General features: G+C 72.0%; 166 protein-coding genes, 3 tRNA genes and 2 pseudogenes (1 of these 171 running past the window's edge). 92 read left to right on the top strand and 79 right to left on the bottom strand.

Translation table 11 applies throughout. The annotated features are described in order from the left end of the window. The first annotated feature begins 2,634 nt into the window (after positions 1 to 2,634). Positions 2,635 to 3,273, top strand: a complete 639-nt coding sequence (locus ACWCRA_RS14220) for a hypothetical protein (protein ID WP_451067698.1) — start codon at positions 2,635 to 2,637, stop codon at positions 3,271 to 3,273. Positions 3,274 to 3,943: 670 nt separating this feature from the next. Here ACWCRA_RS14220 and ACWCRA_RS14215 read toward each other — a convergent pair. From ACWCRA_RS14215 to ACWCRA_RS14205, 3 genes are all read right to left on the bottom strand, one after another. Further along, a complete protein-coding gene (locus ACWCRA_RS14215) occupies positions 3,944 to 4,240 on the bottom strand; it encodes a hypothetical protein (protein WP_451067697.1) in 297 nt (98 codons plus the stop codon). Positions 4,241 to 4,365: 125 nt separating this feature from the next. Further along, positions 4,366 to 4,833, bottom strand: coding sequence for a hypothetical protein (locus ACWCRA_RS14210; RefSeq protein ID WP_451067696.1), 468 nt, complete (start codon positions 4,831 to 4,833; stop codon positions 4,366 to 4,368). Between the two features lie 609 nt (positions 4,834 to 5,442). Then, positions 5,443 to 5,709: a hypothetical protein gene (locus tag ACWCRA_RS14205; RefSeq protein ID WP_451067695.1), complete on the bottom strand. Its 267-nt coding sequence runs from the start codon at positions 5,707 to 5,709 to the stop codon at positions 5,443 to 5,445. 209 nt (positions 5,710 to 5,918) lie between these two features. Here ACWCRA_RS14205 and ACWCRA_RS14200 point away from each other — a divergent pair, with 209 nt between their 5' ends. Both ACWCRA_RS14200 and ACWCRA_RS14195 read left to right on the top strand, forming a co-directional pair. Further along, positions 5,919 to 6,497 (top strand): LPD29 domain-containing protein, encoded by a 579-nt coding sequence (locus ACWCRA_RS14200; protein ID WP_451067694.1) that lies wholly within the window; start codon positions 5,919 to 5,921, stop codon positions 6,495 to 6,497. A 159-nt stretch (positions 6,498 to 6,656) separates the two neighbouring features. Continuing rightward, positions 6,657 to 7,337 carry a hypothetical protein gene (locus ACWCRA_RS14195; RefSeq protein WP_451067693.1) on the top strand — a complete coding sequence of 227 codons (681 nt, stop codon included), beginning with the start codon at positions 6,657 to 6,659 and terminating at the stop codon, positions 7,335 to 7,337. Positions 7,338 to 7,373: 36 nt separating this feature from the next. Here the strand turns inward: ACWCRA_RS14195 and ACWCRA_RS14190 are convergent, their stop codons facing one another. The 3 genes from ACWCRA_RS14190 to ACWCRA_RS14180 form a co-directional block, all read right to left on the bottom strand. After that, complete coding sequence (locus ACWCRA_RS14190; protein ID WP_451067692.1) at positions 7,374 to 8,270, bottom strand: hypothetical protein; 897 nt, start codon at positions 8,268 to 8,270, stop codon at positions 7,374 to 7,376. A gap of 515 nt (positions 8,271 to 8,785) precedes the next feature. After that, positions 8,786 to 9,412, bottom strand: coding sequence for an RNase H family protein (locus tag ACWCRA_RS14185; protein WP_451067691.1), 627 nt, complete (start codon positions 9,410 to 9,412; stop codon positions 8,786 to 8,788). Positions 9,413 to 9,499: 87 nt separating this feature from the next. After that, entirely contained in the window at positions 9,500 to 9,919 is a 420-nt protein-coding gene (locus ACWCRA_RS14180) for a hypothetical protein (protein ID WP_451067690.1), read from the bottom strand. A 954-nt stretch (positions 9,920 to 10,873) separates the two neighbouring features. On the opposite strand from ACWCRA_RS14180, the gene ACWCRA_RS14175 reads away from it, so the two are divergent. Together ACWCRA_RS14175 and ACWCRA_RS14170 are read left to right on the top strand one after the other, a co-directional pair. Continuing rightward, positions 10,874 to 11,152 carry a hypothetical protein gene (locus ACWCRA_RS14175; protein WP_451067689.1) on the top strand — a complete coding sequence of 93 codons (279 nt, stop codon included), beginning with the start codon at positions 10,874 to 10,876 and terminating at the stop codon, positions 11,150 to 11,152. Positions 11,153 to 11,164: 12 nt separating this feature from the next. Further along, complete coding sequence (locus ACWCRA_RS14170) at positions 11,165 to 12,268, top strand: helix-turn-helix domain-containing protein (protein WP_451067688.1); 1,104 nt, start codon at positions 11,165 to 11,167, stop codon at positions 12,266 to 12,268. Between the two features lie 4 nt (positions 12,269 to 12,272). Here ACWCRA_RS14170 and ACWCRA_RS14165 read toward each other — a convergent pair whose 3' ends face one another. Next, complete coding sequence (locus tag ACWCRA_RS14165) at positions 12,273 to 12,911, bottom strand: hypothetical protein (RefSeq protein WP_451067687.1); 639 nt, start codon at positions 12,909 to 12,911, stop codon at positions 12,273 to 12,275. A 677-nt stretch (positions 12,912 to 13,588) separates the two neighbouring features. Here ACWCRA_RS14165 and ACWCRA_RS14160 point away from each other — a divergent pair. From ACWCRA_RS14160 to ACWCRA_RS14150, 3 genes are all read left to right on the top strand, one after another. Beyond that, complete coding sequence (locus ACWCRA_RS14160) at positions 13,589 to 13,975, top strand: hypothetical protein (protein ID WP_451067686.1); 387 nt, start codon at positions 13,589 to 13,591, stop codon at positions 13,973 to 13,975. 150 nt (positions 13,976 to 14,125) lie between these two features. After that, positions 14,126 to 14,836: a hypothetical protein gene (locus ACWCRA_RS14155; RefSeq protein WP_451067685.1), complete on the top strand. Its 711-nt coding sequence runs from the start codon at positions 14,126 to 14,128 to the stop codon at positions 14,834 to 14,836. 140 nt (positions 14,837 to 14,976) lie between these two features. Then, a complete protein-coding gene (locus ACWCRA_RS14150) occupies positions 14,977 to 15,174 on the top strand; it encodes a hypothetical protein (protein ID WP_451067684.1) in 198 nt (65 codons plus the stop codon). Between the two features lie 80 nt (positions 15,175 to 15,254). Here ACWCRA_RS14150 and ACWCRA_RS14145 read toward each other — a convergent pair whose 3' ends face one another. The 9 genes and pseudogenes from ACWCRA_RS14145 to ACWCRA_RS14105 all read right to left on the bottom strand — a co-directional run bounded on the left by ACWCRA_RS14145 (position 15,255) and on the right by ACWCRA_RS14105 (position 20,875). Beyond that, entirely contained in the window at positions 15,255 to 15,908 is a 654-nt protein-coding gene (locus ACWCRA_RS14145) for a M15 family metallopeptidase (RefSeq protein ID WP_451067683.1), read from the bottom strand. 145 nt (positions 15,909 to 16,053) lie between these two features. Next, positions 16,054 to 16,611, bottom strand: coding sequence for a hypothetical protein (locus tag ACWCRA_RS14140; protein ID WP_451067682.1), 558 nt, complete (start codon positions 16,609 to 16,611; stop codon positions 16,054 to 16,056). Between the two features lie 104 nt (positions 16,612 to 16,715). Then, on the bottom strand, positions 16,716 to 17,141 hold the full coding sequence (locus tag ACWCRA_RS14135; protein ID WP_451067681.1) for a hypothetical protein: 426 nt from the start codon (positions 17,139 to 17,141) through the stop codon (positions 16,716 to 16,718). Positions 17,142 to 17,156: 15 nt separating this feature from the next. Next, positions 17,157 to 17,818, bottom strand: a pseudogene (locus ACWCRA_RS14130) (XF1762 family protein). A gap of 26 nt (positions 17,819 to 17,844) precedes the next feature. After that, positions 17,845 to 18,066, bottom strand: coding sequence for a hypothetical protein (locus tag ACWCRA_RS14125; RefSeq protein ID WP_451067680.1), 222 nt, complete (start codon positions 18,064 to 18,066; stop codon positions 17,845 to 17,847). A gap of 100 nt (positions 18,067 to 18,166) precedes the next feature. After that, entirely contained in the window at positions 18,167 to 18,757 is a 591-nt protein-coding gene (locus ACWCRA_RS14120; RefSeq protein WP_451067679.1) for a hypothetical protein, read from the bottom strand. Positions 18,758 to 19,220: 463 nt separating this feature from the next. Then, positions 19,221 to 19,376, bottom strand: coding sequence for a hypothetical protein (locus tag ACWCRA_RS14115; RefSeq protein WP_451067678.1), 156 nt, complete (start codon positions 19,374 to 19,376; stop codon positions 19,221 to 19,223). Between the two features lie 127 nt (positions 19,377 to 19,503). Next, positions 19,504 to 20,010: a hypothetical protein gene (locus ACWCRA_RS14110; protein ID WP_451067677.1), complete on the bottom strand. Its 507-nt coding sequence runs from the start codon at positions 20,008 to 20,010 to the stop codon at positions 19,504 to 19,506. Between the two features lie 334 nt (positions 20,011 to 20,344). Further along, on the bottom strand, positions 20,345 to 20,875 hold the full coding sequence (locus ACWCRA_RS14105) for a hypothetical protein (RefSeq protein WP_451067676.1): 531 nt from the start codon (positions 20,873 to 20,875) through the stop codon (positions 20,345 to 20,347). A gap of 468 nt (positions 20,876 to 21,343) precedes the next feature. On the opposite strand from ACWCRA_RS14105, the gene ACWCRA_RS14100 reads away from it, so the two are divergent. Beyond that, complete coding sequence (locus ACWCRA_RS14100; protein ID WP_451067675.1) at positions 21,344 to 21,925, top strand: hypothetical protein; 582 nt, start codon at positions 21,344 to 21,346, stop codon at positions 21,923 to 21,925. Between the two features lie 137 nt (positions 21,926 to 22,062). Here ACWCRA_RS14100 and ACWCRA_RS14095 read toward each other — a convergent pair whose 3' ends face one another. The 3 genes from ACWCRA_RS14095 to ACWCRA_RS14085 form a co-directional block, all read right to left on the bottom strand. Further along, positions 22,063 to 22,557: a hypothetical protein gene (locus ACWCRA_RS14095; protein WP_451067674.1), complete on the bottom strand. Its 495-nt coding sequence runs from the start codon at positions 22,555 to 22,557 to the stop codon at positions 22,063 to 22,065. 547 nt (positions 22,558 to 23,104) lie between these two features. Next, a tRNA-Glu gene (locus ACWCRA_RS14090) sits at positions 23,105 to 23,175 on the bottom strand. A gap of 91 nt (positions 23,176 to 23,266) precedes the next feature. Further along, positions 23,267 to 23,339 (bottom strand) — tRNA-Glu (locus tag ACWCRA_RS14085). Between the two features lie 214 nt (positions 23,340 to 23,553). Here ACWCRA_RS14085 and ACWCRA_RS14080 point away from each other — a divergent pair. Together ACWCRA_RS14080 and ACWCRA_RS14075 are read left to right on the top strand one after the other, a co-directional pair. Continuing rightward, positions 23,554 to 23,727, top strand: a complete 174-nt coding sequence (locus ACWCRA_RS14080; RefSeq protein ID WP_451067673.1) for a hypothetical protein — start codon at positions 23,554 to 23,556, stop codon at positions 23,725 to 23,727. 406 nt (positions 23,728 to 24,133) lie between these two features. After that, the gene (locus ACWCRA_RS14075; protein ID WP_451067672.1) at positions 24,134 to 25,552 is read left to right on the top strand and encodes a hypothetical protein; all 1,419 of its coding nucleotides are present in this window, start codon (positions 24,134 to 24,136) and stop codon (positions 25,550 to 25,552) included. A 325-nt stretch (positions 25,553 to 25,877) separates the two neighbouring features. Here ACWCRA_RS14075 and ACWCRA_RS14070 read toward each other — a convergent pair whose 3' ends face one another. Together ACWCRA_RS14070 and ACWCRA_RS14065 are read right to left on the bottom strand one after the other, a co-directional pair. Continuing rightward, positions 25,878 to 26,174: a hypothetical protein gene (locus ACWCRA_RS14070; RefSeq protein WP_451067671.1), complete on the bottom strand. Its 297-nt coding sequence runs from the start codon at positions 26,172 to 26,174 to the stop codon at positions 25,878 to 25,880. Positions 26,175 to 26,999: 825 nt separating this feature from the next. Further along, positions 27,000 to 27,076, bottom strand: a tRNA-Ala gene (locus tag ACWCRA_RS14065). Positions 27,077 to 29,514: 2,438 nt separating this feature from the next. Between ACWCRA_RS14065 and ACWCRA_RS14060 the strand changes: the two genes are divergently transcribed. Next, complete coding sequence (locus ACWCRA_RS14060; protein ID WP_451067670.1) at positions 29,515 to 30,189, top strand: hypothetical protein; 675 nt, start codon at positions 29,515 to 29,517, stop codon at positions 30,187 to 30,189. Positions 30,190 to 30,439: 250 nt separating this feature from the next. Here the strand turns inward: ACWCRA_RS14060 and ACWCRA_RS14055 are convergent, their stop codons facing one another. After that, the gene (locus tag ACWCRA_RS14055; protein ID WP_451067669.1) at positions 30,440 to 30,568 is read right to left on the bottom strand and encodes a hypothetical protein; all 129 of its coding nucleotides are present in this window, start codon (positions 30,566 to 30,568) and stop codon (positions 30,440 to 30,442) included. A gap of 7 nt (positions 30,569 to 30,575) precedes the next feature. Between ACWCRA_RS14055 and ACWCRA_RS14050 the strand changes: the two genes are divergently transcribed. The 9 genes from ACWCRA_RS14050 (at position 30,576) to ACWCRA_RS14010 (ending at position 35,923) form a co-directional block, all read left to right on the top strand. Beyond that, entirely contained in the window at positions 30,576 to 31,145 is a 570-nt protein-coding gene (locus ACWCRA_RS14050; protein WP_451067668.1) for a PP2C family protein-serine/threonine phosphatase, read from the top strand. A gap of 322 nt (positions 31,146 to 31,467) precedes the next feature. Continuing rightward, entirely contained in the window at positions 31,468 to 31,728 is a 261-nt protein-coding gene (locus ACWCRA_RS14045) for a hypothetical protein (RefSeq protein ID WP_451067667.1), read from the top strand. Positions 31,729 to 31,955: 227 nt separating this feature from the next. Continuing rightward, the gene (locus ACWCRA_RS14040) at positions 31,956 to 32,567 is read left to right on the top strand and encodes a hypothetical protein (RefSeq protein ID WP_451067666.1); all 612 of its coding nucleotides are present in this window, start codon (positions 31,956 to 31,958) and stop codon (positions 32,565 to 32,567) included. A gap of 86 nt (positions 32,568 to 32,653) precedes the next feature. Beyond that, positions 32,654 to 33,346 carry a hypothetical protein gene (locus ACWCRA_RS14035; protein WP_451067665.1) on the top strand — a complete coding sequence of 231 codons (693 nt, stop codon included), beginning with the start codon at positions 32,654 to 32,656 and terminating at the stop codon, positions 33,344 to 33,346. Between the two features lie 69 nt (positions 33,347 to 33,415). Next, positions 33,416 to 33,685, top strand: a complete 270-nt coding sequence (locus ACWCRA_RS14030) for a hypothetical protein (RefSeq protein ID WP_451067664.1) — start codon at positions 33,416 to 33,418, stop codon at positions 33,683 to 33,685. 132 nt (positions 33,686 to 33,817) lie between these two features. Beyond that, the gene (locus tag ACWCRA_RS14025; RefSeq protein ID WP_451067663.1) at positions 33,818 to 34,267 is read left to right on the top strand and encodes a hypothetical protein; all 450 of its coding nucleotides are present in this window, start codon (positions 33,818 to 33,820) and stop codon (positions 34,265 to 34,267) included. A gap of 43 nt (positions 34,268 to 34,310) precedes the next feature. After that, positions 34,311 to 34,760 carry a hypothetical protein gene (locus ACWCRA_RS14020; protein WP_451067662.1) on the top strand — a complete coding sequence of 150 codons (450 nt, stop codon included), beginning with the start codon at positions 34,311 to 34,313 and terminating at the stop codon, positions 34,758 to 34,760. Positions 34,761 to 34,806: 46 nt separating this feature from the next. Beyond that, complete coding sequence (locus ACWCRA_RS14015; RefSeq protein ID WP_451067661.1) at positions 34,807 to 35,145, top strand: hypothetical protein; 339 nt, start codon at positions 34,807 to 34,809, stop codon at positions 35,143 to 35,145. Positions 35,146 to 35,437: 292 nt separating this feature from the next. Beyond that, positions 35,438 to 35,923, top strand: coding sequence for a hypothetical protein (locus tag ACWCRA_RS14010; protein ID WP_451067660.1), 486 nt, complete (start codon positions 35,438 to 35,440; stop codon positions 35,921 to 35,923). A 134-nt stretch (positions 35,924 to 36,057) separates the two neighbouring features. Here the strand turns inward: ACWCRA_RS14010 and ACWCRA_RS14005 are convergent, their stop codons facing one another. Next, complete coding sequence (locus tag ACWCRA_RS14005) at positions 36,058 to 36,957, bottom strand: hypothetical protein (RefSeq protein ID WP_451067659.1); 900 nt, start codon at positions 36,955 to 36,957, stop codon at positions 36,058 to 36,060. Positions 36,958 to 37,175: 218 nt separating this feature from the next. On the opposite strand from ACWCRA_RS14005, the gene ACWCRA_RS14000 reads away from it, so the two are divergent. The 5 genes from ACWCRA_RS14000 to ligA all read left to right on the top strand — a co-directional run bounded on the left by ACWCRA_RS14000 (position 37,176) and on the right by ligA (position 41,869). After that, positions 37,176 to 37,475 (top strand): hypothetical protein, encoded by a 300-nt coding sequence (locus ACWCRA_RS14000; protein ID WP_451067658.1) that lies wholly within the window; start codon positions 37,176 to 37,178, stop codon positions 37,473 to 37,475. A gap of 39 nt (positions 37,476 to 37,514) precedes the next feature. After that, on the top strand, positions 37,515 to 37,889 hold the full coding sequence (locus ACWCRA_RS13995; RefSeq protein ID WP_451067657.1) for a hypothetical protein: 375 nt from the start codon (positions 37,515 to 37,517) through the stop codon (positions 37,887 to 37,889). Positions 37,890 to 37,990: 101 nt separating this feature from the next. Beyond that, positions 37,991 to 38,503: a hypothetical protein gene (locus ACWCRA_RS13990; RefSeq protein WP_451067656.1), complete on the top strand. Its 513-nt coding sequence runs from the start codon at positions 37,991 to 37,993 to the stop codon at positions 38,501 to 38,503. Between the two features lie 85 nt (positions 38,504 to 38,588). Continuing rightward, complete coding sequence (locus ACWCRA_RS13985) at positions 38,589 to 38,990, top strand: hypothetical protein (RefSeq protein ID WP_451067655.1); 402 nt, start codon at positions 38,589 to 38,591, stop codon at positions 38,988 to 38,990. Positions 38,991 to 39,838: 848 nt separating this feature from the next. Further along, complete coding sequence (gene ligA / locus ACWCRA_RS13980) at positions 39,839 to 41,869, top strand: NAD-dependent DNA ligase LigA (RefSeq protein WP_451067654.1); 2,031 nt, start codon at positions 39,839 to 39,841, stop codon at positions 41,867 to 41,869. A 74-nt stretch (positions 41,870 to 41,943) separates the two neighbouring features. On the opposite strand, the gene ACWCRA_RS13975 is transcribed toward ligA, so the two are convergent. From ACWCRA_RS13975 to ACWCRA_RS13955, 5 genes are all read right to left on the bottom strand, one after another. Then, complete coding sequence (locus tag ACWCRA_RS13975; RefSeq protein WP_451067653.1) at positions 41,944 to 42,447, bottom strand: hypothetical protein; 504 nt, start codon at positions 42,445 to 42,447, stop codon at positions 41,944 to 41,946. A gap of 497 nt (positions 42,448 to 42,944) precedes the next feature. After that, positions 42,945 to 43,922: an endonuclease domain-containing protein gene (locus ACWCRA_RS13970; RefSeq protein ID WP_451067652.1), complete on the bottom strand. Its 978-nt coding sequence runs from the start codon at positions 43,920 to 43,922 to the stop codon at positions 42,945 to 42,947. Positions 43,923 to 44,302: 380 nt separating this feature from the next. After that, positions 44,303 to 45,070: a PIN domain-containing protein gene (locus ACWCRA_RS13965; RefSeq protein ID WP_451067651.1), complete on the bottom strand. Its 768-nt coding sequence runs from the start codon at positions 45,068 to 45,070 to the stop codon at positions 44,303 to 44,305. A 236-nt stretch (positions 45,071 to 45,306) separates the two neighbouring features. Beyond that, positions 45,307 to 46,341 carry a hypothetical protein gene (locus ACWCRA_RS13960; RefSeq protein WP_451067650.1) on the bottom strand — a complete coding sequence of 345 codons (1,035 nt, stop codon included), beginning with the start codon at positions 46,339 to 46,341 and terminating at the stop codon, positions 45,307 to 45,309. Positions 46,342 to 46,386: 45 nt separating this feature from the next. Further along, on the bottom strand, positions 46,387 to 46,728 hold the full coding sequence (locus ACWCRA_RS13955; RefSeq protein ID WP_451067649.1) for a hypothetical protein: 342 nt from the start codon (positions 46,726 to 46,728) through the stop codon (positions 46,387 to 46,389). A 415-nt stretch (positions 46,729 to 47,143) separates the two neighbouring features. On the opposite strand from ACWCRA_RS13955, the gene ACWCRA_RS13950 reads away from it, so the two are divergent. From ACWCRA_RS13950 to ACWCRA_RS13880, 15 genes are all read left to right on the top strand, one after another. Continuing rightward, positions 47,144 to 47,908 carry a hypothetical protein gene (locus ACWCRA_RS13950; RefSeq protein WP_451067648.1) on the top strand — a complete coding sequence of 255 codons (765 nt, stop codon included), beginning with the start codon at positions 47,144 to 47,146 and terminating at the stop codon, positions 47,906 to 47,908. Next, positions 47,905 to 48,183: a hypothetical protein gene (locus ACWCRA_RS13945; RefSeq protein ID WP_451067647.1), complete on the top strand. Its 279-nt coding sequence runs from the start codon at positions 47,905 to 47,907 to the stop codon at positions 48,181 to 48,183. Before ACWCRA_RS13950 ends, ACWCRA_RS13945 begins: the two co-directional genes overlap by 4 nt. 144 nt (positions 48,184 to 48,327) lie before the next feature. Continuing rightward, positions 48,328 to 49,392 carry a hypothetical protein gene (locus ACWCRA_RS13940; RefSeq protein WP_451067646.1) on the top strand — a complete coding sequence of 355 codons (1,065 nt, stop codon included), beginning with the start codon at positions 48,328 to 48,330 and terminating at the stop codon, positions 49,390 to 49,392. Beyond that, on the top strand, positions 49,389 to 49,613 hold the full coding sequence (locus ACWCRA_RS13935; protein WP_451067645.1) for a hypothetical protein: 225 nt from the start codon (positions 49,389 to 49,391) through the stop codon (positions 49,611 to 49,613). The genes ACWCRA_RS13940 and ACWCRA_RS13935 overlap by 4 nt, the downstream gene beginning before the upstream one ends. 283 nt (positions 49,614 to 49,896) lie before the next feature. Further along, on the top strand, positions 49,897 to 50,589 hold the full coding sequence (locus ACWCRA_RS13930; RefSeq protein WP_451067644.1) for a DUF4097 family beta strand repeat-containing protein: 693 nt from the start codon (positions 49,897 to 49,899) through the stop codon (positions 50,587 to 50,589). 158 nt (positions 50,590 to 50,747) lie between these two features. After that, on the top strand, positions 50,748 to 51,059 hold the full coding sequence (locus ACWCRA_RS13925) for a hypothetical protein (RefSeq protein ID WP_451067643.1): 312 nt from the start codon (positions 50,748 to 50,750) through the stop codon (positions 51,057 to 51,059). Between the two features lie 170 nt (positions 51,060 to 51,229). Continuing rightward, complete coding sequence (locus ACWCRA_RS13920) at positions 51,230 to 51,553, top strand: hypothetical protein (protein ID WP_451067642.1); 324 nt, start codon at positions 51,230 to 51,232, stop codon at positions 51,551 to 51,553. Positions 51,554 to 51,595: 42 nt separating this feature from the next. Then, positions 51,596 to 52,774, top strand: coding sequence for a hypothetical protein (locus ACWCRA_RS13915; RefSeq protein WP_451067641.1), 1,179 nt, complete (start codon positions 51,596 to 51,598; stop codon positions 52,772 to 52,774). Positions 52,775 to 53,386: 612 nt separating this feature from the next. Next, positions 53,387 to 53,581: a hypothetical protein gene (locus ACWCRA_RS13910; RefSeq protein ID WP_451067640.1), complete on the top strand. Its 195-nt coding sequence runs from the start codon at positions 53,387 to 53,389 to the stop codon at positions 53,579 to 53,581. Positions 53,582 to 53,656: 75 nt separating this feature from the next. After that, positions 53,657 to 54,130 carry a hypothetical protein gene (locus tag ACWCRA_RS13905; RefSeq protein WP_451067639.1) on the top strand — a complete coding sequence of 158 codons (474 nt, stop codon included), beginning with the start codon at positions 53,657 to 53,659 and terminating at the stop codon, positions 54,128 to 54,130. A 1,158-nt stretch (positions 54,131 to 55,288) separates the two neighbouring features. Beyond that, complete coding sequence (locus tag ACWCRA_RS13900; RefSeq protein WP_451067638.1) at positions 55,289 to 56,218, top strand: ParA family protein; 930 nt, start codon at positions 55,289 to 55,291, stop codon at positions 56,216 to 56,218. A gap of 154 nt (positions 56,219 to 56,372) precedes the next feature. Continuing rightward, positions 56,373 to 57,368 carry a hypothetical protein gene (locus tag ACWCRA_RS13895; RefSeq protein WP_451067637.1) on the top strand — a complete coding sequence of 332 codons (996 nt, stop codon included), beginning with the start codon at positions 56,373 to 56,375 and terminating at the stop codon, positions 57,366 to 57,368. Between the two features lie 1,377 nt (positions 57,369 to 58,745). Next, positions 58,746 to 61,214, top strand: coding sequence for a hypothetical protein (locus tag ACWCRA_RS13890; RefSeq protein WP_451067636.1), 2,469 nt, complete (start codon positions 58,746 to 58,748; stop codon positions 61,212 to 61,214). A gap of 313 nt (positions 61,215 to 61,527) precedes the next feature. Next, on the top strand, positions 61,528 to 62,790 hold the full coding sequence (locus tag ACWCRA_RS13885) for a DUF2637 domain-containing protein (RefSeq protein ID WP_451067635.1): 1,263 nt from the start codon (positions 61,528 to 61,530) through the stop codon (positions 62,788 to 62,790). Positions 62,791 to 63,107: 317 nt separating this feature from the next. After that, positions 63,108 to 63,749, top strand: coding sequence for an HNH endonuclease (locus tag ACWCRA_RS13880; protein ID WP_451067634.1), 642 nt, complete (start codon positions 63,108 to 63,110; stop codon positions 63,747 to 63,749). A gap of 154 nt (positions 63,750 to 63,903) precedes the next feature. Here ACWCRA_RS13880 and ACWCRA_RS13875 read toward each other — a convergent pair whose 3' ends face one another. Then, positions 63,904 to 64,815: a DUF4238 domain-containing protein gene (locus ACWCRA_RS13875; RefSeq protein WP_451067633.1), complete on the bottom strand. Its 912-nt coding sequence runs from the start codon at positions 64,813 to 64,815 to the stop codon at positions 63,904 to 63,906. 161 nt (positions 64,816 to 64,976) lie between these two features. Here ACWCRA_RS13875 and ACWCRA_RS13870 point away from each other — a divergent pair, with 161 nt between their 5' ends. The 15 genes from ACWCRA_RS13870 (at position 64,977) to ACWCRA_RS13800 (ending at position 82,185) form a co-directional block, all read left to right on the top strand. Continuing rightward, on the top strand, positions 64,977 to 66,938 hold the full coding sequence (locus ACWCRA_RS13870; protein WP_451067632.1) for a pRL2-11: 1,962 nt from the start codon (positions 64,977 to 64,979) through the stop codon (positions 66,936 to 66,938). 236 nt (positions 66,939 to 67,174) lie between these two features. Next, complete coding sequence (locus tag ACWCRA_RS13865; RefSeq protein WP_451067631.1) at positions 67,175 to 68,206, top strand: conjugal transfer protein; 1,032 nt, start codon at positions 67,175 to 67,177, stop codon at positions 68,204 to 68,206. Between the two features lie 112 nt (positions 68,207 to 68,318). Beyond that, positions 68,319 to 68,546 carry a hypothetical protein gene (locus ACWCRA_RS13860; protein WP_451067630.1) on the top strand — a complete coding sequence of 76 codons (228 nt, stop codon included), beginning with the start codon at positions 68,319 to 68,321 and terminating at the stop codon, positions 68,544 to 68,546. A 6-nt stretch (positions 68,547 to 68,552) separates the two neighbouring features. After that, positions 68,553 to 69,107, top strand: a complete 555-nt coding sequence (locus ACWCRA_RS13855) for a hypothetical protein (protein ID WP_451067629.1) — start codon at positions 68,553 to 68,555, stop codon at positions 69,105 to 69,107. 3 nt (positions 69,108 to 69,110) lie between these two features. Then, positions 69,111 to 69,932, top strand: coding sequence for a cell division protein FtsK (locus ACWCRA_RS13850; protein WP_451067628.1), 822 nt, complete (start codon positions 69,111 to 69,113; stop codon positions 69,930 to 69,932). Then, positions 69,929 to 72,517, top strand: coding sequence for an ATP-binding protein (locus ACWCRA_RS13845; RefSeq protein WP_451067627.1), 2,589 nt, complete (start codon positions 69,929 to 69,931; stop codon positions 72,515 to 72,517). Before ACWCRA_RS13850 ends, ACWCRA_RS13845 begins: the two co-directional genes overlap by 4 nt. A gap of 35 nt (positions 72,518 to 72,552) precedes the next feature. Continuing rightward, positions 72,553 to 73,104 (top strand): hypothetical protein, encoded by a 552-nt coding sequence (locus ACWCRA_RS13840; RefSeq protein ID WP_451067626.1) that lies wholly within the window; start codon positions 72,553 to 72,555, stop codon positions 73,102 to 73,104. Positions 73,105 to 73,107: 3 nt separating this feature from the next. Next, positions 73,108 to 75,225, top strand: coding sequence for a hypothetical protein (locus tag ACWCRA_RS13835; protein WP_451067625.1), 2,118 nt, complete (start codon positions 73,108 to 73,110; stop codon positions 75,223 to 75,225). A gap of 125 nt (positions 75,226 to 75,350) precedes the next feature. Beyond that, positions 75,351 to 76,226, top strand: coding sequence for a hypothetical protein (locus tag ACWCRA_RS13830; RefSeq protein ID WP_451067624.1), 876 nt, complete (start codon positions 75,351 to 75,353; stop codon positions 76,224 to 76,226). Further along, a complete protein-coding gene (locus tag ACWCRA_RS13825) occupies positions 76,223 to 77,407 on the top strand; it encodes a peptidase M23 (protein ID WP_451067623.1) in 1,185 nt (394 codons plus the stop codon). The genes ACWCRA_RS13830 and ACWCRA_RS13825 overlap by 4 nt, the downstream gene beginning before the upstream one ends. Before the next feature lie 425 nt (positions 77,408 to 77,832). Next, entirely contained in the window at positions 77,833 to 78,693 is an 861-nt protein-coding gene (locus tag ACWCRA_RS13820; protein WP_451067622.1) for a hypothetical protein, read from the top strand. Between the two features lie 262 nt (positions 78,694 to 78,955). After that, on the top strand, positions 78,956 to 79,201 hold the full coding sequence (locus ACWCRA_RS13815; protein ID WP_451067702.1) for an SH3 domain-containing protein: 246 nt from the start codon (positions 78,956 to 78,958) through the stop codon (positions 79,199 to 79,201). Between the two features lie 113 nt (positions 79,202 to 79,314). After that, positions 79,315 to 80,550 (top strand): ATP-grasp domain-containing protein, encoded by a 1,236-nt coding sequence (locus ACWCRA_RS13810; protein ID WP_451067621.1) that lies wholly within the window; start codon positions 79,315 to 79,317, stop codon positions 80,548 to 80,550. 31 nt (positions 80,551 to 80,581) lie between these two features. Further along, on the top strand, positions 80,582 to 81,406 hold the full coding sequence (gene trpA, locus ACWCRA_RS13805; RefSeq protein ID WP_451067620.1) for a tryptophan synthase subunit alpha: 825 nt from the start codon (positions 80,582 to 80,584) through the stop codon (positions 81,404 to 81,406). 80 nt (positions 81,407 to 81,486) lie between these two features. Beyond that, positions 81,487 to 82,185, top strand: coding sequence for an HNH endonuclease family protein (locus ACWCRA_RS13800; RefSeq protein ID WP_451067619.1), 699 nt, complete (start codon positions 81,487 to 81,489; stop codon positions 82,183 to 82,185). Between the two features lie 259 nt (positions 82,186 to 82,444). Here the strand turns inward: ACWCRA_RS13800 and ACWCRA_RS13795 are convergent, their stop codons facing one another. Next, positions 82,445 to 83,245, bottom strand: a complete 801-nt coding sequence (locus ACWCRA_RS13795; protein WP_451067618.1) for a restriction endonuclease — start codon at positions 83,243 to 83,245, stop codon at positions 82,445 to 82,447. Positions 83,246 to 83,462: 217 nt separating this feature from the next. Between ACWCRA_RS13795 and ACWCRA_RS13790 the strand changes: the two genes are divergently transcribed. Continuing rightward, the gene (locus ACWCRA_RS13790; RefSeq protein ID WP_451067617.1) at positions 83,463 to 83,828 is read left to right on the top strand and encodes a hypothetical protein; all 366 of its coding nucleotides are present in this window, start codon (positions 83,463 to 83,465) and stop codon (positions 83,826 to 83,828) included. A gap of 477 nt (positions 83,829 to 84,305) precedes the next feature. Here ACWCRA_RS13790 and ACWCRA_RS13785 read toward each other — a convergent pair whose 3' ends face one another. The 11 genes from ACWCRA_RS13785 to ACWCRA_RS13735 all read right to left on the bottom strand — a co-directional run bounded on the left by ACWCRA_RS13785 (position 84,306) and on the right by ACWCRA_RS13735 (position 93,213). Beyond that, entirely contained in the window at positions 84,306 to 84,737 is a 432-nt protein-coding gene (locus ACWCRA_RS13785; protein WP_451067616.1) for a hypothetical protein, read from the bottom strand. Between the two features lie 662 nt (positions 84,738 to 85,399). Continuing rightward, the gene (locus ACWCRA_RS13780; protein WP_451067615.1) at positions 85,400 to 85,906 is read right to left on the bottom strand and encodes a DUF6884 domain-containing protein; all 507 of its coding nucleotides are present in this window, start codon (positions 85,904 to 85,906) and stop codon (positions 85,400 to 85,402) included. Continuing rightward, complete coding sequence (locus ACWCRA_RS13775) at positions 85,875 to 86,990, bottom strand: hypothetical protein (RefSeq protein WP_451067614.1); 1,116 nt, start codon at positions 86,988 to 86,990, stop codon at positions 85,875 to 85,877. Before ACWCRA_RS13775 ends, ACWCRA_RS13780 begins: the two co-directional genes overlap by 32 nt. 138 nt (positions 86,991 to 87,128) lie before the next feature. Beyond that, the gene (locus tag ACWCRA_RS13770) at positions 87,129 to 88,406 is read right to left on the bottom strand and encodes a hypothetical protein (RefSeq protein ID WP_451067613.1); all 1,278 of its coding nucleotides are present in this window, start codon (positions 88,404 to 88,406) and stop codon (positions 87,129 to 87,131) included. 69 nt (positions 88,407 to 88,475) lie between these two features. Then, positions 88,476 to 88,961 carry a hypothetical protein gene (locus tag ACWCRA_RS13765; RefSeq protein WP_451067612.1) on the bottom strand — a complete coding sequence of 162 codons (486 nt, stop codon included), beginning with the start codon at positions 88,959 to 88,961 and terminating at the stop codon, positions 88,476 to 88,478. Positions 88,962 to 88,973: 12 nt separating this feature from the next. Next, complete coding sequence (locus ACWCRA_RS13760) at positions 88,974 to 89,318, bottom strand: hypothetical protein (protein WP_451067611.1); 345 nt, start codon at positions 89,316 to 89,318, stop codon at positions 88,974 to 88,976. Beyond that, entirely contained in the window at positions 89,315 to 90,010 is a 696-nt protein-coding gene (locus tag ACWCRA_RS13755) for a hypothetical protein (RefSeq protein WP_451067610.1), read from the bottom strand. The genes ACWCRA_RS13760 and ACWCRA_RS13755 overlap by 4 nt, the downstream gene beginning before the upstream one ends. A 171-nt stretch (positions 90,011 to 90,181) precedes the next feature. Continuing rightward, positions 90,182 to 91,132 (bottom strand): AAA family ATPase, encoded by a 951-nt coding sequence (locus ACWCRA_RS13750; RefSeq protein WP_451067609.1) that lies wholly within the window; start codon positions 91,130 to 91,132, stop codon positions 90,182 to 90,184. A 131-nt stretch (positions 91,133 to 91,263) separates the two neighbouring features. Further along, positions 91,264 to 91,827 (bottom strand): hypothetical protein, encoded by a 564-nt coding sequence (locus tag ACWCRA_RS13745; protein ID WP_451067608.1) that lies wholly within the window; start codon positions 91,825 to 91,827, stop codon positions 91,264 to 91,266. 173 nt (positions 91,828 to 92,000) lie between these two features. Continuing rightward, positions 92,001 to 92,240 carry a hypothetical protein gene (locus ACWCRA_RS13740; protein WP_451067607.1) on the bottom strand — a complete coding sequence of 80 codons (240 nt, stop codon included), beginning with the start codon at positions 92,238 to 92,240 and terminating at the stop codon, positions 92,001 to 92,003. 748 nt (positions 92,241 to 92,988) lie between these two features. Then, a complete protein-coding gene (locus tag ACWCRA_RS13735; RefSeq protein WP_451067606.1) occupies positions 92,989 to 93,213 on the bottom strand; it encodes a hypothetical protein in 225 nt (74 codons plus the stop codon). A 227-nt stretch (positions 93,214 to 93,440) separates the two neighbouring features. Between ACWCRA_RS13735 and ACWCRA_RS13730 the strand changes: the two genes are divergently transcribed. The 4 genes from ACWCRA_RS13730 (at position 93,441) to ACWCRA_RS13715 (ending at position 99,350) form a co-directional block, all read left to right on the top strand. Beyond that, positions 93,441 to 93,863 (top strand): hypothetical protein, encoded by a 423-nt coding sequence (locus ACWCRA_RS13730; RefSeq protein WP_451067605.1) that lies wholly within the window; start codon positions 93,441 to 93,443, stop codon positions 93,861 to 93,863. Positions 93,864 to 94,013: 150 nt separating this feature from the next. Next, on the top strand, positions 94,014 to 94,988 hold the full coding sequence (locus tag ACWCRA_RS13725) for a DUF6624 domain-containing protein (RefSeq protein ID WP_451067604.1): 975 nt from the start codon (positions 94,014 to 94,016) through the stop codon (positions 94,986 to 94,988). A 42-nt stretch (positions 94,989 to 95,030) separates the two neighbouring features. Then, a complete protein-coding gene (locus ACWCRA_RS13720) occupies positions 95,031 to 95,711 on the top strand; it encodes an endonuclease domain-containing protein (RefSeq protein WP_451067603.1) in 681 nt (226 codons plus the stop codon). Between the two features lie 9 nt (positions 95,712 to 95,720). Then, a complete protein-coding gene (locus tag ACWCRA_RS13715; RefSeq protein ID WP_451067602.1) occupies positions 95,721 to 99,350 on the top strand; it encodes a hypothetical protein in 3,630 nt (1,209 codons plus the stop codon). 371 nt (positions 99,351 to 99,721) lie between these two features. Here the strand turns inward: ACWCRA_RS13715 and ACWCRA_RS13710 are convergent, their stop codons facing one another. Further along, positions 99,722 to 101,101 carry a helix-turn-helix domain-containing protein gene (locus tag ACWCRA_RS13710; protein WP_451067601.1) on the bottom strand — a complete coding sequence of 460 codons (1,380 nt, stop codon included), beginning with the start codon at positions 101,099 to 101,101 and terminating at the stop codon, positions 99,722 to 99,724. A gap of 281 nt (positions 101,102 to 101,382) precedes the next feature. Between ACWCRA_RS13710 and ACWCRA_RS13705 the strand changes: the two genes are divergently transcribed. Genes ACWCRA_RS13705 through ACWCRA_RS13690 form a run of 4 tightly spaced genes read left to right on the top strand, consistent with a single transcriptional unit; the run spans position 101,383 to position 105,336 of the window. After that, positions 101,383 to 102,855 carry a DNA polymerase subunit beta gene (locus ACWCRA_RS13705; protein WP_451067600.1) on the top strand — a complete coding sequence of 491 codons (1,473 nt, stop codon included), beginning with the start codon at positions 101,383 to 101,385 and terminating at the stop codon, positions 102,853 to 102,855. Next, positions 102,852 to 104,132 carry a hypothetical protein gene (locus ACWCRA_RS13700; protein WP_451067599.1) on the top strand — a complete coding sequence of 427 codons (1,281 nt, stop codon included), beginning with the start codon at positions 102,852 to 102,854 and terminating at the stop codon, positions 104,130 to 104,132. Before ACWCRA_RS13705 ends, ACWCRA_RS13700 begins: the two co-directional genes overlap by 4 nt. Beyond that, positions 104,129 to 104,956, top strand: coding sequence for a class I SAM-dependent methyltransferase (locus ACWCRA_RS13695; RefSeq protein WP_451067598.1), 828 nt, complete (start codon positions 104,129 to 104,131; stop codon positions 104,954 to 104,956). The genes ACWCRA_RS13700 and ACWCRA_RS13695 overlap by 4 nt, the downstream gene beginning before the upstream one ends. Further along, a complete protein-coding gene (locus ACWCRA_RS13690) occupies positions 104,953 to 105,336 on the top strand; it encodes a MazG-like family protein (RefSeq protein ID WP_451067597.1) in 384 nt (127 codons plus the stop codon). Before ACWCRA_RS13695 ends, ACWCRA_RS13690 begins: the two co-directional genes overlap by 4 nt. Before the next feature lie 47 nt (positions 105,337 to 105,383). Here ACWCRA_RS13690 and ACWCRA_RS13685 read toward each other — a convergent pair whose 3' ends face one another. Continuing rightward, positions 105,384 to 106,682 (bottom strand): UDP-glucose dehydrogenase family protein, encoded by a 1,299-nt coding sequence (locus tag ACWCRA_RS13685; protein WP_451067596.1) that lies wholly within the window; start codon positions 106,680 to 106,682, stop codon positions 105,384 to 105,386. Between the two features lie 253 nt (positions 106,683 to 106,935). Here ACWCRA_RS13685 and ACWCRA_RS13680 point away from each other — a divergent pair, with 253 nt between their 5' ends. Beyond that, entirely contained in the window at positions 106,936 to 107,361 is a 426-nt protein-coding gene (locus ACWCRA_RS13680; RefSeq protein ID WP_451067595.1) for a GFA family protein, read from the top strand. A gap of 82 nt (positions 107,362 to 107,443) precedes the next feature. Here the strand turns inward: ACWCRA_RS13680 and ACWCRA_RS13675 are convergent, their stop codons facing one another. The 4 genes from ACWCRA_RS13675 to ACWCRA_RS13660 all read right to left on the bottom strand — a co-directional run bounded on the left by ACWCRA_RS13675 (position 107,444) and on the right by ACWCRA_RS13660 (position 111,043). Then, the gene (locus ACWCRA_RS13675) at positions 107,444 to 108,193 is read right to left on the bottom strand and encodes a PIG-L deacetylase family protein (protein WP_451067594.1); all 750 of its coding nucleotides are present in this window, start codon (positions 108,191 to 108,193) and stop codon (positions 107,444 to 107,446) included. Positions 108,194 to 108,258: 65 nt separating this feature from the next. Then, a complete protein-coding gene (locus tag ACWCRA_RS13670; RefSeq protein WP_451067593.1) occupies positions 108,259 to 109,167 on the bottom strand; it encodes a hypothetical protein in 909 nt (302 codons plus the stop codon). Then, entirely contained in the window at positions 109,164 to 110,750 is a 1,587-nt protein-coding gene (locus ACWCRA_RS13665; RefSeq protein ID WP_451067592.1) for an NUDIX domain-containing protein, read from the bottom strand. The genes ACWCRA_RS13670 and ACWCRA_RS13665 overlap by 4 nt, the downstream gene beginning before the upstream one ends. Positions 110,751 to 110,755: 5 nt before the next feature. Then, the gene (locus tag ACWCRA_RS13660; RefSeq protein ID WP_451067591.1) at positions 110,756 to 111,043 is read right to left on the bottom strand and encodes an NUDIX domain-containing protein; all 288 of its coding nucleotides are present in this window, start codon (positions 111,041 to 111,043) and stop codon (positions 110,756 to 110,758) included. A 91-nt stretch (positions 111,044 to 111,134) separates the two neighbouring features. Between ACWCRA_RS13660 and ACWCRA_RS13655 the strand changes: the two genes are divergently transcribed. The 4 genes from ACWCRA_RS13655 (at position 111,135) to ACWCRA_RS13640 (ending at position 117,209) form a co-directional block, all read left to right on the top strand. Further along, positions 111,135 to 112,784, top strand: coding sequence for an integrase (locus tag ACWCRA_RS13655; RefSeq protein ID WP_451067590.1), 1,650 nt, complete (start codon positions 111,135 to 111,137; stop codon positions 112,782 to 112,784). Positions 112,785 to 112,873: 89 nt separating this feature from the next. Next, complete coding sequence (locus tag ACWCRA_RS13650) at positions 112,874 to 114,649, top strand: hypothetical protein (protein WP_451067589.1); 1,776 nt, start codon at positions 112,874 to 112,876, stop codon at positions 114,647 to 114,649. Between the two features lie 80 nt (positions 114,650 to 114,729). Beyond that, the gene (locus tag ACWCRA_RS13645; RefSeq protein WP_451067588.1) at positions 114,730 to 116,781 is read left to right on the top strand and encodes an integrase; all 2,052 of its coding nucleotides are present in this window, start codon (positions 114,730 to 114,732) and stop codon (positions 116,779 to 116,781) included. Further along, entirely contained in the window at positions 116,778 to 117,209 is a 432-nt protein-coding gene (locus ACWCRA_RS13640; protein ID WP_451067587.1) for a hypothetical protein, read from the top strand. Before ACWCRA_RS13645 ends, ACWCRA_RS13640 begins: the two co-directional genes overlap by 4 nt. Positions 117,210 to 117,629: 420 nt before the next feature. Here ACWCRA_RS13640 and ACWCRA_RS13635 read toward each other — a convergent pair whose 3' ends face one another. The 3 genes from ACWCRA_RS13635 to ACWCRA_RS13625 all read right to left on the bottom strand — a co-directional run bounded on the left by ACWCRA_RS13635 (position 117,630) and on the right by ACWCRA_RS13625 (position 120,913). Continuing rightward, positions 117,630 to 118,901 (bottom strand): acyltransferase family protein, encoded by a 1,272-nt coding sequence (locus ACWCRA_RS13635; protein ID WP_451067586.1) that lies wholly within the window; start codon positions 118,899 to 118,901, stop codon positions 117,630 to 117,632. A gap of 108 nt (positions 118,902 to 119,009) precedes the next feature. After that, positions 119,010 to 119,831: an SGNH/GDSL hydrolase family protein gene (locus tag ACWCRA_RS13630; protein WP_451067585.1), complete on the bottom strand. Its 822-nt coding sequence runs from the start codon at positions 119,829 to 119,831 to the stop codon at positions 119,010 to 119,012. A gap of 251 nt (positions 119,832 to 120,082) precedes the next feature. Next, positions 120,083 to 120,913, bottom strand: a complete 831-nt coding sequence (locus tag ACWCRA_RS13625) for a polysaccharide deacetylase family protein (RefSeq protein WP_451067584.1) — start codon at positions 120,911 to 120,913, stop codon at positions 120,083 to 120,085. Between the two features lie 148 nt (positions 120,914 to 121,061). Here ACWCRA_RS13625 and ACWCRA_RS13620 point away from each other — a divergent pair, with 148 nt between their 5' ends. The 4 genes from ACWCRA_RS13620 to ACWCRA_RS13605 all read left to right on the top strand — a co-directional run bounded on the left by ACWCRA_RS13620 (position 121,062) and on the right by ACWCRA_RS13605 (position 124,275). Further along, positions 121,062 to 121,763 carry a response regulator gene (locus tag ACWCRA_RS13620; RefSeq protein ID WP_451067583.1) on the top strand — a complete coding sequence of 234 codons (702 nt, stop codon included), beginning with the start codon at positions 121,062 to 121,064 and terminating at the stop codon, positions 121,761 to 121,763. After that, a complete protein-coding gene (locus ACWCRA_RS13615) occupies positions 121,760 to 123,226 on the top strand; it encodes an ATP-binding protein (protein ID WP_451067582.1) in 1,467 nt (488 codons plus the stop codon). Before ACWCRA_RS13620 ends, ACWCRA_RS13615 begins: the two co-directional genes overlap by 4 nt. Next, a complete protein-coding gene (locus ACWCRA_RS13610) occupies positions 123,223 to 123,777 on the top strand; it encodes a GerMN domain-containing protein (RefSeq protein ID WP_451067581.1) in 555 nt (184 codons plus the stop codon). The genes ACWCRA_RS13615 and ACWCRA_RS13610 overlap by 4 nt, the downstream gene beginning before the upstream one ends. 243 nt (positions 123,778 to 124,020) lie before the next feature. Further along, the gene (locus ACWCRA_RS13605; protein WP_451067580.1) at positions 124,021 to 124,275 is read left to right on the top strand and encodes a hypothetical protein; all 255 of its coding nucleotides are present in this window, start codon (positions 124,021 to 124,023) and stop codon (positions 124,273 to 124,275) included. A 155-nt stretch (positions 124,276 to 124,430) separates the two neighbouring features. Here ACWCRA_RS13605 and ACWCRA_RS13600 read toward each other — a convergent pair whose 3' ends face one another. Continuing rightward, positions 124,431 to 124,838 (bottom strand): winged helix-turn-helix transcriptional regulator, encoded by a 408-nt coding sequence (locus tag ACWCRA_RS13600; protein ID WP_451067579.1) that lies wholly within the window; start codon positions 124,836 to 124,838, stop codon positions 124,431 to 124,433. 76 nt (positions 124,839 to 124,914) lie between these two features. Between ACWCRA_RS13600 and ACWCRA_RS13595 the strand changes: the two genes are divergently transcribed. Continuing rightward, entirely contained in the window at positions 124,915 to 125,325 is a 411-nt protein-coding gene (locus tag ACWCRA_RS13595) for a RidA family protein (protein ID WP_451067578.1), read from the top strand. An 809-nt stretch (positions 125,326 to 126,134) separates the two neighbouring features. On the opposite strand, the gene gcvPB is transcribed toward ACWCRA_RS13595, so the two are convergent. From gcvPB to ACWCRA_RS13565, 6 genes are all read right to left on the bottom strand, one after another. Next, complete coding sequence (gene gcvPB, locus ACWCRA_RS13590) at positions 126,135 to 127,697, bottom strand: aminomethyl-transferring glycine dehydrogenase subunit GcvPB (protein ID WP_451067577.1); 1,563 nt, start codon at positions 127,695 to 127,697, stop codon at positions 126,135 to 126,137. Further along, positions 127,694 to 129,097 carry an aminomethyl-transferring glycine dehydrogenase subunit GcvPA gene (gcvPA, locus tag ACWCRA_RS13585; RefSeq protein ID WP_451067576.1) on the bottom strand — a complete coding sequence of 468 codons (1,404 nt, stop codon included), beginning with the start codon at positions 129,095 to 129,097 and terminating at the stop codon, positions 127,694 to 127,696. Before gcvPA ends, gcvPB begins: the two co-directional genes overlap by 4 nt. A 65-nt stretch (positions 129,098 to 129,162) precedes the next feature. Continuing rightward, entirely contained in the window at positions 129,163 to 130,383 is a 1,221-nt protein-coding gene (locus ACWCRA_RS13580) for an ATP-NAD kinase family protein (protein WP_451067575.1), read from the bottom strand. Between the two features lie 340 nt (positions 130,384 to 130,723). After that, positions 130,724 to 131,668 carry a LysR family transcriptional regulator gene (locus ACWCRA_RS13575; RefSeq protein WP_451067574.1) on the bottom strand — a complete coding sequence of 315 codons (945 nt, stop codon included), beginning with the start codon at positions 131,666 to 131,668 and terminating at the stop codon, positions 130,724 to 130,726. A 792-nt stretch (positions 131,669 to 132,460) separates the two neighbouring features. Then, positions 132,461 to 133,444: an MsnO8 family LLM class oxidoreductase gene (locus ACWCRA_RS13570; RefSeq protein WP_451067573.1), complete on the bottom strand. Its 984-nt coding sequence runs from the start codon at positions 133,442 to 133,444 to the stop codon at positions 132,461 to 132,463. A 553-nt stretch (positions 133,445 to 133,997) separates the two neighbouring features. After that, positions 133,998 to 135,011 (bottom strand): zinc-binding dehydrogenase, encoded by a 1,014-nt coding sequence (locus tag ACWCRA_RS13565; RefSeq protein ID WP_451067572.1) that lies wholly within the window; start codon positions 135,009 to 135,011, stop codon positions 133,998 to 134,000. A gap of 61 nt (positions 135,012 to 135,072) precedes the next feature. On the opposite strand from ACWCRA_RS13565, the gene ACWCRA_RS13560 reads away from it, so the two are divergent. Next, on the top strand, positions 135,073 to 135,381 hold the full coding sequence (locus ACWCRA_RS13560) for an ArsR/SmtB family transcription factor (RefSeq protein ID WP_451067571.1): 309 nt from the start codon (positions 135,073 to 135,075) through the stop codon (positions 135,379 to 135,381). A gap of 44 nt (positions 135,382 to 135,425) precedes the next feature. Here ACWCRA_RS13560 and ACWCRA_RS13555 read toward each other — a convergent pair whose 3' ends face one another. Both ACWCRA_RS13555 and ACWCRA_RS13550 read right to left on the bottom strand, forming a co-directional pair. Then, positions 135,426 to 135,650: a hypothetical protein gene (locus ACWCRA_RS13555; protein ID WP_451067570.1), complete on the bottom strand. Its 225-nt coding sequence runs from the start codon at positions 135,648 to 135,650 to the stop codon at positions 135,426 to 135,428. A 306-nt stretch (positions 135,651 to 135,956) separates the two neighbouring features. Next, entirely contained in the window at positions 135,957 to 136,436 is a 480-nt protein-coding gene (locus ACWCRA_RS13550) for a CGNR zinc finger domain-containing protein (RefSeq protein ID WP_451067569.1), read from the bottom strand. Between the two features lie 101 nt (positions 136,437 to 136,537). Between ACWCRA_RS13550 and ACWCRA_RS13545 the strand changes: the two genes are divergently transcribed. Further along, entirely contained in the window at positions 136,538 to 137,404 is an 867-nt protein-coding gene (locus ACWCRA_RS13545) for an alpha/beta fold hydrolase (RefSeq protein WP_451067568.1), read from the top strand. Between the two features lie 230 nt (positions 137,405 to 137,634). Here ACWCRA_RS13545 and ACWCRA_RS13540 read toward each other — a convergent pair whose 3' ends face one another. Further along, positions 137,635 to 138,225 carry a hypothetical protein gene (locus ACWCRA_RS13540; protein ID WP_451067567.1) on the bottom strand — a complete coding sequence of 197 codons (591 nt, stop codon included), beginning with the start codon at positions 138,223 to 138,225 and terminating at the stop codon, positions 137,635 to 137,637. Then, a complete protein-coding gene (locus ACWCRA_RS13535; protein WP_451067566.1) occupies positions 138,171 to 138,821 on the bottom strand; it encodes a helix-turn-helix transcriptional regulator in 651 nt (216 codons plus the stop codon). Before ACWCRA_RS13535 ends, ACWCRA_RS13540 begins: the two co-directional genes overlap by 55 nt. Before the next feature lie 193 nt (positions 138,822 to 139,014). Between ACWCRA_RS13535 and ACWCRA_RS13530 the strand changes: the two genes are divergently transcribed. The 3 genes from ACWCRA_RS13530 (at position 139,015) to ACWCRA_RS13520 (ending at position 142,938) form a co-directional block, all read left to right on the top strand. Continuing rightward, positions 139,015 to 140,046 carry an aldo/keto reductase gene (locus ACWCRA_RS13530; protein ID WP_451067565.1) on the top strand — a complete coding sequence of 344 codons (1,032 nt, stop codon included), beginning with the start codon at positions 139,015 to 139,017 and terminating at the stop codon, positions 140,044 to 140,046. 4 nt (positions 140,047 to 140,050) lie between these two features. Then, positions 140,051 to 141,145 (top strand): winged helix DNA-binding domain-containing protein, encoded by a 1,095-nt coding sequence (locus ACWCRA_RS13525; protein WP_451067564.1) that lies wholly within the window; start codon positions 140,051 to 140,053, stop codon positions 141,143 to 141,145. A gap of 287 nt (positions 141,146 to 141,432) precedes the next feature. After that, complete coding sequence (locus ACWCRA_RS13520) at positions 141,433 to 142,938, top strand: alpha/beta hydrolase (RefSeq protein WP_451067563.1); 1,506 nt, start codon at positions 141,433 to 141,435, stop codon at positions 142,936 to 142,938. Positions 142,939 to 143,462: 524 nt separating this feature from the next. Here ACWCRA_RS13520 and ACWCRA_RS13515 read toward each other — a convergent pair. After that, positions 143,463 to 143,858: a winged helix-turn-helix transcriptional regulator gene (locus tag ACWCRA_RS13515; RefSeq protein ID WP_451067562.1), complete on the bottom strand. Its 396-nt coding sequence runs from the start codon at positions 143,856 to 143,858 to the stop codon at positions 143,463 to 143,465. Between the two features lie 142 nt (positions 143,859 to 144,000). Between ACWCRA_RS13515 and ACWCRA_RS13510 the strand changes: the two genes are divergently transcribed. The 8 genes and pseudogenes from ACWCRA_RS13510 (at position 144,001) to ACWCRA_RS13475 (ending at position 150,864) form a co-directional block, all read left to right on the top strand. Continuing rightward, on the top strand, positions 144,001 to 144,954 hold the full coding sequence (locus ACWCRA_RS13510; protein ID WP_451067701.1) for an NADP-dependent oxidoreductase: 954 nt from the start codon (positions 144,001 to 144,003) through the stop codon (positions 144,952 to 144,954). Positions 144,955 to 145,111: 157 nt separating this feature from the next. Continuing rightward, positions 145,112 to 145,432, top strand: a complete 321-nt coding sequence (locus tag ACWCRA_RS13505) for an NIPSNAP family protein (protein ID WP_451067561.1) — start codon at positions 145,112 to 145,114, stop codon at positions 145,430 to 145,432. 393 nt (positions 145,433 to 145,825) lie between these two features. Then, a pseudogene (locus ACWCRA_RS13500) lies at positions 145,826 to 145,972 on the top strand (two-component sensor histidine kinase); the annotation flags it as partial. A gap of 667 nt (positions 145,973 to 146,639) precedes the next feature. Beyond that, the gene (locus ACWCRA_RS13495) at positions 146,640 to 148,010 is read left to right on the top strand and encodes an aromatic ring-hydroxylating oxygenase subunit alpha (RefSeq protein ID WP_451067560.1); all 1,371 of its coding nucleotides are present in this window, start codon (positions 146,640 to 146,642) and stop codon (positions 148,008 to 148,010) included. Between the two features lie 2 nt (positions 148,011 to 148,012). Then, complete coding sequence (locus ACWCRA_RS13490; protein WP_451067559.1) at positions 148,013 to 148,555, top strand: aromatic-ring-hydroxylating dioxygenase subunit beta; 543 nt, start codon at positions 148,013 to 148,015, stop codon at positions 148,553 to 148,555. Continuing rightward, positions 148,552 to 148,770: a ferredoxin gene (locus ACWCRA_RS13485; protein ID WP_451067558.1), complete on the top strand. Its 219-nt coding sequence runs from the start codon at positions 148,552 to 148,554 to the stop codon at positions 148,768 to 148,770. The genes ACWCRA_RS13490 and ACWCRA_RS13485 overlap by 4 nt, the downstream gene beginning before the upstream one ends. Continuing rightward, positions 148,767 to 149,978, top strand: a complete 1,212-nt coding sequence (locus ACWCRA_RS13480) for an NAD(P)/FAD-dependent oxidoreductase (protein WP_451067557.1) — start codon at positions 148,767 to 148,769, stop codon at positions 149,976 to 149,978. The genes ACWCRA_RS13485 and ACWCRA_RS13480 overlap by 4 nt, the downstream gene beginning before the upstream one ends. Positions 149,979 to 150,033: 55 nt before the next feature. Then, positions 150,034 to 150,864, top strand: coding sequence for an SDR family oxidoreductase (locus ACWCRA_RS13475; protein ID WP_451067556.1), 831 nt, complete (start codon positions 150,034 to 150,036; stop codon positions 150,862 to 150,864). Positions 150,865 to 150,879: 15 nt separating this feature from the next. On the opposite strand, the gene ACWCRA_RS13470 is transcribed toward ACWCRA_RS13475, so the two are convergent. Beyond that, complete coding sequence (locus tag ACWCRA_RS13470; RefSeq protein ID WP_451067555.1) at positions 150,880 to 151,812, bottom strand: LysR family transcriptional regulator; 933 nt, start codon at positions 151,810 to 151,812, stop codon at positions 150,880 to 150,882. 83 nt (positions 151,813 to 151,895) lie between these two features. Here ACWCRA_RS13470 and ACWCRA_RS13465 point away from each other — a divergent pair, with 83 nt between their 5' ends. Both ACWCRA_RS13465 and ACWCRA_RS13460 read left to right on the top strand, forming a co-directional pair. Continuing rightward, a complete protein-coding gene (locus ACWCRA_RS13465; RefSeq protein WP_451067554.1) occupies positions 151,896 to 153,059 on the top strand; it encodes an alpha/beta hydrolase family protein in 1,164 nt (387 codons plus the stop codon). Continuing rightward, entirely contained in the window at positions 153,053 to 153,994 is a 942-nt protein-coding gene (locus tag ACWCRA_RS13460) for a VOC family protein (RefSeq protein ID WP_451067700.1), read from the top strand. The genes ACWCRA_RS13465 and ACWCRA_RS13460 overlap by 7 nt, the downstream gene beginning before the upstream one ends. Before the next feature lie 785 nt (positions 153,995 to 154,779). Here ACWCRA_RS13460 and ACWCRA_RS13455 read toward each other — a convergent pair. Next, positions 154,780 to 155,784, bottom strand: a complete 1,005-nt coding sequence (locus ACWCRA_RS13455) for a helix-turn-helix transcriptional regulator (RefSeq protein ID WP_451067553.1) — start codon at positions 155,782 to 155,784, stop codon at positions 154,780 to 154,782. Positions 155,785 to 155,942: 158 nt separating this feature from the next. Here ACWCRA_RS13455 and ACWCRA_RS13450 point away from each other — a divergent pair, with 158 nt between their 5' ends. Together ACWCRA_RS13450 and ACWCRA_RS13445 are read left to right on the top strand one after the other, a co-directional pair. Beyond that, the gene (locus tag ACWCRA_RS13450; RefSeq protein WP_385921874.1) at positions 155,943 to 156,356 is read left to right on the top strand and encodes a DUF1761 domain-containing protein; all 414 of its coding nucleotides are present in this window, start codon (positions 155,943 to 155,945) and stop codon (positions 156,354 to 156,356) included. Between the two features lie 119 nt (positions 156,357 to 156,475). Beyond that, positions 156,476 to 156,943, top strand: a complete 468-nt coding sequence (locus ACWCRA_RS13445) for a VOC family protein (protein ID WP_385921877.1) — start codon at positions 156,476 to 156,478, stop codon at positions 156,941 to 156,943. A gap of 270 nt (positions 156,944 to 157,213) precedes the next feature. On the opposite strand, the gene ACWCRA_RS13440 is transcribed toward ACWCRA_RS13445, so the two are convergent. The 15 genes from ACWCRA_RS13440 to ACWCRA_RS13370 form a co-directional block, all read right to left on the bottom strand. Beyond that, complete coding sequence (locus ACWCRA_RS13440) at positions 157,214 to 157,342, bottom strand: hypothetical protein (protein ID WP_451067552.1); 129 nt, start codon at positions 157,340 to 157,342, stop codon at positions 157,214 to 157,216. Next, positions 157,339 to 158,775 carry an MFS transporter gene (locus tag ACWCRA_RS13435; RefSeq protein ID WP_451067551.1) on the bottom strand — a complete coding sequence of 479 codons (1,437 nt, stop codon included), beginning with the start codon at positions 158,773 to 158,775 and terminating at the stop codon, positions 157,339 to 157,341. The genes ACWCRA_RS13440 and ACWCRA_RS13435 overlap by 4 nt, the downstream gene beginning before the upstream one ends. Positions 158,776 to 159,045: 270 nt before the next feature. Continuing rightward, entirely contained in the window at positions 159,046 to 161,319 is a 2,274-nt protein-coding gene (locus tag ACWCRA_RS13430) for an NB-ARC domain-containing protein (RefSeq protein ID WP_451067550.1), read from the bottom strand. Further along, positions 161,316 to 162,143 (bottom strand): hypothetical protein, encoded by an 828-nt coding sequence (locus tag ACWCRA_RS13425; RefSeq protein WP_451067549.1) that lies wholly within the window; start codon positions 162,141 to 162,143, stop codon positions 161,316 to 161,318. Before ACWCRA_RS13425 ends, ACWCRA_RS13430 begins: the two co-directional genes overlap by 4 nt. A 62-nt stretch (positions 162,144 to 162,205) precedes the next feature. Further along, positions 162,206 to 163,342 (bottom strand): GntR family transcriptional regulator, encoded by a 1,137-nt coding sequence (locus tag ACWCRA_RS13420; protein WP_451067548.1) that lies wholly within the window; start codon positions 163,340 to 163,342, stop codon positions 162,206 to 162,208. A 38-nt stretch (positions 163,343 to 163,380) separates the two neighbouring features. Next, on the bottom strand, positions 163,381 to 166,167 hold the full coding sequence (locus ACWCRA_RS13415) for an AMP-binding enzyme (protein ID WP_451067547.1): 2,787 nt from the start codon (positions 166,165 to 166,167) through the stop codon (positions 163,381 to 163,383). A gap of 61 nt (positions 166,168 to 166,228) precedes the next feature. After that, entirely contained in the window at positions 166,229 to 167,158 is a 930-nt protein-coding gene (locus ACWCRA_RS13410) for an endonuclease/exonuclease/phosphatase family protein (protein ID WP_451067546.1), read from the bottom strand. 3 nt (positions 167,159 to 167,161) lie between these two features. Continuing rightward, complete coding sequence (locus tag ACWCRA_RS13405) at positions 167,162 to 168,217, bottom strand: hypothetical protein (protein ID WP_451067545.1); 1,056 nt, start codon at positions 168,215 to 168,217, stop codon at positions 167,162 to 167,164. An 88-nt stretch (positions 168,218 to 168,305) separates the two neighbouring features. Next, positions 168,306 to 168,593, bottom strand: coding sequence for a hypothetical protein (locus ACWCRA_RS13400; RefSeq protein ID WP_451067544.1), 288 nt, complete (start codon positions 168,591 to 168,593; stop codon positions 168,306 to 168,308). Positions 168,594 to 168,722: 129 nt separating this feature from the next. Then, positions 168,723 to 170,516, bottom strand: coding sequence for a glycoside hydrolase family 15 protein (locus ACWCRA_RS13395; RefSeq protein WP_451067543.1), 1,794 nt, complete (start codon positions 170,514 to 170,516; stop codon positions 168,723 to 168,725). Between the two features lie 82 nt (positions 170,517 to 170,598). Then, positions 170,599 to 171,306, bottom strand: coding sequence for a hypothetical protein (locus tag ACWCRA_RS13390; protein WP_451067542.1), 708 nt, complete (start codon positions 171,304 to 171,306; stop codon positions 170,599 to 170,601). Beyond that, positions 171,303 to 172,091, bottom strand: coding sequence for a hypothetical protein (locus ACWCRA_RS13385; protein ID WP_451067541.1), 789 nt, complete (start codon positions 172,089 to 172,091; stop codon positions 171,303 to 171,305). Before ACWCRA_RS13385 ends, ACWCRA_RS13390 begins: the two co-directional genes overlap by 4 nt. 35 nt (positions 172,092 to 172,126) lie before the next feature. Next, entirely contained in the window at positions 172,127 to 172,669 is a 543-nt protein-coding gene (locus ACWCRA_RS13380; protein WP_451067540.1) for a hypothetical protein, read from the bottom strand. Beyond that, a complete protein-coding gene (locus ACWCRA_RS13375) occupies positions 172,669 to 173,478 on the bottom strand; it encodes a hypothetical protein (RefSeq protein ID WP_451067539.1) in 810 nt (269 codons plus the stop codon). The genes ACWCRA_RS13380 and ACWCRA_RS13375 overlap by 1 nt, the downstream gene beginning before the upstream one ends. Before the next feature lie 44 nt (positions 173,479 to 173,522). Next, positions 173,523 to 173,962: the 3' portion of a hypothetical protein gene (locus ACWCRA_RS13370; RefSeq protein ID WP_451067538.1), read on the bottom strand. Its footprint extends 43 nt past the window's final position; only the last 440 of its 483 coding nucleotides appear in the window; its start codon lies off the right edge, out of view; it ends in the stop codon at positions 173,523 to 173,525.

Raw genomic sequence — 173,962 nt, 5'->3', positions numbered from 1 at the left:
ACGCGTCCGTCGCAGTGGACGGTGATGTGGTGGGCTCCGGGGCTCAGCCGGGACGGCGGGCGCTAAAGCGCTTAAATTTTGGCCTTTCGGCCAAACAAATACCGCCCGGGAATTCCCCGTTGGGGAATTCTTTGGTGGTTTATGTCGGCCCCTTTCGGGGCCTTGTTTGGCGGCTTTTAATTCCCCCGTTGGGGGAATTCTTGGTTTGTGGTGGGTTTGAATTCCTTCGGAATTTTGTTTTGTGGTTTGTGTTTTGGGGTTTTGTTGGCCCTGTCGGGCCTTTGGTTTGGTGTTGGGTTTTCAGTTCCTCGCCTTCGGCGAGGTGTTGGGGTGGGGGTGCCGCCCGTTCCGGGCGGTTGTGGGGGTGTGGGCCCTGTCGGGCCGGGGTGGGGTGTGGGGGTGTCAGTTCTGGTGGGTGGGAGCGGTGCTGGGGGGCTGAGGCTGGTTTGGGTGTGGGTTGGGCCCTGTCGGGCCTGGGGTGGGGGTGGGCCGGCAGGTGGTGGTGTCGAGAATTGCAATATTCCGAGTCTCGGCGTGGGGGGGGGTACGGCTGGCCATTGGTCAGGGTTGGTGTGGTGGGGGTTGGTGTGGTGGGGGGGCTCGGTGGTGAGGGGTTGGGGTTGGGGAGAGCTGTCCTCTCGTGGTGAGGGTGTATCTGTCTTCGGGTTTCTCTGTCGGTGTTGAATTGGGGTGGCTGGGTGGGGGTTGGGGTGGGGATTATCGGGGTGGTATTCCTGGGGTGGGTGCTTCTGTTCGTCTTCTCTTTTCCGCCTCGGGGTGGAAAGGTGGGTTTCTGGAGGGGAGTGAATGGGTGCGCCTTTCGGTGCTTTCCGGGGTGGGTGTGAAAGAGGTCCGCTCGGTTTTGGGTAGTGGTTTTCGTTGGTGGGCGGGGCTCGTCTCTGAAGGGGGCTCGAATTTTGATTATCGCGGTTCGATGGATGTGTGGACTGGACTCTCCTGAAATAGGTGAATTCCGGTGTTGTTCGTGGGTGTGGAATGCGGATGGGGCGCGGTGTCTGCGATTGGCTGCTGCTTGAAAGTGGTGGTGCGCCCGTTGGGCGCGGTTGTTCAGGGCCGGGGTGAGGCGGAGTCGGGGGTGGCGGGTTGGGGTGCGCGGCACCCTGGTGTTCGGGACGGGGTGTGTACGCGGGTTCCGGGTGTGAGGGTGGGTGCGGGGGGGCTCGTCGAACACGTCGGGGCGCGGGGGCTGGTGGTGTTCGTGGCGCGGCCGGGTACGGGGGTGGGCGGGCCGTTCTCCTGCTGCGGCACAGGCACGGGTGCGGGTGCGGGTGGCGGCCGTTTGCCGCCGGTCAGGGGCGGGGCGGGGGTTGACGGTGGCGGGGTCTGCCACGGGGTACGCCGAGACGCCGGGTGCCCTCTGTCCTGCCGGTGCCCCAGTCGCCGTGGCCGGCCGTACGGGGCGGTGCGGGGGTGGTGTGGGTGTCCTGGCACTCCCCCGGCCCTGCGGTGGTGCAACCCCGGTGCGGGGCCGCCGTTGGCGGCGAGGTGGGGAAGGGCTTCTTGTCCTTCTCCTGGGAAGCCGATCGGGTGCCCGGACGCGGACCAGCCGGGCGCCCCCGTCCGAACGGGGGTGCGGATCGTCCTCGAAGGACCGGATGAGGCCCCCTGGGGCGGCGGCGTCAAGGCCGCGGACGGGGAGCCGGTCGACCTGGCCGCAGTCGGCGCACCGGTGAGGTCGGCGCAGCAGGGGGTCGCGGGAAGAGGGTCCTCGTCGGCGGGCTCACCGCGGCGCTGCGCGGGCCCGGCTGAGCGGCCGTCAACCGCACAGCGCGCCGGGTCCGGGATGCGGGCGAGCCTGGGCAACCGGATGCCGGCAGGGACTGCCGACCCGTACATCCGCCCGGTGCCCGCCGGGGAAGAGGAGGTCACCGGGGCGCGGCGGGTATGGCGGTTGCCCGGGAGGAGTCGCTGTCGGGCCAAAGGAGCGCAGCACAGCCGTCATTGAGCACGACACGAGGGGGCGCGGCCCGAGGTCGAGGCCCCGGGGCCGGGGCGGACTCCGTGGACGGCGGCCAGGGCCAGCCCGCCTCCCGCGCCGGCCAGCCGGGAGGCGGCAAGGGAGCGGTGCGGGAGTCGGCTGTCCGTGGCGGGCCGGAGAGAAGCCTCCGGGGTGCCAGTACCGCTCCTGGATGCTCAGCGCCTCCGGACCGGGATCCGTCCGCAGCCGACTGTCCGTGGCAACTGCAGCTCGCACGGACGCGAGCAGTCCCAGGGGCATCACGGGGGCGACAACCGGGCCCACCGGACACGGCGGTGCGCCCGGCGGGGGACACCGCAGCCGGAGGAGGTCCCTGGAATTTCCGGCTCGACTCCGGGCAGCGCTTTCTGAAAAAGGGAACAGGAACCGGCCTTCCGGATAACGGGAAAAAATTCTTTGGGCAGGTAGATAATTTCCCTCTCAGGCATCAGATGAATTCTTGCTTCTTTGGTTCTTTGAGTGCGACCTCAGAGACAAGGGGGCCCGCCGGGTGCGGAGTGCGCTCTCCCGGCGGCACGAGCGCCCCCCGGGGCCGAGGATGGCTGGATCTCGCCGGTCGATCGGGTGGGGTGTCAACTCGGTTCGGCGTAGCGTGTGTTGAGCATTGCAATATACGAAGACCCGGCGGAGGGACCATGGCCCGGAGTCCGGTGCACCCGGTGTGGATCGCCGTCGGCAAGGACGTGCCGGAACAGGTCCGGGCGGCCGCCGACGAGCACAAGACCCTGCGCGTGAAGCTCTCGGCCCAGCCGCGGTGGAACACCCGCCAGCTGCCCCGGGGCCAGGCGGCCGAAGTGCGGGCGGCGTGGCGGGCGGAGGTCCGGCGGCTGCGCGCCGAGGGGCTGCTCCTGGACACCCACGACGCGCTGATCGAGTACGGAGTCCGCGAGGAGATGCGCGTACGGGGCTGGGACCGGGACTGGGATCCCGCGCCGGAGGAGGCGTGGGACCAGGGCCGCTGGCCCGGCTCCCGCGACCACGGCTGCCCCGGCCGGCTCCCCGCACGGCTCGACGCCGTGCTCGTCGGGCAGGTCGTCGCCGCCTGCTGGCACACCTCCTCCCCCGCCATCCGGGCCATCCGCGCATGGCGGGACGACCATCCCGGCATCACTCCGCCCCGCCACCACCAAGACGAGGAAGGGGGCGGGACCGGGAAGGACACCGGGCCCCTCGCCGCGTACGAACACCTCGCCCGGCAGATCACCACCACCGGCACCATCTGGCGCGCCGGCGTCACCCACGGCCTCCAACAAGCCGCCGTCATCAAGAACTGAGCCGCAGGCAGCGGTACCGCGGGCTGCCGGGCGGTGCGAGGCGGGGCTTGCCGGCGCGGAGACGGCGGGGGCGAGGCCTCGTTCACCGGCTGCGTGCCAGCGCCACAGGGCCTCCGCGGCGTGGAGGGTGCTGCTCCAGGCGGTCTGACGGCCGGCGCGGCAGACACGCCGGGCAGGCAGCGGCACGTCACACGGAACCGGCCGGCGCGGCCGGGTGCCGTACGGGTGAGGCGTACGGCGACGTCCGCCTGGTCGCGGGTGACCACCACGAGGCCCGCCACCGTATCTGTCCGGACCCAGAGCCGGCCGTCGAACCGGACGCGGGTCTGGGCGACCCACCGGCCGAGCTGGTAGACCGCCCCGACCTCGGCGGCTGTCCCCTGCTCGGGGTAGTTCTGCATCATGAGGTCACCGCGGCGGACATGCGCAGGGTCGGCGGGGCGCAGCAGCGCGTCGGCGGGGACCTCGTCGCGGACGCGGTCGGCCGGCTGGGCGGGTTCGGCCTTCCACACGCCGGGGGCCTGCGCGGGCGCCATCACCTCTCAGTACCCCCGCCGGCCTGCGACGGCCGTGATGTCGCCGGGCCGGAAACCGCCTCGGGGGACCTCGTCGCGGGCCGCGAGGGTGCTTGCCCGGGCGGGGTGGGGCGCGGCGGGCTCGGCCGGGTTCACTACAGGACGCTGATCAGGTAGTCGCCCGCCGGGATGGCGCCGGTGCACGCGAGGTGGTGCATCAGGTCGTCCAGGTCCGGCTCGTAGGGGCCACCGTCGCGCCACGCGCGGACGGTGTCGTCGGCGGAGCCACAGTGGTCGGCGTCGACACGGACCGTGCAGAGGGTGTCGGAGCAGGCTCCGAGGGCCGCGACGACGCTGTAGGGCCGTCCGCAGTGCCGCCCGATGAACTGCTCCAGGTCGGTGTGGTCGACGCAGAGATACGTCATCGCGGTGGTCTTGAGGGTTTGGGTCATGGGGAGTTGGAGTTCCTTCCGGCCCGCCCGTTCGCCGTGGGACCGGGCGGGCTGTCTGCGGAGCGCCGCCCGGCAGGCCGGGCGGCGTGAAGCATGGCAGTGCGGGTCGGGGTACGGCTGGGTGCTCAGCCCTTCTCGTCGTCCTCGTCGTCCCGCGTCCAGTGGGCGAGCGCCGCTTCGACGGCTTCGTCCGGGCCGGGTGCGTAGAAGGTGTCGCAGTAGCGGCTCCAGTTGTCCTCCTCGGGCAGGAGGGCCCACTGGGCGTCCGTGACAACGACGTTCCGCAGGCAGGCCGCGACCATCCACTCGTCGCCGCCCTCCGTCTTGAAGGCGACCACCGTGTAGGGCGTGCGGTTCTTCAGCTCCTGGAGGATCGCGGGGGTGGTGACGTAGTGGGAGCCGTAGCCGCTGCGGACGAGGGCCCCGGAGCGGATCATGGAGAGTACGAGCTTGCGGTACTCGCCGGTGCGGCCGAGGCGCTCGACCTCGTACCGTCCGGTGTACTCGGGACGGTGCCCGGCGGCGTGGTACATGGCGACGACGACGTCCCGGATCATCATGGGCGTACCACTGTGGTTCAGGGCGTCGATCACGGCCTGCTGCTCCAGCGGCGGGTGGCCCGGGATGGCGGGCTCGTTGAGATGCAGGGGATGTCCTTCTCAGATGGGGCCGTGCGGAGTTGGCCGATGCGGGGACGGGGCGAGGGGCGGAACCCACACCCTTGCGACTCTTAAAACTATACAACACCGAAAAGGGGGATGGGAGTCTTAAGAGACATCACCCGCCACCGCGGCGACCGGCGGCAGCACGTCCGCGCTACCCCGGACCGGGAGCCGCGCACCTCCCGTACCGCTCGGCGCGGGCACCCCGGAACGCGAGCTCGACCGCCGCGGCACGGGAGGCGCGGGCGAAACGCCGCCCAGGGCACCGGCGGGATCGGGCGAAGGGGTGCGCCGCCGGGACGGGGAGGCCGAGCTGGCGAGACTCGCAGGGGGCCGCCCGTACGCCCCCGGGCGCGTACGCCCTCGCCCCGCCCAGAGCAGCCTGACCGCGAACTCCTGGACGACGTCGCAGTGCCGGGGCGGCCTGCCCGCGCGGCGGCCCGCACCGAGCCGCACCCAGTCCGGGGTGGCGAGCAGTGCCCACCGGCCCGGTCCGGGGCCGCGCTCGGCGAGCCGGGGGCGTTCGCCCCCGGCCGGTTCTCAGCCCGCCAGCCACAGGCCCGTGACCCTGAGGTGTTCGCGGCCCTGGGGCGTGCGGTTCAGGGCGGCTGCGGCGCGGTTGCGGCCCGCGTTGTCCCTCAGTTCGCGGGCCATCTCGTCGCCCTGCTCGCGGGTGAGGCCACGGGTGTACCCGGCCCCGTCCTCACAGCCGCGGGCCACGCGGTCCAGGGCGTCCGCCTGGTTCTCCAGGTAGGCCGCGTACGCCTCGACGGCCTTGTCCACATCTCCCGCATAGCCCGTGCTCATCGGATCTCCCTGATTCCCTTGTTGACTCTTAAGACTCTATCAGCGCCCCGGCGGTCAATGCAAGCCTTAAGGGCCGAACCGTGACGCGCGCGCAACCTCTTTCCGTGGACTTTATGACTCTTAAGGCTTGCATTGACCGAACGACTCTTGTAATGTCTTAAGAGACATTAGGGCGGGAGTTGCCCGCCGAGAGAACCGCTGGAGGAACCGTGACCGCCAAGACCGCCGACATCGCCGACGCCGCGTACCTCGCCCTGCGCCTGCCCACCGGCACCCGGGTCACCTACCACGGCACGGACCGGGCCTCCCACGGCCAGTGGACCGTACAGCCCTGCGCGTGCCGCCGGTGCACGACCGCGGCGTACCTCGGACTCCCCGCCCGCCGCTACGAGCTCTACACCGCCGACGGCCGCCCCGGCCCCCTCGTCCACGTCCGGCACACCTCCGTCACGCCCGTGGCCGGTGAGGCCGAGCGGAGCGAGGCAGTCTGCACCCTGCCGCCGAAGCACGCGGCGGCGCACCTGCGCGGAGAGCTGCGCCGCGCCTTCCCCGGCGTCAGGTTCTCCGTGCTCACCGGGCGCGGCAAGCACTGGGGGACCCTTTCGGTGACCTGGAGCGGCGGCCCGGGCCGCACGGCAGTGGCCGCCGTAGCAGCGCCGCTCCTCGCACAGTTCGGGCCCGGCGGCCGTCACCTTCCCCGCCGCATCAGCGTCAGCGTCGCCGGACGCGCCCACCACGGGATGCCGCTGATCTCGGCGGTCACGCTCCACCGCGCGCACGCCTCCTGAGTCCGCCGCCCCGGGGCGCGCCCGCGCGGACGGAGAAGCCGGGGCCGGGCGGGTGAAGGTCTCCCGCCCGCCGTTCCCGCGCCCGCCCGCGAGCCGTTGAGCAGCCGGACAGCACGGGCCCCTCCCGGGCCCGCCCCCTACCGTCCGGGCGAGGCAGAGATGGGACGCACCGAGCAGAACGGACCGGGCCGGCCGCGGGAGACGCACGAGTGGTTCGGCACCGCCTTCCACTCCGTGACCGGTATGCACCATCTCGACATCCGGCGGTCGGGCAACGGAGTCCTGGTCACCGCCGCGCCCGCCGAGATCGACGGCGCACCGGGGCTGTGGCAGCTGCGGCTGCGCAGCGACGACGAGGGGCAGGGCCTGTCCGCGCTCGGCTCCGCGCTGGCCGACGGCCGGGCCCATGTGCTCGGCGAAGGCGACGGTCCCGCCCTGCTGTTCCTTCCCCATCACCCCGACACCGGCATCGGAACCCTCGCCCGCGTCCGCCCCGGGCCCGGCCCGGACGACGTCCGGACCGAGCGCCAGGCGCAGCGGCCGATGGCGCTGTGGGCGGAGGCCGGCACGAATCTCCTGGCCCTCCTTCCCTTCCTCGACCAGGACGCCCCCTGCGGCGTCTGGCCGCCGGACGGCTTCACCCCGTGCCCGGGGTGCGCCCGGCCCGTCTACGACAGCTCCGACATCGCCACGGTCCTCGGTCCGCCGTTCCCGGTCACCGGGCTGTGCCGGCTGTGCGCCGACGGCACCACGCTCCGCTCGGTACGGGCGGCCGGCGCGCTCGTACCGGAGCAGCAGCGCGCCGTGCTGGAGGCCGTGTCGGCCGTGTTCCCCTCCTGAACCGCGCACCGGGCGGGGGTGCAGGGCTGCCGGGGTCTAGGGTTCGCCGCCGAGGGTGTGCAGGCGCTCCAGGAGGGCGCGGCGCTGCGTCTGCTCGCGTTCGAGGAGCGCGGCCAGGACGTCCATGTCACGGTGCGCCTCGATCGCGTCGCGGAGCACGCCCGCGAGGACGTCGGGCGGCAGTGCCTCGGCCTGGGTGGTGGCGGTTCCGGGGAAGGAGCGGCGGTCGGCCGGCTTCGGGGGCGCGGTGGGCAGGCGGTGGTCGGCGATCTGCTGTTCGGTGACGGCCAGGCGCTCGAAGACGATCGCGGTGTGCGGGGCGTCGGCGGCGGCGAAGGCGGTGACGTCCTCGGCGAGGGCGCGGTACAGGTGGAGGCCGCTGGGGTCCCAGTCGGAGACCACGAAGACGCGGACCGGGCGGCCGTCGGCGGCGGCGCGCAGGGCGGCGCCGCGTTTGCCGGGCAGGCTGCTGAAACCGGAGCCGGAGTAGACCGGGACGCCGTACGGGCCGGCGACGGTGACGAGCTGGGGGACCATTCCGGCCGTCTCGCACCACGCCTCCAGCCGGATCTCCTGGCCGGTCTGCCGGTCGAGGCGGAAGTCCTCGGCGGCGGCGAGGAGCGCGGCGCGGAAGCCGGCGGGGCCGGTGTAGGCGGCCGGTTCCGCGCTGATCGCGGTGTCGTCGCGCAGCGCCTCCCAGGGGAGGCGCCCGGAGCGGCGGGCCATCCCGAGGACGTCCACGAGCCGCTTGTAGGCGCGTTCCTCCTTCACCAGCACTCCGTCGGAGACCAGGGCGTACCAGACCTGCCGGATCGTGAGCGGGAGGTGGTCGCCGTAGCGGTGAAGGACACCGTCGACGGCGGCGAGCAGCTCCCGTGTCGGCGCCCGCGGGCGCCATCCGGGCTGGTAGCCCCGGGGCCGTCTGTCCGGCATCGCGGCCTCCTCGGCGGCCCGGGGGCGGGAGGGACGCCGAGGCGTCCTTCTCCAGGATCGCCCCCGTGCGGGCGGTGCACAACGCTGCGCCCCGGAAGGAGCGCAGTGGGGCGGCTCCCGTACGGGGGCGCAGCGAGAAGGGGGCGCGCGTCGGCGGGGTGCGCCGTGATCACCGGCGGCCGGCGCCGTCCTTTCGGCTGGACGGGGCCGCGGCGGAGGCTCTACCCGGCGGCCCTGCCGCTGCGGGCCCCGGCGCGGGCTTCCCCCGGTCCGTCGGGAGAAGAGGCTGGCTGGCCCGGAGGGATGCGCCGTGTGGTGCTCGCGGCTCCTCGGCCGCTTGGGGCTCCGGCCGCCCGGGCCGCTTCGGTCAGTTCCCACATCTCGTCACGGAAGACGACGACCCGCTTCAGCGGGTCGGTCGGGTGTTCCACGGCTGTTCCTCTCGGCGCGGACGGGACGTGCCCACAGGGTAGTCAGCCGGCCGGTCCGGCGGACGGGGGGCGGGACGCCCGGGGTCACCGGCGGAAGTCGGCCAGGGTGCGGTCGGCCCACAGGGTGACCAGGCGGGGCAGTTCGGTGCGGGGGACGGTTCCCCTGAGCGTGCGCAGGCCGAGCTTGGCGAGCGAGTCCGCGACCTCGTTGAGGGGGTGGCCCGCGTGGGCCTTCTCGTGGGCGAAGGTGATCAGGGGTGCGTGGAGCTGCACGCGGTGGCAGAGCTTGACCAGCGTCGGGGCGTTCCCCTGGAGGCGCGTGGCGGTGCTGTATCCGGCGGGCATGTTCTCGCCGCCGCGCTGCCAGGCGCGCAGGAACCTCAGCGCGTCCGTGCTGTCCACGCGCACCTCGACACTCTCGCCGGGGTGGGCGTGCAGGACGGCGCGCAGTCCGGTGTCCACGGCGCGCAGCTCGGCGACGGCGGTGCGGGAGCTGCTGTCGGCGAAGTGGCGCGGGTAGCGGTGGGCGTGGAGTCCGGCGTGGCCGCTGGTGGCCAGGTAGCCGGAGCTGACGATTCCGTGCGAGACGGAGGCGTCGGTCGCGACCACGAGCGGTCCGGGGGCGCGGGGGACCGCCACCTTGATCTGGACTCCCCGGCCCTCGGCGGGGGCGGGGGACGGCGGGAGGAGGTGCGCGGAACGGCGGCTCATGGTCGGGCTCCTGGTCGGGCGGCGCAGTGTGCGGGTGCGCCGCCGGGAGTTGAGGGTGCGCGGGACCGTCACGGCCCGGGCGGTGGGTCAGGACGCGGCGGGGGCGGGGAGGTAGGGGCCACGGAAGCGGGCCGGGATCGCGGCGGCCGGGGCGCCCTCGGCGGGCAGGCCCTCACGGGGGCCGTTGCCCGCCGTCAGCCACACGCTCAGGGCGATCTCGTCGGTCGCGGCGTCGCGGGCCTCGCGGGAGCCGTAGGCGGTCACGAAGACGTCGCCCTCGATGTAGTGGGCCAGGCCCCAGAGGACGTCGAGGACGTTGTAGTGCGCGATCACCTGGTACGGCCAGACGCCCAGGTCCCATCCGTCGGCGCCCCAGACGCCGACGGCCTTCCAGCCGGGGGGCAGGTCGTGCATCCAGGTGTAGCCGTCGCCGGTGTGGTCGTCCTGAGGAACGGACGGCAGGGCGTCGGCGGGGAACTCCTCGCCGGGGTAAAGGGGGTGGGACATCGGGGGTCGCTCCTCAAACCTTGATGACTCTTAAAACTATACATCGAGATCGCGGGGGAATGCAAGCCTTAAGAGACATTCGAAGGGGCGGTTCGCCCTGCCCCGGACGGGCCGGAACACAGGGCCCCGGCATGAGCAGCCACTGCGGCCTCCCTCCCGTCAGGGGCCGCGAGCAGCACCAAGCCCGGGACGTGGCGGGGCCGGGGAAGGGAGAAGGCACCCGGGCCAGGGGCTCAGGCCCGCGGACGGCTCGACGAGGCAGTGGGTCCGGGCGGGCCGTGGACACGGCCGGTCTCACAGCCGGGCGGAGAAGGAGGCCGGAGCGGAGGCCGGTCCTCGGCGAACCCGCCCGGCCGGCCCTGCGCCGGGGTGCAGCGGTACCGGTCGGCGAAAAGGGCCTGGGCCGCGGAACGCGCCGTGCCAACACCGAGCGCGGGGTGGGCGAACCGAGCGGGTGCGGCACCGGTTCGGCGCCGCACCCGGCGGTGCAGGGCACGCATCAACATGACCTGCCGGGATTCCCTGTGACAGCGGTGGTTTGCGACCAGTAGCGGCTCAGGGACTGCCGCCGGCGCCAGGGCCGGCAGCAGGTGATGCGCATCCTGGGCGGGGTCCACCCACGAGTCAAGGCAGGCTGGAACACCGGCGATCCCCGGCCCCGGGACACGGTGGCCCGATGTCCTGGATTCGCTGGCAGCAGCGGCGCACCAGGGTCGGCCGCCTTACCCAAAGTTCCGGGTAAAGCTCTGGAACGCCGCTGATCCCCCGCTTGCCCAAACCCCGCATACAGCGCTCGGAGGCAGGGCGGGTGGAGCCGCCGCCGTGACATGCTGCTGCGCACCGGACCCACAACGCAGCATCAACTGCCGTGGATTCTCCGGTATTTGCGACCAGTAGCGGAAGACAGGCCCGCCGCCCCGGCGGCGGCGGGCCGTTCACTCAGGAGGTTGTCCCATGGCCGGCAGCAGCATGCCCTCTCCCGGCGGTCCGGGCCCGGAGCGCCCCGCCCGCACCGCACCGACCGCCGACGGCGGCGCCCGGGCGACCGTCCTCATCGCCTTCCCGCTCATGGGCGGCATCCTGGCGTGGTCGGGCATGGCGGTGACCGACGTGCTCACCCTGCTCGGCGGCTGCGGAGTCATCGGCGCCGCGACGTTCGCGCTCGCCGGCGGCGGCCGGCGTCTGGCCGGCACGCTCGCCGCGGCCGCGGTCCGCGCCGCCGCGGACAAGTAGAGGAGGCCGGTCATGACCCGGCCGACGGCACGGCCGACTCACGCGCGCGTCCTGCTCGCCGACTGCCTGGCCGGCATCCGCCGCAGCGCCGGTCTCACCTTCGCCGAACTCGCCGCCGCGACCGGGCGTTCCGTCCCGACGCTCAAGCGCGCCGCCGGGCGGACGGCGCCCGTGCCGAAGGAGGACACCGTCACCGCGTACGTCCGCGGATGCGGCCAGGACTCCGCGGCCGAGCAGGAAGCCCTGCGGCTGTGGCGCCGGGCCCGCGCCGCGGAACGCGGAATCCTGCGCGGCCTGCGGGCGCCCGCGCCGGCGCTCGTACGGAACCGGGCCGACCTCGCCGCCGCCCTGGCCGCCGCGTACGAAGACGCCGGTGCCCCGCCGCTGCGCGTGCTCCAGGAGCGGGGCGGGCGCGCGGGCGGGGTGCCCGTGCTGCCGCTGACCACCGCCTGGCGGGTCACACAGCGCCGGTGCCCGCCCGGCAACGCCGAACAGTTCGAGGCGTTCCTCCGCGGCTGCGGCGTCACCGAGGCGTCGATGCCCGACTGGCGCGAGGCGTGGAAACGCGCCACCGCATCTCCCGCCGCCGGCGACGCCGTGGTGCGACTGGCCGACCTGCGCGGCGGTCACCACGGCGTCTTCGGCCTGCACGATCTCGGCAAGGTGAACCCGGCGTTCCAGCGGATGCTCGCCCACTCCGACGTCTCGCTCGTGGAGAGCGTCCTCGAAGCCGGCCTGGTCCAGGTCGCCGCCGCTCGCGCCCAGCGCAACGGCACGACCGCGGACGGACCGGACATCATCTGGCGCGTGCCAGGCGGGAAGACGGTGCTCGTCGAGGTCAAGAGACAGAGCGGCGGCGAGAATCCCAGTGCCGGTCTCTCGCCCGTGCCGGCCCCCCGCGGTCCAGCGGGCGGCCCGGGGCAGGGCGTGCGGCGCGAGCCGCGGCCCGCGGCCCAGCGGACGAAGACGGAGATCCTCGCCGCTGCGGCACGGGACCGCGAGAGGTCCCGCCCGTGCCCCGTCCCGCCCGCCGCCCGCACACCGCCGGTGCCGGTGCCGGGCGCTGACCCCCGGCCCGCCGGGCATCAGCGGGCGCGGACACCGGTCAGCGGCTGAACCATCAGCCGGTGGTACCGGGGCCGGTGCCGGAGGTGTCCTCGAAGTCGTCGATCAGCCGCCGCAGGTCGCCGGTGCGCCCTTCGGGGTGGGCCCTGAAGGCTTCGCGCAGGAAGGTCTCACGCCGTACCTGGGCGGGCCAGTCCGGTTCGGGCCAGGCGGCGATCGACGTGCGCAGCAGCGCGGCGAGCTGGCGTACGGCGCTCCGGCCGCGGGCGTAGAGGGTGTATTCGCCGTGCAGTGAGCCGCCGGACGGGCCGCCGATCTCCACACCGGGGTAGGCGCGGCTCATGCGCTCGGCCATCGGCGTCCGGGACCGTGCGATCACGTCGCCGAGGCCGGACGGCGTGCCCTCGACGGCTTCCAGCGCGAGGCACCACAGCCGGGCGAAGTCGCTCGACTCGCTGGCCCCGGGGGCGGAGCGCAGCGCGGCACACGGGATGGGCGGGTGGGATCCGGTCAGCGTGACGACGGCCGCGCGCATGCCCCGTACCCGCAGGTGAGCCGCCTCGATCAGGGCCGTCAGGTCCGGTTCGACGTCCGCCGGGTCGGCTTCGACGGCCTCGCCGGAGCAACCGGCCCGGCGCAGCGCGGGGGCCGCGAGGTCGGCGACGAGCCGGGCGCGGGGAGTCAGAAGGGTCACGCGTGCCTCCAGGTTCGGCCGGGGAAGGGCGTTCGCCCCGGCGTTTGTCCGCGCCGGGGGCGGTGCGCGCGGGCCGCCGGGCGGATGGAGGAGAAGAAGGAGGCGTCCCGCCCGCGCTTCTCGCGGGCGCGCTCGCGTCCGTGGTCGTAGGAGCGGGGATGGTGTCCGGGGCAGCAGCCGAGGCGGCGCTGGCCCTGGCGGGTCGTCATTTTCCGGTGCACGGGTTCTCCTTCGGCAACCAGGCGGCGCGGGCGGGGGTACGGCGTCACGGCCGAGGGCAGCGGCATTTGCGGGGAGAACCGCCCCGGGCGCCCGGGGCGGGAAGCCCGGCGCGCCGTACGCCACGGCTCCGGAAGGGAACCGCCTCTCCTGCGGTCCCGGGCGCCGGTCATGTGTCCGGACCTGGCGCGGGACCGCCCGGGAGGGACGAAATCAGCCGAACCGGCCCGCACACCCCTTATGACACTTAAGACTATACCGACGCCACCTCCGGAACGCGAACCTCAAGAGGCGCCAAACGGGGAGTTCGGCGAGCGGGACACAGGAGGGGCCCCGCGATATTTGACCCTTAAGACTTGCATTGACGGAACCCTTGAATGTGATGTCTTAAGAGACGAAAGGGGAGGGGTTTCCCGCTCCCGGCCACCACCGCGCCCGCCGTTCAAGGAGTTGTGCCGATGACCCGCAGCAGCACCGACCTCGCCCTGCGCTCCCCGTTCCCCGCCGTCCCCGGCGGCGCCGGCCTCGGTGTCCGCGTCACCTACCCCGCAGGAGCCCCCGACGGCTGGTCGGCGGCGCTGCTGCGCCTGCCCAACGACTACACCGTCGCCGTCGTCCACTCCCCCGGCCGCCGCTGGGCCGTGGCCGAACGCCACTACGTCGTTCCCGGCACCCGCGTCGCCGACCCCCGGCCGCTGCTGATCGACCCTCTCACCCGTGTCCCCATGCCCGGGGGCATCGTCTTCGACTGGAGCGACGGCCGCGGAATCTCCTCCGTCCTGCGCGCCCTGGCCCGGCTCGACCGTGCCCCCGACCACTTCATCGGCGTCACCCGCCCCGCCTGAACCCGCCCGCCGGACAGGCGCGCTCCCGGCACGGCGCCGGCAGAACACGGCCGGGTTTCGTCGGCGCCTCATCTCACTTGACGCACTTTCATGCTTTATGTCACTCATGCCCGCCGTCCTCGGCGGTGACCGAGAGAAGAGGAGTCCCCTATGGCCCATCGACGCTCCGAGTACGACGCGGGCCAGGCCGCCAAGCGCTTGGGGGTGCCCGCAACGATGTTCAGGTGGGCCCGGCACACCGGTCTCGTCCCCGCCCCGGACATGTCCTTGCGGCGGTGGTCCCGGGCCGCGGTGGAGGCGCTGGACGCCGACGCCATCCGGGCCGCGATGCCCGTCTCGCCCATCAGCGGAAGCGCGGCGGCGGACCGGGTCGCCGCCGCGCTCGGCACCCCGAACCCGACCGCGCACGGCGAGAAGTCGACCGTGACGGCGTTCGTGGTGCGCCGGTTCGTCGACCGCGGCCTGCTCGCCGACCTGAGCGCGAACCCGGACGGCGGATCACTGCACCACCCCGGCCAGGTCGCTGAAGTCTGCCGTCGCGCGGACCTGGCGGACCTGGTCGCCGCGGACACCCCGCTCGGCCCCGAACAGGCCGCAGCCCGTCTCCGGGTTCGCCGCGTGGACTTCGACCACATGGTGCGGCTCGGCTGGGTCCGCTCCCCGCAGTCGGTCGAGGTCCGCTTCGGCACCAGCCGGGCCGGCGCCGTCGACGTCGCCCTCTACACCACCGCCTCCGTCGACGCGATCGTCGCCGCCCACCCCGACATCGACTGGGCGCAGCTGCGCGCGGTGGAGAAGGGCCGGCGCTCCCCGCTCGCGGCCCTGCGGGAGGCAGCCGCCGCGGAGCCGGCGCCCGCCTGACCCGCGTTCGCACCCGGCCGTCCCACGCACCGAGCGGTGCGCGGGCACCGCGCATACCGACCCGACCGGCGAGTGGGCCGGGACAGACGACCGTCTGTCCCGGCCCACTCGCTTTTCCGTCCCCGTGTGAAGGAGCACCTGTGTTACACCGCATCGCCCGCCGCCGGCGGGCCCTCGCCGCGCGCGCCCGCGCCGGCGCCCGGAGGGCCGGGCGTGCCCTCGGCCCCGAATTCGCCCGCGGAGCAGCCCACATGGCGGGCCAGATAGTGATCGGCGTGGCCGTGCTCGCCGTTCTGGCGTGGCTCGGCGTGCCCGTGCCCGCCTTCCTCACCCCGTGAACGGCTCCCCGCCGCCGGCCGAACCCGGCCCTGCGGGGCCGGGTTCGGCCGGCGGCCCGCTCGCGCCGGGGCGGCTGCCTCTACCGCCGGTCCACCGGTCCGTAGCGGGCCGCCGGCGCCCCGGTGGCCAGGGCCCAGTAACGGTCCCCGAACGACCAGTGCCACCACTCGGTCGCGTAGTTCACCAGGCCGGCCGCCTCCAGCGCGGTCCCCAGGATGTCGCGGTGGGAGCGGGCCCGGGCGCTGATGTTGCCGGCCCGGGTGTAGCAGGCGCCGTCGCTCTCCTCAGGGCTCGCGTTCATCCGGGTTCCCAGGTCGAGCTCGCGGCCGTCGGCGCCGGCCAGGGTCAGGTCCACGGCGGCGCCGGCGCTGTGCGGGGCGATCTCGGGCGGGGAGACGTAGCGGCTGGCGGCGGAGCGGAGCTCGGCGGCGGACCAGCCGGGCTGTTCGGCACGGAGTTCGGCGGTGTACTCGTCGAAGTAGCGGCGCTGGAGCGCGGGCGGCCGGTATCCCTCGACGAACAGCAGCCGCAGGCCCCCGGGCAGCGTCTCCTGCGCGGTGAGCAACCGGTCGAGGACTCCCTCGCGCAGATGGGCGAAGTCGCCCGCCCGGTCGTGCTTGCGCTCATCGACCAGCAGCCGGCCCGCCGTGCGTACGTCCACGAGCCGTTCGCCGCACTCCCGCACCGCGACGGCGGCGACTTGGGGGTCGGACATCAAAGTGATATCGCTCATGAGCCGATCATCCCGCCGAAGGCCGGCGCCGCCCAGACCGTCTCCGGCCGCCCGGACGGGCACGGGAGGGCCCGGCCCGGAAGGAAGCGGGGAGACGGTCGGGCGCCGTGCGGCAGCGGCCCGCCGGCGCCGGACGGGGCGGTGTTCACGGGGTCCGGTCCCGGCGCGCGGCCGGCCGCGAGCGCGGCGGCGCGGTGTCCAGGGCCCGCTCCAGCCAGACGGCGACCGACCGCGCTCTCTCATCGCCTTCGTGGGGGACGGCGGGGCTGGTGCCGCACCGGCCGAACTGGTCGTGCCAGGTCCGGTCCGTGCCCAGGAAGACGGCGCCCAGACGCAGTGGCAGACCGCGGGCGGTGAACTGGTCGGCGGTGATGTCGAGGAGGAGACCGTCGCGTTCCAGCCAGGCGTGGGTGAGGTCGCCTTCCCGCCGGTGCAGGACGCCGCCGGCCAGCCACCAGCCGCCCAGCCCCCGGCGGTCGAGGTGCGCGGCCAGGGCGAGGGAGGTGAGCCGGCAGGCGCCGAGCGGGAACGTCTTCAGGGCCGGGGGAAGGGGCCCGCGTTCGAGCGCGGCACGGGCCCGGACCGCCTCGGCGTGCACGGCGGCGTACTGCGGCGGGGCGGCGGCCGAAGGGGACGGCCACCGGTGCGCACGGGCGGTGGCGAACGGAGACGGGGACGGGAGGTGCGATGGAGAGTTCGTCATGGGGGCGGACCGTAGAGGGGCGGCGGGGTTTGCGTCGCCTCCTCGTCCGCCGATGCGGTACGGGCACCGGGCCCGGCCGGCGGGAAGGACCAGTCCCCGCGGGTTCAGGGGCGGGTGGTGAGCAGCACGGCGCCGGCCGTACGCATCCATTCCCGGTGGGCGGCGTGGTCGGGGTGAGCGGGAGCCAGGGGCCAGACGGGCCGCCAGCGGGGGCGGGCTCCGGCGGGGGCGTGGACCTGGTCGAGGCGGTCGTGGGCTGCGCCGTCCCCGGCCCGCCAGTGTTCGAAGACAGTCAGGGGGCCGGGGAACCGGGCGGTGAGCGCGGCGGTGATCTCCTCGGCCGCGTTGGTCACGGACACGCCGGCGCCAAGCTCGGTCACGACCGCGAGACGGCCGCCGCCCCCGGTGCGCCACACCCTCAGCCGCGCCGATCCCCCGCCGCCGGCGCAGGAGGAGGGGTAGCGCCAGGCCGGTTCGTCGGTCACGGGCCGGCGGGGTTCGGGGATGTGCGCCAGTGCGGTCCAGTTCATGGCGGGTTCCTCCGGTCAGGTGATCGGGTCGGGGCGGGACGCGGCGGGGCTGGCCGGCCCGGTTCCGCAGCGACGCCGCCAAGCGCGCTGGCGGCAGCGCGGGGAGCAGTAGCGGGCGGGCCGGCCGGTCGTCCTCACCGGGATCGGGCGGGCGCAGGGGGCGGCGGAGCAGCGGGGCGCGCCGGTTTCGCCGGGGGTTTCGTCGGGGGTTTCGTCACGCTGCGGGAGAGGCGGCGCGGTACTGGTGGTGATCTCCCACAGGGTGCGCGCGGTGTGCTCGGTGCCGAGGCCGCGGCGGGGGCGGCTGGGGGTGTCCCATCCCGCGCGCGGCGGGCGGACGGCCACCCGGCGCCATCCGGCGGCCCGGAGGCTGACGCCGCTCTCCGTGTGCTGGGTGTAGGTCAGGGCCCGCCGGTAGCCCATGGCACGGGCCGTCCGCCAACCGCCCCGTACAGCGCCGAGCAGGCGTTGGGCGTGCCGTCGGCGGCGAGCCGGGTCACTTCGAGGGTGAGTCCGTCGTCGTAGGCGCGGGCGACGGGGCGGCCGGCGATGGCCACCCCGACGAGCCGGCCGTCCGCGGCGCGGGCGCCCACGGAGAACTTGTGGCCCTGGGGCGGGCCGTGGTGGCGGTGGACGCGGTCGACGTAGTCGCGGGCGGCTCGGAGAGTCAGCGGCACGATCGTCACGGTCCCCCCCGGGCGCTTCACGCGGCGCCGGGGTCCTCGGTCACGGCCGGGTGGCCGTCGACCAGGACCGGGCGCCAGTCGTCGCCGAGGTCGACCCTCCCGGCGCACTGGTGGCACAGGTCGCCGACGTCCGCCAGCTCGGCGGCGAGGGCGGCGATCACCCGCGGGTCGGTGTCGTCGGTCTCGACGAACACCACGGTCTGCGCGGACGTCGTCAGCGGTACTCGGTACCGGGGCACTGGGGCACTCCTCGTCGTACGGGTCCCGGACACCGGGCCCGGGAGGAAAGGGAACAGGAAGGAAAAAGGGGGGAGCAGCGGCAGGGAGGGGATCCGGGGGTCAGGGCTTCTTCCAGCCGGAGAGGGTCCAGCGCAGTCCCGCGTCCAGGCGCCGTCCGCACACGGGGTGGTGGCAGAACTCGGTGCTGCCGTCGGACAGGGTCTGGTGGCCCTTGCAGCTCATCAGCCAGCGGCCGACGGCGTCGCGGACGTGCGCCTCCTGCGGGGAGAACACCGACTCCCGCACGAGGGCCGCCTTCAGCGTCGCCGCGGTGCCGGTCCCCGGGCAGGCGCGTGCTCCGTATCCGGGCCCGTGGCGGGCGATCAGCTGGTCGGGCGCCACCTCCACGACGTCGTCGCAGACGCGGCAGGCGGTCCAGTAGCGCCGGTCGGCGGTGCGGGAATCGCCGTGCCGGGTCCACGCGACCTCGCCGGGCGCCGGGCGCGTCGAGGGTTCGTAGCGGTCGTACTCCCCGACCGTGTCCGGCACGTCGCGCCAGTGGTGGACCAGGTCGCCGCCGGTGAGGCTGAGACGGAAGGCCTTCAGCTCGTAGGGGGTGGCGTCGAACCAGTACGTGACGCCGTCGATGGTCCGCTCCCACGCCACGACGTTTCCCGTCGCGCCGCGGGTCCTGCGTACGGACATGCTCATGTTTCCTCCTGAACAGGTGTCTTGGGCCGCGCACCGCGGCGGGCGGGGCCGGTGCCCGGAACGAGGTCCGAAACGGCCGGGGGGCGGAAGGGCATCGGCGGGACGGCGCCGGCCGCGGGTGAAGAGAAGGGAGCGTCCGCGGGGCAGGAACCGCACGGTGCGGCCACCGGTCCGGGACGGAGCGGCGTCTCACCGCTTCCTCAGGGCGCGCCAGGTGCGCCGCGGCCGGGGTGAGAAAGCGAACGGCGAGCAGCGCCGCTTGGCGGGCGCGCCCGCCGCGCGCCACGGGCCACGGGCCGGGGAAGCGGACTTTGGTCCTCCGCCCGGCCCGCTCCCACGGCCGCGCACGGCCGAGGAGGCAGCCGGCCATCGCGGCCGTGGTCATCGCGAGGAGCAGGGAGCACTCCCGGGAGCGGGGACCGGAGCGGCACGGGGCGGAAGGAGGGGCGCCGTCGGCGCCGGGTCAGTCACTGACGAAGATCACGGCCACGACACCGAGCCAGGCCAGCACGGCGACGATCGCGCCCACGGCCACCGCGGTCGCGGGGTCGGCGGACAGACCGTAGGTGACACTGCCGGACAGGCCGCCCAGGAACAGACCGGCCAGGAACACACGCACGACAACCTCCGGTGAGGAGAGCGGGGACAACGGCGGGCCCGGGACCGAGCCCGCCGGGTGAAAGGGCACCGGCGCCCGTGGCGGGGTACCGGAGCGGCCCGGCAAAAAGGGGGGAGGCCGCCGGTTCTCACCGGGGGCCGGTGAGAACGACCACGTCCTGGGCGGCGACTCCGTGGTGCGCGGCCACGGCCTTCTCGGGAGTTCCGGCGGCGTCGAACAGCCCTTCGCGGACGAGGTCGTCGACGGTGGGCACCAGGTAGGTGACCCGCAGGCCGAGGGGAACCGAGCCGGGCCCGCCCTCCAGGGCGAGCAGGGGGAACGGGCCGGGGCGGGGCGCGAGGACGCAGCCGCTGACGGTCCAGAACTCCTCCCGGCCGCCGTCGGCGCGCTGGACGCTGAATCCGTCGCCGTCGGCGAGGGAGCGCAGACCGCGCTCCCCGTACGCGGCGGCGGTCGCCCGGTCCTGCGGGGCGAGCAGGTCCACCGCGGTGGTGAACATCTCCACCGCGCGCCACATCTCACGCTCGGCGTCGGTGCCGGCGGAGGTGTGGGAGAAGACCCGCAGCATGGGGTGCTCCGGCAGATAGCCGGTGTGGTGGGCGGGGCCGGTGTTGTGCCAGACGGTCACGCGCACGGAACAGAACCTTCCGGAGAGGGGAATCGGGGACGGCGCGGACGGCAGCGCCGGGCAGAAAGGCCCGCTGGAGCGGGAACCGCCCCGGGCCCCTCTCCGGGGGGGGAGGGAAGGGGCCCGGACGCGGCCCGGGGGTTCTCCGCCCAGAGGGTGGCGGACAGAGAGCCCGGTATGCCGCCGAGGAGGGGTACTCAGCCGGACCGGCCCTGTACCCCCAAACCCTTGGTGACTCTTAACACTATACCTACCGAAGTCGGGGAGGGCAAGTCATAAGAGTCACGGTCGGAGCCCCTCGCCCTGCATCCCAGCCGACTCGCCCCCGGGGAGAGAGCGGCTACCGGCGGCGCACGTGCGGACGGTCGGGGTCCGGGTACAGCGCTCCGCGGCCGGCCACCTCGGGGAACTGGTCGGCGGGGCTGATCGCGCACGGCTCCCCGAAGTCCTCCGCCCATCCGATCGCGGCCCGGCGGCTCCACTCCCGGCGCAGGACGAGCTCCTCCTCGGGCCGCCACACGAGCCAGTCGCCGCGGCCCCCGCGGCGCCGGTACCAGGCGAGCGCGAGGACCACGCCGACGGCGGCCTCCACGGCGGCCAGCGACAGCGGGAGCACGCGGAAGAGCCCCGTGTGCGGCTGCGCGAGGAGGACCGCGATGGCGGCGCCGGCCAGCCAGGCCGGCCAGTGGGCGTACGGACGGCGCGGGAAGACGTGCCAGCAGGCGAAGACGGCGCCCAGGAACAGGGCGACCGCGAGGTACAGCGCCGGCGTGACGGTCCCGGCGCCGACGGCCAGGACGGAGCAGACCACGCCGCCGGCGGCCAGGGCGCCCGCGGCCACGCGGTCGCGCTGGAGATCGGGCTCTGTCACTTCGGCGTCGTCCTCTCGGTTCGTGCGCTCCGCCGCGCCCGGCGCCCGGGAGCAGCGGGCGGCGCTGCGCCGGGGATGCCCGCCGGCGGACCGCCGGCCGTTCAATGTACCGACGGACGCGGCAGGGCGGGACCGGCGCGGGCCCGCCCGGATGCGGACACGGCGGCCGGGGAAGGAGGGCCGCCCCGGCCGGAGGCAGGGGCGGCAGGGACCAGGGGCACGGCGGACGCGGCCGGAGCCCGCCGGACGCGGGTTCCGGCCGGAACGGCTCTCCGCGGAAGGACCGGCGGGCCGATATCCTGAACGGCCGCACCTCGATCGTGCGGTCCGCGGCCGGGCCCACCCCCGGCCGGAAGGTGAACCGTGCTGCCGCGCGGAGACGAGCCTTCAACCCCGGTGCCGATCCTTCCGTGCGCCCTTGGCCGATGTCGTGGTGGGGCGGCGCCACCAAGGGTTCAGGAGATCGTCATGGCACGTCCGAGCAGCAAGAAGACCAACAGCCGCAACGAGCAGAAGCTGGCCCGCGCCCTGCGCGACGCCGACGGCTGCGGCTACCAGGAAGCCCTGCGCCGCGTACGGGAAGCCGCCAGGCGCGGCCCGCTCCCCTCCGACCCCGCCCAGGCTCTGGCCCAGCTCACCACCGCCCCCTCCCCCGGCGAAGCTCAGCCGCGCCCCGGCGACCAGCTGACCCTGCCCGGCGTCCGGGGCCGGGTCCGGGGCAAGACCGGCCCCTCCGCCGAGGTCGCCCTGGAACTGGCCCGCCGCGCCTCCCCCGGAGTGCTGGCCGACGGGAACGTCCGGGGCGGCGAGGAGAAGTCCCGCCACGTCCTCAAGACCGCGCCGCCGCACATGACCGTTCCCGCCACCGGCCCGGTTGTACTGGTGGACCACGATCCCCAGCCCTCCCTGGGGACATGGCCCGCCCCCGGCTCCGCGTACCAGCCGGTGTTCCTCGACCTCCTCGGCCCGGCCACGCCTCTCCCGAACCTGAGCGACGCCGAACAGGACGAGATCCTGCGCCAGCTCGGCTTCGAGCCCGGAGCCCGCTGACCGCACCCCGGTCCCGCCGGTCCCGCCCGGGGGCTCGTCGCCTGTGCGGGGCCGCGGCACGGGGCGCCGCGCAGCAGGTGCGCGCCGTGCCGGGCGAACTCGCGCCGGGCCGGCACCGGGACCCGGCCCGGGCCGGGTCAGGCCCAGGACACCGCGCGGTCGCGGGCGGCGCACCACTGGGCCAGCCCGTGCAGGTCCTCCAGGCGGTCCTGGAGGTATCCGGCCGGGCGGCCCAGGTCGACGACGCGGCCCAGCGCGGCGGGCGGCACTCCGGCATCCGCGGGCGCGGCGGCCAGCGCCACCAGGCAGCGGCCCAGGAAGTCCCTCGCCGCCGCCGTACCCGTGAGATCCCCGCCGCCGAGGCCGAGCGCGTCCAGCACGAAACGCGCGTTCGCGTTCGACAGGCACACGTCGGGAACCTCACCGTCCGCGTCGAGCGGCCGGACGAACGGCCGGCACCGCCCCGGGAACTCGCACCCCGCCAGCACCGCCTCGCCCGGACGCTCCGGGAACACCGCACGGGCCGCCTCATGGGTCGCGTGCACCTCGGCGACCGCCGCCGCCCCCTCGCACATGCAGCTCACCACGAAACCCCGCGCGGGCAGCCACCCGGCCGTGAACACCACCGACACCAGCACACTCCTCAACTCAATACAGACGGAACCAGTACGGCCACCGCGACAGCCGCGTCACGGGAAGGCGAAGGGGAAGACAGGGAAGAGCCGGGCCACCGGGAAAAGGGCGCGCCGCACGGTCAGACGGCCGGGCCGCCCTCGGCGAAGGCCCCGGCGAGTTAGCCGAGGACGCCGTCACCGGCCGGGCCGGGGTGGGACACGGCGGCCTCCAGCGTGAGGACGGGAGCCGGCCCGGGCACGGGGGCTCGGCGCGGAAGGGCGCAGCGGGCGACATCCGCCGCCAGGACCTTTGAACGCTGAACCGCTCGGCGACGCCAGAGAAAGGGAGGCCGAACGGGCCCGGCCCACCGCGCTTGCAGCGGATGCCGCGCGGAATGGACGCGGCCGGTCCCCGACCCGGGCGGAGCGGGGATACGGGCGGTGCGCGGTCACCCGCGCGGGCCCGTATCCCCGCTCCGCCCGGTGCCCGGCTCGGCGGCAGGCGGAGGATGCCTGCCGCGACCCCCCACGGGGCGGAGCGCCCCGTGGCCAGGCCGGGATGACGCACCCCTGCGGGGACTCGAACCCCGTTCCCCGGGTCGAAAATCCGGAGTCCTACCCATGGACGACAGGGGCCTGGCGATGCGCCGCACAGCGTGCGGCCCTCCCCCGTCCGCACGGGAGAGGGGACCGGTACGCGACACGGGGGGTGTGCCGCGTACCGGAGTACCCCTGGCGGGATTCGAACCCGCGATCGCCCGGTTGAGAACCGGGCGAGATGACCGCTACTTCACAGGGACTCACACTTTTTGACTCTTAAAACTATACCTTGCGAGGGTGCGGCACGCAAGCCGCGAGTCGACCGCCACCCCACCCCCACACACCCCCGCCGAGCGGCACCGCAGCGGCCGAGACCGGACCGACGTCAATCAATTGACTCTTATGGCTTGCGTACGAGATGTGCTGAATGTATAGTTTTAAGAGTCAACAAGGACGCGACAGGGGAGACCGGAAATGACTGCGAACACCACCACCTGCACGTGCGGCGGCTCCGGCACCGGCGGCTTCTTCGCCGCCGACGACGCCGACATCCGCTGCGAGGGCTGCGGCGAGCGCGTGCAGATCAACTGCGAAACCTCCTGCGGCCGGTGCTGCCACCACTGCCACCTCGTCTCGCCCTGCGACTGACCACCGGTACGGCGGCCCGCACCACGCGGGCCGCCGTACCGGACACCGGCGCGCGGGAGACTCCCGCCGCGCCCCGCCGACCGGACCCCCGCCACCCCCGGAGCCCCCGTGCAGACCCCGGCCCCCCGTCCCGGACCGTGCCCCCGCTGCTCCTCCCACGACCTCGTCCCGTACCGGACCCACCCCCCGCACAAACCGCCCTGCGCCCCCAACTGCCGCCCGGCCGGACTCCTCTGCCTCAACTGCCGCACATGGCGGCCCGCCTGACCACCCGCGGACCCGGGAACCCCCGGAGCCCGTGGCGCTCACCCCGCCCGCGCACGGCCCGGCAGCCGTGACCCGGCGGCCCGGCCCACCGTTGAACAGCGCGGCCCGTCCGGCCCGACAGCCTGCGGAAAGGAGTACGGTGCCCGCGTCGTTCACCACCATGACCCCCGGCGATCCGGCGAACGAGGCGTACGCCCGGCTCGTGCACGGCACCGCCCTTGCCGACGCGGTCCGGCTCACACGCGAGGAGGAGCAGCGCCGCCAGGAGGAGTTCTCCCGGATCTGGGAGCGGCTGCTGCACAACGCCGGGGTCACGGCGTGGCTGGCCCCGGGACAGGACCTGGGGTGGCGGGGCGGGACTCCGCGCCGGTCCCTCCGCGCGAGCGGCGGGCGCACCACGGACCCGGTCCGGCTCATCCCGTGGGTGCTGCGGGAGAAGCTGTCCGGCGACGTGGTCTACGAGGATGCGGCCCGGCGCGCGGAACAGGTCGTCCGCGGGAACGGTCTGGAGCCGGGCGACGCCGCCAGCATCCGCTTCCGGAGCACGAACCCGGCCGCCGCCGACGGACAGCCGCTGCCGCCGGGCCGCGAGCGGGAGGTGGAGCGGTTCCTGGAACTCCAGGCGATGCTCGCGGCCTACACCGCCACGCCGTACTTCGTGCCGGCCTCCGGCGCGTTCGACGCCGCCACCGGCCTGCCGCCCGAGCCCGGGGCACCGCTGCGGCTGACGGCCGAGGCCGTGCTGGTCTTCCACGACGGCGTCCCGCTGCCGGCCGTCATCGCCGACGACGAGGCCCTCCACGCCCACGCCGCCGACCGCTTCGGCGCCGAGCACGGCACGCTCTTCGACGGCGGCCCCCTCGTGATGGGCGGCGTGGTCCTGGCCCGCCCGGACGACGGCACCGACACCGCGCTGCTGTTCAACCCGGCCCTGGGCTGGCTGATCATCGCCAACTGCATCAACGGGCAGTACGCGTGGGCGATGCACCCGGTCCACCGGCTCGACACCAACCCCGGGCCGGCCGCCCGCGTGCTGCGCACCTACGCCGCCCTGAACGCGCTGGAGGACTGGGACACGCCCCCGCCGGTCCCGGGCCGTGCCCGGCCGAGCGGCAGGAGCAAGAAGAAGGACCGGCTGCCGGCGGCGCAGCGGCGCCGGCAGCAGCTGGAGCAGGCCGCCCGGACCCCGCAGGCCCGCGCCGGCGCTCTCCTCGGCGTCCGGGTGCTGTCCTTCACCGCGCCGCCCCACCAGGCCGCCGCCCCTCCCCCGCGCGACGGCAGCGCGGGCAGGGCGCCCGCGCAGTACCGCGACTGGCGGCGCGCACATTGGACACGGAACACCAGGGTGCACCTCCTCGACGAAAACAACCGTCCCTCCGGACCCGTCTACGGCCCGGACGCCGTCGAGGGCGTGACGTTCACCCGGCGCCGGACCCGGGTGAAAGGGACCTGGATCAACGAACACCTCCCCGACCGCCCCGGCCGGGAGACGGTGTACGCGGTGGACCCGCAGCTGACCCGGACCACCACGGAACTCCCCGACCACGGCCGCCCCTGACCGCCCCGGGCCCGGCCGGCGCCGACACCCGGCTGCCCGACACGCGGCGGCCCGCCGGCCTCGACCAGAACGACCAGGAAACCGTGCCGGGGCCCGTGGAGAAAGGCCGCCCGGCACGGCATGGTCTCCGGCGTCATGAACAGCCGCCCCGCGGAATGGGCGGGAACGGGAACAGCGCCCGGGCCAGAGGCACGGGCGCTTACGGCAGCGGGAGGCGGCGACAGGCTCAGCGGCCGGGCGGACCCCGGCCGGGGGCGGCGGCGGGTGACCGGCTCCGCGGGCGAGCAGGGTCGCGGGCTCTCCCGCCGGGACTCGAATCCGGTCGTCACGAGGACGCGCAGCCCACGAACAGCCAGGTGCCGTCATCCACCGGGATCGCACCGGCGGGCCCCCGCTTGGCGCGGATGCGCTCGTCATCGGTGTTCAGCAGGTGCACGGCGTACTCCTCAGCGGCGGCCGGGGACATCGGACCGTCCGCGACCAGCACGAAGCTGTCCTTCTCGGCGATCGTCCCGGTGTACCCGCCGTGACCGTGCTCCCAGGCCGCGTCCTGCCGGGCAGTCAGGAATGCCCTCCCGGCGTCCCCGCCCGAGCCGGTGGTGATGAAGTCGCAAGCACCCATGCCGTATGACTCCTCTGCGGCAGCGCCGTGGTACGGCCGCCCAGAAGGACGGCGGGACGAATACCCGCAGAACCGCACGGGAGACGGGAGTGCGCGTCACCGGGTGACGCACGGCGGGACGGAAGGCGAATCGGTGGGCGATCGCCGGTCCGGGCGGGTCGCGCGCCCCGCCGGGCGAGGACCGCCCGGCCGGAGACGGGAAGCGAGTCGGCGCGGCGTGGGGAACCGCGCGGGGTCGCATGTCCCGCCTCCGGCCGGGACGGGGCACCGCTCCCGGGGCGGAAGCGGTGAGCGCTCCTGCGGGGACTCGAACCCCGGTACCCGGGCCGGCGACCCGGTGTCCTGCCCACGGACGGCAAGAGCCAGTGGCGAAGTGCCGCGCACCACGACGGGATCCGGGCCCGCAGCCGCCCGCCGGAACGGGAAGGAACGAGCCGGGACCGCCCCACGGGGCGCGGCTTCCCGCCACCGGACCGGGGACGGATCAGGCAGGGCCCGCGAAGGGCTTGCCCGTCACCTTCCCCGGCCGGGGCGGGGCCGCCGCCGGCTCCTTCCCCGGGAGCCTTCGGCGGCGCGTGCCAGCGGACCGGATCCGCCGGGGAAGCATCACCTCCCCGCTGACACGTCGTGAACTCTGCGGGTACTGCTCCCGCTCCTCCCCCTCATCACGGGGGGCGTGCTGCTGACACCACGAGTCCCAGAGGGCGCGCTTTCCCTCCTTCAACCCGCACCGGGGATCAGCCGGGCAGGTCCGTTCCACCGTGCCGGTGCGCGTCCCCTCGACAGGGACACCGCCCCCGTCCGAAAAGGGGCGCACCGGCACACCGCGATCCGAGGGGACTCGAACCCCTGACCCTCCCCCGGCATGGGGGCCGCTCTGCCGAACTGAGCTACGGACCTGCCGGACAGTGCGGACCGGCCGCCCCGCACCACCCGGCGCCGGAGGGGACGATCACCCCTTCCGACTCTTAAAACTATACCTCGCGGGGGCGGGGAACGCAAACCATAAGAGCCATACTCAAACCGCTCCCCCGCCACGCCCCCACCGCCCGCCGCACCCCTCCGCCGAACCCGGCCGGGCAACCGCCACCGCCCCGGCCGCCGGCCCCGCACGCAGAACGCGACGCCGCCCGGCCACCCCGAACCAGCCACCACCCCCCACGGCACCCGGCACCCGGCAGAACGAACCGGACGGGGGCGGGCACGCAACCACGAGCAGCAGCACCGCCCGGGCACCGGGCACCCGGGCACCACCCGCAGCCGGCACCGCGCAGCACCGGCGGCGAGCAGCACCCCGCACCCGGAGCAGCACCCCGGCGCAGCACCAGCACCCCCGCGAACAGCACCGGCGAACAGCACCGGCACCCCGGAAACCTCCGGCGAGCACCCGCACACCGGCCCGGGACACCAGCACATCCGGGCACCCCGCCCCGGCCACCCCTGCCGCCGGGCAGCACCCCCCGGCACCACACCCCCGCCCGCGGCCCGCGCCCGCCGGCCCCGAACCCGCGACCGCCGACCTCCCGGGCCGGCGAGCACGAGACCGAGGAGACTCCGCGACCGGCCGGCCGAACGGGCCGCCGGCACCACCGCGCCGAGCAGCCCCGCCGGACAGAACGCCGGCCGCCACCCCCTCGCCCCAGGAGCGACACAGGAACACGGGCCGGCCCCGACCCTCCGGCCGCCTCCGCCTCCGGGCCCGCGGCCGCCCCGGCCCCGGAGGACGATCCGGGGACCTCCCCGCGAACCCCGACTCCCAGCCGCGCAGAACGGGAAACCGGCGGGCGCCCGAGCATCCCCTCGGCACCACCGGGGGCCAACCCCGCGACGCCTCCGCGACGCGCCCGGAACGTCCTCCCGGCCCGGCCCGTACGCCACCCCGGACACCACGACGACCACCCGACCAGGACCACCCCGAACCCCACCCCGGCCCGACCCCACCCCACCGGAACCCCCAGACCACCCACCCGGCCCCCACCCCGCCTCCCAGACTCCCAGCACCCCCCGGAAACGCCACCACCAGGCAAAACACCGGGCCAACCTCCCAGACCACCTGAGAAAAACAGACAAAACACCCCACCTGGGAGCCACCACCCCCCACCCGCCTCCCACCCCGCCTCCCAGCCCCCGCCCCCGGCCGGACACCCACGCGAACCACCCCCGCCCCGGCCCCGCCCCCGGCGGCCGGAACCGGCCGCACGACAACAGACCGGACCGGACCGGGCCGGACCGGCGACGACCAGACCACCCGGCACACGGACAGCGGGACGCACGACGGCCGGCGGGCACGAGCACAGACCGGAACAACGGACCGACCACCCCGACAGCCCAGCCACCCTCACGGACCCGGCGGACGACGGGGCGGCGGACCGGACACCGGAAGGCGACAGGCGGACGGCGGGCCGGACGGCAGGAGACCGACGACGGCCCGCGGCGGACGACGGTCACACCCGGCGGACGACGGCAGCGGCGGGCGGCATCCCCCGCACAGGCCCACCCCACGGCAACAGACCGGACCCCGGAGCCGGCCACCCCCACCGAAACACCAACCGCCACCCCACCGGACAGAACCGACCCCGACCCCACCGCCCGGCGGGACCGGACCGGCCCCCCACACGACAGCCGGCGTCCGGCCCGCCGCCCCGGACCGGCAGCACCCAGCCGCACCAGCCGCACCAGCACCACGAGCAGCACCCCGGCACCCCGGCACCCCGGCACCCGAAGCAGCACCACCGGCGAACAGCACCAGCACCACCCACAACACCGGCAACCCGAGCAGCACCCCGGAACAGCACCCGGAACAGCACCACCGGCGAACAGCACCCCGGCGCAGCACCAGCACCACCCCGGCCCGGCACCCCGCAGCACCACCCCCGGAGCACCACGGACAGCGGCAGCAGGAGCAGCGGGCGCACAGCACCCCCCCACCGACACCACCGGACACCGGCACCCCCGCACGAACCCCACACCCAACAACCCACAGCCCGGCGGCCGGCGCGGACCCGAACGGACCCCGCACACAAAAATGATTCTTAAGACTTGCATCGCCGGACCGCGCACATGTATAGTCTTAAGAGTCAGCACGACGGAGGCGGAAACGAGAGGCCCACCATGAACTCACACCTCGGCACCTACAAGGGAAACCGGACCCGGGCCATAGCCGTGCAGGGCTTGCGCCGTTCCGGAGCAAGCGGCCCCCACCAGCGCGGCGCCAAAGGGAAGCGCGACCGCAGGGGAGCGCGACGGGCGGCCATTCGGTACTCGATGACGGCCGGATAGAGGGCGCGGGAAGGCCGACGCCCCGCTTGAGTTCAGTCCATCACTCACCAGGAGAGAGCACATGACCCGCAGCCTGACTCGAAACATCATCCGCGCCGCACGCCGCACTCCGGACAGCAGCCAGAAGTTCACACACCTGGTCGAGGTGCAGATCATCTTCCCCTTGGCGACCTTCGCCGATGCACCGACGCCCTGGTCCCCCGGCCCGGACTTCACCGAACTCGCCGGTGGCTCATGGCTGCGCGACAACCGGGACGGCACGCAGACCGCCGTCGTGACCGGAGTCGGCCCCAAGCAGCTCCCGGCCGCCGACGGCGGCGTCTGGACGGACACGGAGGTATGGACGGTCACGGCATCCGACCCGAACATCTTTGCCCACCTGCACGACAAGCCTCACCGGATCACCCGGGCACTGGGCAGGCCCGGCGCGCAGATCACGCGGGAGCCCCAGACGGGCCACCCGGCCGACGCGGCGGAGGACTACTGGCTCGATGTCTACATGACCCACAACTTCCTGCCCTCGAAGCGTCCTGACGGCCGCTACGCGCTCACCCTGGCTTGCGCACCCAACGCTTCCTGGGAGTACGGACCGTGGCCGCTCGCAGACGCCTGCAAGCGCTTCATGTCCTGGCCGGGAGTGCGCGCGGTCGTCCGGAACGTGACCGACACCAACCCGGGCACCAACACGCACCCCCAGTCGTCCGTCCTGCGGATGCACCGGTTCTCCCGCATCTGACCTCCCCCCTTTGTGACTCTTAAGACTTGCGTCACCCTCGCCCGTCGAGTAGAGTTTTAAGAGACACATGGGCCGCCTCCCCGCTCCGGCGGGCGGAGAACACCGCCCCGCCCTCGACTCACCCGCGCCGAAATCGACCCACTCGGCGCGCACTCCGCGCCGCCGGCGCGACCGACCAGCCTCGTGCGGCGGTCCATCGGCACAACTCCCACCACACTCCGGAGGCACCCCTGTCCACGCACGCGACCGCTCAGCGCATCGGCACCCGCTCCCACCAGTGCGACGCCACCTCGACCTCCGTCGACCGGGGCACGCGCGCCTGGGTCCTGCTCGACGGCATCGGCTCGACCACCGCTGTTCGCGCCTGGACCCAGGACAAGGCGCGGATGCTGGCCCGCCTCGGCGCTCAGACCGGCAATCCGGCCGCCGCCATCGCATCGGTCCGCGCCGCAGTGGACCACCAGGACCGGGTTCAGCGCGTCGACCCCGACAGCGAGAACGAGCCGAGCGCCGTCGCCGTCGTGGCCGTGCGGGCGAGGGGCGGGCTGCTCCGCGTCGCCTGGTGCGGTGACGCCCGCGCGTACTGGCAGGCTCCGGGGGAGCCGATGGTCCGGCTCACCATCGACCACAACTGGGCCGAAGACGCCCGCGCCCAGGGCTCCCGCGCCGTTCCGTTGTGGTACCGCAACATCGTCACCTCTCACCTGGGCCGCAGCCCCGACGGCGACACCTTTGGCGAGCTGGGAGTGGCCGAGCCGGTGTCCGGCGCAGGCCGACTTCTTCTGTGCTCTGACGGCGTCTACTCCCCCTTTGAGGACAACGGCAGCGTGGACATGGACCCGTTGCTGGCAGCGGGAACGCCCCGTACGGCCGCCAGCAGGCTGGTCGCGACCGCCATCGCCTTCCCGGCCGATCGCCGCGACAACGCCAGCGCGCTCGTCGCCGACCTGCCCTGACCAGTCGCCCGACCGCCGTCGCGGCACCGCGCCGCTGTTGCTCGGGCACGTCTCGACAGCCCCGGCCGCCGCAGATGCCGGGGCGGCTGGAACGGTCGACCGACGGCGGTCGCAGTGCAGGGCACTGGAACTGCGGCCGCGCGAACTCCACGACTTGGCGCAGCGACGTGTTCGACACGGCCGGGATGCCATGCGGGCGTGAGGCCCACGCTCCACCTTTTGACTCTTAGGACTTGCATCCCCCCGACGCCTTTTGTATAGTCTTAAGAGTCAACAGGGCGGGGCGCAGAGCACCGGCCAGCACCATCTGCAAGGAGTGATCATGACCGCCGTCATCGCCGAAGCCGCCCCGATCCACCCGATGGCAGTCACCGAGTTCGACTTCATCTCCTGCGACCAGTGCACCAGGCGGTCCGCCTTCTTCGACGATGGCGACGCGGGCACTCACGCCGCCCACGACGCCGGGTGGCACGTCATGAATCTGGACGAGTGCGGCTGCTCGAACATGTGCCGCGACTGCGCCGAAGAATGGTGCGGAGCCGTGGACGACAGCCCCCGCCTGTTCGGGATGCGCGTCATCTGACTACGACGGGAGGGCGGGACGACCGCCCTCCCTCTTCCGTCCGCCGCAGACCCGGCGCGCCACGGGGCGGCCTCCGGACACCGGGAAGAGCGGAGCCCTCACCCTGATTTGACACTCCGGCCGGGGCTTCGCCCATCGGCCGACAGAGCCCCACTCGCCGCCCCGGGCCCGATGAACGGCAGCGCCCGCACCTCCCTACGGGGTATCGCCGCACAGGAGACCGCCGCATGTCGACCACCGACCACGCCGATGCCGTCCGCGACATCCTCGCCGACTACGGACAGATGGACAGCTCTCACGAATCCCGGCTGGGCGAGTACCCCGACCATGTCCGGGATCTGGACACGGAGGAGTGCGCCATTCGTGGCCGTCCGGTCCCGGACGAGTATCTGGACTTCTGCGAGGAGGACGACGCGTGCGCCCACGAGGCCCGTGACTTCCTCGCGCGGGCCATGAGCCGGCTGGCGGACTGGTTCGGGGAGCCGACCGACCGGGAAGCGACCCAGGACGGTTACAACGACAGCAACAGCGCCGGACGCGACCTGCTGCCGAAATGCCTGCTCGACGAGGCGCTCGACGCGCTGCGGGACGTGTTCGCCAAACGGGGCCTGAGGGCCGCCTCGGTGTCCTTCCTCATCACCGAGACCGACAGCGGGCTCAGCTGGAACCCGGACGGGCCGCTGCTCGCCTCCGCCGACGGGGCCGAGCTTCCCGGCACCGTGAACCTCAGCGGCACGCCTGTCGCCGACGCGCTCGACGGCATCACCGCCTTCACGGAGCCGAGATTCGGAGACACGCTCCGTTTTCAGATGGAGCCCCGAGTTTCACATGACTCTTAAGGCTTGCATTCGCGTTCCGCTCAAGATAGAGTCTTAAGAGTCAACGAGGGGCGCGGTGGCGCCGGACAGATGGGATGTGCCGAACAGTGAACGACTTCCGTGAGACCCGGATCCGCGTCGCCGGCGTCGAGCAGGTCATCCGCACGGAGCGTGTGGGCTCGTTGAAGCAGCTCGAATCGAAGCACTCGCGGGCCGTGAAGGACGCCCTCATCTCCCTGCGGACCAAGGAGAATGCCCGCACGTTCCACCAGGAGCTGGCGGAGACGAAGGCCCGTACGGCGACGCGCTTCCCCTCGTACACCGACCACACCTCGGCACGGAAGGCTCATCCCCGCCCGGCCCGGGGCGGGGTGCCGGACTACCTCGTCCAGCTGTCGCCCGGCCACTACGCCACCAGCGAGGCCGCGGACTCGCTGGGAGCGGCCGAGCACCTCGACGAGATCCTCCCCGGCCTCGCCATCGCCCGCTACGGCAAGGGAGGGTCGAAGTGGCTGCTTCAGCACCTGCCCTCCGTGGCCGTAGGGCGGACCAACACCCATCTCGGGCCGGTGTTCAAGTCGCGCAAGCGGGCCCGCGAGGTCGCCCTCACGGAGCTGGCCCACCTCGACTGGACGCGCACCGCGGAGGAACTGCTCGCCGACACGAGGACTGCGTCCACCATGCAGATCGTCAAGTGGCGGGAGTTCATCGCGGCGTCGAAGCGGAACGCGTGGGCCAAGGAGCATCTCCGGGAGGCGGAAGCGAAGCTCGCCCGGCTGGGCGTGGACCTCGCCGCGTAGCCGACCCGAACCCAGGGGACCGCGCCCGGCGCGGCCCCTTCACGGCGCGCACCGCCGAGGAAGGAAATGATGAACCGTCCCACGACCGTCGCGGAGGCGGTGCGGTACCTCACCCGTCACACCGACGGCGCCCCCTGGCCCCACTTCGGGGACACCCGGGAGCGCAGCGCGTATCTGGCGGGCAGGGTCGGGCGCCTGACGACGGAGGACCTGGAGTACGGGCTTCTGCTGGCCGGGGTACTCGGCGAGCGGTGGCACCGCTCCCTGACGCGCGGCCAGCGTCAGGACGTGTACGACGTGGCGGCCGCGATGCGCCGCGCCCTGTGCGCCCGCCGGTGAGCCCGGCTCTTCGAGGGGCCGAGTAAATCCCGTTTTGATTCTTATAACTTGCACGAGACGCACTCTCAATGTAGAGTCTTAAGCGTCATTAAGGGGTGATTCCGCCCCTCCCCCCGAGTCCGAAGAGGCATCATGACGCAGCGCACGGCGGCGCAGACCGTCTCCCTGTACCGGGTCCGCGTGACGGCACCGGTCTCCCGCCTCCCCACCGGGCCGACCACCAGCGTCCTGGTCGGCCATCCGGCCCCGGGCAGCTTCGCCCCCGCCGCCGTACGCGTCATCCCGGCTGCGGACATCCGCCCCGGCGACATCCTGCTCGGCACCTGCCAGCCGTACTACGACCGGCGCGCCTTCCAGCCCTTCACGGACCGGGCCGAGTTCGTCTCGTACTTCAGTGGAACCCCCATTCCTCAGCGGCAGGGGGCCCGCGTCTTCGACGCGAACCACTGCGACCGGTGCTGGTCCAACGCTCAGCACCGGCTCATCGCCCCCGGGAGCGGATTCACCGTCCTGGACGGGTGCACCCCCTACCCGCCCGGCGCCCTCCTCCTGGCCGTTCCCCGGGCGCTCGCCGCCCGGTGACCGCGCCCCGGGCATTCGCCGCCGTACATCCCCAGGAGAAGACGTGCCCATTCACCTCCCTGTGCCCGGAGCCCCCGTCCGGGGGCCGGACGGCCAGGGCTGGAACCGCATCGCCCTCGGCTCACTCGCCGGCGACGAGTGCGCCCTCCGCCCGCGCCGACCCACCAAGCTGATCGAGTCCTTCGACACCCGGCTGGCCGCCTACGGCGGCTTCGGGCCCTGCGTCCGTGACGGCCGGTGCACGGGGTGCCCCGTGCTGGCCCGGATCACCCACCCCGCGCTCCGGCCCGTCCTGTCGACCGGCGCCGCCCGCGTGCTCTTCCGCCCGGCCCCCGCCCGCGCGGGCATCTGGCTCGCCGACGGCGAGCAGGCGGGTGCCCCCTCCCACGCCGGCTGGACCCTCGAACAGCTGGCCGCGCTCGAAGCCTGGGAGTTCGAGCGACTCCACCGCGACGAGCACGGCGAGGGCTTCTGGCTCCACCGCATCTCCTGACCTCGCCCTCTTCCCACCACCGCGCGCCGCGCGACCGGAGACCCTGTTGCAGCTCAACACCACGTCGGTGACCTACCACCAGATCGGCCATGAGGACCTGGAGGCGTTCGCCGAAGCGCACTACGGCCGCCGATACAGCGCCGTCAGCGGCCTGTGGGCGGTCAGTGAGGCCCACTACTCCGCCACCGCCTCGCCCACGCACCGCGGCACGGGCCCGGACGGCCGCCCGGCCGAACGCCCCGGCCTCGGCCCCGAGGACCGTGCAGCACTGACGGCCTGGCTGTCGGGGCACGGGCACTACCCGCCCCCTGCCGTCCTCCTCAGCGACCTCGCTCTGCGCGGCGTCATCCCGGCCGGCGAGTACCTCATCCACGTCTCCCGCTGACAGGGCCGGGCCCGCAGACGCAGCTCCTGCGGCCCCGGCCCTGTCAGCGGTCCGGAATCCACCACCCTGGTGCTGTTGCGGGAGCACGGCGGACAGCGGACCCGGCTGCGGAGCTGGACTCACCGCGGCGTCCTCACCAATCCACGACGAAGGCCGAACGCTGCCTCCTTTCCGAAGACGCGACAGGGCGGCAGAGCCTTTGAATCCAGGGCCAGCGTCGTGATCATGTTCCCCCGGGGCCCGGACTCACCCCGCCGGGCTGTGCGCGCCGGACGGCGGGGATGATGCCCTGGTGGCGACCACCCTTGAGCTCTTCGCGGACTACTTCCAGATCCACGTCCTCGACGAAAAATCCGAAGGCGACTTCAGCGATGTGTGGACCCGGCAGACCGTCTTGGACGGCCTCGGCGTCATCGACGACGCCCTCGCCGTCGGCACGGCGGTCAACGACACCGTGACGGTGACCGTCCGCATCCTCCCCCGCCGGCCGGACGACGACAGCCACGACTTCGACCACGTCGTCGAGGCGAGCCTCCACACGCCCTCAGGACGGCTCATAGTGATGGGCTGCACCGACTACCTCGACGACGCGGCCCGGTTCGACGTACCCGCCGGCTGGACACGGGCCCGGGCCTCGCGCCGGAACCTCGCCGCCGCCGTCCGCCGGTCCGAGTCGGACGAGGAGCCCGAAGCGACCGAGGAGGTCCGGCTCCAAGTCTGGCCAGCCCCGTTCTCCGCGCCGCACATCGTCAAGCGATGGCCCCCCTCACAGAGCTAACCCCCGGACAGCGCGCCCTTCGCGCTCACCGGGCCGCCGCGCGCCCGCGTACGTCCACGGCATCCGGCCCCGGCCCGGCAACAGCCGCTCCCGCGCTCCCGCCCGGCCAGCGAGGGCCGCGCGCTCGCCCGTCCCTACTCGGGTTCCGTCGTGCGGTCGAGCCGCACGGCCTCGGCCCGGAGCGGACCCGCGAGCCGAGCCGCGGCCCGCGGGTTGCGTTCCTTCGCCCGGCGCAGGCGGTCCTGCTGCCGGCGGATGGTGCCAGTCTCGGTCTGGCTTCGCCGCTCGCTCAGAGCGGGGTCCCTGTCGGCCGGGCCGGGGAGCTGGAGCCAGCAGCAGGGGCACTCGATCAGGGAGGCGCCCGCGGGGTGGGGCACGGGCACCTGGCAGCGGGAGCACTCCTCGGTCCGGTCGGGCCCGGCGACGTCGTCGGGCCCGATCCGGTAGCGGGCCGAGCAGAAGACGCACTGGACCTCGGGACGGGCAGGCCAGTCGACGGTGCCGTCCGGCCGCAGGGGGTAGTTGACCGATCCCGCAGGGCCGGTCAGTGCGCACTCCGGGCACGCCGTGTACGGGGGAAGCCGGCCCGGGCCCTCCTCCTCGTAGCGGCGCACGAGCCGCCGGATCCGCCCATCCTCGCTGAAATCGAAGTCGGGCTCGATCTCCCCTTCGACGATCTCCGGCTCGATCACCGCCAGTTCTGCCGACGGAACCGGGGCCGGGGGAGTCGGCCGGGCTGGGCCCTCGGGGAGGGTGAGCCGCATGGCGTCGGGGTCGTGCCCGAGCTCGGCGGCCAGCACCCGGATCGCCGCCCGGGCCGCCCGCGCCTTCATCCGGATCGACGCAAGCTGGGCCTCGTCCGCTTCCGCGACGGCCGCCTCGTCCACTGCCGGCGCGACCTGGCGCAGCGCGGCCAGGGCCTCCGACCGCAAAGCGTCCGCCGAGGGTTTGGCCTTGGCCCGGCCGGCCCGCGTCCGGCAGGCACCCCCGCAGAACAACTTCGGGCGTCCCCCGCCGGGCGCGTTCACGATCACCCGTCGGCACCCCGGCCCGGCACAGACCCCGTCCACCGGCATCGCACTCCCGCATGAATCGTCACCAGACCCTGCCGTCACGTTATACCGACGGGTGAACCATAGTGCGCAACCTCAGCATTTTTGACCCTTAAGACTTGCATCCACCATCAGGTGAATGTATAGTTTAAAGAGTCAAAGGCGGGGTGATGGAACCTCTCCGGAAGGGACCTTCCCCGATGCATCCCGCTCTCTCGGCCAGTGAGCTTGAGGCACTGGCCTCCGAACTGGGCATCGACGCCCGGCACCTTGAGGACGCGGTCGTGGAGGCCGCCCACGAGGCCGCCTCCAGCTCCTTCAACAACGGCACCCATACGGAACTGGAGTTCTGGGACGCGCACGACCGCGTCCACGACGACGCCGACGCCCGGGCCCGGCGCATAAACGGGGACGGCGTCACCGCGCAGCTCGCGTTCCTCGCCGACGGCTGCACCAGCCACAAGGCGCTGCGCTCCCTTCTGCGCGACCTGATCCCCTGACCTCCCTTCCCGCACAAGCCCCCGACGATCGGAGCACGTATGACCGCACTCTCCCTCGCCCAGGAAATCCTCCCGTCCGGTCTCCCCCAGCACGTCTACGAGGACCACAACCGCAGGCGGAAGGCGACGGCCATCGCCTACAACCTGATGTCCGCCCACTACGGCCGGATGCTCCCCTCGGACGTCGACCGGATCACCGCGCTGGACATGGACCACGCGGCCGACCGCGCCGAGGTCAACCGGCCCGAGAGCGAGGCCACTCGGAACCTGGTGCGCAGCCTGCTCCACGTCTACGCCGGTCACCCCGCCCACACCGGCAGCGGCCCCTCCGGGGACCTGCGCGACCGCAGGCCCGGCCCGGACCCGATCACCGAGATCCTGTCGCTGCTGCTGGCCGCGCTCAGGCGGATGTGACACCGGCCGGGCCACACGCCCGGCCCGGTACCCGCGCCGATCCCCCGCCACTGAGGGTCCGGAGCGCTGCGCCGCTCCGGACCCTCGTACAGAAGGGCACCATGAACAGCTTCGTTCCCCCGCGCGCCGCGCCCATCCGCGCGCACAAGCGGCCTTTCGCTCACCTGAAGCGGACCGTCACCCGGCCGCTGCGCCGGCAGGCGGGCCGCCTCCTGGTGAACCCGTCGCTGATGGCGCCCACGCTGGCCGCCATGACGCCCGCCGACCTCGTCGAACTCTCGGTCCTGGCGGACAGGCAGCTGGCGGCGAAGTACCGGGAGGAGATCCTGGCCGTGCTCCGCGCCGAGACCGCCCAGGCCGTCCTGGACGGGGAGACCGACAGCCGCTCGCCCGTGGTCCGCGTCCGCATCCCGGCCAGCACCTGGGAGGAGAACCCGCCCCAGTGGTCGGCCACCGAGCTGACCCTCCACCACGCCGACGGCACCGTCACCCGGTGGTTCGACGCCTCCCACACCACCCTGGAAACCCTGCTGCCGGACCTGACCTGCGTGGAGCAGCCCGCCACCTGCGACTCGCTCACGATCGACCTGTCCACCGGCCACTTCAGCCGCTGATGCCCGGCCCGGTGCCCGGGGCGGCAGATCCCAAGCCGACTGCCGCCCCGGGCACCCGCCGGGGCCGACCAACCAGGAGATTCCCGTGGAACACACCACCAGCGGCGAAGACACCGCCCGCACCGCCCTCATGGTCCTCGCCGAGAACGCCGACCCCGGCCACCCGGCCACCGCCGCCGCACTCCATCTGCTGCGCCTCGCCGGCCACAGCGACGTGCCCGGGCGCGGAAGGGACGCCAGCAACGCGCTGACCGAGATCCGGACGGTCCTTTCGCGCGCCCGCACCGCCCGCGAGCTGATCGACGTGCGGCTGGAGTACGCCCGCGACGAGAACGGCGAGCTGCTGCGCGACACCGAGGACGGCACCGGATTCGTCCGCTTCGAGGATCCCGACACGGAGGACATGCGCACAGTGCTCGACGCGGTCGTCCTCCTGCTCTCCCGCTGGGACCGCACCGGCCGCGCTCTTCGCTCAACCGGGCTGTAGAGCCCCGCCAGGCCCGCACGCCGCAACGCCGCGCACCAGCTGACACGATCCCGGGTTCGCCTCTAGCGGCTCGCCCCAGCCCCTCCCCCCGTTCACCGCCACCCCTGGAGCATCACCTGCGCCGTCATTCGATCACCGTCAACGCCGAGCACGCCGACCGGACCGTCTGCCCTGCGAGCCACCGCCACCCCTCCAGCGGGGCCGCCCTCACCGACGACTGCCCCGGCCGTACCCGCTATTTCGCGACGTGCGGCGGCTGCGCCTGGCGCAGCCAGTCCTCCTCGACGAAGTCGTACGCCGCCGAGCAGGGGAAGCGTCATCGCGAACTGATCTCCCGGCAGACGCCTCGGTCCTCGTAGCGGACGCCGCGCGCAAGGCGGCGCCCGTACGCGGGCGCTCCGTCACGGCGCCAGCGCGGGCCGGGCCGAAGGGACAGCCGATGCGAAGCCCCCGCCGCCGGCCGCGCCGACCCTCTCCGTCCAGCCACTCAACGCCCCTTAAGGCTTGCATTCCACACACTCCGAATGTAGACTCTTAAGAGTCGATGACGCCCTCCCCCACGGCGAACGCTGTACGTCTCCGCCTCCCGGCGCATCGGGCGTGGAGCCGTGCCGGGAGGCAGCCGCCCAACTCCCCGGTGCCGCGAAGCTGGCGCTTCGCGTTCTACCTGGCGGCCGACCGCCCGGACGCCCTCCGGGTTTGGCCGCCCCACCCGGCCGCACTCCTCCCCGTGCGGCCACGCCGCGGCGGTGCCGCCCCTCCCCCTTCCCGGGGACGGCACCGCCGCCGGCGCACCCGGCCCGCGACAGCCGCGGCCCGTTGTCAGTCCTCTACGACAGGATCACCGCATGACCATCACCGCTGACGCCTCCCTGACCCACGACGCCTATCTCACGGCCGTCTCGGAGGCGAAGGACGCAGCCGCCGCCTACTACGCCGACGGGACTTCCCCGCTGGACGACGCCTCGTACGACCTCCTGCTGCGCCGGATCACCGACTACGAGCAGGCCAACCCCCAGCGGACGGCCCCCGACTCGCCCACCGGCAAGGTCGGCGGCGGCGCTGCCCCGGCGGGCGATGTCGCGCACTCGGCGCCCATGCTCTCGCTGGACAACGTCTTCAGCGCCGGCGAGCTGGCGGCGTGGGAGGACTCCCTGGCCAGGCGCCTGGGCCGGACCGTGGAGAACGGGTACACGGTCGAACCGAAGCTCGACGGCGTCGCGGTGTGCGCCAGGTACCGCGACGGCCGCCTGGTCCAGTTGGTAACGCGCGGCGACGGCCGCACCGGCGAGGACGTCTCCCACATCATCGGCACCGTCGACGGACTGCCCGTCCGCCTGGCGGAGTCCGCCTCCTTCGAGGCCCGCGGCGAGATCCTGTTCACGAAGGCCCAGTTCACCGAGGCCAACCGCGTCCGGGAGGAGCACCGGGCGAAGCCGTTCGCCAACCCGCGCAACGGTGTTGCGGGGACCGTCAGGGCGAAGGACCGTCCGTACCGGCTCTCGATGACCTTCTACGCGTACGGCGCGGTGGATCTTGACGGATCGTTTCTTCAGGGTGAACTGACCCACGCCGCGGTGATGGCCCGGGTCGCCGGGGCGGGTGTGCAGACGACCGCGGCCACCGACGCCGGACTCACCGCCTGCGCCACGCTCGCCGAGGTCCAGCAGCGTGTCGGGGAGATCGCCGCGATGCGCGGGGGCCTGGCGGTGGAGATCGACGGCGTGGTCGTCAAGGCGAACGGGGTCGCCGACCAGCTGGCCGCCGGTTCCGGCTCGCGGTTCCCGTACTTCGCCACGGCGTACAAGCTCCCCTCCGAGCGGGCCCGCACCAGGCTCCTGGGGGTGGAGTGGAACGCGGGCCGCTTCTACATCGCGCCGCGTGCCGTGCTGGAGCCCGTCTACGTCGGGGGAACCACGATCACTTCCGCGACGCTCCACAACTGGGCCGACATCCGCAGGCGTGATCTGCGGATCGGGGACACCGTGGAAGTGCTCCGGGCCGCCGAGGTGATCCCCCGCGTGGAGGCCCCCGTCGTCGAGCTGCGCACCGGGGACGAGCAGGAGATCCCCGAGCCGGCCTCCTGCCCGGGCTGCGGCGGCGGCATCGACAAGAGCGAGGAGCGGTGGCGGTGCGCCAGCGGTAGCGCCTGCGGGCTGTCGGCCGCGCTCATCTACGCCGCCGGGCGCGAGCAGCTCGACATCGACGGTCTGGGGCCGAGTGTGGTGCGCGCCCTGGTGCTGAGTGGAACGGTCAGCGACGTGGCGGACCTGTTCACGCTCACTGTCGAGTCGCTGTCGGTCGCCGCGGACAGCGAGAAGCGGGGCCGGAAGCTGTACGAGCAGATCCAGGCGGCCAAGGCCCGGCCGCTGAACAAGGTGCTGTGCGCGCTCGGGGTCAAGGGCACGGGCCGGACCGTCTCCCGCCGCATGGCGGCGTACTTCAAGACCATGCACGCGATCCGGACCGCCGACGCGGCGCGCCTGGAAGGCGTCGCGGGGATCGGAACGGAGAAGGCCCGGGAGATCGCCGCCCAGCTCGCCGCCCTCGGACCGGTCATCGACAAGCTGGCCGCCGCCGGGGTCAACCTGACCGAACCGGTCCCGGGGGCCGAGGCCGCCGGGGACAAGCCGCTGGCCGGGAAGTCCGTCGTCTGCACCGGGGCGATGACCGGGCCGCTTGCCCCCTACAGCCGCACGGCGATGAACGAGCTGGTGGAGCGGGCGGGCGGTGTCTCGTCGGGCAGCGTCTCGGCGAAGACCTCCCTCGTCGTCGCCGGTGAGAAGGCCGGGTCCAAGGAGGCGAAGGCCGAGGCCCTGGGCGTCGAGGTCATCACGCCCGAGGAGTTCGCCGTCCTCGTCGCCGACTACCTCGCCTGAGACACCCGTCCGCCGCTGGGCCCGCGCTGTGGCGCGGGCCCAGCGGCGTGTCCGGGCAGGAGACGGAGGGCTGTTCAGAGGAAGTCGATTCCGACGTCGGTGAGGCCTGCGGCGATGGTGACCGCGGAGTCCGCCGCCCGGCGCCGCTCGTCCGCGCTCATCGCCGCACACCGTTCACGGACCCGCTCGTGGAGGTCGGGATAGCGCTCGGTCTCCTCATAGACCCGGGCGAGCTCCCGGAACGCCGGCGCAGGGGTGTACTCGCCGCGCGCGCCCTGCTCGTCCACGTGCTCCGCGATCAGGTCCTCGGGGAGTTCGCCGTAGGTCTCGGACGTGATCAGGCAGGCCCAGGCCACCACGGACGCGGTCGTGCTCGCGTCCTCGGCGATGTGGTCCAGCAGGGTCTGCCGGCAGCCGGCGCAGCCGTCCAGGGCAACGTCGTAGAGCTGGGCCACCATGGAGTGGCTGACGCCGTGCTCGTACGGCTCGGAGGCCGCCGTGGGCGGGGAGAAGCTCCGGCGCCGGTCTCCCTCGCCGCTGTGGTCGTGGAAGTGGTCGGTGACGATCACCTTGGCCACTGCGATGCCTCCCCTGTCGCCCGGTGCAGCCCTATCCTGCCGCGTGGCACACCGCCAGGGAGGTAGTTTCCCGGGAATTCACCGTCCCGGGGGTGTTGACCGATCCCACCGAGCCGGCCACCACGCATGCAGTTCAGGCGGCTCCCCTTGCTACCGGATACTGGCCATCGCCAGTGCGCGGAAAGGGCGGTTGATCGCCATCGCAGCTCCCACGGACGCCACTGGCCAGAGGCTTTTCGTCAAACCCGAGGGGGAGTTGTGCACCGTCGAAGCCCGTCAGTACTCGACGTGCCGGGGTGGGCCGACCTCCCCCTGTCCCGAGACCGTGCTCGTTATCTCTGACGAGTGCGGCGCCCGTACCGTCGAGGTGAGCGGTCGGGAGTCCGGGCCCGTCCTTCCGGTCGCGGACGCGGGCCAGTGACACCTCCAGGAGACCGGCTCCCGTGCGGTGCCGGTGCCCGCAGCCGGTCGGACGGCGCAGTGGATGTGCGGCCGGGTCAGCCCAGTCCGCCCTGGAGTGCGGCCAGGGCCTCACGGACTCGTTCGCCGGTCCGGACCTGACCATGGTCCTCGGCCCTCGTCCAGGATCCCGGGTCCATCCGGTGCCGAGGAAGGTGCAGCAGGGCGTTCAGGGCGATGAGGCCGATCGTGTGTGCGGTGATCTCCAGGGAGGCGGACCGGCCCCGGTCTACCCAGCGGACCTCGGTCGCGATCTCGCCGAGCAGGTCACCGAGAGCCGCTTCGAGTCGCCGGCCGTAGGCTCCGGGCACCAGGACGGTCACCGGCCCGGGCCGGTCCGTATCTGCGAACACGGGCCCCTCAGGGGGCGTGGCGTGCCAGAACACGGGGGTGTTCTCCGCCTGGAACTGGCGTTCGGGGGAGCGGCCTCCCTGCCCCGGCAGGAGCGGCTGGGTCAGCATGCGGACCCGGTCCAGGAGGTGGAAGTCGTCCCGGCTGAGCGTCACCCGCCACCGGGCTCCGCACTCCGCCTGCCCGCACACGGCCGTCGCGTCGATACCGCCCGCGGAGAGCTGGCGGAAGACCTCTTCCCACCGCTCCCGCCACTGCTCTCTCCCGCCGTCCCACTCCCCCGGCCATCCGCTCCCCGACGGGCCGGTGTGGACGTGGCCCAGCACCAGCCCCACGGTCATGGCAGCACGCTGGATCCGGGCGCGCAGCGGCGGGTGCCCGGCTGTCCGGCAGCCGGGGCACCGCATCAGGTGCCGGACGCCGTGGTGGGTGTGGGGCCACAGGTACTCGCTGCCGTTGCAGCTGCGGCAGAGCGGTCCGCGGACGGTGCCGTGGTCGTGGCAGTGGTCCCAGAACTCTGCGGCGTCCGGGCAGAGGTCGCACTGGTACTCGGTGGCGGGCGGCCGGCGGGATGAGCGGTAGCGGGTGCCGCTGTACTGGTCGGCGTGCTGGCGGCGCGGCAGCCCCGCGGAGGCCGTCGGTTCGTTCTTCGGTGTGGTGGTCACGTCGGCCAGGATGCCGGGCAGCAGTGACAGTCACGCCCGCCCGCGGTAACCGTGACCAGCCCAGCGGGGGTTCTTTCCGTCGCCAAGTGCACGCGTCCGACTGCACGGCGTGGAACAGATCTCCTGCGATGGAACAGCCGAACAGGGAGGCGGACTCAGCTCGCGGTTGCGGTTCGAATCCCCGGGGCGATCAACAAACACTGTTCCCGCCGAACGGCTGATCCCACATCGGAACCGAGTTGTGTCGATCGTTGTGCGCGCGGCAAGAGCCATCGCCTCGCCGACGCTGGGCCGTATCGGGCCCGGTAGTGGTCCGGGAGCCGGGGACGGTGTGGACCAGGGGCCGTCTTCGGTGTTCACCGCACTCCGGTCCCGGTGCCCTATTTGCGCAGGGAGTAGCTCCACCCGCGGTTGACGTAGCCCTTGCTCTCCCGCAGCGGCTTTCTGTCCTTCTGCTCTGCCCGGGGCTGCTCCAGGAGGTAGGTGTCCCCGTTCTGGCCCGTGTCGGTGAAGTAGTCGCCGGCCACTCGGGCGAGTTCCTTGTCCTGGGTGAGGAGAGCGCCTTCGGTGAGGGCCACGGCGAGGATGAGCATGTCGTTCAGTGTGTTGCGGAACTGGTGCTTGGTGTTCCCTCCGCTCCGGGTCAGGCGGGAGAGGAGTTCCAGGGCCGAGGTGATGTGGGTGTCGTGGAGCGGGCGGAGGTCCAGCGGGTGTTGGAGAAGGAAGTCGAATCGCCGCAGGAGGACGTCCCGGTCGTGCTTGGGCAGATGGCGGGTCGCGAGGCGGAAGGTGTCCCGTTCGCGCTGGGCCAGGACACTGCTGACGCCCAGGTGGCTCCGCTCCAGGACGGGGTCGAAGTCTCCCGCGAAGTCCATCATGATGCGGTCCGCGCTCTGCTTGAACAGGGGCCGGTTCGTCGGCCTGTCCCAATGCCCGTTGAGACCGCGGAGAAGGCTGTGCTTGCCGAGTGCCGGCAGGAAGAATCGGGGGCGCCCGGAGTGCTGGTCCTGCATCAGGAAGAGCTCTTGGGCGACGGTGGACGGTATGACGGCGTTGTCGGGGAGCGGCCTGTGCGGGTCCTTCATCGCGTAGGAGACGATCTGTGTGTCGACGACGATGTTCCCGGTGCCCGCGGCGGCCGTCTGCATGTCGATCCCTTTCCCGATCCCGGGAGTCGCTCCCGTCCTTGGCGCCCGTCGGTCCGGCACGGGACGCCGACGGCGGAGCCGGGTCGAGGGTACCCGTGGAAGGCGGGGCCGCACGTCGCGTTTTCGTGTGTGCGGCCATGGCCGGGCCGAGTATGGTCGGCCTGCGGACGGTGGGCTGCTGCCCGGATGCTGAACGGTGATGACCGCCGGGGAGCCGGTGGGTGTCCGTGTCCCGGTCAGTGGTCGCCGTGGGAGGGCAGGGCGGCGGCCGCAGCGGTCCGCGTCTCGTCCAGCGCGGTGCGGAAGGCGGCCCCGACCTCCCCGGCCTTCCCGGTCATACCGGCGGTCTCCGCGATGTCAAGGTCCTCGGCCGCCGTCCGGGCCAGCAGGTCGGTGACCTCGGCGTGCCCGTCGGCGAGGTCCCGCGCCTCGCACCACTCCTGGTAGAGGGCGTCGGACTGCCGGGCGTGGACGGCGTACGCCTCCAGGGCGGCGACCCGCCGGTCGATTCCGCGGCGTACCCGCTCCAGATCCCCGGCACGCGAGGAGACGATCTCGGTGAGGGAGTGGGTACGGGGCTCGTCGGGGTGCTGCCCGGACAGGCGGCTGTAGGCGGCGAGGTCGCAGGCGATGGACCAGAGCTGGGCGGGGAGCAGGACGTCGTTGCGCTGCCGGTCGAGGAGATCGTGGGCGTGGATCCGGGTGGCGCGTACGGCGTCCACGGCGGTCTGTGCCCGTGCCAGCAGGCGGCGCGCGGTGTCGTCGAGATCGGCCGCCAGGACGAAGTGCCCCTGGGCCGACCGGTACTGCTCGTGGGCGGAGAGGATGCCGAAGACGCGCACGGTCCCGTGGAGCGCGGCCAGGGCTGCGCCGAGTGCGGCCACGGTTTCGAGACCTTCGCAGAGTTCGACGAAGTGGTGCCGCATCACGTCGTTCAGGGAGCGCGTGCCCGGTTCCGGGGCCGGGTGCTCGGCCATCGCGCCGAAGATCCAGCTGAGGCCGGCGCACGCGCCGGTGGGGAGCAGCAGCCGGGTGGTGAGTACGGGCATCCACCGGAACGGCCGGGTCTTCGTCTCGCCGGGCTCCGCATGGTGCAGGAGTCCCTTCCGGGCCATCGCCCGGATGTACTCCTGGGTGGCCTTGCCGGACTGCGGGTCGACGACGACCTCCGGCGGGGGCGGCATGTGCTCCGGGGTGCGCGGATCGCCGGTGAGGTCCGGGCCGGTGCCAGGCTCGCTGTCGGTGTGGGTCTGGGTGGTGTCGTCGGTCACCGGTGTCTCCCGTGCTGGGGGCGGGTGTGTGGGGGAGCGGTTCGGTCAGGCGTATTCGCGTCCGGCGGCGACATCCGCGCTGTACGTGCGGTCGGCGCAGCTGGCGCAGTCGCCGTCCCACGAGTCGCCGTCGAGTTCGTCGCGGCAGTCCTCGTTGGAGCAGCGGTCGTCGAGGGGGATGCCGTCGATCTGGTCCAGTTCCCCTGCCTCGTCGAGTGCGAGGGTGCTGAGGCGGACTCCCTGGTAGGTGGTGCCGTCTGCGAGTTCGATGTCCGCGTTGAGGGCGTCGGCGAGAACTGCGGCGGCGGCCGTTTCGCTGGTGTGGCGGACGTGGACGATCGCGGTCGCGGGGACGCGGAAGGCGAAGACGCGCTGGGTGCTGGTCACGGGCATCGGCTCTCTGTCGGGAGCGGTCGGGGGCGCGGTGGCCGAGGTGTGGAACCCACCCCCCTCTTGACTCTTAAAACTATACCTGATGACGCGAGTGGGCACCACCCCTCAAGCGACCCTTAAGACTTGCACCCATTCCGGATATTCGTATACTCTTAAGAGGCATCGAAAGGGCGGCTCGGCACCTCGGCGCAGGACGCGCCCGGGGCTGCCCGGGCGGCGTTCCCGGTAACGCCCTGCGACGCGGGCGCGCAGCCCCGGGGCGGGAACTGCCGCGCGGGACGCCCCCGCCCCTCTCCCCGGACCGACTGGGCACCGCGCCCGCACCCCGGGCGCCCGGCGTCACTTCCCCTCTTCCGCGGCGCCGCCGGTCCCGAGCGGACCGCGCCGCGAGATATGGAGCATCCCCGACATGACCAGCCGCACCACCTTCCTGGACTGCGAGTTCGACCCGCGCGACCCCACGCCGGCCGGACTGCTGTCCCTGGGCGTCACCGACGACGCCGGCCGCGACTACTACGCCGTCCACGCCGGGGCGAACCTCTCCGGCCTCCTGGACCACGCCTTCATCTGCGACCACGTCCTGCCGTACCTCCCCGTCACCGTGACCCGCGACGCCGGCGGAGCCCCCACGGCGATCACCTGGGACACCGGCCACCCGCACTACCGGTACGTGCGCTCCGCGCAGGAGATCGCCCACGACCTGGAGGGCTACTTCGACGGCCCGGAAACCCCGAAGGCCGTGGCTTACTTCGGGGCGCAGGACCTGTGCCGGCTGCATGCGATGTGGGACAGCGACTGGACGCGGATGCCCGAACGCGTGCCGAGGTACTTCACCGATCTCAAGGTCATGGCCGACGATCTCGGCGTGGCCAAGGAGGAGCTTCCCGCGCACGAGGGCGACGCCCACCACGCGCTCGCCGACGCCCGGTGGAACCGCCTCGTCCACCGCTTCCTGCTCTCCCTCCAGTCGACCGGCCGCGTCGAGGACCTCGCGCGCAGGCTCAACGAGATCCGGACCCGCGCCGGGACGGTCCCTCTGCGGTGGGAGGTGCTCACCCGCCGCCAGCAGGACGCACACCGGCACGGAGCCCGCCTGCTGCTCGACGCCTACACCATCCGCCCCCGCCCTGCCCCGGCATCCGCCGGGCACGGCGGAACCGGGATGACGCAGTGACCGGCACCGGAGCACGCGCCTCCCTGCCGGCGGCGAACGGCCTGGGCCAGAGGTGGACGGTCACCTTCCACGAGACGGACGCCGGCCCCGGCACGGAGCCCGGCCCCGCCGGTCCGGGCGCCCGCACCTGGCGCATCGACGCGGACCCGGGCCTGAGCGCACAGGCCGTCTACCACTCCGCCCTGCTCGCGCAGCGGAACGATCCGGACGCGCCCGCCGTCCGCCCGCTCGACTTCGACATCACCACGGCCCCGGCCCGTGGGCACGGGGGCTGACGGCCGCACCTGCCGGGCCCGCGCCCCGCACCGGGTCATGGGCGGTACGGCCAGGCCCGCTCCGCTTCCGGCTCGCCCGCGCCACTTCCTGCACCGGCCCGGACCGCTCCCCCGCCGGGCCAGGCGGGCCCGCCCTCTTCTCCCATGAACGAAAGGCTCTTCGACCGCATGACCGCCCCCCTTGACGACGGCGCCCTGCACGAAGTCGCGGACGTGGCACTCGCCGTGCTCACCGACCGCTGTCCCCGGGCAGCGCGGTCTCTGCCCCGTGATCCGGCCACCGTGCTGATCCCCGTGGTGGAGGCCGTACTCGGCCAGGCCGCGGGGCAGCGCTGGATCGACCGCCGGCTCGCCGAGACCGCGCTGCGGTCCGCCGATTTCCGCAACGGCACGGCCATGGAGATCGCACCGGCCCATGAGATGGCCGCCCACTGGGTCGCCGCCGCCAGGGCCATGCTCGGCGATGCTCCCAACTACGCCGAGACGCCGGTGAAGATGGACATCGGTACCGCCGGTTCCCCCGAGCGGTTCGTCTTCACCCTCCAGCGCGCGGGCCGCTCCACCCCTCACGAGGCACGCGCCGAGGCGGAGCGGCAGCGGGACGATGTGCTGCGGATCGTCGCCGACGCCGCCGCACGCCCGGACACCACCGTGAACGCCGCGGATCTCGCCGCCCGCCTCGCACGCGCGGGCCACAGCACCGCCGGTCTCGAACACGCCCGGACGGATTCCGGTCCCTTCCTCTCCCCGGCAGCCGACGACCGCACCCGGCACGCACGCGGGCCCCTTCACCCGCAGGACTCCGGTGCGACGCCGTCCACGCCGATCGGCGCCCCGGCCGAGGCGCCCGCCATGGGCGTTCCGGACTCCGGACCGGGCCCGCAGTCCCCCGCCGCCGTCCCTGCGGGCATCCCGGGCGGCACGGAAGCCGCTCAGGCCGAGCGCTGCGACAGGTGCGGCGAGCCCGGCTTCCTCGCACGGGACAACGACCACCCCGGCCGGCCCGCCCTGTGCGTCGGCTGCCACGAGAAGGCCGGGACTTCTCAGGCGGAGGCCGGGCACACCTGCGACGACGGGTGCGCCCTGGCCACCGGCCACGACGGCCTGTGTCACCCGGTCCGCTGCCCGCCGCAGCCCACCACGCCGAAGAACAGCCCCTCCCCCGAACCGGCCTCCCCGGCCGCACTTCTGACAGGAAAGACCTCATGAGCGGACTCAGCCCCACCGGAGCGCGCATCCTCGCGGAGAACGACAACGGCACGGTCACCGGGCACCCCGCCGCCCTGGCACGCCTCGAAGCCGGCGGCCTGGTCACCCGCGCCGTCAACGGCGTGCGCACCATGACCGACAAGGGACACGCGGCCCACACGGCATGGCTGACCGAGCACGGCCGCACGGCACCGGGCAACACCGCGGCCGGGCACGCCTGACCCCCGCCCCGGCACGCGCCGGGCGGCGGACCCGCGCCCCGCCCGGCGGTCCCGTCCGTCCGCACGGCCGGAGCGGATTCCGCCCCGCCGGGAAGCCCTCCCCCTCGCCAGCGCCCGGCCAGCGGAACGACCGGGACGCCGGGAAGCACCGAAGCCGGGCCCCACAACCCGAACCACACCCCTAAAGCCTCTTAAGACTTGCGCCATCACGCCGCACATCGTATAGTCTTAAGCGTCATCAGGGAGGGGGTTCCCCTCCCCACGCCTCGCAACGCGGAGTCCCATGCAGGATCGCATCATCCAGTCCTCCTCCCCCGGAGCGGTCGTCCTCGGACTCGGTCTCCCCGCAGGCAGCGTGCACGCGAGGATCGACCACCACATCACCACCGCCCGGATCACCCTGCGCACGGCCGGGCCCGGCGGAGCCGCCGCCATCAACGCGGCCCGCATCCGCCAGGACGGACCGGTGCTCAGCGTGGAGATCCCCTCCCGGGAAGGCCCGCAGGACAGCATCCACACGACGCACACCGCCATGAACTTCACCACGGGCTCCGGCTCCCCCGACGGCGGACACGCGTTCCGCCTCTCCGCAGGCGCTCTGCCCGGCGAGTCCCGCATCCGGGCGGAGGTCGACCTCCCCCCTGGCTCCAGCCTCGGCATGGTCTCCGTCTCCTCCGACGCGTTCGTGAACGGACGCCTGGAGCGCGTGGAGTTCCGGTCGGTCTCCGGCTCGCTCTCCGTCGGCGACGCCCGCCACCTGGAAGCCGTCACCACCTCCGGGAGCATCACCGTCACCCGCTACGGCGGCGGGCACTTCAGCGCGAGGACCGTCTCCGGATCCGTGGACGTCCGCGTCAGCCCGCCCGCAACGGGCACCCTGCACGCCTCCTCGGTCTCCGGCGACATCCGCGTGGACAACAGCCGCCGCCTCCACACCATCGCCAGCAGCGTCACCGGCAGGGTCACCCTGCGCTGACCGCCACCCCGCAGGCGGACACGCCGCCGCGCAACACCCGGGCCGGACACCGCCTGCTCCGCACACCCAACCCGCCCCGCACGAAGGAGAACACCATCACTTCCACGACCGCCCCGACCGCCGCTCCCACCCTGACCACCGCCGTCGAGTTCATCACCATGCACGCCGACGAAGACGCCCTCGGCCGCATCCAGTCCGCACTCAACCAGCGGACCCGGACCCTGCGCGAGGTCCGCGCCGCCGCCGTCACCAAGGGCGCGCGGGTCCGCATCGACAACATCAAGCCCAAGTACCTCACCGACCTGACCGGCACGGTCACCGCGATCAAGCAGAACCGCACCCGTGCGATCGCCACCGTCGAACTGGACCCGGACTCCACCGACCTGCTGCGCGAGCGCACCTACGTTCCCGCAGGCGTCGAGCGCCACCTGCTCCCCGGCATCCCGGCCACCTGCTGCCACCCCGTGTAGGCCGCCCGCCCGTACGCCCGCCCCAAAGCGGGCGTACGGCCCCGCCCGGCCGGGACCGCGGCGCCCGGCAACCACGCGGACCGGACCGGACCGGGCCAGGCCAGGCCAGGAACAAGCGGCCGACGCCGAGCCGGACCCGCCCCGGCCACACCACCGCCCCGAGGAGCCCGATGCCCGCCCGATTCGCCGCCCACCCCTACACCGACGGCTCCACCCGCATCACCCTGACCGTCCCCCACACCCTCACCGCCCGCGCCATCGCCACCCTCCTGTGCTCCGCACACCGCACCACCGACGCCGGGAACCTCCCCGACCTCACCTACACCTCCGCGATCAGGACCCTGCGCGCCGAACTGAAGCAGCGCGGAAACGAGGACCCGTACTTCTGGGGCGACGACTTCGACGAGGAGGACCAGGACGCGGCCGGCGCCCTGCGCGACTGGTCCCTCGCCGAAACCACCCGCCTCTTCCCCGAACTCGGCTCTCCCACCTGACCAGCCCCCGTCCCGCCGCCGCGCCCACCCAAGGAACTCCCCGTGCAGATCCCCGCCTTCCCCTCGTTCCGGATCCGCCCCGCCGCCGGCGCCGCCGGGGAACGCGACGTCACCGGCCCCGACGGCCAGACCGTCGCCCGCCTGACCCGCACCACCGGATGGACCGCTCACCGCGGACAGACCGCCGGCCCCCGCCGCGCCGACGAGACCCGGGCCGCCGCCGACGCCGTCATCCTGCACGCCCACCGCCACGGGCTCCCCGACACCGAACTCCGCCCCTACACCAGCGCCCAGGACGCGCAGCAGGACCTCGCCCGCACCACGGGCCTCTATCAGGACCTCGTCGAAGCAGCCTCCCGCGCCTACTTCTTCGCCGCCCTGCGCCAGCCGAAGGTCGCAGCCCTCCTGGACGGACTGGAAACGCTCAGGTCCGAGCGCCACTTCGACACCGCCGCCGGATGCAACCGCACCGCACGGTTCCTGCACGATCTGCACCGGCCGGCACGCGCCCTCCTCGCCACCGCGACCGGGGAGGCCCTGGAATGGATGTCCTACCCCCTCACCGAACTCCTCGTACACAGCGAACGCGCGGCAGTCCGCCTGACCGCCACCGCCGCCGAGCTCCCGCGCTTCCTCACCGGCCCCTTCACCCACCCCCACTCCGCCTACGACGCCGTCGAAGCCCTCCACCGCGCACGCCTCGAACTCCGGACCACGGCCAAGACCCTCCCCCGGGGGCCCAAGGCCCTGCGCACCGCGCTGACCCGCATCGAGGAGGCGAGCGGCGCTCTGCCTCAGCGCGGCGCCGCCCGCTCCGCACACTCCTGCCGGACCACCGCCGCGCAGCTGACCGCGATCGGATCCGCAGCCGGCACCGCCCTGGGCACTCCCGTCCTCAGCCTGCCCGCCAACCAGCCGGTCGCCGCACCCTGCCGGGACATCGCCGCCCTGGCCCACGAGACGGCTCACCGCCTGGCCGCCACCGCCGCCGTCCTCAACGACGTCCCCCGCCACGGCAGCGTCCGGAACATCACCGACGCCGCCGCCCGCACCGAAACCACCCCCGCCCGCCCGGGGGAGCCCGTCTCCGTCCGTTTCGAAAACCGCGAGATCGGACCCATCAACCCCACACCCGAGGGCCGCTGGACCGCCGACGGCATCACCGAGCCCTACCACTCCCCCGAAGGCGCCATCGCCGCCCTCGTCGCCGCCCTCACCTGACCACCGCACCGATCCGGAGCCGGCAACCCCCGCCCACTGGCGCGCGACCTCCCCGGCAGCGCCCACCCCCGCCCGCGCGGCCTGGTCCCCGACCGTCCGCAGCACCGGAAGACGAAGGACCCCCTCATCCTCAACCTCCCGCCCGAGGGCCGCCCCCTGCACACCGACCCGCGCGCCCGCGCCTACGCCGGCACCTGGGAGTACACCCTCGACACCTACACCGGCCCCCGCACCCCACAGCTCCCCCACCATCCCGCCGGCGGCCTCCCCGCGCACGGCGGATCCCCCACTTTCGCCGTCTTCCACAACGACACCGGCCCCGCCTTCCCCTACCTCTGGGTCTGCACCACCCGCGCCCTCCGCCCCGACAACGCCCCCTACGAATGCCGCGTCTGGGACCAGGCCCTCACCCGCCGGCAAGCCGCCGCGGACGCGGCCGGCCACACCAGCACCTCGCACCTCCCCCAGCCCTCGACCCCAGACACCCCCGCACCCGGGGCACAGGCATCCCCCAACCCTCACTATTGACTCTTAAGACTTGCCTTCCCCATCGAGGGTCGGTATAGTTTTAAGAGTCAACGGGGGAAATGGTCCCCCTGATTAGGGGAGATCATGGCGAGCAAGGAAGTCCGGCAGATGGTGAAGGCCCTGGAGCAGCAGGACTTCACCGTCCGCCAGACCAAGAACAACCACTACCAGGTCTTCAAGAGCGGCCAATTCGTCACCGTCCTCCCCGGCACCCCCTCCGACCACCGCTCCCTCAAAAACTCGATGGCCTACCTCAAACGAGCAGGGTTCAAGCGCTGAACACCCGGGCCGCTGGGACACTGCACCCAGCGGCCCGGCTCAACGTGCCGCCCCTCACCCAAGGAGAAACCGCACGTGCCCACCCCCTTCAGCGTCTGCATCGAACTCGACTCCCCCGCAACCCCCGACACCTACACCCAGCTCTTCGAAGCCCTCGCCGACACCGGAGCCACCGCACCCGGCGTCGGCCCCGCCGAAAACGGCAACACCTCCATCCGCCTCATCGTCGACGCCGACGACGCACCCCACGCCCTCACCCTCGCCCTCGAAACCACCCACCACGCCACCCAGACCGCCGGCATCCCCCACACCGTCACCGGAGCGACGATCCTCACCGAGACCGAGTTCGACCGCCGCGAAGCCCACCCCCACATCCCCGAACTCGCCGGCCTCGCAGAAGCCGCCGCCATCCTCGGCATCAGCCACCACGAACTCGACAAGCTCCTCCCTGCACTCGAACCCCACCGCATCCAGCAGCTCATCACCGGCCCCCTCTACCTCGCCACCGCCATCCACCAGCTCCGCAACGAGCGCAACCCCACTCACTAGAGAGACAATTTCTATCGAGCCTCAGATTGCAGCAACATGCCCTCTGACCTGCACATATACCCATAGCTATACCTATTGACGGCCTGATAGGTATGGCTATGTCTAGCCTTATTTTTATGCCATATCTGCGTCCGTATCTTGTTCGGATCTCTAGCCGCACTGAGATCCCTTCGTTGATCCACATGTCACTTCCCCTATACCTACCGATATCTACACCCTTAGCAACTCCTGCATCACTCCCCTTGGTCACACCCTTGCGCTTATCTGTATCGCTACCTCAATGGTTACTCACTCATTCACCCACCTACATGCTGACGTGACTGCCTTCTGATCAAACTTGATTCACCCTCACATCTCTTTACACCGACTGCCGAACTTCACTTCAGTCGCACTGGCGTCGCTACCGAACCAACAATCCACCTCCAACACCTCCCTCCTTCTCTTCCACCACCCAACCAACACCCCACGCTCTATACGCACATCACAACCCCCAAAGCGACCCACCAACACCTCCTCACCCACACCCCTCGCCACACCATCTGACCGACTGACCTCCTTTCCTAATCAGCTTCTTTCCTTGCCACCGACTTAGCCACTTAACGATCGCTCTTTACTCGTTCTCACTGTCCTTAACGTCAACCCACTGATTTTCCGGACTTCTCAGCTATCGACTACTGAACTTCACTTCAGTCCCACTGGCGTCGCTACCGAACCAACAATCCACCTCCAACACCTCCCTCCTTCTCTTCCACCACCCAACCAACACCCCACGCTCTATACGCACATCACAACCCCCAAAGCGACCCACCAACACCTCCTCACCCACACCCCTCGCGCTTCCTCCCAGCCCACCCTCCGCCTCGCCCACAACCCCACCCACACCCACACTGACCACCAGATCCGCCAAACCCCCACCGCGAGTCCCCGCTTGCGTGTTGAGGCGATCGCCTCAGCAGACCACTCAGGGATTTGTCAACCCAATGCCGCGTCGCAGTCCCACAAGTCACACAAAGGCTGTTAGGGTCTCTCCATCTACACCCCTGTCAGGGACATAGCTTGCCCTCGCACTGGGGGCCAAGTAGCTTCATTCCAGCTCAAACCGAGCGAGTCACCGGCAGGCTCACCCATCGTGGGCCTCTGGCAGGAAGAGAGTTGTCCGTGGAGAAGATCGCCGTCGCAAGCCAGAAGGGCGGCCCCGGCAAGACCACGACGACGGTCAACCTCGCTGCGGGACTCGCTCTCGCAGGGTTCCGTGTCCTGGTTGGCGACATCGAGCCGCAAGCCCAAGCCGGCATAGCTCTTGGCGTCCGCCTCAAGGGCGAAAGCATCGCTAAATCGCTCGCGCTTCCACTGCAACAGGCGGCTCAAGGGGTTCCCGCGACTTTGCGGAACATCATCATCGACCGCACCGAACTTCTTCAGGCCAGGAAGGCAACAGGGACCCTCCACCTGCTTGCCTCGGAACAGGCCACAATGAGCAATGCACAGCACATCTTGCATGCAGCCGGCGTGGAGAAGGCACACGTACTCCGTGAACTGCTGGACGAGCTCGACGACGATTATGACTTCGCGGTGTTTGACACCCCGCCCGCCGTCCAGTCGCTCAACGGCGTTGCCCTGGCTGCGAGCGACTATGCCCTGACGCTCTGCAATCCAAGGCTCGCAACCGTCGAGGGCGCTGTAACCATGCGCTCCACTATCCGGCACGTCAAGGATCGGACTCGCGGCAAGGCGGACCCCAAGTATCTTGGTGTCGTTCTCAACATGGCCAAGCCAATGGGGGAGTGGACAACAGAAGAGATCGACGTACGAAACCAGATGGTTGACGCCAACCTCTTGCCGTTCGTCACGGAGATTCGTGAAGACTCCCGAATCTCCAGTAGCTACTCCAAGGGACGCCCATCAGTGCTGGGCTACGCCCGAACTGCTCCCGGAAAGCGCTACGCGCAGTTCTTGACGGAGGTCCTCGACAGGATGGACGCGCCTGAGGAGGAATGGAAGATCGCCCCGAGCGCCGACGAAGCGCTAGACGCCGCCGAAGCCGCCAGCGTACCGACGCAGCAGGCCAAGGAGGCTACCGGTGTCTAAGCCTCGCCAGTCAGACAACCCTGCTGGTGACTTCGCCACAATCAGAACCCGACGTCCGCGGCGAGGCAGCGGCAACCGCGCCGCCAGTGCAGAAGAACTCGTAGCCAACGCTGAGAGCGTCGCCGCTAGCTCCTTTCTTGCACAGGGTGGCAGCATGCCGGTTCCTGACCTAGCGTCGGTGCCCTCGGTCGCCGTGGGGCCGCTGCCCGCCCAGCAGGAAACGGAACTCGCCGGCGCCGAGGTGCCATCCGACGTCAAGCCGGACCTGGCATCGGCCGCAGCCACTCCGGCCGGCGATGGCACCTCGGACGAAAAGGCGGCCCCTTCTCCGGAGCCCGACCCGAAGCCCGACCCGGAGCCGGAGCCCGACCCGAAGCCCGACCCGGAGCCCGACCCGGAGCCCGACCCGGAGCCCGAGCCCGAGCCCGACCCGGACCCGAAGCCCGACCCGAAGCCCGACCCGAAGCCCGACCCGAAGCCGGAGCCCGACCCGGAGCCCGACCCGGAGCCCGACCCGGACCCGGAGCCCGAGCCCGAGCCCGAGCCCGACCCGGACCCGAAGCCCGACCCGAAGCCGGAGCCCGACCCGAAGCCGGAGCCCGACCCGAAGCCCTCCACAACGAAGGGCACGGGGAAGAGGCCTGCCGCCTCAACTCGAAAGAAGTCCGCTGCTGAAGCCGTAGAAGCACCCAGGTACGGACGCACCCAAAAGCAGGTCTGGGATAGCTTCGTCGATTCCAGAGTTCACTCTCGACAGTGGGACATTCAAGGCGTGAACCTGATCCCTGGGCTGTGGCCGCTTTTGAAGGCCCGTGTTCAGCGTGATCGAAAGGCTACCGGACGAGCTGAGTTGACACTTGGTCACTACCTGGACGCGGTATTGCGTACCGCCCCTCTCGACCAAGACAAGCTCGTCGGGCTCGCCGACAAGTTGCAGGCCGAGCAGATGGGTCTCCCTCGCGGGAAGAAAACGACCCTGAGCCTGAGCCCGACGGCACGACAGAACTACGACGAAATCCTGGAAGCACTGGAGACTGCGGACTACGGTCGCAAAGGCAAGGACGTCATGTCAGCCCTCGTGCAGCAGCTGCTACGCGACTTGGAGAAGGAAGGCCCTCTCCCCAAGCCTGCACCGGCGCCGCTCGTGTGAGGCGTATGCTCACGCAAGGAGGGCTACCCCACACGGGGTGGCCCTTTTCGCTCTTTTCCGACACTCCGGACATAAATTTCAATATCATCACTAATCACCTGCAAACGAACGGCTGACTACGTGCCGTCAGGATGCGCCTAGCCTCTCACTCAAGACCGCTTAGCATCACCAGGGCCATTCACGGCACTCCTCGGCTCGCCATCAGCAGCCTGAACGGCAGCCATAATGCCTTCCTCCCGAAAGCAACCGAAACCTACTCTGAGCAGGGTGTATACCGATCCTGCTACCTATATGCAGCCCCTAGTCACTACCTCTATCGCTACCTTCATTCCTTCCTTCGCCACGAACAATTCACCTTCCCAGCAACCTTGTTGACTCCACATCCGCTCTCGCGCGTTCCCCACTACGCACCTATACCCCTGACAGGGGAATAACTCCCCGGGGTCAGGTATGCTGACGCCACCAGATTGATCTTCTTTCAGGAGCGTCGATGTCGTCAGGTCGCCTGAGTGCCAACGCTGTTGCAGTCGCAGCGGGCGTGGACAGTAACTGGGTCTACCGGGCCGTGCAGAACGGTGTGCTACCAGAGCAGCACTTCGAGGCCGACGTAATTGTCATCAAGGTCTACCGGCTGATCTCACAATTCGTCTGGCCCGATAGGCCGCGACAGCGTTCGATGAAGCACGAGATCGACACCTGGCAGCTCTCAGCTCTTCACGCAGCTCGCGATGCCGTAACCGACCCCAAGACGACGCCCGAGACGACTCTTTGGATCATGCAGGACTCGGTACGGGTGGCACACAGCCGACAGGAACGCGCTGCTCTGGAATCCAGTTCCTCGGACGGCCACGAGCCGTCCCTGCTCGACGCCCAAGTGGCTCTGCGTCTTCCCATTGGGCGATGGATCGACGAACTGCCCTCACTTCTCGCGCGCACTCCAAAGCGGGAGCCCCGCAGAAGGAGCACACGGTCTACCAGGGCTGATCCTTCACGTGCTGCCTGAGAAAACCGGCCAACTACTGCGCCCCCAGCGCGCAGCTGGCACGAGAGGCCCCCGGGCCAGCGTTGTTGTCGAGGAGGTAAGCGGAACTCAGACCCCTACTGACTAGCGTCGTGCGTCGGTCTCTCTACCTCCCCAGGCGGAACCGACAGGCGATTTGAGCGTCCCTCGTACCTCCCCGACAGGAGCAGATCATAGCTACCCGTCTGGGGCCTGGCTCAGTCATGTCCAAAACGGACCCGAATCGTGCGCCGGCCTCTTCCCCGAACATCCCAGATTCCTCGTTGTGTCAGCCGAACCGACCACCTGATGGCGTGTCGGCCACCGGTAGTTCTAGCGTGCCTGCTGTCCGGGAACCGCTGCTGCTCACTCCAGGGATGCAGGCGGCGCTCGACAGTGCTGTTCGTACGCTGTTGGCCGATCCGCGGTTGGTGGGGGCGTGCGATCTGGTGCGGCTGGCGGTGGTTGTTCTGCTGGCGAAGGCGCCGGTCTCGTCGGCTTCGGTGGTGGTGCGGTGCCAGGATCTCGCTGGATGGCTGGGGTGTTCCGTTTCCCATCTTTCGCACACGGTGATCCCGCTTCTTCGGGCGACCGGTGCCGTGAGGTGCTCGAAGGTGACGGATCCGGAGACCGGGTACACCACGGCTCTCCGGTTCGAGCTGCTCCCGTTGAAGGAGGCACGGGCCGCGGGTGTGGGGAATCCGCTCGCGATGCTGAACAGGCGTGATCTGGCGACCCTTCTGAAGTTGTGCGAGGCGGTGACGTGTCCGGGGTGGGCTCCGGAGGGGAAGCCGGAGACCCCTGCCGGCTTCATGGCGGGCCGGCGGGGGAGGGGTGCGGGGACGGACCGGCTGGCGGTGGTGCGGCTGGTGTTGCAGTGCCGTGCTGACGGGCGGGTGCGGATGGCGCCGGGACGGGTCGCGGAGGGGGTTGGGCGGGCGGATGCGACGGTGGCCCGTCTCATGGACTGTCCGGCCGTCGAAGCGGCTGTGGTGGTCGACCGGCTGCTGGCGGAGGGGACGGCGGTGTTCGACAGCCCGGAACGGTTCGGCCGGGACCGGCTCCGGATTCCTGCTGTTCACGCTGCCTACCAGCGGTTGAAGGCGGCCCGGTTGCCGAAGGCCGGACCTTCCCCTGTGGTGGAGGCGGTCGGGCAGGAGGCGGCGGCGGGTTCCTGTGCACGATGCGGGAGCGAGCAGCCTGAGGTCGGGCCGGAGGGGATGGTTCTCGAAGGCGAGGGCTGGGCGCAGGAGTCCTTCGAGGATCTTCTGGCCGATCAGGATGGTGCATCGGGGGATCAGACGGCTCCTTCTTCGGAGTTTCCGCAGGTCAACAGCGCTTTTGAAGAGGAAGCCGCCGAGGGGGTTGGTGCCGAGCCCCACGCTGACCACGCACCTGTTGCTGAACTTACTGGGTGTTCTGACGGTTTCGATGTGGGTTTTTCCGGCTCTGCCGTTGCGGGTGACGACCGGCTGCCGGGACGCGGGCATGCGCGTGAGGACCAGCCTCGCAATCAGCATGGGTCTGCGGCCGGGTTCGGGAGCGGAGTTGGTCCTGGTGGCCCGCTGCGCGGGGAACAGCGTGGTGATGTTCCGGCTGGTGGGGAGATGCAGGGTGGTGAGGCATCTCTCGTGTCTCTCGCTTTCTGGCAGGCCCAGGGTGATGCTCCGCGGGTGTGGACCTCGTTGCCGAAGCAGTTCGAAGAGGTGCTGGCGCCGGTGGAGATGATCTGGGGTCGGCTGGGTCGTACCGGGGCCCGTCAGCGGGTACTCGGCGCCGTTCGGTCGCAGCTGGCCCTGTTGCGGGGGACGTTCGGTGAGAGCGGTGCGGAGCGGCTTCTCCGGGAGCGGCTGCGGAGGCGGGTACGCGCTCAGGGGCAGGTGCTGGTGAAGGATCCGGTGGGCTGGCTGATCTCGAAGGCGCTGCCGCGCCGTTCGGACTGCTGGGACCGCCGGTGTGACGAGGGCCGGCGGATGGACACGGGGGGTGAGTGCGAGCCGTGCCGGATGCTTCACGCGGACCGTCGCGGGCTGCGCTACCGGGTGGCTGCTGATCTTGCCCGCGAACTGCCCGCCGCAGGGGTGGCGAAGGTTCCCCGGGAGGTGTTCGAGGCCCGGCTGCGGGAGGAGTTCGACCGGGACGCGCAGTGGCAGGCCGTCCGGCACGAGGAGGCGGCCGAGCTTCGGGCAGCCCAGAAGGCTGCGTGGGCCGAGCGGCGGACGGAGTGGGAGGCCGCAGCGGCGTTGGAGCAGGCGCGGCCGTGCGAGGTGTGCGGGCAGGAAGATTCCGGTGGGCTGTGCGGGCTGTGCCACGAGGAGCGGCTGACCGAGAAGGTCATCGCAGGGGCCGTGGAGACCGCGGTCGCCGCGTGGGCGGAGCCCGGCGCGATCTCCGGCCGGCCGGAGATCGCGCTCCGGGTCGACGCCGAGATCCACGCCGAGGTCGAGCAGGCCCGCGCCCAGGGCGCGGCGGAGGGTGCGATGCCCGGAACCCTGGTGGTGCTGGGCCGGCTGACGGCGGAGCTCGCAGCGGGGGAGTACCGGCGCTCCGCACTGTCACGCCTCGCCCGCGGACCGGAAGCAGAGGCGGAGTCGACGGCGGTGTTCGAGGCACAGATGCGCCGCTGGCACTTGCACGACAGCGTGGAGGAGGCCAGAGAGGCCGCTGCCGAACAAGCATCGGCGGCCCGGTGGCGCACCGCCGAGCATCTCCTCAACCAGCGCGTCGCGGCGCTCAGGTCGCAGATGCCTCAGCCCGATCCGGCACCGGATCGGGAGCCCGATCCGTACGCGGTCGGCGCGTCGATGGTGCGCTCCCAGATCCGGCGCCCGGGGACGTCGGCGTAGGAGTGCGCAGCGGGGCCCCGGCGCGCCGGCCCGCTCCCGGGCGCAGCCGGTCGGGCGGCAGGGCGTCGGGTTGGCGAGGCGGTCGAGGTCCCGGTGAGGACTGGGGTCGGCCGGGCGGCGGTGTCGGTGGAGCCGGGTGGCCGGACTCCGCTGGGGAGGGTGTGCGGTGAAGCGGGTCCGCCGCTGGCTTCACCGAGCAGAGCCGGTTGCGGGGAGTGCGTGCACAGCAGTGGGCTTGACCTGCGGTGTTGGCGAAATCTATCCACAGGCGGATCGGGTGACACTCAGGACTCCACGATGGAAGGAGTCCGGCGTGCCGGCCCCCAGCAGCAGTCGCGTTCAACTCACACGTACCCACCGCATCCTGATCGCGGTGGTCGTCCTCGGTGTCGTCGTCATCGCGGCGATCGGCTTCGCCGGCTCCTATGCCGCGGTGAGGGATCTCGCCGAACGCAAGGGCTTCGGGGACTTCGCTCCCTGGTTCCCGATCGGGATCGACGCGGGTATCTGCGTACTGCTCGCGCTTGACCTTCTGCTGACCTGGCTGCGGATACCCTTCCCGCTGCTGCGGCAGACGGCCTGGCTGCTGACGATCGCCACCATCGTCTTCAACGGCGCCGCTTCCTGGCCCGACCCGCTGGGCATGGGCATGCACGCCGCCACCCCGCTGCTGTTCATCGCCAGCATCGAAGCCGCCCGCCACGCGGTGGGCCGGATCGCGGACATCACCGCTGACAAGCACATGGAAGGCATCCGCCTGGCCCGCTGGCTGTTGGCGCCGGTGCCGACGTTCCGGCTGTGGCGGCGGATGAGGCTGTGGGAACTACGGGAGTACGACCAGGCCGTCGCGCTGGAACGGGACCGGCTGGTCTACCAGGACCGGCTCAAGGCCCGGTACGGCAGGGCCTGGCGGCGTAAGGCGACGGTCGAGGAACTCCTTCCCCTCCGGCTCGCGGCGTACGGCATCCCGGTCCCCCTGTCCGGCGCCGCGGAGGAACCGGACCAGCTCGTGGCCCAGGGGAGCACGACACCCGCCGCCGACCTTGCTGCGGAGCCGGGCCCGGCCACCGTTCCGGTCGCCGACACCGCTCCGCCCGCCGTCGTGCACGCTCCCGATGCCGAAGAGCCGCCGCCCGTGGCCGAACCGCAGCGGCCCGGCGCCGAGCGCGAAACCGCTGACATGAAGCCGCCCGTCGCTCCGAACCCCCCAACGGCACGGACACGGACGACGGAACGCGCCGCCGTACCGCCTGGGCCGACTGGGAGCACGCCGCCGTCCCCTCAACCACGACGACCGGTCCTCACTCCGGCACCGGTCGCCGCGGACACCGTCCAGCCTGGGATTCCTGCGGTCGACGAGCACACCCGCGCTCTCGGTCCGATGCGCAACGCCGACGCCGTCCGTTACGCGACCACCGTCCTCGGCAGCTTCGACACTCCCCGGCTCGTCCAGTGGCTCAAGCTGCACGGCAAGCCCGTCAACCGCGGTCAGGTCTACCGCGTTGCCGAGGCCGCCGAACGCAAGGCCGCCGCCCAGGCCGGACAGCCCACCCCCGCAGGCAGTCTTCCCGGGTGACCGCCCGGCGGCACTGGCGGCCGGAATCTCCGCAGGCGCAGTCCGGTATGGAAGTGGCAGTCTCCGTACCGGACATCGAGCTCCTCTTCGGCGGAGCGTCCCACTGTGCCTTCCACGGCGACAGCCGACCGTGCCGCGAGGTGCTGGTGGAGTGGGACCGGGGCCGCCTCGCCGTGACGTCGACATCGCGCACATCCGCTGGCCCGCCAAGCCGGATCCGGTGCGGGAGTCGCCGTGCGCAGGGCACCCCGCCCGGGCCGATGCCCACAACGATGTCGGTTGGACGGGTTGTCAGTCCGGCACCGTACGGTGGTGATATGGCGAGAGACGGCGACCGGCCGAGTAACCCTGATGTTCTGCTCCGGGCCGTCCGGAAGATCTTCGGCGAGGCGTGCCTGGAGTGCGGTACGACCCGGCCGCGTCCGGAGATGGCGCACATCCGCAACTGGCCGACGATCCGGCAGGCTGCGGAGAACAAGCTCGAAGGGCTGCCCGCCCGTCTCGCGCACATCGCCGAGCAGCATCGCCACAGCCGGTTCCACCACCTCGGCAACGTCGTACCCCTCTGCCCGAACCATCACACGCTGTTCGACGGCGACTACCCCGAATTCGATGAGCAGAGGGTCCGCGGACTGCGTGACGAGGCCCTGCGCCGTCCGGACGTCCTCGCCCGCGTGATCGACTTCATCCGCGACGAGCTGCGGGGACGCCCCAACCGCTGTGTCCACAAGGACGCGGACGGCCGCCGCGAGCACGCGCGAGCCACCGACCTCATGGCCCTCGCCGCACCCCTGTCCTTGGTGATGAACGGCTACCGCCTGGGTCTGGACCTCGGCGATCCCCAGCTTGTCGTCGACTGCGCCTCCGGTGCCCTGCACTACCACGTGGCCCTCGACCAGCAGAGTGTGGACGACTGCACCGGCCGCAGCGGGCAGTGCATGAAGGCCGCAGCCCCGTAGGGCGCCGCCAGCGCAGCGGCCTCAGGCCGGGCGGTGGCCTTTCCCCTCAGCGGGTCGTGCCGGGCGGAGCCTCGCCGAGCGCGCCGGTGAAGGCGCAGCGCCGGGGACAGCGCCTTCCGCCCAGTTCCCACACCTGGTCCTTCCGGTGCCACGGCTATCCCGCGTAGTTCTCCAGGAAGCCCGGGGCGATGCGGCGCTGCGTTTCCAGGCAGGTCCGGAGGTCTGAGGCGAGATCCGGGTGTTCCGCTGGCCAGGCGGGGGAGTGGGCGACGAACTCGCGGCTGTTGAGCACGGTGAACCGGTTCAGGGCGGCGGCGTCGAACCGGAACGCGTCCTGAACATCCCGGGAGACGATCAGCGCCAGATCGTCTCCGAGCGGCACGGTGACGCGCCGGAAGCTCTCCAGGCCCACTCCGACGCCGTGGTCGAGGAAGGGCCGGGGCGTGTCCGCCGGCGCCGTGCTGGCGATGGCTCCGGAGAAGCAGACGAGATTGTCGCCGACCAGGAGCCCGCCCTGGCGGGGGCGGTAGCACGACCAATGCGTGCCGCCCATCAACAGCAGGGCGACGATGCCGTTCCACACGTCGTCGAACTCCGCGTCAGGGTCATCGCGCATCCGCCAGGGGTGGAGCACGGACGCGTTGAGGAACGCCATGAACCCGGTCTGGATCTCGCCGTCGGACAGGCCCGAGTTCCCTGCTTTGATTTTGCTGGCGAGGATGTGCAGCAGGAATCGGCTGCGCTGGAGCTGGAGAGCGATCAGCCAGGCCAGCGGTCGGCGCACGTAGTGCGGCACCGTGCGGCCGCGGCCCGCCGCGAGGCTTCTGATGGCGGTCGCGGCTTCCCCCTCGATCGCCGCCATGGCGCTTTCCATCGACGAATGATCAGGCTCTCTGCCCGGCCAGTAGAGGGAGTGCCCGTACGTACGGTGTCCCACGTTGAGCACCGAGGAGGTGAACTGCCTCCCGCGCATGTACTGGTGGACGACGAGCCGCCGATCGGGCCCCGCGAACCGGCGCAGCAGGAACTGCGGCACGAAGTGGTGCTTCTTGGGGTGCGACGCCATGGCCCCGACTGTAGCGAGACCGGCCGGGGCCGCGAGCGCGCGGACGCGGAGGGGCGGCCGGGCGCGCGGTGAAATCTATCCACAGGCATTCCGTCGCAGCATGTCCCCACCACCGTCCGCCGATCATGCGGGCGGCGCGCCGCGCACGGTAGGGGACAGGAATGGCACGCAGCGAGCTGGACCGGGAGATCGAGGAAGGCGTCGAGGCGCTGGTTCAGAGCCTGGGCCGGTTCGTGTCCGGGCGGGAGATGGACGGCGTCCCGCGGACGAACGCCACCTTCGTCCACCGCGGGTCACGCGTTCTGGACGGCGTCGAGGGACGGGTGGGCCGGTTCTCCTACCTGCCCGGATGGCAGCGCAGCGGGATCCGGCTCCTCAGTATGGGCGCCGCCGGGGGCGGGGGGTGGAGCTACTGGACCAGCCCGGAGGAGACCTTGCAGGCCCTGCAGTACGGGGGCGCCGCCGCGGGCGGGCTGCTGGTCGCCGGCGGGGTGCTCCACGGTGTGCGCAGCCGCGGGCAGCGGGAGCTGATGCGCGAGTGGATCGAGCCGCTGCACCTGGCGCTTCTGGACCCGCTCGGCGTTCCGCACGGCACCCGGCCCCGTTCCTACCTCCACATCCCGAAGGCCTTCAGCGACGACGACGCCGAGATCCGGATCGACCTCCCGGTGAACCTGCAGTTCAACGAGCAGAAGGTGGCCGAGATGGTCGTCAAGAAGCTCGCGCTGCAAGGGGTCTCCTTCAGCTGGAAGTACGACGGGCGCAGCCCGTACGTGCTGGTGAAGAAGGTGCACCGGCCGCCGAGCAAGGTCGTCTTCAGCGACCCGAAGGTGAAGGACCTCGTACGGAAGGTCCCCGAGTCGGCGCCGCTGATCGGGCTGGAGCGCGGGAAGAAAATCGTCTCCGTCGACCTCGACGCCGAGTCGCCCCACGTCCTGGTCTCCGCCGGAACCGGCGGCGGCAAGTCCGTGATCCTGCGGACCATCGCCGCCCAGCTGATCCACCACGGGGCCCGCGCCTACATCCTCGACTTCAAACGGGTGTCCCATATGTGGGCGCGCGGGGTCCGGAACGTCACGTACTGCCGCGACATCGCCGACATCCACGAGGCGCTGATCGGGCTCGGCGCCGAGGGGCAGCGCCGGATCCACAAGGCGGAGAAACTCGGCGAGGACGCCGATCCGTCGGAAGTCGGACCGCGCATGGTGATCCTCCTTGAGGAGATCAATGCGACGATGAAACAGCTGACCCGGTACTGGGAGCAGACCAAGGAAAAGGGCGACCCCAAGATATCCCCGGCGGTCGACGCTCTCGCCGAAATTCTTTTCATGGGCCGGGCCGTGAGGATTCACGTTCTCCTCGTCGCGCAGTCGGCTACCGCCCGCGCCCTGGGCGGCCCGGAAATGCGGGAGAACTTCGCCACCCGGATTCTCGCCCGGTACACGCAGAACGCGTGGAAGATGCTCGTCCCCGAAGTGCAGCCGGCGCCCAAGTCGACGCGGCACATCGGACGCGCCCAAGTGGTCCTCGGCGGGCAGGCCCACGAGACCCAGGTGATGTTCATGTCCGACGCGGAGGCCCGCGAGTGGGCGATGGCCGGCGCCGGGAAGCCCGCCGTGAAAGAACCCGCCGCCGCGCCCCGCGCGCCTGCCGAGTCCGGGGCTGCCGCGAACCGCCCGCAGGAGCAGGCGGCCGGGCCCCGGATGTCCCTGGAGAAGCCGGAGACGGCCGGCACCGCGGAGGACGAGCTCCCACGCCTGCCCGCGCTGCCGCCCACGACCCCGGCCGCAGTGCCGACACCGGCCCCGGTCAGCGCCGCTCCCGAGCCCCCGGCGCCGGTGGCAGCTCCCGCCGCGGAGCCGTCATCCCCTGCGGAGCAGGGCCCGGACGACGCCGGGACCGGTCTCGTCACGCTGCGCCAGGCCCAGGAGGACCACTTCCCGCACCTCACGCTGGCCGCGCTGCGCAAGGCCCGGACCGACGACCCGGACTTCCCGAACAACCGGGACAAGCGGGGCACCCAGATGCTGTACCGGGTCGAGGACCTCCAGGCCTGGGCCCGCAACCGCCCCAAGGCCCGCCCGGCGCCCACCGGCTGGGAGGAAGGCATCGACTTCTCCTGACCACCCCCGACAACCTCCCGCTCCTGAAAAGAAGGGGCCCGCCGCACGCGGGCCCCTTCTTTCTGTTTCCTCTGTCCACAGGCCCAGGAAGTGTGCGGGCTTTCGGTGAAATCTATCCACAGGCATTCCGGCTTAGCGTTCCTGGTATGAACTTCCGCCCGTCGGGCGGGGTTTGCTGACCCGCCGTGCCCGCACGGCGGAAACGCGATCCGATCGCACGGCCGAGGAGTCGAGAAATGAGTGTGTGGCGGAAGGCCCTGAACCTTCCTGACAAGAATTCCGGCAGAGAAGACGAATTCACCGAAGCGCTCGCCGGCCGTGCCCGGAATTCCCCCGGGAGGGAAGAGGACACCACCGGGGAACCGCGGGGGCAGAGCGCGGCGGGGTGGACCGAGGAGGCCGAACCGTCGGGCCGGATAGCCGCCCGGAAAGCCGGACGGGCGCTCGTGTGGGGCCTCATCGTGCTCGCCGCCCTCACCGGAGTGCGCGCCTGGGTCTTCCCCGCCAAGCCCGCCAGCACCGCCCCCAAGCCGTCGCCGCACGCCGAGGCGCGCAAGGACGACGTCCCCGAGGACGAGGCCCGGCGGGTCGCCGCCCGGTTCGCCCGCTCGTACATGACCTGGAACCAGGACCAGCCGCAGGCCCGGGAGGAGGAACTCGCCCGGGACCTGCCCAAGGGCGCGGACACGAAGGCCGGCTGGAACGGGCAGGGCGTCCAGCTCGTCGCGCAGACGGTCCCCGGGGAAGTCGTTCACACCCGGCCCCGGGAAGCGCGGGTGACCGTCGACGTCCGCGTCTCGGCCACCGCCGGCACGGGCAAGCAGGCCCGCACCCAGTCCCAGTGGCGCGGCCTTGAGGTCCCCGTCGCCGAGACCGGCGGCCGGGTGATCGTCACCGGCCCGCCCGCTCTGGTCGGCCTGCCCGAACCCGTCGACTACACCCCGCCGTCCGCACCGGACACCGACTCCGCCCTCTCGGAGGCCACCCGCCAGAGCGTCGGAGACTTCCTGACCGCCTGGGCCGCGGGCAGCGAGGACCAGGCGGCAGCCCCCGGCGCAGCGATCGCTCCCCTCGGCCAGGGGATGAGCCTGGGATCCCTGGAGTCCTGGCGCGTGCAGGAAGGTTCCGGCGACAAGCGCACCGGTGCCGCGACCGTGCGGTGGAAGACCGCCGGCGCCCAGCTCCAGCAGACCTACGAGGTCACGGTGACCCAGGTCCGCGCCGGCGGCGCGTCCCGCTGGCAGGTCTGGTCCGTCACCGCCCCGTAGCGCGGGCCTTCCCCTCTTTCCTCTCTTCCGGCCGGCCGCAGCGCCCCTCTCCTTCCCGGGCGCGCCCGCCGTCATCAACCCCCTTTCACCAAGCACGAGGAGTCACATCGTCATGGGCGGAAGCAGCCTTGCGTCCTGGATCATCACCATCGTCGGCACGCTCTTCGGAGCCGTCCTCGCCGTCCGGAGCCTGGGCCACTGGGCCCGCTCCGAATGGGGCGCCCTGGTCACCCACCTGATAGGCGCGGCCATCGCCGCGTTCGCCATCTTCAACACCGACAAAGCCATCGACGTCCTGTCCGCGATCGGCGACAAGATCGCCTCCGTCTTCACCGGCTGACCGGCGATGCGCACCTCGCACACGTTCAGCAGGCACTGGGACCTGGAAACCCGCCAGCACGAGCTCGTCGGCATCGACCTCGGCGAAGGCGTCCCGCGCACCACCCTGCGCTACGGCGCCGTGATCTTCCCCCTGTGGTGGGGCGTCTGGCTCATGACCGCCGGGTTCCCGCCGCAGCCCCTCTTCCCCCTCTTCCTCCTGCCCCCGCTCGGGCTGACGTTCTACGGCGCCCGCCGGTCGACGGCCTACTGGCGGCGCACCAACCTGCGGGTCTGGGCGATCCGCGCCCAGTACCTCATCAGCGGCGTCCAGCCCGTCATCGCCCGCGGCCGGATCCCCGCACCCCGCCCCGGCTGGCGGCTGCGCGCCCGCCGGCTGGGCGAACGGGCCCCGCAACTCGCCCAGATGCCCGGACTCGGCCCGCTGTTCACCCCGCGCGGCCCCGACCCCGCCCACACCTGCGGCGACCCCGTCCGCCTCACCCCCCGCCTGCGGCTGTACGGCCCGGACGCCGTCGCCCGCACCCGCCGGGGCCGCCGCTTCACACGACAGGAGACCTGAGCGATGACCCTCCAGACCACCATGCCCATCCACGCCCTGCGAGCCCAGGTACGGCTCGGCGACCCCCACACCGTCCGCGCGCTCCAGCACACCGGCCGCGTCCTGCTCGGCCTGGCCGACGACGACGAGCCGGTCACCCTGCCCGACGAGGCGACCAACACCCTGGTCGTCACCGGCGCGGGCGCAGGCATGACCACCGTGCTGCGCTCCCTCGCCGCCCAGGCCCTGCACCGCGGCGCGCACGTCGACGTCCTCGACCTCGGCCGCCGCCCCTCCCACCCCTGGGCCGACCGGCTGCCGCGCACCACCGCCCACACCACCCCCGCCGCCGTCCACGACTACCTCGTCCTGCAGCTCGACCGGCTGCGCCACCCCGGCCCCACCGCCCGGGCCGACTGGACCCGCCGCCGCGTCATCCTCATCGAGCACGCCGACCATCTCGTCTTCGCCCTGCGCCAGTACTGGTCCCACACCCGGCCCGACAGCCAGCTCGCCGAAGCCCCCGGCGTCGAAGCGCTCACCATGCTCCTCGCCGCCGGGAACGCGTGCGGCATCCAGATCGCCGCCGGCAGCGCGCGCGCCCTGCCGCCCCGCCTCGGCGACCTGTCCGCCGACCTCTTCCCCACCCGCCTCGTCGCCCACGCCAGCCCCGCCCTGTGGAGCCGGGTCGCCCCCGGGGCCGGCCCCCACCCGCCGCTGTCCCTCACCCCCGGCCGGATGCACACCGTCCACGGACACCGCACCACCCGCTTCCAGGCCCTGCACCTGAGCGAGACCGAGGCCCGCGCCTGGGCGCGCACCGCCACCGACAAGGAGCACCAGTGACCACCACGACCCGCGCGAAGAAGAAGAGGAGCGCCCTGAGCGCCGGACGGCTCCTGGGCCTGGGGGCCGAACGCCTCCTCCACCCGCCCCAGCTCGTCGCCCTCGCCGACGGCCTGGTCGTCACCTCCACCAGCGCCGAGGCCTGGTACGTGCTGTCCGCCGCCAACACCGACCTCATGCCCGAACACGCCCAGGACCTCGAACAGGACGCCGCCGCCCTCGCGCTCAGCAAACTCCTGCCCGGATACGACTGCCACCTCAAAATCATCTGGTCGCGCCTCGACGGCGAGATGTACCGCCGCGAGGCCCGGCAGATCTTCACCGCCGGGGACACCGAGGCCGTCGCCGACCTGTGGGCCGCCCGCCTCGACGGCCTCGGCCTGCCCCAGCGCCACCTCCTCCTCGGCGTCCGCATCGCCGAACGGGACTCCGCCGCAGGCGCCACCGCCAAGAACACCGCCGCCGCCGTACTGGGCACCGGGCACACCGCCCTGCCCGCCGCCGAACTCGCCCAGCTCGACGCCGCCGCCCGCCGCCTGGAACGACGTCTGGAAGCAACCCCCTGGCGCGCCCGGATCGCCCCCGTCGAACTCCTGGCCTGGGCCGTCTCCCGCGAATCGCACCGCCCCCAGCCCGCACCACCGAACCTGCCCGAGATCACCGGCGCCTCCCTCGTACGCCTCACCCAGTCCCGCGCCGTTCCCCACCACGACCACGTCCAACTCCTCGACGCCCGGGGACGCACCGCCGCCTGGGTCTCCGTCCTCGCCATGCCGACCTTCCCCGAACAACTCCACACCCCGGGCGAACAGGAATGGCTGCGCTGCCTCTCCGAAATCACCTACACCCACTCCGGCAGCGGCCAGGAGATCCTCGTCTGCCCCGAAGCCAGCGTCCGCTTCAACGTGTGGCGCAAGGGCCAGGCCATCAAGGAAGTCGACAAGGCCCGCCAGGCCGCCAAGGAACAGCGGCACAGCGCCGCCCAGGGCAGCGCGGGGGAGACGTTCCTGGAGACGCAGGAGACCGAGGTCGCGATGGAGAACCTGCGGCAGCGCATGTCGCGGGACAGCATGACCCTGCTCGCCGACCACCCCAGGATCGTCGTGACCTCCGCCGAGTCCGCCGACGACCTGCGCGCCCGCTGCGACGCGGTCATCGGCCACTACGCCGGCCTCTCGATCGAGGTGATCGTCGGAGAGGACGAGCAGCGCGAACTCTGGCTGGAGAGCCTCCTCGGCGACACCCTGCGCGTCCCCGACCTCGGACACATCCGCGAAGCCGGGGCACTGGCCGCCTCCATGTTCTGGGGCGGCTCGGAGGCCGGCGACGACGACGGCCCGATCGCCGGACTGCTCACCGGCACCACCCCCGGCGTCTGCCGCCTCGACATCACCGCCGGCAGCTCCAGAGGTGACGCGACCACGACCGCGTTCATCGGCCGCTCCGGACGCGGCAAAACGACCGCCATGATGCTCGCGACCCTCAACGCCGCACTCAAGGGCGCCTTCGCCCTCATGCTCGGATTCAAGGGAGACGAAGGCGGACTCATCCGCGCCGGCGAGTACTTCGGCCTCGACTCCCACCACGTCCACTGCGGGATCGAAACCCCCGCCGTCGCCGACCTGTTCCGTCTCCTGCCCCGCGGGGACGCCGCCCTCCAGGTGGTCTCCCAGATGCTGATCGTGCTCCCCGAGCGGATGCGCGGACAGGGCGTGGAAACCCACCTCCTGCGCGCCTGCAACGAGGTCGCGGCCGACGAGGACGCCGCGTCCTGGCGCGTCGCCGAACTCCTCAAGACCTCCGAGGACAGCCTCGCCCGCGAAGCCGGCCACGCCCTGGAGGAAGTCGGCCGCACCCAGCTCGGCGCACCGCTGCTCGGCCGCCCCCGCCCCGGCGCCTCCCCGCTGCGGCCCGAACCCGGACTCTGGCTCGTCCAGGTCCCCGGCCTCACCATGCCCCAGGCCGGCACCCGCCCCGGCGACATGACCATGACCGAACGGGTCAGCCTCGCCCTGATGCGCGGGCTCATCGCCTACGCCCTGAGCACCGCCAGCCGCTCCGACCTGCGCGGACTGCCCAAGGTGATCGCCGTGCCGGAAGTCCACGTCCTCACCGGCACCGACGACGGCAAACGCTTCCTCGACTACGTCGCCCGTACCGGACGCGCCCTGGACACCAGCCTCGCCATCGACACCCAGGACCCCAAATCCCTCCTCGGCCTCGACGGCGTCCTGGAGGCCATCACCACCGTCCTCGGCTTCGAACAGTCCGTCAAAGCACAGCAGGACGCCCTCTCCGAACTCCTCCACCTGCCCGTCGGCGACGCCAGCCGCGCCCTGATCCACGGCGTCGGCAAGGACGGACACGGCAACGTGCGCCACGGCCACTGCATCGTCCGCGACCGCCGCGACCGCGTCGCCACCATGCAATGGGACGCCCCCAGCGCCGAACTCTTGCACGCCCTGTCCACCAACCCCAGGGACCAAGCCGACCGCCAGGACCGGCTCGCGAAACCCCCGGCCACCGATGGACACCGACCCACACCAAACCCCCCGCCGGCCACGGCAGGATCGGAAGCCGTGTGAACACCACACGCACCCGACCGCCCAGGAGGCCCTCCATGAACACCACCCTGCGCACCCGTGCGCTCACCGCCGCCGCCCTGACCACCACCGCCCTCGGCACCCTCGCCGCCTGCGGCAACGACACCGCATCCGGCCCCCGGCCCGAGGACACCACCCGCCAGGTCACCAGCACCGCCCACGCGTTCATGCACGCCTGGATGGGCGTCCAGCCCATGGACGGCACCACCATGTGCACCCTGCAGACCCGCGCCGCCCGCCCCAACCACGGCGACGACGGCGGCACGCTCAAGGGCTGCATCGCCGAACGCCGGCCCGACAGCGCCGACCGGGCCGGAGCCGACGACCCGTCACGACCCCCGCTCACCATCACCATCAGCCACGTCCAGGACGTCCCCGCCTCCGCCGCCCACCCCGCGGGCAAAGGCGCCCTCGCCACCCTCCAGCGCACCGGCCAGGACCGCCACCGCTACGCCCTGCGCCTGGTCAAGGAAGACGGCCAGTGGCGCATCCAGCAGCGGACCGACATCGACGACCCCCACACCCGCACCGCCGACCCCGTCGCCGCCGCGCTCGCACAGAGGGAATAACCCGTGACGAAACGATTCTCCATACGGCGGTTCCGCCTCCCGCGGCTGCGCGGCCTGATGATCCCGCTCCTCGGCACACTCACCACCCTCGCGGTGACCGCCCCCGCTGCGGCCGCCGACGACGGCGACACCGGCAAGTACGCGCCCGGCGGCGTCGGCGACCTCATGCCCTCGCCGCTCACGCCGCCGGGCCAGGGCACCCTCTTCGAGATGTACGAGCCCAGCGTCTACCGGCTGGACAAGCAGCTCAGCGACGACCTCACGGGCGGCGACCTGATCGACAGCGGCCTCCACGAGGTCGCCTCGATGCTCCTGGCCGTTCTCACCATGGTCGGGCGGGCCGCCGTCACCATCACCCAGTGGTGCTTCAACGTCGTTTCCCTGCCCGAGGTCGAACCCCACATCACCCGGGCCATCGAGGCCGCCGCCGAACCGATGGCCGCCATGTTCCTGCCCGCGGCGGTCGCCGTCGGCGCGTTCATTGCCTGGGCCCGCCGCTCGGACTCCAGCGTCCTGGGCCAGCTCGCCTGGGTCGCCGCCTCCGCCGCCATCGCCACCACCTTCCTGACCGCGCCCGCCACCTGGGTCCAAGGCGTCGACACCACCCGCCAGGCCGGGTCCACCGTCGCGATGACCGCCGTCAACGGCGGCCTGTCCGGCGACACCAACCACGCCGTCCCCTTCCGCACACCCACCCCCCAGTGGTCCGGCAACGAGAAGGACGACACCCTCCGCCAGGCCTCCGATTCCGTCTGGCGCACCTACGTGGTCGTGCCCTGGTGCATCGCCGACCTCGGATCCATCGAAGCGTGCAAACGCTGGGGAGCCGAACTCCTCGAACACGGCAGCGACATGGACAGGCGCGAGGACTACCTCGCCGACAAGATGACCAAGGACACCGTCGGACACGACGCGGTCCAGTGGCGGCAGGGCCACAACCCGGCAGGCCGGATCGGTGTCCTCCTCGCCGGCGTCATCACCGCCGTCATCTTCTGCGCCCTCGTCATCGTCCTGGCCGCCACCACCCTCGCCAGCCTCCTCGGAGCCCTGATGCTCCTAATCTGCGGCACCGTCTTCGCCGCCCTGTGGTGCATCCCCGGACGCTGCCGGCAGTGGGGCGTGGGCTGGTTCGAAACCCTCGTCGGACTGATACTCGCGTCGTTCACCGCCACACTGCTCCTCGGCGCCGTCATGGTCACCAACGTCGCCTTCCTCGGCCTGATGGGCACCTTCGGCTGGCTGATGGTTTCCTGCCTCAACATCGCCGCCGTCGCCATGGCGTTCAAACTCAAGGGCGTGCTCGACGGGCTCGTCTCCGCCGGGGGAGCGCAGCTCGCCGGACGCGGCGTCCTCGGCACCATCGCCCGCGTCGCCGAGACCCGCCGCCTGCGCAAGGCCATGAGCGGCTCCTCCGGCCCCGGCGGACGGAGCCTTCCCGGCACCCCGCCGACCGGCGCCCCCGCACCGGACCCCGGCCGCACGCAGGGCGGGACGGCCACCCAGGACAGCGGACCGGGCAACGCCGACCACACCATCCGCGTCCAGCGCACCCGCACCTACCCCCCGCCGCCGCAGCGCCCCGAACTGCCCGCCGGAACCCACGGAGACCACGCGGCCACCCGCCCCGGACTCCCCGGCGGACCCGGCGGACCACCCGGACAGCACCCCGCCGGCGACACCCCGCCCGCCCGCACCGCCAAGGCCGACCTCGCCCGCGAGAAGATGTCCACCGCCACCACGGCCGGGGCAGCCGCGCCCGGCCACCGGCCCTCCATGACCTACCCGGTCCGGCCCGGCGCCCCCGACCCCGGAGGCGTCCCGCACCACCCCCGCCAGGACGGCCCCAAGGTCATCCGGGGCGAGGTCGTCACCGACCCCAACGCCGGAGCCCGGTTCCGCACCTACCCGCCCCCCGCGTCCGCGTCGGGACCCACCCCCGCGACGGGTTCCGCCCCCGCCCTCGTCCCCGCCGCCATCGGCGAGGACACGAGCGGAGGCGAACACCGCCCCGTCCGCCCCCCGGCCGCCCGCACCTCCGCCGCCCTCCCGGGCCAGCCGCCGCCCGCCGCGCCCGCGCAGGGCGCGGCACCGGGCCCGCCTCCGGGCCCCGGCGCGCCGTGATGCGCCCCTGAACTGCCGGAAAAGTCCGCGCCGTTCAGCCCCAGTCCGGCCGTCCCCACAGGACGGCCGGACCCCCGCGGCCGCCCCGCTCTGCCCCGGCCCCCTTCTTCCGCACGGAGCCCGACATGTCCGACGACGACCGTGAGCGTCCCCCTCTCCCGCAGGACGGACCGCCCCCGCACGCCCCCTCTTCCGACTCCCCGGCCGGCCCGTCCGGGCCCTTGCCCGCCGCGCCGCGGACCGCTGCGCAGTGGCGTGAGTTCCTGCGCGGGCAGGAACCGCCCGACCAACTGGCCGACCTGCCCCGCCGCCAGCGCCGCCGCGCCCGCAGGGCCTGGCGCTCGGCCCGCCGCGACCAGCGCGCCCAGTGGGTCAAGACCGAACGGCGCAACGTCCCCACCCCCATCTCCATCCCCCTCGTCGCCCTGCTGCTGGCCGCCCTCGTCGCCGGCTTCGCCTGGCTCAGGCCCGGCGGCGACACCGCCGTCCGTACCGAAACAGCCCCCACCCCAACCCCCACGTCTACCTCTCCCGCTCCCCAGCCCAGCCGCACCAGCACCCCCGCCGCCCCCACCCCGGCACTGTCCACCCCTGCGGCCCGGCCCGACGACGTCGCCCGCGCCTTCGTCACCGGATACACCACCCGCCTGCCGCTCCAGGACGGCGCGCACACCGCCGCCGTCCAGCGCGCCGCCCCGTACGCCTCGCGTCCCCTGACCGACAACCTCAAGCGCCACCCGGACGTCGACTTCGACCAGCTCGTCGCCGCCCAGGCCGTGGAGGCACGGCCCGACAAGGTGACCATCACCCGGCCCACCGCCAAGCAGCGCCCCGCGCCCGACACCCCCGTACGCGTCTACCGGCAGGCCACCGCCCGCATCCAGGTCAAGGGCACCCACACCTACCGCTACACACGCCACCTGACCCTCGAAATCGCGCGCGCCGACACGGGCGAACCCTGGACGGTCACCCGCCTCCTCGGCCTGAAGGAGCGGCCGTGAACGAACGCGACATCGCACACCTCGCCGTCCAGGCCAGCGGGCTCGCCAAGAAGGGCCTGATGCTCAAGGCCTCCGTGATCGGAGGAGTCTGCTTCCTGCTCGCCCTCCTGCTCATGGGCGTCTTCATCCCCGCGCCCGCCAGCGCCGCCGCGACCTGCGAGGACACCGGACCCGGCACCGGGACCGTCCAGCCCGGCCCCGGACCCGGCAGCGGCGGTCCGCCCGCCTCGGGAAGCCTGCGCGCCGAGCAGATAGCCCACGCCAAGACCATCGACAGCGTCGCCGCCCGTCTCAAGCTCCCCGGCCGGGCCACGCTGATCGCGCTCATGACCGCCATGCAGGAATCCACCCTGCGCAACCTCGACTACGGCCACCTCGACTCGCTCGGGCTCTTCCAGCAGCGGCCCTCCATGAACTGGGGCACCCCCGACCAGATCCGCGACCCGAAGTTCGCCGCCGAGTCCTTCTTCCAGGGCCGCGGCGGCAACCCCGGCCTCATCCACATCAGCCGCTGGCAGCTGCGCCCTCCCGGCGAAGTCGCCCAGGCCGTCCAGAAGAGCGCCCACCCCGGCCTGTACGCGGGACACGAGTCCACGATGCGCGCCCTGGCCTCCGACGCGGGCATCGACCTCGGCCGCGCGGGCAGCACCACCGGCACCGGACCGCAGGACCCCTCCGGCGACACTCCGTCCGGGAACGTCCCCAGCCGCTGCCCCCAGCCGCCCGGCCCGGGCGCCGGAACCGGCGGCGGCACCTTCACCGACGGCAAGCAGACCTGGAAGCTGAACAACCCTCGCAGCGTGACCCAGGCGATCGCCTGGGCCCGCTCCCAGTCGGGCGCCTCCTCCACCAAGGACTGGTACCGGCGCTGCCTCGCGTTCGTCGCCATCGTCTACGGATGGAACTACTCCGGCGTCACGTACGCCATCGACCACTACAGCGTCGTACCCGCCGACATGCGCCACGACGGCGACCGCCGGCCCCCGCCCGGCGCCCTCATGTACTGGGACACGAACCAGCGCGCCGGCCACATCGCCGTCTATCTCGGCGACGGGCAGGTCGCGTCCAACGACATCAAGCGCCCCGGATACATCGACATCGTCAACGCCGACGAGTTCGAGAAGAAATGGGGAGCGAAGTACATCGGATGGACCCCTCCCCACTTCCCCCGGGCCGGATGACGAACCGGCCTGCCCCGTCCGCCCCTCGACCGCGAGGGGTGGGCGGGGCCCGGGCTTCGGCCTGCTCAGGACTTCCGGGGATTCCCACGGAGCCGGAGTCTTCGCGTTCGGTCGTGCCGAGCGGTGCACCCGGCCCCGGGGCCTCTTCCACAGGTCCGGCGCATGCCTGACCTCCAGCGCGGGACATGGCCTCAAGTGCCTCTGAAACAAGATCAGTTCATCTGCACAGGCGTGGCTCTCCCAGCGGCCGGGCGTTGTTCCGCCTGCGCGTCCGTCTGCCCGTCCACAGGCACGGGGAGACAGGCCCCGCGTCGCCGAAATCTATCCACAGGCATCTCGGCGCAGGATGTGATCAACACGCGGCGCCACCCGTAGAAGGGGGCTCTCGCCGCTGTGCATTCCTAGCTGAGAGGCGACTCATCTTCATGCGCAACTCCCGTACGCGTCTGCTGAAGCGGATCTCCGCGACGGCCGCTGTCGTTGCTGCGGCCGGACTGTTCGCCGCCCCTGGGGCGACCGCGGCCGAGCAGCCTGCCAAGGAGCCCGCCAAGGCCAGCGTCCCGGACTCGGCACCGGAGCCGCAGACGTCCGAAGCGGTGCCGGAGGGAACCGGTACGGCATCCGACACCGAGCCGAGGGACGGCGACGGCACGGACCCGGTCCCCGACCCCGAGCCGGGAACCGACCCCGACCCCGGCACGGATCCGGGAACCGACCCCGACCCCGGCACGGATCCGGGAACCGACCCCGGCACGGACCCGGATCCGGGAACTGACCCGGGCACGGACCCTGACCCCGACCCCGACCCCGACCCGAAGCCGGACCCGAAGCCGGACCCGAAGCCGGACCCGAAGCCGGACCCGAAGCCGGACCCGGACCCCAAGCCCGATCCCAAGCCCGATCCCAAGCCCGATCCCGGGCAGGGCGGCGACGGCGGTGACGCCGGCGACGGTTCGACCACCAGCCCGAACCCCGGCAACGGGAGCGGCCCGGAGTCCGGCCCGGCGGGCGACACCGGCCCGGACAGCGCTGCGGGCGACGGGGCGCCCAGCCCGACGGCCGCACAGGACGGCGGCGCCCGCGCCGACCAGACCCTGGCCAAGGGCGACACCGTCGAACCGGCGGCCAACGGAACCCTCGCTCACACCGGGGCCTCCGGCGGCAACACCGAACTCGGCCTCCTGGCCGGAGGGCTCCTCGCCGCCGGCCTGACCGCCGTCGGCACCGTCGGCTACACCAACCGACGCACCCCTGCCCCGGCCCGGACGCCGGACAGCGCCGCGTAGCCGCCCCCATCCGAGGCCGGGAGCGGCACCGCCCCCGGAACGAGGCCCGCGAGGGCCGGTGAACCTGCCCCGCCGCCGCGCAGCGGGGCAGCGTACTCACCTGACCTGAACGCACCCTATTTATGGAGGTTTGACAGTGTCTGTGCGTCGTGTGGTGACGCTCTCCGTCACCGCAACAGCCGTCGCTCTGCCCTTGCTCTCCGCTCCGGCGGCGTCAGCCGCTCCCGTCCGCACTGCCGTCGTGAAGGCGGCCCCCGTGTCCATGACGACGGCGTCGTGCGGCCGGATCGGGCCGTGGGCCGTGCACGGAACGTCCGCGGTGAAGATCCGGCAGAAGGCGTCGGCGAAGTCGGCCGCGCTCGGAGTGCTGCACAAGTCGCACAAGTTCACCGTGCACTCGGTGACGAAGGGCAACAACTGGGTCAACGTCACCAACAAGAAGACGAAGGTCCGCGGCTGGGTGTCGGGCCTCTACGTCTTCCGTGACGTTCCCATGTGCCTGAACTGACCAGCGCACCTTGCGGTGGCCCCGGCATCGTCCCGGGGCCACCGCGCCGGCCACCGTCCGCTGCCTCTTCTTCCGGCCGGCGCAGTACACCCGTCTCCGCTCCGGGAGCTCCCGTGACCACTCTGCCGCTGCTCGTCATCGGCTCGGCCCCCCACTCCGACAGCGGGTTCCTGATCCGTCACACCGCTGGCAACCGGCCGGTCGTCCTCCTCGGCGACCGCCTCCCGCCCCGGCACGAATCCTGCGTCACCGGCCACCGGCTCGCCGATCTCGGTGATTCGCGCGCCGTCGCCGCAGCCGCCGACGCCCTGGCCGGGAGCCGGGGCCTGTCCGGAATCCTCGCGTGGGAGGAACGCCATCTGATGGCAGCCGCTCTCCTCGCCGAGCGACGGGGCCTGCCCGGCAACAGCCCGGACGCCGTCGCCGCGATCCGCGACAAGGCCGCCAGCCGCCAGAGGTTCGCCGCAGCCGGGGTTCCCTCCGCCGCTTTCACCTGGGTACACAGCCTGGACGCCGCGGCCTCCGCCGCCGAGCGCATCGGCTACCCGGCCGTCCTCAAGCCCGCCGTCGGCACCGGCGCCGCCGGAGTGGTCCGAACAGACGCCGTCACCGGCCTTCCCCGCGCCTGGACGATCGCCTCGCACGCCGCCTTGCTCCAGGGACCGGACGCGGACGGCGTCCTGTTCGAAGAGTTCCTCGACGGACCCGACGTCTCGGTGGCGACCGTCACCCGGCGGGGCGCCACCACGGCCGTCGCACTCACCCGCACCACCTGCGGCCTCGACCCGTACTTCCTGCCGACCCGGCACACCGTCACCGCCGAGGATCCGCTCCTGGGCGAACTGGCCCCCCTGGCCGCCGCCGCCGTGCGCGCCCTCGGCATCACCGACGGCATCAGCCACGTCGACCTGCGGCTCACGTCCAACGGGCCGCGCGTCATCGACGTCAACGCCCACCCCGGCGACGGCCTCACCATCGAGCTGATCCACCGGGCGACCGGCGTGGACCTGCCCCGGGCCGCCGCCGCCATCGCCTGCGGACAGGCACCCGACCTGCAACCCACCCGGCACCGCACCGCCGCCGCGGGCGTGATCCACCCCCCGGGCGACGGCACCGTGACCCGCCGCGAACTCCTCCCCGGCGACGACACGCACCTCGCCCAGTTCCGGTGGCTGTGCGCGGTCGGCGACCACATCACAAGGACCCCGCCGGGCGACCGGCCGGCCCGTATCCGCGCCGGCCTCGCCATCGTCACCGCCGACACCCCCGACCGGGCCCATCACCACCTGGCCGGCGTCCTCGCCCGCGCCGCCATCGACGTCCGCACCACCGCGCCCCGCTCCGCCTGACCACCGCACACCGCACGAAAGGCAGCCCGGCATGACCCCCGCAGCAGACCGGCTCACCGCCCGGCTCCTCGGCCGCCCACCCGCCCTGGGCGTCTTCCTGCCCGCCGGATTCCCCACCCCCCAGGCCGGCATCCCCCTCCTTCGCGCCTTCGCCGACCAGGGCGCCGGAATCCTGGAGATCGGCGTCCCCCACTCCGACCCCGTCCTCGACGGACCCGAGATAGCCGCAGCCCACGCCCAGGCCCTGCACCACGGCACGAAAATCGCCGACGTACTGGACACCGTCCGGGAACTCGCCGCCACCACACCGGCGTCCATGGTGGTGATGAGCTACTGGAACCCCGTACACCGCTACGGCCCCGAGCGTTTCGCGAAGGACCTCGCCACCGCCGGCACCGCAGGAGCGATGATCGTCGACCTGCCCGTCGAAGAAGCCGGCCCCTGGCTCGCCGCCGCCCGCGCGGCCGGAGTGCACACCCCCCAACTCGTCTCCCGGCGCGCCGACGACACACGCCTCGCACGGGTGTGCGCGGCCTCCTCCGGATGGCTCTACGCCCCCGCGGCCGAGGCGCTCACCGGATACGACGGACGACTCGACATCCCCGCCCTCGGACAGTTCACCCGGCGGCTGCGCCGCGCCAGCTCCGTACCCGTCGTCACGGGCATCGGCGTCTCCAGCCCCGCCAAAGCCGCTGAAGTCAGCTCCCTGGTCAGCGGTGTGGTCATCGGCACCCCCGTGGTCCGCCCTCTGCTGGAGGAGAGGAACCTCCGCGAGGGCATGGACGATGCCGTCGCCCGCGTCACCGCCTTCGCCGCAGCCCTGCGCAACACCGAGCCCAGCCCCGAGAGCCGATGACCAGCACCCCGCCTGCCTCCGCCCGGCGAACCGGCGCCGCCCGCACGGGCTTGAGCCCGTGCGGTCTCCTCGTCCCCATTTTGCTGGCCGCAGCGCTCACCGCCTGCGTCCCCGCACCGGCGCCGGACGCCGCCGCGGACCAGAAGCCGGCACCGGCGGGCACGGCGCGGGCGGCGCTGGCCGAACTGCCGGTGAAGGAGGCCGGTCCGCAGACCGGCTACGACCGGGCCGCCCGATTTGGCTCCGCCTGGCTGGACTCGACGTCCGCACCCGGAGGCAAGAATTCGTGTGACACGCGCAACGATATTCTCATAAGGGATCTTTCGGATGTTCAGTTCCGGGGCGACTCGGAGTGCGTGGTGGCCTCCGGGACGCTGGAGGCGGACCCCTACACCGGCCAGCGCGTCCGTTTCACCCGGGGCCGCGGCACATCCGGCTCCATCGACATTGACCACACCGTCGCCCTCTCGGCGGCATGGCGCACCGGGGCACGGCAGCTGAGCCAGGCCGACCGGGAGGCCCTGGCCAACGACCCCTTGAACTTGACCGCGACCTCCGCCTCCGCGAACCGGCAGAAGGGAGACCAGGACGCTTCGGCCTGGCTCCCCGGCAACACTTCCCATCACTGCGCCTACGTCGCGCGGCAGATCGCGGTGAAGAAGCGCTACCGGCTGTGGGTCACCGGGGCGGAGAAGACCACCATGAACCGCGTCCTGGCCAGCTGTCCGCAGCAGCCGCTGCCCACCGATTCCAGCCCGGGCGTCGCGCTCGCGCGCTGACGCCGCAAGGAGTACCCGTGCGCCCCAACCCCGCACCCCGCAACCGGACCGAACGCCCGCCTCGCCGGCCGCCGGTCAGCCCGCAGCCGGATTTTCACCGCGTGTTCCTCGAACCCCGCTACACCGACCCCCGGGTTCCGCAGTGGTTCGAAGAAGCCCGGGAGGACGATCCGCCCGCCCGCAGGCGCTGACGGCCCAACCGTCCGCGAGCCGGCACCGAAACAGCACCCGCAGCGCCGGCCATTCACGCCCGGCGTGCTCACCGGGACGGAAAGCCGTAGGGCCACCATGTCCTGCGCCGCCGCTGAAGCCGCGCCCAGGCGGCGGCCCGGCCGTGCTGGGCACGGCACCGCTGCCCGGGCAGCCTCCGCGGCGCCCGGATGCCTTCCAGCACCGACCACAGGGGGCGCCCCTCGGCGGCCCACCGCTCCAGCCGTCCCCGGTCGACCAGGTGGACCCCGTACGCCGCGCCCCATTCCAGGGCGGGCCGGCTGAACCGGCCATTGGTGACGACGACGGCGACGTGCGCGCCGTAGACGGGGACCGCGGTGCCGTTCAGCTGCTGCAGAACCTCCACCCCGGTCGCCTTCCCCTCCCAGCCGTCGCGCCGGTGTTTGCACTGGACCACCCAGATACGGCCGTCCGCGTCGACGCCGCGCACGTCGCAGACATCGTCACCCGCGCCGCCGATCCGCTTGGCCTTGAAGCCGTCCCGGAGCATGAGGTCGCGCACCGAGGTCTCGAAGCGCTGGTGATGCAGGCCGTCGATCTCCGGCAGCTCCATCCGCACGCCCCGCCGACGCCGTTCCTCGGCCTTCCTCCGCTGCTCGGCCCGCAGACCCCAGACGGCGAGCAGCATGAGGCCCACCTGCGGCAGAACGGCGTAGATCCCCCAGTTGTCGTTCATCCAGGAGCCGAGCCAGACGAAGAACCCGATGAACGCCGCCCCCGCGGTCAACGCCCCGGCGGCGTACGCGGCGAACTTCAGCTTCTCGTTCCGTTCCATCCGCTCGTCCAGCTCCGCGGTCGCTTCCGTGATCCCGGAGAGTCCCGGCTCCATGGCTTCTTCGCCTAACACCCCCGGCCGGTTCCCCTCGGACGGCTCGCCTGCATCGCGCCTCTGTCGTTCAACCACATGACCACCCGGTCCAGTTGATGTCCACGGCCACTCAGTGGAGCACGCGGCACTGACAATCCGGAGCCCTTCGTCCGAGGACCACCCGCAAGCGCCTGTGCGGGACCGCGTCGCCCGACCGGTCACCGCGCGGAGGCCGTCAGTGGCCGTCTCCGAGATGCTCACGGGCCTTGTCGAGGAACGCCGACCGGGCTGCGGCGGCCTGCCGGGACGGCTCGGCGAGGCGGTTGCCGGAGAACAGCATGTGGTCTCCTTCTTCTTCGGCCAGGGCCGCGTGCTCGCGACGCTGCTCGCCGGTGAGGCCGCGGACCGCCAGCAGTGGGTCGTCGGGGTGGCGTTCGGCGTCGAGAAGGATGTCGGCGTCGGCAGGCAGGTTGGGGTCCGTGCCGGGCTCATGACCCTGGACTCGCAGTTGGCGGAAGAGCTCATCGTTGGCGCGCCCCCACCGCTCGCCTCGGGCAGTCCCTCGCCCTTCGCCTCCGGCAAGCCCCCGACGAACGCGGCCTGAGTGTCCGCCGGGCAGCTGTCCAGGCCCCACTGCACCCATCCCACCCTCGCGCGCATCCTGGACGGGACCGGCTGTGGCCGGCAGACCATCACACGAGCGCCTCACTGCCCCAGGACACCGACCCCAGCGCGTAGGCCGCGGTCGGTGAAGGAGCAGGGCGATCAGGCTCCGCGACGTGACCGGACCGGCGGCGGGTTCGAGCTGCGCGACTTGCGGACAAGGGCCGACTCGGCGCTGGGGGCAGCTGCCCGGGGCCCGGCCCGGGCGGACCCGGTCACTCCGGGCGGTGGTCGGGCCGCGTGAGGCGACCGCCGTCGTGGCTGGGTCGTGGAACCGGCCAGGAGCGCCGGATGCGGGATGCCGATCGGTACATCACCTGTCGCCAGGTCTTCGCGCGGGGAGCGGACAGTGCCCGGCAGTCGGGCGCGCTGTCCCGGAGCCCGGCAGGCCGCGTGGTGTCGGAGCGGACGGGACCGTTCAGAGGTGGGGACGGGACCGTCCGGCGGGGGACTGCGCACAGCCTGACAGGGCCTCCCACTCTCCAGAGCGGCTCAGATGGATTCGGGCGGCGCCGTCGAAGGAGAGGCCGACCTTGATGAGCCGGGCGGCATCGGCGACGCGGGCGGTCATCTCCGATACGTGCACCGCCGTCGTCGGGACGCCGTAACGTGTGTACCGGTCGTCGTGCTCCTCGTCCCAGGTGAACAGGTAGGGCCCGCGGCCCAGCTCGACAGGACAGTGGGTCTCGGGACACGAGTCGTCGGAGCAGTGCTGCCGGTCGAACCACCCGGGATGGCTGGCCCTGGCGTCCACTGTCGCCCTGTCCATGGCCGCGACGTGGGCGACCGCCGTGGCGGGGACCGGGCCGAAGGCGGAGGAGAACAGACCGACCCGGCCTGCCGGATCCACTGCCCACCAATGGAACTGAAGCCCCGCACGGGGATGCGCGAAAGCGCCCGACGCTGTCATGGGATTAAGCCTAGGACGGTCCCCCCGTCGGCCGACCGGGCAGGTCCGCTCCACGACGGGCCCTACCCGGACCGGGGCGCCGGCGGGGAGTGCCAGATTTCGGACATGACGAGGACCGACACCGGCCGTGGGCTGGACCAATTCCGCAGGGACATTCCTTCTATACGCTGACCTTCGCCCAGGGTGTGAATCCCGTGGAGCTGCTGACGAGCGTGGAGCGGACCCCGACATTCTCGCGCTGCGTGACCCCGCCGGCCTGGAGGACGACTTCGGTGACAGCCTGCTCGACGGGGGAAGCCGGTGGTGACGCCCGGGGTCGACGGCGCGCGGGCCTGGGCGCGGGAGCAGGGCGGATCCCACGGGCTGGACGAGCGGGGTCCTGTCCGCGGTCTCGCAGGGGATGGAGGCGGTCGCGCTGCACTCCAACGAGAAGCCGGTGCACTGGTTCACGTACGACGACGAGCGCTGGAGCGGCAGACTGCTTCCTCTGCCCGCGCAGCGCTGATCAAGCCGTGTCATGTGGGGCCGCCGGGCATCCGGCGCACGCGTTCGGCCAGACCGCGCCGCTTGGGACGCTCGACCCTGCGGGGATGACGGGCGAGTCAGGCGGGTGACTGCGCGGGCGAGGCGAAGGACCGGGCAACCGTCCGCGGTGAGGGCGCTCTGCGGATCTGGGCCAGCCGGGAGCGCTGTTCGCCGATGCCCCTGGTTCCCTCCAGCGGGCGCAGGGCCGTCGGCCACACCTCGGTGACGGTCCGGGCGTAGTCCCGACCGGCCAGGACCCAGACCTCCCCGGGGCGGGCGAGTCCCTGTTCGCGGGCCTGTTCGCGGACCTCCTGCGCGGAAACCGCGCCGGGCTGTCCGATCCGCAGCTCGTAGGTGAGGACCGGCTCCTCCAGACTCACCAGCCCGTACAGGGCGGACAGTACGCGGATCGTCGATCCGGTGCCGGCGAGGGCCTCGGCGGCGCGGCGGCAGGCGAGATGGTACGAACCGGGGCGGTAGAGCTCGCCCGCCGGCAGTGCCGTGAAGGGGGGAACCTGTGTCTTCACGGCACTGCACGGGATCACGATCAGCTCAGGCGGCAACGAGGTCCCGCCGCCGGACATGGACGTGATGCGCGCCCCCGGATTCCCTCTCCCGCGGCCGCCCGGCGTTCAGACCAGCAGAGGGGGAGGATTCGTGGAGGACGCCGGGATCGAGCGTGGGCCTGAGCCACCGCGTGTCCGTGTCCGGGAACGCGGAGGGGGTTCGGCCCCGCAGGTCCCGGGGCGGACGCGCGGGAAGGGGGACGGCGTCCGTGCGGGCCGGCGGTGCCGTCCGGATCGGCGCGCCGCAGGCCGCGGATGCCCGCCCGGCCGGTTCGGCACGGTCCGGGCGCCCGCCGGGCGGCGTTCCGGTGCGGGCGGCGAGGACGGTCGGCTGAGGCGCGAGGGGCGGTTCGGCGGGGGCACGGTCCGCGGGGCCGGACAGCTCCAGCAGCTCCTCGACCGTGTCGGGCACGGTGACCGCGTGCGCGGACGGCGCCGCCGGTTCCGCGACGACCGACAGCTCGATGTGCCGCATCCGGTCCAGGTGGGCCCGGACGTCGTCCTCGGGCACCGACCACGGATCGACGCCGCCGGTCTCCTCCCACACCTCGTTCGCCACGGTCGCGGCCTGCTCCCACAGCGGCCGGGACGGGTCGCGGTGCGGAGCGCGCGGCGCTCCGGGAGCCAGGTAGCCGACCAGGGTGTCCAGGGCCTGGGTGCGGAAGTCCTTCGCGCGGATGCGCAGCGTCGTGGGGTCCTCGTACTCCAGGTGACCCGAGAACTGCGCGATCAGTGACCGGCGCCAGGTCCCGAAGGTCCGGGCTGCGCGGGTGGCCATGCGCTCGATCGAGGTGATCACCCGGGTCAGCGCGGCGAGGTAGCGGGCCAGCGCGCGCGGCTTGCCGTGCACGTCCAGGCGCCGGTAGTCCCTCCAGCCGTGGGGCTGGCCGTTGCCCCACTGCTCCTCGTAGACGCTCCAGCGGGGGTTGATCTTGAACGGGGTGGCGGCGTCGACGTCGTAGATCCGGGCGAGTTCCCACGCGATCTTGTGGTGCTGCTCGGCGCGGCGCTTGGAGGAGGCCGGGAAGAACAGCTCCACGTCGAAGCGGTTGGGGCTGGTCTCGTAGGGGCGGGGGATCTCGACATAGGGACGGACGGTCATGCGGGGCGGCCTTCCTGTACGGCGGGAAGCGGCGTCATGCGCAGCTGGGGCATCGGTTCCTTCGGGTGTGGCGACGGGCACGGGAACGGAGGTGTGCCGGCCGGTGGCGGTGCGCGGGCCTGCCGGGCGGGTCGTGGTTCAGACGGCACGGGCGAAGTCCTGTTCTGCGGGGCCGGGGAGGGTCTCAGGCGGGCGGAGCAGCGCGGTGAACCGGGTGAGGCGGTCGCGGTGCCGGGCCAGCTCGGAGAGCACCCGGGTCTCCTGGGCGCGGAGTGCGGCCAGCTCGGCTCGGACCGCGCCCTGCGTGTGGCCGGCGTGGTGCTTGGCTGCGGCGATCCGCAGGGCCTCGCCGTCGGGCCGTGCGGTGTAGTGGAGTGCCAGGGCCCGCAGCGCGGCGGAGAACCGGTTCCGGGACGCCTCCGGCGCGCGCGTCTGCCGGCCGCGGGCGAGCCGTACGAAGGCCGGCAGGGAGGGCGGGCTGGCCGGTGTGATGTCGGCGGCTCCGCGATGGTGCCATCCCCCGCTGATGCGGACGCCGTTCACCCTCGGCTCGTCGCTGCACTCCCGGCAGTCCCACGACGGGCCGGCCGGGCGGCCGTAGGAGATGTAGAGGCCGCGGGGGACCGGTTCGGGGTGGTACCGGTCGGGGCCGACGGTGAACAGGCCGCGCACCCGTGCTCCGGTCACCTCGTACACGACCCGGCCGGGAAGGGTGTTGACCTCCCGCTCCCGCACCGTCAGCACACCCGCCGGCGCTCCGTCGCCGTCGGTGAGAGCGAGCCGGACCGGGGCCGTGGCCGGGGGCTGAACGGCGGGCTGGCGGCGGCGGGCCAGAGCGCTGACCTGGCGGGCGCGCCGGCGGGCGGCCGCACGGGCCGTGCGGATGTCCGCGAGTTCGCTCTCCAACTTCCGGGCCCGGCGTTCCTCGTGGGCGGCGTGGTGTGCCGCACGGTGCCGGGCTGCGGCCAGCAGGAGCGTGTCCCGGTCCGGCCGGCGGTTCCAGTGCCGTACGACGGCCACGATCGCCGCGGTGATGAGGTCGCGGGCGCCGTCGGGGATACGGCGGGTCTCCCCGCACTCGCGCAGGACGACCGCCTCGCAGAGGAAGTGACCGCCGGTGGAGACCGTACGGGGGCTGATGGGGGCGGTTGCGCCGTGGATCCGGGCACCGCGGGCGACCGGCTCGGCGGGACGGGCGGTGTACCGGCCATCGCTTGTACCGTCGCCGAACTGCACGCGGACCCGGTCGGGAACGACCGGACCGTCCGCGGTGACCACTGGGATGACGACGAGGACACCCCGCACATGCGGGCCGCGAACGTCGTACCGGGCACGTCCGTGCTCCGTGACGCTGGTGCGCACGGCCAGGGTCCCGAATCCCGGCAGCGGCACAACGGCGGACGCGGTGGGCGGCATGTCTCGTCTCTCCTCATCTGCGGGGTGGTGCCGGGCGCGGCGGTCAGCCGCCGCGCCCGGCAACGGGGTTCAGAGCGTGATGCGCAAGTGCTCCAGGTAGTTCGGCTCGACCTCGTCGGCGAGGTCGTCCAGGTATGCCTCGGCCTCCGTCCCGGCCAAGGTCAGCGCCCCGGTCTCGGTACGGCCGCCGTAGTGGAGCACGGGAGCGGTCAGGGACCAGACCGGCTTGTGCTCCGAGCGGTAGAGAAGGGTCACGGCGTCCGGGAGAGGCGTCACGGCGGTGGCGACCTGCTTGCGCAGCTCCTCGCGCAGGGCTTCCCACAGTTCGTCGGGGGCGGGATAGACGCCCGGCCGGTCGTCGGAGACGGGCGCGCCCGCCCGGTCGTGGCCGCACCCGTGGCACAGGTCGGCAGCGCGCGGGTTGTCGCCCTTGCGGCATACGGTGTTGCGGCACTGCCAGAGCAGACCGGCCGCGCGGGCGGCCTCCTCGACCACCGCCCTGCGGGAGTCGTCGAAGGCACCGAGGAGCGCGTCGAGTTCGGAGGTGGCGGTCACGGGGCCTCCCGGCTAGCCGTCATGGCGGTCGAGGTGCTCGGCGACCGAGCACAGCTGATCGATCTGGGTGGTGGAGAGAATCCCGGCCGGGTCGCCGCAGGTGCCGTACAGCTCGACGGCCGACCGGACGACGCCGCGCAGACCGAGCGGGCCGAGAAGGTCAAGGAGATCGTCGATCGGGCACGTCCGGCACGCCGGGGCGTCGCACACCGGGCGGGCGGGCCCGGACAGCCCCCGCACGCACCCGGTGCCGTGGTGCACGTCGTCGCGGGTGCGCAGGGTGTTGGACCGTCGGAGAAGGAAGCGGGCAGCCTGGCCCGCGACGCGGCCGACGGCGGCCACCGGGCGGGGATTCACGCGCCCTCCCCGTCCGGGGAGAGGGGCGCGGGCAGGGAGCCCAGAAGCGGGGTGACGAACGTGCGGGCGACGTCGAGGGCGGGCCTGCGCCAGAACGGTGAGCGGGTGATGAACGTCCACAGGTCCGCGTCGACGGGGATGGCCTGCTGGCCCTCGTAGCCGGGCAGGGTGCCGGGCGCGTGGGCTCCGGTGATGTCGACGTGCGCGCCGTCGGGCCGCACCGCGACGACGTGCTCCATCTGGCAGCCGCAAACGCCGTCGGCGACCTCGGACGTGCTGCACATGTCCGCTTCCGGGTTGCAGTCGTCGCTGATGAGCAGGGCCATCGGCCAGCCGGTCCGGTCGGCGAGGGCGCGGGCCAGAGCGTGGCACTGCCCGTGCAGGAAAGCGTCGCGGGCCGATTCGTCGATCCGGCCGGTCGTCACGGTGAAGGTGTCGCCATCACGGCCGGTGACGCTGACGTTCTGACCGTCGGGAAGTTCGAGGCACCCGGTGAGCGTGGACATGGCCGTCTCCAGCCAGTCGCGGACCTCCCGCGCGAGATCCGCCTCGCGCTGGCTGAACGCGTCGTCCTGGTCCGGTTCCACATCGCCGTCCGCGTCCAGGTACCGGTCGAGTGCGGCCTTGTGCCGGTCGGACATCGCCCGGTACTCGTGCACCAGGGCGTGAAGCGGGTGTGCGTGGTCGAGCATCTGGGGCATACATGACTTTCGGTCGTCGCGGAGCCGGGCCCGGCGCAGGCCAGAGCTGCACCGGGGCCGGGGAAGAGGAAGCGGGCGCGGGGAAATCGGTGCGGCAGGAGGCCGCACGGTCGCGCCGTGAGGAGGGGAAGTGACGTCGTCAGATGGTGAACACGGGGCGCGCTAGCGCGTGGGGCGGGACTCGTTGCCCCGCTCGCGGATGTGTGCGCCCAGGGTGGTGCCGGTTCCGTCGGGCAGGAGCAGCGGATGGCCCTCCGCCTGCCGCAGCCGCACCCGGTTCATCAGATCGGCGAGTTCATCGAAGGCGAGACCGGGCTGGCACGCTTCCTGGACGAGATCGGTCGCGGGAGTGATCGGCTTGCCCTGCTCCAGCCAGGCCCTGATCCGGGAACCGAACGCCGCTCCGGGCAGGTGCTCCACCGCGCCGGACAGTTCGGCGGCGGGGGCCTTGACCACCACCAGGTTGTGGGCCTGGTCCATCGTGGCGACGATGTCGAACTCGTACTCCATGCCGGTGGGGCCCACGGGTCCGAGCCCGATGACGCGCCGGACCTGATGGCCGTGCTCGTCCGCCTCGGCGACGTAGTCGAGCCGGTCGCGCACCGTGGCGATGACGTGGCCGGGATAGCCGAGCAGCGCGTCGATCATCCGGCGTTCCAGGGGGCGGACTTCCTTCCACCCGCCCCAGTTCCCGCCCCCCGAACCGCGCTTGGCAGCCTGGTCGACCTGCTCCAGCACACCGCCGGGGCCGCCCCAGAACGGGGACAGCGAGGCGATGACGACAGTGTCGAATCCCTGATCCGCGCAGTGCGCGAGCGCGGTGATCAGCGTGCCCGGCGAGAAGTACGTCAGCGGCGGGCAGGCGGCGAAGTCGAAAACATTCGCGTAGGCGCTCACCTTCCCGCGCTGGGTGTCGATGACCGCGACCCGCTCCCCGATGGCCGATGCCAGGGCGAGCGAGGTGTACGTCGTGCCTGAGCCGGGAGGCCCGTCCAGCACGATCCGCGCCCGGCGCTGCTCCCGCTCGGCGGGAGTGAACCGGTAGCGGTCGCTGCGGCTAAGCTGGTCGGCGGAAGTATCGGGCTGCGGCGGATGGGTAAGAGCGTCCGTCAAGCGTTCCTCCGGGAATCACTCGGTATTCCAGCGAGTCCCGGTACCGGCGTAGAGATGTCCAGTCGCGAAACCGGTACCGGGACTTTCCTTTGACTCTTAAAACTATATCATTCCTTCGTCGTTCCCGCAGCTCAGAACAGGTCTTTGATGTCCTTGTTCTTGAGCATTTTGTTCGCCGTGGGGACCCACCAGAAGATGCGGTCGATCTCGTCGGTTCCGTCCGGGGGCACGATGCCGGCGACCTCGCGGTACTTGGCCATCTCGACCGTCGCGTTGTTGACGCCCATCTTCTGCGCCAGGTGGTTGATGTAAACGCGCCGGCGCTTCGAGGCGGGGTCGACGGTGGGGGCCACCGGTAGCCACCGGCCGCGCCCCTTGTCGCGGATCTCCTCCACCAGCTTGCCCTGGGCGTCGAGGTAGCCGAGCGCCTTGCCCAGGGCCAGGACCACCTCGACCGGGTACCGCGGCCGCTGGCCGTTGAGCTGCTCCTCGTCGAGATCCACACCCATGGCCTCGGCGACCGCGCGCAGCACCGGCTTGGCCGCCGGCGCCTTACCGCCCATGGCCTTCTGGATCTGGTGCTTGTGCCACTTCTGGGCGGTGCTGCGCGAGCCGAGTTCGAACGCCCGGGAGATTTCGCTCAGGCTGAGCGGCTCCTTGCGCTTGGTCAGGTCTAGGGGTTCCTGGCTGGTCACAATCACAATCCTGCCTCTTAAGACTTTCGATTGTGCCGAGGATACGGCATCGGTGGTCATGCTTCGGTCCCTTCCGGGTCCGGCGTGCGGCACCGGCGGGAAGCGGACTCCACCGCGCCTGCCTCCGCTCGGCCGCCGCGGTGCGCGGACCGAACCGGCTGCAGTGACCGCCCTCATCCCCGCTCCGCCGCGGCCGTACAGCGGTCGAGCTCCGCCTGGGCCGCAATCAGCGCCGCGTCGATCGCCGCGGCGTCGATCCGCCCGCTCATCTCCGTCGTGTCGATCGCCCTGAGCGCCGAGGCGATGGCCGGCTCCACAAGGGCGTAGGCCCGCAGCAGGCGCCACGCGCCCACCAGCTCGGCGGCGCGCCGGGCCCGGCCGGCGCGATCCCCGGCGCCGTCGTTCTCGCTCATCTCCCGCGCTCCTCGTCGCGGGAATGCGCCACCTCATCGCGAAACCGTCTCCCGGGCCGAGGCCCAGGAGACGGGCAGAGGTGCGCTTCACTCTCCGTATGCATCTTAAAACTCTACTTCGAGCCGAGGGAGGGTGCAAGCCTTAAGGGGCAAGGGCCCGCCGGTCGCCGTGCCCGGCCATAGGCGCCGGGGCCCGCGGAAGCCTTTTGGCCGCTGGCCCGGGATGGGGATGAGGTCCCGGCGGCCGTCAGGCGGCCCGCCTGTATCCGGTGCCACCAGCGCCCAGAGGCGTGGCGCCGACGGAGCCTGATTGCCGGACCCCGTCCGCCCCGGGCGCCGCAAGGGCGTCGGCACGCACGGCGGAACGGTCTGGGGGCCGGTGGGGCGCGCGCACGTGGCACTGCTCGCACCGCACGGTCCGCACCCCCCGCGCCCACGAGAACCGCGGGCGGCGGGTCAGGCGGGCGCAGACGGCGCAGCTGTACCAGCCCAGCTCATTGAGGCCCGCCTCGGTCACGACGAACCGCGGCGTCCGAGAGGAACGGTCCACGGCCGCGAAGCCCCGCCCGACGAGCGAGTCCAGCACCCTGACCGTGTTGGAGACGCTCGTGATCCGCCAGTCGCACTCCGGGCTCCAGGAGCCGGAGTTGAGGCGGGCGAGACGGTCGAGGGCGTGACGCTGCTGAATTCCGAGCGGGCGGGACAAGGGGCCTCTCCAGGGTGGGCGGGTACGGGGTGCGGGAGATCCTCAGCGCGTGCTGGCCGGTCCTCCCCCGTGGTCGGCGCAGCACGCCTCGGCCTGCGCGTACCACTCGGCCCGGTCCAGGGCCCGGTCCCAGTCCAGGTCGTGGTGGGCGGACCACAGGATCAGGTCGGCAACGAGGTCGGCCAGGGAGGTGGGGAGGTCCGGCTCTCCGCCGCGCTCCCGCTGGTAGTGGTTGACGGCGGTCTGGCCGCGAAGTGCTGCGGTCAAGGTGGATGTCTCCTTCTGCGGAGGGACACCGGGCCGGTGCGGACCCGGCGAACTCGCGGATCAGGGTGGGGGTCCGGAGTGTCGGGTGAACGGTGGGCGGAGAACTTTATGACTCTTAAGAGTCTACGTAAGGGGCAGGGTGAAGGCAAGTCTTAAGAGTCATGAAGGGTCTGCTCGATCATGCCTCTGGTGTAGAGTCTTAAGGGTCACTATTTGAATGGAGGGCCATGCCGGTCATCACTCTGAAGTTCGCACCCCGGGACCGCGTCCAGCGGCCCGGCGCCACCGGCCCTGAGCTCGGAACGGTCCGCACCACCACGTGGGAATCGACGGACGGCCAGGGCCGCTACTACATCCAGTGGGACGGACTCGGACACGCCCGCCCCTACACCGACGAGAAGTGCGAGGCGCAGGGCATCTCGCTGGCCACTCCTCCCGATGTCCCCGGACCCGGGACGCCGGACAGCCCGGGCTGTCCTCCCCGCCTCCTGGCCCCCAGCCGCCGTCCCCCACGGACTGAATCACCGGGGGTGCCGTCCGCCGCCGACGCCACCCCCATCCCGTCCCGAGTGCGGGCCAACCGCTCCGCCCCGGACCCGGACGCCGTACTGATCCACGAACGGCAGTCGCCGTCAGCACCCCGGGACTGACCGGCGAGGTGGCCCCCGCTCCTGCCGGGCCCCGAACGCGCCCAGCCGGGCCGGCAGCGTCGGCCCTGGGGTTCCTGATCCGGCCACTCGATCAGATGACCTTCGCCGAACCGTCTTCCCGAAGCCGAGCGATCCGGAAGGATTCGCAGAGTGAGCGCTTCCGGTGAACCGACATCGACAGTCCTGCTGTTCACCCGCTGGGGCAACGAGTGGAAGGTCTGGTGTGCGCAACCCGCGCGAGACCGTCCGTATGTCCCCAGCACTCGCTGCGAAGACGGCGAGACCACCGCGGAAGCCGTGCTGAGGGCGGCCGAGGAGCACGGTCACCGCGCCCGCCTGCTGCCCCGGCCCTCGCCGACCGGCAACCGGCGTACCGCCGCCGACGAGCTGTGGGAGTTGACCGCCCCGCTCGCACCCGGCAGCAGCCCGGCCGACCCGGACCACCGTGAACACGTCTTCGCCAGCGTCGTGGACAGGCCATTCGCCCAGACCGGACACCCGGGCCGATGGCTGTCCTCCAACGAACTGGACGCCTCCGGTTTGCCGGAGCGCATCCGCGCCCTGGCACGCGCCGTGTTCGGCGGCGTCGAGGACGCTGTTCGACTGCCGAGTCCACCGCGGAGGCACGCGAACCTGCGCAGGGCACTCCTCGATCGCCAGGACCGCGACCAAGCCGTGCGGCTCACCCCCGAAGGCGACCGGACGCAGGGGTTCTACGATCGGTGGGGGGCCGTCGACCAGGACAACACTGGCTGGTTGCAGGACGTGATCGCCGAGCACGGCTGGCCCGGCCGGGCCCTCGTCGCAGAAGACGGCGCCACCGCAGCATGGCTCCTCGCTCAGCACGCAGACCGGATGCCTGAGTTCCAGGCCGACTGCCTCGATCTGCTCGCCCGGGCCGTCACCGCCGGGGACGCCGATGTCCGGCACGCGGCCCTGCTGGAGGACCGAGTCCGCATCCACCAGGGGCTGCCCCAGGTGTTCGGCACACAACTCGCCGGACAGGACGACGGCAAGCTGAAGCCGTTCCCGATGATCGACCCCCCGGGTGTCGGAGAACGCCGGGCCGCGTGGGGGTTCGAACCGCTCGACGACTACATCCGGTCCGTCTCCGCACACCAGTGACCAGGACCGCGAACCCCGCAACGGCGAAGGAGAGAGAAGACCATGGGGCATCAGGACCGGTGCGGCCGTCCGCTGAAGACCCCGGGCAAGCAGTGCCGCTCGTCACCGCTTCCCGGCCTGGGCGGATGTCTGCTGCACCTGTCCGACGACGACTGGCAGGCGCTGTACGACAACCCCAGGATCTCCTTCGTGCAGACCTACGGGTGCGTCATCCCAAGCCCCCAAAGCCACGCCGAAGACGTCAGAAGGGAAGCCCGGCCGCCCGCCTGCCACTCCTGGGAGTACCCGCGCATCGGGCCCCCACCCGGTGCAGACCCTCTGCACGCGCTCGTGGACTGGCACAACGGCCGCTGCGCGAGCTGCGGCCACGGCTGCTACAGCCACCACTCGGACTCGGATCCGGACCTGTATCTCGACCACAGCCACGAATCGGGCCTGGTGCGGGGCCTGTTGTGCGGGGTGTGCAACCGGGCCGAAGGGCTCGCACCACCCCGGCACCCCCGCTGGCTCCGCTACCGGACCCTGCCGCCCGCCGTGATCATCGGCATCACGGTGACCTACCGAGCCCCGGCACAGCGCGCGGCCAAGGAACTCCTGCGCCGGGCACAGGAAAGCGCCCTCGCCGCGCCCCGAGGCACCATGACTCCTTCGGATTCGCCGAACCGCCGGGTGCCGGCACCGTCGTCCTGGCAGGCTGGTCCGCGACCGGCAGCGCGAGAGTGAGGCACCCGCATGACCACCCAACCCCCCTCGCGCCCAGACGACCCGGCCGTGCTGGACCGGGTCCTGGAGCCCTTCTCCGGAACCTCGCTGCTGACCCTGCTGCGCGCCGCCCTCGACTCCCCGGCCTGTGCCCGCTTCCACGACCACCTCCTCCTGGCCTGGACCCGCGCCCTGTCCGCCGTCGGCCGGGAGGGCCGGACCGCGAGGGCCGGTGATCTGCCCGCCATCCTGTCCGCCGCCCTGCACTCCGCGGAGCGGGGGGTCACCACGGAGCGGGAGCCGAACAACCCCGCCGCCCGGGTGCGGTTCACCGTCGACGGCCACCGGCCCCTGGTACACCCCGGTGACCTCGACCACCCGCTCGTCGTCCTGCGCAGCCTGCGGGAGACCGCGGCCGCCGTCGACGAGCACCTCACGGCGGTGCGCGGGTTCGGCATCGCGGACGTCCTCGACCTGGCGCTCCGGCACACCGACCACGTCGTCACGCACCTCGCCCCCACCTGGCCCGGGGAGACCGAACCTCCGCTGGACCCGGCCGAGGTCACCGTGACCGACGACCAAGTCACGGCCGCCGCCTCGCTGGGGAGCGGTCACCTCACCATCGGCCGGGCCCACGGGCCGGACCGGTCGGGCGTCGCGCTCGCCCACCTCACCCGCGATCTCGCCGACCTGCCGCTCGTCCACGAGCCCGGCCGCCCGCTGCTCGGGCCGGTTCTGCTCGTCACCGCCGACGGTCACCGTGTCCCGGTCCCCGGGTCGACCGCATTGGAGGCGGCGTGCGCCGCGACCGGCGGACTCCTGGCGGCCCACCCGCTGCCGCCCGCAGTCCGGGAACGGCTGCACCGCACCACCATCGCCCGCGTCGCCCGCCTCCTCGGCCTCCCGCAGGCGCCCGATGCCATGGGGGAGGTGTGCCGGATCAGCTCACCACCGCTCCGGCTGGAGATCGCGGTCGTCGCCACCCCCGGCGGCGATCTGCCCGCTCTGGTGGAGAAGGCGCGCGCCGAGCTGGCGGACAGCCCGCCCGGCACCGGCCGGCTCGTCGTCTACGGCGGGCCTGCCCTCCTCGGCCCCGAGATCGTCACCGACACCCTCATGGTCCACGCCGAGGAGCTCGCCGAGATCCTCAGCGCCGCGGGCGGCGACCTGACGCTGCTGGCGCTGTGGGCCCTGGAGGTCACCGGCCACCCCGGGGCCGACGCCGTCGCGTACACGGATGTCCTGGACGCCTGGACCGTCTGGCACCAGCGTGGGTTCCTTCTGCCGCCCGGGCCCCCGGGCGAGGGGGTGGCCGTCGTCGGGCCGTGCGGATGGGACGTCTCCTGGGAACGAGCCACGCTGTGGGCACCGGTGGACGACCTGCTGGACGCGGCCGGCCTCGCCCCGGCGATCGACTGGCCCTACGGCCGGCTCACCGAGGCGCCCGTCGGCTCCGGGCAGTGGGCCGACCTCACCGGCACCCAGGACGGACAGCGCATCCGGGTGTGCGCCGCGACCCGGCCCGCGCTCGTCATCGTCGCCCGGGTCAATCCCGACCGGAAGGCGCTGCTGGACGAGGCCGGGTTCGCCGGCCTGGCCGACGGCATCCGCGGAACCCTCGCCGGACACCCGCACCCCGCCGGACACGCGACCCTTCCCGCCGACCGGCCCCTCGTGCTGCGCCTCACCGAGACCACCACTGCCCACCAGCCACCGGCCGACGCCCCACCCGGCGCCCTGCCGGTGATGATCACGATGGACGAGGAACGGGCCCGCATCGACCTCGTCCTCGGCCCCGACCTCCTCACCACGCCGCCGCAGGAGCTGCACCGCGCCCTCGGCCTGGTCCTCCACCACACCCTCGACCGCATCCGCACCGCCCCCGGTGCGACCGCCGAGGAATTCGCCACCGCCTGGAACACCGCCACCCCTGTCCTGGCCTGGTACGCCACTGACCCCCACACCCCTCCCCCCGCCGGCACCGTTCCGTTCTTTCCCAGCGACACACCGCACATCCGCGCCCGCGCCCTGCGCGTGGCCGCCGACGCCGTACGGACTGCCGACGTCCCCACCGGCACCTTCACCGACCGGGACGCCCTGCGCCCCAACGGCCCCGCCCAGCAGCTCCTCCACGCGCTGGAGGGGGCGCTCGCCGACCAACTCCGCGACCACCATCCCGATCTGCTGCCCGTCCTGGTCCGCCACCTGGACGCCGCCCTCGCCTCCCGCGACCACGGCCGACGGGAGACGGCGACCGGCCTCGCCCGCACCGGCACCGACGACTGGGCCGACGAAGCCCTCACCCGCGAGCACGACGGCGCCCACCTCACCGTTCCGCTGCAACTGCTGATCCAGCAGGCCCTCATCACGGCACCCACCGGCACCCGCCCCGCCGACCTGATCGCCCTCGCCGACCTCACCGCCCTGGCCGAACTTCTCCTGAGCACCGCCCTGGTCGCCGTCCCCGCGAGCCGGCGCCTGCACGGCGCGACCCTCACCGTCGAGCCCACCGGCCTGTTCACCCTCCACGACACCACCCCACCAACCACCCCCGCGGTCGGGAGCGGGCCGCTGCCCGCCGGGTTCGACACCGCGGCGTACCGCCGCGCCCGGGAAGAAGCGTGGCTCGACCACGCCCGCACCATGGAGCCGCGACACCTGGAACCGGAGGAACTGTTCACCGCCCGCGCGCAGGGCCGTATCGCGCTCGGCTTCACCCCCCTCGACCCGCCCACGGGCAGTACCCTCGCCCAAGCCGACCGGGAACTCCACGCGGCGTGGGACTGCGGGCTCGACGCCCTGGCCGCCGTCCTCGCCACCGCCGCCGACTGGCCCACCCCCACCGACCGCGTCGCCATCACCTCCCGAGACGACCTCGCCCGCGAGGCCGCCGCATGGTCGGCACTGCCCGAACCCCAGATCCGCGCCGCCGTCGACCGCCTCGTCCTCCACCCCGGCAACGCCACCAGCACACACCCCTACCCCTACACGGAAGTCGAACGCCGCACCCGGCCCACCACCCACCCCCTGATCAGCCACGGCGACGACCTCCTGATCGCGCCCTGGCTCATCCACACCGCCCGGCAGCTCTACGCCACCTCCCTCGCCGACGGACGCCTGCCCCGCCCCGACACCCCGAAGAAGGCCACCGACCTGCTGGACCGCCACCGCCAGCAGCACAACAACCGGCTGGAGACCGACCTTGCGCAGGCCGCCGCCGACGCGGGGCTGCCCCACCGGGCCAACTTCAAGGAGAAACCCGCCGCAGCCGCAGGCATCCCCGGCCTGACCGGCGAGATCGACCTCCTCGCCGTCGACCCCGCCCGCGGACGGCTGTGGGTGGTCGAGGCGAAGAACCCGCACCGCACCATCGGTGTCCACCACACCGCGCAGCACCTGGACCGCTTCACCGCCCACCGCAAGAAACTCCTGGCCAAGGCCCGCACCATCGCCGAACATGCCGAGGCCGCGGCACGGGTGTGCGGGGCGGAGCCCGACCGGGAGTGGACAGTGATCCCCCTCTTCGTCACCCCGGGTACCGACCCGGCCGCCTTCACCGCGGACCCGGGCGTCCCCTTCACCTCCCTGATCCATCTCCCCTTCCTGTTGGCCCAGGTTGCCGACCCGGTCCCCGGCTGGAACCGGCCCACCGGCCCGTGACTTGTGTTTCCGCCCCACGTCCCGTCGAGCGGTCCTCTTCAACCGGGCGCGCACGCCGGTGAGCGCTCGTGGCGGGGCGAGGCCGTGCCCTCGGGGAGCTGGCGGCGAAGCGGATCCGGGTTGAGACGGCGCTCTGGTGATCACGTCCGTACCCTGTGGCCGGAGGCGGCTCGTCATGGTGTCCGGGGACGGATGCGGCGGGCCGAGGAGACACAGGCGTTCGCTGAACGTGGCCGGGTTCTGGGAGAGGTTGGCCCGCAGCAGTTGCTGTCCCGGATGAAGGGTGTTCCAGGCGGCGGTGCCTCCGTGGACGACGGTCGGGTTGAGGACCAGGCCCTGGCCCGCGCTTGGTCCGGATCCGGGTGCCCGGTTCAGGCGGCGAGGATGGTGCGGGCGCGTTCGGCGAAGTCGCGGGCGGCGGTGAGGGGGGAGGGGGTGAGGCGGTCGGCGATGGTGAGGAGGGGGGTGGTGGTGCGGTGGGAGCTGATGGTTTCGGTGAGGTCGAGGGCGGTGTTCGCGGTGGCGGTGGCGTGGTCGATGTGGCCCTGGGCGAGCTGGGCTTCGGCCTGGCGGGTGAGGTAGAGCGCGCGGTCGCGGACGGCATCGGATGCGAACAGGGATGTCGCCCGGCCGAAGAGGCGTTCGGCCTGTTGGTGTTCGCCGAGGTCGCGGTGGCTGGATGCGCGGGCGCTGAGGATCTCGGCGCGGTCGAACCAGTAGGACCAGTCCGGTCCCGTCTCGCCACGTTCGTCGGCTTGGGCGAAGAGGGTTTCCGCGCGGTCGAAGTCGGCCCAGCAGCGTCCGTCGCCGAGGTGGGCGCGGGCGCGGCCACGGCGGGTGAGGACGAGGGCTTCGACGCGGGGGGTGGCGGTTCCGCGGACGGCCGCGAGGGCGGTGGTGGCCATGGTCTCGGCGTCCTGGAGGCGGCCGGTGTTGTAGGCGCTGACGGTCCAGAAGGCGAGCGCGTTGGCGCCGAGCGCGGTGTCACCGGCGGCGTGGGCGGTGCGCAGGGCGGTGTCGAAGGCGCGGTCGGCGCAGGCGCCGTGGATGTCGAAGGCGGCGGCGGCGTGCTGGCGGGCGAGGTCGGAGGCGGCGGCGTAGAGGCGGGCGCCCTGTTCGGCGGTGTAGGTGCGGGTGCGGATGAGTCCGCGGACGAGGGCCAGGGCCGAGGCGGCTTCGGTCAGGACTGCGCCGCCGCCGTCGGTGTCGTCCATGCGGCGCAGCATCCGGACCCGGTCCTCGACGCGGGTGACGGCGGCGTCCCCGATGCGGCGTCCGGTGGTGAGCTGGCCGGCGGCGACGGGGTCGGCGGTGATCCAGGCGAGCAGGGATGCGGTGAGGGTGGAGCCGGCGATGAGGACGAGGTCTCTGCGTGTGGTGTCCACGGCACTCCCAGGTGCGGCGAGTTCGGTGAGCGACTGGGCTGCGCCGGGAAGCGTCCACGACCGGGGGGCGGGCCGTTGGGCGGGATCCTCGGACAGCCACTGGGGCCATGGTCGCTCATGCACGGCTGCCCGTGGAATACCGAGCAGATCGGCGATGAGGAACTGGGTGGGGAGGTCCGGGGACCGGTTGTTCTCCCAGTGGCTGACCCCGTCGCGGCCGGTGCGCAGCGAGCGCCCGCGGGCGAGGCTGAGGGCGCACAGGCGGCGGGCGAGTTCGGTCTGGGTCCACCCGCGGGCGTCCCGGGCACGGGTCAGGAGGTAGCCGCGGGGCTGGGGTAACCGGTTGCGGTGTCGGGGTCGCGGCATCGGTGCCCCCTGCTTCTCGGCGTGCGGTCTCTCGTGGTCACCCAGGACCGTAGCGCGCCGGTGGGGGTGGGGAAGCGGGTTTCGGATGTTGCTCGTTGTTGCTCGGGCACGCAACAGGGAGCAACAGGGCGGGTACTGGCCGTCGTCGCCAGGGGCGGGCAGCGTGGTGTGCCCCGCCCCCTTGTGGTGCGGCCCGGGAGAACGGGCTGCCGTCGCCGCCGGCTGTGCCGCGGCCCCGGGGGGCGGGATTTCGTCCACACGCGTCTTCCTGGGGGTTGACCATGCATGTCGATGTGGCTGTCGCGGGTGCCGGGCCTGCCGGTATCGCCTGTGCCCGCACGCTGGTGAACGAACGGCCCGGTCTGAAGGTCCTGCTGCTGGAGGCGGGCCGCGTCTACCGGAGGCGGCCGTGCCCGGTGGACCGCGGGTTCCACTGCACGGGCTGCGCCGGAGTGTGCAACGTGATCAGCGGATTCGGCGGGAGCATGCACTACGGGGACGGGGCGAAACTCAGCCAGCTCCCCTCCGGGCGCCGGCTCACCGGCCACCTCGGCGGCCTGCGCGCCGACGAGCTGTGCCAGGAGGCGTACGGGTGGCTCACCGCGCCGCTCGCGGTGCCGCCGGTGCTGGTCGGGCAGGCCGTCTCCCCGCAGGCGGTGGCCGCGTTCGCCGCGGACAGGCTCGCGATCCGCGAGTACCCCGTCGCCGTGCTGTCCGAGAGCGACCTGCGCACCGTGATCGAGGCCCTCCACGCCGAACTCGACGGCCGGGTGATCCTGTGGCACGGCAGCGAACTCACCGGGGCGGAACCGGATCCGGCGGGGCTGCGGCTGACGGTCCGCAACATCGCCGGGGCCCGGCAGGTGACCGCCGGACACCTGGTTCTGGCGACCGGGCGCCGCGGCGTCACCTCCACCACCCGCCTCCTCGAAACGCTCGGCGTCCCCTGCGAGCCGCCGGACATCTCGGTCGGGATCCGGCTGGAGATGCCCGCCCCGCTGCTGGCCGCCATTGGCGACGAGCACCCCGACGTCAAGGTCACCCAGCACCTCGGCCCGCAGAAGGTCAAGACGTTCTGCTTCTGCGGCGGCCCGAACGGCGGGCGGATCAAGTTCACCCACTACCACGACGCGTTCGGGCCCGGCGGGCCGGTGATCACCCTCGACGGCCACGAGACCCTCGAACGCCACCCGGCCGGCGGCCGGGACCTCGCGGCGAACTTCGGCCTCCTGTGCCAGGCCACCGGCCGCGGCACCCGCGCGCAGGCGAGGGAGTCCTTCCTGGCCGGGTACCGCGCGCTCAGCGGCGGACGGCCCCTCGTCCAGAGCCTGCGCGCCTTCCTCACCCGCACCGACGACCCCGCGCCCTGGGAGGAGACCCGTAACCGTCTGCCGTTCGACCCGTCCGTCGCCGACCTGACCGCGGGCCGGGTCGACCTCCTGTTCACCGACGCCGAGCACACCGCGCTCGCCACCGGCTTCCAGCGGCTCATGGACTCCATCCTCCGCCACACCGGAACCGTGCTGCCCGGTGCCGGGCTCGACGACATCCTCGTCGTCGGGCCCGAACTGGAGTCCCTGTGGGCCACCCCGCCGCTCGACGCCGGCTTCCGCGTCCCCGGCGGCCTGCCCCTCTACGTCACCGGGGACGCCGCCGGCATCGCCCAGGGCATCGTCCAGGCCGCCATGACCGGCATCGCCGCCGCCACCGCCATCACCCACACCGCCGTCGGGCTCGCCGGAGCTGGCCGGTGACCCCCGCCCGCACCGGCCTGGACGCCCTGTACCCGGACGGCGCCTGGGACCTGCCCGTCAGCCCCTCCCTGCCCGCACCCCGCCGCGCCGCCCCGCCCCCCGAACTCCACAACACCACCGGCTACAAGAAGCACTACGGGCCGAACATCCTCGCCGACTACCCGCTCGCCGACGGAGACCGCCTCGCCGTCATCGACAAAGCCTTCCCCCACGCCCTGCACGACCTCATGCTCCTGGCCGCCCGCGACGACCAGCTCCGCACCCACGTCGCCGACACCCCCGACCCCGTCCTCGCCGCCCTCCTCACCGGCGCCCGCACGTTCGCCGACTTCCTCTCCACCCCCGCGGTCCTGCGCGCCTTCGGCCTCGACGGCGCCCGCGCCATGATCGCCTGGAACCACGACCAGACCCTCGACCGCGACAACGGCCAGTGGTGGGACAAACGCCTCCACCTCCACCTCAACTGCTGGCCCCGCGCCCTCCACCACACCGCCACCCCCATCCCCCTGCGGCAGGTCGCCGACCCCGGGGCCCGCCGCTCCCTGATCGACCCCGTCGCCTACCTCGCCCACCGGATCCTCACCGACGCCCTCCACCACCACGGTGCCCTACCGGACTCGGATCTCACCGTCCTCGGCTCCGACCCGGCCCGCGACGCCCGCGAACTCCTGCCCGCCGGACTGAAGATCCGCCTCCCCGGCTGGCCGTACGTCACCACCCCCGGCTTCCGCGCCCTCCTGCGGACCCTGCACACCACCGCCGAGACCGCCTACCGGCAGATCCGGGCCTGCTTCACCGGCACCCCCGCCCTCACCCTGCCCTGGCGCCGCCCCCGACTGCTCCCCGCCCCCGACGTCGCCCGCCGCCTCGACCGCGTCGACTGGCTCTCCCCGCCGGCCCGCGAGGGGCTGACCGCGCTGCGCGCCGCGCTCCGCGACGTCACCGACCGCCAGCTCGCGCTCCTCGAACCGCGCCGCCCGTGGGCCAACCGGTCCCTGTCGCTGGGCGGTCTCAGCTACAACATCGCCCTTCACACCCCCCACCCCACCACTGCCACCAAGCCCCTCACCGGCCCCGGTAACCCGTTGTGGTTGGTGATGCAGCTCAAGTTCATCAGCTACGTCGGCAGCAGCCCCGCGATCGGCGGCGCCGTCGCCTCTCTCATCGACCGCGCAGGCGGCCCCGTTCTCACTCCCGGCGACCTGGTCCAGCGCCGCGCCTTCCAGATCGCGTTCACCGACCACCTCACCACCACCCTGACGGGAGACGGGCCGTGATCGACCCCGAGATCCTCGCCTTCTACAACGAGGGCCGCGAACAGGACCGGCTGCGCGACCCCCGCCGCTCCATCGAGTACCACCGCACCCTCGACATCCTCACCCGCCATCTCCCGCCGCCGCCCGCGGCCGTCCTCGACATCGGCGGCGGCCCCGGCATCTACGCCCTCGCCCTCGCCGCCCTCGGCCACACCGTCTCCCTGATCGACCCCGTCTCCCTCCACGTCCGCCAGGCCACCGAAGCCTCCGCCACCGCCCCCCACCCTCTCCACCACGCCCTACGGGCCGACGCCCGGAACCTCCCCTTCGCCGACGCCTCCTTCGACGCGGTCCTCCTCCTCGGTCCCCTCTACCACCTCACCGACCGAGCCGATCGCGCCACCGCCTGGCGCGAAGCCCGCCGTGTCCTGCGCCCCCATGGCACCGTCGCCGCCGCCGGCGCCTCCCGCTACTACACCACCTGGGAAATGCTCGCCAAGGGCACCCTCGACCAGCCGGGCGCCGAAGAGATCGCCGCGACCCACATCGCCACCGGCCGGCACCGCAACCCCACCGGCGACCACGAACGACTGTGGACCACCGCCTACTTCCACGCCCCCGACGAACTCACCACCGAAGCCACCGCCGCCGGACTCACCCCCCGCGCCCTGCTCGCCGTCGAAGGCCCCGCGAAACTCCTGCCCGACCTCGCCGACCGCATGACCCACCCCGGCCGCCGCGCCCAGCTCCTGCGCGCTCTCGCCCGCCTGGAGGACCAGCCCAGCACCCTCGGCACCTCCCAGCACCTCATCACCATCGCCTCACCGTCGGGCGGCGGCCGGTGAACGCCGCCGGACTGTCCAACGCCGACGGGCCGTCCCCGAACGACCTTCTCCACACGGTCTCCCTCTGGATCGACAGCGCCCCCGCCAACCGGGCCCGCGATCCGGAGGCGCTGCTGTGGGGGAGGGCCGCCAAGGTCGGCGAGGAAGCCGGGGAGGTGATCGCGGCCCTCGTCGCCGCCTTCGGCCACAACCCCCGCAAACCCGCCGCCACCGGACTCGCCCAGGTCGAGTACGAACTCCTCGACGTCGCCATGACCGCCCTGTGCGCCGTCGCGCACCTCCACCGCGACGACCCCCGGCCCGCGGACGTCCCCGGTCTCCTCGACCGGCACATCCGCACCGTCGCCCACCGCGCCGGCCTCACCCCCGCCGCGGACTGACACACGAAAGGCCCGGAACCCCGGCGGGTTCCGGGCCCAACCCGTGCCTACGGGCGGCCGACCGACAGATACGTGAACCCCAGCTCCCGCATCTCCGCCGGGCCGAACATGTTCCGGCCGTCGAACAGCACCGGCCGGGCCATGCCCGCCCGCACCGCGCCCCAGTCCACGTCCCGCAGCGCGGGCCACTCGGTCACCACCACCGCCGCGTCCGCCCCGGCCGCCGCCTCCGCGACCGTGTCGTGACGGGTCGTGGACAGCCACGGCTCCACCGCCGGCGGACGCGCCAGCGGGTCCCAGCACCGCACCTCGGCCCCCTCCGCCAGCAGCCGTGCGGCCAGCACCGCGCTCGGCGCTTCCCGCATGTCGTCCGTCCCCGGCTTGAACGTCAGACCCAGCAGCGCCACCCGCGCCCCCGCCAGCGTCCCCAGGACCTCCTTCAGCTTGGCGATCACCCGCCGCTTCTGCAGGTTGTTCACCTCGATCACCGCGCTCAGCAGCTGGAGGTGATAGCCGGTGTTGTTCGCCAGCGCCCGCAGCGCCTCGCTGTCCTTCGGGAAGCAGGATCCGCCCCAGCCGATCCCCGCGCGCATGAAGTGCGGACCGAGCCGGTGGTCCATGCCCACCGCCTTCGCCACCATTTCCACGTCCCCGCCCGCCAGCTCGCACAGCGTGGCGATCTCGTTGATGAAGCTGATCTTCGTCGCCAACAAAGCGTTCGCCGCCATCTTCGACATCTCCGCCGACTCGACGTCCATCACCACCACCGGACCGTTCACCCCGGCATGCAGCTCCCCGATCAGCCGCGCCGTCCCCGGGTCCGAGGACCCGATCACCACCCGGTCCGGCGCCAGGAAATCCTGAACGGCCCGGCCCTCCGCGGTGAACTCCGGATTCGACGCGTACCCCACATGCCCCAGCCCCGCCCGGTCCAGCGCCGCCCGCACCCGCGCCCCCGTCCCCACCGGCACGGTCGACTTCACCACCACCGCCCGCAGATGCCCCGCCCCCGCCAGCGAGTCCACCACCGACCACACCCGCGACAGATCCGCGTCCCCCGCCGCACTCGGCGGCGTGTCCACACAGACGTAGACCACCTCCGCCCCCGCCAGCGTCTCCTCCAACTCGGTGGTGAAGACCAGCCGCTCCTTGTTCCGCGCGATCACATCGCCCAGACCCGGCTCGTGGATCGGGACCTCACCCGACCGCAGCAGCCGCACCCGCTCCTCCTGGATGTCCCGCACCACCACCGAGTGCCCCAGCTCCGCCAGACACGCCCCGGTCACCAGACCGATGTACCCGGCCCCGAACACGGCGATCTTCCGCTGCTGAACTTCCGTCTGCACCACTGCGAAATCCGTTCTCACGACGACACAAAAATGGGCAAAATTCTCGCCATGCGGGGCGTCGCCGCCCGGCGGGGACCCGCCCCGGCCCGGGCGAGCGTACCGGCCCCCGACGGCACACAGCAGGGAAACCGACCGCCCCCGCCGAACCGCTGCCCGGGGGACCCGCCGGGCCGCGGCAGGCTCCGGCGACCCCGATGGCGATGACACACTGATGAAGCCAACTCTGCGGCAGAACAAGGAAGATGACCCGATGAACGCCACTGCTGACGCGACCACTGTCCGGACCGGCGGATGCCACTGCGGGAAGATCCGGTTCACCGCCGCGGGCGCACCGGACTACCCCCACACCTGCAGCTGCCCCGACTGCCAGAAACGCGGCGGCTGCCCCATGATGTCGTGGGTCGCGTTCCCTCTCGACGGCTTCGCCTGGACCGGCGAGGGTGAGCCGAAGTGGTACGACACCTTCCCCGGCGAGACCCGGCGAGGCTTCTGCCCCGACTGCGGCAGCCACGTCGCCGCCCACGACTACGGCGACACCTGGATGGGCGTCAACCTCCCCGCCCTCGACCACCCCGACGGGCCCGGCCTCGTCCCGGTGAACCAGTCCTTCCGCGACACCGCGGTCACCTGGCTTCCCCAAGTCCCCGACACCCAGCAGCACACCAGCGCCGGCTGACCCCCCAGCCCTGCGAGCCGACCAGCCACCGGACCCAGGCCCGAAGCGCCCCCGCCTGAGCAACCGCGCAAGCACGGCGGGGTCAGAGCTCCCGAAGACGGACGGCGCCCCCGCCGGGGGCCGGCCCGAGACGGGTGTAGAACTCGGTACCGAGAATCCGCGCCCGGGTCGCCTCGTCGAGGCGGGACAGAAGGGCGGGCAGCGGCCTCGGCCGCTCCAGCTGACTGCGGTGCGCGCGGACCGCCCGCCACTTCCGTCCCACCTCGGGCGTCACGTCGACCGCTGCGGTGACGTACGCGTCCGGGACGGTCAGCAGGCTCTTCCCCACCCCGGCGAGCAGCGGCGCGAGATCGCCGACGCCGGAGTCCGGGTGCGTCGCCGCGTACAGCACGCCCACTGTCCACGGCTCCCCGGCTTCGGGGTGGAGGGCAACGAGCGCGGCGGCTTCGACCGCGAGGACGGTGACCTGGTGGGTGCGCCGGTGGTCCGGGTGCCCGGTCATCTGCCCCAGTGCGTCGTGGCCGATGACGACGTCCGGCCGGAATCGCCTGATCTCGGCCACGAGCCGGCCGACCGCCTCGTCCAGTGGCGCGTCGACCAGCCGGACCCGTCCGGGCGCGGCGTCCGGATTGCGGGCGTCACCGTAGCCGAGCATCCGTGGCAGTCCGGCGCCGAGAACGGCGAGCGCGTCGGCGAGTTCGGCGGCCCGGGGGCTGTCCTCGGCCCAGGTGGCGGTGACGACGGCGGTGCGCGCTCCTCGGGCGGCGTGCCGGGCGAGGACGCCCCCGGCGAGCAGTGATTCGTCGTCGGGGTGCGCGAACACACCGAGCACAGAAGGGGGAGACGGGGGAGACGGGGGAGACGGGGGAGACGGGGGAGACGGGGGAGAGGGTGGGGTCACGGCATGGGGTCCTGTCTCGGAGGAGGGGCCGGGTGCGCGGGGACGGGGACGCCGGTGAGGCGCTCGGCCCGGTCCGCGATGAGCGGCGCGAGGGTCGGGTGGATGCCCCGTGCACAGGCTTGTCTCAGCTGCCCGAGCGCGACCAGTTCCCCGGCCCGGCCGTCCGGTGTGTCGAGGACGTGGGCGAACTCGTGGCGGATCCGGGCGGCGACTGCCGGGGCGGGCAGGGAGTACGCGTGCAGGATGCCCAGGTCGTAGCCGACAGGGAGCCGCCCCCAACCTTCCCAGTCCAAGATCGTGAGTACGGGGCTGGTGAGGTTGGCCCAGTGCACGTCCGCGTGCCCGGTGGTCCAGGCGGTGACCCGGACGGGCGGGATGCCGAGGAAGCGCTCGAAGTTGCGGTCGATCCACCCCTGCCGCACCGCCTCCCGCTCCGTCGGAACGAGCGCCAGAACGCCGAGGGCGGCCTTCAGCTCCGCCCACCAGGCGTCCGGTAGCACAAGGTCCCGGTCAAGGACCGGAGTACCGGAGGTCACCGTCGGGACGGGGATGTACTCGGTGAGCTCGGCCCGGTAGGCGTGGCCGTCGGCGGTCCAGTCGAGCACGTCGTGGACGCGGGGCCGGGGTACCGTGCGCGGCACCAGGGTGTCCGCGAGGGCGGTGCCCTCCCACAGCCGCCCGCCCTGTTTGTCCTCCGGGCCGCTGACGACCCGCAGCCAGCGGGTCCCGGCCCGGCGGGACAGGGTGCGGCCCTTCCACCCCCACACTTCCCGGCCCCGTACGGTCACGCCGAGGGTGTGGGCGGCCAAGGCGTGGGCGTGCCGCATCCGTACCTCGTCGGCGTGTTCCTCCGGCGCGGTGAACACCGCTACTGCGGCGGCGCTCGCGTTCGCTGGTGTGCTCATGGCCGTGCTCCGGGGGCGGTCGGCCCTGGGCCGGGCCGGTTCCCGGCGGTCACTTGCTCCGCGACCGGCCCCGGAGCACCGAGCGGGGGGACGCCGGGCCGGGGCCGGTTGCTGAGGGGGTAGTGGTGGGCCGGGGGATGGTCGATGGGCAGGCCGGGGCGCCACAGGGTCAGGCACTGTGCGCTGGGGGTGAACAGCCCGTCCGGGAGGGTATCGAGAGGGTGCCAGCGCCAGGCGCCGACCTTCTCGCCGGGCTGGTCGGCGGGTTCCCCGGACCATGTGGTGATGAGGGCTGCCACCGTCGCCCGGGGAACGTCGGCGGTGGTGTCGAGGAGCAGCCCGAGGAGGTGAACGTCGTCCTCGCGGGCGGTGAGCCCGGTCTCCTCGGCCAGTTCGCGGACCGCCGTCCGGGTCAGGGACTCATCAGGCTCTACCGTCCCACCCGGCAGTTTGATGGTGCCGCGGTGGTGCCGTCCGAGGAGTACTCCGTCGGGGCCGTGGACGATGATCCCGACGCCGAGCGCGGCGTGGGCGAGGGGCGGCCGGCCGGTGCGCGGCCGGGAGGAGACCCGGGGGCCGGTGTCCGGTGAGGGCGGGGTGGTGAGAGCGGCGTGGCGGCGGATGAGTTCGAGGGTGGTGGGGCTCATGCGCAGACGGGGCATCGTCTCCGGCCGGAACCAGCGCAGCATGACGCCCTCGGTCAGATGCAGGGTGTCGGGGTCGCCGTCCCAGTGCCCGGCGAAGATCTGGATCGGCACGGTTGTGGCGCCGTCCATCGCCGTGGCGAGTTCGACGGCGAAGGGCTCCAGAGGGCCGGGGGCGAGCCCTGCCTCCTCGCGCAGTTCCCGGCGGACGGTGTCCTCCAGGCTCCGGTCACTCGGTTCACGGCCGCCGCCCAACAGCGACCACGCGCCCGGCTTCCAAATGCCGGGCACGTCGTCCCTCAGGTGCAGCAGATACTCGCCCCCGGAGTTGCGGAGCAGGGCGGAGGCGTTCACCGACAGGTCCGTCCAGGAGGTGACGCGGCCGACCGACTGCCCGGCGAACTTCCGCACCGCCGGCGGCGGGCCGCCCGGCTCCGGGGAGCCGATCGCTTCCAGCCGGTCCGCGTCCGGGGCGTAGGCGATCGGATCACCGGGGCGCTGGAAGTGGACCGCCAGCGGGGTCCCGGTCCGGTAGGCGTCGAGTCCGGCGCGGCAGTACGCGACCATCGGCACGGGCAGGGCGTCCAGCGGATACCAGCCCATCGCGTCGCACACGGCCGGCTCCCGCACCGCTGGAGTACCCTCCCACCGCCGGACCTCCAGCAGCACTCCGATCCGGGAACCACCGTGAGGGGCGCGGTGATGGACGGTGACCGCCGCGCGCACGTCCGCACGGGCGATGACGACGCCCGTCTCCTCGGCCGCTTCGCGGATCACTGCGGTCACGACATCCTCGTGCGGCCCATCGAGCTTCCCGGACGGAAGATGCCACAGCCCGGCGGCATACACCGCTCCGGCCCGGCGCGACAGCAACACCTCGGGCCCGAGGGCGCCGTCACGGCGCAGGATCAGATGGACATCGACCGGCTCACAGTGCATGCCGGTCACCATCCGAGTTCGGTGTAGGCACGGCCGGAGACGATGCCGTCGATCGCCGCGCGGGTGTAGGGGACGGTGTCGGTGGGGAGCGCTTCGCGCGGCCACCACTTCCATCCCGTACAGCACTTCGGCTCCAGCACCCGCGGTTCGCCCGTCCATCGGGCCGCGCGGAAGAACAGATGGATCCTCGGCGCGGCGCCCGCGCCGAAGCCGGGCATGTGGACGGTGTGCACCAGGGTGAGACCGGCCGGATCGACGGTCAGTCCGGCCTCCTCCCGGGCCTCACGGGTCACACACGCCGCAGCCGATTCATCCGCCTCCGTGTGCCCGGCGATTCTCTAGGCTCCTCCCCGTTGTCGGTTCAGACACCCCTGGGAGGGCCGTATGCGCGTGCTGGAGCACTGGAGTGTGGACTTCTACGACTTCACTGTGCCACCCCCGCCTACTGAGGACCCCGACTTCCTGCGGTTCGGTGACCTGCGTGAGCGAGCGGCCCGAAATGGCGCGCGGCATGGCACCCCTGTCATCGTCGGTCCGACGGGCCGGTCGGACCCTCGGATCAACCTGTTCTTCCGTACGGGACGTATGGCGACATCCGAGCCGGGCACCTGGCGCCGCTACGCGTACTCGCTGGTCGTGTGGCTGGACTTTCTGGATGCCATCGGCAGTTCGTGGGACTGCGCGAGCGTACGGGATGTCGAGGCGTTCAAGGACTGGCGCGTCACGGATCTGCGCAACGGTGAACGTATCCGGCCGACGTCGTTCGATACCGATCGGGCGGGCCTCAATTCCTTCTACAGGTGGTCGAGCTCCCGTTACGGGATCTTCAACCCGGTTCCGACAGTCCACGCGGACCATGTCACTGATTCGGGTGATACCGGAGGGGATGGCTCGTGGGCCGGCGGATGGAGCGCTGGGGCGGGGGAGGCGCGGCGGCGGCGTGATCCTCTGCGTCCTGGCGGTGCCCGGCGGCGTCAAGTGAAGTGGCTGCTGAGGTCTGCGCTGGAGCAGTGGCGGGACGTGGGATTGCGCGGGTACGGCTTCGACGGTCTGCGGCGGGAGGGATGGCACGGGTTCAACGAGGACCGGGACTGTGCCTTTGTCGACGGCCTTTACGGGACTGGTCTGCGTGTGCGGGAGTGGGCGAGTGTGCTGGACGTCGAACTGCCCGCCGCGGGCGGGGAGCGGATGAGTGCGGTGTGGCTGGCGGCGAAGTGCGCCAAAGGCGGTGAGGAGGGCCGGACGTACTGGATCCCCCGGAGGGTTCTCCAGGCGGTCGAGAGCTACAGGGACCCGCTGGAGGGCTCGCGGGCGGAGGTGGTCCGCCGGGCCCGGAGGGCTGGCCGCTACGAGCGGCTGCGCGGCGTACGGATCGTCACCGGCCACAATCCCCGGACCGGAGAGCTTCTCGTTCAGCACGGCCGGGGAAGAGCGGTACTGGCGCTCGATGTGCTGTCGCCGGACGAGCGCCGCCTGCTGTTCCGGCGGACGCCCGGCGGTCTGGAGCCGCTCGCCGTGTGGCTGTCGGTCAACGGACTGCCGAAGAAGGCCCACGGCTGGGAGGACACATTCGCTGACGCGAACCAGCGGGTCGCTCGGGCGTGGGTGCGCCGCGCCGATCCGGACCGGCGCCTGCCCGAGGAAGAGCGTGAGCGGCTGCGCCGCGGGTGCCCGTTGTGGGCGACCGCCCACATGTGCCGGCATTCGTTCGCCCTGAAATGGTTCTCCATCCTGTCCCTGGTGGAGGAGCGGCGGCTGGAGGGCTTCACCCGGGAGGAGATCGAGGACTTCCGTGACCAGCTCGGTGACATCTGGCTGCAGTTGTCGATCCTGCTTGGACACAAAAGCCCTGCCACGACCCGGGAACACTATCTAGAGCCGTTCACGGGGCTGCGCCTGTCCTACCTCATGTCCCTCCTCGATGACGACGAGCAGGCCGGCGTCGACTCGCTGGTACGGGTCTTCGCCCGGTACGGCGGTTCCACCATCGCCCCCGTCGCCGCGTCGTCCGGTCCGGCAGGTGCCGTCCGGTGAACGGGCCCGGACGAAGGGGCCGTCGTGCCGCCCAGCCGCCCGCGGGATGGGAGCCTCCCGACCGGCTGCCGTCCGGTGGGGCTCGCACCGTGGTGGTCTTCTACGAGGAGCAGAGCGGCAAGAGCCACGTGCTGGACTTCTCGTCCTTCCCGGCCTCTCTCGAGATGCGGCGGTGGATGGCCGCGCTGGTGGCGGCCCGGTGCGGCGCCCGCGGCAGCAGCAAGCGCCTGATCACGGCGAAGAGGTACCACGTGACGCTGCACCGCTTCGTGACGGTGCTGTCGGAAGCCGGCCAGGTGCCGGCGGCACCACGCGGGCTGGCGCCCGGGCACTTCGCGCTCTTCCGCGACCACTACGCGGGGCAGCCGGGGACTCTGCGGGCCCACGTCCTGGCCCTGCGGCGGCTGATGCGGACGAACACGAAACTGACGGAGCCTGCACGGCGCGACCTTGTGCGGACACGGCTCCCCGCCCTCCCGAAGGACGACCGGATCACGGCCTACAGTGACGAGGAGTGGCAGCAGGTCATGACGGCGCTGCGCCGCGACATCCGGATCAGCCGGGACCGTATCCGCGCTGGGGTCCGGCTGCTGGACCGGTTCCGGGCCGGTCAGTTGGCGCCCGGGAGCCGGGAGGAGGCGCTGGGCAGACTCCTGGACGAGTTCGCCACCACCGGCGATCTGCCGCGCATCGCCTCCGGCGGTCTTCAGGCGGAGGTGTACCGGCTGGGCGGCATCGAGGCCATCAGTGCCAGGCTGGCCCTCACCCGCGATGAGTGCACGGCGTTCGCGCTGCTGCTCAGCGCGCTCACTGCGGAGAACTTCGGCACCATTACGACATGGCCGGCCGCCCACGTCCGGCCCGACGGCGGCGTCGCGCCGCAGGCCCTGGCTCTGGTCGAGGAGACCAAACCGCGCCGCGGGCCGGACCGGGAGCACATGATCGCCGCCCTGGAGGACCTTCCCGCCCCGCTGCGCGACCGCGCCGGTCCCGGGAGCGCCGGGGCCCGGCTGTTCCACTCCCCACTGCGCGTCTATGAGCTGCTGCTGGAGCTGACGCAGACCGCCCGCCGTCTGAGCGGGGAGAAGGGCGCCTTCCTCAGCTACAACACGAGGAGTGACCCCGAGGGGAAGGCGGGCAGATGGAACACGTCGGTCCATGTGAAGCGCTGGTCCCAGACACGGGGATTCCCCTCCCTGCGGCAGGCCGTCGCGGGCGGGCGGCCCGCCGTGCAGGTGCGGCGGATCCGGCAGACCGCGCTGGAACTCACCCGGCGCCCCGTCGCACACCGCCGCGAAACACTGCGGGACCACTACCTCGCACGCAGCCGCACCATCCAGGAGCAGAGCCGTACCGTCGTCGGAACGGCACTGCGCGCACAGGTCACCAAGGCCCGTGCGGTGATGGGTGTTCCGGTCTTCACCCCGGACTTCATCGACCGGGCGGCCCGGGACCCCGGGCCAGCCGCGGCCGAGGCCGGGCTCGACGTGCATACCCTGACGAGGCTGCTGGCCGGGGACCAGGACACTGTCCTGGCTGGCTGCACCGACCACCTCGCCAGCCCCCAGAGCCCGCCGGGCGTCCCCTGCACGGCCTCCTTCTTCGCCTGCCTCCAGTGCGAGAACGCCCGTGCTCTCCCGCACCAGCTGCCGGTGCAGATCACCACCCGCGACCGGATCATCGCCGCACGCCCCAACTCCGAGCCCATCACCTGGAGCGTGAAGTACCAGGCGGTCCTCGACCGGCTGGAGGACATCCTGCGCCACTACACCCCCGCGGAACAGGAACGGGCCCGCGCCACGGTGACCCGAGGGCAGAGGGAACTGGTCGACGACCTGCTGAGCGGGAGGCTTGAGCTGCGATGACCACCCGCACCAGCCAGCCCGCCCCGGGGACCGAACTCCCGGCTTCCGCCACTGTGCCCTGGCCTGCAGGGAGCGTGCTCGTGCTGCGCAACCGGCCGGTACGGATCGGCACGCCCCCGTCACGGATGTCCCGCTTCCGCGACGCGGTGTGGCACGTCCAGGCGGCCCACCACGACGCGCACCTGTCCATCCCGGCCATCATGTGGTCCACCTTCCCCGCCGCCCTGCGCCGGCACTTCCGCACGTTCTTCCTGGCAGCCCTGGACCACCCCGTCCCGGTGGAGCCGGGCGGACGGCAACGCCCCGCCGAGCACGCCAGCATCGGCAGCCTCCCCTACTGGATCATCGACATGCGCGTGATCGCGCTCTGGCTGGACGCCCAGGGGTTTCGCGACCTCTCGGAGGTGGGCGAGACGGACCTGGCCGCCTTCCGCACCCACGTCCTGGGCCTGGACCGCACCGGCCGCCGCAAGTCCGACCTCATCACCGCGGTGCGTGTGCTGTGGCTCTTCAGCGACCACATGCCCGCCCCCTGCCGCCTCGCCTGCGGGTTCCCCTGGCCGGGCCAGAGTGCCAAGGAGGTCGTCGGAGCCCCGCCGGGCACCGGGCGCGAGAACAGGATTCCCCGTGTCGCCGACGACACCATGGAATCCCTCCTGGCCTGGGTCCTGATCATGATCGAGGACCTCGGCCCGGACATCCGCGACGCGAAGCGCACCTACCAGCAGCTGGAGGCCGGGACCCATCCCACCCAGGCCCGGTACACCGGCCTCCCGGCCGAACGCCTCCAGCAGTACCTCGCGCACTGCGCGCAGCAGGATCTGCCGCTGCCGGGCCACCGAAACGGCGGCATCAACCACAGCCACATCAAACGGCTCATCGGCATCCCCCGGGAGCTCCGTCAGGGGCCGACCCGCGCCGTGGAGCGCCTGATCGCGGACAGCGGCCTGCCCACCGCCCCGTACACCGGCGTCGGCACGATCACCGGACGCCTCCACGGCCGCCCCTGGCGCGAGCAGCCCATCACCGTGGACGAACTCCCCACCCTCATCCGGTTGCTGTCCGCCGCCCTGTTCACCGCGGTCTGCTACCTCTCCGGCATGCGCCCCGGAGAAGTCCTGAACCTGCGCCGCGGATGCCGCGACACCGACGAGGCGACTGGCGAGCTCCTGGTCCACGGCTTCCGCGGCAAGGGCTTCGACCGGGTCCCCGACCAGCCCGGCATCACCGAACCACAGCGTCCGTGGGTCGTCGTCGACGTGGTCCACGCGGCCATCGCCCTCCAGGAACACCTGCACGATCTGCCCCTGCTCTTCCCCGCGAGCCTGACCAGCGCCCACACGAAACGGCCGGCAGCCGTCAACGCCCGCAAGGGCAACGCCATGAACGACGACATCCAGGACCTCATCTCCTGGATCAACTCCACCTACCGCAGGGCGGACGGCACCGACCCGATTCCGGCGGATTCCGCCGGCCGCATCCACGCCGCCCGCTACCGCAGAACCCTCGCCCGATTCATCGTCCGCAGACCACGAGGACTGATCGCCGCCGCACTCCAGTACGGGCATGTCCATACCAAAGTGACGCTGAACTACTCCGGGTACGACGACCCCTCCTGGCTGAACGACATCGCCGTGGAGAAACTGGAACTCATCATCGACCAGGCCGGACACGACCACCGGCACCTCGCCGAAGGCGAGCACGTCAGCGGACCGGCCGCAGCCGAGTACCGAGCCCGCGTGCAGCATGCCGCAACGTTCACCGGCCGGGTGGTCACCAGCGCCGACAGCGCCCGGCGCCTCCTGGCCCAGGCTGATCCGGCGATCCACCACGGCCAGGGCATGACCTGCGTATGGCGCGCGGCCACCGCCGCCTGCCGCACGGCCAAACTTGCCCTCGGACTACCGGACGAGGACGGCCCGGATGAGTCGGAATGCCGCTCCGACTGCACCAACCTCGCGTACACCGACCGCAACATCACCGAACTGGAGCAGGACCTCCATTTGCTGGAGCGGTCCGCGTCCGATCCGCTGGCCCCGCAACCCCTGCGCGACCGCGCCGGCGCACTGGCTGGCCGGACCGCCGCCCTCATCCGCCGTCACACCGACGGCACGAAGGGAGACGTGCCATGAGCCGTAAGCCACGGGACCAGGCGGCCGAACGCAGAGACCTGGAGGCGGCTGCCGGCCGTCTGCTGAACGGAAGCCCCCTGCATTCCGGGACCGGGCGGCTGACCGTGACGGAGCTGCTGCGTGAAGCCGGGGTACGCCGCGACGTCGCCTACGGCGATCACAAGGACTTGGTCGAGGACTTCCAGGCCCGTGTGAGGGCCCAGGACCACACACCGGCGGTGGCACGGGAGCTGGCGGAGCAGGTGGCCGGACTCAAGGCCAGGCTCGCCGACACCGCAGAGGCTCTGGCCGCCGAGCGCACCAGCACAGCGGCACTGCGGAAGATCGTCGCCGAGCTTGATCTGGAGCTGCACGCCGCGCGCGAGGGCAGTGGACCGGTGCCCATCGCACATCTGCCCGCCCGTCGCCGCCGACCACCCCGGGGGTGAGCACACCGGCGGCCCGGCTGCCGCAGATCACCCCGAGCAGGCGTGCGGAGCGTGGGGCGACGTCTCGCCCCTGCAACCAGCCGCGACGGGAAGGGGCGCGAATCGAGCGGCACCAGGATTCAGCGCGTGCTTCCCGACCGAGGGCACGGCCAAGTTTCGGGAGCCCCGTCGGCACCGCCTCCGAGCCCACCTTCACCCTCACCTGAGGGCATACCGCCGGTGCCCCAGGCCACCGGCGCACACCACCCCAGCCGGAACAGCCCGGATGAGCGGGACCCAGGCGGCCCTGCCGCTGGGAGATCTTGATCAGCGGGACGCCGATGCCCCGGCGAGGGTGCAGCACTGGGTGCGCGGGAGGGTGGTCCGGGCGGGCTGTGGGGAGTGCCACGGGTGGCGTCGGGGGGACGCGCTGCCAGGAGGTCAGGTTCCGGGCTCAGCGGGTGCTCCGGCGAAGAGGCGCGTGACGTCGACGGTTCCGGCTCCGGTCCGTGGTTCGGGGATGAGGGCCCACAGAGCTGCCAGTGCGATGAAGGTGGCGAGGAGGGCGGCTGCTCCCGTGCGGCCTTGTGCCCAGGGGGCCCGGAACCGGATGGGGTCCTCTGCGAGCGTCTTGGAGGCCGCGGCGGCCACGATGGATACGCCGAGGATGACGGCCGTACGGCCCCAGCCGGCCATGCCGAGGTACTCCTCGCTCAGCATCAGGTAGACGGGCCAGTGCCACAGATAGAGGCTGTAGGAGATCAGGCCGAACCAGCGCAGGGCGGGTGTGCCGAGGACTTTTCCGAGGGGAGTGCGCGGGGCGCGGGCGAGGCAGCCGATCAGCAGAGCCGCGGCCAGTGCGTGGAGAAAGAGCCCTCCCTGAAAGAGCGAGGGCGAGTTCTGTCCGTCGGCCGTGATCCAGTAGGCGCCGATCCCGCAGGCCAGGGCGAGGGCCCACCATCCGGCCGCCCGTTCGCCGATGCGGTCCAGGAGGCCGGACGCGGGAGCTGTGGCCATCAGCGCGCCGAGGAGGAGGGAGAAGGCACGGGTGTCGGTGCCCTCGTAGACGCGGGTGGTGTCGACCGGATCGGTGAGAGCGATCATCACGATCAGCGAGAGGGCCGCGCCGCCCACGGCCGCCGCGGCGACGCACCGGTCCGCGTGCCGGCCACGGGCCGCGAGGCCGATCACCAGCGGCCACAGCAGATAGAACTGCTCCTCGACGGCGATGCTCCACAGGTGGCCGAAGACCCGGGTGTCACCGGCCTGCCAGTAGCCGACCCGGTCGGCGATGAAGTGCCAGTTGGTGAGGTTCGACAGCACCCAGGGCGTGTCGTCGAGGGCATGGCGGAGCAGGGTCGGCGGGCCGAGCGCCCACAGTAGGAGCAGGGTGCCCGCGACCGTGACGGCGAGTGCGGGAAGCAGACGGCGCGCGCGCCGTCCCCAGAAGCGGAGGAGGTCGATGCGGCCGTTGCCCGCCCGTGCCTCCCTCAGCAGCAGGCCGGTGATCAGGAAGCCGGACAGGACGAAGAACAGGTCGACACCGAGGAAGCCGCCGCTGAAGTGGCCGGCGTGGAAGAACAGCACTCCGAGGACGGCGAGCCCGCGCAGTCCGTCGAGAGGCGTGATGTGCCGCCCGGCGGGCGACGTCGGGACGGTGGTCCGGGAGCGGGAGCGGGGGCGTCGGTGGGAGGGCGGTGTTCGGATGGTCATGGGTCTCCGTCGGGGTGAGCCGGGTGCCGCGGCGCACATGGGCCGCGGCACCCCTGCGTCGGTGTTGTCCGGTACGGGAATGGGCGTTGGCCGCTCTTCTCCGGCCGGCTACGAGCAGCCGAACTTTCCGTAGACCTTCTCGGCGGTCCATGCCCCGGTGGCCCACTGGTCGGCTGCTGCCGGGGTGAAGGGGTAGAGCGCCTTGAGCTTCTTGCCGAACCACTGCGCGAATGCCGCCGAGCCCTGCTGGCAGGAGTGGATGCCGTCCTTGCTGCGCTGTGCCTTGGCGGCGGTACTGTCGGTGCCCCACAGCGTTGAGGCGTCGAGGAAGTGGACGGTGTCCGGATGCTGCTCGGCCACGCTCTTGGCCGACATGGGCGCAGTGTCGATCGCGGCCGCGTGGGGCTTGTAGAAGTCGTCGACCTTGAAGGGGGGTGCGGAGACGATGACGAGTTCGGCGCCCGCGTCGTTCACGGTCTTGACCAGGCGCTCGTAGGCGGCGCGCTGCTCCTTGGAAGTGCCCCAGTCGAAGGTGGTGATCTGGTAGGCGACGACGTCCGGCTTGAACGAGTCCAGCTCCTTGGGGAGCGTTTCCCAGGTCGGAGCGGCTATCTCGCCGACAACACCGCCACCGCCGGCGGCGGCTACGGACTTGAACGTGATGCCGCCGGCGGTCATGGCCGCCCCGAGGGCCGGGGCCTGTGCCTCGCCGATGGAGTCGCCCATCCACAGGAGTCTGTCCGGCCCTGTGTCCTTCTTGTCACTGCCGGCGGACGGCTGGTCGCCGGGTACCGCGGCTGTGGTGGTGCTGCGGGCAGGAGCGTCGTCGGTACCACTGCAGGCGGTGAGGGCAAGTCCGCTCGTCGCCGCGAGGAGGGCGAGGCGGACGATGTGCCCGCGTCGGGGGGAGAAGGAGTTCTTGCTGTTCATGACTCCAGCGAAACCGGCCGGTGGAGTGACCGGGAGGGCTGTCATCGTCTCGTCACGTGCCGGGAGACATATCGGCATACGTTGTCAGAGCCCTGGTCACCGCAGCAGCGTCCGTGCGGCGATTGTCGGTACAGCCGGGGGTGCGCGGGGCGGGTGGGTCCCGCGGGGGAAGGCTCCGGCGTGGTCCAGCCCGATTCCGCACGGCCGACGGCTTCTGTCCCCGCGGGGGCGAGGGTCGCGGTGCGGGAGTGTCATGTGGCCCGGGGGAAGCTGAAGGCGTAGCCCTGCTCGGTGAACCAGGGGAGGAGCTGTTCCAGGGCCTCGATCGTCTGGGCGCGGTTGCCGCCCCCGTCGTGCAGGAGAACCGTCGGCCCGTTGGGGAGCTGGTTCTTCACCGCGCGGACGATCGTGTCGGTGCCGGGCTGGTTGAAGTCGCCGGGGTCGACGTTCCAGCCGAGGTTCCGCATTCCGTGTGCCGCCGCGATCTGGCGGCTCTTCGGGGTGAAGGCGCCGCCGGGGGCGCGGTAGTACCAGATGCGGGCTCCGCCGGACGCCTGGTCGATCATCTTTTTGGCGTCGAGGATCTCCTTCTGCTGGTAGGCGACGGGTTTCTTGTCCATGGCGGTGTCGTGGCTGACCGCGTGGTCGCACAGCCGGTGGCCTTCGGCGACGATCCTCTTGACGAGGTCGGGGTGGGCGGCGGCGTTCGGGCCGGTCAGGCAGAAGACAGCCTTGGCCTTGTGCTGTTTGAGCAGCTCCAGTGCCTTGGGGGTCCAGCGCGGGTCGGGGCCGTCGTCGAGCGTGAGGTTCACCGTCTTCCCGGTGTCCTCGGACTCCCGGACGATGGCCGGGTCCACGCTGGGCGTGGGCAGGGCGGGATCCGCAGCCGCGCCCGGGCCCGCCGCCTTGCCGCCGGCTGCCTCATCGCCTGGGCCCGCTGCCTGGCCGCTGGGTGCGTCGTGGTTCGAGTCCACCGTCATGGTGACGGCGGCCGTCCCTGCCAGAACCAGGACCGCGGCGGTGGTGACCACCGTCCGTCGGACTGTGCGGGCACGCCGGCTGCTGTGTATGTCGTCGCTCATGTCCCTGACAGAACCAGTCACTGACCAGCAGCGACCGGTTGTCATCGTTTCATCATGAAGTACGGGGAAAAGCGTCATACCCTTCGAGCATCCTGGTCGAATACGCACCCTCGCCCCGACCGAGCAGATGGAGAAGTGAGCACCGCCCATGGCACGAGTCCTGCTCATCGAAGACGACCCCGCTGTGCAGAAGGGCGTCTCGCTCGCGCTCGGGCGCCGGGGTCACGACGTGGAGGTCGCCGCCCGGGGCGAGACCGGGCTCCTCGCCCTGGAGCGCTACCGGCCCGATCTGGTGCTGCTCGATCTGATGCTGCCGCAGATGAGCGGCCTGGAGGTGTGCCGCCGGATCCGTGAGAGCAAGCAGGTTCCGATCATCATCCTCTCCGCGCGGGGCGACGAGATCGACATGGTCGTCGGACTGGAGGCGGGCGCCGACGACTACATCACCAAACCGGCCAGCGGCGGGATCATCGAAGCCCGCATGAAGGCCGTCCTGCGCCGGGTCGCACCCGGCCAGGACGCCCAGGGGGCAGTACTCCCGGCAGGAGTGGAGCACTATGCCGACCTCACGGTGGACCGCACCACCCTGGTCGTGACCAAACACTGCGCGGAACTGACCCTGGCTCCTTCCGAGCTCAAACTGCTGCTGTTCCTCACCTCCACCCCGGGCCAGGTCCACACCCGGCAACAGCTTTTGGAGCAGGTCTGGGAGTACGCCTTCTACGGGGACGTCCGACTCGTCGACGCCTGCGTGATGCGGCTGCGCGCCAAGATCGAGAACCATCCGCGCCAGCCGGTGTACATACAGACCGTGCGCGGCTTCGGCTACCGATTCGGACCCGTGGAATGAACACCCGGTTCCCCCTTCCCAGGGGGCTGAGGGTACGGTTCGTCGCCGCCTTCCTCCTGGCCGCGGCCTTCGGCGCCCTGCTCACCGCCGGCCTCACCTTCCACCAGGCCCGCTCGGCCACCCTGGAGCGCACCCAGAACTCCGCCGTCGCCGACCTGCGCGCCCAGCTCGACTCCCTCGCCCCCGACCTGACCATGCCGCCCAGCGGCAAGGCCCTGCGCGGCCTCACGCTCCAGCTCGACCGGGCCGGAGGCGCCCGGAAATGGCGTTCCGCCGCCTCGTACCAGGGCGGCGAACCCGTCTCGGCCTCCCCTGGCGCACCACCTGTTCCCCGGGGACTGCGCGAAACCGTCCAGGACAACGGCCAGGCAGCATACGAACGCACCCAACGCGACGGCCACCCCTGGCTGACCGTCGGCATGCCCGTCGCCTACGACGCTCCACGGTCCAGCGGCGCGGGCAGGCTCTCCGGACTCACCGTCTACGCCTCCTTCCCCCTCGACGACGACCAGGCCGACATCGACGCTCTCGTCACCGCCGCCCGCACCGGAGCGATACCCTCACTCGTCCTCGCCGTCATCCCGGCCCTGTTCGCCGCCCGCAGCGTGCTGCGCCCGGTACGACGGCTGCGCAGCGGCGCCGAACGCGTCGCCGCGGGCAAATTCGACACCCGCCTCGACGCCGAGGGGCACGACGAACTCGCCGATCTGACCCGCTCCTTCAACACCATGGCCGCAACCCTGCAGAAGGACGACGCCGAGCTGCGCCGCATGGAAGCGGGCGCGCGCCGTTTCGCCGCCGACGTCGCCCATGAACTGCGCACCCCCCTCGCGGCCATGATCGCCGTCACTGAAGTACTCGACGAGGACGCCGCGTCCGACGCCCTCCCCGCCGACACCGCCGACGCCGTCCGGCTGATCAGCGAGGAGACCCACAAGATCGCCCGGATGGTCGAAGACCTGATGGAGGTGTCCCGTTTCGACGCCAAGGCCGCCCCGCTGGACGCGGAGGACCTGGACCTGCGGGCCATCGTGACCAAAACCCTCCGGCTGCGCGGCTGGGACGACGACGAGCGCATCGGCACCGACCTGCCGACCCCGGTCCCGGTACACGCCGACCCCCGCCGTATCGATGTCGTCCTGGCCAACCTCATCGGCAACGCCCTGCGCCACGGCAGTCCCCCCGTCACCGTCTCCGCCCGAGTCAAGGACGGCCAGGCGGTCGTCACCGTCACCGATCACGGCCCCGGCATCCCCGCCGACATACTTCCCCATGTCTTCGAACGCTTCTACAAGGCCGACGCGGCACGCACCCGCTCGGAGGGCAGCGGCCTCGGCCTGGCCATCGCCCAGGAGAACGCCCTCCTGCACGGCGGCACCCTGACCGCGGGCAACACCCGCGACCACGGAGCCGCCTTCACCCTCACCCTGCCGCTCGCCGACTCCCCCCAGGAACAGCGATGACCCACCACCCCCGGGGACGGCGCGCCCTCCGCACCTGCGCTGCCAGCCTGCTCATCGCCGTGGCTACCGGCTGTGGGATCAGCACCGCCGGACCAGTGCGGGCGGGCGCGCCCGCCTCGGGCATCCCGCAGCCCGGCACCGAAAGCAGCTCCGTACGCATCTACTTCGCCGACCCCTACGGCGTCCGCGCCGTCACCCGCCCCACGGAGCGGCCGCTCAACCCGCAACAGGCTCTCGACCTGCTCCTGAAAGGCCCCACCGCCGCCGAACGTGAACGCGGTCTGAGCACTCAAGTCCCCCCTACGGCCGGCCGTCTCACCGCTACCACGACAACCGGCACCGTCGACATTTCCATCCCCCTCCAAGTCGCCACAGGCGAACTCGACTTCGCAGCCGTCAGCCAGATCGTCTGCACCGCCGCCCACGCCCAGGTCCCGGGCGACAGACCGGCAACGCAGGTCCACATCCGCATCCACGAGAGCAACCTTGGTCCCGAGGAACCGTGGACGGTCCGCTGCGGCCCCAACGGCACCGCGACCTCAGTGAAGTGACACCCCGCACGAGCACCTGCCTACGTCACGTTGCGGTCACGATCACCCAGGGGCCACTGTGCCCCAGAGCGCATGCCGTCCAGCTCAGTCCTGCCACGCGGGCGAAGACTCAGGCCATCCTTGGCCCCGGCACGGTGAAGACCCTGCCGGAGCCAAGGACGGCCCTGCCGGAAGGCATCAAGGCGGATCAGGCCCCCCATGCCTGGCGCCCGACCTCCGTTTCACGGACGCGAGGTGGAAAGTGTGGGCATCGGTGACCTCCTGTTGCCCGCCGGCCCGCTGGAGGAGCGCGCGAAACACATGCATGGCTCCGCGACGGTCGTCGTCACCGGCCTGGACGATCTCATCGCAACTCTGATCGCCGCCGGCACCGTGATCACCGAGGTTGCCACGCCCGCCCCCGCCGGCCGCTACCTGTACGCACGTCACGTCGGAGGGCCGGAAGTGCAATATGCGGAATGGGCCCCGGCCCTGGTCCGACGCATTACCCCCCAGTAACCGAGTGCGCTCGGCAGGCCGCAGTCTGGGCGGCGATGGCGGGAAGGAGGACCTCGATAATCCTCATTCTTGCTGGTCGGAGGGACTTCTCGCTCACCTGATTCGCGAATTCGTCTCCGGTGCTCCAGCAGGACTTCGCTGTCCGAGTCGCGGTTTCACCGGGCGGTGGGAGACTTGCGGGATATCTCGCCGAGACCGGCCTCCTCCTCCCGGGCATCGAAGCCTTCGCGGGCGTGTTCGATGGCGGGCATGTTCTGTGCGGCCCAGGCCAGCAGCACATCGACGGGGTGGCGGAGGGTCTTGCCGAGGGGGGTGATCCGGTACCTGACCGCCACGGGGCGGGTGGAGACGACCTCGCGCTCGATCACGCCGTTGCGTTCGAGCCGCCGGAGCGTCGCGGTCAGCGACTTCTGAGTGACCCGGGGGATCGCCCGGCGCAGTTCGTTGAAACGGCAGGGGCGTTCGCAGAGCTCGTTCAGGACACTGAGCGACCACTTGTCGAGGATCTGGTCGAGCAGTTCGCGGTGCGGCGCGTCGATACGGAGTTCGTCGTCGGTATCCATGGCGAAACCTGGTCTCGTTGAAGTGTCTTCCTGCCACTAGGTAGCTTACAGATACCTACTTCGGAGGAGAGAATCCATGACCGTTCAGCACTTCACCCCGGAGGGCATGCTGCAGCCGGCCCCGTATCACCACGTCGCCGTGGGCACCGGGACGAAGCACGTCCACGTGAGCGGCCAGGTCGCCCGCCGGGCCGACGGCACCCCCGTCGCGCCCGGCGATCTGGCCGGGCAGGTCGCCCAGGCGCTGCGCAACACCGCCGTCGGACTGTCGGGCGCGGGAGCGTCGTTCGCGGACGTACTGCGTCTGACGTTCTACGTGACCCGGTGGAGCCCGGAGAAGATCGGCGACTTCATGACGGGCGTGGAGGCCGTCGCCGACGAGATCGGCCTCCGGCTCCCCATGGCCCCGGCCTCCCTCATCGGCGTCGAGTACCTTTTCGAGCCGGACGTCCTCGTCGAGGTCGAGGCGACCGCGATCCTGGACTGATCACCCCGGGCACGTGCCACCCTTCACTCGCCTCCTCGCAGCCGAGTGAAGGGATGACGGCAGGCTGGATGGGTCGGACACCTCCGTGACCGATCCATCCGGGGCCGCCTCCCCCGCCACGGTTTCGGGTCGCCGATCGGGACCGGCACCAACCGCCGTGAGGAGCTGTGGCGCATGGAACGCCGAAGGGTCTGATCGGCCGGCCTGTACCGCGCAGGCGCGGTCGTTCGGGGGGCTACGCGGCCGTGGTGAGGAAAACCGGTGACCGCGTCCTGGCAGCGATCTGGCCAGCCCGCCGGGCGACCCGTCTGAACTGCTGCGGTCCATCCATGGCCGATAGAGACTTCGGCTCAGTGGGTGAGCTTTCTGGAAGCCACCGTTGCGGACGAGGTATTGGTTGCCGTCCGTAGTGCGTGAGGTATGCGGATGGGGCGGGCTGACCGCGGCGGGACGCCGACGGTGAGGAGCCACTCGCCCTCACCAGCGAGCGCGATGGTCATCCGACCCCGCGACATCGGGCACTGGCGTTTCCACCTCTGATGTGATGAGGACCGCTGCCGCGGCCGCCCAGCGCGCCGGTACACTGTCCGGCCCGCCGAGGGGGTTCGCAGCCCGCCTCCACACGGCAGTCGCGTCCGCAATCGATCCGATCCGTCAGGCGCCGAAGTGGCGGCCAACCTGCCGACGACCCCTGCTGCTCCACGGTCGCTGCCCCTTGAAGTCGGGCCGGATCTGGAGTCCCGTCAGTCAACCCGTCCGCCGCCCGACGGTGTTCACCACTCGGGCGGCGGACGGGGACGGTCATCCGCTCAGCTTTCGGAGCCGGCGCTCGCCTTCTTGCGCTGGTGGGCACGCCAGGTCATGGCCCACCGGGCCGGGTCGTCCATCGCCGCTTGATCAAGGCGGTGGACCGCCTGGTTGTGCGGCGCGTTCTTGACGATGTCAGGATCGGAATACGCCTCGTCCGAAATCTGCGCGAGCACCGCGATCCAGGTGTCGAGAGCCTCCTTGCCGTACATCTCACCCGCCTCGGGTGTGAACGGCTCCGGGATCAGCCAGGGTTCATGGCTGGTAAACATGGCGTCAATGCCGAAGTCGGTCATGCGGTTCGCGACATCGTGGACGCCCACGCCGGTCTCCTCCTTCAGTTGCGCCAGGCTGTAGCGCGTCATCTCCAGGCGCGGGCTGGTTGCGTCGGGGTGGGAACGGGTGACGCCGCGAATGGCGAGCAGGCCCTTCTCCATGTAGTTGTTGGCGAGAACGGAGATGTCGGAGGCCTCGGCCACGCCCTCCGCCCCCATGGCGCGGATCCAGGCGTAGGCCTTCAGTACGACGGGCACGTTGCCCCAGAACTCGCGGATCTTGCCACAGCTCTGCGGCCGGTCGTGGTCGAGGTAGTACCGGTCGCCGTCACGGGCGACCACCGGAGTCGGAACGAAGGGCGCCAGCTCCGCGGAGCACCCGTAGGCGCCGACCGCCGGCCCTCCGACCCCGCTCTTCGGGGCGCCGAAGGTCTTGTGGAGCATGAACATGCAGGCGTCGAAGCCGATCTCGCGGGCGCGGATCTTGCTCATCATGCCGTTGAAGTTGGCACTGTCGTAGAAGCAGAGCCCGCCCGCGTCGTGCACGATCCGGACCCACTCGCGCATCTCCGGGTTGTACACGCCCATGTCGTCGGGGTTGTTGACCATGAGCGCGGCCGTGCGGTCGGAGACCGCGGCCTTCAGGGCGTCCAGGGAGGGGTATCCGTTCTCGTCGAGCATCAGGGTGATGACCTTGAAGCCCGCCGCGGCGGCGGTCGCCGCGCTCGAGGGGTGGGTCTGGATCGTGGTGATGATCTCGTCCCGCTGCTCCAGTTCTCCGCGTGACGCGTGGTAGGCGCGCGTCACAGCACAACTGGTGTACGCGGCGTCGGCACCGCCGCCGGCCTGGAAGATGAACTGGTCCATGCCGGACAGCTCCCGCAGGATGGCGTCGAACCTGTGCACGAGCTCAAGCGTGCCCTGCATGGTGTCGTCGTCCTGATAGGGGTGTACCTCGGTGACCTCGGGACGCCATGCGATCGCCTCGTTCACCTGCGGGTTGTACTTCATCGTGCAGGTGCCGAAGAGGCTGACCCCCATCATGCCGAGGGTCTGCTGGGACAACCGCAGGTAGTGGTAAAGCACCTCCGGCTCGGAGACCTCGGGCAGCGCCGGCCGGTCATGACGGCGCAGTGCCGCGGGAATCAGTTCGGCGACGTCCCCCACCTCGGCACGTACCTCGTCCTCGGCCTCGGGTACGGCGAGGCCGCGGCGGCCGGGATGGCCCATCTCGAGGATGACCGGTTCGTTCCACACCGGGGCGTGGTACTCGCGAAGTTTGACGCTCATGCTGCTACTACCTCCGTGAGGGCGTCGACAAGACGCAGTAGGTCGGCCTGGGTGTGCACTTCGGTGACGCAGAACAGAGCGCTCTGCCCGAACTCGGGGAAGTCGCGGGAGAGGTCCTTGCCTCCGAAGATCCCGTACTCGCGCAAGGCCCGGTTGACCTCCGCGACGCTGCGTCCCGTGCCGGTGAAGTCCACGACGAACTCTTTGAAGAAGCCTGTGGGGTGCGTCACCCGGACGCCCTCGATCGCGTCGATGCGCCGCGCGGCATAGTGGGCACGCTGCAGGATCAGTTCACCCACGTCCTTGAAGCCCTCCGGCCCCATCAGCGCCATGTAGGCGGCGTTGGCGATGGCCCACATGTAGACCGAGTGGCCGGTCCAGTCCTTGCCCTTCTCCCGCAGCCCGTATGAGGTCTGCTCGAACAGGGCGAGACCGAAGCCGTACTCGCCCTCCTTAACGGTGTCCGTGATGCTGATGAACAGCGTCGGGTACTGGTGGGCGTAGCGCTCCTCGTCGCGCGTGGCGATGAAGCCGCCCACTCCGCCGCCCGTGTTCATGTGCACGCCGAGCGGCTGAGTGGTGCCGATGACGATGTCGGCGCCGTAGTCCACGGGCGACGCGAGGACACCGAGTGAGATCGGATCGACGCCGACGATCGTCTCCGCGCCGGCGGCGTGTGCGATGGCGGCGATCTCCGCACCCTGGTGCTCGATCACGCCGAGGTAGGAGGGGGTCTCGAAGTAGACCGCGGCCGTTCGATCCCCGACCACCTGCCGCAGGCTGTCGAGATCCATCAGGCCGGTCTCCGGGTCGAACTCGACGAGCCGGACCTTGATGTGGCTGGGCATCTCGACCGGTTCACAGTAGTTGCGGATGACCGAGAGCCGCTCCGGGTCGATCGCGCGGACCACCGCCACCTCGTCCCGTCCGGTGATGCGCGAGGCCATGCGGATCGCGTGCCCGGCGGCCACCCCCCAGCTGCGGACCGGCATGCCGACCAGGTCCAGCTTGAGGAGCTCGCCGAGCTGACTGCAGAACTCGAACCAGGCCTGGTTGCGTCCATGGTCGGAACTCGGTTCACCGAACACCGAGGTGAGCCACTCGTTGCGGCGCACCACCTCGTCGACGGCCGCCGGCACGTGGTGCTGCCAGGTGCCCGCGCCGAGGAAGCTGAGGTTCTGCTCGGTGGTCTGGTTCTTGGCCAGGGTCTCGACGAGATGACGCCGAAGCTCGCTCTCGGACAGTGCCGGGGGAAGATCGAGTGGCCGGGAGAGGCGATGCTCGGCCGGTACCTGGCTGAACAGTTCCTCCACGGACCCGACGCCGATCGAGTCCAGCATCTCCTTCTTGATGGCCGGTACGGAGTTGGCCATGTACCGGTGTGCCACGTGCTCCTTCACCAGATTCTCCTTCTCTCACTTGCTTGACGGGTAAGTTCAAGTCCCTCGTGTGCCGGGCCGGCCGGTCAGGAGCGCACCGCGAAGAGGACGCTGCGGTCCGGTCCGGTGTGAAGCCGCAGATAGCCGCTGAGCAGCGCGTCGACCTCGGCATCGCCCGTGTCGACGCGCAGGCTTCCCGCCTCCAGGGCGACGAGTTTGTCCATCGGCGCGATCACATCGATGCCGTCGCGGCCGACCTTGCGGATGACGTCCGCGCTGATCTGCTGGTTGCCGCGTCCGAAGAGGTAGCCCTGACCGCCCAGGACGCCGACCACGATGCGGGTCGGCCGTCCCTCCATGAGGCCGAGCAGCGCACGCTCATCGAGATCGGATCCGACGAGCGCGCCGTTCAGAACGGCGTCGACACCCAGGAGCGTGGAGGGCAGCCCCAGCGCGTCCATGACGCGTCGCATCGTGGTGCCGGGACCCACGATGTACAGGACCCCCTCACGCATCCCCGCCGCGAGGCGCCGGCAGGCCGCCTCCACCGCGGCGTCGATGGCAGGGGAACCCGCTTTGGCGTTCTGGGCCAGATGACGCTCGTAGGGACTGAGGGCATAGCCGTAAAGGCATGCCGAAAGCCGGTCCTCACGGAACGCGGTCTCGTCGAGGTCCATCACCTCGGCGTCCCGCAGCCGGGCCGTGGGGCTGCCGTCGAGGAACAGCGCGGCGAGGCTGCCCGCACTGTCGGGGCTGGCGCCGAACACCGCCGAGTGCATCTTCACACCGGCCGGGATGCCGAGCACGGGCACACGGTCACCAACCGCGCCGACGATGTCACGTGCCGTGCCGTCGCCGCCCGCGAACAGGAGCAGGTCGACCTCGGACAGCAGGGTTTCGGCGACCGCCTTGGTGTCTTCGGGCCCACTGCCGCCGGGTCCTGTGCGGTGCACGACGACCGGCCGCAGCCCCGCGGCCAGCGCACTGTGCTCGCCCAGGTCTCCGGAGCCGGTCACGACCTCGAACGGGCCCTTCGAGGCGGCGGCGAGCCGGATGAGCGCGCGGGCGGCACGTTCACCCGAGAGCGGTCGGGCACCCCGGCGCCTCGCCTCTTCCAAGATCTCCGGTCCGTCGGTCCCTTTGAGCCCCACACTGCCGCCCATGCCGGCGAGCGGGTTGACGATCAGGCCCAGCTTCCTGACAGCCCCTGCCCCCTTTTGCCCGTGGGGGGTCAGGCGTCCGCGCCGCGGGGTCCGGGTGTGGACGGTGCCGGCCGAAGGATGCTCGGGATCCCGGTGATCCGACATCGGGTGACTCCTGTTCCTGGATCGAAGGTGCCCCTGGGGCACAGGCCGCGGGGCGGGGTCGGGGCAGCGCGAGACCCACCGGCGTGAGGATGGTTGGTGGGGGGTCTGCGGACGGCAGACCTGTGAGCGGCGCGGGAAGAAAAAGCGGCTGCTCAGCGACGCTGTGCCGGCCGGTTCTTCTCCAGAAAGCCAACCACTGTCGGGCGACGAAGTGAAACAAGATCTCTGCTGGTATTCACGCTGCCAGGTTGTTAATCGTCTCGCGAGAGGGCACGGCGGGACGATCGTGCCGCACGTGTCACGGGGTGGGCTCGCCCTGCAGAGAGGCCGAGGGGCGGCCTCAGAACTCGTAGGGCCTGCCGGTCGCCGTCTCGATCCTCGACACCAGATCCTTCTCCCGGTCACGCACCTCGACCGCTGTGGCACGGAACGCCTCGATCAGCGGTGTCGCCGGGCCTCGCCACGCGAGTACCAGCTCCGAGCCGGGCACGTCGGTGATCGGCCGGTACACGATCGACGGACGGGGAGCGAATCTGGACATGCTGATCGCCGTGATGGTGATCGCCTCGCCGGACCCGACCTTCTCCAGTTCCCCCTCCATCGACCCGACCACAGGGCCGATCCGCGGGAGCGAGCCCTCATCCAGCCCGGTGTCGCGCAGAGTCCAGAACCGGGACCATGTCCTGTCGTCGGTGCGGGGGGCGAGGATCTGCTCGTCGACGAGGTCGCTCAGCGTCACGGCTTGAGCGGCGGCCAGCGGATGGCTCCGCTCGACGCCGACGGCCCGGGGCTCGACGAACATCGGCTCCACGTGGAGGTCGGGGCACTCGACCGGCAAACGGATGAAAGCGATGTCCGTCGCGCCGGAGCACAAGCCGCAGGAGGGGTCGCTCCACTGAAAGGTCTCCAGTTCGAGGGTGACCGAGGGGTAGCGAGCACGGAAGCCGCGAAGCATCGGGGCGTCCAGCTCCAGCAGCGAGGAGACGCTGAAACCCACCCTGAGTGATACCTCGGGGTGGGGACAGGTTGCGCGGGCGGCCGCCGCCCCCTCCTCCAGAGCTGTCAGCGCCGTGCGCACGCCACGGAGAAAGAGCTCTCCCGCTTCGGTGAGGGCGACCGATCGTGTGGTGCGCATCAGCAGCGGGACGCCGACCTGCTCCTCCAGCTCGGCGATGCTGCGGCTGAGGCCCTGCTGCGAGATGCGGAGGATCGCGGCCGCGCGCGTGAAGTGAAGCTCGTCGGCGAGGGTCGCAAAGTGCCACAACCGGCGCGTGTTGACGTCCACACGCTCAAAGGTACGGGACCGCCGTGGCGGCTGGCCGCCTCGACCACGGGCGCTGCCGTCCCTGGTAGGGCCAAGGCCTGATGTGAGCACGAAGAGCCGATCAGACCATGCCCGACCAGAAGACCAGGCGCCGGCGGGCAGCCGATCCCGGCACCCACTTCCCGAAGACCATGCACGGCCCGCCCAAGGCTGGGGGCACCCACGATCCGCTCATTTCACGTCAGACCTCGGCATCCCTGCCCGCCCGTTCGACATGCGCCGAACATCAGCAGTGGCCTGCTCCCCGTCAGAACGCGCGGCGAAGGTGCTGACCCGACCGGACGTGCCCGTTGTCGGCGGCGGGGCCGTGGGACGTTGGAGCAGCGGCAAACCGCCGGCCCACTTCCCTCCCCAGGGACCGCTCATGGACAAGGACGCCTTGGCCGAAGCCGGTTCCGGCAGGGTTGGTCGCGGGCCTGGCCAGTGGCGCGGGTCTCGGTGGTGGCGCCACGCGTGCTGAGTGTGCCGCCGCTGGACCGCAGGTGTGCGCGTACGAACGAAGCCGTCGCCGACGAGAAAAGAGCCGGGGAAGAGGAGTGTGGCGTGCGCTCGCCGAAGTGATCGGCGGCGGATTGCTGATGCTCCTCGTCCCACTGCTCGTACGGGGCCTGGGCGGTTCGCTCTCCGGCGAGGTGCGGCTTCTTCTGGGGACCGTCGCTTGCGAGAGTTGTGCCGCCGGGGATTTGGGCCGTCCGGCCGTGTTCGGGGTCGTGCACACGGAGTGGTGACGGGCGAGCGGTTCCGCCCCGCTTTCTATTCGACGGCTTGCGCGGCCAGCTCGTAGCAGCGGATCCGTGCGTCGGCGTCGTACACGGAGGCGTAGAGCATCAGCTCGTCCGCGCCGGTCTGCCGCACGATCTCCGTGAACCGGCGGCGCACCGTCGCCACCGAGCCGCGCGCCTGCGCTGCGCCGATCGCCTCCACAGCGCCACGTACCTCCTCCGGGATCTCGTACAAGGCCGCTTCTTCCGGGGAGAGCAGCGCCGCCGAGGTCAGTTTGGACCTCGCGACGTCGGTCGGGCGTGCCAGGCGTGCGGCCTCCTCGTCCGTGTCGGCTACGACTGTTTCGACCGCGGCCATGACGTAGGGCCGGTCCGCCCACCGCGACGGTGTGAACCGTTCTCGGTAGCGCTCCGCTGTGGCGACGCTCTGGTCCGGCCGGATGTGGTGCGCCAGCGCGATCGGCAGTCCCAGCCGGGCCGCCAGCTCCGCGCTGGCCGGGCTGGATGCCAGCAGCCACGGGCGGGCTCCGCCAGCGTCCGGTTGCCAGCCGGCCAGCAGTCGCACTCCGCCTTCGCCCGAGAGGTAGCGCAGGATCGCGGCAACGTCCTCGGCGTACTCCTCGCCCGTGGTCGGCTCGCCGCCCCGGCGCAACGCCCGCACGATCGACTGGTCGAACGTGCCCGGCCCGCGGCCGATGCCCATGTCCATGCGGTCCGGATGCAGGGTTGCCAGGGTGCCGAACTGCTCCGCGACCGCCAGCGGCGCGTGGTTGGGCGCCAGGACGCCACCGGACCCCAGCCGGATACGCCGTGTCAGTGCCGCGAAGTGCGCCATCAGAACCGCCGGCACCACGCTCGCCGACAGTTCGGTCCCGTGGTGCTCGGCGAACCAGACTCGCCGGTAGCCGAGTTCGTCCAATCGAAGCACGGCTCGACTGGTCGCTTCGAGCGACTCGGCGGCCGTCCGGTTCGACTCCGCGATCACAAGATCCAGAGCGGACAGTGCGATGGTCATGATCGAAATCTCTCTGTGGTGAGCCGCGGTATGAAGGCGCGGGCGGGCAACTGGACACAGCGCACCAGCAGCGCTGAAGTCCGGCTGGCGTCGGACGGGTCACGCCGGCGCGCGCCACCGTGTTCACCCTTTCCGACGTTGAGGGCCTCATGGAAAAGGGATCCCGATCCGGCGAAGACCTGAACGGCAGCTACCTCCAGTGACGCAGGCATGGACTACTTCACGCAGGTCGTCTTTCAGCGTTCAACGGCGAATGGCCGTCTGCCGCCATCATGGAACGGTCGGCGAATCGCACCCTGTGCGGTGCGCGGGCGTATTTACGCCCCTGCTCCAGCTGTGCCGAGGCCCTGGCAGGTTGCCTCCACACCGACGACTGCCATTCCTGACATCGCGCTCAGCGATCCGGCTTGCCATGACTCTCCGTGCGGATTCTGCCCTCGCTGGTTCTCTGCGCAGGGAGACGGGCTCGGATCATGGGGCCTTGCACGCGAGGCGGTGGTCATCCGCACCAGAAACCGGCAGCCGCCCCGGGGCGGCTGCCGGTTTCTCAGCGCTACGGCGTCGTCTGGTGCGATGGCTCGTCGAGGGGCTGCACGGCGATGGCGATCTTGCCGCGGGGGCGTCGGCGGCCTGTGCCGGTGGAGCCGCCTTCCAGCAGCGCGTGGGCCTGTGCGATGTCGGCCAGTGGGAGCACGGTGCCGATCACCGGCCGGAGTCTGCCCTGGTCGACCAGGCGGCCGAGGGCTTCGAACTTCGCCCGGCCGGGGCTGGCGAAGAGGAAGTGGTAGGTCGCGTTCACGCCCCACGCGGCGAGCAGGTTCTGCGGTTCCGGGATGTCGACGATGGACACCACGCGGCCCCGGTCGGTGAGGACCTCAGGGCTGCGGGTGAGGGTGTCCCCGCCGACCGTGTCCAGGACGACGTCGACTCCGCCCAGCGCGCGGACCTGCGGCACGTAGTCCCCGGTCGAGAAGTCGATCGCGTGGTCGGCTCCCAGTTCCTTGACGAACGCGTGGTCCCGCGCCCGAGCAGTGGTCACCACCTCGGCCCCGATCGCGCTGGCGACCTGGATGGCGGCGGAGCCGACTCCGCCCGCGCCGCCGTGCACCAGGACCCGTTCCCCGGCCCGCACCGCGGCGCGTTCGACCAGCGCCTCCCACACCGTCACGCCCACGACCCCGAGACCGGCGGCCTCGACATGCGACAGCCGTGCGGGCTTGCGGGCGACCAGGGCCTGGTCGACCACGTGGAACTCGGCATAGGAGCCGGGCCCGGCGAAGGGCGGCGCTATGTACCAGACCTCGTCACCCGGCTGGAAGTCGTCGGCCCCGGGGCCGGTCCCGACCACGACGCCGGACACGTCGTTGCCGATCACCGCGGGCAGCGCCACCTGGTCGCGGTAGTCGCCGCGCCGGGTCTGGAAGTCGAGGGGGTTCACGGATGTGGCCATCACGCGCACCAACACCTGACTGGGACCCGGAGTAGGCCTTGGCAGCTCTCGGGCGGCGAACGCGTCTTCCGCGCCACCGAAGCGGACTAGTTCCATCACACGCATCGAAGTAGACATACGGCGACCTTAAATCGTCATATCGCGAATCGTCAATATATGACTGGGCTAGGATGAGCGCGTGTTCTCGGAGGCGGAGTTGCTGGCTGTGTTCCGGGCCCTGTCCAACCCGGCCCGCCGCCAGATCCTGGTGTGGCTCAAGGAGCCGATGAGCTTCCCCGGACAGGAGCCCGACGACGTCGAGATCGGCGTCTGCGTGACCGACATTCAGCGACGTGCGGGTCTGGGGCAGTCAACCACCTCGCAGTACCTCGCGATGCTGCGGCAGGCAGGGCTGGTGATCGCCACCCGGCGAGGCAAGTGGACCTACTACCGCCGCGACGAAGAGAACATCGCCCGCCTCCTGAAAACGCTGCGCGACGTCTTCTAGGCCCGCGCATCAAAAGTGGATCATGAGCTGTGAACGATCACAGTTCACGTCCGAAGCACCTCGCCCTCCGGGTCGCGCGGCCGGTTCGCCTCGTCGGCCTTGCGCCACGGCTCCAGGAGCAGGGAGCGCGCAGCCGGCGCCCGGGAGCGCCCCAGCCGGGTGCCGCCCGGCGAAGCCCGCAGCACCTTCCCGAAGCGCGCGTCGACGTCGGGCAGCTCCCCCTCTCGCGGCGGCCTGCCAAGGCCGCATCTGCTCCAGGTGCCCGGCATCCCCACGGATCATGCCGCCCGTCAGTCCTGCCGAGGCCCGCGCCGGCATGAGCCCCGCCAGTGCGTCGGTCTCGAACTGCTCCCATGCTTCAGCCGTGGCCGGCGGCCGGGCACCGCGCAGGCCCTGTACGGCAGCCGGCGGCAACCCGGGCCACCTCGGAGAGGGAACCCCTGGTCACGAGGTCGAGAACTCGGGGAGGCGCAGGGCAACCCGCGCGCGGTATCGCGCAAATGTTCCCAATCTGAAAGAGAGGGCTGACGGCGGGCCGGAGGTCTCGCTCCGCCCCCACCGGGCCCCGGGGCGGGTCAGCGGGTGCGCTCATAGTGGCGGCGCGCCTTCTCGCGGTTGCCGCAGACGGCCATCGAACACCAGCGGGCGCGGTTGGCACGGCTGCGGTCCAGCAGGAAGAGCCGGCACCCGGTGTTGGCGCAGGGGCGCAGCCGGCCCGGCATCCGCTCCTCGGCGGCGGCCCAGGCGAGGACCGTCTCGACGGCCAGCCGGGCGTGCGGGGGAGTCCCGACCGTCCACCGGAGGCCGTCCGCAGTGATCTCCGGGGTCTGGTGGACCCCTTCGAGCAGCGGGCCCAGCGCACCGGGCGGGCTTTCTCCGCACACCACGTCCCGCAGCATGTCCCGCGCCTCGCGCAGCAGCGCCAGTTCCGCGAGGCTGCCGTCGCCACCGTGCTCCCGCGCCCAGCGCCTGCCTTCGGCCGGGTCGCCGAGCGCGTCCCGCTCCTCGCCATCGATCAGCGGCCTGCTGTTGAGCAGGTCCAGCAGCACATCCATCACGCACTCCCCTCTCTAACCAGTTGGAGCTTCTTGACAGGTTAGACCATTCATGCTTGCATGGCGAACATAACCAGATTGAATCAACAAAGGGGTTAGATATGGGCTCGGTGCACCACCGGACCGCCACGGTCGACGGCCACCGGATCTTCTACCGCGAGGCCGGCCCCGCCGACGCTCCCGCGATCGTCCTGCTGCACGGCTACCCGACCAGCTCGTTCATGTTCCGCGAACTCATCCCGCTGCTCGCCGACAAGTACCACGTCATCGCGCCGGACCACCTCGGCTTCGGCCACTCCGACGCCCCCCTCGCGACCGAGTTCGACTACACCTTCGACGCCCTCGCCGACATCACCTCCGGACTGCTCGACCAGCTGGGCCTGGACCGCTACGCCCTCTATGTCCAGGACTACGGCGCCCCCATCGGGTGGCGCCTGGCGCTCAAGCACCCCGAGCGGATCTCCGCCGTTGTCACCCAGAACGGCAACGGCTACGAGGACGGTTTCGTCGAGTCGTTCTGGGACGGCCTCTGGGTCTACGGGGCGAACCCCGGCCCCGACACCGAACCCGCCGTCCGCGCCGCGCTGAGCCCCGACGCCATCCGCTGGCAGTACCTCCACGGCGTGCCCGACCCGAGCCGGGTCAGCCCGGACACCTGGGAGCACGACGTCGCCCTCGTCTCCCGCGAGGGCAACGACGAAGTCCAGCTCGCACTGTTCCGCGACTACCAGAACAACCGCCCGCTCTACCCGCTGCTCCACGAATTCCTCCGCACCAGCGAGGTCCCGGTGCTCGCCGTCTGGGGCCGCAACGACGAGATCTTCGGTCCGGAAGGCGCCCGCGCCTTCGCCCGGGACGCCAAGGACGCGGAAGTGCACCTGATCAACGGCGGCCACTTCCTCCTGGAGAGCCACCTGGACGTCGTCGCCGGCTACCTCCGCGGCTTCCTCGGGCGAGTCCTGGCATGAAGCAGGGCCGGGGCTGAAAGAAGGGTGCCCTGACCCGACGCCCGGCAGCTGGCGTTTTCGCAGTACATGCGAGGAGTGCCGGGCGATCCTTGACATAGAGCGACGGAGCTCGTTGGTACAGGCAGTCGTACAAGACCGCGTGTATCCGAGGAGCTCCGTTGTTGTTTCATCATGTCCGGCCAGACCCCTGGCCGCCGTCACCCGTGCGATTGCCGTGGCGGCGGGCCGGTTCACCCTGGGGTATCTGGGCGAGTTGACGGCCGTTGTGCCGTTCGAGCGGGTGGACCCGGTCCTGGAGGAGACAGGCTCGGTGCAGCGGCGAATACGGCTTGCTCACAGCCAGCGGCGGGGGCCACTTGCAAGTATTCGGAGTGAAGATGTCCCGTCCCGTCACCTGTCGGGTGCGTCCGGCCGGCCGGGCTCGGTGGTCGTAGCGGCGGGCGCGTGCGGCGCAGGCTTCGCGGAGGGACGCGGGGGCCGATGACGTGCAGGTTCGCGTCAAATCGGCCAAGGCCGACAGCGAGGGCGGTCCAGGACCAGGATCCCGTGATCACGCGGCATCGGGTGGGCCCGAGCGGTTCCACGATGCCGTCGGCGGTGTGCGGTACGACCTCTGATGCGGGTAGCTCCAGGATGGCCTCGCCCTGGCAGGGCCAGGCGGCCCCGGTTCCGCCGGAGCCCCGGAACCGGCCGGTGACGAACGCGGAGACGTCCCCGCCAGGCAGCCGGCGGACGGTGAAACGCGGATCGGCCGGCGTGCACGGGGTCATGCGGCCGGTGCGGAAGATCCGCCAGTCGTCGCGGTCGAGGTCCCAGGCCAACAGATACCAGTGGGTGCGCTGGCCACGAGGTGACGGGGCTCCATGCGGCGCCGCTGCAGTACGGCCCCCTGGTACGGGGTGTAGTCCAGGCGCAGTACTTCGCGGCGCTGGATCGCGGCGCTCACGGCGGTGAGCAGATCCAGGACCCGGGCCGGTGGGACGCCGGGACCAGGCGGGCCACGGTGATGACATGGAGGGCGTCGATACGCTGCCGCAAGCGCCCAGTCGGCGTCCTCCGCGATCGCGGGGCGGGGCGGTGCTCCGCAGCGCGACGGCCAGAGCGATGACCTGCTCGTCGTCGAAGAGCAGCGGCGGCAGCTGCGATCCGGGACGCGCAGACGGTATCCGCCGCCCGGGCCCTTATCCGTGGCGACCGGGTAGCCAAGGGCGCGCAGGCGGTCGATGTCACGGCGCACGGTGCGCACGGTGACCTCCAGTCGCCCGGCCAGGTCGTCTCCGCTCCACTCCGGTCGTGCCTGGAGCAGGGCCAGGAGCCGCGAGGACGCTTTCTGTATACCTCCAGCATGGGCCCAGTACAGGACACAACCTGTCCTGTACTGATGCCATGCTCTCTCACAGACCCCAGAGATGGGCATCCCGCCCTTCCATCGCATGTGCCTCATCCGGCACATTTCACGCTTGGAGCAGAGCGTGACCTGGGTTCTGGACGTCCCCGCCCCCTACAACGGCTGACCCACTCCGGGGCGGGCCCGCGACGGCTGCCCGCCCCGCTCGTCCTCGCCATCACCCCGCCGACGGCAGTCGGCCCACAGGGAAGCGGATCTTCTTATGCGCATGCGTCAGCTCGGCCGGACCGGTATCGAAGTCAGCGCCTACTGTCTGGGCACCATGATGTTCGGCCCGAACGGCAACCCGGATCACGACGCGTGCACCCGCATCGTGCACCGGGCCCTGGACGGCGGCATCAACTTCATTGATACGGCAGACGTCTACGGATACAGCGAGACCGAGCAGATCCTCGGCCGTGCCCTCAAGGGCCGCCGCGAGGACGTGGTCCTGGCGACCAAGTTCAACGGCCCCATGGGCGAGGGGCCCCTTCACCGCGGCAGCTCACGCCGCTGGATCATGAAGGCGGTCGAGGGCTCCCTGCGCCGCCTGAACACCGACTACATCGACCTCTACCAGATCCACCACCCCGACCCCCACACCGACATCGAAGAGACGCTGTCCGCCCTCACCGACCTGGTCCGATCCGGGAAAGTCCGCGCGATCGGCTCCTCCAACCTCCCCGCGAGCGACATCGTGCAGGCCCACTGGGTCAGCGAACGCCGGGGCCTGCACCGGCTGCGCACCGAACAGCCCACCTACTCTATCCTCAACCGGGCGATCGAGCGCGAGATCCTCCCCGTCGCCCGCCGCTTCGGCATGGGCGTGCTCGTGTGGAGCCCGCTGGCCATGGGCCTGCTCACCGGCCGCTACCGCAAGAACGACGCCCCGAGCAGCAACGCCCGCATGCACTGGGTCCCCGGGCACATGACCGATCCCCGCAAGCTCGACGCCGTCGAGCAGCTGATCCCCCTCGCCGAACAGGCCGGCCTGCCGCTCACCCACCTAGCCATGGCCTTCGCCACCGCCCACCCGGACGTCACCTCGGCCATCATCGGCCCCCGCACCCCCGACCAGCTCGACGACCTGCTGGCCGGCGCGGCGACCGTGCTCGACGACGCCGTCCTGGACCGGATCGACGAGATCGTCCCGCCGGGCACCGACATCGGCCCGCTCGACGTGGCCTACCAGCCCCCCTCCCTCACCGACACCGGCCGGCGGCGCCGCCCCGGCCCCGAGCGTGCGGCAGCCTGAGACCATGAGTGTCCTGACCCAGCGCGACCTCAACCGCGCCACCCTCGCCCGCCAGTACCTCCTCGAACGCGAGGACCGCACCGCCCTCGATGCCGTGTCCCACCTGGCCGGACTGCAGGCCCAGGCCCCGCAGGAACCGTTCACCGGCCTGTGGTCGCGCGTCAGGGCCTTCACCCCGGCCGACCTGGACAACCTGGTCACCTGCCGCCAGGTGGTGCGCACCCACCTCATGCGCCGCACCGTCCACCTCGTCACCGCCACCGACGCGCTCGCCTGGCGCGCCCGCCACGACGCCATGCTGCGGCAACGCGTCCTGTCCACCTACCGCAGCGAACTCGCCGGCATCGACCTGGACGAACTGAGCACAGCGGGCCGGGCCGTGATGGCCGACGGCCGGCCACGCACCATGGGCGAACTCGTCGGCGCACTCCGCGACCGCTGGCCCACACCGCCCGGCCGGGTGCTGGGCGAACTCCTCGTCGCCGCGCTCATCCCCATGGCCCAACTGCCCCCCAGAGGAGTGTGGAAGAAGACCGCGGGCGTCCACAACCTCCCCCTGTCCACCTGGCTGCACCAGCCCGTCCCCCCTCTGCCCGCGGACCCGGACGACCCGGTCGGACAGCGACTCGTCCTGCGCTATCTGGCCGCCTACGGCCCCGCCACCACCGCGGACATCCGCGCCTGGAGCGGCCTGGCCGGACTGCCCGCCGCGGTCAAAGCCCTCCGCGGCGACCTCATCACCCACCGCGACGAACGCGGCCGTCTCCTCCTCGACCTGCCCGACGCACCCCGCCCACCCGCCGACACCCCCGCGCCCGTCCGCTTCCTGCCCGCCTTCGACAACGCGATCCTCGGCTACCAGGACCGCAGCCGCATCATCGACGACCCGCACCTCGGCCTCTCCGTCGCCGGACAACGCGCCGCCCTCATCGACGGCCGCGTCGCCGCCACCTGGACCACCGGCGACCGCCGCCTCACGATCAGCCCCCTGCGCACCCTCACCCGCACCGAAGTCCGGGAACTGGAGGCGGAGGGCCAGAACCTGGCCACCTTCATGGACCAGGACATCGACACCATCCACGTCACCGAACCCGCCTGAACCGCGGCACCCCGCCCGCAGAGGTGCCGCGGCTGGACGCCGCGTGATTCCCGTCATCGACCAGGCGCGAGAGTTCTGTGAACGCCCCCGGAAGAGCCGCGAATCCGCAGGTCGCCACTGACGGAACTCCTCTCAAGCCGGCTCTATGCGAGAGGGCTCTTTCGGCAGGCCACCGTGTCATCGATTCAACAGAGGACGGTCAACGGTTCGTCATATTTGTCGGCATGATCCGCTGTAGTGTCCCAACGGAAATGGAGACCGGAGATCACATTGAGGTGCTGTAGGGCATGGTGAATTCAAGAAAATCCCGTTTCAGGCGGACCGTCATCGTTGGTGTCGGCATTCTGGGCGCGACAGCCGGTTCTGTTATTCCCGCGGGCGCTGCGGCGCCGGAACAATCCCGGAGTCTTCGTCCGTTCTACGAGCAGAAGATCGGCTGGAGCCCGTGCTCGTTCGACCGGGAAGTCGAGTGCGCTTCCGTTGAGGTCCCCCTGGACTACTCCCGCCCGGGCGGCGAACGCATATCCGTGGCCATCAGCCGTCAGAAGGCAGCGGACAGCAAGGCGCGGCGAGGCGTCCTGCTCTTCAACCCGGGCGGTCCAGGAGGGTCGGGGCTGACGAACCGGTACGGCAAGTCGGCACCCAAGGAACAGTTCAAGGACACTCCGCTCAACGCCGCCTACGACCTCATCGGGTTCGACCCCAGAGGTATCGGGAAGTCGGCACCGCTGCGATGTGAGAACTTCGACCTGCCCAACATCACATCGCGACCGTCCGACGCGGACTTCGACCACTTCGCGACCTGGGCGAAGGAATTCGAGAAATCATGCGACAAGCTGGACGGACAGCGCCGCAAACAATTCAACACCCGCAACACCGCCCGGGACATGAATGTGATCCGCGCGGCTCTGGGCGAGCGGCGGATCAACTACGTCGGGTACTCCTACGGCACCTACCTCGGAACCGTCTACGGAAGCCTGTTCCCCTCCCGGCTCGACCGGAGCGTTCTCGACTCCTCCGTCCACCCCGACAAGACCGGCTATACCTCTATGAAATCGAAGGCGGAGGCGGCACGGGGCTTCGTCGAGGAATGGGCCGGCTGGGCGGCGGAGCGCGACCAGACGTTCGGGCTGGGGCCGTCGGTCCCGGAGGTCATGGCGACGGTGGAGGCGGTGTCGTCCCGGCTTGCCGAGAATCCCGCCGGCGGCTGGGACCGGAACACCTTCGACGCCTTCCTGGGCTTCGACGCTCAAGATGTCGCCAAGTGGCAGGAGATGGCGGAACGCGTGGCCGGACTGAAGCCGGCCAGTAGCATTCAGTCGTTCCGCAAGGTTCCGCCCGTCCCGAAGGCGGCAGCCGAGCGTGAGGTCATCGAAGCAGCCACGTACACGATCCTGGCCGAGGGCGAGTGGCCGCAGGACACCGAAACCTATCGTGAGCAGGTCAAGAAGAACCGCGACCGCCTCCCTTACGGATTCGGCCCCATGGGCTCTCTCCCCCTGCCGCCTGCCTTCCGCTCCTTCGCACCTCCCGAGGCCCTGACCGACATCGAGCGTGACGGCTACCCCCGCGGCATGGTGATCCAGGCGAAGAGGGACTCCCAGACCCCGTACGAAGGCGGCGTGGCGATGGCCAAGCGGCTCGGCAGCGTGCTGGTATCCGTCGACGACCACCAGCACACGCAGTACGCGTCGACAAACAACAGGTGCGTGGACGAGCCGGTGACCGAGTACCTCATGCAGGGCACCCTTCCGTCAAAGCCCGTCAGCTGCCCCGCAGCAAAGACCGGCTGACCCGGAGACCTCTGCGGGGCCCGTCAGCACGCTGACGGGCCCCGCGCCATGCCGGCCTCGGGCCACGGCGGAACCGGGGGCAGATACCCGTGTTGCCCAGTGCAATCCGCGAGGAACACCCCGGCGCGGTCGTTCCCGTCCCCGACCTCGACAACACGGCCCCCGGTGGCTCTGAGGTGACCGGGAGCCGGACCGGTGCGCGGTCGATCACGACACCAGCCGCCAATTCGGGCGCATCCCGGGGCCTGCGGGCTCACCGGGGGCTCGCCTTCTGCGCAGGGATGCGAGGGCGGGGTATGGGCCACGGGAGAACCTCAACGAGGTTCCGAGCCCGGCGACCGCGTAGGCCGACCGCCCGGCCGGGAGAATCAGCTGGAGCGGGCCACGGGCCAACGGGGACAACGGGCTTATCCCGAGGCCCCGGCGCGGCCGGCGAGGACGGCCTTCGCACGCCCGAGATCAAACGGTGCCGTCGCCTCCGCGAGGATACGGGAGGCAGTGACGACCGAGAGGGTGCTGCCGTTCTACGCGCACGGCGTCGAGCTCGGCACCCCTTGCATGGTGCTGTCGAGGCTGTCGATGTGCTCCTCGACCCAGGTCCGCAGGAGACGCAGGGGCACGGCCGCGCTGTGGCCGAGGGTGGTCAGGCTGTACTCGACGTGCAGGGGGACCGCGGGATAGACGGTGCGGTCGACGAGCCCGGCGCCCTCCAGACGCCGCAGGGTCTGCGTGAGCACCTTGGGGCTGACTCCTTGCAGGAGCCGCTGCAGTGCGCCGAAGCGTTGTGGGCCTTCCTCAAGGGCTCCGATGGCCAGGGCTGACCACTTGTTGGCCAGCAGGTCCAGCAGGGCCCGGCAGGGGCACTGGGCCGCGTACACGTCGTGATGGTCGTGCTGTCCGGTCAGGCAAAGGGTGGTCACAACGCTCCAAGCTGCATGCTTCCCCATGGGAAGTAGATTCCCTTGATGGTAACCACCTCCCCGGGCATACGGTCAACCCACTGGATCGGGGGTCGGTACGCGGCCTTTCGGCATATTTTCTGGGAGTTGGCATATGTCTACGATGCGCGCGGTGGTGCAGCATGCCTTCGGCGGCCCGGATGTCCTGCGGGTGCGTGAGGTGCAGCGGCCCGTGCCGCTGCCGACCGAGGTCCTGGTCCGGGTGCACGCCGCCGGGATCAACCCGGTCGACTGGAAGACCCGGAGCGGCGGCGGGATGGCCGGAGTGCTTGGCGAGCCGCCGTTCACCCTGGGCTGGGACGTCTCCGGTGTCGTGGAGGAGACCGGCTTCGGCGTGACCACGCTCAAGCCCGGCGACGAGGTGTACGGGATGCCGTGGTTCCCCCGCGCGGCCGGCGGCTACGCCGAGTACGTCACCGCCCCGGCCCGCCAGTTCGCCCGGAAGCCCGCGAGCATCGGCCACGAGCAGGCCGCCGCCGTACCGCTGGCCGCTCTCACCGCCTGGCAGGCCTTGGTGGACACCGCCCACGTCCGCCCCGGCCAGCGGGTACTGATCCACGCCGCCGCCGGAGGTGTCGGACACTTCGCCGTCCAGTTCGCCAAGCACCTGGGCGCCCACGTCACCGGCACCGCCAGCGGCCCGCGCCACGCCTGGCTCACCGCACTCGGCGCCGACGAACTCATCGACTACACCGCCGTCCGCTTCGAGGAGCACGTCAAGGACATCGACACCGTCATCGACCTCGTGGGCGACACGCACGACAACACCAGCACCCGCTCGCTCGACGTGCTGCGCCCCGGCGGACTGATCGTCGCGATCCCCGCGGGCGTCTCACCCGAACTCCTCCAAGCGGCGCAGTCGCGGGGGCTGCGCACCAGCCCGTTCCTCGTCGAGCCCGACGGCCCGGCCCTCACCCGCATCGCCGAACTGATCGACGCCGGCGAGGTCAGCGTGGAGGTCGAGGAGGCATTCCCGCTGGAGCAGGCCGCCCAGGCCCACACCCGCGGCCAGCGCGACCGCACCCGGGGCAAGCTCGTGCTGCGCGTCTCTACCTGATCCTCGCCCGGCTGCCGTTGGTCCCCGGCACGGGCCCGGCCCCAGCGTCACCTCGGACCCGGCCCCGATCCGCGCAAAAGGGCGCCGCCGAGGGCTGCACCCGCCCGCAGTCGGCGACCGTCACCTTCACCGATTCCACGACTTGAGGGAGTTCACCGTGTTCTACGAGCTTCGGCGCTACCAGACCAGGCCCGGACGCCGGGCTGAGTGGGTCCGCTACATGGAAGACGTCGTCATCCCCTTCCAGACGTCGATGGGGATGACGGTCACCGCGTCCTTCATCGACGAAGAGGACCAGGACGGATACGTCTGGATCCGCCGCTTCGGCGACGAGGCACAGCGTGAGGAGCTGTACGCCGCCGTCTACCAGAGCGAACGCTGGCAGGAAGAGATCAGCCCGGTCGTCGACGACCTGCTGATCCCGGAAGAGTCCGTGGTCACCCGTGTGGCACCTACACCGCAGTCCCCGCTCCGGTGAAGGATCCCACCCACACGGGAGACGGTTCAGGTGCACAGCGCAACCCGGTCGAGATCCCTGCCACTCCGCCGGTCACCCGCCTCAGGGCCATGGCGAGGTGCGTCGTGGTGCCGTCCTGAGCGAGTGTCCGTCCGAAGCCTCGTCTCACGAAGCGGCAAGGGAGGTGGGCAGCTGCTGCCGATGAGACGTCTTTGACAGCCTCGGTTCCGGACGGCTTCAGGCCGACGGGAGGATCGCTTCGATGAGGTGCGATCCGGGTGTGGTCAGCGCGGCGGAGAACTGTTCGGCCAGTTCCGTTGTGCTCGCAGCCCCGGACGCGGGGACGCCCATGCCGCGGCCATGGCGGTGAAGTCGATGTCGGGTCTACTCAGGTCGAAATCACCAACGAACCCCCGCCCCGCCCTCTCGCTGCCCGGCGCGCACCATGGCCTCAACGGCCTCCGCGAGCGCGCCGAACTGCTCGGCGGAAGCCTGGAGTCGGGACCATCCGAAGACGGCGGCTGGCAGGTCCGGCTCCGCCTCCCGGACCGCCGCAGCTGATTACGTCCTTCGCATCAGTTGCACGGCTCCTCTCCGCCTGAGTCACGTGCGTGTGCGGCCTCACCTCCTGGCGCTCTCCACCTTCCACGGGCTGGCAGGCAAGCCGGGCGACCCGCCCTCATCTCCCGCCCATCACCCGCAACGGCCCAAGGGAAAGGAAAGCGACGACCACGACCGGGAGCTCACGGCCCGGGCCCTGAGCGCCGGCTGCGTGAGAAGAACGCGATCTGCACGACCCCCTCACATCCCAGCTCGGGCACCACCTCCTCGGCCGATGCTGCGCGCTCCAGCCTCAGTCCGGCCCGGACGAGGCGGGCGGCTGGTGTGCCGGCCGCCCCACCGGGCAGCCAGAGCGGAGATCAACAGCAGTCCGCGGGCCGCTCAACGCACCGTGCTCGGGATCCCGTACCCGGAAATCCGGGCCCGGGCCCGGGGCCGTGTGTCCGGTACCCCGATCCGCCCGCAGGCAAGGCGGCCTCGGCGACCGCTGCCTTGGCAGGGTGTTCACGCCGGACACCTGCGGGATCAACGTCTTCGGTTCCCAGGACGGCCCCCGGCCGAGAATCGATCTGATCAATGCCTGGGATCGGAAAAGATTGCTTCCCCTGATGCTACGGGCTGCCTAGATTCACACCACGGCTTCACCCGTGGACATGTGGAGGAAACGATGACCGCACTCGGAGCGGCCCGGCCGCCGGGGCAGACCCATGAGATCCTCGCCAAGGTCGAAGCCGACCTGGAAGAGGATCTGCTGCCGGTCGAGATCTTCAACGATGCCGGCGTCTTCCAGGCGGAACTCGAACGCATTTTCGCCGGCAGCTGGGTCTTCGTCGCTCATGAGAGCGAGATCCCGAAGGCGGGCGACTTCGTCCAGCGCCGCATCGGCCTCGACCCGGTGATCGTGACACGGGACGGCCAGGGCGGAATCAACGTGCTGTCGAACTACTGCCGGCACCGGGGGACCCAGGTCTGCCAGACCGACCAGGGCAACTCCCGTTTCTTCACCTGCAACTACCACGGCTGGACCTACGCCAACAACGGCGAACTGATCGGCACCCCCTTCATGCACCGCGCCTACGGCAAGCCCGTGGACAGGCAGCAGTGGGGCCTGCTCAAGGCCCCGCGGGTCGAGACGAGGTGCGGGCTTGTCTTCGCCTCCCTGGCCGAGCACGGCGAGTCTCTGGACGAGTACCTGGGAGGCGCCGGCTGGATGCTCGATGCCCTGCTGCGCATGCATCCGGACGGTATGCGTGTCGCGGGACCTCCGGACCGCTACCGCGTCAAGGCCAACTGGAAAACGGCCGCTGAGAACTTCGCCGGGGACATCTACCACGTCCCCACGCTGCACGGCAGCATGGAGGAGGTCGGCATCGCCCGCGGACTCGACTCCGGCGGCGAGTTCGGCCGGCCGTACCAGTTCGAGAACGGTCACTCGTTCATGGGAATCGCCTGGACGCAGGCATCCGGCCCCTTCTTCGAGTTCTGGGGATACCCGCCGGAGATCAAGGACCACTTCGACCTCTCCGCCCTGGACGAGACACAACGCCACGTGGTCACACACGACGGCCCGATCGTCGGCACCGTCTTCCCCAACCTCAGCTTCTACCGGGGTGCGGCCGTGGACGGCGCCGGCCGGATGTCCGTCATCACCTCCTTCCGGCAGTGGCAGCCCATCGGCCCCGGTGAACTCGAAGTGTGGAGCTGGCAGTTCGTGTGGTCCTTCCAGGACGACGATTCGGCTCTCCAGGATGCGGTCATCGGACAGCTGCACTTCGGCTCCGCCGGTGTCGCGGAACAGGACGACACCGTCGCATGGGAGGGCGCCCCGCGGGCCGGAGCCAGCCCCTGGGCACGGAGCAAAGGCATGGCCTTCCACTTCCAGCAGGGCAACAACTCCGAGGTCGACCAGTCCCCGGACCCCCTGTGGAAGGGACCGGGCATCCGCAGGCTCACCGGCTTCGGCGAACACAACCAGCTCGCCTTCTACCGCAACTGGCTGCGCGTGATGACCCAGCGCGCCGACGAGAAGGCGGTGTGACGATGACCGCCGCAGCTTCCTCACCCACCTCGGCGAACGGCACCACGGTCGACGGCGATGTGTACGCCGCGGTGTGCACGTTCCTGGCCACCGAAGCACGACTGCTGGACGAAGGCCGCGAGGAGGAGTGGTTCAAGCTCCTCGCGGACGACCTTCTCTACACCATCCCGATTCGGCAGGCCGCCGAGCCACGATCGGCGGAGGTCGACCGGAAGGCCTTCCGGCTTCGGGACACCAAGGCCGACATCCGTCTGCGACTGAACCGGCTCGCCACGAACCACGCCTACTCCGAAGTGCCGCCCTCACGCACCATGCGGCTGGTGGGCAGCGTCACCGTCACCACCGGACAGTGGCACGGCCTGCTGGAAGTCTCCAGCGCACTGCTCCTCTACCGGCAGCGCGGCATCGACCCGCACTTCGACCTCATCCCCTGCCGGCGCAACGACATCCTGCGCCGGTGGGAAGGCAACCTCACGCTGGTCTCGCGCGAGGTGATCCTCACCGAGACCAGCCTGGCCACACCGAACCTCGGAGTCCTGCTGTGAGCGCGCAAACCCACGTCGCCGTCGACCCCGGCAGATGCCGGGCGTACGGACTCTGCGTCACGATCCACCCCGACGTCTTCAGCGTCCCGGCCGGCAGCTCCACCGTCCAGCTCCTGCGCGAGGCCGTGGACGCTCCTGACCTGGAAGACGTCGAAGAAGCCGCGCGTGCATGCCCGGCCCGGGCCATCACCCTGCGAACCCCGGAAACGCCATGAACACCCCTCGGAACGCCGTGGTCGCGGGTGCGTCCGCGGCCGGCCTGGCCGCGGCGGACGGACTCCGCGAGGGCGGTTGGGAGGGCACCATCACGGTGCTCGGCGAAGAACAGCACCAGCCCTACGACCGCACGATGCTCTCCAAAGGAGTGATGGCGGCCCACCCGGGTCCACCGGCCCCCCTGCGCTCGCCGGAGCACCTGGCGCAGCGAGACATCGACGTGCGGCTCGGCCAGGCCGCCCGGGGCCTGGACATCGACCGTCGGCTGGTGGTGACCAGCGAGGGTGAGGCGTTGCCCTACGACATCCTGGTCCTCGCCACCGGCAGCCGCGCCCGGATCATGACCACCACGGACGGACGGCCGCTGCCGGTGCTGCGCACCGTCGACGACCTTGCGCGTCTGCGTGACACCGTGTCCGGCGGTCAGCCGGTGACCCTGGTCGGCGCGGGCCTGATCGGTCTGGAGATCGCAGCGGCTCTCCACGCCCGGGGACATGCGCTGACCGTGATCGGCGACGCGGCCCTCCCTCTGGCGGACAGTTTCGGGGACGAGGTCGCGAGGTGGCTGTGGGACCTGCACACCAGCCGCGGCGTCGTCGCGACCCTGGGCCGGAAAGTGCTCGCCGTCTCCGGCCGGCCGGGCACCTACCGCGTTCACCTCGACGACGGAACCCGCCATGACACCGACATCGTCCTGGCCGGGATCGGCGCCGTTCCCCGCGACGAATGGCTCATCGGATCCGGAGTGCGACTGCGAGACGGCGTGCTGTGTGACGCCGCCGGCCGCACGAATGTCCCCGGCGTCTGGGCCGCGGGCGACCTGGCCAGGACACGCACAGGCACAGACGACCGGGCAACCGCCTTCGGGCACTGGACCAATGCCGCGGAACAGGGCCGCAACGTGGGCCTCAACGCCGCCCGCGGGGAACACACCGCCTATCACGGCCTGCGCTCATTCTGGACAGTCCAGTACGGGCGCACCATCCGCTCCCTGGGCACACGCCGTGGCGGCGACCGGGACGAGACCGTCGAGGGCGACCTGGCCAGCGGGGAGTTCGTCGTCCTGCACAGCGCACCCCGCGGCGAAACCCTGCACGCCGTCACCGCGTGCGGCCGGGACCGTTCCCTGCGCGGCTACCGCAAGCTGCTCCTCGCCGGCGCCTCGCTGTCCCAGGCCCGGGAACTGGCACAACGGCAACGCGGCTGACCGCCGCAGACACACCACCCAACGCCCACCCTCACCCGAAAAGAGACGGAAGACCATGAAGATGTTCGACGAGGACGTCGTCCTCATCCTCGGCGGCGGCTCAGGCCTGGGCCTGGGTATCGCCCGCCACTTCGTCGACGAAGGCGCCCGCGTCGCCGTGTTCGAGATCTCCGAGACCAAACTCAAGACCCTCGAAGCCGAGTTCGGCGACCAAGTCCTGCTGTTCCACGGGGACGTCACCAACCCCCAGGACCTGATGGACTGCCGCCAGGCGATCACCGACCGCTGGGGCCGGCTCGACGCACTCGTCGGCTCCCAGGGGATCTTCGACGGCCAGGTTCCCCTCAAGGAGGTGGCACTCGACCGCGTCCCCCCTCTCTTCGACGAGCTCTTCCGCGTCAACGTCCTGGGCTACATTCTGGCCTGCAAGGTCTTCGTGGAACTCCTGGAGGCCAGCAACGGATCCATCGTGCTGACCGCCTCGGTGGCCGCCTACGCCGCCGACGGCGGCGGCCTGATGTACACCGCCACCAAGGGAGCGGTTGTCAGTGCGGTGCGGCAGCTGGCGTTCGAGTTCGCTCCCCGGGTGCGGGTCAACGGCGTGGCGCCGGGCGCCATCGCCGAGAGCCAGCTCCGGGGGCCCAAGTCGCTCGGTCTCGAGGGATTCAAGCAGTCCGACATCCCGCAGGACGCCATGCTCACCACGTTCCGCAAGCTCACACTCATGCGCGAGCTTCCGACACCATGGGACTACGCGCCGGTGTACGCGTTTCTCGCCTCGCGCCACAACACCGTGGTGACGGGACAGACCGTGCTGCTCGAGCAGGGAGCCCTCAACCGGGCTTCCCTCAGCGCTCCCGGCGCGACCGGGGGAATCGGAGCCTGAGATGCCGGGACGGCGTCAAGGCCCGGTGGTGATCTCGGCGGCCAGATCGACCAGCTGCTGCCGGAGCCAGCGGTGAGCGGGATCCCGGTCGGTCCGCTCGGACCACACCAGTGTCTCCGTCAGCGCCTGCAGGTGCTCGATCGGGGGTTCCAGCAGTTTGATACGGGTCTGATCGGCAAGGTCGCGGGCCAGCCGCTCCTGAAGGACGGTGATCAGTCTGGTGCCCCGGAGCAGGAACGGCGCGATGCCGAACTCGGTCGTGATCTCGACGTTGCGGGGCACCCCCAGCAGGTCCAGCTGGGCCTCAAGATGCGATCTGCTCCGGCCCGACCAGGTGGCCAGATAGGGAAGCGTGCAGAACTGCTCGTACGTGATCTCGTCCCCGACGTCCGGATGGTCACGGTCGACAGCGACGACGTAGCGGTCGGTGAACAGCGTCCGGTGCGGCATGCGCTGGAGCCCGGGAAAGCTCTCCCCGGGAGTGATCAGCACATCGACTTCGTGGCGCCGCAACCGCTCGGCGAAGTCGTCGGCGGGCGGCTCGATATGCAGCCTGACCAAAGGCGCCTCCGCCTCCAGACGGACCAGCAGGGGATGCAGGAACGAGTACGTCAGGTGGTAGTTCGTCATCAGCAGGGTGAAGGCGCGCGCATCGGTCCTCGGATCGAACTCGGTGCGTCCGGCCAGAACCCGCTCGATATCCACCAGGATGGCGCGCACCGGCTCCAGCAACGACTCCGCCATCGGCGTGGCCACCAGGCCCCGCCCCCTGCGCACCAGCACCGGGTCATGCAGCAGCTTGCGCAAACGCGCCAGTGTCGAGCTCATCGCCGACTGGCCCACGCCCAGGCGCTGAGCTGCCCGCGTGACGCTGCGTTCGCAGACGAGTGCCTCGAAGGCGACCAGGAGGTTCAGGTCGATCCGTCGGAGGTCGAAGGAGTCGTTCACAGCACCAAAGTAATTGATCAAAACGATTCATGGTGGCGAACTCATTGATCAGATCGCAGTACTTTCATGAAGGGCAGGCAAGCATGAGTGACGTTTCCATGGCGGCGGGCCCGCAGGACCAGACCCTGGAAGGTGCACGGGACTGGCTCCGGCGGCACCTGGAAGCCAGCCGGCACCCGCTGGGCTTCGTCGACAAGCGAGCCGCCGAACGAGCCATCGGCAGGCTTCCCGGAATCGACCCGGTCGCCTGGAGCGACACCTGGCTGGCAGAGGCCGGGCAGTTCGCGGCCGAGGCTGCCGCGGCCGAAGAGGCGGGCCGGCTCCTCACCGCGCGGGACTCCTGGAGGCAGGCCTACCGGTTCGCCTTCATGGGCCGCTATCCGGTCCCGAACCACCCCGCGAAGGAAGCGGCGTACACCAAGGCACGGGAGTACTTCCTGCGGGCTGCGGCTCTGGACGACCCGCCCGTCGAGAGGGTGGTCGTCCCGTTCGCCGGCCGACCCGGTGAAGGCGAAACCGTCGCGTTCTACACAGCACGGCCGAACGGGGTCGCCCGCCCTCCCGTCGTCATGATCTGGGCGGGAATCGACTCATGGAAGGAGGACGTGCTCTTCCTCTGCCGGCCCTACTGGCAGCGGGGCATCGCCACCATCCTGGTCGACATGCCCGGCGTCGGCGAGTCCCCGGTCCTGGCCGGCACGGACGCGGAGCGCCAGTGGGACCCGGTCTTCGACTGGATCGAAGCCAGCGAGCTGGACGAAACCCGCGTGGCGGCCCTGGGCGGGTCCTTCGGGGGCTACTGGGCCCACAAACTGGCCCACACCCACCGGGACCGGCTGGTCGCCGCCGTCAACTGGGCCGGCGGAGTACACCTCACCTTTCAGCGGCCGTGGCAGGAGAAGTCACGCAACGCCTCCTCCTACCTCATGGACCTGATGGCGGCGCGCGCACGCATCTTCGGCGGCTCGACGTTCGAGGACTACGTCACCCGGTGCCCCGAACTCTCCCTCCTGGACCAAGGGCTGATGGACGAACCCTCATGTCCCCTGTTGCTGGTGAACGGCAAGGACGACCTCCAGAACACCTCGAAGGACATCGCACTGGCGCTGGAACACGGTAATCCCAAGACCGCCCGGCTCTACCCGGGCGGCCACATGGGCGCCGACATGCAGACCATCCAAGACGCCATCGCACAGTGGCTGACCCCGTACCTCCTCGGCCCCGCTACCCAGGGAACGCGATCGTGACCAAGCACCTCATCACCCACCTTCGCCACGTGGACATCGCGATGCCCGACTTCGACAGGCAACTGGAGTTCTACCGCGGCCCGTGGGGGCTGACCGAAGTCGCCGACGACTCCGGCGTCCATTTCCTGGCAGCCGAAGGCTCTCCCGAGAACTACATCATGCGCCTGCGCCGGGACAACGCGAAGCGGCTGGACCTCGTCGCCTTCGGCGCCGCCTCGCCGTCGGACATCGACGAACTGGCCACACAGCTGACCAGCGGCGGCGTCCCGATCGTGCACGAGCCCCGCACGCTCGACACACCGGGAGGCGGATACGGGCTCCGGTTCTTCGACTGCGACGGCCGCGTGATCGAGGTCTCCGCAGAGGTCCGGACACGAGCCCATCGCAAAGTCGAGGCGCGGGAGTCGATCCCGGTCCGGCTGTCCCACTTCGTGGTCAACTCACCGACACCCGAGGCGACGGTTGCGTGGTACATCAGGCACCTCGGCTTCCGGCTGACGGACACCATGGCCCTGCCGCACATGGGCGAGTTCATGTGGTTCCTGCGGTGCAACGAGTGGCACCACAGCTTCGCCGTGTCCAGAGGGCCGCACGTGTCCTTCCACCACGCTTCCTTCCAGATGAGGGGCATCGACGAATACATGCGGGGCACCGGCCGCATGCTGCGCGGCGGTGTCGAGAAGGTCTGGGGACCGGGCCGGCACAAGGCGGGCGACAACACCTTCAGCTACTTCCTCGACCCCGTGGGCAACACCGTCGAGTACACGACCGAGCTGGAACTCGTGGACGAGGACACCTGGCACCCGACGGTCTTCGACGCGAGCGACGAAGACGTATCGGATCAGTGGGGGACCGCGAACCCCATGAACGAACTCGTCGCATCGCGTCAGTTCAACGATCCCGACCCGGGCCTCTTCATCGCACCGCCCATCTAAGGGCTCGCGGAGAATCAGCATGCTGACCTGATCTCTGCAGGGTTGCTGTTCGTGAGGAACGCGGTGACGTCGGCGGGTGGGCGGAACCCGGCCGTCGAGGACCGATCGGTGCAGCCGTGGTCGGCGAAGAAGGGCCGGAGTCGATGAACGGCCCTGGCGATGGTGCCGCCGTTGACGCCGAAGGCGTCTGATCCCGATCCTCCAGCGGGGCCTCGACCGTCCGTGCGACGACTCCACCCTTCTACGGCCGTCCGCCACCCCCGGCGGACGGCCGTACGCCGGGCCGGGCAACGGCTGCTGACGCCTACCGGCTCGCCGGAGAGCGAACCCACCGTGACCTGTTGGCGCCGGCATGTACGCAGCTGGACGCACGCAGTCCGGTCGTGGCTGACGGCTCAGCCACCTGGTCCGGGCACGCGTGCCCTGGGAGGCGAGCGATCTCCGCAGCCGCCGGCACCGGCTGACGGACCTGCCCACGGCGGACACGTACGACGGTGACGGCGCCGAGCCGGCTGACACGGGCGCCGGACGCCTGGGCGCAACCATGCCCTCACCGTCACGAGGGGCGCAGCGATCGCGATCACCGGTTGGGAGCCCCGCGCGGGGCCCTTCCACGACAAGCTCCAGCAGCCGGCCGGTGCTCTCCCGCCGCCGTGTTCCGTGCATCTGGTGGTGGCGCCTGCCGAACCAGGCTCCAGCGAGCATTCAGAACTCGAAACCGTCATGGGGTTCCACGCGTTCGCCACACCCCGGTAGGCCAGCCGGAAGGGGCAGGGCCTCGGCACTCAGGGGTGCGTGGCCGTGAATCTTGCTGCAGTGCGCAGGAAACGGTTGCCGAGATGAGTGAAGGCGTCGGTGAGTTCCGGGGGACCGACAACTTCGATGTCGGCATCGTATTTGGCAAGAGCCGAGGCGAGGCTGGGCCAGGACCAGGATCCGAGGGTGAGGCGGCAGCGACCGTCCCCGAGGTCCTCGACGAGGCCCTCGCGGGTGTAGAGCGCCGCTGTGGCGGCGTCCAGATCGAGGATCACGGTGCCCTGGCACGGCCAGTTCCCGGAGTGGTCGGTGGAGCCGCGGAAGACGCTGGTGGCGTAGGTGGCGACATCACCGCCGGGAACCTCGCGCCGGGTGAACCGGGGGCCGGTGGGAGTGCGCGGGGTGATCCGGTCGGCGCGGAAGGTACGCCAGTCCTGCCGGTCGAGGTCGAAGGCGATGAGGTACCAGCGCCCGGCCCAGGTGATAACACCATGCGGTTCGACGCGACGCGGCGGCTTCCCGGTTACCTGCTCGTTGCCGTCGCCACTGGCGTAGTCGAAACGCAGGATCTCGCAGGCGTGGACGGCGGCGCTGATCGTGAACAGCGTACCGCTGTCGACCGTGGCCGGCGGCCGGGTTTCAGGCGGTTCCACGGCCGTGACCTGCAGGGCGTTGATCCGGTGGCGCAGCCGGGCGGGCATGACCTGGCTGATGCTGTTCAGTGCCCGCGCGGCAGGTTCAGCAAGGGTGTCGTCCGGCCGGCTCGCGGTGATCTGCAGGGCGACGGCGAGTGCGAGGGCTTGGTCGTCGTCGAACAACAGCGGCGGCAGCTCGGTACCGGTGCTGAGCCGGTAGCCGCCGTCGGGTCCCTTCACCGCGGCGACGGAGTAGCCGAGCTCACGGAGGCGGTCGACATCACGGCGCACGGTACGCAGGCTGATACCGAGACGGTCGGCCAGCAGGGCGCCGGGCCAGTCACGGCGTGCCTGCAGCAGTGACAGCAGAGCCAGCAGTCGGGCAGAAGTTTTCGGCATACGGTCCATTCTGCCCGGAGTAGGTGCCACAACCTGGCACCTACCTCTGAGAGTGTCGTTCTCGAACCGGTCGGCCCGTGAATGGACGGAGATTCCGCCGGTGCGGGGCCCCCTCCCCCATGGCCCCACTCGCCCCACTCATGTACGGAGTCAGCAGCATGTTCGATGTCCTCGGCGACCTGAACCTGGTCGGGATCCTGATCGGCTTCATTGCGTTCACCCTGCTCGGCGGTGTCTGGTTCGCCGTGCTGTTCCCCAGGGCGTACAACCGGTCGCTGGGCCGTGATCCTCAGGCCAAGCCGGAAGGCTCGCCGCTGTTCTTCGCCGGACCGGCGCTGACCTCTCTGGTCATCACACTCACCAGCGCGATCATGATGGCCGCGCTGGAGATCGACACCCTGGGCGACGCGATGCTGTTCGGCTTCATCGTCGGCTTCGGCTACCTCACCGCCAACACCGTCAACATCGCCATCAACCCGAACTTCCCCCGACCGCTGTTCTACGCGGCGATCTCCGGCGGCTACAACCTCATCGGCAGTCTGATCGTCAGCGCCATCCTGCTGGCCTTCTGACAGCGCCGACGAGATCGGCGACGGTCGACTCGGACACCGTCTAGCGAAATATGCCAGATACGGCAGAAATATTCCTGCGGGAATTCCGCGGGACCCAGCACCACCTCACAGGAGTCACCATGGCTTTCACCACCACCACCCACCTCAACTTCCAGGGCAACGCCCGCGAGGCGCTGGAGTTCTACCACTCGGTCTTCGGCGGCCGGCTCACCGCCGTCACCTACGGTGACTTCGGCATGCCGAAGGAGCTGCCCGACGCCAGCAAGATCGTCTTCGGTCAGATCACCGGCGCCGACGGTTTCGGCATCATGGCGTACGACATCCCCGCCCAGGCCGGTGCCCAGGCCGGGCAGGCCAGTACCACCCGGCGTGAGAACGGCATGACGCTCACCCGAGAGCCGTTCTTCATGTCCCTCCGCGGGGAGAGCGCGGAGGAGGTTGGCGAACTGTGGAAGAAGCTGTCCGTGGGCGCGACCGTTGTCGAGGACTTCGGGCCCGCGCAGTGGGCACCGGCCTTCGGGATGCTGACCGACCAGTTCGGGGTCACGTGGATCCTCGACGTGGCCGCCGAGTACACCGCAGGCTGACAGACGTTTTCCCGGGAGTGCATGCCACGTCACCGTGCCTGGTATGCACTCCCGCTCCCGCGGCCAGTCGGCACGTCGTCGGCCCAGCTCACCGGGCGGCGGGATGAAGGCTGCCCTCGAGTATGTGCAACCGCCGCTGATAGTGGCGCCGCCCTCAGGCGGACAGAAGAACGCACTGCCGGACCCACTGCTCTCGCGTCTGCTGGTTCCGCTTCTCAATGAGGCAGAATGCGCCGCCCCCGACAACCTCGGTTCCGACAACCGACTTGCCTAATGAACGGCGAGGGCATGCCACAGCGATGCGCCGAAGGCGGCGGTCGGATGTCTCCTGCCCAGGAGAACCAGGCCGTCGCGCTCCAGATAGAGGTGTCCGCCGACCACGGCGGGCGCGACGGTCACGGGGTGGACTCCGGGCCGGTGCGGGGCTCCGCAGCGGTGCGGGAAGCGGGAGCCGGGTAAGGAACGGCAGTTCCCGCACTGTGGACGGGGAGGGGGTTGGTCATCAGGTCGCCACCAGGGGAGGAAGGGGTATCGGTCGGGTCGGGGGCGCCGGGCATCCGGCGCAGGCCGCGCAGCGGGGAGCGCGCGAGGATCAGGAACGGGACGGTGAGCAGAACCGCTCCGGCGGCGAGCGCGGGCCTGATCCCGGCACAGGTGCCGAGGGTGCCCGCGGCCAGCGCGGCAAGAGGGCGGGCGACCGCGCAGAGCCAGGTGCTGACGGCTTGCATCCGGGCCTGCATTGGGGGTTCGGCGACCAGCTGCCGGAGCGTGCGCTGGGTCACCCCGGCCGCGCCCGCGCAGGCCATCTGGACGAACTGCGCGATGCCGAGGGTGATCTGCCAGCCGGCTCCGGGGCCGGCGCACAGCAGGGGAAGGTGGGCGATGGGGGTGAGTGCGAGCGCGGTGAGCATCATCGACCCGGGCCCGAACCGCTCAGCGAGGCACGGGGCGAGCAGCGCGCCGATCGCGGCGCCGAGTGCCCCGGCTCCCAGGATGATCCCGAACACCGTGCCGGGCATGGCGAGGTGCCGCAGTGCGTAGAGCGGCCACAGGGTGACCAGGACGCCGAGGCCGACGGCGACGGTCGCGTTGACGAGGGTGAGGATGAGCAGCGTGTGGTCCCGGCGGACGTAGCGCAGCCCGTCGCGGATCTCGGCGGTGATCCCCCGGCCGGCTCGTGCCCGCCGGACGGGTTCAGGGCTGCGGATACGCGCGGTGCACCAGATGCTGACCAGGTAGGACACGACGTCCCCGGTCAGCGCGCGGGCCGGGCCCGCGAACGTGGCGAGGGCGGCGCCGAGGTGGTTCCCGGCCGCGCCCGCGACCGCGAACACCGCCCCGATCCGGGCGTTGCCCAGCTGGAGGAGCCGCCGTTCCACGAGAGCGGGCAGGAAGCTGATGGCCGCCGCGTCGTGGACGACCTGAGCCGCGCCCTGGACGGCCGCGACCGTCATCAGCAGGGGAAGGGTCAGCGTGCCGGTGGAGGCGGCGACCGGGACACAGGCCAGCGCTGCGGCGCTGACCAGGTCGCCGGCCATCATCTGGCGCCGATGGGAGCAGCGGTCGGCGAGGGCCCCGGCGGGCAGGGCGAGCAGCGCGGGCGGGAGCTGTCCGGCGAACGCGAGGAAGGCGACCTCGGCGGTGCCGGCGTTGAGGTGGAGGACGGCGAGGAGGGGAAGGGCGACCTGGCTGATCGAGCTCCCCGCCACGCTGGTGGTCTGCCCGGCCAGGTAGAGGCGGAAGTTCCGGTGCCGCCACAGCGACCGGGCGGCGTCCGGCTCCCTGCGGGGCGCGGCCCGTGCGGCGGGCGCGCGCGGGCGCGGAGTTGTCACGGAACGGTGCTGAGCTGCCCGCTGTTTCGGCGCGGGGTCAGCCGGCGGGGTCGGTTGGCGGATCGGCTCCTGCGGGTCGGGGACGGGCACGGGGCCTCCGGAACGGAAGTCGGGGAGGGGCACTGGTGCTCTATTAACCGGACCGGGGGCTCCGGCGGCACGGCCCGGGCCGGGTCATGTCGTGAACGCGAGTTCGTTTTCCGGAGTGGGTGCCGGGCGGCGGCGTGCCCCGGACCGTCGTCCTCGTGGTCCCGGTGCGGAGAAGGGGGTTCACAGGTGCTCCAGCAGGGCGGCGACGCGCCGGGCGTCGCGGACGCTGAGCTGTGTGTAGAGGGTGAGCGCCTGGTCGAGCAGAGCGTGTGCCTCAGCGGGGCGGGCCGCGTCCCGGTGGGTGAGGCCGAGGAGTTCGAGGCTCCGGGCGCGCCAGCGGGGCACCCCGAGTTCGGTGAACTCCCGGGCCGCCTGTCGGCCCGCGTCGACGGCGGCGTGGTCGTCTCCGGTGAGGGCGTACGCCCGGCCCAGCCAGGCCAGCGCCCGGCCCGCGTCCACCCGGTCGCCGATCCCGGCCAGGACCGTACGGGCGCAGGACAGCCGCTCGATCGCTGTGCGTCCGTCGTCCTCGTCGAGGGCGACCTGGCCGAGTGCGGTGTCGGTGAGCGCCGCCGACCGGCGGTGGGCCAGCAGCTCCGGTTCGTCTCCGGCTTCCTCGGCGGCCTGGGCGAGCGCGGCGCGCAGTTCCTTGGCCTGCTCCAGCGGGCCCTTGGCGGCGACGGGTTCGTCGGCCGCGAGTTGGGTGGCCCCGATGTCGTGCAGGGCCTGTGCCTCGCCGCGCTCGTCGCCGTCGGCGCGGGCGAGGTGCAGAACCTCCCGGAATCGCTCGATCGCGGCCGTGTGCCGGCCGTCGCCCCGCAGCCCGATCCCGAAGGCGTTGAGGAGCTCGCGCCCGGCCTGCTCGTCGTCGCAGGCGCGGGCCGCGGCCAGGCCGAGTTCGTGCGTCTCGAACCAGATGCCGTAGTCGTGGGCCGTCCGGAGGAAAGGCCACAGGGCGTGGGTGATCTGCCAGCAGGTCGCGTGCAGGCCCAGGGCGTGGGCGGTACGGACGGCGGGCAGGAAGCTGTCCCGGTACGCGGTGAGCCAGGCCGCGGCCCCCTCCTCGGTGGTGAAGGGCGCGGGCGCCCCGGGCGGGTAGGCGTAGGTGCGGGACAGGCGCCGGTGGGTCGGGGTGAGGAGCCGCTCGGCAGCGGTCATGGTGCAGAGCATCCAGTCCAGTGCGCGCCGTACCGGCTCCTGGCGCTCGCTCTCGGCGCCGTCGGCGCGGGCGTGCTGGAGGGCGTGGGCGCGGGAGGCGTTGTGGAAGACGTACACCGTGCCGCGGGCGGGGTCGTCCCCTGCTTCCTGGAGGAGTCCGGCGGCGGCCAGCACGGCGAGGTGCCGCCGGGCCTCGTCTTCGGTGAGGGAACAGGCGGCGGCGGTCAGGGCAGGGTCGGCGTCGGCGGTGAACAGGGTGCCCAGCAGACGGTAGACGCGGGCGGTCGGACCGGGCAGGGCCTGGTGGGCGTGGTCGAGGGCTGTGGTCACGGCGGTTCCGAATCGGTCGTCGGCGGGGCCGGGCGCGGTGTGGACGAGGGCGTCGGCGGTCTCGGCGACCGTCCGGTCGGGCCGCGCGACGAGAGCGGCGGCCGCCAGGCCGAGGGCGAGCGGGAGCCCGGCGGACAGGTCCACGATCGTCCGGGCGGCGCCGGGTTCACCACCGATCCGGTCCGGCCCGACCATGCGGGTCAGGCAGACGTGGGCGTCGCTGGGCGTGAGGGGGCCCACGTGGTGCAGCCGGGTGCCGTCGCGGACCAGATCGGCGAGCATCTTCCGGCTGGTGACCACGACGAGATGGCCGCGCCCCCCGGGCAGCAGCGCGCGGACCTGGCCTTCGTCGTGGGCGTGGTCGAGGAGCACGGCCACCGCGCGTTCGGCGGTCACCGACCGCCACCAGCCCGCCCGTTCCCGGGTGCTGGAGGGCAGGGGGCCGGTACGGAGCGAGCGCAGCAGCCGGCCGAGGATCTCGCCGGTGCCGGCGGGCTGCCCGCCGGGCCCCTGGAGGTCTGCGTGGAGCCGGCCGCCGGGGAACTCCGCGTGCAGATGGCCGAGCAGGCGGGCGGCCAGCGCCGTCTTGCCAGCTCCGGGAGCGCCGTGGAGCACCACGGTCCGCACGGCCGGGCCCGGCCGGCGTGTCCACGCCGTCAGCTCCCGCAGGTCCTCGGCGCGGCCTGTGAACGAGCCGGGGACCGGCGGAATCTGATGGGGGACCGGCGGGCGGGCGGGGGCGGCCGGGTGGAGGTGGACGTCCCCGGCGATGTACCCGGCCTGCACGGCGTTGCCGTGGACGGTGACCCCGTCCATCAGGTTGCCGGTCCGCGTGCCGAAGGGCACGCCGTCGGCGCCCTTCGGGTACGACGGTGCTGCCGGTCCCCGGCATCCCGGGGCGAGCGGCCGGGCCGGGGGCGGAACCGGAGGTCCGTCCGGCGTCCCGGCGGCCTGGGCGGTGCTCATGTCCAGCGCTCCCACCACAGCTTGGGCGTCTCGGTCTCCTCGTCCAGCGGGACGAGGTCCGGCCGTGTCCAGACCTGGTTGAACACGTCCAGGCCGAGGTGTCCGACCGCGGACTCCACCGCCCCGGCCGCCTGGTCCAGATAGCGGAGCTGCTCCTGGTGCACGGCGTCCGTGACCACCGAGCGGTACAGCGGGGACGCCTGCTCGCTGACCGTATCGGTGCGCACCGGGCCGCCGAGCATCTTGGTGGTGATGAGCTGGTCCATCCAGTAGGCGTGCCCCTCGACCAGCCAGTGGTAGGCACGGCCGGTCGTACCGCGCAGTTCCGGGAAGCGCGTGGACTGGAGCTTCCACGTCTCGCCCCGGCTGGCCGCGTGCTGGGCGAGGTGCACCAGCTCATGGCCGATGATCTTGTGGAGGACGGGCAGGTCGCCGTACCGGCCGGCGTGCCGGTGCTGCTCGGGCGCGAGGACCACCTCCGGCCGTCCGGCCTTGTACTCCACCGACTGGCCGCCCACCGCGACCCAGACCTTCCGGTGCGCGGCGCCGGCGGCGAGCATCCGGGCTTTCGCCGCGTTCAGGTACGGGCCGGTCTCCCGGTAGCCGAGTTCCGTGATCTCCCGGCCCAGGTGGTTCCTTGCGGACCTCCATTCGTCGAAGTGCCAGCGGCGGGGAGTGAGCGCGCGGACGACGACGGGGTCGGGGAGCGGGAGCCGGGTGACGGCTTCGACGACGGGGACGGCCGCCTCGACGACGGCGCGCAGCTGCTCGCCGAGCGCGCGGTGGGCACGGCCGGCCCGGAGCCGGACGATGATCTGGGGCACGGATGTCTCTCCTGGAGGTGATGTGTTGGGCGGCTTGTGCCGCGCGAGGTCCGGTCGGTTGGTCATCGGGGTGCGGGCCGGTGCGGCGGCGCGGCTCCCGGGAGGTTGAGGAGGCCGGCGACGGCGACGGCGAGGCAGGCGGTGTGCCAGGTCCGCAGGTCCGCCCGCACGGGCGGGGCGGCGGACAGAAGGTAGGCGGCGCGGCGGTGCAGGGCTGGGTCGCCCTCTTGGCGCCGGTCGCGGCGACCGTCTTGGTCGGGGGGTGTCCGGTGGAGCAGTTGCGCGGCGGCTGCCTGGAGCCGGGTAAGGCACTGGTTCAGGTCGCCGGGGTCGGGGTACTGCCGGTTCCGCCACCATGTCCGGGCCGTGCCGACGATTTCGGCGAGGCCGGGATCGGGGTCTGCGATCTCGCTGCCGGGAGAGACGGGGATGGGTACGGGCTCGGGCGGGGCCGGGAGGCGGGGGGAGACATGGGGGCGCCGGTCGCCGGCGAGGAGGCCGTCGGCGGTGAGGATCCGCAGGGCGGCGGGGAGGGACCGGGGGCCGACTGCCAGGGTTCCGGCCAGGGTCAGGGGCCGGGGGAGGGCGGTGCCGGGCGTGTAGACGCCGGCGGTGATCTGATCGCGCAGGAGAGCGGCGATCTGCTGGGGAAGGTCGCGGGTGATGGATGCCGGGTCGGGCACCCGGTAGCCGCCGCGGCTGCGGACGACGGTGCCTTCGGCGAGGAGGTCGGTGATGGCGAGCCGGACGCGGTCGGTCTTCACCCCGAGCACCTCGGCCAGATCCGCGAGCGGGAGCGGGGCGCCGGGCGGGTGGACCCCTGTGCGGATGTCGGTGCGCACCTGGGCGGCAAGGACGGCGACGGGGGTGTGCGGAGGCGTGGAGTCCAGGATCGCGCGCAGGAGTTCGCGCAGGCCGGACAGATGGACGAGGAGACGGGTAAGGGGCTGCTCCCGGGTGTCCGTGCGCACCTGGGCGGCGGCGAGGAGGGCGTCCCAGCGGGCCGAATCGGACGGTGATCCGGCCGCGTCGGCCCGGCGGTCGCGAGCGGTGGGGAGCCAGTCGTGGGTGAGCTGGCGCAGCAGGTCCAGCTCCCGGGCGGCGGCCGCGGGTGAGGCGGCGGGGCGCCGCCCGCCCAGGTGGGCCAGGCGCCGCAGGACGGCGCCGGGGTCGCCGGGGGGTTCGGTGGCGGTGGTCACGCGCGGGTCCTTCCAGCAGTGGGCGCGGGGTCGGGTGGTTACGGCTGGGCCCAGGTGCGGGCGACGTCGAGGGCCTCGTCGAGGGTGGGCACCGCAGTGACGCCGGAGTGGGAGAGGAGGGGGAAGGAGGCGGGGGCGCCGGTGAGGACGACGGGTATTCCCAGGGCGAGCGCGGTGGCGGTCTCGATGGTGGTCAGGTCCGGGTCGGCGGGGTCGTGGACGGTGATCAGGAGGCGGGAGCGGCGGATGTCGCCCTGGCGGAGCCGGACCAGGGCCTGCGCGGCGGCCGGACCGGCGTCGAACTGACCGACCGCGCTGGTGGCGGGGGTGTGCTCCAGCCAGGTCGCGGTGGAGTACAGGGGGGCGGGCAGCCGCCGGACATGGCGGGCGAGGCGGCTCTGGTGCCGGGGGGCGGCGGAGAGGTGGACGGGGGCCGCGCCGTGGGGAACGGGGGGACGGACGACGGTGTCGGCGTGCCACGGCCCGGGGCGGGGGCGGGTGTCCGGGTCGGGCGGGAGGACGGGCCGCCCGTGGGGTCCTTCGGTCGCCCAGCCGGGGCCGGCGGGCAGGAGCGGGCCGTGACCTGGCTGTAGGTCGTGGGCCAGCGGCGGCAGCCCGATCGCGGTGCGGCGCCGGTCGGCGTCGTCCCGGTCGGCGAGGGGATAGAGGAGGCGGAGCTTTCCGCGGGGGCCGCGCAGGGCGAGCGTGCCGTACTGCTGGGGTTCGCCGTTCTGGACGCGGGTGCGGTCGGTGAGAAGGGCGAGATGACGCGGGTCGGTCCGGCCCTTGGCGACGGCGTGCGCGACGGCGGGCAGGACGGCGGCGCGGTCCTGGTTGCGGGCGTCGGCGTGCTGGAGGAGCAGCCAGGCGGCGTTGGTGGCGCGCGGCCCGTGCCGGGTCGCGTCCGGCCAGCCGTCACGGCCGACCGCGTCGAGGACCGCGCCGGTCGCTTCTTTGAGATGGCCGACGTACTGGTCCAGGACGTGCGTGTAGGGGCGCAGGAAGTGCGCGTCGGCCCGGGTCAGGCCGCCCAGGGGCTGCGGCCTGCGGGGGTAGTTGAGGTAGCGGTTCAGTTCCCTGGTCACATCGGGGGCGGCGAGCAGCACCATGAGGGCCTGGAGGAGGAGTTCCTGCTCGTCGTGGGCGAGGAGGACCAGGTCGTCCCACCGGCCGTCGGGGGCACGCGGTGCGGGTGGCGGTATGTCGGTGTCGGGCCGGGCGGCGTGGGACACCAGGTCGCGGGCGCGGGTGAGGTTGAGGCGGCCGTCGCCGTGGAGGGGCAGAGCGGTGACGGGGACCATCGCGTACGGGTGGAGGCGGGCGGGCAGATGGGTGCGGGCATGCGCGGCGACCTGCTGAAAATGCCGCGCCGTGTCCGTGCCGGGGTGGAGGACGACGAGGGCGCCGGGCAGCGGGCCCCGGGCCGGGTGCTCCACGGTCACGACCGCGGTCTCGGCGACGTGCGGGTGGGACAGCAGGATCGCGGCGATTTGTTCGCCGGACGCGAGGCCGGCTCCGTCGAGCAGGGCGTGGCCGGCCGGTTGAGGCAGGGCGAGGAGCACCCGGCCGGCGGCGTCCAGGCGCGCCGGGTCGCTGAGCAGCACCGGGATGCCGCCGGGCCCGGGGCGTACCCGGGCGCGGGGGAGGGGGCCGTCCTTTCCGGTGCCCTGGGCGTGGGGCCGGGCGTGGGCGAGGGTGCCGTGCTCGGCGAGGATGGCGGGCCGGTCGTCGCTGGTGAGGACGACGGCGTTGCGGGCGGGGGTGAAGTACCCGCTCGGCGGGACCGATACGGCGGTGGCGTGGGATGCGGCGAGCAGGTGGTGCTCGGCGCTCTCGTACCGGTCCACCACCGTCAGGCCGGGCAGCGTGGCGAGGAGGCGGTCCTTGGCCCGGGCCGGGCACAGGGCCCCGGACGTGATCACCGTCTCCAGGGCGGACAGTCCCCGGGGGCCGCGGTCGGCGAGCGCCGCGGCCAGGCCCGTGGCCCGGTCGCCGGTGATCTCGACGGCGTTCGCCCCTGCCCGGGCGGCCCGCTCCCACAGCCCGCCTGCCGTCGTCTCCCCCTGGGGTGGGAAGAAGAGGGTGCCGCCGGCCGCGATCACCTCCAGCGCGCGGGCCTGCCCCCACACCGTGCGCAGGCCGCTGGTGTGCAGCAGCCGCACCGGCCCTTGTGAGCGTGCGCGGGCGGCCCAGGGCGAGCGTGCCAGCAGCACCCGGGTGAACTCCGTGCGGGACCACCGGTAGACGGTGGGCGGGCCGCCGCGTCCGCGGCTGACGCGGTAGAGCACCCCGGTGGCCCGCGCCCGGAGCTCCTGCCCGCTGGACGGGTTCCGGTCCGGGGTGGGCCAGGAGGTGGCCCACCCGGGTGCGTCCGTGGCGGTGGACAGCCACATCCGCACCCCTCCCAGCACGGGAGGCCCTTCGAGGCCGGCGGGGAGGTCGGCGACCACGGCGGCCGGGGCGAGGCCGGCGAGGTGCGCGGGCCAGCCCCCGGTGAGGATCTCCGGGCCGGCGGTGACCGGGGCGGCGCCGGCGGCCAGCGTCCCGAGCAGGGCGAGCAGATGCTCCGGACCGTCGGCGGCCACCGCGACGGTGTGCCCGTCGCCGATCCCGGCCGCGCGCAGCAGTTGCGCGATCCGCTGGACCGTGGCCGCGGCCACCGCCCACGGGACGGGCGGCCGTTCGCCGCCGACCAGGGCACGGGTCGTGCCCTGGCGGCGGCCGTGGCCGAGGACGATCGCGGCCAGATCCGGTCCGGCACCGTGCGGCCCCGGGGCCGGGGCCGTGCGGGCGGGGCCGGGACGGTGCGCTGCGAAGGAGTTCACGCGGGTTCCTGTGCTTGCGGGGGTGCGGGAGAGGGGAAGGGGGCGCTGCCCGCGGGCGGGGTCATGCCGTCAGGGCGACGGCGTCGGCGCGCGGCGGGGTGAAGCGGATGACGAGCTTGGACGGACGGTGGTCGGACAAGGTGTCCAGCTCGTCGTCGGTGAGGGTGCGGTAGTCCACGACCTCGATCCGGTCGCCGGTGACGAGGCTCTGGTCAATGCGCATCGGCACCTGCTCGTTCGCGTACCAGTAGCCGGTCGTCGGCTCCCGGAGCTCGGCCACTTCCTCCTGCGGATCGCGCCATCCGGCGCTGAGCAGGAGGTCACGGGCGTCCCGGTCGTAGCCGAGGATGTTCCCGTCCTCGTCGATCTTGCAGTACCGGTGGAGGAGGTTTTGCGGGATGTCGCTCCAGGACCCCGGCTCTTCGTCCGGGCCGTCGGGGCTGTTCAGGTCGCCGACCAGCAGCCGGTTCTCCGGCCAGTCGCCGAATGCGGCGCCGTAGTCGGCGAGATGCCGGGCCTCGGCGAGACGGGCCGCGCCGCCGGTGTGGGAGAGGTGGGTGCCGAAGAAGGTGAGCGGCACCCCGTCGATCGTCAGTACCGTCCGCAGGCAGCCGTGGTGGAAGGCTCCGTCGGCGAGGAGGCCGCTGCGGTCGTCCACCTGGACGCGGCCGGGCCGGACATAGAGGACGGAGTGGTTGTAGCCGTCGCCCACGCGGGAGGTGACGGGGGTCAGGTGGACCATGCCGGTCGCGGCGGCGAGTTCGGTGAACCGGCGGCCCGCGCCCCGGTGCCAGCCGGTGGCCTCGGTGATCCACAGCAGATCCGGGGACCATGCGGCGATCCGCTCCAGCTGACGCAGCCGCCGGGTCTCGTCGGCCCCGTCGATCCCGCCCGTGAGGAGGTTCCATCCGATGATCACGGCCTCGGGGCCGTCCTCGTCGTCCGAGCCGCCGACGGTGGTCGCGCCATCTTGGGGTGATGTCGTCGTCATGCTTCACTCCTGGTTCTGGAGGACGGCGGGCAGTCCGGCCTGGTCACGGGCATCGGCCCAGACGGCGCCCGTTCCGGGCAGCAGCAGCGCGGGGTCGGGCACCGTGCACAGCACGTGCAGCGGCCGGCCGGGCTCAGCGGCCCAGTGGCCGGTGACCACGGCGTGACGGGTGTGGGGCTCGACGGCGCGCAGCGCGGCGCGCTCCGCGCTCTCCCGTTCCCCGATCGTCGTGGTCGGCAGAGCGCGACGCCCGCCGCCGCCGGGGACGAGGACGACCCGGTCGCGGTGGCGGACCACCACCGTCACCGCGCGGCCCTGGATAACCGGTTCGCTGCCGGAGGGGCACGAGCAGCCCGGCCCGGCATCGTTGGGGCACCGGCTGGTGCGGTGCTGGGCGGCGGCGTGCCGCAGCGCGGCGATGGCGTCCGTTCCGGCGACCGCGGTGTCGAGGACCGCGTCCATCGCCCGGTCCCTCCCGTCGGCCGATGACCAGTAGGTGGGTACGTAGTTCTCCCGCACGTAGAGGGTCCGCCCGTCCAGCAGCGCGATCCGGGAGCACAGCGCACCGACGCCTCCGGCCAGTGCCCACCCCTCGGGTGCGTGCTGGGACAGGACCCGCACGTCCAGCAGCCCGGTGGCATCGGCGCGGTCGGCCAGCGAGTCGAGGCGGCGGGCCGCCGACTGCGGGCAGTCCGGGATCCGGGCGAGCAGGCTGTCCAGGAGCACCAGCGTCATCGGGCTCCGCGGCCAGGGACGCGGAGCGCTGTGCTGGGGCCGGGGAGCGGAAGGCTCACCGCCCCACTGGGAGGGCCATATCGGCCCGAGCGCGTAGGCGCCCACATGAACGGCTCGGGCTTCGACGGCCGTCAGCCGCCCGGCCGCGCCGTCGAACTGGTCGGTGAAGACCGGGCCCTTGTGCGCGGCCAGGTGACGGGCGGTCTCCTGGTCCGGTGCGCTCCGTCCCTGCCTTCGGTCGTGGCGCAGCCACGCGTCGAGGACGAGGCGCGCGGGCGGCCTGGGCGGCCGCCCGCCGGTCAGGGGGATCACTGAGCCGGTCACGGGGCATCACCGCCCGGCCCCGGAACCGGCCCACGGTCCTGGTGCTCGCCGCCGGGCCGCCGGAGGGGGGCGGCGATGCGGTCGCGCACTACGCGGGCGCCGGGGTGCCGGGGGGCGGCGGGCAGGGAGCAGAAGGGCCGGAGCTGCCGTCGTCCGGCAGCCCGTGGCCGCGCAGTCTCGACCGGAGGTTCAGGTGTGCCCGGCGGTCGTCCTCGCGCAGGTAGGGAGAGAACGACGTCCAGCCGGAGCAGCGCGGGCAGGTGAGTCGGAAGCTGTGGGAGCGGGACTTCGTGAGGGTGAAGCCCTGCTCCACCGCGGTGCTCACGAGCCGGCGCAGGGGACGGCTCGTGATCCGGGACAGCAGTGGTCGGCTCATGGGTTCGGCGGTCTCCCGGTCCGGGGCCGGGCCGGTGCCCCAAGGCGCGTCCCGCCGGTGCGGTGGGGCGCGAGGCGGCGCGGGCGCCCGGCGGCCAGGTTCCGAGGGCTCCTTGGGCGGCTCGGCCCGTCACGGCGTCTCCGGTCCGGACCGCTCCAGGGCGCGTGCGCCCATGACCAGCCCGGCGGCCGAGAACGCCTGCGGAAAGTTCCCGACCTGGCGCTTCAGACGGGGGTCCCATTCCTCGGCCAGGAGACCGAGGGCGCTGCTCAGCGTGAGGAGCCGGCCGAACAGCGTCTCGGCCTCGTCGCGGCGGCCGATGAGCACGAGGGCCTCGACGAGCCAGAACGAGCACAGGAGGAAAGCGCCTTCGTCACCGGCGAGCCCGTCCACCGCGGCGTCCGCGCCCGCGGTGCGGTAGCGCAGCAGGAGCCCGTCACCGGTGGACAGCTCCCTCTGGATCGCCTCGACGGTTCCGATGACCCGCTTGTCGTCCGCCGGCAGGAAACCCGTCTGGGCGATGAGCAGGACGGAGGCGTCCAGCTCCGGCGACCCGTAGGACTGGGTGAAGGTGTTGCGCTCGGGGTCGTAGCCCTTCTCGCACACCTCGCGGTGGATCTCCTCGCGCAGGGTCCGCCACTCCTCCACCGGCCCGTCCGCCGTCCCGAACTCGATCAGGTGCACGGCACGGTCCACAGCGACCCAGGCCATGATCTTGGAGTGGACGAAGTGGCGGCGCTCGCCGCGGACCTCCCAGATTCCCTCGTCGGGCTCCTGCCAGTGCAGCGCCGCCTGCTGCGCGAGCTGGAGCTGAAGGGAGATCAGGTCCTCGTCCGGCTCCAGCCCCCACGCGCGGGCCTGGTGCAGGAGGTCGGCGACCTCCCCGTACACGTCGATCTGGAGCTGGTGGACCGCGCCGTTCCCGATCCGCACGGGGGCCGAGGATTCGTAGCCGGGCAGATGGTCGAGCACCTTCTCGGGCAGCTCCCGTTCTCCGCCGACGCCGTACATGATCTGGAGGCCGTCGAGGTCCGCTCCGGCGGTGCGCAGCAGCCACCTGGTCCAGGCCCGGGTCTCCTCGTGGAAGCCGGCCCGGCCGAGCGCGGTCAGGGCGATGGCGGAGTCCCGCAGCCAGCAGTAGCGGTAGTCCCAGTTCCGGGCGCCGCCGATCTCCTCCGGGAGGGATGTGGTCGGGGCGGCGACGATCGCGCCGGTGGGCGCGTACGTGAGGGCCTTGAGGGTGATCAGGGACCGGATCACCGCGTCGCGGTGCGGGCCCTGGTAGGTGGACTGGGTGATCCAGTCGCGCCAGAACGCCTCGGTGATCGGCAGGGCCCGCTCGGGCTGGGGCAGCGGCGGGGGCTCCCCGCCGGGGGTCCAGGTCAGGGTGAGGGCCAGCCGTTGCCCGGCCCGGATGGTGAAGTCCGAGATGATCCGGCCCTCTTCGTCCTCGACGGCGACGGGCTCGGAGTCGAACCACAGGGTCGCGGGCTCGACGGCGATGGAGTGCCGCCCCTCCGGCAGGGCGGATATGTGCGGGATGGTCTGCCCGTAGTAGGGGCGGAGCGTGAGCGTGGAGGACATCGGCACCCAGCCCGAGACGCCCTCGACGATGCGGATCAGCTGAGGGGCGGCGCCGTGGCGCGGGGGCATGAAGTCGATGACGCGGGCGGTGCCGTGGGGGGTGCCCCACTCGGATTCCAGGACCAGGGTGTCCCGGCGGTAGTGCCATCGGGTGGCGGGGCCCGACGCCCCGGCCGGGGCCAGGCGCCAGGTTCCGTGGTCGTCGGCGCCCAGGAGCCCGGTGAGGACGGAGGGCGAGTCGAAGCGGGGCAGGCACAGCCAGTCGACGGTGCCGTGCCGGTCCACCAGGGCGGCGGTCTGGAGGTCGCCGATCAGGGCGTGGTCCTCGATGCGTGACATGGGAAGGGATTCCTCGCGGGTAGCTGGACAGCTGGAACGGAACAGGGGCGCCCGCCGGGCTGGCCGGGCGGTTCAGGGCGGGTCAGCGGCGCTGGACGGGGAACTGCATCCGAGTGGTGCGGGTGCGGCCGGGACCGAGTTCGTAGTGCCATCGCAGGGCCTGCGCGGGTCTGGTGACGGCGGGCACGGCCAGAGGGCGGGAGAAGCAGCCGGTGACATCCGCGTGGATCAGCCCCGGCCGGGCCGTGAGGCCCACGGTGACCAGCCCGTTGGGGGACTGCCGGTGGTCGATGGCCTGGGCGACCGACGCCGCCACGGCCTCCACCAGCCCATGCGCCCGGCTCCGGGCGCCCCAGAGAAGGAAACCGCGGGTCACCCCGGCCACCGACGGCAGATGAACCGCATCAGCGGGGAAGACGAGGTGACACAGCGGCCCACCGTCCCCGGCCCGGGGCTCCGCAGAAGCGGGCCGGGCCTCCGCCGGCAGGCCGGCTTCTTCCACCACGACCGACCGGGACGCGAGCATCCGCAGCACCCGGCGGCACTGTGTCGCGTTGGGGCCGAGCTCCGAGGCGGCAGCGACGATGAGCCGCCCGCAGCCGAGCAGCGGCTCCAGATGCCGCCAGCCCGGCCGCCGGTCCAGCGGGAGCCGTGTGTCGCTGTCGGCTGCCGCGCCCAGGACCCGGTAGCGGCGCCGCGCGGCCTCCTGGACGAGAACCGGTAACACCAGCAGGCCCTGGCCGTCGCCGGCGCAGGTGTAGACGAGGGCGGGCAGGTGCCGGGCGTTCACTTCGCCCTCCGGCGCGTCCTGTCGGGGGCCTTCGCCTTGGTGCGCCGGGAGCCCTTGAGGAGGCGGTCGGCGAGCGCGCGGATCCGGTCCGGCGGTGCGTCCTCGATCTTGATGCGGGGTTTCCGGGAGTCCCGGCAGTTGCCGCACACCGGGTCGCCGGTCACGGTGATTCCCGGCGGGACGCTTCGCAGATGGGTGCGCAGCATGCCGGCGAGGTCGTGGATGTGCTGCCAGCGGTCCTGGCGGAAGTAGTCGGGCCTGGTCCCGCCCATCAGTCTCAGCAGCAGGAACGCCTGGGGCACCGTGACGTTGCCGACGCGGACGCGAAGGCCGTTCACCCGGGGGGTGACGGAGTCCATCGGGCAGCGGTGGATCTCGCCGAGTTCGGTCAGGACCGTGCGCAGACGGTGGGCCGCCCGGTGGGGCTCGGGCATCTCCTCCCACACCAGGTCGGTGAGCGCTTGCACGTCCTGGGCGGTGGGCAGGGTGATCTTCGGGCCGCTGCTCAGGCCCTCGGTCGGGGTGACGCCGGCCGTGACCCGGTGGTCCCGCAGCGCTGCTTCGAGGGCCGTCGCGTCCTGTTCGGTGAACGCCCGGTGGGTGTCCACCGGGACCCCGGCGATCGTGTAGCCGGTGGAGGTCGCGAACACCAATGTGTGCTGCTGCCCGTTCGGCGGGGTGAGGTCGATGGGGTTGAGCTGGCGGACGGTCAGGGCCTGATGGAGCGCGCGGACAGCGGCGGAGCCGGTCTCGGTCGCCGCCGTCGGGCGGGAGGTCTGGGGCATGGCGGGTCCTGGTGGTCGGGCCGGGTACGGAATGGTCAGGAGTGGTTTTGCCCGGTGGGCAGGACGCGGAAGGTGTGGCCGAGGCGTATCAGCTCGGCGGTGGTGCGGGCCCCGGCGCGCACGCGCAGCCGGCCGACCGCCCGGTGGACGGTCCCCGGGGGGATTCCAGCGGCCCGGGCGACATCCGCGGGCGCGGACCGGGTGGCGACTGCCTGCCACAGGAGGATCTCGCCGGGGCTGAACCCGGCCGGGGCGGGTTGCGGGCCGGGCCGGTCCAGGACAGCGGTGGTGTAGGCGGTGTGGAGGGCCGCGGGGATCCCGGCGCCGTTGCGCACCCCGGCGGCGGTGAGCAGCGCCTTCAGGTCGCTGACCTTCAGACCCAGGGCGTGGACGGCTTCGGTGGTCGTGCGTCCCCCGGCGAGCATCTCCAGGAGTTCCACCGGCCCGGGCCGCAGCCGGGCGGAGGGCCGGGTGGCGGGCACGGGGTGGCCGGCACCGGCGGGGCGCTGGGTCGTCCGGGTGAGCCCGCCGGCGGTCGTGAAGCTGCCGGCGGGCAGGAGGCTGAGGGGCCGCGTCATCAGGGCGTCCCCGTCCGGGGCCGGGGGAGGACGGCGGGCAGGAGCAGGCGGGCGGTCGCCGCCTCGACGGCGTCGGCGAGCTGCCGTGCCCGGACGGGCAGCACCTCACCGAGGATGATGCCCAGTGCGCAGGGGCAGTCGGCGCCGTCCGGCTCTGCGGCCACCCGGACCGCGGGCCCTTCGGGGAGCACGGCCGCCAGAACGGAGGCGAGCTGGGAGGCGAGATCCTCCCCGTGCCGCCGGGGATGGTCGGGCAGATCCACGGCCTGGCCGCCGAGCAGCCGGTACAGCAGGCGGGCCTGGGGTGCGCTGACCGCTCCGACGGTGACGACGCCCAGGACGGTGGACGGCGCGGCGGTGGTGACGCCGGCCCGGTGCAGGGCCGCGCGGAGCTGTTCGGCGGCCCGCTGGGCGGGCGGCAGTTCACGCTCGATGAGCTGCGCGAAAGCACGGGCGTCCGCGGGGGTGGTGAAGGTGATCTGCGGCGCGGGGCGATCCAGGTCGATCACGGTGACCCGGGTGCGGACGCCGCGCTGGAGCAGCGCCTGCTCCAGCGCGCCGATGGTGGCCTCCTCGTGCCCGTTCAGCGGCACGGCCGGGACGCCGAGGAGGGTGGTGGGGAGACTGTCCGGGATCGCGACGGTGACCACGGTCCCGGACCCGGTCGCCAGGACGGGGGACAGACCCAGGCGCCGCAGTGCGCGGGCGACCTCCGCTCCGGCCTCGTCCACCTCCCGGACGTCGAACCGGCGCACGCCCTGGAACGCGGGCATCCGCCCGGGGCGGCGCGATCGGAACAACAGGTCCATTCCTCTCCCTTTCACTCTGCGTGTCGTCTGCGGGCCGGGCCCGGTCAGGCCGGGCGCCCCGGGCGGGAAGCGGTGGCCGGGCGGAGAAGGCCGTAGGCGTGTCCGAGGTGCACCAGGTGCGGATGGGTCTTGGCCCCGCACCGCTCCATGAGCTTCTTGATCCGGCCCGAGATCGTGCTCGGGGCCACCCCGGCCGCCTGGGCGACCTGGGGCATGAGGGGATGGACGGCGATCGCCTCGATCAGCCGCCGGTCCTCGTCGGTGAGGTCGGCGGGCTCGTCCACCGGAGCGGGGGCGGGCAGCTGTCCGGTGACGTAGGCGGCGTGGACCCGGGTCGCCGCAGTCGTCGCGTACAGCTTGTCGCCCGCGGTCCTCATGTGCGCGTGGGCCGTTACCGGCTTCACGCCCAGGTCGGCGGCGGCGCCTTTGGCGTCGAGGCCGACGGCGATCCTGGCCAGGACGCTGACCTCCATCACGGTCAGCG

It is taken from the genome of Streptomyces sp. NPDC001889 (assembly GCF_053594535.1).
This window is presented reverse-complemented; position numbering and strand designations above follow the sequence as displayed.

What these genes read in the sequence shown, in the direction of transcription:
- ACWCRA_RS13830 (WP_451067624.1), top strand. Translation starts at nt 75,351, where the DNA reads ATGTCCGACGACGACCGTGAGCGTCCCCCTCTCCCGCAGGACGGACCG.
- ACWCRA_RS13450 (WP_385921874.1), top strand. Translation starts at nt 155,943, where the DNA reads ATGTTCGATGTCCTCGGCGACCTGAACCTGGTCGGGATCCTGATCGGC.
- ACWCRA_RS14205 (WP_451067695.1), bottom strand. Translation starts at nt 5,709, where the DNA reads ATGAGCACGGGCTATGCGGGAGATGTGGACAAGGCCGTCGAGGCGTAC.
- ACWCRA_RS13565 (WP_451067572.1), bottom strand. Translation starts at nt 135,011, where the DNA reads ATGTCTACTTCGATGCGTGTGATGGAACTAGTCCGCTTCGGTGGCGCG.
- ACWCRA_RS13705 (WP_451067600.1), top strand. Translation starts at nt 101,383, where the DNA reads ATGCATGTCGATGTGGCTGTCGCGGGTGCCGGGCCTGCCGGTATCGCC.
- ACWCRA_RS13875 (WP_451067633.1), bottom strand. Translation starts at nt 64,815, where the DNA reads ATGGCGTCGCACCCCAAGAAGCACCACTTCGTGCCGCAGTTCCTGCTG.
- ACWCRA_RS13545 (WP_451067568.1), top strand. Translation starts at nt 136,538, where the DNA reads ATGGGCTCGGTGCACCACCGGACCGCCACGGTCGACGGCCACCGGATC.
- ACWCRA_RS13935 (WP_451067645.1), top strand. Translation starts at nt 49,389, where the DNA reads ATGAGCGGACTCAGCCCCACCGGAGCGCGCATCCTCGCGGAGAACGAC.
- ACWCRA_RS13770 (WP_451067613.1), bottom strand. Translation starts at nt 88,406, where the DNA reads ATGCCGCCCACCGCGTCCGCCGTTGTGCCGCTGCCGGGATTCGGGACC.
- ACWCRA_RS14045 (WP_451067667.1), top strand. Translation starts at nt 31,468, where the DNA reads ATGACCGCCGTCATCGCCGAAGCCGCCCCGATCCACCCGATGGCAGTC.
- ACWCRA_RS13610 (WP_451067581.1), top strand. Translation starts at nt 123,223, where the DNA reads ATGACCCACCACCCCCGGGGACGGCGCGCCCTCCGCACCTGCGCTGCC.
- ACWCRA_RS13865 (WP_451067631.1), top strand. Translation starts at nt 67,175, where the DNA reads ATGAGTGTGTGGCGGAAGGCCCTGAACCTTCCTGACAAGAATTCCGGC.
- ACWCRA_RS14170 (WP_451067688.1), top strand. Translation starts at nt 11,165, where the DNA reads ATGACCCGGCCGACGGCACGGCCGACTCACGCGCGCGTCCTGCTCGCC.
- ACWCRA_RS13710 (WP_451067601.1), bottom strand. Translation starts at nt 101,101, where the DNA reads ATGCCGCGACCCCGACACCGCAACCGGTTACCCCAGCCCCGCGGCTAC.
- ACWCRA_RS13635 (WP_451067586.1), bottom strand. Translation starts at nt 118,901, where the DNA reads ATGACCATCCGAACACCGCCCTCCCACCGACGCCCCCGCTCCCGCTCC.
- ACWCRA_RS14140 (WP_451067682.1), bottom strand. Translation starts at nt 16,611, where the DNA reads ATGACGAACTCTCCATCGCACCTCCCGTCCCCGTCTCCGTTCGCCACC.
- ACWCRA_RS14145 (WP_451067683.1), bottom strand. Translation starts at nt 15,908, where the DNA reads ATGAGCGATATCACTTTGATGTCCGACCCCCAAGTCGCCGCCGTCGCG.
- ACWCRA_RS14040 (WP_451067666.1), top strand. Translation starts at nt 31,956, where the DNA reads ATGTCGACCACCGACCACGCCGATGCCGTCCGCGACATCCTCGCCGAC.
- ACWCRA_RS13850 (WP_451067628.1), top strand. Translation starts at nt 69,111, where the DNA reads ATGACCCTCCAGACCACCATGCCCATCCACGCCCTGCGAGCCCAGGTA.
- ACWCRA_RS13465 (WP_451067554.1), top strand. Translation starts at nt 151,896, where the DNA reads ATGAGTGACGTTTCCATGGCGGCGGGCCCGCAGGACCAGACCCTGGAA.
- ACWCRA_RS13535 (WP_451067566.1), bottom strand. Translation starts at nt 138,821, where the DNA reads ATGCCCATCTCTGGGGTCTGTGAGAGAGCATGGCATCAGTACAGGACA.
- ACWCRA_RS13615 (WP_451067582.1), top strand. Translation starts at nt 121,760, where the DNA reads ATGAACACCCGGTTCCCCCTTCCCAGGGGGCTGAGGGTACGGTTCGTC.
- ACWCRA_RS13510 (WP_451067701.1), top strand. Translation starts at nt 144,001, where the DNA reads ATGCGCGCGGTGGTGCAGCATGCCTTCGGCGGCCCGGATGTCCTGCGG.
- ACWCRA_RS13820 (WP_451067622.1), top strand. Translation starts at nt 77,833, where the DNA reads ATGCGCAACTCCCGTACGCGTCTGCTGAAGCGGATCTCCGCGACGGCC.
- ACWCRA_RS14190 (WP_451067692.1), bottom strand. Translation starts at nt 8,270, where the DNA reads ATGCCGGACAGACGGCCCCGGGGCTACCAGCCCGGATGGCGCCCGCGG.
- ligA (WP_451067654.1), top strand. Translation starts at nt 39,839, where the DNA reads ATGACCATCACCGCTGACGCCTCCCTGACCCACGACGCCTATCTCACG.
- ACWCRA_RS13640 (WP_451067587.1), top strand. Translation starts at nt 116,778, where the DNA reads ATGAGCCGTAAGCCACGGGACCAGGCGGCCGAACGCAGAGACCTGGAG.
- ACWCRA_RS13595 (WP_451067578.1), top strand. Translation starts at nt 124,915, where the DNA reads ATGACCGTTCAGCACTTCACCCCGGAGGGCATGCTGCAGCCGGCCCCG.
- ACWCRA_RS13665 (WP_451067592.1), bottom strand. Translation starts at nt 110,750, where the DNA reads ATGCACTGTGAGCCGGTCGATGTCCATCTGATCCTGCGCCGTGACGGC.
- ACWCRA_RS13815 (WP_451067702.1), top strand. Translation starts at nt 78,956, where the DNA reads ATGACGACGGCGTCGTGCGGCCGGATCGGGCCGTGGGCCGTGCACGGA.
- ACWCRA_RS13870 (WP_451067632.1), top strand. Translation starts at nt 64,977, where the DNA reads ATGGCACGCAGCGAGCTGGACCGGGAGATCGAGGAAGGCGTCGAGGCG.
- ACWCRA_RS13780 (WP_451067615.1), bottom strand. Translation starts at nt 85,906, where the DNA reads ATGTCCGGCGGCGGGACCTCGTTGCCGCCTGAGCTGATCGTGATCCCG.
- ACWCRA_RS13570 (WP_451067573.1), bottom strand. Translation starts at nt 133,444, where the DNA reads ATGACCATCGCACTGTCCGCTCTGGATCTTGTGATCGCGGAGTCGAAC.
- ACWCRA_RS13520 (WP_451067563.1), top strand. Translation starts at nt 141,433, where the DNA reads ATGGTGAATTCAAGAAAATCCCGTTTCAGGCGGACCGTCATCGTTGGT.
- ACWCRA_RS13455 (WP_451067553.1), bottom strand. Translation starts at nt 155,784, where the DNA reads ATGCCGAAAACTTCTGCCCGACTGCTGGCTCTGCTGTCACTGCTGCAG.
- ACWCRA_RS13555 (WP_451067570.1), bottom strand. Translation starts at nt 135,650, where the DNA reads ATGCCGGGCACCTGGAGCAGATGCGGCCTTGGCAGGCCGCCGCGAGAG.
- ACWCRA_RS13880 (WP_451067634.1), top strand. Translation starts at nt 63,108, where the DNA reads ATGGCGAGAGACGGCGACCGGCCGAGTAACCCTGATGTTCTGCTCCGG.
- ACWCRA_RS13860 (WP_451067630.1), top strand. Translation starts at nt 68,319, where the DNA reads ATGGGCGGAAGCAGCCTTGCGTCCTGGATCATCACCATCGTCGGCACG.
- ACWCRA_RS13720 (WP_451067603.1), top strand. Translation starts at nt 95,031, where the DNA reads ATGGGGCATCAGGACCGGTGCGGCCGTCCGCTGAAGACCCCGGGCAAG.
- ACWCRA_RS14160 (WP_451067686.1), top strand. Translation starts at nt 13,589, where the DNA reads ATGACCCGCAGCAGCACCGACCTCGCCCTGCGCTCCCCGTTCCCCGCC.
- ACWCRA_RS14030 (WP_451067664.1), top strand. Translation starts at nt 33,416, where the DNA reads ATGAACCGTCCCACGACCGTCGCGGAGGCGGTGCGGTACCTCACCCGT.
- ACWCRA_RS13890 (WP_451067636.1), top strand. Translation starts at nt 58,746, where the DNA reads ATGCAGGCGGCGCTCGACAGTGCTGTTCGTACGCTGTTGGCCGATCCG.
- ACWCRA_RS13795 (WP_451067618.1), bottom strand. Translation starts at nt 83,245, where the DNA reads ATGGAGCCGGGACTCTCCGGGATCACGGAAGCGACCGCGGAGCTGGAC.
- ACWCRA_RS13490 (WP_451067559.1), top strand. Translation starts at nt 148,013, where the DNA reads ATGACCGCCGCAGCTTCCTCACCCACCTCGGCGAACGGCACCACGGTC.
- ACWCRA_RS13445 (WP_385921877.1), top strand. Translation starts at nt 156,476, where the DNA reads ATGGCTTTCACCACCACCACCCACCTCAACTTCCAGGGCAACGCCCGC.
- ACWCRA_RS13930 (WP_451067644.1), top strand. Translation starts at nt 49,897, where the DNA reads ATGCAGGATCGCATCATCCAGTCCTCCTCCCCCGGAGCGGTCGTCCTC.
- ACWCRA_RS13525 (WP_451067564.1), top strand. Translation starts at nt 140,051, where the DNA reads ATGAGTGTCCTGACCCAGCGCGACCTCAACCGCGCCACCCTCGCCCGC.
- ACWCRA_RS14100 (WP_451067675.1), top strand. Translation starts at nt 21,344, where the DNA reads ATGGCACGTCCGAGCAGCAAGAAGACCAACAGCCGCAACGAGCAGAAG.
- ACWCRA_RS13385 (WP_451067541.1), bottom strand. Translation starts at nt 172,091, where the DNA reads ATGCCCCAGACCTCCCGCCCGACGGCGGCGACCGAGACCGGCTCCGCC.
- ACWCRA_RS13395 (WP_451067543.1), bottom strand. Translation starts at nt 170,516, where the DNA reads ATGTCACGCATCGAGGACCACGCCCTGATCGGCGACCTCCAGACCGCC.
- ACWCRA_RS13755 (WP_451067610.1), bottom strand. Translation starts at nt 90,010, where the DNA reads ATGCTCGACCACGCACACCCGCTTCACGCCCTGGTGCACGAGTACCGG.
- ACWCRA_RS13840 (WP_451067626.1), top strand. Translation starts at nt 72,553, where the DNA reads ATGAACACCACCCTGCGCACCCGTGCGCTCACCGCCGCCGCCCTGACC.
- ACWCRA_RS14220 (WP_451067698.1), top strand. Translation starts at nt 2,635, where the DNA reads ATGGCCCGGAGTCCGGTGCACCCGGTGTGGATCGCCGTCGGCAAGGAC.
- ACWCRA_RS13530 (WP_451067565.1), top strand. Translation starts at nt 139,015, where the DNA reads ATGCGCATGCGTCAGCTCGGCCGGACCGGTATCGAAGTCAGCGCCTAC.
- ACWCRA_RS13400 (WP_451067544.1), bottom strand. Translation starts at nt 168,593, where the DNA reads ATGAGCCGACCACTGCTGTCCCGGATCACGAGCCGTCCCCTGCGCCGG.
- ACWCRA_RS13680 (WP_451067595.1), top strand. Translation starts at nt 106,936, where the DNA reads ATGAACGCCACTGCTGACGCGACCACTGTCCGGACCGGCGGATGCCAC.
- ACWCRA_RS13670 (WP_451067593.1), bottom strand. Translation starts at nt 109,167, where the DNA reads ATGAGCACACCAGCGAACGCGAGCGCCGCCGCAGTAGCGGTGTTCACC.
- ACWCRA_RS13620 (WP_451067583.1), top strand. Translation starts at nt 121,062, where the DNA reads ATGGCACGAGTCCTGCTCATCGAAGACGACCCCGCTGTGCAGAAGGGC.
- ACWCRA_RS14215 (WP_451067697.1), bottom strand. Translation starts at nt 4,240, where the DNA reads ATGACCCAAACCCTCAAGACCACCGCGATGACGTATCTCTGCGTCGAC.
- ACWCRA_RS13910 (WP_451067640.1), top strand. Translation starts at nt 53,387, where the DNA reads ATGGCGAGCAAGGAAGTCCGGCAGATGGTGAAGGCCCTGGAGCAGCAG.
- ACWCRA_RS13740 (WP_451067607.1), bottom strand. Translation starts at nt 92,240, where the DNA reads ATGAGCGAGAACGACGGCGCCGGGGATCGCGCCGGCCGGGCCCGGCGC.
- ACWCRA_RS13430 (WP_451067550.1), bottom strand. Translation starts at nt 161,319, where the DNA reads ATGAGCACCGCCCAGGCCGCCGGGACGCCGGACGGACCTCCGGTTCCG.
- ACWCRA_RS13995 (WP_451067657.1), top strand. Translation starts at nt 37,515, where the DNA reads ATGACCGCACTCTCCCTCGCCCAGGAAATCCTCCCGTCCGGTCTCCCC.
- ACWCRA_RS14180 (WP_451067690.1), bottom strand. Translation starts at nt 9,919, where the DNA reads ATGTCCCACCCCCTTTACCCCGGCGAGGAGTTCCCCGCCGACGCCCTG.
- ACWCRA_RS13940 (WP_451067646.1), top strand. Translation starts at nt 48,328, where the DNA reads ATGAACGAAAGGCTCTTCGACCGCATGACCGCCCCCCTTGACGACGGC.
- ACWCRA_RS14060 (WP_451067670.1), top strand. Translation starts at nt 29,515, where the DNA reads ATGACCCGCAGCCTGACTCGAAACATCATCCGCGCCGCACGCCGCACT.
- ACWCRA_RS13950 (WP_451067648.1), top strand. Translation starts at nt 47,144, where the DNA reads ATGACCAGCCGCACCACCTTCCTGGACTGCGAGTTCGACCCGCGCGAC.
- ACWCRA_RS14120 (WP_451067679.1), bottom strand. Translation starts at nt 18,757, where the DNA reads ATGAGCATGTCCGTACGCAGGACCCGCGGCGCGACGGGAAACGTCGTG.
- ACWCRA_RS13495 (WP_451067560.1), top strand. Translation starts at nt 146,640, where the DNA reads ATGACCGCACTCGGAGCGGCCCGGCCGCCGGGGCAGACCCATGAGATC.
- ACWCRA_RS14155 (WP_451067685.1), top strand. Translation starts at nt 14,126, where the DNA reads ATGGCCCATCGACGCTCCGAGTACGACGCGGGCCAGGCCGCCAAGCGC.
- ACWCRA_RS13990 (WP_451067656.1), top strand. Translation starts at nt 37,991, where the DNA reads ATGAACAGCTTCGTTCCCCCGCGCGCCGCGCCCATCCGCGCGCACAAG.
- ACWCRA_RS13410 (WP_451067546.1), bottom strand. Translation starts at nt 167,158, where the DNA reads ATGACGACGACATCACCCCAAGATGGCGCGACCACCGTCGGCGGCTCG.
- ACWCRA_RS14195 (WP_451067693.1), top strand. Translation starts at nt 6,657, where the DNA reads ATGGGACGCACCGAGCAGAACGGACCGGGCCGGCCGCGGGAGACGCAC.
- trpA (WP_451067620.1), top strand. Translation starts at nt 80,582, where the DNA reads ATGACCCCCGCAGCAGACCGGCTCACCGCCCGGCTCCTCGGCCGCCCA.
- ACWCRA_RS14080 (WP_451067673.1), top strand. Translation starts at nt 23,554, where the DNA reads ATGACTGCGAACACCACCACCTGCACGTGCGGCGGCTCCGGCACCGGC.
- ACWCRA_RS14175 (WP_451067689.1), top strand. Translation starts at nt 10,874, where the DNA reads ATGGCCGGCAGCAGCATGCCCTCTCCCGGCGGTCCGGGCCCGGAGCGC.
- ACWCRA_RS13715 (WP_451067602.1), top strand. Translation starts at nt 95,721, where the DNA reads ATGACCACCCAACCCCCCTCGCGCCCAGACGACCCGGCCGTGCTGGAC.
- ACWCRA_RS13600 (WP_451067579.1), bottom strand. Translation starts at nt 124,838, where the DNA reads ATGGATACCGACGACGAACTCCGTATCGACGCGCCGCACCGCGAACTG.
- ACWCRA_RS14000 (WP_451067658.1), top strand. Translation starts at nt 37,176, where the DNA reads ATGCATCCCGCTCTCTCGGCCAGTGAGCTTGAGGCACTGGCCTCCGAA.
- ACWCRA_RS13380 (WP_451067540.1), bottom strand. Translation starts at nt 172,669, where the DNA reads ATGACGCGGCCCCTCAGCCTCCTGCCCGCCGGCAGCTTCACGACCGCC.
- ACWCRA_RS13375 (WP_451067539.1), bottom strand. Translation starts at nt 173,478, where the DNA reads ATGGACCTGTTGTTCCGATCGCGCCGCCCCGGGCGGATGCCCGCGTTC.
- ACWCRA_RS13855 (WP_451067629.1), top strand. Translation starts at nt 68,553, where the DNA reads ATGCGCACCTCGCACACGTTCAGCAGGCACTGGGACCTGGAAACCCGC.
- ACWCRA_RS14070 (WP_451067671.1), bottom strand. Translation starts at nt 26,174, where the DNA reads ATGGGTGCTTGCGACTTCATCACCACCGGCTCGGGCGGGGACGCCGGG.
- ACWCRA_RS13480 (WP_451067557.1), top strand. Translation starts at nt 148,767, where the DNA reads ATGAACACCCCTCGGAACGCCGTGGTCGCGGGTGCGTCCGCGGCCGGC.
- ACWCRA_RS13920 (WP_451067642.1), top strand. Translation starts at nt 51,230, where the DNA reads ATGCCCGCCCGATTCGCCGCCCACCCCTACACCGACGGCTCCACCCGC.
- ACWCRA_RS13580 (WP_451067575.1), bottom strand. Translation starts at nt 130,383, where the DNA reads ATGTCGGATCACCGGGATCCCGAGCATCCTTCGGCCGGCACCGTCCAC.
- ACWCRA_RS13775 (WP_451067614.1), bottom strand. Translation starts at nt 86,990, where the DNA reads ATGACCGTCCGTCCCTATGTCGAGATCCCCCGCCCCTACGAGACCAGC.
- ACWCRA_RS14050 (WP_451067668.1), top strand. Translation starts at nt 30,576, where the DNA reads ATGCTGGCCCGCCTCGGCGCTCAGACCGGCAATCCGGCCGCCGCCATC.
- ACWCRA_RS13895 (WP_451067637.1), top strand. Translation starts at nt 56,373, where the DNA reads ATGCCGGTTCCTGACCTAGCGTCGGTGCCCTCGGTCGCCGTGGGGCCG.
- ACWCRA_RS13625 (WP_451067584.1), bottom strand. Translation starts at nt 120,913, where the DNA reads ATGAGCGACGACATACACAGCAGCCGGCGTGCCCGCACAGTCCGACGG.
- ACWCRA_RS13630 (WP_451067585.1), bottom strand. Translation starts at nt 119,831, where the DNA reads ATGAACAGCAAGAACTCCTTCTCCCCCCGACGCGGGCACATCGTCCGC.
- ACWCRA_RS14025 (WP_451067663.1), top strand. Translation starts at nt 33,818, where the DNA reads ATGACGCAGCGCACGGCGGCGCAGACCGTCTCCCTGTACCGGGTCCGC.
- ACWCRA_RS13475 (WP_451067556.1), top strand. Translation starts at nt 150,034, where the DNA reads ATGAAGATGTTCGACGAGGACGTCGTCCTCATCCTCGGCGGCGGCTCA.
- ACWCRA_RS13655 (WP_451067590.1), top strand. Translation starts at nt 111,135, where the DNA reads ATGCGCGTGCTGGAGCACTGGAGTGTGGACTTCTACGACTTCACTGTG.
- ACWCRA_RS13550 (WP_451067569.1), bottom strand. Translation starts at nt 136,436, where the DNA reads ATGGATGTGCTGCTGGACCTGCTCAACAGCAGGCCGCTGATCGATGGC.
- ACWCRA_RS13965 (WP_451067651.1), bottom strand. Translation starts at nt 45,070, where the DNA reads ATGCAGACGGCCGCCGCGGGCACCGGGAACATCGTCGTCGACACACAG.
- gcvPB (WP_451067577.1), bottom strand. Translation starts at nt 127,697, where the DNA reads ATGAGCGTCAAACTTCGCGAGTACCACGCCCCGGTGTGGAACGAACCG.
- ACWCRA_RS14185 (WP_451067691.1), bottom strand. Translation starts at nt 9,412, where the DNA reads ATGAGCCGCCGTTCCGCGCACCTCCTCCCGCCGTCCCCCGCCCCCGCC.
- ACWCRA_RS13730 (WP_451067605.1), top strand. Translation starts at nt 93,441, where the DNA reads ATGCCGGTCATCACTCTGAAGTTCGCACCCCGGGACCGCGTCCAGCGG.
- ACWCRA_RS14135 (WP_451067681.1), bottom strand. Translation starts at nt 17,141, where the DNA reads ATGAACTGGACCGCACTGGCGCACATCCCCGAACCCCGCCGGCCCGTG.
- ACWCRA_RS13925 (WP_451067643.1), top strand. Translation starts at nt 50,748, where the DNA reads ATGCACGCCGACGAAGACGCCCTCGGCCGCATCCAGTCCGCACTCAAC.